Source organism: Hydrogenophaga sp. YM1 (assembly GCF_016903055.1).
Classification (GTDB): domain Bacteria; phylum Pseudomonadota; class Gammaproteobacteria; order Burkholderiales; family Burkholderiaceae_C; genus Hydrogenophaga; species Hydrogenophaga borbori.
The window spans coordinates 1,496,961-1,721,222 of the sequence record NZ_CP070223.1; the positions used below are offsets into that span (position 1 = coordinate 1,496,961).

Below are 224,262 nucleotides of genomic sequence, written 5' to 3' on the forward strand. Positions count from 1 at the left end.
GGGCGTGACGGCGATGGCCATCGAAGCCTTCTGAGCGACACCGACCGATCCCCTTCACGGAGACAACATGCCAGCACCCGAGCGTTACCTGCCCCCGGTCCTCAAGAACCTCAAGTTCCCGGTGATCGGCTCGCCGCTGTTCATCATCAGCAACCCCAAGCTCGTGCTGGCGCAGTGCAAGGCCGGCGTGGTGGGGTCGATGCCGGCGCTCAACGCGCGCCCGGCCTCGCAACTGGACGAGTGGCTGGCCGAGATCACCGAAGGCCTGGCCGCGCACAACAAGGCCCACCCCGACCAGCCGGCCGCGCCCTTCGCCATCAACCAGATCGTGCACAAGAGCAACGACCGGCTCGAGCACGACATGCAGCTGTGCGCCAAGTACCAGGTGCCCATCGTCATCACCAGCCTGGGCGCGCGCGAGGACGTGAACCAGGCCGTGCACGCCTGGGGCGGCATCGTCATGCACGACGTCATCAACAACGTGTTCGCGCACAAGGCGATCGAGAAAGGCGCCGACGGCCTGATCCCGGTGGCCGCGGGCGCGGGCGGCCACGCCAGCGTGAAGAGCCCCTTCGCCATGGTCCAGGAGATCCGCGAGTGGTTCGGCGGCCCGGTGGCGCTGTCGGGCGCGATCGCCTCGGGCGGCGCCATCCTGGCCGCGCAGGCCATGGGCGCGGACCTGGCCTACATCGGCTCGGCCTTCATCGCCACCCACGAGGCGCGCGCGGTCGAGGGCTACAAGCAGATGATCGTGGACAGCAACTCCGACGACATCGTCTACAGCAACTTCTACACCGGCATCCACGGCAACTACCTCAAGGGCTCCATCCGCAACGCCGGCATGGACCCGGACAATCTGCCGCAGAGCGACCCGAGCAAGATGAACTTCGCCACCGGCGAGGGCAGCAACGCCGCCAAGGCCTGGCGCGACATCTGGGGCTGCGGCCAGGGCATCGGGGCCATCCGCGAGGTGATGGGCGCGGGCGAGCTGGTGGCGCGCTTGCAGCGCGAGTACGCCGAGGCGAAGGCACGGCTCTGCGCGGCCTGAGCGGGCGCGCCCTCCCTGAACAGCCGGCCTCGCGCCGGCTTTTTTTTGGCTTCGCCGTTCGTCAGAAAAATAAACCGAGTGGTTGAATATCGATCGGGCCGCGATTAAATTCAATCACATGGTTGAACAACATTCCTCCGCCGATCTCGACGCCGTCTTCAAGGCCCTGGCCGACCCCACCCGCCGCGACATGCTGCGGCGCCTGGCGGGCGAGGCGCTGTCGGTGAGCGAGCTGGCCGCGCCGCTGGACATGTCGCTGGCGGCCGCCTCCAAGCACATCCAGGTGCTGGAGCGCGCCGGCCTCGTGCGGCGCACGGTGCAAGGGCGCACGCACACCTGCCGCCTCGAGGCCGGGCCACTGCACGCGGGCATGGAGTGGTTGCGCCACTACGAGCGGTTCTGGACCGAGCGGCTCGACACCCTCGAGCGCCTGGTGCGCGCCGCGCCTTCATCCCCCCAACGGAGAAAACCATGACGACGGATTCCCTCTACGGCGAACGGTTGTCCAACGACACCGTGCGCATCGAACGCCACCTGCCCGGCTCGGTCCAGGACATCTGGGCCTGGCTCACCGAGAACGACAAACGCGAGCAATGGATGGCGCGCGGCACGCTGGAGCTGCGCGTGGGCGGCGCGGTGCGCCTGGAGTTCCGCCACAAGGAGCTGACCTACGCCGACGACCCCGCGCCACCCCGGTACGCGGACATGGCCGACAGCGCACGGTTGACCGGTGTGGTGACGGCATGCGAGCCGCCGCGCCTGCTGGCCCACACCTGGGGCGACCAGGGCGAGGTGCGCTACGAGCTGAGCGAATCGGGCGGCGGCGTGCGCCTGGTGGTCACGCACCAGCGCCTGCGCGGCCTGGAGGACATGCTCAGTGTCTCGGCCGGCTGGCACGCCCACCTGGACCTGCTGGTGACGCGGGTGCGGGGCGAGGCCCGGCCGCGCTACTGGGAACTGCACACGCGGCTGGAGGCGGAGTACGCGCGGCGGCTGGCCGGCTGAGTGGCGCGTGCGGCAGGCGGGGACGGGTTCTTTGGGTTTGCTCAAGCCGGGCGTGTCGGGGGAACGAACCGCCCACCGCGGCAACGCAGGGCGGGTTCGATTCCCGCCACGCCCGTTCCCCTGCGCCCGCCATGCAACGCCTTCAACGATCGCTCTCGTCCGACCACCTCACGCGCACCACCGATCCGCAGCGCCGAGCGCCCTCCCGCGACGGTCCCTCCCACCCAGGCGCGCAACCGATCCGCATCGACGGGCCGAGCGCGGTCGATGCGCTGGTCCAGTCCCTGCAGCGGGCCGACGCCGAGGTGCCCGCTCTGCACCTGCACCTGTCGGTCCACATCGAGGCCTCGGCGCTGGCGCCGTTGCTGGCCACCCTCGACTCCCTGGCGGCGCAAGGCCGGCTGGTGGGTCTCACGGTGACGGTGGACCATGGCATTCAGCGGCCGATCCCCGAACCCCTGCGCTGGGCGCTCGCCGGTTCCAAGGCCTGCCTCGTGTTGAGTGGCGCTTCCGTGCGCCCCTTGATCGTGGGCGACCCGGCCTGGGTCCGGAACCCACCCGACCCGACGCTCGCCGACTTCTTGAACATGGCGCTGTGCGACGTGCGGGGCCGTGCCCTGGAAATACAGGCGGCCAGCGTGCTGTCGACGCTCGCCATGAAGACCCCCGGCGAAGACGCGTTGCTGCGCGCCGTGGCGGTGCTCAGCCCCGGCCACCAGTGGCGTCTCGCGGCCTTGCCCGATGCGGGGGCGTACACGCGCCTGACGAATGCCCAGGTGCCCCTGTGCCTGAACCTCTCGCTCACCCCCGCCACCATCGGGCCGCTGGCCGAGTGGCTGGCGACGCCCCATCCCCTGCTGCATTCGATCGAACTGCGGGTGAGCGGGCGCCTGGACGGGCAAGCCTGGATGCTGCTGTGGACCCGGGTGGTGGGGCAGCCCTCGCTGCGCCACGTCGAGGTGGAGATCCAGCCCCAGGCGGTGGTGGACGGCTGGGCGGCGCCCGAAGGGCTCCCCCTGCGGCCCATGGCCCGTGTGCAGACGGTCCGGCTGGGCGTGGACGGCGCGGACGAGGCCCCGCTGGCGGCCTGGCTCGTGGAATGGCTGCACCCCCTGAACCTCACCCTGGGCACCCACCGGGTGGACACCACCGTGGCGCTCCTCCAGGCCCTGATGAATCCGGAGCGGCATGACACCTTGCGCGAGCTGAGGATCGTCTGCGGCGGTGGCATGCCGGGGCCGCGCGATGTGGGGCTGGTGAAAACACTCATCACCTTCCTCCAGACCTTCGACCGGGTCCGCGCCGTGTACATGAGCCTGCCCCATCCTTTGCCGGGGGGCGCGACACTGCAGGCCCTGCGCGCGGTGGTCTGTCAGAACCTGCTGCTGGGGAGCACACACCTGGTTTCCGGCGGACCGTCGCCTTGGTCCGGTCTCAGGGACGTGTTCATCAAGCCCTTGTGGCGAGGCCTGGGCCGGGGCGACTACTTCCTGGCCCACTGCGTGGGCGGGCTCAGGGCCTTCTTCTTCTTCCACCTGCACAACGATCCCGATCTCGCCGACGGCTTCGTGCAGCAGGAGTGGCTGCCCATGAGCGATCAGGTGTCGCTGAGCGGGGTGTCCTTCGCCACGCGCCGCGCGGCCGTCGGGCACCGCAGCGAATCCCATGCGCAGGAGATCGTGCGGGTGATGCGCCTGGGGCTGCTCGACCCGTCCACCCTGCGCGAACTGCTCACGGGGCCGATGGAAGCGATCGACCCCGACCTGGTGCTGGCGGTGTTCCTGCAGCTGTGTGACGCGAGCGAAGACCCCGACCTCTGGCGCCTGTTGGACGAGGCCACCACCGTTGGCTGAGCGGCCAAGGCCCCGGTGGCGGGGCCGCGGCCGGTCTCACTCGCCGGGCGGCGTCGGCCGCGTGCCGCTGCGCAGCCAGTTGCCGATGGAATCGAAGAGCTTGCCGATCTCGCCGCCGAAGTTCGTCTTGTACTGGGTGCCGGCGGTGTCCGAGATCTGCGACACCCAGCCGCCGTCGCGCCACTCGGCGTACAGCCAGTCATCGCCTTCGCGCACCAGGCCCTCGGGCGGCGCGGGCACCGGCACCACCGGCTGGCCCTTGAGCGCCGCGCCCATGTAGTCGATCCAGATCGGCAGCGCCGCGCGCCCGCCCGATTCGCTGCGGCCCAGGCTGCGCGGTTGGTCGTAGCCCACCCACACGGTGGCGGCCAGCGTGGGCTGGTAGCCCGCGAACCAGGCGTCCACCGCGTCGTTGGTGGTGCCGGTCTTGCCATAGACGTCGGTGCGCTTGAGCACGGCCTGCGCGCGCGCGGCGGTGCCGCTGCGCGTCACCTCGTTGAGCAGGCTGCCCATCACGTAGGCGTTGCGCGCCGGGATGGCGCGGTCTTCTTCGGCCAGTGGCGCAGCGGGGGGCGCCTCGAACAGCAGCTTGCCCTGCGCGTCGGTGATCTTCTCGATCACCACCGGCGAGACGCGCCAGCCGCCATTGGCCAGCGTGGCGTAGGCCTGGGCCATCTGCAGCGGCGTGACGCTGCCGGTGCCCAGGGCCAGGGTCAGGTCGTCGGGCTGGCGCGCGGGGTCCAGGCCGAAGCGGGCGAGCCACTCGCGCGCGGCCGGCGTGCCGGTGTGCTGCAGCACGCGCACGCTGGCCAGGTTGCTGGAGCGCGCCAGCGCCTCGCGCACGGTGATCGGCCCCTGGTGCTGGCCGTTGCTGTTGGACGGGCTCCAGCCATTGGCGGCGGTGAAGGGCAGGTCGTCCACCACGGTGGCCGGCATCACGCGCGACTCCAGCGCGGCCGAGTACAGCAGCGGCTTGAGCGCCGAGCCCGGCTGGCGCCAGCCCTGCGTCACGTGGTTGAAGGGCTGGCGCGTGAAGTCGAAGCCGCCCACCAGCGCGCGGATGCGGCCGGTGCGCGGGTCCATGGAGACGAGCGCGGCCTCCGCCTCGGGCCATTGCGAAATGGCCCAGACATCGCCCTTCCTGTCCTTGGTCTTGCCGGTGCTCACCACGCGCACGATGGCGCCGCGTTCGATCTTGAGGGGTGCCTTGGCCTTGGCGTCGAGCCCGCGCTGCGCCCAGCGCAGGCCCTCGCCTTGCACGCTGACGCGTTCGCCGCTGGCGAGCTGCACCCGCAGGGCCTTGGGGCTGGCCTCGAGCACGATGCCCACGCGCAGGGTCTCGTCGTCGCGGTGGTCCTTCAGGGCCTCGGCGGCGGCGCGCTCCAGCTCGGCGCCATTGCCGGCGGGCAGGGTTTCCTTGTCTTCCGGCCCGCGCCAGGCGCCGCGCCGGTCGAAGGCCAGCACGCCGCGCTGCACGGCCGCGTGTGCCGCGCGCTGATCGGCCGCCAGCAGCGAGGTGGTCACCCGCAGGCCCTTGGAATAGGCCTCGGTGCCGAAGCGCTCCACCACCGCCTGCCGCGCCATCTCGGCCACGTGCGCCGCGTGCACGCTGCGCTGGCCGGGCGTGCGCAGGCGCAGCTTCTCGGCCTTGGCCTGGGCCAGCTGTTCGTCGGTGATGGCGTCGGTGGCGCGCATGCGCTCCAGCACCACGCGCTGGCGCTGCGTGGCGCGCTCCAGGTTGGCCACCGGGTTGGCGTAGTACGGGTTCTGCGGCAGGCCCGCGAGCATGGCGTTCTCGGCCAGCGTGAGCTTGTCCAGCGGTTTGCCGAAGTAGGTTTGTGCGGCGGCGGCGAAGCCGTAGGCGCGCTGGCCCAGGAAGATCTCGTTGAGGTAGATCTCCAGGATGCGGTCCTTGGAGAGCTCGTTCTCCAGCTTGAGCGCCAGCCAGATCTCCTTGGCCTTGCGCTCGGCCGAGAACTGGCGCGTGAGCAGCATGGTGCGCACCAGTTGCTGCGTGATGGTGGAGGCGCCCTGCTTGCGCCCGCCGGTGATGGCGGCCACCAGCGCGCGCGCCATGCCCTTGGGGTCCACGCCGGAATGCTCGCGAAAGCGCGCGTCCTCCACCGACAGCACGGCCTGCTGCAGCTGCAGGGGGATGCGCTCCAGCGGCACGTACTCGCGCCGCTCGGCGCCGAACTGCGCGATCTCTTCGCCATCGGCCGTCAGCACCTGCAGGGGCAGCTTGGGCTGGTAGTGGACGATGGGGTCGAGCGAGGGGAGTTCGAAGGCGGGGGCGCTGGCTGGCAGCGCGGCGGCGATCGCGGCAACGAGCGCCAGGGCGAGCGTCGCCCGGCGGGGGAGGGTCGAAAACATGGGCGGGAATTGTCCAATGCCCAGGTTAAGACGGGTTAAGGCGGCCAGCGGCACTGGTTGCGAGCTGTAACAAGGCCGCCGGGGCCGCGCCGGGCTCAGCTGCTGCCGCGCACCACCAGCTCGAACCCCAGGTCGGCGCTGTTGGTGGGCACCGCCTCTCCGCGCAGCAGCGACAGCAGCATGCGCGCGCCCGTCTCGCCGATGGCGCGGCGCGGCGTGCGCACGGTGGTCAGCGGCGGCAGCATCTGGTCGCTGCCCGACAGGTCGTTGAAGCCGGCGACGGCCAGCCGCTGCGGCACGCTCACGCCCAGGCGCAAGGCTGCGAGCAGGCCGCCCTGCGCCAGGTCGTCGTTGCAGAAGAAGACCGCGTCCACCTCGGGCCGGGTGCGCAGCAGGTCCTCCAGCAGCTCGCCGCCCAGGCGCATGGACGAGGGCTGGGGGCTCAGCAGTTCGAGCCGGGCGTCGTACAGGCCGGCCGCGCGCAGGCAGCGGCGGTAGCCCTCGGCGCGCTGCAGCACGCGCGGGTCCAGCTGCGCGGCCACGAAGGCGATGCGCCGGCGCCCCCGGTCCAGCAGGTGCTGGGTGATGGCGTGGCCCGCGTCCTGCTGCGAGAAGCCCACGCAGTGCACGCCGGGCGCCTCGGTCAGCTCCATCAGGTAGACGCAGGGCATGCCGCTGGCCGCCACCATCTGGCGCGCGGCCTCGGTGCGGTCGAAGCCGGTGAGCAGCACGCCGGCCGGGCGCTGCGCGAGGTAGCTGCGCAGCAGCTGCTCTTCTTCCATCGGGTCGTAGTGCGTCACGCCGATCAGCGGCTGGTAGCCGTGCGGCAGCAGCACGCGGTGCACGGCCTCGATCACGTCCACGAACAGGGCGTTGGACAGCAGCGGCACCAGCACCGGCACCTGGGTGCCGCGCGCCGAGGCCAGGGCGCGCGCGGCCGGGTCGGGCACGTAGCCCAGGCGATCGGCGGCGGTCTTCACGCGCTCCACCAGCTCGGCGGCCACGCCGCGCTCGCCGCGCAGCGCGCGCGAGGCGGTGATGGGGCTGACCTCGGCCTCGCGGGCCACGTCCTGCAAGGTGATGCGCCCGCTGGGGCGGCGGCGGCGTTCGGTCGGCGGCGGGGTGGGGGGCAAGGGTTTTCCCTGTCGATGGGTGGTGCGGATCGGCAATAGGATAGCGCTACCATAGCGGGCTTCGCATCCGGATTCGCCCTGATCATCACACAGTTCAGAGTGATCCCCGAGTGAACGCGACACCCGCAGACGGTCCTGTTCCCAGGGCCGTTTCTTTCGGATTCATTGGACAGCGCTACCAAATGGCTTTGAACCCTGTTCCCACCCGCCTCGTCGTCATGGGCGTGGCCGGTTGCGGCAAATCCAGCCTCGGCCAGCAAAGCGCTGCCGCGCTGGGCCTGCCGCTGCTGGAGGGCGACGATTTCCACCCGCCCGCCAACCTGGCCAAGATGCGCGGCGGCATCGCCCTCAGCGACGAGGACCGCGCCGCCTGGCTCGACACCCTGGCCGCCCAGCTCGCCGCGCGCGCCGACGGCGTGGTGCTCACCTGCTCGTCGCTCAAGCGCCGCTACCGCGAGCGCCTGCGCGCCGCGGCCCCGGGCCTGCGCTTCGTGTTCCTGCAACTGAGCCGCGAGCAGGCGCGCGATCGCGTGGCCACGCGCCCTGGCCACCTGTTCCCGGTGAGCCTGGTCGACAGCCAGTTCGAGGCGCTGGAAGATCCTTCGCTGGAGCCCGGCGTGCTGGCGCTGGATGCCATGCGCCCGCTGCCCGAACTCGTGAATGCCGTGGCGGACTGGGTGCGCGCCGTGCCCGCGCCGGACGAGGAGGTGCGCGCATGAAAGCCCTGAACGCGATCAAGCACCTGGCCGAGGGCCTGCTGGCCCTGTGTCTGCTGGGCATGGTGGTGGCGGTGTTCGGCAACGTGGTGCTGCGCTACGTGTGGGGCACGGGTTGGGTGGTGTCCGAGGAGCTGTCCCGCCTGCTGTTCGTCTGGCTGGTCTCCGTCGCGGCCACGCTGACCTTCGCCGAGGGCAAGCACCTGGGCTTCGATCTGGTGACCACGCGCCTGAGCGGCAAGCCCGCGGCGGCCCTGCGCTGGCTCACGCGCGCGCTCATCGGCCTGTCGCTGTACTACCTCATCGCCGGCGCCTGGGCCCAGGTGGTGGTGGGCATGAACAGCCGCAGCCCGGTGATGAACTACCCGCTGTCGCTGGCGGCGGGCGCCATCTTCGTGATGGGCGTGTGCATGGCCCTGCTGCTGGCGCTGCAGGCCGTGAACGAGCTGCGCGGCGGGCGCGAAGGAGGTGCCGCATGACCATCGCGCTCTTCCTGCTGGTGCTGTTCGCCGCCATGACGGTGGGCGTGCCCATCGCCTTCGCGCTCATGCTCACGGCGCTGGCGCTGATGGTGCAGCTCGACTTCTTCGACGCCCAGCTGCTGGCGCAGAACGTGCAGGCCGGCTTCGACAGCTTCCCCCTGCTGGCCGTGCCCTTCTTCATCCTGGCTGGCGAGCTCATGAACGCCGGCGGCCTGAGCCGGCGCATCATCGACCTGGCCCGCGCCTTCGTGGGGCACATCCCGGGCGGCCTGGGTTACGTGGCGATCGCGGCCTCCGTCATGCTGGCCTCGATGAGCGGCTCGGCCATCGCCGACACCGCCGCGCTGGCCACGCTGCTGCTGCCCATGATGCGCCAGCAGCGCTACCCCGAGGGCACCAGCGCCGGCCTCATCGCCTCGGGCGGCATCATCGCGCCCATCATCCCGCCGTCCATGCCCATGGTGATCTACGGCGTGACCACCAACACCTCGATCAGCAAGCTGTTCCTCGCGGGCATCGTGCCTGGCCTGCTGATGGCGGTGAGCCTGGTCCTGGTGTGGCGCCGCGTCTCGCGCAAGGAACAGCTGCCCGTGGCCGAGAAGACCAGCTGGGCGCAGCGCCGCGCGGTGCTGAGCTCCAGCATCTGGGCGCTGTTCATGCCGGTGATCATCATCGGCGGCCTTCGGCTGGGCCTGTTCACGCCCACCGAGGCGGCGGTGGTGGCGGCCGTGTACGCGCTCATCGTGGCCATGTTCGTGTACCGCGAGCTCAGCGTGGCGGGCCTGTACCGCGTGTTCGTGGACGCCGCCCGCACCACCGGCGTGGTGATGTTCCTGTGCGGCGCCGCCACGGCGGCCAGCTACATGATCACCCTGGCCGACCTGCCCAACGAACTGGCAGGCGTGATGGGCCCCCTGCTGCAGAACCCCTACCTCTTCATGGCGGTGGTGGCCGTGTTCCTGCTTGCCGTGGGCATGGTGATGGACCTCACGCCCACCATCCTGATCCTGGCGCCGGTGCTCGCGCCGCTCGCCGCCAAGGCCGGCATCGACCCGGTGTACTTCGGCTTCGTCTTCATCTTCATCGGCTGCCTGGGCCTGCTCACGCCGCCCGTGGGCACGGTGCTCAACGTGGTGGCCGGCGTGGGCGGCCTGCGCATGGAGCCGGTGATCCGCGGGGTGATGCCCTTCCTGCTGGTCTATGTCGCCATGCTGGCCTTGCTGATCGGCTTCCCCGCGATCGTGTTGCAGCCACTCAAGTGGATGTTCTGAACCCCTTCCCGTTTTCACCCGACGGCGCACGCCGCCAACAACCCAGGAGATGACCATGAAATTCAAGCAACTCGCCATCACGCTGTCGGTGGCCCTGGCCACCGTGGCCGGCGGCCTGGCCCACGCGCAGGACTTCAAGCCGCGCATCATCCGTTTCGGCTACGGCCTCAACGAAGACTCCAACCAGGGCCGCGCGGTCAAGCTGTTCGCGCAAGAGGTGGAGAAGGCCTCGGGCGGCAAGATGCGCGTGCGCGCCATCGGCGCCGCCGCGCTGGGCTCGGACGTGCAGATGCAGCAGGCCCTCATCGGCGGCGCACAGGAAATGATGGTGGGCTCCACCGCCACGCTGGTGGGCATCACCAAGGAAATGGCCATCTGGGACACGCCCTTCCTGTTCAACAACGCCCAGGAAGCCGACGCCGTGCTCGACGGCCCGGTGGGCCAGAAGGTGATGGACAAGCTGCAGGAGAAAGGCCTGGTGGGCCTGGCCTACTGGGAGAACGGCTTTCGCAACCTCACCAACAACAAGCACGCCGTGGCCAAGCTGGAAGACCTGGACGGCATCAAGCTGCGCGTGATGCAGAACAACGTCTTCATCGACAGCTTCAAGACCCTGGGCGCCAACGCCGTGCCGCTGCCGTTCTCCGAGCTGTTCACCGCGCTGGAAACCAAGACCGTGGACGGCCAGGAGAACCCGTACAACACCATCCTCTCCAGCAAGTTCTACGAGGTGCAGAAGTACCTTACCGTCACCAACCACGTCTACAGCCCCTGGATCGTGACCGTGAGCAAGAAGTGGTGGGACCAGCTGAGCGCGGCCGAGCGCAAAGTGCTGGCGGACGCCGCGAAAGTGAGCCGCGACTTCGAGCGCAAGGACACGCGCGCCGAGGCCGACAAGGCCCTGGCCGAGCTCAAGGGCAAGGGCATGCAGATCAACCAGCTCAGCCCGGCCGAGGCCAACCGCATGCGCGAGAAGCTCAGCGCGGTGAACGCCGGCATTGCCAGCAACGTGGGCGAAGACCTGTGGAAAGAAACCCAGGCCGCCGTGGCCAAGGCGCGCGGCGGCAAGTAAGCCGCCTGCCTCAGCAGAAGCCGGCCCTCGGGCCGGCTTTTTTCATGGGTGCGTTGCGGTCATTTCGCGGGCCGTACGCGCGACAGCAGTTCGGCGTCGAGCACACCCGCCCCTTGCGGATGGGTGGCCGGCCGCTCCACATGGCGTTTGATGGTGGCCAGACCGTCCTGGGGTGCGCTCCAGCGCGTCTCGACCTCGCCGAAGCTGTCGGTCCACTGCAACTGCCACGCCTTGAAGGTGCCGGCGGGCACGGTGACGTCGCCGTAGGACAGCACCTTCCACTGGATGGTGTTCTTCATCTTGCCGCCCGTGGCAAAGAGGGTCAGCTCGTGGCTGGACGTCCAGGTCTTGCCGACCTCCAATGGCCACCGATAGCCAATGGGCGGGTTGAACGCCATCAGCGGTGTGCCGTCGGGCCGCAGGGTGGCCAGCTGATCGAAGCTGACCGGGTCGTACAGGCCCACCCCCGCCTGCGGCGAGCCGAAGGCCACCACGGGTTGGCCCTGCCAGGTGGCTGGCGCATGGGTCCACACCACCGTGCCGTCAAAGTTGCCCAGGCTGCCCGAGCTCTTGCGGTGGTAGGTGGTGACGGTGCCCATGGGGTCGACCACCATCCTGTCCGCCACGGGCGGCGCGCTGGCGCAACCGCTGGCCAGAAGAATGGACGCCGTCGCGGTGACGGCCAGCAGCGAAACGGAAACGGTGCGTCGGTTGGGCATGGTGCCTCCTGGGGTGGATGGGTGGGGCCGGGATGTCTTTCCTGCCGTGTGCCACTCTAGGTGGGCGTGCACCCGCCAATCTGACGCGCGTCAACGAACCGCACCGCCGTGCGCGCGCAGGCGGGGATCGCCGAGGCGGGTTGATGGGCGTCAAGTCGCGGGCCCTGTAAGCTGGACCCCACAACGCCGTGCGGGGCGTGCCCGCTCACAGCATCAGGAGACGCTGAATGCCCGCCAAGAACACCATCTGCCTCTGGTACGAGCGCGACGCGCTCGACGCCGCGCGCTTCTATGCCGCGACCTTTCCCGACAGCGCGGTGGGCCGCGTGATGCACGCGCCCGGCGACTACCCGTCGGGCCAGGCGGGCAATGTCCTCACCGTCGAGTTCACCGTGCTGGGCATTCCCTGCCTGGGCCTCAACGGCGGCCCCGCCTTCCAGCAGAGCGAGGCCTTCTCATTCCAGGTGGCCACCGACGACCAGGCCGAGACCGACCGCCTGTGGAACGCCATCGTGAACAACGGCGGCCAGGAAAGCGAATGCGGCTGGTGCAAGGACAAGTGGGGCGTGTCCTGGCAGATCACGCCGCGGGTGCTGACCGAGGCCGTCAACGACCCCGACCGCGCGGCCGCCAAGCGCGCCTTCGACGCCATGATGACCATGCGCAAGATCGACGTGGCGGCGATCGAGAAGGCCTGGCGCGGCGAGGCCCGCCCGGCGCGCTGAAACCGGGCGAGCGGGGCCGGTTTCAGAAGCGGATGCTGACCGAGGCCGCGCTGCGCTCGGCCTCGCCGTGGTACACGGCCTCGATGTTGTTGCCGTCCGGGTCGAGCACAAAAGCCGCGTAGTAGCCCGGGTGGTAGGGGCGCTCGCCAGGGGCGCCGTTGTCGCGCCCGCCATGGGCCAGGGCGGCCTTGTGGAAGGCGTCCACCGCCGCGCGGCTGGCGGCCTGGAAGGCCAGGTGGTGGCGGCCGGTGAGATGGCCTTGCGCGGCGATGCTGTCGGCGGTGGAGACGAAGAGCTCATCGGCCCAGAAGTAGCTGTCGTCGCTGCCGCCGATGGGAATGCCCAGGGTGTCGAAGACGGCGGTGTAGAAGCGCTGCGAGGCCGCGAGGTCGCGCACCACGAGCTGGATGTGGTCGATGAGCCGGCCACGGTGCAGTTGCTGGGTTGCCATGCGGGAAGCCTCCTTGGTGGGTTCGGGCGAAGGGGCATTCTGGCGGCACCGGGCCCTGGCGTCATCCCCGCGGGGCGCACTCGAAGGTCATCCGTTGGCCGGCTCTGCGGATTCGCCCAACCGGCCCAGCCCCAGCGCCACCAAGCCTTCTGCCCTGCGCAGCAGGAACAGCGCATCCAGCCCCATGCCTTGTGCCATGGCCAGACCGTCGTCGGGACCCGCCACCAGCAAGGCCGTGGCCCAGGCGTCTGCGTGCATGCCCGTGCGCGCCAGCACGGTGACCGACGCCACCGCGTTGTTCACCGGCGCCCGGCGGTGCGGGTCCATGGTGTGGGCCAGGCGCGCATCGCCCACCCGCAGGAAGCGCCGATAGTCGCCCGAGGTGGCCACCGCCAGGTCCTCCAGCTCGATGACACCGTGCACCGCGCGCAGCCCCACCTCGGGGCGTTCGAGCGCCACGGCCCAGGGCGCGCCGCCGGCCTGGCGACCCAGGGCGCGCAGCTCGCCGTCCAGCGCGGCCAGTGCGTGCCGCACGCCGTGCCGTTGCAGCACCGCGACCATGCGGTCCACCGCGTAGCCTTTGGCAATGCCGCACAGGTCGAGCTGGAGGGGCGTGCTCTTTCGGGCACGGCCGGCGGACCGTTCCAGCTCAAGGCCTGCGTGCGCCATGGGCGGCCTGGGCTGGCGCGCGGCGCGGATGGCATCCGCGTCGGGTGCGTCGCGCACCGCGCCGAAGCCCCAGGCGTCGACCAGGTCCCCCACGCAGGGATCGAACGCACCCGCACTCAGGCCCTGGACATCGAGCGCGCAGTCCAGCACCTCCAGCATTTCAGCGGGCAGGTCCACCCAGGTGCCCACAGGCGCGCGGTTCAGGCGCATGAGGTCGCTGTCCGGCTTCCAGGGCGACATCTGTTCGTCTACCTGCGCCACGGCGGCCGCAAGGTCCAGGCGCAAGGCCGCCAGGTCCAGGGTGTTGTCGGTGTCGAGCGTGGCCGACCAGCGCGTGCCCATGGTCGGGCCGTGCAGGGTGGTGTGCCTGCCCGTCACAGCCGCTTCAGAAGACGTCTTCGGCATAGCGCTCGCTGGCTTTGAGTTGGGCCACGCTCAGCCGCAGTGGCGCCAGCACCGCGTCCAGCGCCTCGGCGACGCCCTGCGCCATGGCGCGGCCGCCGCAGACGCGCACGATGGCGCCCCGTGCGACCTGCTCGCGCAGCTGTTCGGCGTCGCGTCGCAGGGCATCCTGCACATAGCCCCCACCGTCGGGCACGCGGGAGAAGGCCGTGTGCAAGGTGGTCAGGCGCCCCTCCGCGAGCCAGCGCTGGATGTCGGGGCCGAAGTAGAAGTCCCGCGCCGGGTCGCGCCCGCCAAAGTACAGGTGCATGGGGCGGTGCCTGTGGTTGCGGCGGATGAACCCGGCCAGCGGTGCCACGCCGGTGCCCGCACCGATCAGCAGCACGGGCCGGCGCGTTCGCGGCAACGCAAAACCCGGGTTGGCCCGGATGAAGGCGCTGACACCGTCCCCCAGCTTCAGGCCCAGCAAATGCGTGGAGCACAGACCGCCGGCCATCTGACGCACGCAGATTTCCAGGAAGCCATCTTGCTGGCCCGAGGCCAGCGAGTAGTAGCGCGGCACGGCCGACCCCGGCGGCAGGATGCCCACGAGGTCGCCCGCTGCAAACCGCGCCAGGCCGTGCCCGCGCAGGCGCTGGCCCAGGCGCTGTGCCGGCCACGCAAAGCGCAGGATCGCCGTGGCCGGCCCGGCGCCACCGTTGTAGTCCCGGCGCTCGATCAGCGTGAGCGTCGTGGTGGGCGGAACGCGCGGCACATGCTCCAGCACCAGCGGTTTGCCCAGCGCCTGTGCCAAGGCAAGGCCCCAGCGCGCGAACTGCTGGCTCGATTGCTGGTGGATGCATTCGAGCGGCAGCAGCGAGGGCCAGCCCTGCGCGCGCAGCGTCTGGTCCAGCGCTTGCGCAAAGGCGCAGAAGGCCGGGAACTGCCGGTCGCCAAAGCCCAGCACCGTCACTGGCACGGCGCCGGCCTTGAGCTGGGCGATGCGCGCCAGGGCATGGCTGGCGTGGGCCGGGGCCTGGCCTTCGCCATAGGTGGCCGCCAGCACGAACACCTGCCGCGTGGCGGCGGTGGTTTGAAAGTTCTCCAGCGCGCTGGTGTGCACGCGCAGGCCCAGCTGGCTCAGCGCGTCCTGCAGCGTTTGTGCAAAGCCCCAGGTGCTGCCGCCTTCGCTGGCCACGTAGATCAACACGTCGGCCTGTGCCAGCGGGGTGTTGCCCGTGATCTTTGGCGCCTGGCGGCGGGCTTGCCACCAGATGACCACGCCCGACAGCCAGAACAGCAGCACGCTGGCGCCCACGGCTCCGAGCACCACGGCCCAGGGCCAGGCCGATTCGCCCGTGTGCAGCACCACGGCCAGGTCGTACACGCGCTGCGCCACGGTGGCTTGCTGCCAGGCCAGCAGGTGCCCCGAGTAGCGGTCGATCCAGCCTTGACCTTGGGCCGTGGCGACTGTCCAGGTGTCCTCTGGGTCGGTGGTGCCGGGAACATTCAGCTTGCGCAGGTCCCGCACGGCCATGGCTTGAAGCGGGGCCAGCTGGGCGGCGGGCAGCGCCGGTTGGCCGGTGGCCACCGACAGCATGTCGGGCTCTGTCCCGGCGTCCAGCGCGACCAAGCCCAGGGTGGACGCGCTCATGGTCAGCGCCGTGAGCGATGTGAGGCTCAGGACGACGAGCACCACCCGGCCGGTGACCACATGAATGCGTTGCGCCAGCGAGCCACGCACCCGCGCCCCCAGGCGCCGCCAGCCCCCCATGCGACGCAGCAGCAGCACCAGGGCAGAGGCGCACACCAGGCCCATGGCCAGCGCAATGCCCGCCGCGCCCCAGCGCCCGGCGTCGCCCAACAGCAGCGAGCGGTGCAGGTTCTTCACCCAGCGCGGCAGCGCCGCGGCTTGCCACGCGCCCAGCACCCGGCCGTCGGCCGGGTCCACGTAAGACGCCTGCGGCTGGTCGCCTGCAAAGCTGAACACCACGATGGCGCCCGAGGGCAGGTGCCGGATTTCTTCCGCGTCGGGCACCGTGCGCATCACGCGCTCCACCAGTGTCGCCACCGGAAGATCGCCCGGTGCGGCGGGTGCCTGCCACGCCTGCTGCACCGGATCGATCGCCAATACGGCGCCGGTAACGCCCAGCAGCACGGCCAGGCAGCCCAGCGTCAGACCCAGCCAGCGGTGGATGGCCTTCCAGGTCACGCGAGACCCTTCACTTGAACTCGAAGGTCGCGGACTGGATGTACTGCTTGCCGGGCTGTGGCTTGCCGGCGTTGGCGGTGGACAGCGGAATGCGGACCTCCGACGGGCTGTCGCGCATGTCTTCTGCCGCCGCGTCCATGCGGATCTCGTAGCCCGCGTCGATCAGCGCATCGGCCAGGTCGGCCGTCACCTTCAGGGTGCGCCCCGCGCCCACGCTGGCGCCGGTGACGCCGTCCAGCCGCTTGGCGTCACCAGCCGAAAGGCGGCTCCAGTCGGACAAGTGCTTGTGGTACTTGGCCTTGCCGCCGGCGACCCACAGCGTTTTCACATAGGCACCCTTGGCATCGGTGAGGTACGCGGCGATGTAGGCGCCGTCGCCGCCGTAGTTCTTGAGCTGGGCGGTCAGCGTGAGCGGGCGGCTGTGGGCCAGCGCGGGAACGGCCAACGCGCAAGCGGTGGCCAGAAGGCTTGAAAGTGGTTTGGACATGGCGGTGTTCCTGTGGGGATGGGGGTTATTCGGTGCGGCGATCGCGATCGCGATCCCGGTCGCGCTCACGGTCGCGGTCACGTTGGTGGTCGTCCTGCTTGAACTTCAAGACCTTCAGGGTTTCCGGATCGATCCGCGCCTTGAAGTTGCGGCCTTGGGCATCGGTCCCCCGCACTTCGTAGCAGCCGTCGTCGATCTTGAGCCGCTGTATCTGCCAGCCTTGAGCGACCGCCATCTGCCGCACGGCGTCGCGCGACTGCCAGCGATTCAGCGGTGCATCGCAGTCGTCGTCGGCCAGAGCGGGCAGCGCCGTGAGGCAGAGCGACAGCGCCAGCAAGCCGTGGCGCAAAGCGGGTTGGCGTTTCATGGGAGGTGCTTTCAAGGCGGGTCAGCGCGAGACATGCCTGCCGTCTGGACACGCATTCGCGCCTGCAGGCCGAACGGCGCGTTCATCTTCTGTTCATCGCCCAGAAGGCCATCACCGGTGGATGGACTCGACCCACTGGCTGAACGCCACCGGGAGCGGGGTGGCCTTGTTGGCTATTGCAATCAGTGTGGACCTGACCCGGGGTGCCGGGCTTGATTTGGATCATCTGGAGCCATTTTTCTGTCCTTCGCCGGCGATGGCTGGGTGAGGGCGGCTCTGCCGGGTTTGGGGGGACAGTTCCAGACGGGGGGCTGCGGGCCGAACTGCTGCAACGAACATGTGCCCTTTGATTCGCTGCGGACAGCCGTAGCCACGACAACTGGGTCAGGTCAGCCGTCCCGGACGCCGAGCGAACTTGGCCGCCGCATTCTTCTATTTCCAGAAACTGCAACTTTCTCACGCTAGCGGTTATGCATTCCACATGTTGAGGATGTCGCCGGCGTGTCGATCTCTTTAGATTGGAAACAGCACACTGCGTGTGCGTGGCGTCTCGGTCCGCTGCTTTAGCTAAACCAGTGGCACGAGAAGCATCCGATGTAGTTCAACCCTGAAGAGGAGATCTGACATGAGGAAAGGAATTGTTTTGCTCTTGGTGGCATTGGCGACGATCTCGTTTGCGCATGCGCATTCAGGCGGCACCGACAAGAACGGTTGTCACGCTGGCTCGAAGCCGTATCACTGCCACTGAAGATCGGTTGGCCGGCGTTGGAAGTTGCGCTGCCTCTCGCTATCAGGTGGCGCTGCTGTGGCGTCCTTGCTAACCCGAGTTTCGGCTTCAGACTGGACGTCGTCCTTCGAAGCTAATTTGATCAATGGCTGGGGCTAGGCAGAGGGGCCAAACGGCCGCCCTCGACCGTCTGACCTGACCCAACAGGGTTCCGACCTGAACCCGAATCGGAGACCTATGCATTAAGAGACCATGTAGAAGCGCCGTGAAGCATAGGGATACTTCATCGGGCACACTTCGGAAATCAGCGTCTGACGGGTTGTTTCCAAGGGGGCAAAAATGGCAAAAATTTCGGTCAACAAGCTGGCAGAGATGCTCGTGACGACGAGCCCTACGCGCCGTCGGCGCATCGTCTTTGACCAAAAGCACCCCTCGGCAAATATCGTTGCCCGGTATCGCCAGGCAGTCGAGCCTGTTGCCAGCTACTTGACGAACGGGCGCGACCTTGATGTGCTGAAGAATGCCTCCAGGGTACTCAGAGCGGATGGATCAGGGACCGCCTGGTCAATTGAGGACAAGACGAATACTGCCGACGCCTTGGAGCGTTTCGCTGAGTTTGCCGATCAGCTCCCAGGCGATGCGACCTATTCGCAGGGGCCGCACGATGCAGCGAAGCTGCTGATAGCAGGCGTTTCGGTCAGCGTTCGTCCGGACTTTTTGCTGACACTCGAGCGACGACGGCGGCTTTACGTGGGAGCACTGAAACTCCACTACATCAAGAACCCTGAGTCCGCGCTGAATAGAGCTGGGGCGGAGTACGTTGCAGTATTGCTTCATGAGTGGCTACGGCAATATGGGCCGGAAGGCCACACGCCACTCCACTCGCATTGCATGTCGATCGACGTCTTCAGACGTTCGGTTGTTCATGCCCCGAGGAGCCTCTCTAAGCGGTGGGATGACATCACCGCCGCGTGCGAAGAGATCGCTGTACGGTGGCCAATTCTCTAGGAGGTGAAATGTCCCTTTTTTTTCTAGAGTACGACCTACGCAAGAAGCGAGACTACCAGTCACTTTATGACGAGCTTGCACGCTTTGCTGCCGTCAGGTACCTGGAATCGGCTTGGGCATTCAAGCGCGTGAATACGACCGCAGCAGGACTACGCAATCACTTCGCGCAGTTCATCGATCCGGATGATGGGCTTATGGTGATCGAGGTGTCTGACTGGGCAGGGCGTTCCTTAGATGGCGACCCAAACAAACTGTAGTCCAGCCGCATACATGCACCGCAAGATTGCGTCTGTCAGCGCTTATTGCGAAGCCGTAGTCTGGGCTTCAAGGTCAGCTCAAGACTGGCTGCCCGTGAAGTTTGCGGATTGAAGGGCTGCGGTGACTGTTAGCTGTCGTTCGCCGCACACGCTTGTCCACGGCAGCTATGCCTTGAAACCAGCCGGAGGCGAACGATCGATCCTCGCGAGCTAGGAGTGGACCGTCGTCAACCGCCGGCCACCACAAGCGTTGTGATGCGCAACATTGCTTGCATTGTCGAGCCGCGAAAGCCTCAGGTCGGCTTACGTCGCACGAGTGGGGTGCCCTACCATTGCCTCAAAGGATAGGATTGCCCACGACAACCAATTGAGGGAGATTTATGAGACTGGAATCCGTTGCGATCAAGAACTTCCGTTGCTATCGCGAGGAAGTGATGGTTCGGATCGACGACCTCACAACGTTTGTTGGCAAGAACGACATCGGAAAATCATCCGTACTCGAGGCCTTGGAGATCTTCTTCAACAACGAAGTCGTGAAGATCGAAGCCGGCGACGCCAATGTCTACAGCGGCGATTCGAAGATTTCTATCACCTGCGAGTTTGCGGACCCACCAGATTCACTCACGCTGGATGCTGGAGCAGAAACCACGCTAGCCGGCGAACATCTGTTGACGGCAGCGGGTACGCTTAAGATTCAGAAGGTCTACGATTGCAAGAGCAAGGTGCCTAGTGTCGAAGTCTTCGTCGTAGCTCAGCATCCGACCGCCGAAGGGGTCACTGGTCTGCTCGATCTCAAAGAGAAGGAACTACAGGCGTTGGTGAAGGCTAAAGGCCTCGCCGTCCAGCTCAAAGGCAATCCCGGTATGCGCAAAGCGTTGTGGGACGCCGAGGCCGATCTCAAGTTGGCCGAAGTCACGCTGGCGTTGACGAAACCGAAGGAAGACAGCAAACGCATCTGGGAGCAGCTCGAATGCCACTTGCCGATGTTTGCGCTGTTCCAAAGCGATCGGAACAGTCGGGATTCTGATGGGGAGGTCCAGACACCGATGAAAGCGGCTGTCGCCGCAGCAATCGCTGAGGTTCAGGATGAAATCGATCTGATCCAAAAAATGGTTAAGGAGAAAGCCGAGGAAATCGCGCGCAACACGCACGAGGCTCTCATGGCCATCGATCCCAACCTTGCCAAGGAGCTGATCCCGCAATTCACACCCCCGACCACCGCGAAGTGGACCGGCCTGTTCTCCGTCAACATGGAGACTGATGACGGCATTCCTCTCAACAAGCGCGGCAGCGGCGTTAGACGACTGGTGCTTGTTAGCTTCTTCAAAGCGGCGGCAGAACGGCGGTTGGCGACCGGTGGTAGCACACGCAACATCATCTATGCAATCGAAGAGCCCGAGACCGCGCAGCATCCAAACAACCAGAAGATTCTGATCGAGTCCTTCAAAGCACTCGCTGGAGAGAATGGTTACCAAGTGCTGCTAACGACGCACAGCCCTGGATTTGCCGCCGAACTGCCTACTGACAGCATCCGGTTCGTCACACGAGACGCCACCGGCAACCCGACCATTGAGGCAGGTGTCGATGTGTTCGCTCAAGTGGCTCAGGCTTTGGGCGTGGTTGCCGACAGCAAGATCAAGGTCTTGCTATGCGTTGAAGGACCGACAGATGTGACTGCCCTAAAGTGCCTAAGCCGCGCATTGCATCTCGGCGATGCGACCATCCCCGACTTGGGTACTGACGGGCGGGTGGCGTTTATCGTGCTCGGCGGCTCGACGCTGCAGCATTGGGTCACCGAGCACTACCTCAAGGCGCTGGGCCGTCCCGAGGTTCATATCTACGACAGTGACGTAGCGACCTATGGTGCATCGGTTGCCACGGTTAATCGGCGCTCCGACGGCTCTTGGGCACTGCAGACGTCTAAGTACGAAATCGAGAACTATCTGCATGCCGATGCTATTCAGGAAGCGTTCGGCGTTACTTTTGTGGTGCCCGATCAGCGGGATGCTGCAGGCAAGGCGGTTCCTGCGCTGTTCTCTGCTGCACTGTTTGCGGCAAATCCAATCGGCAATCCGATCAGCGACAGCACTGCCAAAAAGCGGCTGGCGAACCAAGCCTTTCCGCGCATGACAGCAGCCCGCCTCCAGCAGCGCGATCCAGCCGGCGAGGTGGAGGGTTGGCTACGAAAAATCGAGGCCATGCTCTGACGTATCAGAGCACCTAAAATAAGGATATAGAAGTCAATTTGACACCAACCTCGTGGTGTTGCGGGTGCATTCAGCATACGCGGCGACCGGCAGATTTGAACCACAGATCGATACGACCTGCACCATATTAAGAGTCACCCATGTACACAGCTCACCCAGTTTTCGTACAGCCAGAAAATGAGGAGGTCCGCGTCTGGCGGTATATGGATTTCACAAAGTTTGTTTCATTGATAGACTCAAGACGGCTCTATTTCACTCGTGCAGACAAATTTGACGATCCGTTTGAGGGTTCGTGGCCAAAAATGAACATCATTGCACGCCAAAACATTCCGCCTGAAATTCCGGCAGAGGCGCACGAAAATTTTCGGCGTGCCATGAAGGGAATGAGTGAGTGGAATAAAAATTTGCCGCGATTTACCGCAATAAACTGCTGGCACATGAATGATCATGAATCTGCCGCGATGTGGAAACTTTATCTAAAAAGCGAAGAGGGGATAGCCATTCAATCCACATATCGAAAGCTTAGGGATGCCATTACTGCAGAGGACGATGTTTATCTTGGTGTGGTCAAATACATTGACTACGAAAGTGAATGGGTTGACGCGAAAAATCTTTTCTCACCGTTCGTTCACAAGCGCAAGAGTTTTGAACACGAACGAGAGGTTCGAGCGGTCATCTCGAAGTGGCCGACTGGAGAAACGGGTTTCGACTTTACGCAAGAAACGATTGAGCATGGAATAAATCTGAGAGTCGATCTTGAGCGACTTATCGATAATATTTACGTTGCCCCAAGCGCTCCAAACTGGCTTTCTGGCTTAGTAACTGCCGTAGTTCAGCGTTACGGGTATTCGTTTTCTGTGGTTCATTCTCGTCTGAATGAACAGCCTATGTTCTAGCCCGTCAACCAAATATTTCATCGGGACTACACAGGGGATGCTCCAGGTCGGTATGTTCTGCCAGCGATGGGATGTTGTCCTTGAAGACAACTAGTCGGACTAGGTTGGGATGAGCGCTTCAGGCCAGCAATCGCAGCGTCCGCAACCGCCGCAAATCAGCCCCTCAAAGCGAATCAGCACAAACCGGCTTGGCCTCCGCCAAGCTACTTACTCAGCAGCGCTTCGAGTGACAGTTCGTGCGAAGCCGCAAGCTTCGCTAGCGTCTGCAGCGAGGGGTTGCGCGCTTGACGCTCGATGTTCGCGACGAGGGCCCTGTTGACGCCTGATCGCTGGCTCAGTGTTTCCTGCGTGAGCATCAGCCGCTTCCTTGCCGCGACCATGTTCTGCGCCAGCACCTCTTCAATCAAGCCGTCGGTTTCGTCTCTGACAAAGGAGAGCTTGCCCATCCGCCCCTGGAGAGGCGCTGCTGTCGCCCCACGGTCTCATCTGCAGAATTTCGTGAGCCAGTTGGTTGCTCAAAACAAACCACCCCCCAACTCCCGCTGGCAACACTGGCTGCCTTTTGGGAGTTCGCACGTGTTCATCACCGCCCCCGGCCTCGTCCAGCACCTCCACCCTTCCCAGGTCGCCCCGCGCCAGACGCACTGGCCGGCCATCACGCTCGCGCTGGAGCGGCCCTGGTACCTGCTGGTTCACCGGGTCTCGTGCAAGGGCCAGACCTTGTCGCAGACCTCGCTGGTGGCCTGGGACACGACGCTGCTGGACCTGCTGGCCCGCATTCCCATGGCCGACCTCAGGGGCATTGCGCGTCTGGAGCGGCGCCGCGATGCAGGCCCCAGCTGGGCCCTGGAATGGATCAGCGCGCTGTGGGCGCCCGCGCCGGGCGAGTCGCCGGCCCTCGGCCCCTTGCTGTTCCAGCTGGGTACCGACCCGCAATTGCGCACCACCGATCGGCTGCCCGTGGCTGAGGCCGCGGGCCGGCGCCTGCTGTATGAGGCGCCTTGTCCGCCGGCCGCGCCCGGGGGCTGGCTCAGCCCTTCGCCACCGGGTGCTCGGCCATGATCTCCAGCGCCTGCACCAGCGCCGAATGGTCCAGCTCACCCAGCCCATGCGCGGCGCAGGCCTGCATCAGCTGCGCGGCGTTGGCCGTCTGCGGCAGGGCCACGCCGAGTTCGCGCGCGCCCTGCAGCGCCAGGCCCAGGTCCTTCTGGTGCAGCTTGATGCGAAAACCCGGGTTGAAGGTGCGCTTGATCATGCGTTCGCCATGCACTTCCAGGATGCGGCTGGAGGCGAAGCCGCCCATGAGGGCCTCGCGCACCTTGGCCGGGTCGGCGCCGGCCTTGCTGGCAAAGACCAGGGCCTCGCTCACGGCCGCGATGTTGAGCGCCACGATGATCTGGTTGGCCACCTTGGTGGTCTGGCCGTCGCCGTTGCCACCCACCAGGGTGATGTTCTTGCCCATGCATTCCAGCAGCGGCTTCATCCGCTGGAACACGGCCGCATCGCCGCCGCACATGATGGTGAGCGTGCCGGCCTTGGCGCCCACTTCGCCGCCCGAGACGGGCGCGTCGATGTAGTCGGCGCCGAGGGCGTTGATGCGCTGGGCGAAGTCCTTGGTGGCCATGGGCGAGATGGAGCTCATGTCGATCACCACCTTGCGCTCGCCAGCGTGGCCCTTCAGGCCTTCGGCCACGCCGTGTTCGCCGAACAGCACGGCCTCCACGTCGGGCGTGTCGGGCAGCATGGTGATGATGACCTCGGCCTCTTTCGCCACGGCGGCGGCGTTGGCCGCGCGCACGCCGCCGGCGCCGGTGATGGCCTCGGGCACCTGGCGGCGCGTGTGCACGGTTAGCTGGTGGCCTTTGTTGAGCAGTTGCAGGGCCATGGGCGTGCCCATGATGCCTAGGCCGATGAATCCGACTTTCATTCGAGTGTTCCGTTGAAGGGAGGGGGTCAGTAGCCGCTGGCGGGCTTGCTGGTCTTCATGCCGCCGCGCATGGTGGTGACCACCTGCTGCGCGCCCGCGGCCATGAGGCGCGCGTCGGAGCTGACGGTGACGAACTGGAAGCCCATGGCGATGCGCTTGAGCGCGGCCTCGGGCGTGCCGTTGTGGATGCCGGCCACCACGCCGTGCGCCTTGGCGCGCGCCAGGATGTGCTGCACGGCTTCGGCGGCCTTGGGGTCCAGGTCGTCGAAGGTGGGCTTGCAGCCCAGCGCGAGCGAGAGGTCCGAAGGCCCGATGTAGACCGCGTCCAGGCCCGGCGTGGCCAGGATGTCGTCCAGGTTGTCCAGCGCCTGCGCGGTCTCGATCATGGCGAAGGCGACGATGGTGTCGTTGGCGTGCTGGGGGTAGTCGGCGCCGCCGTAGAGCAGGGCGCGCACCGGGCCGAAGCTGCGCGTGCCGCGCGGCGCATAGTGCGTGTAGGCCACCAGCTTCTCGGCGTCGGCGCGCGTGTTCACCATGGGGCAGATGACGCCGTAGGCACCAGCGTCCAGGGCCTTCATCAGGATGCCGGGCTCCAGCCAGGGCACGCGCACCACGGGCACGGTGTTGGTGGTGCTCACGGCCTGCAGCATGGGGACCATGGCCTGGTAGTCCACCACGCCGTGCTGCAGGTCGATGGTGAGCGAGTCCCAGCCCTGGTGGGCCATGGTCTCGGCCGAGAAGCTGTTGGGGATGGCGAGCCAGCCGTTGACGGCGGCGCCGCCCTGGGCCCAGATCTCGCGCAGTCGGTTCGGTCGCATGCGGTTGCCTTGTGGGGGTGTGGAAAGAACGGCGCGATCCGGCGAAGGGATCGGCCTCAGCGGTCCATGCAGGGCCGCTTGGGGTGGAAGGTCCAGTTCGGGATCAGGTACTGCATGGCGGTGGCGTCGTCGCGCGCGCCCAGGCCGTGCTGGCGGTAGAGCTGGTGCGCCTTCTCCACCTCGGCCATGTCGAGTTCGATGCCCAGGCCGGGCTTCTGGGGCACCTGGACGTGGCCGCCCACGATCTTCAGCGGCTCTTGGGTGAGGCGCTGGCCGTCCTGCCAGATCCAGTGCGTGTCCATGGCCGTGACCTTGCCCGGCGCGGCCGCGCCCACGTGGGTGAACATGGCCAGCGAGACGTCGAAGTGGTTGTTGGAGTGCGAGCCCCAGGTCAGGCCCCAGTCGCGGCAGGTCTGGGCCACGCGCACGCTGCCGGCCATGGTCCAGAAATGCGGGTCGGCCAGCGGGATGTCCACGCTCTGCAGCGACAGCGCGTGGCTGAGCTGGCGCCAGTCGGTGGCGACCATGTTGGTGGCCGTGGGCAGGCCGGTGGCGCGGCGGAACTCGGCCATCACCTCGCGGCCCGAGAAGCCGTCCTCGGCGCCGCAGGGGTCTTCGGCGTAGGCCACCACGCCGCGCATGCGCTGGCCCAGGCGGATGGCGTCTTTCAGCAGCCAGCCGCCGTTGGGGTCGAGCGTCACGCGCGCGTCGGGAAAGCGCTCGTGCAGCGCGGTCACGGCGTCGACCTCTTCGTCGCCGCGCAGCACGCCGCCCTTGAGCTTGAAGTCGTTGAAGCCGTAGCGCTCGCGCGCGGCCTCGGCCAGGCGCACGATGGCCTCGGGCGTCATGGCCTTGTCGTGGCGCAGGCGGCACCAGGCGTCAGCGTGCTCGGGCTCGCTGGCCGGATCGGTGTAGGGCAGGGGCGTTTTGGTGCGGTCGCCCACGAAGAACAGGTAGCCCAGCATTTCCACCGAGGCGCGCTGCTGGCCTTCGCCGAGCAGTGCGGCCACGGGCACTTCCAGGTGCTGGCCCAGCAGGTCGAGCAGGGCCGATTCGATGGCGGTGACCGCGTGGATGGTGGTGCGCAGGTCGAAGGTCTGCAGGCCGCGCCCGCCGGCGTCGCGGTCGGCGAAGCGCGTGTGCAGTTCGCGCAGCACGCGCTGGTGGTCGCCGATGGAGCGGCCCAGCACCAGCTCGCGCGCGTCTTCCAGCGTCTGGCGGATCTTCTCGCCCCCGGGCACCTCGCCCACGCCCGTGCGGCCCGCGCTGTCGCGCAGGATCAGCAGGTTGCGCGTGAAGAAGGGCGCGTGCGCCCCGCTCAGGTTGAGCAGCATGCCGTCGCGGCCCGCGACAGGAATGGCGATGAGCTCGGTGATGCGCGGCGTGGCGCCGACGGGGACGGGGTTCAGCATGAAACGGTCAATCCGCTTTGATGTTGCGCGACTCGATCAGCTTCTTCCAGCGCGCGAACTCGGCCGCCTGGAACTTGGTGAATTCCTCGGGCGTGTTGGCCACGATCTCGAAGCCCACTTCAAGCAGCTTGGGCTTGATGGCGGGGTCGTTGAGCGCGTCCTTGATGGCGGCCTGCAGCTTGGTCTTCAGGTCGGCCGGAATGCCCTTGGGCGCGGCCACGGCCTGCCAGGAGTAGACGTTGGCGTCCTTGATGCCGAGCTCGTCGAGCGTGGGCACGTCGGGCAGCAGGGACGAGCGCTGGGCGCTGGTGATGGACAGCGCGCGCAGCTTGCCGGCGCGGATCTGCGGCATGGCGGTGTTGATGTTCATGAAGGACGAGTCGACCTGGTTGCCGAGCAGGTCCGTCATGACGGGGCCGCCGCCTTTGTAGGGCACGTGCACGCCGCTGGTGCCGGTCTGCTGCCAGTAGAGCTCGGCGGTGAGGTGGTCGCTGCTGCCGTTGCCGGACGAGGCGAAGGTCATCTTGCCGGGGTTGGCCTTCTGGTAGGCGATGACGTCGGCCATGCTCTTGTGCGGCGAGGCGGCGGGCACCACGAGCACGTTGGGCGCCTGCACGGCGACGGTGATGTAGTCGAAGTCCTTGGTGGCGTCGTAGGTGACCTTGGTGAGGTGCGGCGCGATGACGTAGGGGCCGAGGGAGGAGACGAACAGCGTGTGGCCGTCGGGCGCGGCGCGGGTGACGAGCGTGGCGCCGATGGTGCCGGTGGCGCCGGGCTTGTTGTCGATGACGAAGGTGCCGCCGAACTTTTCCTGCAGCTTGGGCTGCAGGGTGCGGGCGATCATGTCGGTGGAGCCGCCGGGCGGGAAGGGCACCACGATGGTGACGGTCTTGTCGGGCCAGGCCATGGCCGTGGTGAGGGTCATGGTGGCGCCGAGCGCGCACAACAGTTTTTTCATGGTGGCTTGTCTCCTGTTGGGTGGAAAGGGGTCTTCATTTGGTACCGGTACCAAATGAATCCGGTGGGCATGGTACCGGTACCAAAAGGGCCCGTCAACGCCTGTCCGTCGGGGATTTCCCGGCTCAGGTGGTTTCGCGCTCGACGATGGAGAAGCCGACGTCGAACACCGCGGGCGAGACCTCCCGCCCCTCGGCCCGGTCGATCAGGCAGCGCGCCGCCAGGCGCCCCATCTCGGCGCCGTTGATGCGCACCGTGCTCAGCGCCGGCGCCATGTCGGCCGCGAAGGACACGTCACCAAAGCCCACCAGCGCCAGGTCGTGCGGCACGGCGATGCCGCGCACGCGCGCCTCGGTGGCCACGCCCAGCGCCAGCAGGTCGGAGCTGCAGAAGATGGCGTCCACGTCCGGCGCCTGCTCCAGCAGACGGCCCAGGGCCTCGCGCCCACTGCGCAATGAGCGTGAGGCGCCCACGTTCACCACCGCCACCGGCCCGTGCCCGGCCCGCTGCACCGCTTCGGTGAAAGCACCGGCGCGGCGCTCGGCGCGTTCGTCCTCGGCGCGGATCAGCGCCAGCCGGCGGCGGCCCTTGTCGATGAGGAAGCGCGCCACCTCGCGCCCGATGTCGGCGTGCGAGAAGCCCACCAGCATGTCGATGGGCGTGGGCGTCAGGTCCCAGGTTTCCACCACCGGAATGCCCGAGGCGAGCAGCCGCGTGCGGCCCTGGCTCGGGCCCAGGATGCCGGTGAGGAAGATGCCGTCGGGCCGCCGGCCGACGATGGCCTCCAGCAAGGCCTCCTCGCGCGCGGCGGAGTAGTCGGACTGGCCGAGCATGAGCTGGTAGCCGGCGTTGAACAGGGTCTCGTTCAAGGCCTCGATGGTGGGCATGAACACCGACATCACCGTGCTCGGCACCACCGCCGCGATCAGGCGGCTGCGCGAGGACGCCAGCCCGCCGGCCATGCGGTTGGGCACGTAGCCGGTTTTCTGGATCACCTCCAGCACCTTCTGGCGCACGTCGGGCGAGACCTGCGCGGGCGTGTTCAGCACGCGCGAGACGGTGATGGGCGCGACGCCCGCGAGGCGGGCCACGTCGCGCACGGTGATGGCCCCGCTGCCGCGTCGGGCGCGCCGGGAGTTGTCGGATTCTTTCATGTGCGGCTTAGAATGGTACCGGTACCAAGCGCTCCGCGCCACGCGTCCGGTCAAGGGGCCGGGGGATGGCGGGTGCGCCGCATCATAGGAGACGCCCATGCCCGATACCCTGGCGAACCCCGCGGCCGTGGCGCCGCTGACGATCCGCATGCACGCCGAGGACAACGTGGCCATCGTCGCCAACGACGGCGGCCTGCCGCCCGGCACCGCGCTGCCCGGCGGGCCGGCGCTGCGCGAGCGGGTGCCGCAGGGCCACAAGGTGGCGCTGGTGGACCTGCCCCAGGGCGCGGCCGTGCGGCGGTATGGCGTGCCCATCGGCTACGCCTTGCAGGACATTCCCGCCGGCAGCTGGGTGCACGAGCGCCTGCTGCAGATGCCCGGCGCGCGCGGCCTGGACGACCTGCCCATGGCCACGCGTGGCGCCGCGCCGCTGCCCCCGCTGGAGGGCTTCACCTTCGAGGGCTACCGCAACCCCGACGGCTCGGTGGGCACGCGCAACCTGCTGGCCATCACCCAGACCGTGCAGTGCGTGGCCGGCGTCACCGCGTTCGCGGTGCAGCGCATCCAGGCCGAGCTGCTGCCCAAGTACCCGAACGTGGACGGCGTGGTGGCGCTGGAGCACGGCTACGGCTGCGGCGTGGCCATCGACGCGCCCGGCGCGGCGATCCCCATCCGCACCCTGCGCCACATCAGCCAGAACCCCAACTTCGGGGGCGAGCTGATGGTGGTGAGCCTGGGCTGCGAGAAGCTGCAGCCCGAGCGGCTGTTTCCCAGCGAGGGGATCCCCATTCAGGACCGCCGTGGAACCGGCTCTGACGGGCCGCTGGCGGTGCCCCCCCTCCCAGGGGGGGAGCCGCGCAGCGGCGCGGGGGGGGTGGTCTGTCTACAGGACGAGGCCCATGTGGGCTTCATGAGCATGGTCGAGTCCATCCTGCGCCAGGCCGAGGTGCACCTGAAGCGCCTGAACGCGCGCCGGCGCGAGACGGTGCCGGCCAGCGAGTTGGTGGTGGGCGTGCAGTGCGGCGGCAGCGACGCGTTTTCGGGCGTCACGGCCAACCCGGCGGTGGGCTTTTGCACCGACCTGCTGGTGCGCGCGGGCGCCAGCGTGATGTTCTCCGAGACCACCGAGGTGCGCGACGGCATCGCCCAGCTCACCGCGCGCGCCGCCACGCCCGAGGTGGCGCAGGCCCTGGTGCGCGAGATGGCCTGGTACGACGAGTACCTGAAGCGCGGCGGCGTGGACCGCAGCGCCAACACCACGCCGGGCAACAAGAAGGGCGGGCTGTCGAACATCGTCGAGAAGGCCATGGGCTCGATCGTGAAGTCGGGCAGCGCGCCGATCGCCAACGTGCTGTCGCCCGGCGAGAAGCTGCGCGCCAAGGGCCTGACCTACGCCGCCACGCCCGCGAGCGATTTCATCTGCGGCACGCTGCAGCTGGCCGCGGGCATGAACCTGCACGTGTTCACCACTGGCCGCGGCACGCCCTACGGGCTGGCGGCGGTGCCGGTGATCAAGGTGGCCACGCGCAGCGAGCTGGCGCGGCGCTGGCACGACCTGATGGACATCAACGCCGGCACCATCGCCGACGGCCAGGCCAGCATCGAGGACGTGGGCTGGGCGCTGTTCCGCTTCATGCTCGACGTGGCGAGCGGGCGCCAGAAGACCTGGGCCGAGCGCTGGAAGCTGCACAACCAGCTGGTGCTGTTCAACCCGGCGCCGGTGACCTGAGCGCGCGGCGGCTGGCGCGCCCGGCCGCGTCGCTCAGGGGGTGAGGGCGCGCACGCAGCGGACCAGGGAGAGGGCGCCCGAGGGGACGTCGTGTTGTGCTGCTGTAGGGCCCGGCCCGATGTACTGCGTCCATGTGACACCACCCGCACCGGTCGAGCTCCAGTACTCGTTGTTGCCGACCAGTCCGCCGCTCACGCCCTTGTCCACCAGATGGCTTTGGATGTTCGGCCGGGTGGGCGCGGCGGCGCTGCCGCAGCCGGAGCCCCGGTTGTCCCGGTCGTAGCCCAGTTCGCAGATGGCCGGCAGGTACCAGTCGGTGAAGCCGGCGTCGCTGGCGTCGTCGCAGGTCCAGGCCGCGTAGGGGCTGTTCGGGTCGGGCGGTGGACCGCCGGCGTTGACGAGGGTCGCCGTGTTGGCGGCGCCCTCCGTGGGGCTGGACGCCAGGGGGGCGTCGTTGGCCTGGACGGCGGTCGGCCAGGCGTTGTTCAGCGCCATCACCTTGCCGCCCACGCCGCCCGTGGGGGGCGTGGTGTCGTCCAGGTCGAACACGTAGCCGCCCTGGTACACGCTGCCGAAGCCCAGCACCCACACCGGCAGCGCCAGGGCCGGCGTGTTGCTGCCGCCGATGCGCAGCTCGGCGGGCGTGGGCGCGGTGTCCCCGGGCGCGGCCGAGGGCGTGGCGCCGGGGGTGAGCGTGAGGGTGCAGCTGGCGCCCGGCGACAGGGTGGCGGTGCAATCGGTGCCGAAGGCGCTGCCCGCCGGCAGCGCGCTGGCCGCGCCCACCACGAGGTTGAGCGCGGCCTGTCCACCGACGTTGGTGATGAGAACGTGCCGAGGCTGGCCCGATGCGGCCAGGGTCAGGGCGGGCGCGCTGGCCATCAGGGCGGGCGCGGGCGGTGGCAGCACGACCACGGCGGGCGGCGCGGTGCCGGACGGGTTGCCGCCGCAGGCCGACAGCCCGGCGGCGCAGAGCAGGGCGGGAAGCGTTCCATGCCGGAGAAGAGCCATGTCCGTGAACCCAGGGGAGTACCGAGGGCGCACAAGCTAGCACCGGTCCCGGTGCCGCACGCTGTTGTTTCTCTCACTGGATCGCCGCCCCTGGCCGGCGGGTCGGGTCTACCACCTTCGCAGCAGGCCCGATCGGGGGCCTGGCCTCACTGCCGCAGCGGCGGTTCGGCCGGCGGCATCGGCGCCGGCACGGTGGTTTCGATCGAGCGGATCAGCCCGCCGCCGCTGACCGAACCCGAGACCTGGCCTTCGCCGCGCACCATGCGCTCGCAGATGGCGCGCTCATCGGCCGCGGTGTGCACCTCGCAGCGCTGCAGGGCGTTGCGCTGCAGCTGTTCCGGCGACACCGGAGCGCGCGGCTGGCTGCGGGCCTGTTGGCGGGCCGCGCCCAGGTCGCGCAGGCAACTGGTGCGCGATTCGGGGTCGCTCATGGCGGCGCAGGCGGCGCGCTCCTGCTGGTAGCGGTTGTCGGTGGAGGTCTTGGCCGCGCCGGCGCCCTGGGCCCAGGCGGGCAGCGCGAGCGCCAGGGCGGCGGCGGCCAGACAGTGGCGGGTGAAGGCGGTGGGGGAATGAAAGGCTTGGGTCATGGGCGTTCTCCTGAAAGCGCGGGACCGGGGCCCGTCGCGTCCACCCATGCTAGGAAGGGCCCGCGCCGGGCCGTGTAGGACCGGTCCGACCCGCGCGCCGGACGAGGCCCGTCAACGATGGGTTGGAGGCTTCAGCCGCCCGCGCGTTCCATGGCCTTGGCCATGGTTTTGCCCAACTCCACGCCCCACTGGTCGAAGGCGTTGATGCGCCAGAGGGCGGCCTGGCAGAACACCTTGTGCTCGTACAGGGCGATCAGCGCGCCCAGGCGACTGGGGTCGAGCCGGTCGAGCCAGAGCAGGTGGCTGGGGATGTTGCCGGGGAACTGGCGGTGCGGCGCCAGGGCGTGCGCGGTCTCGGCGTCGGCGCCGTCCTTCAGCAGCTGCGCCTCGGTCTCTTCGAGCGTGCGGCCCAGGGCCATGGCCTTGGCCTGGGCGCGCAGGTTCAGGTTCACCACGGCGTGGTGCGCGCTGGCCAGTGGCAGTGGTGTGTCTTCGCTCAGGACGCCGATGAAATCGACCGGCAGCGCGTGCCGGCCCTGGTGCACCAGCTGGAAGTAGGCGTGCTGGCCGTCGATGCCCAGGCCGCCCCAGACGATGGGGCCGGTGTCCACCGTGGCCTCGCTGCCGTCCAGGTGCGTGCGCTTGCCATTGGATTCCATGTCCATCTGCTGCACGAAGGGCACGAAGCGCACCAGGCGCGAGGCGTAGCAGGCGATGAGCTGCGTGGGCATGCGCAGGAAGTTGCGGTTCCACACGCCGTGCAGGGCCAGGCGCACCGGCAGGTTCTCTTGCAAGGGGGCGTGCAGGAAATGCCCGTCCATGGCGCGCGCGCCGGCGAGCAGCTCGCGGAACGCCGCCGCGCCGATGCCGATGGCCAGCGGCAGGCCCAGCGCCGACCACAGCGAGTAGCGCCCGCCCACCCAGTCCCAGAACAGGAAGGTGCGCTCGGGGTCGTAGCCCAGCTCGGCGGACTTGGCCGGCGTGGCGGTGATGGCCACCAGGTGCCGGGCGATGGCGTCGGCCGGCACGCCCTGGTCGGCCAGCCAGTGGCGCGCGCTGGCGGCGTTGGTGAGGGTTTCCTGCGTGGTGAAGGTCTTGCTGGAGACGATGAACAGCGTGCGTTTCGCATCCAGCCCGCGCAGCACGCTCCACAGCGCCCAGGCGTCGGGGTTGGAGACGTAGTGCACGCGCACCGCGTCGCTGGCCAGGTGGGCGAGCGCGTCGGCCGCCATGCGCGGGCCCAGGTCGGAGCCGCCGATGCCGATGTTGACGACGTCGGTGAAGGCGTCGCCCGCGTGGCCGCGCACGGTGCCGGCGCGCAGCTCCTCGGCGAAGCGGCAGACGCGGTCGAGCTCGCGCTGCACCAGCGCGTGGATGGCGTTGCCCCAGGGACCACCGGCCTCGCCGCCGCGCAGGGCCACGTGCAGCACGGGGCGGTCTTCGGTGGTGTTGATGGCCTCGCCGCGGAACATGGCTTCGCGCTGCTCGGCGATCTGACTCTGCGCGGCCAGGTCGAGCAGGGCCCGTTCGATCTCGGTGCCGATGGCCTGGCGGCTGGCGTCGAGCGTGAGGCCGGCGGCGGACCAGGTGAGGCGGCGCGCGCGCTCGGGCTCGGCAAGCCGCTCGCGCAGCGGCACCGACGGTTCGTTGGCGAGCGCCTGGAGGTGTTGCCAGGCGGGCAGGGCGACGGGCAGTGGCATGGTGGTCATGGGTGTGGCGGGCGCGCGGCGCAGGCGCCTTTGGGCGCGCCGGTGGCGTTCATTGTCCCTGTGCGAGCGCGGTGGCTTCGCGCGCCAGCCGGGTGATGCGCGCCCAGTCGCCGTCGCGCAGGGCGTCGGCCGGCGTGAGCCAGGAGCCGCCGGCCATGGCGACGTTGGGCAGGGCGAGGAAGTCGCGCAGGTTCTCGGGGCCCACGCCGCCGGTGGGACAGAAGCGCACGTCGGGGATGGGCGCGCCCAGGGCCTTGAGCATGCCGATGCCGCCGGCCTGTTGCGCGGGGAAGAGCTTCATGAGCGTGAAGCCCTGGTCGCGCGCCCGCATCACCTCGCCGGGGGTCATCACGCCGGGAATGAAGGGCAGGCCGGTGGCGCGCATGGCGTCCACCAGCGCGTCGGTGCAGCCGGGCGAGAGCGCGAAGCGCGCGCCGGCGTCGATCACGCGCGGCACATCGCTGGGCCGTGTGACGGTGCCGGCGCCCAGGTGCATCTGGGGCACGGTCCGGGCCACGGCTTCGATGGCATCGAGCGCCACGTCCGAGCGCAGGGTGATCTCCATGACGTCGATGCCGCCGTCGAGCAGGGCTTGGGCGAGTGGCACGGCCTGCTTCGCGTCGCTGAGCACGATGACGGGCACGACGCGCGACTGGAAGGCGGGGTGGCTGAGGTGCTGGTCTTGCATGGTGTGCGGGCGTTGAGGGTTCAGGCGAACAGCGGCGAGGCACCCTGTTCGGCGCCACCGACGTGGGCGCGGAACAGGCCGAAGAGCTCGCGGCCGCTGCCGTGCGTGTTGTGGGACAGGTCGGGGTCGGGCAGGGCGCGCGCGGCCAGCGTGGCCTCGTCCACGTCCACCTTGAGCAGGCCGCGCTCGGCGTCCAGCGTGATGAGGTCGCCGTCGCGCACGCGCGCGATCGGCCCGCCCGCCACGGCCTCGGGCGTGACGTGGATGGCCGCGGGCACCTTGCCCGAGGCGCCGGACATGCGGCCGTCGGTGACCAGGGCGACCTTGAAGCCCTTGTCCTGCAGCACGGCCAGCGGCGGCGTGAGCTTGTGCAGCTCGGGCATGCCGTTGGCGCGCGGGCCCTGGTAGCGCACCACGGCCACGAAGTCCTTCTCCAGCTCGCCGGCCTTGAACTTGGCCAGCAGCTCCTGCTGGTCGTGCACCACCACGGCGGGCGCGCGCACCACGCGGTGCTCGGGTTTCACGGCCGACACCTTGATCACGCAACGTCCCAGGTTGCCGGTGAGCAGGCGCAGGCCGCCGTCGGCGCTGAACGGGTCGCTCGCGGGGCGCAGCACGTTCAGGTCGGCGCTGCGCTCGGGCACGGGGCGCCAGGCCAGGCGCTCGCCGTCCAGCCAGGGCTCCAGGCCGTAGGCGTCCAGGCCCCGGCCCATCACGGTGTGCACGTCGGCGTGCAGCAGGCCGGCGCCGCGCAGCTCGCGCATCAGCACGCCCAGGCCACCGGCCGCATGGAAGTGGTTCACGTCGGCGCTGCCATTGGGGTAGACGCGCGCCAGCAGCGGCACCACGGCCGACAGCTCGGCGAAGTCGTCCCAGTCGATCAGGATGCCGGCGGCGCGCGCCATGGCCACCAGGTGCAGGGTGTGGTTGGTGGAGCCGCCCGTGGCCAGCAGGCCGACGACGCCGTTGGCGATGGCCTTCTCGTCGACGATCTGCCACAGCGGCACGTAGGGCTGGCCGGTGCGCCCGCTGTTGGCCACGGCGCGCTCCACGGCGGCCTTGGTGAGGGCCTCGCGCAGCGGCGTGCCCGGGTTCACGAAAGAGCTGCCCGGCAGGTGCAGGCCCATGATCTCCATCAGCATCTGGTTGCTGTTGGCGGTGCCGTAGAACGTGCAGGTGCCGGGCGCGTGGTAGGCGCGCGCTTCCGATTCGAGCAGGGCCTCGCGGCCCACCAGGCCCTGCGCGTACTGCTGGCGCACCTTGGCCTTCTCGTCGTTGGACAGGCCGGAGGTCATGGGGCCGGCGGGCACGAACACCGTGGCCAGGTGGCCGAACTGCAGCGCGCCCATGAACAGGCCGGGCACGATCTTGTCGCACACGCCCAGCATGAGCGCGGCGTCGAACACGTTGTGCGAGAGCGCCACGGCGGTGGCCAGGGCGATGGTGTCGCGCGAGAACAGCGACAGCTCCATGCCGGCCTCGCCCTGGGTGATGCCGTCGCACATGGCGGGCACGCCGCCGGCCACCTGGGCGCTGGCGCCGATCTGCTGCGCGTGCCAGCGGATCAGGCTGGGGTAGGCCTCGAAGGGCTGGTGCGCCGAGAGCATGTCGTTGTAGGCGGTGACGATGCCGATGTGCGGCGCCCGCTCGGCGTGGATGCGCAGCTTGTCTTCATGGGGCAGCGCGGCCGTGGTGTGGGCCATGTTGGCGCAACCCAGGCCGGCGCGCTGCGTGCCGCGCGTGCGCTGCGCGGCCATGTGCTGCAGGTAGGCGCCGCGCGAGGGCGCGCTGCGCTCGGTGATGCGCCGCGTGACGCGGTCGAGGATGGGGTTCAAGTGATTCATGGCTGAATGGAAGAAGCTGTTCGCATGAGGTGGTCTACCCCAGGGGCACCACGGAACCGGCTGTGCCGGGCCGTGGGTGCCGCCCCCTTGAGGGGGTGAGGCGAAGCGGCGCGGGGGTGTTCATCGTTAGGCGAGCCACACCTGCACCGGGGTCTGGTGCTGGTGCAACACGAGCGAGATCGGCAGCGTGTCGTCTTCGGACAGCCGGGCCTGCTGGTACACGCGCAGCTTGGCGGGGCCGATGAGGGGCAAGACCAGTTCCCGCGTGGCCAGCAGCGCGGGCAGGGTCAGGGTCAGGCGCGCGTGCGGCGCGTTCAGCGGGCGCGTCCAGGCCACGGGGCCGCTGGCGTGCAGGGCCTGGCTGAGGCCGCCCGCGTGCGGGAAAAGCGAGGCGGTGTGCCCGTCCTCGCCCATGCCGAGGATGGCGAGGTCCCAGGGCCAGGGCTGGGTCGCCAGGCGCTGGCTGGCGGCGTCGGCGAGCGCCTGCAGCGCGGTGTCGTCCAGCGTGGCGGGCAGCTCGTCGAACCAGGGCACGAAGGTGGCCGCCGCGGCGCCCTGCTGCAAGAGGTGTTCGCGCACCAGGGCGGTGTTGCTGTCGGGGTGGTCGTGCGGCACGCAGCGCTCGTCCACCAGGGTGATGCTCACGCGCGACCAGTCCAGCGGCTGCGCGCGCAGGGCCTGGAACAGCGGCACCGGCGAGCGGCCGCCCGAGACCGCCAGCACCGCATGGCCGCGCCCGGCGATGGCCTGGTGCAGGCGCAGGCCGGTCCACGCGGCCAGGCGCTGCGCGAGTTCGGCGGGCGTGTTGCACGGGTGCTGGTTCATGGGCTCAGGTTTCTTCCGACCAGGTGGAGTCTTCGCGCGCCATGAGGGCGGAGGAGGCGGCCGGGCCCCAGCTGCCGGCGGCGTAGGCGCGCGGCTTCTCGCCCAGGGACTTCCAGCCCTCGATGATGGGCTCGACCCAGGTCCAGGCGGCCTCCAGTTCGTCGCGCCGCATGAAGTGCGTGAGCCGGCCCTTGATGACGTCGATGAGCAGGCGCTCGTAGGCCTCGGCGCGGCGGCCCGCCAGGGCCGACTGCAGGTCCAGGTCGAGCGCGACCGGGCGCAGCTTCATGCCGCTGCCGGGCTGCTTGGCCATCATCTGCAGCTGCACGTGTTCTTCGGGCTGCAGGCGGATCAGCAGGCGGTTCACCGGCTCGCGCGGCGCGTCGGGGAACAGCGAATAGGGCAGGGGCGCGAACTCGACCACGATCTCGCTGCGCCGCTCGGCCAGGCGCTTGCCGGTGCGCAGGAAGATGGGCACGTTGGCCCAGCGCCAGTTGTTGATGTGCGCGCGCAGCGCGACGAAGGTCTCGGTCTCGCTGGTGGCGGGGACGTTGTCCTCCTGCAGGTAGCCCACGGCGCGCTCGCCGCCCACGTTGCCGGGGCCGTACTGGCCGCGCACGGTGTCGCGCGCCACATCGGCCACCGTCATGGGCCGCAGCGAGCGCAGCACCTTGAGTTTTTCGTCGCGCACGGCGTCGGGGTCGAGCGAGACGGGTGGCTCCATGGCCACGATGCACAGCAGCTGCAGCAGGTGGTTCTGCACCATGTCGCGCAGCGCGCCGGTGCCGTCGTAGAAGCCCGCGCGGCTGCCCACGCCCACCGATTCGGCCACCGTGATCTGCACGCTCTTGATGCTGGGGCTGCGCCACAGGGGCTCGAAGATGGCGTTGCCGAAGCGCAGCACCATGAGGTTCTGCACCGTCTCCTTGCCCAGGTAGTGGTCGATGCGGAAGGTCTGCGATTCGCTGAAGTACCGGGCCACCTCGTCGTTGATGGCGCGCGCCGAGGCCAGGTCGTGGCCCAGGGGTTTTTCCAGCACCACGCGCGAGCGTGGGTCCACCAGACCGGCGCCGTGCAGGTTCGCGCAGATGGCGGTGAACAGCGTGGGCGCGGTGGCGAGGTAGTAGACGCGGTCCACGCCAGGCCGCAGGGCCTGGCCGAGCGCGGCGAAGTCCTCGGGGCGCGTGGCGTCGAGCGAGACGTAGACCAGGCGCTGCACGAAGCCGCGCCAGCCCGCGTCGTCCAGCGCGTCGGCGGTGATGAAGCCGCGCACCTTGTCGTCGATGAAGGCCGTGAAGGCCGCGCGGTCCCAGGCGTGGCGGCCCAGGGCGACGATGCGCGTGTCGTCCGGCAGGGTCTTGTGCAGGTGCGCCATGTAGAGCGCCGGCAGCAGCTTGCGCAGGGACAGGTCGCCCGCGCCGCCGAAGATGACGAGGTCCAGGGGCGCGTCGGGTGGGGTGCTGGTCTCCATCGTTGGGGCGGTTGGCTTCACGAGTTACGAAGTGGGTCGATCATAGTGAAATAAAGTTACCAACGGGTTACCTTTGGCTGGGTGTGCCCAGGTGCGACCGTGTCGCAGAGCCGGGGTTCCGTCAAGTCGCGGTGGTATCGGCGCGCAGGCCGTCGGCGCTGAGCCGCAGCACACGGTCGGCGCGGCGCGCGGCGGCCTCGGCGTGCGTCACCAGCACCAGCGAGGCGCCCTGTTCGCGGGTCTGGGCGCACAGCAGGTCCATCACGCGCGTGGCGGTGGCCGGGTCCAGGTTGCCGGTGGGTTCGTCGGCCAGCACGACGGCGGGCCGGTGCACCAGCGCGCGCGCAATGGCCACGCGCTGCAGTTGGCCGCCCGAGAGCTGCGCGGGCAGGCGCGCGCCCAGGCCCTCGAGGCCGACCGCGTCCATGAGGGACCGCACGCGCGCGGGGTCCGGGCGGTTCAGCAGCAGCAGGGGCAGGCCGATGTTCTGCGCCACGTCCAGGTGCGGCAGCACGTGGAAGGCCTGGAAGACGAAGCCCAGGTTGGCGCGCCGCCAGTGGGCGCGGCGCGCTTCGTCGAGGGCGCCGAGGTCGGTGCCGCCGTGACACACGCGGCCCTCGCTCCAGTCGTCGAGCGCGGCCAGGCAGTTGAGCAGCGTGGACTTGCCCACGCCGGATTCGCCCACGATGGCGATGAACTCGCCGGGTTCGACCCGCAGGTCTACGTGGCGGAACACCGGCGTGTCGCCGTAGAACTTGCCCAGGTTCTCGGCGATGAGGCTCATGGCGGGTTCCCCAGCCACTCCCGGACCTGCGCCAGCACCCGCTCCAGCGCGTCGGGCGCGTCGGCCGGCACCACCACGCGCCGGGGCATGGAGCGCAGCCAAGTGAGCTGGCGTTTGGCGAGCTGGCGCGTGGCGAAGACGCCGCGGTCGCGCAGCCCGGCCAGCGCGGCGGCGTCGGGCGTGGGCGAGGCGTCCAGTGTGGCCCAGGCCTGGCGGTAGCCCACGCAGCGCATGGCGGGCAGGTCGGCGTGCAGGTCGCCGCGCGCGCGCAGGGCGCGCAGCTCGTCGAGCAGCCCGGTCGCGAGCATGGCCTCGAAGCGCTCGGCGATGCGCGCGTGCAGCCAGGCGCGGTCTTGCGGTTCGAGCGAGATCAGGTGGGCTTCGTCGAGCGGGCCTTCGGGGTCGCGTCCACGGCCCGAATGAAAACCCGACAGCGGCCGGCCCGACACCTGGAACACCTCCAGCGCGCGCTGGATGCGCTGCGCGTCGTTGGGGAAGAGGCGCGCGGCACTGACCGGGTCCACGCGCTGCAGTTCGGCGTGCAGCGCGGGCCAGCCCTCGGCGCGCGCGCGCGCCTCAAGCGCGGCGCGCACGGCGGGGTCGGCGGCGGGCAGCTCGTCCAGCCCGTCGAGCAAGGCCTTGAAGTACAGCATGGTGCCGCCCACCAGCAGGGCGGTGCGGCCGCGCGCGCCGATCTCGGCGATCAGGCGCGTGGCGTCGCGCGCGAAGTCGGCCGCGCTGTAGGCCTGCGCGGGGTCTCGGATGTCGATCAGGTGGTGCGGCACGGCCGCCAACTCGGCCGCCGTGGGCTTGGCGGTGCCGACGTCCATGCCCCGGTACACCAATGCCGAGTCGACGCTGACGATCTCCACCGGCCAGCGGGCGGCGATGGCCAGGGCCGCCGCCGTCTTGCCGCTGGCGGTGGGGCCGGCCAGGGCGATGCAGCGCGGTCGCGAATCCACGCCACGATCCGGCGCCGGGCCGCCCCAGGCCGAATCAGCCCCCTCGGGGGGCAGCGACCCGCGCGGCGGCGGAGCGTGGGGGCTCATATCGTCGCGACACGCGTCGGCGGCGTGTGCGGCTCGCCGTGTCGCTGCACGAGGGTCCAGGCCGTGGTGGCGATGACCACGCACCAGAACCACACGCTGTTGGTGAGGGGGCGCACCGTGCCGGCGCCCAGCGCGGGATCGGACAGCGCCAGCCCCAGCCAGCCGCCGATGCCGAAGGCCACCACCATCATGAGGAAGCCCGCCAGCGCCGAGGCCGCGCCGGCCGCCTGCGGGAAGGGCGCCACCGCGCCGCTCTGTCCGCAGGGCTGGTGCACGCCGTGGCCCAGCATGAACAGGTAGAAGGGCAGCAGCACGCTCCAGAGGCCTTGCACGCCCAGCAGGGGCAGCACGCCGATGAGCGTGCCGCCCGTGAGCGTGACGATGGCCGCCAGTCCCACCGTGCGGCGCACGCCCAGGCGCACCAGCAGGCGGCGGCAGATGAAGGTGCCCACGATGTACACCAGCGACATGGTGAACATCACGATGCCGTACTGCGTCTTGCTCAGCCCCAGCACGCCGATCAGCACGAAGGACGAGGACGCGAGGTAGCTGAACAGGCCCGCGTAGGACGCGGTGGCCAGCAGCGTCCAGGCCCAGAAGGTGGGGTTGCGCGCGATGGTGGCCCAGTTGCGCAGCAGCGGCCCGGGGCGCAGCGCGTCGGGGTTGAGGCGCGGCACGGTTTCCTGGAAGCGCCACACCAGCAGGGCCAGCGTGCCCGCGCCGAACACCGACAGCGCCAGCAGGGCCACGCGCCAGCCGTAGTGGTCGGACAGCAGGCCGCCCAGGGGCGCGCTGCAGCAGGCGATCACGCCCAGGCCGGTGAGGCCTTTGCTCATCACGCGGGCGCCCTCGCTGGGCGCGTACAGGTCGCGCACGATGGCGCGCGCGCACATCACGGCCGAGCCCATGGCCACGCCCTGCAGCGTGCGCCAGGCGATGAGCTGGTCCATGGACTGGGAAAAGGCCCCACCGGTGGTGGCGGCCATGTACAGCAGCATGCCGCCGATCAGGATGGGGCGGCGGCCGAAGCGGTCGGACAGTGGCCCCCACACCAGCTGCGAGACCCCGAAGGCCAGCAGCAGCGCGGTGAGGGTGAACTGGGCCTGCGCCACGCTGGCCCCGAAGCCTTGGGTGAGCGTGGGCAGGGCGGGCAGGTAGAGGTCGGTGGTGACGGGCTGGATGCCCAGCAGCAGCGTGAGCACGAGCACGACCAGGCCCGGCGACATGGCGGAGGAGGGGGCGGACATCCAATCGAGGGTAGCAGATGCCCGCGCTGGCCCGCGTGCTACGGCGACCCGTGCCGCATGAGGTGGTCGAACCGAGCGGTACCACGGAACCGGCTCTGCCGGGCCGTGGGTACCGCCCCCTTGAGGGGGGCGCGCGCAGCGCGGCGGGGGTGTTTCACGTCAGCGCGCGACGAGGCGGATGTTGTCGTCCAGGCCGAAGAGCTCGGCCAGGGCCGCGCGGTACTGCGCCTGGCCCACCGAGTTGGTGTTGTGGTGCGAGCCGCCCTCCACCAGCACGAAGCGCTTGGGGCCCTTGGCGGCCTCGAACAGGCGCTGGCCGAGCTCGGGCTTGATGAGCTGGTCGGCGCTGCCGTGCACCACCAGCAGGGGCGAGCCGATGTCGGGCACGCGCTGCAGGGAGTCGAAGCGCTGCGTGATGAGCGGCGAGAGCGGCAGCCAGCCCCACTTGAAGGTGCTGACCACGTCGGGGATGGAGGTGAAGGTGCCTTCCACCAGCGTGCCCTTCTCGTCGTTCACCTGGGTGGCGAGCTGGATGGCGATGGCGCCGCCCAGCGAGTGGCCGAAGATGTAGCGCGGCCGGTCGGGGTAGCGCCGGGCCAGCCAGTCCCAGGCGGCGCGCGCGTCCTCGTAGGCGGTGTGTTCCGAGGGCAGGCGGTTGGTGCTCTGGCCGAAGCCGCGGTAGTCGATGCCCAGCACCGAGAAGCCCAGCTCTTCCATGCGGCGCATGCGGAAGGCCGAGCCGGTGACGTTCCAGCGCGCGCCGTGCAGGTACAGCAGCACCGGGGCCTGGGGGTTGGCGGCGAAGTTCTCGTGCGGCGCCCACAGGCCGTGCAGGCGCACGTCCTCCTTGTCCTGGGCCGAATGGAAGTCGATCCAGACGTCTTCCATGGACTCGGCGGCGTAGGCGCCGCCGCTCCAGGCGCGGTCGGAGGGCTGGAAGATCCAGACGCGCTGCTTCTCGTCCAGCGTGGCGCAGCCGGCCAACAGGGCCAGGGCGGTGGCGAGGCTCAATAGCAGGCGGGTCATGACCGGGGAACAGAGGCGCGGCGCGCCACAAAAGTTCATCTGGCTGGGGTAAATCCCAGGCAAGCAAGGTCGATGCCGGGTCGGGCGCGGCCTACCTTCCGCGCAGGAACAGGGCGTCGAGTTCGCGCAGGCCGAGCTGGCGCCAGGTGGGGCGGCCGTGGTTGCACTGGTCGCTGCGCTCAGTGACTTCCATCTGGCGCAGCAGCGCGTTCATCTCGTCCAGGGTCAGGCGGCGGTTGGCGCGCACCGCGCCGTGGCAGGCCATGGTGGCCAGCAGCTCGTGCTCGGCGCGCTGCAGCACGTGGCTGGCCTCGTGCTGGGCCAGTTCGGCCAGCACGCTGCGCGCGAGCTCCACCGGGTCGCCCTGGGCCAGGGTGGTGGGCACGGCGCGCACCGCCAGGGTGCGCGCGGACAGCGGGGCCACGTCCAGGCCCAGCGCGGCCAGCGCCTCGGCCCGGCTTTCGGCGGTGGCGGTTTCCTCGGGCGTGGCGGCGAAGGTGGCGGGGATCAGCAGCGGCTGGCTGGCCAGCGCGCGCTCGGCCAACTGGCGCTTGAGCCGCTCGTAGACGATGCGTTCGTGCGCGGCGTGCATGTCCACGATCACCAGGCCCTGGGTGTTCTCGGCCAGGATGTAGATGCCCTGCAGCTGGGCGATGGCGCGGCCCAGGGGCCAGTCGCCGTCGGGCAGGGGCGTGTGGGCGGCCGCCTCGGCGGCGCCGGGGCGCGGCGCTGGCGCGAAGCCGCCCTCGGCCAGGGCCGGTGGGCGGGTGGGGGCCGAGGCGAAGGGCCCAGCCGGCGCCGTGGCGGCGGCGCCCCACAGCGCCGACACGTCGCTCACGCGGTGGCCCGGCTCGGGCTCGCGCGGCGGGAAGCTGAAGCCGGCCTGGCGCCCGGGCGGCGCCCAGGCGGGCGCTGGGGCCGGGGACGCGGCCGCGGCGCCGGGCGCCGGCTCCACCGCCTGGCCGGCGCGCGGCACGGCCAGGGCCGACTCCACCGCCTGCTGCACCGCGTGGTGCACCTCGCGGCTGTCGCGGAACCGCACCTCGATCTTGGTCGGGTGCACGTTCACGTCCACGCGCTCGGGCGCGATCTCCACGAACAGCGCGTAGACCGGCTGGCGCTGGCCGTGCAGCACGTCGTCGAAGGCGGCGCGCACCGCGTGCGCGATGACCTTGTCGCGCACGAAGCGGCCGTTGACGTAGGCGAACTGCTGGTCGGCGCGCGTGCGTGCCGCGTCGGGGATGCCGGCGAAACCGCTGACGCGCAGGCCGCGCGCGTCGGAGCCGTCGGCGGGCCACATCAGGGGCACGGCGCGCTCGATGAAATCCTCACCCAGGACGTCGGCCAGGCGCCGCGCGATGCCGTCCAGGCCCGGCAGCGGCACGGCGCGCCACTGCGCCGCCAGCTTGCCCTCGTGCCAGATGGCGAAGCCCACGTCGGGCCGCGCCAGCGCGTGGCGGCGCACGGCCTCGATGCAGTGGGCGAGCTCGGTGTTGTCGGACTTGAGGAACTTGCGCCGCGCGGGCGTGGCGTAGAACAGCTCGCGCACCTCGATGGAGGTGCCGCGCGAGCGCGCGCCGGGCGCGAGTTCGCCGCTGCGGGCCTCCAGCTGCCAGGCGTGGCCCTCGCCCTCGGTGCGCGAGAGCAGGCCCATCTCGGCCACCGAGGCGATGGCGGCCAGCGCCTCGCCGCGAAAGCCCATGGTGCCCACCGATTCGAGCTCGGCCAGGCTGGCGATCTTGCTGGTGGCGTGGCGCTTCAGGGCCTGCGGCAGTTCGGCGCGCGGGATGCCGATGCCGTCGTCTTCCACCGCGATCAGCCGCACGCCGCCGCCGAGCAGGCGCACGGTGATCTGCGTGGCGCCGGCGTCCAGCGCGTTGTCCACCAGCTCGCGCACCACCGAGGCGGGCCGCTCCACCACCTCGCCCGCGGCGATCTGGCTGATCAGCTCATCGGGCAGTTCGCGGATGGGGCGGCGCGGGGGCAGGGAAGTCATCGCGGGATTGTAGGAAGCCGCGCCGATAATGCCCGCCCATGGAACTGATCACCTTCCTCATCGACTTCATCCTGCACGTCGACCAGCACCTGCAGGCCTTCGTGCAGACCTATGGCATGTGGGTGTACGCGCTGCTGTTCCTCATCATCTTCACCGAGACGGGCGTGGTGGTCATGCCTTTCCTGCCGGGCGACTCGCTGCTGTTCGTGGTGGGCACGCTGTGCGGCGCCGGGCTCATGAGCCTGCCGCTGGCCATGGCGCTGCTGGTCGTGGCGGCCATCCTGGGCGACCAGACCAACTACTCCATCGGCCGCTACTTCGGGCCCAAGGTCTTCCAGTGGGAGAAGTCGCGCCTGTTCAACAAGGACGCCTTCAACCAGGCGCACGCCTTTTACGAGCGCTACGGCGGCATCACCATCATCCTGGCGCGCTTCATGCCCTTCATCCGCACTTTCGCGCCCTTCGTGGCCGGCGTGGCCGAGATGACGCGCGCCAAGTTCACCGCCTACAACGTGATTGGCGCGCTGATCTGGGTGATCGGCCTGGTGGGCGCGGGCTACCTGTTCGGCAACCTGCCCTGGGTGCAGGCCAACCTGAGCAAGATCATCTGGGCGCTGATCCTCGTGCCGGGCCTGATCGCCATCTTTGGCGCCTGGCGCGCCCGGCGCCAGGCCGAGCGCGACATCGCCGGCACCTGAGGCGGACCGCCCTCAGGCCGCCACGGTGCGGTGCAGCACCGGCGTTTCGGGCACCGGGTAGCCGGCCGCGCCGAAGGTGCTCACGATGGCGCGGTGCGTGTCGAAGTAGACCTGCCAGTAGTGGTCGGTGTGCGTGTAGGGACGCACGCACAGCAGCGGGCCTTCGGGCGTGAACTGCAGGATCTCCACGTCGGGCGCGGGCGCGGCCTTCACATTGGGGATGGCGGCCACCGCCGTGCGCAGGCGCTGCATGGCGTCGTTCACGTCCACGCCGTTGGCCACCTTGGCCACGCAGTCAACGCGGCGGAAGGCCTCGGTACTGTAGTTCTGGATGTTGTCGCCGAAGGCCTTGTTGTTGCCCACGATGGTGGTCACGTTGTCCGGCGTGAGGATGGTGGTGGCGAACAGGCCCAGTTCCTTGACCGTGCCCGTGACGCCGCCGGCGCTGATGAAGTCGCCCACCTTGTAGGGCCGCAGCACCTGCAGGAAGATGCCCGCCGCGAAGTTGGCGAGCATGCCGCTCCAGGCCGCGCCGATGGCCAGGCCCGCGCCCGCCAGCAGGGCCGCGAAGGAGGTGGTGCGGATGCCGAAGATGTCCAGGATGGCCATGATCAGCACCACGGTCAGCAGCACGGACAGGATGGACTTGAGGTAGCGGATCAGCGTCATGTCGATGCGGCCGCCGCGCTCCATGGCCACGCCGATCAGGCGCACCGCGATGCCGATCAGCCAGCGCCCGATGATCCAGGCCGCGATCGCGCCCAGCACCTTCAGGCCGAAGTCGGCCCCCTGCGTGACGATGAAGTTCCAGATGACTTCCGTGTTCATAATGGCTCCTGCCTTCCCGGTGGTTGATGGTTCCCTCGCGGCCAGGCCGCGGCCCCGAAGGTAGCGCTGCGCACCGATGAAAAACACGAATCCCCTGCCCGAAGTCAACATCTCCGAAGACGGCGAGGTCCGTTTCCTGCACCTGGGCACCGAATGGGTCCAGGGCTCCATGCTGCTCGACGCGCCCTTCGACATCGAGCTGGAATACGTGCAGCGCATGATGGCCTGGCTGCTGTTCGTCGAGCCCGACTCGGTGGCGCACCGCCGCGCGCTGCAGCTCGGCCTGGGCTCGGCCGCGCTCACCAAGTTCAGCCACAAGCGGCTGCGCATGGACACCACCGCGATCGAGATCAACCCCCAGGTGGTGGCGGTGTGCCGCCGCTGGTTCAAGCTGCCGCCCGACGGCGCGCGCCTGCGCGTGCTGATGGGCGACGCCGGCGAGCTGATCCGCCGCGACGAGCACCGCGCGCGCTACGACGCGTTGCAGGTCGACCTGTACGACCACGAGGCCGCCGCCCCCGTGCTCGACTCGGCCGGCTTCTACGCCGACTGCCGCGACGCGCTCAGCGACGAGGGCTGCCTCACGGTCAACCTGTTCGGTCGCGACTCGAGCTACGCGCGCTCGCTGGCCAGCCTGGCCGAGGCCTTTGGCGAAGACGCGGTCTGGGCCTTCCGGCCCACGCGCGAAGGCAACACGGTGGTGCTGGCCCAACGCCACGCCTCGCGCCCTTCGCGGCTCGAACTGCTGGCGCGCGCCGAGGCCGTGCAGCAGCGCTGGGGCCTGCCCGCCGTCAAGTGGATGCGCCTGTTCAAACCCGTTCGCGAATAAGCATGAAGACCGCCTCCGCTCCCGCCGCCGCGACCACCGCCCCCAACGGCCCGCTCGACTGGCGGCTGGTGCTGCGCTGGCTGAAGGAGGACGGTGTCATCGGCGAAGACGAGGCGCGCCGCACCGAGGCGCGCATCTCGTCCGCCCACAGCGCGCAGCACCCCCTGCAGCGCCTGGCCGTGGTGGGCATGGCGCGCGCGGCCGACGGCCATGTGCTCGACGCCGAGGCCCTCACCCAATGGCTGGCGCAACGCTGCGGCCTCACCTACCTGCGCATCGACCCGCTGAAGGTGGAGGTGGGCAAGGTGGCCGACGTGATGAGCGCGGCCTACGCCGAGCGCCACAAGGTGCTGCCCGTGCAGGTGGGGCCGGCCGAGGTGGTGGTGGCCACGGCCGAGCCCTTCATCACCGACTGGGTGGGCGAGGTCGAGCGCCAGACGCGCAAGACCGTGCGCCTGGTGCTCTCCAGCCCGGCCGAGATCACGCGCTACACGGCCGAGTTTTTCGCGCTCGCCAAGTCGGTGCGCGCGGCCAGCAAGACCGGCGGCGCCGCGGGCTTCCAGAGCTTCGAGCAGCTGGTGGAGCTGGGCAAGGGCAACAAGCAGATCGACGCCAATGACCAGGGCGTGGTGCAGGTGGTGGACTGGCTCTGGCAGTACGCCTTCGACCAGCGCGCCAGCGACATCCACCTGGAGCCGCGCCGCGAACAGGGCGTGATCCGCTTCCGCATCGACGGCGTGCTGCACCCGGTGTACCAGCTGCCGCTGGGCGTGATGAACGCGATGACCGCGCGCATCAAGCTGCTGGGCCGCATGGACGTGGTGGAGCGCCGCCGGCCGCAGGACGGCCGCATCAAGACGCTCAAGCCCGGCATGGGCGGGGCCAAGGGCGACGAGGTGGAGATGCGCCTGTCCACCCTGCCCACGGCCTTCGGCGAGAAGCTGGTGATGCGCATCTTCGACCCCGAGTCGACGGTGAAGGACCTGGCGGCGCTGGGCTTCAGCGCGCACGACGCCACGCGCTGGGAAGGCCTCACGCGCCGGCCGCACGGCATCGTGCTGGTGACGGGGCCCACGGGATCGGGCAAAACCACCACGCTGTACGCCACGCTCAAGCGCCTGGCCACGGAAGAGGTGAACGTGAGCACGGTGGAGGACCCGATCGAGATGATCGAGCCGGCCTTCAACCAGACGCAGGTGCAGCCGCACCTGGACCTGGATTTCGCCCAGGGCCTGCGCGCGCTGATGCGGCAGGACCCGGACATCATCATGGTGGGCGAGATCCGCGACCTGGCCACCGCCGAGATGGCGGTGCAGGCGGCGCTCACCGGCCACCTGGTGTTCTCCACGCTGCACACCAACGACGCGCCCTCGGCGGTGATGCGCCTGATGGAACTGGGCATTGCGCCCTACCTCATCAACGCCACGGTGCTGGGCGTGCTGGCCCAGCGCCTGGTGCGCACCCTATGTCCCGCCTGCAAGACGCGGGTGGAGAAGGACGAGGCGGCCCAGGCGCGCGAGCAACTGGCCGAACTGGTGAAGCCCTGGCAGATCACGGGCGGCTACCGGCCCTACCAGCCGGTGGGCTGCGTGGACTGCCGCATGACCGGTTTTCGTGGGCGCATGGGCCTGTACGAGCTGCTCACGGTCAGCGAGGCCTTCAAGAACCAGGTCATCCGCGAGCCGCGGCTGGAGGCCCTGCGGGCGCAGGCGGTCACGGACGGCATGCGGCCCCTGCGCCTGGCCGGCGCGGCGCGCGTGGCCGAGGGGCTGACCACCCTGGACGAGGTGCTGGCCTGCACGCCGCCGGTGCAATAGCCCACGGTCCCCGGCGCCCATGGGCCGGGATCGATAATCGGCGGCTTCATGTCGCGCGCCGCCCCCCACCCCCACCTGGCCTCCGGCCTCACCCTCGCCATCCTCGGCTCCATCGCCTTCAGCGGCAAGGCCATCATCGTCAAGCTGGCGTACCGCTACGGCGTCGACGCGGTCACGCTCATCATGTACCGCATGCTGTTCGCGCTGCCGCTGTTCCTGGCGCTCACCTGGTGGTCCACCCACCGCCCCGGCCTGGCGAAGCGGCCCGAACCCCTGACGCGGCGCGACTGGCTCGGCGTGCTCGGCCTCGGCCTCACCGGCTACTACCTCGCCAGCTTCCTGGACTTCTGGGGCCTGGAGTACATCACCGCCAGCCTCGAGCGCCTGATCCTCTACCTCAACCCCACCCTGGTGCTGCTGCTCGGCTGGCTGCTGTACCGGCGCCGCATCGGCGCGCTGCAGGCCATCGCCATGGCCGTGAGCTACGCCGGCGTGCTGCTGGTCTTCGGGCACGAGCTGGGCGAGCAGGGCCCCAATGCCGCCCTGGGCGCCTTCCTGGTGTTCGCCAGCGCCATCAGCTACGCCATCTACCTCGTCTACAGCGGCGAACTCGTCAAGCGCCTGGGCTCCACGCGCCTGGTGGGCCTGGCCACCAGCGTGGCCTGCGTGCTGTGCATCGCGCAGTTTCTGCTGCTGCGCCCGCTGTCGGCCGCCACGGTGGCGCCCGAGGTCATCTGGCTGTCGCTGCTCAACGCCACCCTGTGCACCTTCGCGCCGGTGCTCATGGTGATGATGGCCATCGAGCGCATCGGCCCCGGCCTGGCCGCGCAGACCGGGATGCTCGGCCCCATGTCGACCATCCTCATGGGCGTGTTCATTCTGGGCGAACCTTTCAACGGCTGGATCGTCGTGGGCACGGTGCTCGTGCTCTCGGGCGTGTTCCTGGTGACGCGCTTCGGCACGCCCCGGGCGGCGGCCAAACCCATCGACACGGGAGATTGATCGACATGGATCTGGGCATCAAAGGCAAATGGGCGCTGGTCGGCGGCGCGAGCAAGGGCCTGGGGCTGGGCTGCGCGCAGGCGCTGGCCGCCGAGGGCGTGAACCTGGTGATGGTGGCGCGCGGCGCCGAGGCGCTGCAGGCCGCGGCCCAGGCCATCCGCGCCGCGCACCCGGGCGTGGCGGCCTTGCCCGTGGCGGCCGACATCACGACCCCCGAGGGCCGCGCGGCGGCCTTCGGCGTGGCCGGCGGCCCCGGCAAGGCCTTCGACATCGTGGTCACCAACGCCGGCGGCCCGCCGCCCGGCGACTTCCGCCAGTGGGACCGCGACACCTGGATCGCCGCGCTGGACGCCAACATGCTCGCGCCGATCGAACTCATCAAGGCCACGGTGGACGGCATGGCCGAACGGGGCTTCGGGCGCGTCGTCAACATCACCTCGGGCGCGGTGAAGGCGCCGCTGCAGGTGCTGGGCCTGTCCAACGGCGCGCGCAGCGGGCTCACGGGCTTCGTCGCCGGCCTGGCGCGCAGCGAGATCGCCGCGCGCGGCGTGACCATCAACAACCTGCTGCCCGGCGCCTTCGAGACCGACCGCCTGCGCACCACGCTCGGCGGCCTGGCGCACAAGCAGGGCAAGAGCTACGAGGCCATCGCCGATGGCCGCCGCCAGGCCGTGCCCGCCAAGCGCTTCGGCGAGCCGGCCGAATTCGGGGCGATCTGCGCCTTCCTGTGCAGCGCGCAGGCCGGCTACATCACGGGCCAGAACGTGCTGGCCGACGGCGGCGCCTACCCGGGCACGTTCTGAGTGCCGCCCGGCTCAGCGCTTCGCGCGCGGTGTCGACACCAGGATACCGCCCACGATCAGCGCGAAGCCCAGTACGTGGTGCCAGCGCGGTGGCTCGCCCAGCATCGCGGCCGACAGCACGGCCGCGAACAGCGGCGTGAGGTTGGTGAAGAAGCTGGCCATGGCGGGCCCCACGCGCGCCACGCCCGCGCCCCAGCAGCGGTAGGCCAGCACCGAGGGGAACAGGGCGAAGTAGGCCAGGGCGGCCACCAGCGGCCAGCCCCAACGGATGTGCAGATCGGCCGCCGGCAGGTAGACCCATTCGAGCGCCGCCAGGCCGCCCGACCAGACCAGGCCCAGGGCCACCTGGGCCATCAGGAAGGCGGCCCAGTCGCCTTTGATGTCGGGCGGGTCGCCGCCCTCGGGCGGGCGCACCAGCAGCCAGCTGTACCAGGACCAGACCAGCGCGGCCAGCAGGATCCAGCCGTCGCCCGGCACGAGCTGCACGGCCAGCAAGCGGGCCAGGCTGCCGCCCGACAGCACCACGGCCACGCCGCAGAGCGAGAGCGCGGCACCGGCGGCCGCGCGGCGCGACACCGGCACCCCATAGAGCACCCGCCCCACGAGCAGCATCCACACCGGCATGCTGGCGGCCACCAGGGTCACGTTCAGGGGCGTGGACGTGCGCAGCGCGAGGTACTGCAGCGCGTTGTAGCTGCCCACGCCCAGCGCGCCGAGCAGCGCGAAGCGCCGCCAGTTCGGCCACAGGCTGCTGCCCGGGCGCAGCACCCAGGAGGCCAGGGGCAGCAGCACCAACAGCGCCAGCGCCCAGCGCATGAAGTTGAGCGTGCTCGGCGGAACGGTCTGGTTCATCAGCCGCCCCACCACCGCGTTGCCGGCCCAGAACAGCGGCGGCAGAACGAGCAGGGCGACGGTGGACGGCGTCAACCGGCCGTTGGATGCAGCGGACATGGGGCGCGACTGTAGCAAGGGGACGAAGACCTGCCCTGGCGCGGGGCCGCCCGCGCGCCGGCGCGGAGGCCGAGGGGATTCGTGGCAGCATCGCCCCCGACCGAACCCCCAACGAGGAGACCCCCATGAGCACCAGCAGCCGCGCCGTCCGCATCCACGCCACCGGCGGCCCCGAGCAACTCGTGATCGACACCGTGGCGGTGGGCGAGCCCGGCCCGGGCGAGATCCGCATCCGCCACCACGCGATCGGCCTGAACTTCATCGACGTGTACCAGCGCACGGGCCTGTACCCCTTCCCCCTGCCGCTGTCGCTGGGCATGGAGGGCGCGGGCGTGGTGGAGGCCGTGGGCGAGGGTGTGACGCACCTGAAGGTGGGCGACCGCGCGGCCTACGCGGCCAACCCGCCCGGCAGCTACAGCGACGCGCGCGTGATGCCGGCGATGAACGTGTGCAAGCTGCCCGATGCCATTGACTTCGAGACCGGCGCGGCCATGATGCTCAAGGGCCTGACGGCGCAGTACCTGCTGCGCCGCTGCAAGCCGGTGGAGGGCCTGGAAGCGGGCGATTTCGTGCTGTTCCACGCCGCGGCCGGTGGCGTGGGCCTGATCGCCTGCCAGTGGGCCAAGGCCCTGGGCCTGCGCCTGATCGCCACCGCGGGCTCGGCCGAGAAGTGCCAGCTGGCGCTGGCGCACGGCGCCGAGCACGCGATCAACTACCGCACCGAGGACTTCGCCGCGCGGGTGAAGGCCATCACCGGCGGGCAGGGCGTGAAGGTGGTGTACGACTCGGTCGGCAAGGACACCTGGGACAAGTCGCTGGACTGCCTGCGGCCCTTCGGTCTGATGGTGAGCTTCGGCAACGCCTCGGGGCCGGTGCCGCCGTTCGCGCCCGGCATCCTGGCGGCCAAGGGCTCGATCTACGTGACGCGCCAGACCCTGTTCACGCACATCAACAACCGCGAGCGCACGCAGCAGATGGCCGACGAGCTGTTCGAGGTGGTGGCGAGCGGCCAGGTGAAGATCCGCATCGACCAGCGCTTCGCGCTGACCGATGTGAAGAAGGCCCACGAGAGCCTGGAAGCCCGCGCGACGACGGGCTGCACGGTGCTGCTGCCCTGAGGCGGCGCGGGCCCGCTCAGGCCGCCCGGGCCTCGCGCACGGGCGCGATGCGCTGCAGGGCGGCCTCCAGCCGCGCCACCGTGGCCGGCACGTCGTGCCACTTGTCCAGGCCGAACAGGCCGAGGCGGAAGGTTTTGAAGTCCGGGCCTTCGTCGCACTGCAGCGGGACGCCGGCGGCGGTCTGCAGGCCCAGGGCCAGGAAGGCCTTGCTCGATTGCACCTCGGCGTCGGTGGTGTGGCTCACCACCACGCCCGGGGCCTTGAAGCCCTCGGCCGCCACGCTGGGAAAGCCGTGGTGCTCCACCAGCTGGCGAACGGCCTGGCCGAGCGCGATCTGCTCGTCTCGCACGCGCGCGAAGCCGTAGGCCTCGGTCTCCAGCATGGTGGCGTGCAAACGCGCCAGCGCGTCCGTGGGCAGGGTGGCGTGGTAGGCGTGGCCGCCGCCCTCGTAGGCTTCCATGATCTGCAGCCACTTCTTCAGGTCCATGGCGAAGCTGGTGCTCTGCGTGGCGTCGATCGCGTGGCGCGCTCGCTCGCTGAGCATCACCATCGCGCAGCAGGGCGAGCTGCTCCAGCCCTTCTGCGGCGCGCTGACCAGCACGTCCACGCCGGTGGCCTTCATGTCCACCCACATCGCGCCCGAAGCGATGCAGTCGAGCACGAACAGGCCGCCCACGGCGTGCACCGCGTCGGCCACGGCCTTCAGGTAGCCATCGGGCAGGATCATGCCGGCCGCGGTTTCCACGTGCGGGGCGAACACCAGCGCGGGCTTTTCGCGCGCGATGGTGGCCACCACCTCGTCGATCGGGGCGGGTGCCCAGGGGGCCTGCGGGCCCTTGTGCTGCGGGCGAGCCTTCATCACGGTGTGGCTCGCGGGGATCGAGCCCATCTCGAAGATCTGGGTCCAGCGGTAGCTGAACCAGCCGTTGCGGATGACCAGCACGTGTTTTCCGTGCGCGAATTGGCGCGCCACCGATTCCATGCCGAAGGTGCCGCTGCCGGGCACCAGCACCGCGGCGTGCGCGCCATACACGCGCTTGAGCAGGGACGAGATGCCGGTCATCACGCCCTGGAAGCGCTTGGACATGTGGTTGAGCGCGCGGTCGGTGTAGACCACCGAGAACTCGTACAGGCCGTCGGGGTCGACGTCGGGCAGCAGGCCGGGCATGGGTGTCTCCTCGGATGACGAATGAGCGGGCATTCTGTCATCGCGCGGCCGAGGCCGCGAGCGCCGGCCTCAATGGGCCTGGGCGGCGCGTGACTTCCGCACGCGCAGGACCTCGTCGAGGATCAGGCAGGCCGCGCCGATGGAAATGAAGGTGTCGGCCAGGTTGAAGGACGGGAAGTGCCCGCCCGGGAACAGGCCGGCGAGGAAGGACCAGTGGAAGTCCAGCCAGTCCACCACGTAGCCGTGCACCAGGCGGTCGATCACGTTGCCGATGGCGCCGCCCAGGATGCAGGCCAGCGCGAAGGCGAACAACTTCTGTCCCGGGTGGCTGCGCAGCATCCAGACGATGAAGACCGAGGCGGCGACGCCGATGCCGGTGAAGAACCAGCGCTGCCAGCCGCTGGCGCCGGCGAGGAAGGAGAAGGCCGCGCCCTCGTTGTGCACCCGCACCACGTTGAAGAAGGACGTGACCACGACGCTGTCGCCCAGCGCGAACGTGGCCAGGATCAGCCACTTGGTGAGCTGGTCCAGCGCGAAGGCCACGGCGGCCAGGCCGAGCCAGGGCGCGATGGCGCGCAGGCTGGCGCGTGCCATCAGGCCACGGTGCGGGTTTCGCCCGCGCCGAACAGGTTGCTGGTGCAGCGGCCGCAGAGCGTGGGGTGGGCCGGGTCCTGGCCGACGTCCTCGCGGTAGTGCCAGCAGCGCTCGCACTTGGGTGCGGTGGCCGGGGTGACCTTCACGGCCAGTTCGTCGCCGTCGACCACGTCGGCGGCCGAGGTGATGGTGACGAAGCGCAGGTCGTCGCCCAGCGAGCGCAGCAGCGCGGCGTCGTCGGCCGGCGCGGTGATGCTGAGCAGGGCCTGCAGCGAGGACCCGACGGCGCCCTGGGTGCGCAGGTTCTCGATCTCCTTGTTGGCGAGGTTGCGGATCTCGCACAGGCGCGTCCATTTGGCCAGCAGGCCTTCCTCGGGCGGCGGCAGGTCGGCCCAGGTCTCGAAGAAGATGGAGCCCTTGTTGGCCGCGCCCGCGAGCACCGGCCAGGCCTCCTCGGCGGTGAAGCTCATGAAGGGCGCCATCCAGCGCAGCATGGCGTGCGCGACCAGGTGCAGCGCGGTCTGCGCGCTGCGGCGGGCGTGGCTGCCGGCGGCGCTGGTGTAGAGCCGGTCCTTGAGCACGTCGAGGTAGAAGGCGCCCAGGTCCTCGGAACAGAAGACCTGCAGCTTGGCCACCACGGGGTGGAACTCGTAGCGGTCGTAGTGCGCGGTCACCTCGGCCTGGAACTGCGCGGTGCGCGCCAGGGCCCAGCGGTCGATCTCCAGCAGGTCCTTCAGCGGCACGGCGTGCTTCGCGGCGTCGAAGTCGCTCAGGTTGGCGAGCAGGAAGCGCAGGGTGTTGCGGATGCGGCGGTAGGCGTCGACGACGCGCGCGAGGATCTTGTCGTCGCCCGCGATGTCGCCCGAGTAGTCGCTGGCGGCCACCCACAGGCGGATGATCTCGGCGCCCAGCTTCTTGTTCACGTCCTGCGGGTCGATGCCGTTGCCCAGCGACTTGCTCATCTTGCGGCCCTGGCTGTCCACCGTGAAGCCGTGCGTGAGCAGGCCGCGGTAGGGCGCGCGGTCGAACAGCGCGCAGCCCAGCAGCAGCGAGCTGTGGAACCAGCCGCGGTGCTGGTCGTGGCCTTCGAGGTAGAGGTCGGCCTCGGGGCCCTGCGAGTGGAAGGCGCCGTTGGGGTAGGCGTGCGCGTGGCTGCCGCGCAGCACGTGCGAGAAGGTGGAGCCGGAGTCGAACCAGACCTCGAGGATGTCGCTGCTCTTGTCGTACTGCGGCGCGTCCTCGGCCCCCAGGATTTCTTCTGTGGTGGCGCGGCTCCAGGCCTCGATGCCGCCTTTTTCGACGATGGCGGCGGCCTGGTCGAGGATCTCCATGGTGCGCGGGTGCAGTTCGCCCGTGGCCTTGTGCAGGAAGAAGGGGATGGGCACGCCCCAGCTGCGCTGGCGCGAGATGCACCAGTCGGGCCGGTTGGCGATCATGTCGCGCAGGCGCGCGCGGCCGTTCTCGGGGTAGAAGCCGGTGTGGTCGATGGCCTCGAGCGCGGTCTGGCGCAGGGTCTTGGGCGCCTTGTCCTTGGTGAACACGCCCTCGCCCTCGTCCATGCGGATGAACCACTGCGCGGCGGCGCGGTAGATCACCGGCGTCTTGTGGCGCCAGCAGTGCGGGTAGCTGTGGGTGATGCCCACGGTGCTCATGAGCCGGCCGGCGGCCTTGAGCGCCGCGATGATGTGCGGCACGGCCTTCCAGATGTGCTGGCCGCCGAACAGCGGGAAGTCGGCCGCGTAGACGCCGTTGCCTTGCACGGGGTTGAGCACGTCCTCGACCTTGAGGCCGTTGCTGATGCAGGAGTTGAAGTCGTCCAGGCCGTAGGCGGGCGAGGAGTGCACGATGCCCGTGCCGTCGCTGTCGCTCACGTAGTCGGCCAGGTACACGGGCGACAGGCGCCGGTAGCCCTTGTCCGCCTCGTACAGCGGGTGGCGGAAGTTCAGGCCGCCCAGTTGCTCCCCCTTGGTGACGGCCAGGACCGTGCCTTCCAGCCCGAAGCGCTCCAGGCACTTCTCGACCAGGGTTTCGGCCAGCACCAGGCAGCCCTTGGGCGTGTCGACCAAGGCATAGCTGAGCTCGGGGTGGGCGTTGAGCGCCTGGTTGGCCGGGATGGTCCAGGCGGTGGTGGTCCAGATGACGGCGAAGCCGCTTTTGCCGGGCGGCAGGGCGGCCAGGCCGAAGGCGGCGGCCAACTGGCCGGCGTCGTCGGTCTCGAAGGCCACGTCCAGCGTGTCGCTCTGCTTGTCGGCGTACTCGATCTCGAATTCGGCGAGCGAGCTGCCGCAGTCGAAGCACCAGTACACGGGCTTGAGGCCCCGGTAGACGAAGCCGCGCTCGATCACGCGCTTGAAGGCGCGGATTTCGCCGGCCTCGTTGGCCGGGGCCATGGTGAGGTAGGGGCGCTCCCAGTCGCCCAGGATGCCCAGGCGCTTGAAGTCGGCGCGCTGCTGGTCGATCTGCTCGGTGGCGTAGGCGCGGCTCTTGGCCTGCATCTCGTCGCGGCTGAGGTGGCGGCCGTGCTTCTTCTCGATCGCGTTCTCGATCGGCAGGCCGTGGCAGTCCCAGCCCGGGATGTACTGCGCGTCAAAGCCGGCCAGCTGGCGGCTCTTGACGATCATGTCCTTGAGCACCTTGTTGACGGCGTGGCCCATGTGGATCTGGCCGTTGGCGTAGGGCGGGCCGTCGTGCAGCACGAACAGCGGGGCGCCGCGGCGTGCGTCGCGCAGGCGCTGGTACAGGCCCTCGTCGTTCCACTGCTTGACCCAGCCCGGCTCGCGCTTGGGCAGGTCGCCGCGCATGGGGAAGGGCGTGTCCAGCAGGTTGACGGGGTAGGCGTTCTTCGTCTCGGACATGGTGTGTGGCGTGATCGCAGGGGCCAAGCTCGGCCCACGGGGCGTGGGCGGGAAAAGGGAGACGACGGGCGCGTGCCCCGAGCCTGTGGAAGGGCAACCACCGCCAGGGGGCGGTCGTCAAATTCGGTCGCGTGTGGTCTGCCGGTGGGTGCGACCGTGCATGGCCTCGAAGAACGCGCGGGCGTCGGCGACGTCCTTGGCGATGCCTTGCGTGAGGGCATCGAGGCTGTCGTACTTCAGCTCGTCGTGCAGTTTGTGCAGCAGTTCCACGCGCACGATTTTACCGTAGGCCTCCCCGCCGGGCAGGCGCTGGGACAAGGCCGCGGGCCAGTCCAGGCAATGGGTTTCCAGCAGCACACGCCCGCCGTTGACGTCGTTCGGGTCCAGCGAGGGCCGCACGCCCAGGTTGGCCACGCCGCGCAGGGGCTCGTCCCACAGGCCGTGCACCAGCACCGCGAAGATGCCGCTGGCGGCCGGCTTCCAGTGCGCGAAGCGCAGGTTGAGGGTGCGAAAGCCGTCGTGGCGGCCTGGGGCTGACTCGGCCAGCGCCCGGCCCAGCTGGCGCCCATGCACCACGTGTCCGCTGATGGCGTAGGGCCGGCCCAACAGGGCGGCGGCGTCGTCCAGGCGGCCTTCGGCCAGGGCCTCGCGCACGGCCGAGCTGGACACGCGCAGGCCGTGCACCTCGTAGCTCTGCATGCGCGCCACGTCGAAGCCCTGGCGCGCGCCGGCCGCGTCGAGCATGGCGTAGTCGCCCGCGCGCTGGGCCCCGAAGCGGAAGTCGTCGCCCACCAGCACGTAGCGCACGCCCAGGGCTCCGACCAGGGTGTCCTCGATGAAGGAGGCGGCGGTCTGCGAGGCCAGGCGCTCGTTGAAGGGCAGGATCACGCAGCGGTCCACCCCGCAGCGCTGCAGCTCCTCCAGCTTGTCGCGCAGGGTGGCGATGCGCGCGGGCGCCAGCTCGGGCTTGCGGTGGCGGGCGGCGAAGTAGTCGCGCGGGTGCGGCTCGAAGGTCATCACGCAGCTGGGCACGCCGCGGTGGCGGGCCTCGTTGCGCAGCAGCGCCAGCATGGCCTGGTGGCCACGGTGCACGCCGTCGAAGTTGCCGATGGTGAGGGCGCAGCCGCGCACGCCGTCGGGCGTGCCGTGGGGGCGGTTCCAGAGGCCGCGGAGGATTTGCATGGGGAAGGGCGGGGCGGGAAGGTTTGTCACATCGCGGGGGCTTGTCCCGCATGGACGCGGATTCGTCGTCGAAGGTTGTTATATTGGCACACGAAAACGCAGGCCCCGGGCTCCATGCGGGTTCCGGGTCTTTCTGGTGTCTTGACGCACGAAGGAGCCCGTTTTGAAGGTCTTGAAACTCTCGGCGCAGGGACTGCCCCAGTCCTGGATCAGCCTCGAAGAAGCCGTGTTGCACTACGCGGCCGAGGAGGTGCGCTGGGAGGCGGGTGCCGAGATCGCGGTGTTCCACGGCGGCCACAACGCCGTCACGGGCCTGCAGTCGGTGATCACGGTCAATTCGATCATCGGCACCCAGGGCGTGCCGCGCATCAACCCCTTCGAGCTGCGGCCCACGCTCACGAACCAGAAGCTGTTCTCGCGCGACCGCAACGTCTGCGCCTATTGCGGCCACCATTTCCACGAGGAAGACCTGACGCGCGAGCACATCGTGCCCTTCGGCCAGAACGGGCGCGACACCTGGATGAACGTGGTGACGGCCTGCAAGTCGTGCAACCACCGCAAGGGCAACCGCACGCCCGAGCAGGCGCACATGCCGCTGCTGTACACGCCCTACGTGCCCAGCCTGTGGGAGGACTTCATCCTGCGCAACCGCCGCATCCTGGCGGACCAGATGGAGTTCCTGATGGCGCACCTGCCGAAGTCGTCGCGCCTGCATGCCTGACCCAGAAACGCCGCGGAACCGGCGTTGCCGGGCCGCTGGCGTTGCCCCCTTGAGGGGGTGACGCGCCGCAGGCGCGGCGCGGGGTCAGGCGAACACGCCAGCGGTGTCCTGCATGCGCCCGGACACCTCGCCCAGGTGGTGCAGGGTGTCGCCGAACGTCATTTCCAGCTGGGTGAGCTTCTTGAAGTAGTGGCTGCCGATGTACTCGTCGGTCACGCCGATGCCGCCGTGCAGCTGCACCGATTGCTGGCCGATGAAGCGCATGGCGTTGCCCAGCTGCACCTTGGCGCGGGCCATGGCGGCGCGGCGCTCGGCCGCGGGGGCGTTGAGCTTCAGGCTGGCGTAGTAGCTCATGGAGCGTGCCAGCTCCAGCTGCATCTTCATGTCGGCCACGCGGTGGCGCAGGGCCTGGAAGCTGGCGATGGCCACGCCGAACTGCTTGCGCGTGTTCATGTAGTCCACCGTGAGCGCCAGCGTCTGCTCCATCACCCCCACGCCCTCGGCGCAGGTGGCGGCGATGCCGATGTCCACCGCGTGCTCCAGCGCGGCCTGACCATTGGCGGTGACCAGCACGGCCGGGGCCTTGTCCAGCGCCAGGTCGCCGGCGCGGCTGCCGTCCTGCGTGGGATAGCCGGTGGTCTTCACGCCGCTGGCGTCGGCCTCCACCAGGAACAGGGCGGGTTGGCCGTTGGCCACGGCGGGCACGAGGAAGACGTCGGCGCGGTCGGCCGCGGCCACCAGGTGCTTGTGGCCGGACACGGTCCAGGCGCCGCCCGACTGGCTGGCGGTGGCGGCCAGTCGGTCGAGCCGGTAGCGCGCGCCGCGCTCCTGCAGCGCCAGCACCACCAGGGCCTCGCCGCTGGCGATGCGGGACAGCCAGCCGGCCTTCACGTCGTCCGCGCCATAGGCGCCGATCACGCCGCTGGCGATGAGCGTCTGCGCCAGCGGCTCCAGCACGATGCCGCGGCCCAGTTCCTCCATCACCACCATGGCCTCGACGGGGCCCATGCCCAGGCCGCCGTTGCCTTCGTCCACGTAAAGGCCGGCCAGGCCCAGGTCGGCAAGTTCGCCGTAGGCGCCGCGGTCGAATCCGCCGGCTTGCACGATGGCCCGCCGGCGCTCGAAGCTGTAGGCCTTCTCCACCCACTTCTGCACGGCGTCGCGCAGCGCGACCTGGTCGTCGGAAAAATCGAAGTCCATTCTTGTCTCCTCAGCCCAGCACGGTCTGCGCCACGATGTTGCGTTGCACCTCGTTGGAGCCGCCGTAGATCGTGGTCTTGCGCATGTTGAAGTACGTGGAGGCGAGCGGCGCGTTGGCCAGCACGCCGCCGGGGAAGTCGCCCTGCCAGCCGGCTTCCATGGCCTCCTCGATGAAAGGCAGGCTGTAGGGGCCGGCGGCGAGCATCATGAGCTCGCTGTAGCGCTGCTGGATTTCGCTGCCGCGGATCTTGAGCAGGCCGGCGATGTCCAGCGAGTTCTTGCCCGACTTCTCGGCCGAGAGCACGCGCAGCACCAGCATCTCCAGTGCCACCACGTCCACCTCGAGCAGCGCGATCTGGTCGCGGAAGCGGGTGTCGTCCCACACGCCCTCGGTCTTGGCGATGCGCTTGAGGCGCTCCAGCTCGCGCTTGGCGCGGTTCACGTCGGCGATGTTGGTGCGCTCGTGGCTGAGCAGGTGCTTGGCGTAGGTCCAGCCCTTGTTCTCCTCGCCGATCAGGTTCTCGGCCGGCACCTCGACGTTGTCGAAGAAGACCTCGTTGACCTCGCATTCGCCGTCCAGCAGCTTGATGGGGCGCACCGAGACACCCTTGGACTTCATGTCCAGCAGCAGAAAGGAGATGCCGGTCTGCGGCTTGCCCTCGGTGCTGGTGCGCACGAGGTTGAACATCCAGTCGCCATACTGGCCCAGCGTGGTCCAGGTCTTCTGGCCGTTGACGATGTATTTGTCGCCCTTGCGCTCGGCGCGCGTCTTGAGTGAGGCCAGGTCCGAGCCCGAGCCCGGCTCGCTGTAGCCCTGGCTCCACCAGACCTCGCCGCTGGCGATGCCGGGCAGGAAGCGTTCTTGCTGTTCCTTGTTGCCGAAGGCCATGATGACCGGCGCCACCATCACCGGCCCGAAGGGCACGATGCGCGGCGCGCCGGCCAGGGCGCATTCCTCCTCGAACAGGTGCTTCTGCACCGCGCTCCAGCCCGGGCCGCCGAACTGTTGGGGCCAGCCGTAGCCCAGCCAGCCCTTCCTGCCCAGGATCTTCGCCCAGCGCTGCATGTCGTCGCGCGTCAGGCGCAGGGCGTTGTGCACCTTGTGGCTGATCTCGGCGGGCAGGTTGGCGCGCACCCAGGCGCGTATCTCGTCGCGAAACGCCTGCTCCTCAGGCGTGAAGGCCAGATCCATCGTGTGTCTCCTCGGCGGGGCCCCAACGGGCCCCGGGTTGCGTGTGAATCGAGTTTCGCACGACCGTTCGTTTTTTGCGTGTCGAGGCGGCGACAAGCCGCCGGCCGGCCTCATTACACTCCCGCCCCATGCCAGCGCGCCCAGCCCGTCCGATCGTCATCCTCATCTCGGGCAGCGGCTCGAACATGGCCGCCCTGGTGGAGGCGTCGGCGCGGGACCGCTGGGGCGAGCGCTTTGGCGCGGGCGTGGTGGCGGTGCTGAGCAACCGGCCCGACGCCGCCGGCCTGGCCTGGGCCCGCGAGCGCGGCCTGGCCACCGCGGTGGTCGACCACCAGCGGCACGCCGACCGCGAGGCCTTCGACGCCGCGCTCATGGCCACCATAGACGCCCACGCGCCCGCGCTGGTGCTGCTGGCGGGCTTCATGCGCATCCTCACGCCGGGCTTCGTGCGCCACTACGAGGGCCGGCTGCTCAACATCCACCCCAGCCTGTTGCCGGCCTTCCCCGGCCTGAAGACGCACCAGCGCGCCATCGAGATGGGCTGCCGCGTGGCCGGCGCCACGGTGCACCGCGTCACCGGCGAGCTTGACCATGGCGAGATCCTGGCGCAGGCCGTGGTGCCCGTGCTGCCCGGCGACACGGCCGAGGCGCTGGCGGCGCGGGTGCTCACGCAGGAGCACCTGATTTACCCGCGCGCCGTGGAGCGCTGCCTGGCGGGCGGCTGAGGGCCCGCCGGGGCGGTTCAGCGCCCGCTCAGCGCGAGCTTGGCCGCCATCAGCGCGAACGCGGCCGAGAAGCCGCGGCGCAGCGCGTCCTGCGTGCGCCGCGAGGCCAGCACGCGCTGGCGGAAGGCGTCGGCGAGCGCACCGTAGGCCACGAACACGGCCAGTGTCATGAGCATGAAGACCGCGCTCAACACGGCGAACTGCCGCATGGGCGCCGGGTTGGCCGGGTCCATGAACTGGGGCAGGAAGGCGAAGAAGAACAAGGTCAGCTTGGGGTTGAGCGCGTTGACCAGCACCGCCTTGACGACCAGGCGCAGCGGCGACTGCGGGGGCGTGCCCGGGGCCGCGGCGGCGAAGGCCGAGCGGTCCCGCCAGGTCATCCAGGCGAGGAACAGCAGGTAGAGCACGCCGGCCAGCTTCAGCAACTGGAAGGCCGGGGCGCCCGCGTGCATCACGGCGGCCAGGCCCAGGGCGGTGGCGGCCATGTGCGGCAGGATGCCCAGGGTGCAGCCCAGCGAGGCATAGGCGCTGGCGAGCCGCCCCTGAGACAGGCCCGTGGAGACGGTGAACAGCACGCCCGCGCCGGGCGTAACCACCACGACGGCGGAGGTGAGGAGGAATTCGAGGCTGGGCATGCGGCGCTCCGGGTGTCGACAGGGCGGCCCGATGAACCGGGCCGTGGGCGAATCCTGGCGCGCCGCGCGCGGGCCGTCTTGAACGTTATTGCAGCCAGGCGCGGCGCCAGGCGCCGGGGGTGAAGCCGAAGCAGCGCACGAAGTGGCGGTTCAGGTGGCTTTGGTCGGCGAAGCCGCAGGCCAGGGCGGCCTCGCTCAGGGGCGTGCCGGCGGCGATCAGCGCCCGCGCACGGCCCAGCCGCTGCTGCAGCAGCCAGGCCAAGGGCGGCAGACCGTGCGCGCGCGCGAACTGGCGCACGAGCTGGAAGCGCGACAGGCCGGCCAGGCCGGCCAACTCGTCCAGGCCGGGCGCTCGCTCCAGGCCGTCGAGCAGGCGCTCGCGCGCCCGGGCCAGGCCCAGGGTGTCGAGGCCGGATTCGCCCGGCTGGCGGTTGCCGTGGCGCTGGGCCAGCAGGCCGCAGGCGCTGGTCAGGGCCTCGTCCCAGAGCGCGTGATCCGCGGCAGGGGCGCTGCCGTCCCAGCAGAGGAACAGGCGGTGGATGGCGCCGTGCAGGAGGGGGTCGTCGAACACCGGCTGGGTGATCTCGTGGCCGGGCCGCAGGTCGGACAGCGCGGCCATGGCCTCGGGGCTGACGTGCACCATGCGCCAGCGGCGCGCCTGTTCGCCGATGGGCAGGCCGTCGTGCACCTCGCCGGGGTTGGTGGCGATCAGCTTGCCGGCGGTCGCGAGCACCGGGCCGCGGCCGCTGGCGGACCGGTGGGCGCCTTCGTCCATCACGCCGAAGCCGAAGCTGTCGTGCCAGTGCCGGCCGAAGCCGCGGGCGCTGTGCGTCAGCACGGCGTGCACGCCGGCCATGGGGCCGGGCCGAACCTGGACGTGATGGATGGGCGCCGTCACATGGACTTGTGGAAGACCAGCCCCGCGTGCTCGCGCATGGCGTGGAACCTGATTTTCGGCCAGTTGGCCTCGACCGCGCGCAACGTCGCCATGTGGTCCAGCAGCACGGTGGGCGCGTCCACCGCGTCCAGCGCGACGCGGTGGGCGTTGGCGTCGATGAAGCGCTTGAGCTCCTGCTCGCCGCCGTCCTCGGGCGCGCAGGTCACCCAGCGCGCCACGTTGTACGAGCTGCCGGTGATGCGCGCCTTGACGCCGTACTCGTGCTCCAGGCGGTGGGCCACCACCTCGAACTGCAGCTGGCCCACGGCGCCCAGCAGCAGCACGCTGCCGGCCACCGGGCGGAAGACCTGGATCGCGCCTTCCTCGCCGAGCTGGGTGAGGCCGGCGCGCAGCTGCTTGCTGCGCAGCGGATCGGCCACCTCCACGCTGCGGATGATCTCGGGCGCGAAGAAGGGCAGGCCGGTGAACTGCAGCGCCTCGCCCTCGGTCAGGGTGTCGCCCAGCTGCAGCACGCCGTGGTTGGGGATGCCGATGATGTCGCCCGCGAAGGCCTCGTCGAGCAGCTCGCGGCGCTGCGACAGGAAGCTCACCACCGTGTTGGGGCGCAGCTCCTTGCCGCTGCGCACCACCTTCAGGCGCATGCCGCGCTCGAAGTGGCCGCTGGCCACGCGCACGAAGGCGATGCGGTCGCGGTGCGCCGGGTCCATGTTGGCCTGGATCTTGAAGACCACGCCGCTGAACTTGCGCTCCTCGGGCTCGACGGTGCGCTGGATCGCCGGCCGCGGTCCGGGCGGCGGCGCCAGGTCCACCAGCGCGTCCAGCACCTCGCGCACGCCAAAGTTGTTGACGGCCGAGCCGAACAGCATGGGCGTCTGATGCCCGCCCAGGAAGGCCTGCTCGTCGAAGGCGGGCGAGGCGCCCGCCACCAGTTCCAGCTCGTCCTTGGCCTGGGCGAACTCGCTGCCGAAGCGCGTGGCGCTTTCGGGGTTGTCCAGGCCGGCCAGCACCTCTTCCTCGCCGCCGCGCTTGTCGTCGCCGGCGGCGAAGACGCGCATTTGCTCGGCGCGGCGGTCGTACACCCCACGGAAGGTCTTGCCCATGCCCACGGGCCAGGTGAAGGGCACCACCGTCATGCCCAGCTCGCGCTCGATCTCGTCCATCAGGTCCAGCGGCTGCTGCACCTCGCGATCCATCTTGTTGACGAAGGTGATGATGGGCGTGTTGCGGGCGCGGCAGACCTGCAGCAGCCGGCGCGTCTGCGGCTCCACGCCGTTGGCCGCGTCGATCACCATCAGCGCCGCGTCCACAGCGGTCAGCACCCGGTAGGTGTCCTCAGAGAAGTCCTGGTGGCCGGGGGTGTCCAGCAGGTTGATGACGCAGTCGCGGTATTCCATCTGCATCACGCTGGAGGCCACCGAGATGCCGCGCTGCTTTTCGATCTCCATCCAGTCGCTGGTGGCGTGGCGCGCGGCCTTGCGCGCCTTCACGCTGCCGGCGATGTTGATCGCGCCCGAGAAGAGCAGCAGCTTTTCGGTGAGCGTGGTCTTGCCCGCGTCGGGGTGGGAAATGATGGCGAAGGTGCGGCGCCGGCGCACCTGGTCCTGGATTTCAGACATAGCCCTCGATTATCCCAGTGGGACAATACCGCCCCCATGCACCCCAAAGCCCTGCTCGACGAATGCACCGCCCTGGTCGAGGCCGTGTTCCGTTTTGACCACCCCGCCGACGCCGTCGTCGCCCGCCATTTCCGCGAGAACAAGTCGCTGGGCCCGCGCGAGCGCGCCACCCTGTCCGATACCGTTTACGCCGCGCTGCGTGAGCGCCTCAAGTTCGAATGGCTGGCGCGCTCGGGCAGTGGCTCCAAGTGGCGCCGCCTGGCCATCCTGGGCTTCTCGGGCGACCGCGATTTCCTCAAGAGCGCGCTGAGCGAGCCGGAAAAGGTCTGGCTGGACGCCTGCGCCCAGGTGCGCGAGGACGAATGGCTGGCGCCGCACCGCCACAACCTGCCGCAGTGGCTGGCCGACGCCCTGCGCGCGCAGGTGGGCGAGGGCTTCGACGAGCTGGCCTCGAGCCTGCTGCAGCCGGCGCCGCTGGACCTGCGGGTCAACGCCCTGAAGGCCAAGCGCGAGGCGGCGCTCGCCGCGCTGCGCGCCGCGGGCCTGAAGGCCGAGCCCACGGTGCATTCGCCCTGGGGCATCCGCCTGCAGGGCAAGCCCTCGCTGGCCCGGCTGCCGGCCTTCGTGAACGGCGAACTCGAGGTGCAGGACGAAGGCTCGCAGTTGCTCGCGCTGCTGCTCGACGCCAGGCGCGGCGAGATGGTGGTGGACTTCTGCGCCGGCGCCGGTGGCAAGACCCTGGCCATCGGGGCGACCATGCGCAACACCGGCCGCCTCTACGCCTTCGACACCTCGGCCCATCGGCTCGACGCGCTCAAGCCGCGCCTGGCGCGCAGCGGCCTGTCCAACGTGCACCCCGTGGCCATCGCGCACGAGCGCGACGAGCGCATCAAGCGCCTGGCCGGCAAGATCGATCGGGTGCTGGTCGACGCGCCGTGCTCCGGCCTGGGCACGCTGCGCCGCAGCCCCGACCTCAAGTGGCGCCAGACCCCCGAGACCGTGGCCGCGCAGGCCGCCACGCAGCGCGCCATCCTGGACAGCGCGGCGCGCCTGCTCAAGCCCGGCGGGCGGCTGGTTTACGCCACCTGCAGCCTGCTGCGCGATGAAAACGAGGCCGTGGCCGAGGCCTTTTCGGCAGCGCACCCCGGCTTCGAGGTTGAACCGGTGGCGCCGTTGCTGGACGCCCTGCGCGTGCCCGACGCCCCGTCCTTGTGCGGCCCGGCCGACGAAGGGCGTTTCCTGCGCCTGTGGCCCCACCGGCACGGCACCGACGGCTTTTTCGCCGCCGTCTGGCGGAAAAAAGCTTGATCGGGGTCAATTGGCCCTGAAGTAACGGGCACTTCCGGCCTTTGCCGGGGACCAATGGCTTGGTCGGGAGACACCCCCCGCCTAAAATCCTGCCTGCGCCGCCCGCCTGCCCCGGGCGCGTGTGAAGGCTTGTCCTCCGTTTCCGGGCAGTCCTGATAGGACTTCGATGACCGCTTCCGACCCTGGTGCCTTTTCCGCGTTGCTCGACGGCGTGGTGAACTTCCTGATCAACGGCGTGACCGGCGCCAGCTGGTGGCAGGTCGTGCTGATCGCGCTGGTGCTGACGCACATCACCATCGCCAGCGTCACGATCTACCTGCACCGCCACTCGGCCCACCGCTCGCTCGATCTGCACCCGATCGCCGCGCACTTCTTCCGCTTCTGGCTCTGGATGACCACCGGCATGGTCACCAAGGAATGGACGGCCATCCACCGCAAGCACCACGCCAAGTGCGAGCAGGAAGGCGACCCCCACAGCCCGCACATCTTCGGCATCAAGAAGGTGTTCTGGGAAGGCGCCGAGCTCTACCGTGCCGAGGCCAAGAACGCCGACACCATGGCGCGCTACGGCCACAACACGCCGAACGACTGGATCGAGCGCAACCTCTACACGCGCTTCTCGGCGCTGGGCGTGAGCCTCATGCTGATCCTCGATGTGGTGCTGTTCGGCGCCCTGGGCCTGATGGTCTGGGCGATCCAGATGGCCTGGATTCCCATCACGGCCGCCGGCATCATCAACGGCATCGGCCACTGGTGGGGCTACCGCAACTTCGAGGCGGTGGACGGCAGCACCAACGTCTCGCCCTGGGGCATCATCATCGGCGGCGAGGAGCTGCACAACAACCACCACACCTACCCCACCTCGGCCAAGCTGTCGGTCAAGCCTTACGAGTTCGACATCGGCTGGATGTACATCAGCATCCTGCAGTCGCTGGGCCTGGCCACGGTCAAGAAGGTGCCGCCCAAGATGGCCTTCGGCGCCGTCAAGCCGGTGGCCGACGAGCAGACGTTGGAGGCCATCATCGCCAACCGCTATGAGGTGATGGCCGGCTACGCGCGCGAATTGCGGGAGGCCTGCAAGGTGGAAATCGCCACGCTCAAGGCCCGCCAGGCGGACGCTTCGGTGCTGACGGCCGCCAAGCGCTGGCTGCACCGCGACGACGACAAGGTGCCCGCCGCCGTCAAGCCGCAGCTGGCCCAGGTTCGCGCCGAGCACCCGGTGCTCGACAAGATGGTGACCATGCGCGAAGAGCTTCGCGCCCTGTGGTCCAGCACCAACGCCACGCGCGAGCAGCTCGCCGCCGACCTGCAGGCCTGGTGCCGCCGCGCGGAAGAGAGCGGCATCGCCGCGCTGCGCGACTTCTCCATCCGCCTGCGCTCGGCACACGCTTGAGCGGCATGCGCTCACGCCGCTCGGCGGCGTGAGCAGGCAACAAAAAACCCGCTGTTCTCACAGCGGGTTTTTTGTTGGGGAAACGGGCTCTTACTTGAGCTTCGCTTCCTTGTATTCCACGTGCTTGCGGGCCTTCGGGTCGAACTTGATAAAGCCCAGCTTGTCCGGCGTGGTCTTCTTGTTCTTGTCCGTGGTGTAGAAGTGGCCGGTGCCCGCGGAGGACACCAGTTTGATCTTTTCGCGACCGCCTTTGGTTGCCATGGTGATTCTCCTTAAGCCTGACCGTTGGCGCGCATGTCGGCCAGCACGACGTCGATGCCTTTCTTGTCGATCAGGCGCAGGGCAGCGCCGGAGACGCGGAGGCGCACCCAGCGGTTCTCGCTCTCGACCCAGAAACGGCGGTATTGCAGGTTCGGCAGGAACCGGCGCTTGGTTTTGTTGTTGGCGTGGGAAACGTTGTTCCCGACCTGGGGCTTCTTGCCCGTGACGTCGCAGACGCGTGCCATGAGGACACTCCGATCCATTCACACGGCTGTTCGCGGCGGGCCGCCGGGGGAATTCCCGGCGACTGGCGTCCAGCCTCACCTCGCCAGTTGTGGGTGGCGGTAACCCAAAATCGCGGTTGGCCCGGCAACGCCGGACTTTCAGCAAAGCCCGCAATTATAGCCATAGCCGGCCTGGGCGGCCAAATAGGACGGGCAGGGGGGCTCAGGCGCCCTGCTGCTCCAGGAAGCGCTGAGCGTCCAGCGCGGCCATGCAGCCCGTGCCGGCGCTGGTGATGGCCTGGCGGTACACATGGTCCTGCACGTCGCCCGCCGCGAAGATGCCGGGCACGCTGGTCATGGTGGCCATGCCGCTGAGCCCCGATTTCGTGACGATGTAGCCGTCCTTCATCTCCAGTTGGCCCTGGAAAATCTCGGTGTTCGGTCGGTGGCCGATGGCGATGAAGCAGCCCTGCAGCTTCAGTTCCTCGGTGGCGCCGGTCTGGGTGTCCTTCAGGCGGATGCCGGTGACGCCGGTCTGGTCGCCGAGCACCTCGTCCAGGGTCTTGAAGAGCTTGAGCTCGATCTTGCCTTCCTTGACCTTCTCCATCACCTTGTCCACCAGGATGGGCTCGGCGCGGAACTTGTCGCGGCGGTGCACCAGGTAGACCTTGCTGGCGATGTTGGACAGGTACAGCGCTTCCTCGACCGCGGTGTTGCCGCCGCCGATCACGCAGGTGGTCTGGCCGCGGTAGAAGAAGCCGTCGCAGGTGGCGCAGGCGCTCACGCCCTTGCCCATGAACGCTTCTTCGGATGGCAGGCCCAGGTACTGGGCCGACGCGCCGGTGGCGAGGATGAGCGCGTCGCAGGTGTAGGTGCCGCTGTCCCCGGTGAGGGTGAAGGGGCGCTTGGAGAAGTCGACCTTGTTGATGTGGTCGAAGACGATCTCGGTCTTGAAGCGTTCCGCGTGCTGCAGGAAACGCTGCATCAGATCAGGGCCCTGCACGCCGTCCACGTCGGCGGGCCAGTTGTCCACCTCGGTCGTGGTCATGAGCTGGCCGCCCTGGGCGATGCCGGTGATGAGCACCGGGTTGAGGTTGGCGCGGGCCGCGTACACGGCGGCGGTGTAGCCGGCGGGGCCGGAACCCAGGATCAGGACTTTGGCGTGTTTCATATGGGTGCGCGCTATCGAAAAACGGAGCAATTGGTTTAGAGTCGAGGGGGTATATGGAGATACCCGGCGCGATAGTCAAATAACGCGCGTCAATGGCGGCGATCGCCGAAAGCCATGACCGGCCGGGATTGTAGGGAAGCGGGCCCTCTTTTCCCCGCTGTCTGGGATTACACGCATGTCCATTCTGTCCAATCTCGACCTGATCCGTCGCGTGCCGCTGTTTTCAACCCTCACGCAGGCCCAGGCCGAATCGGTGGCGGACGCGGTGGTCAAGCGCCGCTACAAGCGCGGCGAAATGATCGTCGAGCAGGGCAAGAAATCGAACTGCCTGGCCATCGTGCTCACCGGCCGGGCCCGGGTCGTCACCACCGACAGCCGCGGCCGCGAGGTCATCCTGGCCACCATGAACCCGGGCGACTACGTGGGCGAAATGAGTCTGATCGACAACCAGCCGCACTCGGCCACGGTGCGCGCCGAGGTGCAGACCGATGTGCTGATCCTGGGCCGCAATGAGTTCGCGCGCTGCCTGCCCGAGAACTCTTCCATGGCCTATGCCGTGATGCGCGGCCTGGTGCAGCGTCTGCGGCAGGCCGACCGCAAGATTGAGTCCCTGGCTCTGCTGGACGTATACGGCCGCGTGGCCCGCGCGCTGCTGGAGCAGGCGCAGCCCGGACGCGACGGCCAGCTGATGATCCGCGAGCGAGTGTCCCGTCAGGACGTGGCCAAGATGATCGGCGCCTCGCGCGAGATGGTCAGCCGCGTCATGAAGGACCTGGAGGATCGGGGTTTCATCGAGGTCGCCGAGGACGGCAGCACCATCATCAAGGAGCGGCTCAACACCCTCGGTTGAGTCTGTCGTGAGGGGCTGAGGCAGGGGGGTGCGCTGGGGTAAGCTTGGGCTTGCTTCCGCGCCATGACCTATTCACTCAATACCCTCAACGCCGACCAGCAGGGCGCGTCCGCGCCCAGTGGCATCGCGCGTTTCGCCCAGGAAATCGGCCTCGTGCTCGGCGCCGCCGCACTGGCCTTCTGGTTGATTGCCCTGCTGAGCCACTCGCTGGCCGACCCGGCCTGGAGCACCACGGGCACGTCCCCCGAGGTGCGCAACTGGGCCGGCCGGCTGGGCGCCATCGTGGCCGACGCCAGCTATTTCCTGTTCGGGTTTTCGGTCTGGTGGTGCTTCGCCGCCGGCGTGCGGGCCTGGCTCTCGGGCCTGGCGCGCTGGTTGCGTGGTCCTTCGCCCGTGCCGGCCGAGCCGCGCTGGTGGCAGCGGCCACACATGCGCCGTGCGGCCTTCTGGGGCGGCCTGGTCGTCCTGCTGATGGTGAGTTGCGCGCTGGAGTGGAGCCGCCTGCATCGGCTGGAGGCCCTCCTGCCCGGCCATTCGGGCGGCGTGCTGGGGCAGTCCCTGGGGCCCGTGGCCGAGCGCTGGCTGGGCTTCACCGGGGCGGCGCTGGCGCTGCTGGCGGCCCTGCTGGCCTGCCTGCCGCTGGTGTTCCGCTTCTCCTGGGGCCATTGGGCCGAGGTGGTCGGCCACACGGTCGACGGCTGGTTCGAGGCCCGGCGCGAGAAGCGCGAGGCGGTGGAGGACGAGCGCATCGGCCGCGCCGCCGCGCGTGAGCGCGAGGAGGTGGTGAAGACCGAGCGCGTGGAGATCGAGGAGCACCACCCGGTGCCCGTGCTCATCGAGCCGACCATGGTCGAGGTGCCCAAGAGCGAGCGTGTGGCCAAGGAGCGCCAGAAGCCCCTGTTCACCGAGTTGCCCGACAGCAAGCTGCCGCAGGTGGACCTGCTGGACGCCGCGCCGGGCCAGCAGAGCACGGTGGACGCCCAGACGCTGGAGATGACCAGCCGCCTGATCGAGAAGAAACTCAAGGACTTCGGCGTGGAGGTGCGCGTGGTCGCGGCCGCGCCGGGCCCGGTGATCACGCGCTACGAGATCGAGCCCGCCACCGGCGTGAAGGGCTCGCAGATCGTCAATCTCAGCCGCGACCTCGCGCGCTCGCTCTCGCTGGTGTCGATCCGCGTGATCGAGACCATCCCGGGCAAGAACCTGATGGCGCTGGAACTGCCCAACGCCAAGCGCCAGACCATCCGCCTGTCCGAAATCCTGGGCTCGCAGGTCTACAACGACGCCAAGTCGCTGCTCACCATCGGCCTGGGCAAGGACATCGGCGGCCAGCCGGTGGTGGCCGACCTGGCCAAGATGCCGCACTGCCTGGTGGCCGGCACCACGGGTTCGGGCAAGTCGGTGGGCATCAACGCCATGATCCTGTCGCTGCTCTACAAGGCCGACCCCAAGGACGTGCGCCTGCTGCTGATCGACCCGAAGATGCTCGAGATGAGCGTCTACGAGGGCATTCCGCACCTGCTGGCGCCCGTGGTCACCGACATGAAGCACGCGGCCAACGGCCTGAACTGGTGCGTGGCCGAGATGGAGAAGCGCTACAAGCTCATGAGCAAGGTGGGCGTGCGCAACCTCGCGGGCTACAACACCAAGCTCGAAGAAGCCAAGGCGCGCGGCGAGGTGATCGGCAACCCGTTCTCGCTCACGCCCGAGCAGCCCGAACCGCTGGAGCCGCTGCCCTACATCGTGGTGGTGATCGACGAGCTGGCCGACCTGATGATGGTGGTGGGCAAGAAGATCGAAGAGCTCATCGCGCGTTTGGCGCAGAAGGCGCGCGCCGCCGGCATCCACCTGGTGCTGGCCACTCAGCGCCCTAGCGTGGACGTGATCACCGGCCTGATCAAGGCCAACATCCCGACCCGCATCGCCTTCCAGGTGAGCAGCAAGATCGACAGCCGCACCATCCTCGACCAGATGGGCGCCGAAAGCCTGCTGGGCATGGGCGACATGCTCTACCTGCCCTCGGGCATGGGCTTTCCCACGCGCGTGCACGGCGCCTTCGTCAGCGACGACGAGGTGCACCGCGTGGTGGGCTACCTCAAGCAGCAGGGCGAGGCCAACTACATCGACGGCGTGCTCGACGGCGGCGGCGCCGACGGCGAGGGCGGTGACATGTTCGGCGAGGGCGGCGACGGGGGCGGCGGCGAAAAGGACCCGCTGTACGACCAGGCCGTGGCCATCGTGCTGCAGGACCGCAAGGCCAGCATCTCGTACGTGCAGCGCAAGCTCAAGATCGGCTACAACCGCGCCGCGCGCCTGCTGGAAGACATGGAGAAAGCCGGCCTGGTGAGTGCGCTCACCAGCAGCGGGCAGCGCGACATCCTGGTCGGCGGGCGCGTGGAATGATGCAACTCGCAGCCCGTCCTGGGGTCACATGGCCATGAACATTCGCACCTTGTTGACGGCGGCTGCCGTGTCGCTGCTGAGCCTGGCCGGGCCCGCGCACGCCGATGGCCTGAGCGCCCTGGACAGCTTCCTGCGTGAGGTGGACAGCGCGCGCGCCGACTTCACCCAGGTGGTCACCTCGCCGAAAAAGTCGGGCGAGACCGCGCCGCGCCAGCGCTCCAGCACGGGGCGCTTCGAGTTCTTGCGCCCCGACCGTTTCCGCTTCGTGTACGCCAAGCCTTTCGAGCAGACCATCGTGGCCGACGGCCAGCGTCTCTGGCTGCACGACGTGGACCTGAACCAGGTGAGCGTGCGCGCCCAGAAGGACGCGCTGGGCAGCACGCCGGCCGCGCTGATCGCCTCGGGCGGCGACCTGTCGGCGCTGCGCGCGGCCTTCGACTTCAAGGCCTTGCCCGAGAAGGACGGCCTGCAGTGGGTCGAGGCCCTGCCCAAGGCCCGCGACGGCCAACTCCAGCGCGTGCGCATCGGCCTGCGAGGCAACCAGCTCGCGGTGCTCGAAATCGTGGATGGCCTGGGCCAGCGCTCGGAACTCACGTTCAAGGGCTGGCAGGCCAGCCCGGGCCTGAAACCGGGCGATTTCCGCTTCGAGCCACCGGCCGGTGCCGACGTGATCCGCAACTGACCGACGGCGTGGCGACCGCTCCCAACGCCCACGCGCCCCTGGCTGAGCGGCTGCGCCCGCGCACGCTGGGCGAGGTGATCGGCCAGCAGCACCTGCTGGGCGAGGGCATGGCCCTGCGCCTGGCCTTCGAATCGGGGCAGCCGCACAGCTGCATCCTCTGGGGCCCGCCCGGGGTGGGCAAGACCACCATCGCGCGCCTCATGGCGGATTCGTTCGACGCGCAGTTCATCACCATCAGCGCGGTGCTGGGCGGTGTGAAGGACATCCGCGAGGCGGTGGAGCAGGCCCAGGCCGCGCGCGACGGCCTGCATCCGCAGCGCACCATCGTCTTCGTCGACGAGGTGCACCGTTTCAACAAGAGCCAGCAGGACGCCTTTCTGCCGCACGTCGAGAGCGGCTTGTTCACCTTCATCGGCGCCACCACCGAGAACCCTTCGTTCGAGGTGAATTCCGCGCTGCTGTCGCGCGCGGCCGTGTATGTGCTGCAGCCTCTCACCGAGGACGACCTGCGAGCCATCGTGGCCAAGGCCCGCGCCATCGACGCCGTGCCGGCCATCGAGGACGCCGCGCTCGACCGCCTGATTGCCTACGCCGATGGCGACGCGCGCCGCCTGCTCAACACCCTGGAGACGCTGGCCGTCGCGGCCCGGCGCGAGCAACTGGACCGCGTGACCGACGCCTGGCTGCTGCGCGTGCTGGGCGAGCGCATGCGCCGCTACGACAAGGGCGGCGAACAGTTCTACGACACCATCAGTGCCCTGCACAAAAGCGTGCGCGGCTCCGACCCCGACGCCGCGCTCTACTGGTTCGTTCGCATGCTGGATGGCGGTGTCGACCCACGCTATGTGGCGCGCCGGCTGATCCGCATGGCGGCCGAGGACATCGGCCTGGCCGACCCGCGCGCGCTGCGCCTGGCCCTGGACGCCGCGGAGGTGTACGAGCGCCTGGGTTCGCCCGAGGGCGAACTGGCACTGGGCGAGTGCGTGGTCTACCTGGCGGTGGCGCCCAAGTCCAACGCCGTCTACAAGGCCTTCAATCAGGTGCGCGCCTTCGTCAAGCGCGACGGCACCCGGCCGGTGCCTTTGCACCTGCGCAACGCGCCCACCCAACTGATGAAGTCGCTGGACTACGGCAAGGACTACCGCTACGCGCACGACGAGGCCGGTGGTTTCGCCGCTGGCGAGAACTACTTCCCCGAGGGCATGGCGCCGCCGGTTTTCTACGAGCCGGTCGATCGCGGCCTGGAAATCCGCATCGGCGAGAAGCTGCGCGAGCTGCGCCGCCTCAACCATCAGGCGGATTGATGGGGCCTCAGACGAACTGATACCGTCACGGCTGACCCGGGTTTTCCCTGGAATTTCAGGGGTGTCAACCCAGTCTGTGCGTGGATACCCCTCGCTACAATCGCGCACCACCGACCCGCCCCCGGCCTTATCCAGGCCGCCTCTGGCGGGTTTTTTGCTAGGTTGAAACGGGGGGCGCGGCAACAGCACCCCCGCGGTCAAAAACCACGGAGAACCTTTCATGGAAGTCTTGCTACAGCAGATCCTCAACGGACTGGTGCTGGGCAGCATGTACGCGCTTGTGGCCCTGGGCTACACGATGGTGTACGGCATCATCGGCCTCATCAACTTCGCCCACGGCGACGTGCTCATGGTGGGGGCGCTCACCAGCTGGACCATCATCACCGCCATGCGCGAGGCCTCGCCCGACATGGCCGGCTGGATGATCCTCATCATCGCCACCGCCATCGCCATGGTGGTCTGCGCGGCCCTCAACTTCACCATCGAGAAACTGGCCTACCGGCCGCTGCGCAACTCACCGCGCCTGGCGCCGCTGATCACCGCCATCGGGGTTTCCATCCTGCTGCAGACGCTGGCGATGATCATCTGGAAACCCAACCCCAAGTCCTATCCCGCCACGCTGTCGCGCGAGCCGATCGACTTCTTCGGCGCCGTGCTCTCCATCACCCAGATCACCATCCTCGCCACCACGGTCATCGTGCTGGCGCTGCTGATGTGGCTGGTCAACCGCACCAACCTCGGCCGCGCCATGCGCGCCACCGCCGAGAACCCGCGCGTGGCGGCGCTCATGGGCATCAAGCCCGACGTGGTCATCTCCGCCACCTTCATCATCGGTGCCATGCTGGCGGCCATCGCCGGCATCATGTGGGCGTCCAACTACGGCACGGTGCAGCACGCCATGGGTTTCATGCCCGGCCTCAAGGCCTTCGTGGCCGCGGTCATGGGCGGCATCGGCAACCTCGCGGGTGCCGTGCTCGGCGGCGTGGCCCTGGGCCTGATCGAGTCGCTGGGCGCCGGCTACCTCGGCAAGCTCACCGGCGGTTTCCTGGGCAGCCAGTACACCGACATCTTCGCTTTCATCGTGCTGGCCTTCGTGCTGATCCTGCGACCCTCGGGCCTGCTGGGCGAGCGCGTGGCGGACCGCGCCTGACGTGACGGGAGAGACCTCATGCTGAACGCCAAACCCGTCAAGCTGATCGCCTTCCTGGTGATCGCGGCGCTGATGCTGATCCTGCCCCTCGCGCTGCAGGCCACCGGCAGCAACTCCTGGGTGCGCATCGTCGACGTGGCGCTGCTCTACGTGCTGCTGGCCCTGGGCCTGAACATCGTGGTGGGCTACGCCGGCCTGCTCGACCTCGGCTTCATCGCCTTCTTCGCGGTCGGGGCCTACCTCTACGGCCTGCTGGCCTCGCCGCACCTCACCGACACCTTCGCCTGGCTGGCCGCCACCTTCCCCAACGGCCTGCACATGAACTTCTGGATCGTGATGGTGGTCGCCGGCATCGTGGCCGGCGTCACCGGCCTGATCCTGGGCTTTCCGGTGCTCAAGCTGCGCGGCGACTACCTGGCCATCGTGACCCTGGGCTTCGGCGAGATCGTGCGCATCTTCATGCTCAACCTCGACCGGCCGATCAACATCACCAACGGCCCCAAAGGCCTGACGAACGTCGATGCGGTGAGCGTCTTCGGGCACCGCATGAGCCAGAGCCTGTCGATCGATATCGGGGGGTTCTCCTACACCTTCCAGTCGGTCACGCTGTACTACTACCTCATCCTGTTCTTCGTGGTGCTGGCCATCGTCATCGCCTACCGCCTGCAGGATTCGCGCATCGGCCGTGCGTGGATGGCCATCCGCGAGGACGAGATCGCCGCCAAGGCCATGGGCCTGAACACGCGCAACCTCAAGCTGGCGGCCTTCGGCATGAGCGCCACCTTCGGCGGCATTGCCGGCGTGCTGTTCGCCTCGTTCATGCGCGGCGTCTACCCCGAGTCCTTCATCCTCATGGAGTCGGTGATGATCGTCGCCATGGTGGTGCTGGGCGGCCTGGGCCACATCCCGGGCGTCATCCTCGGCGCCCTGGTGCTGGCGGGACTGCCCGAGCTGCTGCGCCACGTGGCGCACCCGCTCACGGCCATGACCGATGGCCGCCTGGGGCCCGAGATCCTGCGCCAGTTGCTCATCGCGCTCGCCATGATCGTCATCATGCTGCTGCGTCCCAAGGGCCTGTGGCCGTCACCGGAACACGGCAAGTCCCTGAGCAAGTGAGGAGCGCGGCATGACAGACACCATCCTGAAAGTCGCCAGCGTCTCCAAGCGCTTTGGCGGCCTGCAAGCCCTCAGCGACGTGGGCATTGAAATCCGTCGCGGCCAGGTCTATGGACTGATCGGCCCCAACGGCGCGGGCAAGACCACGTTCTTCAACGTGCTCACCGGCCTCTACACCCCCGACAGCGGCACGTTCGAGCTGGCCGGCAAGCCCTACACGCCCACGGCGGTGCACGAGGTGGCCCGCGCCGGTATCGCGCGCACCTTCCAGAACATCCGACTGTTCGCCGAAATGACGGCGCTGGAAAACGTGATGGTGGGCCGCCACGTGCGCACGCACTCGGGCCTGCTCGGTGCCATCCTGCGCACCGGCGGTTTCAAGCGCGAGGAGCGCGAGATCGCCGAGCGGGCGAAGGAACTGCTCGACTACGTGGGCATCGGCAAGTTCGCCGACTACAAGTCGCGCACCCTGAGCTACGGCGACCAGCGCCGCCTGGAGATCGCGCGCGCCCTGGCGACCGACCCGCAGCTCATCGCGCTCGACGAGCCCGCCGCCGGCATGAACGCCACCGAGAAGGTCCAGCTGCGCGAACTCATCGACCGCATCCGCCAGGACAACCGCACCATCCTGCTCATCGAGCACGACGTGAAGCTCGTGATGGGCCTGTGCGACCGCGTCACCGTGCTCGACTACGGCAAGCAGCTCTCCACCGGCACGCCGGCCGAGGTGCAGAAGGACCCGAAGGTGATCGAGGCCTACCTCGGCACGGGCGGGCATTGAGTCGGCAGGAGAACAGCATGGCAAACACACTACTCAAGGTCGCCGGCCTCAAGGTCTCGTACGGCGGCATCAAGGCGGTCAAGGGCATCGACCTCGAAGTGCGCGAGGGCGAGCTGATCACGCTGATCGGCTCCAACGGCGCGGGCAAGACCACCACCATGAAGGCCATCACCGGCTCGCTCGCCATGGAGGCGGGCGACGTCGAATACCTGGGCCAAAGCATCAAGGGCAAGGGCGCCTGGGACCTGGTGAAGCAGGGCTTGGCCATGGTGCCGGAAGGTCGCGGCGTGTTCACGCGCATGAGCATCACCGAGAACCTGCAGATGGGCGCCTACGTGCGCAAGGACAAGGCCGGCATCGCGCAGGACATCGAGCGCATGTTCGGCATTTTCCCGCGCCTGAAGGAACGCAAGGACCAGCTGGCCGGCACCATGAGCGGCGGCGAGCAGCAGATGCTGGCGATGGCGCGCGCGCTCATGAGCCAGCCCAAGGTGCTGTTGCTCGATGAGCCGTCCATGGGTCTGTCGCCGATCATGGTCGACAAGATCTTCGAGGTCGTGCGCGACGTGTCGGCGCAGGGCGTGACCATTCTGCTGGTGGAGCAGAACGCCAGCCGCGCCCTGCAGATCGCCGACCGCGGCTACGTGATGGACTCGGGCGAGATCATCATGAGCGGTGACGCGAAACAGATGCTGACCGATCCGAAGGTCCGCGCGGCGTACCTGGGCGAATAGGCCTCAGGCCCCGCGGCGCGGCGGGTTCCGTCGCAAAACTACAATCGCGGGTTGCGCGCCATTCAGGCGCCCAACCCGCTTTTCATTTCATGAGCCAAGCCAACACCCCCGACACCGCCGCCCCCGTGGCGCAAGACGAGAACCAGCTGATCGCCGAACGGCGCGAGAAGCTCAAGGCCCTGCGCGAGGGCCAGAAGCGGGGCGAGGGGGTGGCCTTCCCGAACGACCACAAGCCCACGGACAACGCCGCTGCGCTGTTCGCCGCCCATGGCGAGAGCAGCAAGGAAGCGCTGGAGGCCACGCCAGTGCGCGCCAGCGTGGCGGGCCGCATGATGCTCAAGCGCGTGATGGGCAAGGCCAGCTTCGCCACGCTGCAGGACGCCTCGCTGGGCCCCAGCGGCGGGCGCATCCAGATCTACCTGAACAACGACAGCGTGGGCGAGGCCCAGCACAACGCCTTCAAGCACTGGGACCTGGGCGACATCGTGGCCGCCGAGGGCACGCTGTTTCGCACCCGCACCGGCGAGTTGACCATTCACGCCGACAAGATCCGCCTGCTCACCAAGAGCCTGCGCCCGCTGCCCGACAAGTTCCACGGCGTGGCCGACCAGGAGATCAAGTACCGCCAGCGCTACGTGGACCTGATGACCGACGAGGGCGCGCGCCGCCGTTTCGTCACGCGCAGCCAGGCCGTCACGGCGCTGCGCCAGTTCATGGTGTCGCACGGCTTCCTGGAGGTCGAGACGCCGATGCTGCACCCCATCCCCGGCGGTGCCAACGCCAAGCCTTTCGTCACGCACCACAACGCGCTCGACCAGGAAATGTTCCTGCGCATCGCGCCCGAGCTGTACCTCAAGCGGCTGCTGGTGGGTGGCTTCGAGCGCGTGTTCGAGATCAACCGCAACTTCCGCAACGAAGGCATCTCGGTGCGCCACAACCCCGAGTTCACCATGATGGAGTTCTACGCGGCGTACTGGAACTACCGCGACCTCATGGACTTTTCGGAACAGCTCATCCGACACGTGGTGCGCACGGTGCGCGGCGAGGGCGAGGTGAGCTACCAGGGCCGCGCGGTCGACATCGACTCGCCCTTCGAGCGCCTGACCATCCGCGACGCCATCGTCAAGTACACCGACGCGGGCGCGAACGTGGACAACGCCGACTGGCTGCTCGGCCAGCTGCGCAAGCTCGGCCTCAACGAGGAAAAAGACCAGCTCTCCAAGCGCAGCCTGGCCTCGCTGCAGGTGCTGTTCTTCGAGGAGAAGGTGGAGAGCGAGCTCTGGAACCCCACCTTCATCATGGAGCACCCGACCGAGATCTCGCCGCTGGCGCGCGCCAACGACGAGCGACCCGAGGTGACCGAGCGTTTCGAGCTCTACATCACCGGTCGCGAATTCGGCAACGCCTTCTCCGAGCTGAACGACGCCGAGGACCAGGCCGCGCGTTTCCAGGCCCAGGTGGACGCCAAGGACGGCGGCGACGACGAGGCCATGCACTTCGACGCCGACTACATCCGCGCGCTCGAGTACGGGATGCCGCCCGCCGGCGGCTGCGGCATCGGCATCGACCGCTTGATGATGCTGCTGACCGACAGCCCCAGCATCCGCGACGTGATCCTGTTCCCCGCGCTGCGCCGCGAGAGCTGAACCCCGGCGCTCAGAAGTTCAGCCGCAGGATCGCCTTGCGCGGCTCTTCGCTGAGCGTGAGCATGCCCTGGCGCATCCACTCGAGGTGGGCGGCGGCATCCTGAGCGAGCTCGCCGTCGGCATCGGGCAGCAGCGCGGCCACCACCCGCAGGCGCAGCGTGGTGCCCGCGGGCAGGCGCGGTGACAGGCGCAGACCATTGGCCAGCAGGCTGGTGGCCGTGTGCAGCACCTGATCGGGCTTCACAGGGCCCTCCATCAGCAGCGCGAAGCTGTCGTCGTCCACCCGCGCGGCCGTGTCCACGTCGCGCGCCACCGCGCGCAACTGCGAGGCGGCGATCACCAGCGCGCGGTCGGCGACCTCGCGGCCGTGGCGGGCGGCGATCTCGGCGTGGTTGTGCAGGTGCACCAGCAGCAGGGCGCTGTGGTGGCCGTAGCGCTGGGCTCGCACCAGGCTGTCGTGCAGGCGCAGCAGGAAATGCGGCCGGTGTGTCAGGCCGGTCAGCGGCTCGGTGCGCTCCAGCGCATGGGCGCGGGCCTGGGTCTCGTGCTGAATCCGCGAACGCATCAGCAGGGCGTAGAACAGCAAGGGCGCCTCGATAGCCGCGGCGATCACGATGCCGTACTGCGACAGGAAGCTCGACGACAACAGGTTGAAATTGCGCAGCACCGGCAGGGTAGAGGCCAGCAGGACCGGCACCATGCTCACCGCGAACCAGCGGATCCAGGTCTCGCCGCTGCGCCACGCCATGCCCAGCATGGCCGCGATGGTGAGCATGGACAGGGTGCCCAGCGCGCTCAAGACCTGCAGGCTCAAGGCGCTGGGCCGCAACTGGTCCCACACGACGCCGATGAGCCAGGCCGCCGACAGCGCCAGGCTCAGCCGGTCCAGGGTGCGCCCGATGCGCCGCGGCTGGGCGACCTGGCGCACGAACATCAGGCCCACCAGGCCCATCAGGGGCAGGAGGATGAACTCCGCCCTCTGGTTCCAGCGCACCAGGTTGGGCCAGAGGAACTGTCCGCCCACGCCCAAGGACGCGGCCATGCTCAGGCCCAGCAGGCTGATGTAGATCGCGTAGGTTGCGAAGGCGGCGTCGCGGAACACCGCCATGTTCACCAGCGCCACCACCGTCAGCAGCATGGCCATGCCGAAATAGGCGCCCAGGACAAACTGCTGATGGATGCGCTGCTCGCGCAGGGTGTTGTGGTCGTGCAGCTGGAAAACGCCCGAGAAGGGCACGCGCGCGTGCTCCACCCGCACCCAGTAGCGCACCGTTTCGTCCGGGCGCACGTCCAGGCTGAACACGGGGTAGCGGTCGGGGTTGGCCCAGTCGCTCACCGCCAGCCGGTCGCCGGCGCGCTGCACGCGCCACTGGCCGTGGGCGTCGCGGTAGTACATCGATATGGCGTCGGTGCCCGAGCGCGCGAGTTCCAGCTCCCAGTGCGCCTGGGTGTCGCGCATCAGCACGTCGAAACGCAGCCACAGCGCGGTCTGGCCCGACAGCACCACGCGCTCGTCCGCGCCGCGCAGGCGCCAGCTCAGGCCGGGGGGGCCCGCCGCGATCTCATCGATGCCCAAGGCGCCGGTCGGGTCCAGCAGCTGCTGGCTGCGGCCGTCCAGGGAAATGGTGGCCCGGCGCGCGTCCAGCGCGATGGGCGCGGGATCGGAGGGGGCCGCGTCAGTGGCGAAGGCGGGGAGGCAGAGCAGGGCCAGGCAAAGGCCCAGGGCGGCGCGCAGGCGCCGCCCTACGGGAGCAAAGAAAGGCATGGGGCGCGATTGTGCCGTCGCGCCGGCCGGATCAGGCGTAGGCGGCGAGCGCCTTGCGCATCTTTTTCATGGCCGCCACCTCGATCTGACGGATGCGCTCGGCGCTCACGCCGTACTCGGCGGCCAGTTCGTGCAGGGTCATGCCACCCGAGCCGTCGTCGTTCACCTTGAGCCAGCGCTCGCTCACGATGCGGCGCGAGCGCTCGTCCAGCTCGCCCATGGCCTGCGCCACGCCTTCGGTGGCGAGCCGGTCGCGCTGGGCCGATTCCAGCACCGCCGTGGGCTCTTGCGTTTGGTCGGCCAGGTAGGCGATGGGGCCGAACGCCTCTTCGCCGTCGTCACCCGGGCCCGGGTCCAACACGACGTCGCCGCCGGCCAGGCGCGTTTCCATCTCGCGCACCTCGTCGGGCTTGACGTTCAGTTCACGCGCCACCAGGCCCACTTCGGCGTCGCTCAGCACCTCGCGGTGGGTGTCGCCGTCGGCGGCTTCGGCGCGCAGGCCCTGCTTGCGCGAGCGCAGGTTGAAGAACAGCTTGCGCTGGGCCTTGGTCGTGGCCAGCTTGACCATGCGCCAGTTCTTCAGGATGTACTCGTGGATCTCGGCCTTGATCCAGTGGATGGCGTAGCTCACCAGACGCACGCCCTGCTCAGGGTCGAAGCGCTTGACGGCCTTCATCAGGCCCACGTTGCCTTCCTGGATCAGGTCGCCGTGCGGCAGGCCATAGCCCAGGTACTGGCGGGAGATGGAGACGACCAACCGCAGGTGCGACAGGACCAGGCGCCCGGCGGCGTCCAGGTCGTTGTGGTCGCGCAGGCGGCGCGCCGCGTCCTGTTCCTCCTCCAGGCTGAGCAGGGGCAGGCGGTTCACGGCGGAAATGTAGGCGTCCAGATTGCCCAGCGGCGGCAGCGTGAGCGAGCGGTTCGACCAGGACCCGGCCACGGCCAGATCGCTGCTCGGCGCAGCGGCCACAGGAATCAGCGAATGGGACATGGATGACCTCCTCGGGGTATCGGACAAGAATATTAGCACTCGGTTGGAGGGAGTGCTAAATCGGAAGTTCCATGCCCCCGGTGAAACAGATGGCGATGATCTAGGTTCTTGTAAGTTTTTGATTTATAAGAACTTTTTCGATGATTTCCGGCCTGGAGCCTGCGCGGTGGTGCGGCAGAACCCCGGGGTGTAGGATGGACCGCCTCCCCAGCTTGCCGGAGACGACGAGGCCATGACACGCGAACCCGAACGAGACGAATCCTCCCACCTTCCCATCATCCTGGCGGCCGCCGTGGCGCTGGCCGCCGCCGGCTACTTCGGCTGGCGGTACTACCAGGACCGGCAGGTCCCCGCCCCGGTGGAGCCGCCGGTGGCCGTCGCCCCATCCGCCCCGCCCGCGCCCGCCGAACCGGCCCCCGCGGCGCCGCCCGCCATCCAGCACCCGGTGGAGCCCCCGGCGGCCGAACCCAGCGCCCCGCCCGCGCCCTTGCCCGCGCTGGCCGACGCCGACCCTTACGTGAGCGATCACCTCGCCGAGCTGCTCGGCCGCCCGAACGCGCTGCGTTTCCTGCAGCTCGACGGCTTCGTCAAGCGCGCCGTGGCCACGGTGGACAACCTGGGGCGTTCGCACGCGCCCGTGCTGATGTGGCCCGTGACCCCCACCCCCGGGCGCTTTGCCTCGACCAAGGCAGCCGATGGCGCCAGCGAAACCATCGCTCCGGACAACAGCGCGCGCTACACGCCCTTCGTGCAGTTCGCCGAGTCGGTGGACACGGGCCGGGCCGTGGCGCTGTACCGCCGCCTCTACCCGCTGTTCCAGCAGGCGTACGAGGAGCTGGGCTTTCCGGGCCGCTACTTCAACGACCGCCTGGTGCAGGTGCTGGACCAGCTCATCGCCACGCCCGTGCCCGCCGCGCCACCAGCCGTGGCGCTGGTGCAGGTGAAGGGCGAGGTGCCGTCCACCCGGCCCTGGGTGCGCTACGAGTACGCCGACCCGCAGCTGGAGGCCCTGTCGGCCGGGCAGAAGATCCTGCTGCGCATGGGCGCGGACAACCAGCGCCGCCTGCAGGCCAAGCTGGTGGACCTGCGCGGCCGCGTCGCGCGGCGCTGAGCGACGGGGGCCTGGGCGGCGGCGCCTGCGGTAGATTGGCGCGATGCCCGCCCTCCCCAGCCCGCCCTCCGCGCCGTCGACGACGGTCCTGCTCACCGGCTTCGACCCCTTCGATGGCGCGAGCGTGAACCCGAGCTGGCTGGCCGTGCAGGCCCTGCACGGCGAGCGCCTGCTGGACCACACGGTGGTGGCGGCGCAACTGCCCACCGTGTTCGGCGAATCGCTGCGGCGCCTCACGGCCCTGCTCGACGAACACCGGCCCGCGCTGGTCATCTGCGTGGGGCAGGCCGGCGGGCGTGGCGCCCTCTCGCTGGAGCGCGTGGCCATCAACCTGGACGACGCGCCCATCGCCGACAACGCGGGCGCGCAGCCCATCGACGCGCCGGTGCGGCCCGGCGCGCCCGCCGCCTACTTCACGGGCCTGCCGATCAAAACCATGCTGGCCGAGCTGCAGGCGGCCGGCATCGCCGCCGAGGTCTCGCAGACCGCCGGCACCTTCGTCTGCAACCACGTGTTCTACGGCCTCATGCACGCGCTGGCGACGCGCCGCGGCCTGCGCCACGCGCGCGGGGGCTTCGTGCACGTGCCCTGGCTGCCCGAGCAGGGGCGGCCCAGCATGGCCTTGGACGGCATCGTCCGCGGCCTGCGGCTGGCCGTGCGGTGCGCGCTGCGGGAGCGGCAGGACAGGGCGCTGGGCGCCGGCGCCACGCACTGAAGCGGACCGGCTGACGTGGACCGGCGGCTCAGGCCTGCCAGACGCCGAAGCCGGCCGAGCGCAGGTCGATGGCGACCTCGATCTCCTTGTCCACCGCGTCCCGGTAGCGCAGCGGGTTGAAGCCCTCGAACAGGTCCGGCAGCAGCCGCAGCCCGTACCTGAACACGTAGCCATTGGCCTGGATGCCGGCCTTGTGCTTGTCGAAGCGCACGTCGGGGTCCAGGCCGGTCATGCCGACGTAGACGCAGGGCCTGCCGTCCACGTAGCCCGGGTTGCAGGCGCGGAACTTGTGTTCGAGCAGCACGTCGCGGTGCAGCTCGATGACGTAGACGTGGTGGTGCGGGCGGGCCATGGCGTGCGGGCGGCGAGGCGCCAGTATCCGCCGCGGGCCTAGAATCGCGCCCCTTTTTCTTCGGGGCGCAGGCCATGGATCTGGAGATCGCGCAATCGACGCCCACCGCGGCCGCGGTGGCCCGGGTGGTGCAGGCGAACTACGCGCTGGGCGAGGTGGTGGCCGGGGAATTCCTGCGCCGCAGCTTCAATCAGGTGTACCGACTCACCCTGGCCGACGGGCGCCGGGTGGTGGCCCGGCTGTGCGCCGAGCGCCCGCGCGGCGAGCCCAACCTGCGTTTCGAGGCCGAGGCCTTGCGGCACCTCCAGGCCCGAGGCCGCGCGGTGGCCGCAAGCCTGCCCACCGCGCGGGGCGAGGTTGCCCTGCGGGTGCGCCTGCCCGAAGGCGAGCGCGCGCTCATGCTCTTCGAGCACCTGGAGGGCGAGGCGACCGCCGACCTGCCCGCCAACATCGAGGCCTTTGGCCGGGGCCTGGCGCAGCTGCACGCGGCGGCCGAAGGCTTCGATGCCAGCGCCAGTCGCTACACCCTGGACCTGGACTACCTGTTGATGCAACCGCTGCAGCGCCTGCTGCGGGCCCCCACCATGACCGCCGATCTGCGTCCCCGGTTCGAGGCCCTGGGGCAGCGCTTGCGGGACCGCATCCTGGCGCTCGGCCCTTTGAGCCGCGTGCTGTGCCACGGCGACGCGCACGGCGACAACAACTTCGTGACGGTGCGGGAGGACGGGGAACGCCAGGCGCTGTTCTTCGACTTCGACGAAATCGGCCCGGGCTACCTGGCCTACGAGCTCGCGGTGTATCCCTGGTCGCTGCATCCGCGTTCCGTCGATGGTGCCTGGAGCGACAAGGCGATGGCGCGCTGGCACGCGTTCATCGCGGCCTATCGCGCGGTGCGCGAGCTGGGCGAGGCCGACACCGCGGCCCTGGCGCCCTTCGTGGCGGTGCGCCAGTTCTGGCTGCTGGGCGAATACGCGGGCCGCGTGCCGGTGTGGGGCTCGCAGGCCATCCCCACGGACTACCTGCAGCGGCAGGTGAAGCTGCTGACGCAGTGGGAGGCGCTGGAGCTTGCGCTCACAGCCAGACCTGCCCCGGCCCCGGGCCCGTCTGGATGGTGAAGTCCGGCGTGCCGCCGAGCACGAAGGCGCCCAGCACGAAGCTCAGCACCGACATGAACAGGCTGGCCCACAGGGCGGTCCAGAAGCCGTCGATGCTGAAGCCTTCCACCAGCTTGGCCACCAGCATCAGCACCACGGCGTTGATCACCAGCAGAAACAGCCCGAAGGTGATCAGTGTGAGCGGCAGCGTCAGCAGCACCAGCAGCGGCCGCACGATGGCATTGGCCAGGCCCAGCAGCAGGGCGGCGACCACCAGCGCACCCGTGCCGCTGAAGCGCATGCCCTTGAACACATGGCTGGCCACCCAGAGCGCGAAGGCGGTGAGGGCCCAGTGGAGGAGGAAGGGGGTGAGGTTGGCGAGCATGGCGGAGCGGTCCAGTAAGCGGGGGCCATTCAAGTATGGGGCCAGTTTCTGACCCTCCCTAGAATTCGACCGAATTTCAGGGAGCTCGCATGAAAACAAGGGTCGACGAGACGGCAGTTGCTCCATCCGTGCCCGAAGGTGCGGAGCCGCCACCCGACCCGGTGGGACTGGCGCGGTTGCTGTTGCAGCAGCTGGCGGCCATTCCTTGGGTCGGGCTGGGTGCCATCGGCACCGGCTTCGGCGTGGCCTTGCTGGCCTTCTACTTTCGGTCGATCGATTTTGTGCCGCCCGACATTCCGTCGGTTCTTGGCGCCAGCGTGTTTGTGGCGATGCTGGCGTTCGCTTTCTATCTGTGGGTGTTGGTGTCGTTGGTCGGCCCGCTCTGGGCCTATCGCGCCGCGAAACTGCCGCCTCAGCAAGAGGCCAGCGAACAGGGCTTCTGTCTCGCCGCCAATGTGGGACTGCCCGCGTTGCAAGTGCTTGGCGTAGGGGGCTTTCTTCTGACCGTTCTGGGTGTTCCGGCTTGGCGGGAGTGCCGCCCGTATGCGGGTTGGACCCTGGCCATTTGCGGTGTTCTCGCTCTGCTTGGGGGCGCTGTATGGGCCTGGAGCGAATGGAGGACGCGGGGCCAGAGGCCCGCGTGGTGGTGGCGCTTGCCGGCCGTGCTGTGGGTCTGCCTTTGGGGTGTTCTTCCCATGGGCGCCTTGCTGGCGCTGCTGTGGCCCAGCCAAGGGGCGGGCTGGCCGCATCTGTGGACACTGGGAGGCCTGTGGTTGGGCGTCGTGATCGCGCCCCTCTTTCTTCGTCGCATTCCCGTGTGGGGCTGCGCCCTCATGATCACGACGATGTTCCCGGCACTTGCCATCTCCCTGCCACTTTTTTTGGGTTCGCCGTCGTTGTTCCCCACAAAAATTGCTGAGCTCGCCGGTGTCCGTTCCAAGGGAGCGCTCGAACTTCGCGTCCCCGCCAGCACCTGTCTTTTGATTGACAGCGCATTGGAGGTCGATCACAGAGCCCGGTACGTGAATTGCAACGAGCGGGGATGGAGTTCCGTTCATGCCCAGGTATTGGCCAACCTGGGCCCGCGCTGGCTGATTCAGCTGGCGCCGAAGAATGCGGGAACGTTGGCGGGCGAGAGCATGCTGCGGCTAACGGTGCCGGCCGAGGGAGTCCACATCGTGCAGCGGCCACCGGTGCCGAAGACCACCAGCGCAGACAGTTGTCCGCGCTGAGGTCCGCCGTGTCACTTGCCCCAGCTGTCCTTCAACCCCGTCACCCGGTTGAACACCGCCTGGCCGCCCACCCCATGGTCCACGCGGTCGGCCACGAAGTAGCCGTGCCGCTCGAACTGGAACTTGTCGTCCGGCCGGGCCGTCGCCAGTGAAGGCTCGACCCAGGCCTGGACCACCTTCAGGCTGTCCGGGTTCAGGGCCGAGAGGAAGTCCTTGCCGCCCGCGTCCGGGTGCGGGTCGCTGAACAGGCGGTCGTAGAGTCGTACCTCGGCCGCGATGCCGTCGGCCACTCCCACCCAGGTGATGGCGGCCTTGGCCTTCACGCTGTCGGCGCCCGGCGTGCCGCTCTTGGTGCCGGGGATCACCTTGGCGTGCACTTCGGTCACGCGGCCTTCAGCGTCCTTCGCGCAGCCGGTGCATTCGATGACGTAGCCGCCCTTGAGGCGCACCACGTTGCCCGGGAACAGGCGCTTGTAGCCCTTGGGCGGCACTTCCTCGAAGTCTTCGCGCTCGATCCACACCTCCTTGCCGATCTTGAAATGGCGGTCCGGCGGCGGGGTCTGGCCTTCGGCGATGGCGCTCTGGGGCAGGGCGGGCTGGTGGCAGTCCTCGGTGTGGCCGTCGCTGCCAAAGGCCTCGGCCCAGTTGGTCATGACCAGCTTCACCGGGTCGAGCACGGCCATGGCGCGGTGGGCCTTGTTCTCCAGGTCCTCGCGCAGGCAACCTTCGAGCACGCTGTAGTCGATCCAGCTGTCGCTCTTGGTCACGCCGATGCGCTCGGCGAAGAGCTGGATGGACTCGGGCGTGTAGCCGCGCCGGCGCAGGCCCACGATGGTGGGCATGCGCGGATCGTCCCAGCCGCTCACGCGCTTCTCGTTCACCAGCTGCGCCAGCTTGCGCTTGCTGGTGATGACGTAGGTGAGGTTCAGGCGCGCGAACTCGTATTGCCGCGGCGGCGGGCTGGCGAGCAGGCCGGCTTCGGTCAGTCGCTCCAGCAGCCAGTCGTAGAACGGGCGCTGGTCCTCGAATTCCAGCGTGCAGAAGCTGTGGGTGATCTGCTCCAACGCGTCCTCGATGGGGTGCGCGTAGGTGTACATGGGGTAGATGCACCACCGGTCGCCGGTGTTGTGGTGCGTGGCGCGGCGGATGCGGTAGATGGCCGGGTCGCGCAGGTTGATGTTGGGCGAGGCCATGTCGATCTTGGCCCGCAGCACGGCCGCGCCGTCGGGCAGCTGGCCGTCGCGCATCTCGCGCAGGCGCGCCAGGTTCTCGGCCGGCGTGCGGTTGCGGAAGGGGCTGTTGGTGCCGGCCGTGGTGAAGTCGCCGCGGTTGGCGCGCATGTCCTCGGCGCTCTGTTCGTCGACGTAGGCGTGGCCGCGCTCGACGAGGGCCTCGGCCGCGCGGTACATGAAGTCGAAGTAGTCGCTGGCCTGGTAGAGGTGGCTGCCGCCCCGGCCTTCCCACGAGAAGCCGAGCCATTTCACCGCGTCGATGATGCTGTCGACGTACTCGGTGTCTTCCTTCTCGGGGTTGGTGTCGTCGAAGCGCAGGTGGCAGACGCCGCCGTAGTCGCGCGCCAGCCCGAAGTTCAGGCAGATGCTCTTGGCGTGGCCGACGTGCAGGTAGCCGTTGGGTTCGGGCGGGAAGCGGGTGCGGATCTTGGCCGGGTCCAGCGGGCCGGCGGCCTGGTGGGCGGCGTCGCCGGGGCTGCCGGCCCAGTGGCGGCTGGCGTAGGTGCCTTTGGCCAGGTCGGCCTCGATGATCTGGCGCAGGAAGTTGCTGGCCTTGGCGTCGCCTTCGGTGGGCGCGGGGGATGCGGGGGAGGTCATGGGCGGATTCTAGGGACCACCGCCCCGCCACCGCGGCGGCGGGGCCGCAAATCCACGCCGGCGGCGCTCAGATGCGCTCGAACATGACGCCCGGCGGCGCGGGCGGGGCCGGGTTGGCACTGGCCGCGCGGGCGATGGCGTCGGCCCACCAGCGCCGCAGGGCCACAAAGTGCAGCAGGGCGGCATTGAAGGTTTCGGGCTCGCTGTCCTCGGGGCCGAGTTCGCCGATCAGCATCAGCTCGCCTTCGTCGCCATCGCGCGCGATGCGCAGGTCGCCGATCTCGCGCCACAGGGCGTTGTAGGACAGGGCCAGGTTCAGCGCGCTCAGCTCGCCCTCGGGCGTGGGCAGGCCCAGGTCGGCGGTGAGCACCAGGCGGGACCCGTCGGCGGACCATTCGGCCATGAAGCCGTCGCCGCCGTCGAAGTCGATGACCCAGGTGCTGTCATTCACCTCGGTGATGCCGGTGACCTGCGCGAGCCGCTGCCCGGCCTGGGTGATCAGGCGCAGGGCATCGCTGGCATCGTTCAGGGCGTGCATCGGTTTCGAAACCATCAAGGAATGCGTATGGGTGGGGGCGCGCGCCGCGCCGTTCCCGGCCTAGGCCAAGCGGGGCGGCCCCGGCTTAGGGCCGCCAGCCGAGGGGCGGCGCGGTGCGCTATCGTGCGCGCCAGGAGGAACCTGGCATGAGCGACGACAGCACCCCGGCGCCCGACCGCGGCCAAGGCCTGCAGATTCACTGGGGCCAACTGCAGGCCGCGGCGCGGGCCGGCGACATCTCGATGGAGCAGGCCGAGCGTCTGTGGGCGCGCTGGGCCGGCCAGGCCGTCGCGCCCGCGCGCTTCGGCTTCACGCACGTGCTCTATTACTTCGGCGGCATGCTCGCCATCGGTGCCATGACGCTGTTCATGACCCTGGGCTGGGAGCTGTTCGGCGCCTGGGGCGTGCTGTTGCTGTCGGTGGGCTACGCGGTGGGCGCGGTCGCGGTGGCCCGGCACCTGCAGCGTCGCCACTTGCACATCCCGGCGGGCATCCTGGCCACGATCGCGGTTTGCCTGGTGCCGCTGGCGGCCTGGTCGCTGCAGAGCGGCCTGGGCCTGTGGCCCGAGGGCGGGCCCGACAGCTACCGCGACTACCACCGCTTCATCGACTGGCGCTGGCTCACGTTGGAGCTGGCCACGCTGGCCGCCGCCGTGGTCATGCTGTGGTGGCTGCGCCTGCCTTTCATGGTGATGCCGGTGGCCGTGACCCTGTGGTACCTGAACATGGACCTGGCGCACATGCTCATGCAGAAGGACGGCTTCGACTGGGCCTTCACGCGCGACGTGTCGCTGGTGTTCGGCCTGGCCACCTGCGCCATCGCGGTGTGGGTGGACCTGCGCTCGCGCCTGGCCGTTGACCCGCGCGACCGGCAGGACTTCGCTTTCTGGCTCTACCTGTTCGGCGCGCTCATGTTCTGGTGCGGCCTGAGCCTGCGCGAGAGCGACAGCGAGCTGGCCAAGGCGGGCTACGCGGCCCTCAATGTGGCGCTGGTGTTCCTGGGCGCGGCCATCGGCCGGCGCGTGTTCACCGTGCTGGGCGCCATTGGCGTGGCCGGCTACCTGGGCTACCTGAGCTACAAGGTCTTCGCCGACAGCCTCTTGTTTCCCTTCGTGCTCACGCTGCTGGGCCTGGGCATTGTGGCCTTGGGTATCTGGTGGCAGCGGCGCGAGGCGCGCATCCACGCGCGCCTGGCGGGCTGGCTGCCAGCGGCCCTGCGGCCGCTGGCGCAGCGCTGAGGCCCCGCTCCCGGGGCCAAACGCTCAGGGCTGGCCGCCCGAGGCGTTGACGCGGTACACCGCCGTGGTGCCGCTGACCTCATTGCCCACCACCAGCAGAGGCGTGCCGTCGGGCGAGCGGTCGGCGGGGATGAACACCAGGCCTTCGGGGCCCAGGTCGCCCGCCGTCGCCAGCACGGTGCCGGGGTCGGCCGTCGTCCAGTCCTCGCGGCTGTTCAGGTAGTCCAGGCGCTGGGGGGCGGCGGGGTTGGTGATGTCGTAGACCAGCACGCCGCCCATGCGCTCCAGGCCGATGAAGGCCAGGGTGCGGCCCCGGACCTGGCCGATGGCGATGCCTTCGGGCTCCGGTCCCTTGGCGTCGCTGCGGCTGTCGAAGGCGCCGCCTTCGTCGTGGCCGGCGTTGAAATGGTCTTTGCACGGGATGTTGCGCGCGCTGCCGAGCCGGCAGGCGTCGCTGGCGAAGAACGTCTCGAACTCGGCGCCCGAGTCCCACACCAGCTGGCCGTTGGCGTTCCAGATGCTGAAGGAGCGGGCGCCGTAGCTGTAGAGCTGGTCGTACATGAGGCGGTTGCCGGCCGGGTTGGCGGTGCCCGTGGCGTCGAACATCATGGGCGAGCCGTCGGGGTTGGTGCGGTAACCCAGGGTCCAGGTGATGTTCAGGCGACCGAGCACGTCGTCGGCGCGGCAGCCCATGGGGTCGCCCGCGACGGCGCCGCAGTAGCCGAAGGTGGCCGGGTTGAGCAGGCCGCCCGCGGCCATGGCGCTGAGCTGCGGCGGCAGGTCATCACCCGCGCGGCCGGCCCAGCCGCTCTTGTTGATCAGGTGCTTGACGCGGAACTCCTCGACGAAGCCCTGGCTGGCGTCGCCGGCCCAGTAGGCGTTGTTGTCTTCGCCCCAGGCGCGCGCGTCGCCCTCGTTGGCGGTGACGAGGTAGGTCTGGCCGCCGGCGGTGTAGGCGCTCATGGCGTCGGGCAGGTACAGGCCGCGCACGCCGGGCAGGCTGCGGATGTTGATGCGGCCGTCGTTGTCGGAGGCGTCCAGCCCGTTGCCGGGCGCGCCGTGGTCCTTGAAGCCCAGCGGCAGCACGGCCGTGACCGTGGCGCTGGCGACGTCGATCTTGGCCAGGGCGTTGTTCTCCTGCAGCGTCACCCAGGCGGTGGCGCCGTCGGCCGACACGGCGATGTACTCCGGCTCGAGATCCTGCGCCGCGTTGGCGTTCGGGCCATACAGGCGCACGCCCTGCGCGCGCAGCGTGGCCTCCTGGCCGACGAAGGCGCCAAAGCCGGCCGTGCGCACCACGGGCGCGGCCGGCTGGCTGACGTCGACCACGCTGACGCTGCCCTCGGGGTCGATCTGGTAGTCGTCGCTGGGCTCGCCTTCGTTGGCCAGCAGCACGGTCTTGCCATCGGGCGTGAAGCTGATCATGTCGGGCTGCGCGCCCACGGTGGCCGAGCCGAGCAGGACAAGGTCGCTGGCGCGGTACAGGGCCACCCGGCCCGGGTCGGTCTTGGTGGCGGCCTGCACGGCCACGGCCACCAGGCCGTCGTGCACGGCCACGCTGTTGATTTCGGCGCCCGGCAGCGCGAGCGAGGTGGCGGCGTCGATCTCGCCGACCTTCACCGGCTGGGCGGGCACGCGCAGGTCCAGCACGTCCACCTTGCCGGCCTGGGCGTTCACCACGAACAGGCGCCGGCTGGCCGCGTCGTAGGCGGGAATCTCCGCCGCCGACACGCCGAACTGGCCGGTGGCGTAGCCGCCGATCTTCTCGAGCTGGACGCTCAGGGGCTGCGACGCCGGGCCGCTGGGCTGTCCATCGCCACCGCCTCCGCAGGCCGCGAGCGCGGCGGTGGCGATCAGGGCGGCGGCGAAACGGCCTGGGGCGGGCCGGCGATTGGCGCGTGTCATCGAATCTCCTCGTGCAAGTCAGAACAAAGCACGAGGTTGTAGGCAGCGGACATGACGTCCGCGTGTCGTGTCGGTGGCGCTGGCGTGACGCCTACTGCCCGAAGCGCGGACCGTCCGTCAGAAACGCCCGTTCTTCGGCGGTGCTGTCGCGGCCCAGGGCCTCGTTGCGGTGCGGAAACCGCCCGAAGCGCGCCACGATGTCGCGGTGCAGCCGCGCGTAGCGCAGGTTGTCGTCCAGTTCTGCGTGGCAGAAGGCCGGCGCCTGTTCGCGCAGGCGCTCGAAGCGGCGCACGGCCTCGTCCTGCAGCTCCAGCGACTCGGCGTGCAGCAGCGGCATGTAGAGAAACACCCGGGCCACCACGGGCAGGCCTTCGTCTTCTCCCGTGGCGATGGCCTCCATCGTGAGGGCCTGGGCGCGCGGGTCGCCGGCGAAGGCGCGCGCCTGGCGCCGGAACAGGTTGCGCGTCAGCTGGTCCAGGAGCAGCACCAGGGCCAGGCGGCCCAGCGGCGTGGCGGCCCAGTCGGCCAGGCCGCCGGCCAGGGCCTGCTCCACCAGGGCGCCGTAGTGGCGCCGCAGTGCCTCGTCCTGCTCGGGGTCGAACCCGAACCAGAGCTGGTCGCGCGACTCGCTGGGCCAGCCGCGGGCCAGGCCGTCGCCGCACCAGTGGTCGAGCAGGGCCTGCGCCTCGGGGGGAATGTAAAGATCGTTCGCCATTTACGCCTTGCTACAGCTTTGACCGCACGTAGGGTGCGCCCGGTCCCGGGATTGTCTGTAATTCCAAGGCGGCAAACCGCCGTCGCTCCGGAGTCTCCCCATGAATACCGTGTCTCTCAGCCCCCGCCACCGCGCCACGCGCGGCCTGGTCCTGCTCACGCTGGCCGCTGGCGCCTGGGCCCTGTCGGGCACCGCCACGCAGGCCCAGGCCCGCGACAACGTTTACTGGTCCATCGGCGTCAACTCACCCGGCGTGAGTGTGGGGGTGTCCAACGCGCCCCCCGTGGTCTATGGCTACCCGTCCTACGGCTATCCGGTGTACGACCCCCGGCCGGTGGTGGTCTACCCGCGCCCCGTGATCGTTCACCCGCGACCGGTGGTGGTGCAGTCCTACCCGGTGTACGCCTATCCCCCGCAGTGGCGCCACGACCGCCCGCCCAAGCACTGGCGCAAGCACGGCTACCAACGCGGCTACCAGCACGGCTACCGCGACGGCCGCCGCGGCGGTTGGGACGACTGAGGCGCGTCCCGCCCCGCCACCGCTTCACATCGCGCGGAAGCGGTCGGCGTAGAGGCGGCTGACCACGAAGGCCTCGTCCAGGCCGCGCAGCGTCAGCCGCCACTTGCCCGCCTCGTCGCGGGTCACGCGATCGATGGCGTCCACCCGCACCACGGTGCCGCGGTGGATTTGCCAGAACACCTCGGGGTCGAGCTGCGGCAGCAGTTCCTTCAGCGGCGTGCGGATCAGGAACTCCCGCCCGCCCGTGAGCACCCGCACGTACTTGTCGGCCGCTTCGAAGGCCAGCACCTCGTCGATGGCGACCCGCTGCACCGCCGCGCCCACGCTGGCCATGAGGTGGCGCAGGCGCGGCGCGGACGAGGGCGCACCGCCGAGCAGCGCGCGCAGCCCGGTCCAGTCGGGCGCGGCGCTGGCGCCGCGCGCGCGCAGTGCGGCCTGCACGCGCGCCACGGTGCGCTGCAGCCGCTCGGCCTGCACGGGCTTGAGCAGGTAGTCCAGGGCCTGGGCCTCGAACGCCTGCACCGCGAACTCGTCGTGCGCGGTCACGAACACCAGCGCGGGCAGCGGCTGCTCGGCGGGCCAGTCGTCGGCCAGGGTGGCGGCGGCGTCCAGGCCGCTCAGGGCAGGCATGCGGATGTCCAGGAACAGCACGTCGGGGCGCAGCGCCAGGGCCTGCTGCACGGCGCTTTGGCCGTCGCCCACGCTGGCGAGCACCCGCAGCCCCGGCCAGGCGCGCGCCAATTCGGCTTGCAGGGCTTGCGCGAGCAGGGGCTCGTCTTCGGCGATGAGGGCGGTGGCGTTCATGGGGTGTCGGGCAGGGGAAGGAGCAGCCGCGCCTGCGTGCCCTGGCCGGGTGCGCTGTGCCACTCCAGGCGCGCGGCCGCGCCGTGCAGGGCCTGCAGGCGCTCGCGCACCTGCGTGAGGCCGAAGCCCTCGCGCGCCGGGGCCTCGCTGCCCACGCCGTCGTCGCTCACGCTCAGGCACAGGGTGCTGCCCTCGCGTTGCGCGGCCACGCGCAGCTCGCCGCCGCGCGCGCTGGGCTCCAGGCCGTGGCGGATGGCGTTCTCCACCAGCGGCTGCAGCAGCAGCGCCGGCACGGGCAGCGGCGCCAGGGTCTCGGGCAGCTCCAGGCGCACGCGCAGGCGCGGGCCCATGCGCATGCTCATGAGGCTGAGGTAGTCGTCCAGCCGGGCGAACTCGTCGCTCAGGGTGTGCTGGCCGCCGCGCGCGTCGCTGCGCGAGGCCGCGAGCGTGGCGCGCAGGAAGTGGTTGAGCCGGTCCAGCATGTCGATGGCGCGCGGCGGGTCGGTGGCGATGAGGGCGCGCAGGTTGGCCAGGGTGTTGAACAGCATGTGCGGCTCCAGCTGCGACTCCAGCAGGCGCAGCCGCGCCTCGCTGGCCTGGCGCTGGGCCTCCTCCTGCGCCAGTCGGGCCATGGCCAGCATCTCGCGGCTGCTGAAGTAGTAGGCGCCGAAGGCGCCGAGGGCCAGCGACATGAGCAGGAAGCCGACGGTGGCGCCTGGCAGGTTGTTCGCGCTGGCCAGCAAGGGCCGGCCGAGCAAGAGGTTGCCCAGCGTCAGGCCCAGCGCGTAGCCCGCGAACACGGCCACCACCACCAGCACCGCCATCGGCCGAACGCCGGGCCAGCCTTGGGGCGAGAGCAGGTAGCGCCCGCCGTCGATGCCGGCCCAGATGCACAGGCCGATGAGCTGCGAGTACAGCAGGGTGGGGGCGAAGTGGTCGCCCTTGATGGCGCTGATCGCCAGTGCCAGCACGGTGTTGAACACCGCGGCGATCAATACGCGGCGCGCCACGGTGCGGGGGGTGAAAGCGGCCATGGGCGCAGTATGCCGGGCCCCCGGTCAGGGGCGCTGGCCGCGGTCGCGTTGCAGGCGCTCGCGTTCCCGGTCCATCCAGTGCTCGTACAGGCCGCCGCCGCCCAGGCGCACCCACACGGCCAGGCCGTGGATCAGCAGGCCCAGGCCCCAGCCCAGGGCGGGGTAGACGGCCCAATCGCGCCCGCTGCGCAGCGAGAGGTAGACCAGGCCGGCGTTGACGGCGAGAAACACCAGGGCGTGCAGGGTCCAGCCCATGCGGGCGGCCACGCGCCGACGCGCGGTGCGTTCGAGGTCCTTGTCAATCGAGAGGGTGTTCATGGCGGGTTCTCCGGTGGGTGGGGGGATGGGTGAAGGTCACAGCAGCCCCAGCCACTGGCCCCAGACCAGTTGGCCCAGGTAGCGGCTGGGCAGCAGCGTGAGGGCGCCGGTGACGATGCAGGCGCTGAGGTACAGCGCGATCATGGTCAGCCGGTGCGAGCGGATGCGTCCGTGCCGCAGGTGCCAGAAGGCCAGGGCCAGCGTGCCCAGGGTGATGGGCACCAGCAGGTGGATGGGCGTGTAGCCGGCGAGGTTGGGCAGGCGGAAATCGCGGATGAACACGGCGGTGATCGCGACCATGAGCATCAGCGTGACCCAGGCGTAGCCGGCCGCGCGGTGCAGCACCGCGCGCGGGTGGCCGGCGCGGCGCGCCCACAGCGCCACCGGCCCGATGGCCAGGGCCGCGAGCGCGGCGCTGAGGTGGATGGCGATGACGGGGGTGAGCTGCATGGCGGTCTCCGGTGGGCGGGGGAGACCGCACTGTCGGCCGCCGGCCCCGCGTGCGCCACGGGGCTGAGACGAAACGGCGCGGGTGCGCCGTGAAACGCCGCCGCAGCGGCGCGAAATGCCCGCGCGAGGGAGCCCGCGCGAGGCGGTCAGCGCAAGAGGCTCGCGCGCGAGGCCGGGTCGAGAAGGGCGGGGCGAGAAGGGGCGAGGGGCGGGGCGAGTGGGAGGCGCCGGCCGCCCGGCCCTCAGTCCGCGGCGCTGCCGCGCGGCTGCAGGCGAAACACCTGCACCGCCTGGTGCATGACCTCGGCCTGCGACTGCAGCGAACTCGCGGCCGCGGCGAGCTGCTCCACCATGGCGGCGTTCTGCTGCGTCACCGAGTCGAGCTGGCCCACGGCCTGGTTGATCTGCGCGATGCCGCTGGATTGCTCGCGCGTGGCGTGCGTGATGTCGCCGATGAGCGCGTTGACCTGCTCCACCGCGCCCACCACCTGGGTCATGGTCTGGCCGGTGCCGTGCACCAGTTCGCTGCCGCGGCGCACCTGGTCGGCCGAGTCCTCGATCAGGGCCTTGATTTCCTTGGCCGCGTCCAGCGTGCGCTGCGCGAGGTGGCGCACCTCGCCGGCCACCACGGCGAAGCCGCGGCCCTGTTCGCCAGCGCGCGCGGCCTCCACCGCCGCGTTGAGCGCCAGGATGTTGGTCTGGAACGAGATGCCGTCGATGACCTGGATGATCTCGCCGATGCGCGCCGAGCCGCGGCTGATCTCGCCCATGGTGGTGACCACCTGCGACATGGCGCTGTTGCCTTCGCGCGCCACCGCGGCCGCGCGCTGCGCGAGCTGGGCCGCCTCCTGCGCGGTGCTGGCGCTCTGGGCCACGGTGCTGTTCATCTGTTCCATGGATGCGGCCGTCTGCTGCAGGTTGCCGGCTTGCGCCTCGGTGCGAGAGGACAGGTCGTGGTTGCCGCTGGAGATCTGGTGGCTGGCGACCTGCACGCCCTCGATTTCGTGGCGCACGTCGGCCACCACCGCCTGTAGGTTCACGTTGAGCTGGTTCAGCGCCACGGCCAGGTCGCCGAACTCGGCCGGGCCACGCAGGGCCAGGCGCGAGGTGAGGTCGCCCGCGGCCATGGTGTTGGCGAAGCGAACGGCCTGCGCCAGCGGCTGCACGGTCTGGCGCCGCAGCGCCCAGGCGGCGAACAGGGCGACCGCCAGCAGGGGCAGGGCCATGGCCAGGTGGGCCGCCAGGCCCAGGCGGGCGCCGATCTCGCCGACCAGCACGCCGGCCGCGGCCAGCGCCACGCAGACACCGCCGATGGCGCGGCCCAGGCTGGGCCGCAGCGCGCGCCTCAGCAGGCCGGACAGGCCTTTCTGCACCACCTGGCCGCGCCGCAGGCTCAATCGGTCCTGGCCCTGGTCGCGCTCGGCGCGCAGGCGGGCGTACAGGGCCTCGGCCGCCTGCACCTGCTCGCGCGTGGGCTTGGTGCGCACGGACATGTAGCCCACGGTGCGGCCGTCCTGCACCACGGGGGTGGCGTTGGCCATCACCCAGTAGTGGTCGCCGTTCTTGCGCCGGTTTTTCACCGGCGCCGACCAGGGCTGGCCCGAGCGCAGCGTCTCCCACATGTCGCGAAAGGCCTCGGGGGGCATGTCGGGGTGCCGCACGATGTTGTGCGGCTGGCCCATCAGCTCCTCGCGGCTGAAACCGCTGACCGCGACAAACGCCGGGTTGCAGTAGGTGATGTGGCTCTGCAGATCGGTGGTGGAGACCAGGGTGACGCCATCGGGGATGACGTATTCCTGTTGGGAGACGGGCAGGTTGGCGCGCATGAGATGGTGGTTGGGGAGGGGCGGCGCTGTGATCGGCCGCTTCACCCATGCGCTATCGGCATTACCTCGCCGATATGTAGTACCGCCTCAGGGCCCGGTGCGTTTTCCGGCGCCGGGTTTGACCCAGATCAAATCCTCTTGGCGTCGGGCGGCCAGGGGGTGGACGCCCCTGCGGGCGTTCAGGTGCGCTTGAAATAGGACTGGTAGATCCGCGCCGTGCCATCGCGCTGCACCAGCAGCACGTCGTAGGGGTCCTGGCGGCCGCCGTAGTCGGGGCCGTCCATGCCCGGGCTGCCCACCGGCATGCCGGGCACGGCCAGGCCCAGGGCCTGGGGCTTTTCGGCCAGCAGGCGGCGGATTTCGCGTGCGTTCACATGGCCTTCGACGACATAGCCGCCGATGAGGGCGGTGTGGCAGGAGCCGTAGCGTTCGGGCAGGCCCAGGCGGCGGCGCACGGCGGTGTTGCCGCTGTCGTAGACCTGCACGGTGAAGCCGTCGGCCTGCAGGTAGCTCACCCAGTCCTTGCAGCAGCCGCAGTTGGGGTCTTTCCAGACCTGCAGCGGGGGCAGGGGGGACTTGGCCTGGGCCAGGGCCCCGATGGGCAGGGCCAGGGCGGCGCTGGCCAACAGCAGTTGTCGACGGTTCGTGGCGGGCATGGTGTTGGTTCTTTCGGCTGTCCGGGGTGGCGCTGCGCGTGTGCGCAGCGCGCGGGAATGAGCCGCGGGGCGGGCGGGAAGTTCCCTGGCGCGGCTCAGGCGTTCGCCAGCTGCGCCTGGGCCTTGTCGATCCAGTACTGCAGGCTGTCGTGCAGTTCGTGCGAGCTGAACGAGCAGCTTTCGCCGTCGAACAGCGCGCTGGATTCGAGACGGTCCAGCAGATTGCCTAGCACCTCGGCGAAACGCGGTGGCAGGGCGGCGAGCAGGTCGTGCTGCGCGCGCAGGCGCTCGCTGGCCTGGGCGGGCGAGAGCGAGCCCTCGCGCAGGCCGGCAAGGGCATCGGCCACGGGTTGGAGCAGGGTAGGGGGGCGCATGGCGCTCAATTCTGCCGCGCCACCAAGGGCGCCACCGGCGGCGGCAGGGTCATGCCGCGCCGCTCCATCACGGCCCGCAGGCGGTCGGGGTGATCGGTGATGAGGCCGTCGACGCCCCAGTCGATCAGGCGCTCCATGTCGGGCACCTCGTTCACGGTCCAGGGGATCACGCGCAGGCCTTCCTGGCGCGCGCGCTCGACCAGCGTGCGGTTGAGGTCGTGGAAATGGGGCGACCACAAGCGCGCGCCGGCGGCGGCGAGCAGCGCCGGCGCGTCCTTGAAGTCGGCCTCGCGCAGGCCGGCGCTCCAGGTGCCGCTGTGCAGGGTGTTGAAGCGGGGCCGCTGCGCGCTCAGGAAGGCCAGTGGCAGTTCGGGCGCCAGGCGCTGGGCGATCTTGAGCAGGCCCCAGTCGAAGCTCTGCAGGCTGGTGCGCGAGGCCATGCCCTCGGACCGGACCACCTCGAGCACGGCGCGCACGAAGGCCTCGGGCTCGGGCGACTCCTGCGCGCGCTCGGGGTGGCGCTTGAGCTCGATGTTGAAGCGCGCGTGGTCGGCGCGCAGGCGCTTGACCCGTTCGAACACGGCGGCCAGCGTGGGGATGCGCTCGCCGTCCACTCCCTGCTGCTGCGCGAAATCGCGCGCGTAGCGGCTCGCGGGGTTGATGCGGCCAACGTCGAGCTCGCCGATCTGCGCCAGCGTGAGCTGGTGGAACGGTTGGCCGCGCGACTGCAGCCAGCGCCCCGAGGCGTCGCGGGTGATGTCGGGGTTGGCCGCGGTGTCGTGCGAGACGATGGGCACGCCCTCGGCGCTCAGCACCACGTCCAGCTCCAGCGTGCTCACGCCGATGGCGAGCGCGCGCTCGAAGCCGCTGAGCGTGTTTTCGGGCGCGAGGGCGCGCGCCCCGCGGTGGCCCTGCAGGTCGAAGGCCAGGGCGGCGCCCGCGCACCACATCGACAGGCCCAGGGCGGTGGTGCAGCTCCAGCGCAGCCAGGTCAGGCGCCGGGCGGCGGGTGGGGTGGGCAGCTGCATGGCGGTCTCCTTGCCGGGCCCGCTCGGTGCGGGCCTCTGATCGGGCGCATTCTCCCAGCGCGCGATGACCGCCTCAAGTCAATGCCCGAGGATCTTGGACAGGAAGTCCTTGCTGCGCTCGTTCTGCGGGTTGTTGAAGAACGCCTCGGGGGTGTTCTGTTCGACGATCTGGCCCTGGTCCATGAAGATCACGCGGTCGGCCACGGCCTTGGCGAAGCCCATCTCGTGCGTCACGCACAGCATGGTGATGCCCATGTTGGCGAGCTCGATCATCACGTCCAGCACTTCCTTGATCATCTCCGGGTCGAGCGCGGAGGTGGGCTCGTCGAACAGCATGATCTTGGGCGTGAGGCACAGCGCGCGCGCGATGGCCACGCGCTGCTGCTGGCCGCCCGACAGCTGCAGCGGGTACTTGCCGGCCTGCTCGGCGATGCGCACGCGCTTCAACTGCTGCATGGCGCGTTCCTCGGCCTCCTTCTTGGGCAGCTTGCCCACCCACATGGGCGAGAGCGTGAGGTTCTCCAGCACCGTGAGGTGGGGGAACAGGTTGAACTGCTGGAAGACCATGCCCACGTTCTTGCGCACCTGGTCGATGGCCTTGATGTCGTCCCGCAGTTCGACGCCGTCGACCTCGATGACGCCCTGCTGGTGTTCCTCCAGGCGATTGATGCAGCGGATCAGCGTGGACTTGCCCGAGCCCGACGGGCCGCAGATCACGATGCGCTCGCCCTTGGCGACGGACAGGTCGATGTCGCGCAGCACGTGGAAGTCGTTGCCGTACCACTTGTTGACCTTGTCGAAGCGGATGATGGCGGGGGATTGTTCTGGCATGTTGTGCTTTCAGCGCGCCTTGCTGGCGGCAAGCTGCTTTTCGACCCACAGGCTGTAGCGCGACATGGCGAAGCAGCCGGAGAAATAGATGAGCGTGATGAAGAAATAGGCCTCGAGCTTGAACGGGCGCCACTGCACGTCGGAGTTCAGGGCCAGGGCGAGCGCGCCGGTGAGTTCGTAGAGCGAGACGATGGTCACCAGCGAGGTGTCCTTGAACAGCGAGATGAAGGTGTTCATGATGCTGGGGACCACCATGGACAGGGCCTGCGGCAGCACGATGAGCCGCTGCGCCTGCCAGTAGCCCAGGCCCAGCGAGTCGGCCGCCTCGAACTGGCCCTTGGGCACGGCCTGCAGGCCCCCGCGCACGGTTTCGGCCATGTAGGCCGCGATGAACAGCGTCAGGCCCGCGACCACGCGCACCAGCACGTCCACCGTGACGCCCTGGGGCACGAACAGCGGGAACATGAACGAGGCCATGAACAGCACCGAGATCAGCGGCACGCCGCGCACCAGTTCGACATAGAGCACGCTGATGGTGCGGATGGCGGGCAGCCTGGCGCGCCGGCCCAGGGCCACCAGCACCGCGAGCGGGAACGCCAGGAACAGCGACAGCACGGCCAGCATGAGCGTGAGCGGCAGGCCGCCCCAGAGCTCGGTGCGCACCTTGGACAGGCCCGGCACGCCGCCGCCCATGAGCACGAAGAAGCCGGCCAGGGAGGCGACCCAGATCAGCGCCAGCCAGCGCGTCCAGAAGACGCGCATGCAACTGACCACGACCGTGGCCACCATCAGCAGCGTGGCCACGAGCGGGCGCCACTGCTCGTCGTAGGGGTAGCGGCCGAACAGGATGACGCGGTACTTCTCGGCGATGACGCCCCAGCAGGCGCCGACGCCGCGCGCGGCCTGGCAGGCGTTGGGATCGGGCTGGAACACGGCGCCGGCGATCACCCATTGCCAGAGCCTGGGCAGCGCCCACACCAGCACCGCGCCGATGATCAGCGTGAACAGACTGGATTTCCAGTCGGCGAAGAGGTTGCGGCGCGCCCACACCAGGGGGCCGGACTGGCGCACCGGCGAGGGCCGGGGCGCGATGGGTTGGAACTGCGTGCCCATGGCGATCAACGCTCCTTGATCGCCATGCGGCGGTTGTACCAGTTCATCAGCAGCGAGGTGGTGAGCGAGGTGCTGAGGTAGACCAGCATGATGATGGCGATGCACTCCACCGCGCGGCCGCTCTGGTTGATGGTGGTGTTGGCGATGGAGACCACGTCGGGGTAGCCCACCACCACCGCGAGCGAGGAGTTCTTGGTGAGGTTGAGGTACTGGTTGGTCAGCGGCGGAATGATCACGCGCATGGCCTGGGGCAGCACCACGAGCTTCATCTTCTGCCGCGGGTTCAGGCCCAGCGCGGAGGCGGCCTCGTCCTGGCCGCGGCTCACCGACTGGATGCCGCCGCGCACCACCTCGGCCACGAAAGCCGCGGTGTAGGTGGTCAGGCCGATGAGCAGCGCGAGGAACTCGGGCGTGAGGGCCAGGCCGCCGTCGACCATGAAGGGCAGCTGCTCGGGCACGCTCCACTCGCGCGGCATGCCGGCCACCACCCAGCCCAGCACGGCGCACACCAGCAGCAGGGCCAGCGGCACCCAGAGGCGGTCGCCGTCCTGGCCGGTGGCCTCGAAGCGCCGCTGCACGCGCCGGCGCCACAGCACGCCGGCCACCGCGCCCACGGCCAGGCCGGCGATCACCGCGCCCACGCCGGCCGTGGGCCAGGGGACCGACAGGCCGCCCTTGCTGAGGAAGACGAGGCCGGCCAGCGACATGGCCTCGTTCGAGGCGGGCAACAGCTCGATGAAGACCAGGTACCACATCAGCAACTGCAGCAGCAGCGGTACATTGCGGAAGAGCTCGACATAGCCGTAGCACAGGCCGCGCACCAGGGCATTGCGCGAGAACCGCCCCACGCCCAGGGCCACGCCGAGCAGGGTGGTGAAGACGATGCCCGCCAGGGCCACCTTGACGGTGTTGAGCACGCCGACCCAGATGGCCTTGCCATAGCTCTGGCTCGGGTCGTACCGGATGAGGGTTTCGCCGATGTCGAAACCGGCGCTGGCGCCCAGGAAGTCAAAGCCGCTCTGGATGCCGCGCGCCTGCATGTTGGCCTGGGTGTTGTGCGCCAGGTACCACAGGCCCAGGCCCAGCAGGGCCAGGGCGAGCAACTGGTACAGCACGCCGCGCGTGGCCCGGCTGTTGAGCGACCAGCGCCGGGACGGGGGTGGGGGGGATGCGGGGGTGGTCAACGGTGACCTCGCGACGAAGAAATGACAGGAACGAAGAACGCCCGCAGCGACGGGCATCGCTGCGGGCCGCACCAAGGCCGGGCCGCGGTGGCGGCCCGGCGTGGTTCAGCGGATCGGGGGGGCGTACAGCACCCCGCCTTTGGTCCAGAGGTTGTTGATGCCGCGCGGCAGGCCGATGGCGGTCTTGGGGCCAACGTGGTGCTCGAACTGCTCGCCGTAGTTGCCCACGGCCTTGATGGCGCGGTAGGCCCATTCCTTGTCCAGGCCCAGCAGCTTGCCGGTGTCCTCGTTGCCCATGCCGAGCAGGCGCATCACGGAGGGGTTGGTGCTGGATTTTTTGAGCTCGTCGGCGTTGGTCTGGGTGATGCCGTACTCCTCGGCCTCGATGAGCGCGAAGCCCACCCACTTGACGATGGCGGCGAAGTCGTCGTCGCCACGGCGCACGGCCGGGCCCAGGGGCTCCTTGGAAATCAGCTCGGGCAGGATCACGTGGTCATCGGGCTTGGCCATGTCCTTGGCGCGCGAGGAGGCCAGGCCAGAGGAGTCGGTGGTGTAGGCCTGGCAGCGGCCGGACGAGTAGGCGGCGAGAGCGGCCTCGAGCTTTTCGAACACCACGGGCTTGATGCCCAGGTTGTTGGCGCGCGAGTAGTCGGTGAGGTTGAGTTCGGTGGTGGTGCCCGACTGCACGCAGACCGTGGCGCCCTTGAGCTGCTTGGCGCTCTTGACGTTGAGCTTCTTGGGCACCATGAAGCCCTGGCCGTCGTAGAAGTTGACGCCGACGAAGGTGAGGCCCAGGGAGGCGTCGCGCGTGAGCGTCCAGGTGGTGTTGCGGGCCAGCAGGTCGATCTCGCCGGACTGCAGGGCGGTGAAGCGCTGCTGCGCCGTCAGCGGCACGTAGCGCACCTTGTCGGGGTTGCCCAGGATGGCGGCGGCGACCGAGCGGCACACGTCCACGTCCATGCCGCTCCACTTGCCCTGGCTGTCGGCCGCCGAGAAGCCGGGCAGGCCGGTGTTGACGCCGCAGTTGAGTTCGCCGCGCTTCTTGACCGCGTCGAGGTCCTTGCCCGCGTGCGCCGGCAGGGCGAGCAGCGCGGCCGTGGTGCCCAGGGTCAGGGCGGTCAGCTTCAGGGCCTTGAGATTCATCGGGTACTCCGTAGTCAGTGTCAGTTGTCGAACACGAACGGACAGGCACCTGTTCGGTGCCCAGCCGCAAGCGGGCCAATGTAGACCCCGCTTTTTCCACCGGGGATCGGGGTTTACGTGGGAGTGCCATGCCGATGCTTTATTGAACAATCCGCACGACTGCGCCCCCGGAGGGCAACGCAGAATTCGTGCCACGACAGACGACCACCGGAGACCCGCGGAGATGAGCCCTCAGGATCCACCGGCGCGGGCGCACCACCGCGTCTGGCCCCGCCGTTTGCCCTACGCCATTCGGACACCCCGAACCTCCCTGTGGGACAACCTCGTGGTGAGCGCGCGGCGCTACCCGGACAAGCCCGCCCTGGTCTTCTTCGATCTCAGCACCTCCTACGCCGAGCTGCTGGCCCAGGCCGAACGCCTGGCCGCGCACCTGCGCGCGCAAGGCGTGCGCGACGGCGACCGCGTGCTGCTGTTCATGCAGAACTGCCCGCAGTGGGTCGTGGCCTGTTACGCGGTGCTGCGCGCCAATGCCGTGGTGGTGCCGGTCAACCCCATGAACAAGGCCGACGAGCTCGGGCACTACATCACCGATCCCGACGCGCGCGTGGCGCTCTGCGCGGCCGATCTCGCCGGCGAACTGCTCAAGGCCGACGCCGCGCTGCCCGAGGCGCAGCGGCTGCGCCACCTGGTGGTGACGCACTACGCCGACGCCATCGGCCCGGCGGCGGACGTGCCGCCCGCCTGGCAGGCCTGGCTGGGCGCGCGCCACGAACGCCCCGCGCTGGCGGGCGGCAGCGTGGCCACCTGGGCCGAGGCGCTGTCCAGCACCGCGCCGCTGCCCGAGCACAACCGCGGCCCCGACGACCTGGCCGTGCTGCCCTACACCAGCGGCACCACCGGCCTGCCCAAGGGCTGCATGCACCCGCACCGCACGCTCATGCACAACGCGGTCGCCGGCGCCCTGTGGGGCAACAGCACGGCGGAGGCCGTGTCGCTGCTGGTGGTGCCGCTGTTCCACATCACCGGCATGGTGTCGGGCATGCACACGGCGATCTACGGCGGCGCCACCATCGTGCTCATGCCGCGCTGGGACCGCGAGCTGGCGGGGCGGCTGATCTCGCGCTGGCGCGTCACGCACTGGACCAACATCCCGACCATGGTGATCGACCTGCTCGCCAGCCCCAGCTTCGAGCGCTACGACCTGTCCAGCCTGGTCTACATCGGCGGCGGCGGCGCGGCCATGCCGCAGGCCGTGGCGCAGCGGCTGCTGGAGCTGTTCGGCCTGCGCTACGCGGAAGGCTACGGGCTCACCGAAACCGCCGCGCCCTCGCACAGCAACCCGCCGGACGACCCCAAGCAGCAGTGCCTGGGCATTCCCTTCATGAGCTGCGACGCCCGCGTGGTCGACCCCGACACCTTGCGCGAACTGCCGGTGGGCGAGGCCGGCGAGATCGTGATCCATGGCCCCATGGTGTTCGACGGCTACTGGAAGCGCCCCGAGGCCACGGCCGCGGCGTTCATCGACATCGAGGGCAAGCGCTTCTTCCGCTCGGGCGACCTGGGCCGCATCGACGAGGACGGCTACTTCTTCCTCACCGACCGCCTCAAACGCATGATCAACGCCAGTGGCTTCAAGGTCTGGCCGGCCGAGGTCGAAGCGCTGATGTTCAAACACCCCGCCATCGCCGAGGCCTGCGTCATCGCCACGCGCGACGCCTACCGCGGCGAAAGCGTGAAGGCCGTGGTGGTGCTGCGCGCCGACGCCCAGGGCAAGACCAGCGAGGCCGACATCCTGGCCTGGTGCCGGGAGCACATGGCCGCCTACAAGTGCCCGCGCGAAGTGGCGTTCGCCGACGCCCTGCCCAAGAGCGGCAGCGGCAAGGTGATGTGGCGCTGGCTGCAGGAGCGCGAGCTCGAGCGCACCGAACCCGCCCGGGCACAATGAGCGGCATGCCGTCCCTCACCGACGCCTTTCGCCGCGTGTGGCAGCCGCGCAAGGGCCTGTTCTGGCTCATGCTGGGTTTTCAGGCGCTGTCCAGCGCCCTGGTGCTGTTCATCCAGATCCACGAGCCGCCGGCCGGCCTGCGCCTCATGCTCGGGCTGCTGGCGCTGACGAACACGCTCCTCTCATGGTGGCTGCTCGCGCGCCTGTGGCGCGGCGAGGGCTGACAAGGACGGTTACAAAATGGCCGTTTTGTGCTGGAATGGCGGGCGCCGCCCGCCGTTGTGCCCACAACCACAGACAGAAATCGCACCCGCCCAGGCATGAAGCAGTTCCTCTCGACGCTCTTCGACACCGTTGCCCAGCGGCTGCAGGGCGAGAACCGCCACGACGACGACCCTTACCGCCTGGCGCGCGTGCGCAAGGCCATGCTGGCGTTGGTCGGCGAAGACGGCGGATGGGAGGCCGAGCAGTTGCGCCACCGCCTGCTGGTGGCCGAATCGGCCCGCGCCCTGTGGTTCATGCGCCCCGACCTCCTGCAGTGGCTGTGCCGCGGCCTGGAAGAGCGGGCCGCCATGGACCGCGTCATGAAGCTGCAGCCCCTGTTCGAAGGCCTGGTGGAGCCGGCCCTGCTGGGCGCGGCGGCCGGCCGGCGCGAGCGCCGCCGGCCCCACCACGGTGCCTGACTAGGGCGCCCGCGCGGTCGCTTCACCCGGCGCCACCGTGGCGCGGTAGGCGTGCCAGCTGGCGTGCCCGATCACCGGGCCGCTCACCAGCAGGCCCAGGAACCAGGGCAGCATCGACAGCGCCACGGTGGCACTGATCAGCAGGCCCCAGAACAGCATCACGCCCGGGTTTTGCAGGCAGGCGCGGATGCTGGTGAGGCCGGCCGAGATGGCGTCGGTGCCGCGGTCCAGGATCATGGGGATGCTCACCACGCTGGTGACGAAAATCAGCCCGGCGAACAGGGCCCCCACCAGCGTCCAGGTGATGAGGAACTCGAGGTGCTGCCCGCGCAGCATCTGGCCGAGGAGGTGCTGCGTGTCCGGCAAGGTGGTGAAGCTGACCGCGAACACCACCAGCGAGGCGCGGCCCCAGAGCATCTCCAGCACCAGCAGCACGCCGGCGAACAGGGCCATGGTGCCCTTGGTGGGCAGCCAGGCGCGCAGCGAGCGGCCCAGCGAGGGCGGCTCGCCGCGCTGCAGCGCGCGACTCGCGTCGTACAGGCCCAGGCACAGGAAGGGCCCCATCAGCAGGAAGCCCGCCGACAGCGCCAGCACGTAGGCCGGCGCGGCGCGGAACACGGCCAGCAGCGCGTGCCCCATGGCGAAGAAGCAGGCGCCGTAGAACAGGCCGATGCCGGGGCAGCGCAGGAAGTCGGCCCAGCCGGCGCGCAGCCAGCGCAGCGGGTCGGCGGGGCGCAGGTCGGCGATGGGCAGCTCGAACACCGAGGGCTCGCGCGGCGCGTCGCTGGGCGGGGGCGCCTCGGGCGGGGTGGGGTCGGCGGTGGCGGTCATGGCGGCATTGGGCCATCGGCGCCGGTATTCCCCGATGCGGGCTTACCCTTGGCGACCCGGCGTATGCTCGCGGCTCCCTTTGCCGCAGCCAACCGCAGCCGATGAGCGCCGCCGAGTTCTCCCCTCCCTACCTCTCCCCCAACGCCATCGACACCGCCCTGCGCGAGCGCGGCGTGGGCCTGCTCAGCGGCGAGGACAGCGCCGCCTGGATCGGCGTGCCGCTGGCCGATCTGCGCGCGCTGGAGCCGCATTGGGACCGGCTGGCCCCCGACGCCTACCTGAAGGACGGCGGCCGCTACCGCCAGCGCCGCCACAGCTGCTTCGTGGTGGACGGCGAGCGCGTGGCGCTGGAGCCGCACCGCGCGCACTGGCAACCGGTGGAATACAACGCCCTGCACGGCGGCATGCAGCGCTGGTTCGAGCCCATGGAGGCCGCGATGGCGAACGCGCCCGCCTGGTCGCTGCTGCTGCGGCGCCTGGCGGCGGCGGCCAGCGCCTTGCGTGGCGAGCAGCCCTGGTATGTGGAGGCGCACCCCTTCCGCATCGACACCACCGACGGCATCGGTCGGCCCACGCCCGAGGGGGCGCACCGCGACGGCGTGGACCTGGTGGCGGTGTTCCTGGTGCGACGCCACGCCATCAAGGGCGGCGAAAGCCGGGTGTTCGAGGCCAACGGCCCCAGCGGCCAGCGCTTCACCCTGCGCGACCCCTGGTCGCTGCTGCTGCTGGACGATCAGCGCGTGATCCACGAAAGCACGCCCATCCAGCCCGACCCGGCGGACGGCCACGGCTGGCGCGATACGCTGGTGGTGACGCTGCGGGCGGGCGGTTTTCAGGGCGACTGAGCGCGGCGCGTCCCGTCATGGTCGGTGGCCCCATCGGGCGCTTGACGGCCTGGGCGCGCCGGCTCAAGGCCGACGCCATGACCCTGTGGTTCGCGCGCCGCCACCCCGGCACGCCGTCCGCCGCACTCAGGTCGCGGTCCGGCCGGCCGGGGTCAGGGCGGCGAGTCGGTGATGCTGCGGTCCGCGCAGGCCTGTTGATAGGCCCGGTTGATTTCCTGGGCCTTGGCTTCGGCAATGGCGATGAACTCAGGGCCCAGCCCTGCGACCTTGTCGGGGTGGTACTTGCGGATCTTGCGCTTGTAGGCGGCCTTGATGTCGCCGGCCGGGGCCGTCGGACTGACCTCTAGCACCTGGTACCAGGGCGCCGCGGGCGTGTCGCGGGGGGGGCGTGGGCGCCACCGTCGTCACCCCCGCGCTCGCCGCCGCGGGCAAAGCCCTGGTCCCCGGCGCCGTCGGCCGCTTGCGCGTCGCCGCGAAACCAGGAGGTTTGATCGGCCCCGTCCCGGGTGGGGGGCGCGGGTGCCGCCTGCTGCGGGCCCGCGCCCTTGCCCGTGCCATCCGACAGCTTGTCCATGAAGTGGCGCACCACCAGGAAGCCGGTGCCGGCCGCCAGGGCGAGAAAGAACCACTCCTGAGTGCTCAGGTCGTCAAACATGCCTCGGCCCTTGAGATCCATTGTTGGGTGCTGCTGAGCGCTGGCGCGGCGGCACAGGTGTCGTCCACTTCATGGCCCTGCGTCATGCCCAGCCATTGCAGCCTTTCGCGCAGGCGAATGGCCAGCAGTTCGCGCTCGCCTTCGTCGTCCGTGCGCTTGAGCGTCCGCAGGCCCAGGCCCAAAGCGGAAATGGCGATGCGCTTCTTGTGCACCGCGCGCTTGCCCATGTTCATCAGATAGGCCGGCACGAAGATGGCCTCGACGCAGAGCACGAAGGTGTCGTACCCGCTTAGGCCGAGCCGGTGGCGCAGGGCGACCAGCGCGGCCGTGTTCAGCGTCCACATCAGCAGATGCACCACCACGAAACCGAGCAACACCAGGGTGAACGGCAGGTGGAACGACACCGCGGCCAGGCAGGCGGTGATGAGCATGTAGAAGTAGCCCAGCGCGCTCAGGCCATTGAGCGTGGCCAGGGCCGAGCGCACCAGCGAACGGCCCTGGCGCCACTGCCGCGGCTCGACGTCGCCGAAGCAGCGGGTGGTGATCAGCGCCCGGTCGAACAGGTTCAGAGGATTGAGCAGCACGACCTCGCGGCGCGCTGCGGTCAGCCGCGCGCTGGCGTCGTACCGGAAGGCCCCCCGGCGCCCGAAGCGCAGCAGCTCGCAGCCCGCCGGCACGAAGACCAGGTTGTCGGCCAGCAGAAAGCCGGCCACGACGAGCCAGAACAGGGCGATTTCGTGGGGCACGGGCGGCGGGCTCAGGACTTCTTGCCGCGGCCCAGGAAGCGCTTGATGCCAGCCCACAGCGCGGCCAGCCCGCCCAGCACGGCAATGCCGAGCGCTTTGAGCCCGCCCTTGCTGGTGGCCACGGCGGCCGCGCCGCCCAGGACCAGCGCGCCCAGGCCGTAGGCCGCCACCTTGTCGCCCTGCTTCCAGTCGCTGTACTTCTCGCCGGAGACGTAGTTGAAGCCGCCCAGGGCCGTCTTGAAATCGGCGAGGTCGCGCTCCACGGTGTCGGGCGAGGTCACCAGCACCACGTTGGTGTAGCCGCTGCGGCCCAGCACCTTGGTGCTGACGTTGGCGTGCATCTGCTGGGTGCTCTCGTCGCGCAGCAGCGTGCCCCATTCGAGACGCTTGTTCTGGGCGTCGTAGCGCGGCGCGATCGCCCAGCCGGTGAGCGTGAGCACCGGGTAGCCCTGCTTGCGGCGCTCCTCGGACTCGCGGCCGTTGTTGTCCTTGAGTTGCTTCAACAGCGCGTCGGCGTCGATCGTCTCGTCGTCCTTGACGTAGCCCTCGGGGGCGAAGTTCAGGATGGCGAACCAGTCGGTCTGCGTGCTGGCCACCGTGTACGCCCCGCGCTGGGGCGGGTTGCCGTTGAGCTGGAGGAAGGTGTCGGTGTCGGCCGGGTTGAGGAAGGTGTACTTCTCGTTCGCGGCGAAGGTGGCCTTGCCGGCGATGTCGCCGACCTGCCCCGGCGTGTACCAGGACAGCGAGGCCAGCTTTCGCTGCATCTCCGCCTGGGCGGCGTCCTTGTCCTGCGCTTGCGCCAGTGTGAGCGCGCCGGCCGCCAGTGCCAGGGCGCTGCCCAGCGCCAAGCGGACCAGGGCCGAGTGGTATCGGTTTGTCATGGGTATCCCCTCCCTCGAGGAATGTGCTGTTATGGGCGGAGGGTTATCCGCCGAAGGCGTCGACGCCGTCAAGGCGCGAACGATCGGCGCGCGCTCAAACCCCCCCGGTGGGGTGCGTCGGGTCGACCCACAGCACCGTCTGCGGCTTTTCCACCGGCTCGATGTCGAGGTTGACCGCCACCGCCTGGCCGTCGCTGCGGCACAGCACGCACTCCAGCACCTCGGTGGGGCTGGCGTTGATTTCCTGGTGCGGCACGTAGGGCGGCACGTAGATGAAGTCGCCCGGCCCGGCCTCGGCCGTGAACTCCAGGTGCTCGCCCCAGCGCATGCGCGCCCGGCCCTTGACGACGTAGATCACGCTTTCCAGGTGCCCGTGGTGGTGGGCGCCGGTCTTGGCGTCGGGGTGGATGGTGACGGTGCCGGCCCACAGCTTCTGCGCGCCCACGCGCGCGAAGTTGATCGCGGCCTTGCGGTCCATGCCCGGGGTGGAGGGCACATTGCCGTCGAGCTGGTTGCCCGGGATCACGCGCACGCCGTCGTGCTTCCAGCGGGCGCCCTCGGGCGGGTGGCCGTGGTCGTGCGGGTGGTCGTGGTCATGGGTATGGTCGTGCGGGTGATCGTGGGCCATGGCGCGCTCCTCGGGGGACAAGACACCAGTGTGCCAGCGCGTGCGGCCCGTTGACCCGACAATTGCGGGTTTTCCCGCACCCGGAGAGCCGCCTTGCCTTTGCCCACCCCCGCTCCGCGCACGCCCATGCACACCCGCCGCGTCACCTACCAGGGCTTTCGCCGCGACGATGGCCTATGGGACATCGAAGGCGAGCTGCACGACAGCAAGCCCTTCGACTTCGAGATCCGCGGCGAGGGCCACTGGGCGGCCGACGAGCCCATCCACCACATGCGCATCCGCGTGACTTATGGCGAAGACATGGTGATCCGCGACATCGCCGTCGCCATGGACGCCTTCCCGCACGGCCCTTGCCCGAGCATCCTGCCCAACATGCGGCGCATGGTGGGCGAGGTGCTGGGCAAGGGCTGGCGCCAGACCATCCAGCGCCACCTGGGCCACACCGACGGCTGCACCCACCTGCGCGAGCTGCTCTACAACCTGGCGACGGCGGCCATGCAGACCCGCGCCGGCTCGTTCGCGCCGCCCGGCGACGGCCGCCCGCCCGCTCACCTGGGCCAGTGCGTGTCCTGGGACTTCGACGGACCGGTGGTGGAGAAGGTCTACCCCATGTTCTTCCGCTGGCGAGCGCAGCCGGTGCCCGCCAAGGGCAGCTGAGACGGATGGACCGGCTCGACGACCTGATGGCGTTTCTGCGCGTGGCCGATGCCGGCGGGTTTTCGGCGGCCGAGCGCAGCACGGGCGTTCCGAAGTCGCGCCTGAGCCGGCGCATCGCCGCGCTGGAGAAGGAGCTGGGCGTGCGCCTGGTGCAGCGCTCGTCGCACGCTTTCCACCTCACCGACGTGGGCGAGCGCGTCCACCGGCACGCCCGCGCGATAGCCGACGAGGCGAACGCCGTGCGGGCCACGGTGAGCGAGGCGCAGGCCGAGCCGAGCGGCCTGATCCGCGTGAGTTCCTCGCTGCTGCAAGGCGAGCTTTTCCTGGCGGGCTGGCTGGCCGAGTTCATGAACCGGTACCCGAAGGTCACGGTGTCGCTGGACCTGTCGAACCACTACGTGGACATGCTGGCCGAGCGCATCGACCTGGCGATCCGGGTGTCGGCGGCGCCGCTGGCGGCGGCGGATCTCGTGGCCCGGCCGATCGGCACCGGGCGCATGGTGCTGGTGGGCCACCGGGCCCTGGTCGAGCGCCACGGCGCGCCGCACTCGATCGCCGAGCTCGGCGGCTATCCGTTGATCGCGCAGGTTCAGGGCGAGACCGTTCGCCCCTGGGTCTTTCGTGGACCCGACGGGCACGAACTGAACTACCAGCCGCAGGCCCGCTTCGTCAGCAACAACCTGCTGGCCTTGCGCGAAGCCCTGTTGGGCGGCGCCGGTGTGGCCCAGATCCCGCGCGAGGCCTGCATCGACGCACTGCGCACCGGCGCCTTGGTTGAACTGCTGCCCGGGCTGGAGCCACCGGCGTCCACGGTGTATGCGATATACCCCAGCCGGCGCGGGCTGGCTTTCGCGGTGCGCACCCTGATCGACTTTCTGCAAGAGCGATTCCGCGGCGGCGCCTGAAGGCGTTCCATTTCTGGAACCCCGTGTCGCGTTGGGGCGGACTACCCGCGCCGCGGGGCGCTGACTATCGTTGGCTTTCTCTCTCAATCGTGGAAAGGAAGCGAACATGAAGTTGTCTGGAAAAGTCGCCATCGTCACGGGTGGCTCGCGCGGCATCGGCGCGGCCATCGCGCGCCGGCTGGCGACCGACGGCGCACGGCTGGCCTTGATCTACCGCGACAACGGCGCGGCGGCCGCCGCCACGGTGCAGGCCATTCGGGCCAGCGGTGGCGAAGCAGAGGCTTTTCGGGCCGACGTGGCGGATGAGGTGGCGGTCGGGTCGGCCCTGCGCGAGGTGGCGGCCCGTTTCGGGCGCGTCGACGTGTTGGTCAACAACGCCGGCGTCTTCCACAGCGAACCGGTGGGCCGGATCAGCCGCCAGTCCTTCCAGAACCAGTTGCTCACCAACGCCTGGAGCGTGCTGGCCAGCACGCAGGCGGCGCTGGACCACTTTCCCGCTTCGGGCGGTGCCATCGTCAATGTCTCCAGCAGCCTGGCGGTGCGTCCGGAGCCGCAGACCGTCAGCTACTCGGCCAGCAAAGCGACGGTCGACAGCCTGACGCTCGGTTGTGCGATCGAGCTGGGCGCGCGCGGCATCCGCGTCAACGCCGTGGCACCGGCGGTCACGCGCACCGACATGACGGCCGGATTGCCCGCCGACTACCTGGAGGGCGAAACGCGGCTGACCCCGCTCGGTCGACTGGCGGAGCCGCAGGACATCGCCGATGCGGTGGCGTTCCTGTGCTCGGACGACGCGCGCTGGATCACGGGGCGCAGCATCCTGGTGGATGGGGGCCGGGTCTGAGCGGGGCGCCGCCGCCCCGACGGCGCGCCGAAGGGCGCCGGGGTGCTTGACGGCGCGCCGCAACGCGCATGCAATCGCGACTCCCCACACGAGGAGGCGGAGATGGCGAACAAGCGGCGATGGGTGCGCGCGCTCGGGCTGGGCCTGGGCGCGCTGGTTCTGCTGGTGGCGGCGGCGCTGGCCACCGGGCTGTTTCTGGCCGAGCGCCGCATGGCGCGCCAGGTCGACGTGCCGGTGCAGCCGGTGGCCTACCGCACCGACGCGGCCTCGGTCGAACGCGGGCGCTACCTCTTCAGCTCGCGCGGCTGCGTCGACTGCCACGGGGCCAACGGCGCGGGCCGCACCTTCGTGGAAGACGGCGGCCTCACCATCGCCGGCCCGAACATCACCACCGGTCCCGGCGGCGTGGTGGGCGCCTACCAGCCGGTGGACTGGGTACGCAGCATCCGCCATGGCGTGAACCCGGCGGGCCGCGCCCTGATGGTGATGCCCAGCGAGGACTACAACCGCTTCACCGACGACGACCTGGCCGCGCTGGTGGCCTACATCCGTTCCTTGCCGCCCGCGAACGGGCAGGGCGCGGTGGTCCGCCTGCCGCTGCCGGTGAAGGCGATGTACGGTTTTGGCCTGATTCCCGACGCCGCCTCGCGCATCGACCACTCACGGCCGCCGCAGCCGCCCGTGCCCGAGGGCGTGACGCTGGCGCACGGCCAGTACGTGGCCAACATGTGCCTGGGCTGCCACGGCGAGGGCCTGCGCGGCGGCAAGATCCCGGGCGGACCGCCCGACTGGCCGCCGGCCGCCGATCTGCGGCCCGGCCCGGGCGGCGCGATGGCGCGCTACCCCGACCCCGAGTCCCTGATCGCGATGTTTCGCAGCGGCAAGCGGCCGGACGGCAGCGCGGTGCAGGTGATGCCCTTCGGCTCGCTGGGCCAGATGAGCGAGACCGATCTGCGGGCCCTGCACCTGTACCTGAAGGCCTTGCCGGGACGGGGCTGAGGCGCCGCGCCGGTTGCAGGCGGCCGTTTCAGGCGGTGGCGCTGGCGGCGGCGGGGCGCCAGGCCAGGCGCCACAGGCCCCAGGCCCGGCCGACGAAGGCGCCGGTGAACGCGCCGTACAGCGCCGCGACGCCCAGCGCGTACGGCGCGCCGTCCACCAGCCGCGGCGCCATGGCGAGCTCCACGCCCACCCCGTACTTCACCAGGAAGATGCCGACGATCAGCAGCAGCGGCACGGTGCTGCCCGGCAGGCGGTAGGTGCGTTGCACCGGATCGAACCGCGCCGCCGCGCGCCGGCGCGCGAACAGGGCGAAGGCCAGGGCCGCGGCGGCGAGCCAGGCCGCGACCGCGCCGGCCCGGTGCGGCGAGGCGCTCAAGGCCGACCAGGTGCCCAGGACCGAGAAGGCGGTCATGGCCGCGGGCATGAGCGACACCCGGGCCACGCTGGCGGTGCGCTCGCGCAGCTGGCTGGCGCCCAGCGCCAGAAGGCCCGCGAGCAGGCCCCACACCCAGGCGGGCGTGCCGCGCAGGATGGGGCCGATGGCTTCGGGGTGGTTGGCGAGCAGTTGCAGCAGCATGGGCATCTCCGGCGAGGGACAAGGGGTGGGGTCAGCGGTGCCGCACTGTGCGTCGCGCGCCCGGCCGGGGCCACGCCCTTGCGACGAAACGGCGCCGGGGCGCCGCGAATTGCCGTCCCGGCGGAGTGAACGGGATGGGGTCGTTTGCCGCGCTGGCGCGCGGCGCGGTGCGACCAGGCCCGCGCCTCAGCCGGTCACCGCCGCGTACACCAGGCCCCGCATCACCGTCCGGTAATGGATGCGCTGGTTCGGTGCCTGCGCCATGAAGATCGCGAACAGCCCCAGCGCCGGGTCGACGAAGAAGTGCGTGCCGCCGATGCCGCTCCAGTGGTAGGTGCCCACCGAACCGGGCACGCTGGCTTCGCCCAAGGCGGTGCGCACCGCGAAGCCCAGGCCGAAGCCGTGGCCGGGCGGCAGCAGCGGGTTGTCGGCGTGGGCCACGCTGGCGCCCAGGTGGTCGGCCGTCATGAAGGCCAGGGTGTGCGGCGACAGCAGGCGATGGCCGTCCAGCGCGCCGCCGTTGAGCAGGCATTGCAGGAAGCGCGCGTAGTCGTGCGCGGTGGACATCAGGCCGCCGCCGCCCATCTCCAGCCGGGGCCGCTCGCGCGGGTCGTGCATGGGCATCTGCACGCCGCCGTCGGGGTCGTGCCCGAAGGCCTCGGCGATGCGGTGGTGGTGTTCGGCGGGCACGTGAAAGCCCGTGTCGCGCATGCCCAGCGGTTGCAGGATGGTCTCGCGCAGGTGCTCGCCCAGCGCCTGCCCGGTGATCACCTCGATCACCCGGCCCAGCACGTCGGTGGCGCGGCTGTAGGCCCAGGCGCTGCCGGGCTGGTGCGCCAGCGGCAGCGCGGCCAGGCGCTCGCAGAGCTCGGCGTTGGTCTGGTCGCGGCTGCCCAGGCCGGCCTGGGCGTACAGCGCGTTCACGTGGCCGTTGCCGGTGAATTCGTAGGTGAGGCCGGCGGTGTGGCGCAGCAGGTCCTGCACGGTGGCTGGCTGCGCGGCGGGCACCAGCGCCACGCCGTGCGGGCCGGGCACGGCCACCTGCTGTCGCAAGAAGCCGGGGATGTAGCGGCCCACCGGATCGCTCAGCAACAGCCGGCCCTGCTCGACGAGCCGCATGGCCGCCACCGAGACGATGGGCTTGGTCATGGAGTAGATGCGGAAGATCGCATCCGTGCCCATGGGCGTGTCGCGCGCCGGGTCCAGGTGGCCGACGGCCGCGTCCAGCACCACGCGGCCGTGCCGCGCCAGCAGCACCGCGGCGCCGGGCAGGCGGCCGCGGTCCACGTCGCGCTGCAGCGCCTGCACGATGCCCTGCGTGCGTTCGGGGCACAGCCCCAGGTCCGCCGGTGCGGCGGTCGGCAGTCCGTGCATGCGCGGCCTCAGGCGCGTTCGAAGACGGCGGCGATGCCCTGGCCGCCGCCGATGCACATGGTGACCAGCGCGAAGCGGCCCTGTCGGCGCTGCAACTCGTGCAGGGCCTTCACCGTGATGAGCGCGCCGGTGGCGCCGATGGGGTGGCCCAGCGAAATGCCCGAGCCGTTGGGGTTGACCTTGGCCGGGTCCAGGCCCAGGTCGCGGATCACCGCGCAGGCCTGGGCCGCGAAGGCCTCGTTGGCCTCGATCACGTCCAGGTCCTGGACGCTCAGGCCGGTCTTCTTCAGCACGGCCTGCGTGGCCGGCACCGGGCCGATGCCCATGTACTTGGGGTCCACGCCGGCGTGCGCATAGCCCACCAGGCGGGCCAGGGGTTTGAGGCCGCGCGCCTTCACCTGCTCGCCGCTCATCAGCACCACGGCGGCGGCGGCGTCGTTGATGCCGGACGCGTTGCCCGCGGTGACCGTGCCGTTGTCCTTCAGGAACACCGGCTTGAGCTTGGCCATGTCCTCCACCGTGGCGTTGGGGCGGAAGTGCTCGTCGGTGTCGAAGGCGACCTCGCCCTTGCGGCCCTTGAGCATCACGGGAACGATCTGGTCCTTGAAGTGGCCCGATTCCACGGCGCGCTGCGCGCGGCGGTGGCTTTCGGCGGCCAGCTGGTCCTGCTCCTCGCGGCCGATGCCCCATCGGGCGGCGATGTTCTCGGCCGTCACGCCCATGTGGATCTTGTGGAAGGGGTCGTGCAGGGCGCCGACCATCATGTCGACCAGCGTGGCGTCGCCCATGCGCGCGCCGAAGCGCGTGTTCAGGCTGGCATAGGGCGCGCGGCTCATGTTCTCGGCGCCGGCACCGATGGCGATGTCGGTGTCGCCGAGCAGGATGCCCTGCGCGGCCGAGACGATGGCCTGCAGGCCCGAGCCGCACAGGCGGTTGACGTTGAAGGCCGGCGTGCCCTGGGCGCAACCGCCGTCCAGCGCGGCCACGCGCGAGAGGTACATGTCGCGCGGCTCGGTGTTCACCACGTGGCCGAACACCACGTGGCCCACGTCCTCGCCGCCGACCTGGGCGCGCGCGAGCGATTCGCGCACCACCAGCGCGCCGAGTGCGGTGGGTGGCGTGTCTTTCAGGCTGCCGCCGAAGGTACCGATGGCGGTGCGCACCGCGCTGACGACGTAGACGTCTCGACTCATGTGAACTCCAGGGATCGAAAGGGGGAGGGGAAGCCGGCCATGGTAGCGCGCAGGGGCAACAGGGCCGGCGACGCTCAGGCGTCGCGCACGTCGGCCACCGGGTTCTGGCCGAAATCGGCGCGGCCCAGCCAGGCCAGCACGCGGCGGGCCGCGTCCTCGGGCGTGCTGAGCATGCCCTTCTCGCGCAGGTCGACGAAGCGCTGGCGGTCGGGGAAGGCGCTGGCCTCGCCGGCGCGCAGTTGGACCTGCATGTCGGTGTCGATCACGCCCGGCGCCAGCGACACCAGCTTGGCGCCGTTGGGCTGCGGCGCTTCTTCCAGCGCGCAGCAGCGCGTGAAGTGGTCCAGCCCGGCCTTGGCCGCGCAGTAGGGCGCTTGCGAGGCCATGGCGTTGCGGCCCAGGCCGGAGGAGATGTTGAGCACCTTGCGCGGCCCGCCCCAGCCCGCCCGCGCCCAGGCGCGCGTGGCGGCGAGGAAGGCGGCCGTGAGTTGCATGGGGGCCTCCAGGCCCACGCGCAGGGCGGTGCTGAGTCCTTCGGGCGGGCAGTCGCCCAGCGGCGCGATGGCCGGTATCACGCCCGCGTTGTTGATGAGCGTGGCGCTGGCGAGGGCCTTGGGGTCGAGGCCGGCGAGCCAGTTCGCCAGGCGCTCGCGCGCGCCGTGGGTATCGGCGAGGTCTTGCGACCACTGGGTCAGCGGCGCGCCGAGGCGCTCGGCCTCGGCCTGCAGTTCGTCGCTGATCTGGCGCGACAGGCACAGCAGCACGCGGTCGCGCGACAGCAGTTGGCGCGCCATGGCCTGGCCCATGCCGCGCGAGGCGCCGGTGAGGATGGTGAGATGCGATGTCGTCATGTGGCTGTCTCGTTCGGTTCGGGGTTCAGAAGGGGCAGGGGCTGTGCAGTTCGAGCGTGTCGCCGCTGAGCGGGTGCGGCAGGGCGAGCCAGCCCGCGTGCAGCAGCAAGCGCTCGGCCAGGGCGCGTTGTGTCCCGTCCGCGTAGAGCGGGTCGCCTGCGATGGGGTGGCCGATGGCCTGCAGGTGCACGCGCAGCTGGTGGGTGCGGCCGGTCACGGGCTCCAGTTCTAAGCGCGTGACCAAGCCCGTGCGCGGGGCTGGGTCATCGCCGGCCAGCCGCCAGCGCGTCAGGCTGGGCTTGCCCATGCCGTGGTGCACGATGCTGCGCGGCCGGTTGAGCCAGTCGATCATGAGCGGCAGGTCGATGGTCTGCCAGCCATTGCCGGGGTCGGGGTTGTCGAGCCGCCCGGCCACCACGGCGGTGTAGCGCTTGTGCACGCGGCGCTTCTCGAAGGCCAGGGACAGGGCGCGCTGCATGGCCAGGCCGCGCGCCATCACCACCAGGCCGGAGGTGGCCATGTCCAGGCGGTGCACGATCAGGGCGTCGGCCCAGCGCGCCTGGGCGCGCGCGCTCAGGCAGTCCTGCTTGTCCGGGCCGCGGCCCGGCACGGCCAGCAGGCCCGAGGGCTTGTCCAGCACCACCAAGGCCTCGTCCTCGTGCACCACGCGCAAATCGTCGACAACGTCCATGGAGCGCGATTGTCCCCGCCGCCCGGGGGCGGCGGCGCGGCACGGGACAATACGCCCCATGCTGCTGCTCGCTCCCATGGAAGGCCTGCTCGACGCCACCCTGCGCGACGTGCTCACGCGCCTGGGTGGCGTGGACCGCTGCACCAGCGAGTTCATCCGCATCACCAACACCCTGCTGCCCGAGCGCGCGTTCATCCGCGTGGTGCCCGAGTTGCTGAACGGCGGGCGCACCGTGGCCGGCGTGCCCGTGCGCCCGCAGCTGCTGGGCTCCGACCCCGCGCTCATGGCCGAGAACGCCGCGCGCCTGGCCACGCTGCAGCCGCCGGGCATCGACCTGAATTTCGGCTGTCCGGCCAAGACGGTGAACAACAGCCGGGGCGGCGCCGTCCTGCTCGACGAGCCCGAGCTGGTGGGCCGCATCGTGGCGGCGGTGCGGCGCGCGGTGCCGGCGCACATCCCCGTGTCGGCCAAGATGCGCCTGGGGTACATGGACGACGCGCGCGCCGAGGACAACGCGCTGGCCATCACCGACGCGGGCGCGAGCGAGCTCGTGATCCACGCGCGCACCAAGGCCCAGGGCTACAAGCCGCCCGCGCACTGGGAGCGCATCGCGCAGGTGGCGCAGGCGCTGCCCGCGCAGCGGCCGGTGCTGATCGCCAACGGCGAGATCTGGTGCGTGGAGGACGCGCGGCGCTGCGCGGCCGTGACGGGCTGCGAGCACCTCATGATCGGCCGCGGCCAGATCACCGACCCGGGGCTGGCCTCGGCCATCCGCGGCGAGGGCGGCGTGCCCTGGTCGCGCGTGGTGCCGCTGCTGCCGCAGTTCTGGGCCCGCGTGAGCGCGCGCGTGGAGCGGCGCCACCGCGCGGGGCGGCTCAAGCAGTGGCTCAACTACCTGCGCCACCGCCACCCCGAGGCGCAGGCCGCCTTCGACGAGTTGCGCCTACACCATGACCCGCAGGCCATCGAGGCCTGGATCGCACGGGCCCAGGCCGCCTGGGGATGCCGGGAAGCGGCCTCGGCAGAATCCGCGCAGCCGTGTTAACTTCCGGCCCCCGCTTCGCAAGAGTCTCTGCTTTATGTCCGCACTGCAACAACGGCTGGCCGCCCTGGGGCCCGAGCGACTTCGGGGCATGCGCCGCGGCATCGAGAAGGAGAGCCTGCGCTCCTTGCCCGATGGCAAGCTGGCGCTCACCCCCCACCCGGCGGCGCTGGGCAGCGCGCTGACGCACCCCCACATCACCACCGACTACAGCGAGTCGCAGCTGGAGCTCATCACGGGCGTGCACGCCAGCGTGGACAGCTGCCTGGCCGAGCTCACCGAAATCCACCAGTTCGTGCTGCGCGCGCTGCAGGCGCAGGGCGATGAGCGGCTGTGGGTGTCGAGCATGCCCTGTGGCCTGCCGCCCGACGAGACCATTCCCATCGGCCGCTACGGTTCGTCCAACGTGGGCCGCGCCAAGAGCGTCTACCGCATGGGCCTGGCCCACCGCTACGGCCGGCGCATGCAGACGATCTCGGGCATCCACTACAACTGGTCGCTGCCTGGCGTGGACAACGAGGGCTACTTCTCGCTCATCCGCAACTTCCGCCGCCACGCCTTCCTGCTGCTCACGCTGTTCGGCGCTTCGCCGGCGGTGTGTTCGAGTTTCGTCGAGGGCCGCCCCCACGAGCTGCAGAAGCTCGGCGCCAGCGGCACGCTGTACATGCCGCACGGCACCTCGCTGCGCATGGGCCGCCTGGGCTACCAGAGCGAGGCGCAGGGCACGCTGGCCGTGAGCTACAACGGCCTGGAGGGCTATGCGGCCTCGCTGCACGACGCGCTCACGCGGCCCTGGCCCGCGTACGAAACCGTGGGCATCCGCAACCCGGGGGGCGACTACAACCAGCTCGCCACCACGCTGCTGCAGATCGAGAACGAGTTCTACGGCACCATCCGCCCCAAGCGCGTGATCTTCCCGGGCGAGCGCCCGCTGCACGCGCTGCGCGAGCGGGGCGTGGAGTACATCGAGGTCCGGCTGATGGACCTCAACCCCTTCGAGCCCATCGGCATCGATGCGATGACGCTGCGCTTCCTCGACGTGTTCCTGCTGCACTGCCTGCTGAGCGACAGCCCCCCGGACACACCCAGCGAGATCCGCGAGCTGGCGCAGAACCAGCACCTGACGGCCGCGCGCGGTCGCGAGCCGGGCCTGGAGTTGCTGCGCCGCGGCGCGCCCGTGAAGCTCGGCGACTGGGGCCTGGAGATCGTCGAGCAGCTGCAGCCCATCGCCGACGCGCTGGACGAACTGGATGGCACCGACGCGCACGCGCTGGCCGTGGCGCACGCGCGCAGCACGCTGCGCCAACCCGACCTGCTGCCCTCGGCGCGCGTGCTGCACGCCATGTCGGCGCACCACGACGACTCCTTCGTCGCCTTCGTGCGCGGGCAATCGGCGCTGACGCACCGGCAGCTGCTGGGCCTGCCCTGGGGCGAGCCGCAGCAGTCGCGCTTCGAGGCGCTGGCCCAACGGTCGTGGGACGACCAGCGCGCCATCGAGGCGGCCGACACCCTGCCTTTCGAGGTGTACCGGCAGGAATACGTGTCCGCGGAGCGGCTGGGGCGCCCGCGCACGGTGGCGGGCCAGGGCCAGGCGCTGGCGGCCTGAGGGCCCGCTCAGACCATCGTTCAGGCCTCGCCGCCGAACTTCTTGACCAGGTTGGCGATGTACTTGTCGACCAGCTTCTCGAACTCCGCCTCGACCACCGGCGCCACCACCATCTTCATCAGGCTGGGCAGCGGCACGTCCACCGTGCCCTCGATGGCCAACTCGATCGCGGTGGACTTCTTCTGGTCGCTGATCTTCCAGTGACCGCCCACCTGGGCGTTGCCCACGCCCTTGACGGGCACCCACTTCACGGTGCCCGTGCCCTTGGCGTCGTTCCACTGGCTGGTGTACTTGCTGGCGTACACGGTCTGGATGTTGACCTGGGCCGTGCCGACCTTCTCCATCTCCCATTGGTAGCTGCCGCCGCCGAGATCGGTGAGCTTCTCGACCTTGGGGAAGTGCGCGACCGAGGCGGGCACGTCCGACAGCAGCTTGAACACATCGGCCGCCTTGGCCTTGACGGCGAATTCGTAGCCGAGGTCGATCTTGACGGTGATGGCCATGGGCGCCTTTCGCGGGGTGGGAGGAGGGACGGGGCATTCTAGGCAGGCCACCCGGGGGCGGCCTACGGGCTTACACCAAGGCACAATGCGCGACCTTCCAGCCCCTTGGCGGCGCGTCCGTTCGCCGCCCGTCTTCCCATGAGCGTCCAGTGGTTCCCCGGTCATATGCACCTCACGCGCCAGGCCATCGCCGAGCGCGTGAAGTCCATCGACGTGGTGATCGAGATGCTGGACGCGCGCCTGCCGGGCTCCAGCGCCAACCCCCTGTTGGGGGAGCTCACCAAGAAGCGGCCCTCGCTCAAGGTGCTCAACAAGCAGGACCTGGCCGACCCCGAGCGCACCGCGCTCTGGCTGGCGCACTACAACGCCCAGCCCGGCACCCGCGCCATCCCGCTCGACGCGGGCGTGGTGGCGCCCGCGCGCGCGCTGATCGCGGCCTGCCGAGAACTCGCGCCGAACCGCGGCGGCATGGTCAAGCCGCTGCGGGTGCTGATCTGCGGCATTCCCAACGTGGGCAAGAGCACGCTCATCAATACCCTGGTCGGCAAACGCTCGGCCAAGACCGGTGACGAGGCCGGGGTGACCCGCACCGAGCAGCGCCTGGTGCTGGCCGACGACTTCTACCTCTACGACACGCCGGGCATGCTGTGGCCGCGCATCATCGTCCCGCAGAGTGGCTTTCACCTGGCGGCCAGCGGGGCGGTGGGCCGCAACGCCTACGACGACCAGGAGGTGGCGCTGGAGTTGCTGGACAACCTCAAGCTCGCCTATCCCGCGCTGCTGCTCGCGCGCTACGGCTTCGGCCTCACGGCCGAGGCGCTGGCCCAGGCGCCGGCGGAAGAACTGCTCGAAGCCATCGGCCGCCAGCGCGGCGCGCTGGTGAGCGGTGGGCGCGTGGACGCGCAGAAGGCCGCCGAGCTGGTGATCGGCGACTTCCGCGCCACGCTGATGGGGCGCATCACGCTGGAGACGCCCGAGCAGTACCTGCAATGGCTGCGCGCGGGACAGGCGGCGGACGCGCAACGCCGCCAGGAGCGGCTGCAGGAGCGGCGGCCGCCGCGCGGGCCGCGGCGGCGCTGAGGTGTCGCGGCCGCCGGGGCTTCATTGGCTGCAGGACAAGATCCACTGTCCGTTGGCGAAGATCACGCGGTCGTTCCCCCACACGGAAAACTGGATCTTCTCGCTGGTCGCGGCTTCGAAGTCCCGGGTGGCGCCTTGCTCCACCCAGGCATCGCTCCACACCGCCATCTCTGGCGTATAGGCCCGGTGGCCTATCCACCGCAGGTAGTAGGGCTTGAACTGGTTGGGCCCGGCATTGCCTATGTTGCCCGGCTCGGAACCCATGGGGTAGAACAAGGGGCCATCGCTGTTCGTGATCAGGGTGCCGCCCACGGTGTTGTTGGTGCCCTGGTTGGCGATGGGCCAGGTCCATTCCTGTCCGCAGGTGGACGAAAAGAAGAGCCGCGGCGTGAAGTAGAAGAACAACCGGGGCTTGGCCTTGTTCACGGTGAGCGTCCCGGTGTACGTGGTGCCGCCGACCACCGCCTGGATGGGCGTCGTGCCCGCGTGCAGGATGTGGATCTTTGAGCCGATGAGGGTGGCCACGTCCTGGCCCGCCTGCGGGAACTGGTACGACACCGGCGCGTTGCCCGGGATGCCCTGCGGTCGCGGGACGTCGAAGTCGGGGTCGCCAAAGGTGGCCACGATGTTGTCGAACACCCTGGCCTGGGCCGGCGTCACCGTCAAGGTGGCATCGATGGAGGCTTCTCGGAAGTTGTTGCTGGCCGCCTGGGTGGCGCGCAGGGTGGCCGTACCGGCCGCCAGGGGCACGACCTGGCCGTTCTGGATCTTGGCCACCACGGGTTGGCCCGGGGTTTGGACGATCTCGTAGCGCCAGTCGGTCGAGGGGTTGAGCGACGCCGCTGGCAGCAGCGGATAGGGATTCGAATCCATGCCCAGGGTGACCGCCGGGAAGGCCTGCAGCCGGGGGTCGGCGCCGATCACCGTCAGCGTGGTGCTCAGGTAGTCGCCGGTTTTGCCACAACTGATGGTGGTTTGGCCAACGCCCGTGGTTTCCCAATGGTCCTTGTCGTACGCCGCGCTGCCAAAAGGAACGCCCACGCCGCGCAGCACGTTCGGGTTGCTGGACATGAAATAGGGGCAGTAGCGGGGATCGTTGGCGGGGATGGGGTTCCCGGCGTCGTCGTAGGTCGGGGGCATGACCGGCTTGTCGCCGTACACCATCTGCCACGCCGGTCCCAGGTTGAGCGGGTGCGGGTTGACGTACTGGATCGCGATGTCGCGGTAGACGTCCGGGTTGTCGAGCTCCCATTCGAGGCCGTCGCCGAAGGGGCCGGCCACGTAGGTCAGCGCGAACCGGTAGCCTCCCGTGAGGGGGTGGTCGACCACCTTGAAGACGAATACGCCCTCTTGGCCGGGCGCCGCTGGCGGGGTGTACGACACCCGTTGGACGTTGCTGTCGGCGCGCCAGCCGGTCGAACTGCTGTACGAATAGACGCCGCCGCTCACCCCGCCGGGGAAATAGTTGACGCGGTAGCGCACCTCGAAGGTGTCGTTGGCGTGCAAGACCTGAGTGGGCCAGGAGGTGATCACGACGCCCGGCCGGCCATCGCTGATGGTGACGGACGCCGTGATGCTGGCGGCAGCATACGGTCCGCTGGCCGCTTGTGACACCTGCACCTGGACGGTGCCCGGTCCCTTGACCAGCAGATGCCCGCTCGGGCTGAGCTCGGCGATGTTGGGACTGTCCTGGCTCGGGAGGCTGTAGCTGATGGCGCCCGGGCTGTTCGAGCTCGCTTGCAGGGTGGTTTCAAAGGCGGTGGACGGGAGCGTCACGTTGGCCAGGCTCAGGCCGGATGGCGCCGCGATCACCGTCCAGGTGGCCGTGGCGATCACGGTGCCCGCGGCATTGGCGGCTTTGAGCTGGGTTTGGCCTAGGCCCTTGAGGGACACCTGGGGCTGGCCGCTGGTGCCCATGACGGTCGCCACAGCCGGGGCGCCGCTCGAGTAGGTCACCGGCTGGCCGCCCAGCTGGGGCGGCAGGTCGATGGGGACCGGGGTGTAGGCAATCTCCCTGTCGTTCAGGCCCGTGATCGCCGTCACCTCGAGCTCGGCCTCCGTGGTGCCGCCGTCGTAGGCGCCGAGCGGCCTCTGGGTGGCCACGATCGTGGTCTTGCCGACCGCTTTCACCGTGACCAGGCCTTGCTCGGTGATGCTGGCTACCGCGGTGGTCTTGTCCTTGAGGCTGTAGACGATGGTCGCCCCCTGGACGTTGGAGGTGGGCGGTGCGATCTGGAAGGACGGTACGCCGTATGCCACGCTGGCCAGTTGCCAAGGGTTGAAGCGGATGGGCTGGCCTTTCACCCTGATGGTGTAGCTGGCGCTGGCGGCTGGATAGGGCGGCGAGGCGGCCTGCGTGGCGACGATGGTGGTCTCGCCCGACAGCACGCCGCTGACCTGGCCCGTCTGGGCATTGACTGCGGCCACGGCGGTGTCGCCGCTGCGGTAGGTGACCGCGCCCGGGCTCAGGCGCACCGTGGCGGTCTGCGTGACCTGCGCACCCACCGGCACGTCCAACCGGGCCTGCGCGAACGACAGCTGCTGGACGTTGGTGATCGTGAGGTGGTTGATGCTCACGCCCGCGGCCCACGCGAAGGGGGAGGCGAGCAGGAGCAGCAGCCACCGCCAGGGCCGCTGGAGAAGGCCCTGGACGAGCGGCCGCGCGAACCAGGGAACGAAGCGAGGGACGAGGCGCATGTCAGAACCCCACGGCGTTGAAGCTGACCAGGGTGAGCGAGGCGTCGGCCATCACCACGACCACGGACACCGGCGTGGCCGAACCGGCGCCCGGATTGGGGAAGCGGTGGATGCCGATATGGAGTGCCCCGTCCTGCACCCAGACGAGCGGGCGGCCGTCGCTGCCCAGGTTGTTGGTGGGCAGGCCGTTGAAGCTCAGCTGCGCCACGTTCGCGGCGGGGGTGGGCAGCTTGATGATCAGGTCGTCGGGCGTGGCGGTCACGGTGGAGCCGCCCAGGCCGGCCTTGTCGAGGCTGGCCAGCACGAGGGGAACGGCCGTCAGGTCGACCTTGGCGAGCGCGCGCGAGGGCAGCTCGCGCGGGCGCTGAAAGACCTCGTCGAGGCGGCGCACATCGCGCGTCTGGCGCAGGCCCGTGCCGGCCGCGCAGCGCGCCGTGGGGTTGCTGCCCAGTGGAACGTCCACGCCGACCACCAGGCTGGTGCGGGCCTTCATGCCCGGGGCACCGCCGTCGCGTGCCAGCGCCACGTTCCACATGCCGTGGCGCACGCCGAACGAGAGGCGATCGCCCGCCACGCCGGTGTTGGCGTTGCCCTCCAACTGCCAGCAGCCTGGCAGGGAATGGGTATAGCCCAGGCCCGCGGTGGTGCGGCTGTCCTTTTCGCCCGAGCCGTCCTGGAAGTGGTAGCGCAGGGCTTCGCGGCCCAGCGAGAGCTTGAGCTCGGCGTTGGCCCAGGGGCGCAGGCCCATGCCCACGTTGAAGCCCTGCAGGCGGCCGGGCGCGATCTCGCGCGGGTCGACGAGGAAGCGGATGAGCGTGGGCGATTCCTCCACCATCACCGCGTCGGGCACGTCGGGCTTGCGCGCGCGGGCCATGTAGACGCTGCCGTTGAGCTGCGTGAGCCAGGCACCTTCATCGAAGCGTTTAATCACGCGCGCCAGCGCCGAGGCCTGGTCGACCGACACGTCGGCGGGGCCGGAATAGAACGGGTAGGTGTCGGTGTCGCGCAGCCAGCCCAGCGACAGGCCGACGTGCAGGTCCTTGCTGGGCGAGTACAGGCCGTTGAGCACGGCCTCCTGGTGCTCGATGCTGGCCATGAAGTTGCCGCCCACGGCCCACTGGTCGTTGAGCAGGCGGGCGTAGTCGACGCCGCCGCGCAGGCCGCGGCCGCCCCCCCAGTCGCGTCCGATGCTGGCGCTGAGCCGGGTGTCGCGTGATTCGCTGCTGTACTGGGCGCCCGAGTCGTTGAGGCTCAGGCCGCCGGCCTGCACCGCCGGGTGGGCTTGGCTGGCCTGCCCCGGTCGCCGGTCGGGCATGACCGGGCTGCCGTCCGCCGGGGGCCGGGGCGCCTTGGGCGAAGCGCCGAACGGGGAGGCGGCCGGGACGGGGGCCGCTGGGCCGGGATCGGCCTGGGCACAGCAGGGCGCGATGGCCAGCGGAGCCGCCAGGGCCGCCATGGCCCACGGTGGAAGCAAGGGACGAGGCATGGAGCGATCGATGAACAGTTGGTGGGGCACCGCCCGAAAGCGGTAGCGGGCGTCCACCAAGTTTCAGCCGATCGGCCTACTTTCTAGATACTCCCTTGGCACTAATTGATTAAGAATCCGTTGCGTCTGGCGGCCATGCCCGCACGTTCGCCGCCTGACCGGTTTTTTTACTGCCCGCCCAGGCCAATGAAGCTGGCCAGCTGCCCCGTGGGCATGGCGCCAGCCACGGTGCGGGCGCCATTGCCTTTCGGGTCGCGCGCCACGATGAAGGGCACCGATTCCGCACCCAGGCGCGTCAGCAGGGCCGTGTTGTGCTTGATGGCGGCTTCCAGTTCGGCCGGCACGCTGGCGGAAGCGGAAATGCCGCCCTGGCCGGTGCTCAGGCTTTTCTCGTGGGTCGCCATGGCCTCGGCCGGGTTGGCCGCGCCGAGAATGGCCGCCCCTTGGGGCAGGCTCTTGGCGTTGAGCAGGGCCACAGGCAGCCAGACGAAGCGCGCCTGGCGCAGCAGGGGCTGCGACGACTCCCACAGCGCGGCGCAGTGCGGGCACTGCGGGTCGAACAGCACATAAACGGTCTGGGCGGCCATCATGGCGCCCACGGTGAATCCCTTGCCTTCGGCGGCGAGCACCTGCAAGGCCTGGCTGTGGTCGATGGGTGGGGCCGGCGGCGCGGCATCGGGCTCGCGCGAACAGGCGGACAAAAAGCCCATGGCCGCAAAAGCGGCCATGGAGGAGAGGAGGGCGTGGCGGCGTTTCATGCCGCGATGGTAGTGCCGGATCAGTTGCTGAGGATGGCGTGGGCGATCAGGCCGGTGGCGGCGGCGATCAGCAGGAATTCGCCATTGACCTGCACCCAGTGGTGGCCGCGCGGCGGCTGGTACAGGCGCGGGTTGTGCTGCACCACGATGTAGCGGCCGCCGCGGTACTCGCGGGGCAGGTACTGGCCGCGCTGCCAGCGCGGGGCGGGGCCGTAGTAGTAGTGGTTGCGGTTCACGATGCGCACGTCGCGCGGACCGTGCTCGAAACGCGGGCCTCGGTCGAAACGCGGGCCTCGGTCGAAACGGGGGCCGCGGTCGTGGACATGCCGATCGACGTGGCGCTCGGCGCGCGGGCCGTCATGGCGAGAGAAGTGGCGGTGGTCGTCGCGGGCCAGGGCGGCGGTGCTCATGGCGAGCGTGGCGGTGGCGACGGCGATGGAGATCAGCGAACGGGCTTTCATCTCGGTCTCCTTTCGGGAGGTGTTGTTGAGCCTTCATCGTGCCCAGGCCGTGTATCGCGCCGGTAAACCGGTTGCGGCGCCACCGCAAAGATTGTGTGGGTTCAAGGCAGCACGTCGTGCCCCGACGGCGGTCCCGCGTGCTGCGCGTGCAGCTTGGCCGCGATGTACTCGCCGTGCGTGACGTGCAGCAGCCCCGCGACCTTGCGGATGACCGCGTTCTCGTGCACGTCCAGGTGGGCGTCGGCGTAGGCCACGGCCCACATGGCCTCCACCATGGCCACCTTCTGCGCGTGCGTGAAGCGCTCGTTGAGCAGGCGGGTGAAGCGCTGGTAGTCGTAGGCGGTGCGGGCGGTCTCGTGGGCCAGCTCGATCAGGCGCTGCAACTCGTCGTCACTGAGCTGGAACTGGCGGCGCAGGGCGCGCAGCACGGCGGCGTACTCGCCCTCGTGCACCTCGGGCGCGGCGCGCATCACCTCGACCAGCAGCACGGCGGTGGACAGCTGCAGGGTGTGCTCGTCGAGTGGCGTGTCCGCCGGGGCGGCGAGCTCGCCGGTGAGCCGCTCGATCAGGTCTTTGACGGTCTTGAACATGACATCTCCATGGCCAGGGATGGAGCGGGGTGACCGGCGGAGGTTCCGCGGTCCGGCGCGTCGCGCAGGCGACAGACCACGGTACGCGCGGCTCAGGGAAAACGCCAGACCCCCCTGGTGCGCGCGCCACGGCAGGCCTATAACCGCCGCTCGGAACAGCACCCGGCCCCCGAGCCGCCCCGCGGCTCACCCAGGAGACACGCCATGCACCTGCTTCGCGCGCGTTCGACCCGTTGGATTCCTTTGCTGGCCCTGTGGCCGGTGCTGGCCCTGGCCGACGGCGTGGCCGTGCGCTACGACGCCACTGCGGCCCCCTTCCCCAGCAACCGCTGGACGGTGCCCGACTTCGGCAACGCCACACTGCGCCGGGTGAACCTGCCCAAGCCCGACTGCGCCGCGCGGCCCAGCGACTGCGCCGACATCGACGTCATCAACACGCTGGACGGCTTTTCCACCCAGCCGCGTTTCACGGTGCCGTTCACGGGCGACATCGACCCGGCGTCGGTGGGCAGCGACAGCATCTACCTGGTCAACCTGGGCGACGTGCTCACCCTGCGCGGCTTCGGCCAGAAGGTGGGCATCAACCGCGTGGTGTGGGACCCGCCGAGCAAGACCCTGGCCTTCGAATCCGACGAGCTGCTGCAGGAGCGCTCGCGCTACCTGCTGGTGATCACGAACGGCGTGCGCGACGCCAGCGGCAAGAAGATCAAGTCGGCCAGCTTCCTGGACGGGCGCGACCCGCAGCAGCGCGAGTTGCGCGACGCGCTGCCGATGGCGCGCGGCGGCGGTCGCAACGTGGTGGCGGCCTCGCTGTTCACCACGCAGTCGGCCACCGGCGACCTGCTCAAGATCCAGCGGCGCATCAAGGCCAGCACGCCCGCGCCCATGAACTTCATGGTGGGCAACGGCGGCAGCGTGCGCGCGCTGTTCCCGGTGGCGGGGCTGCAGGGCATCCAGTTCAACCGCCAGACCGGCACGGCACCGGCGTTCACGCCCAGCTTCCTGCCCACGCCGGCCCTGCAGGTGGTGCCGGGCGCGGTGGGCCAGGTGGCCTACGGCCGTTTCGACTCGCCCTCGTACCAGAACGCCGCCAAGGTGATCCCCGCGACCGATACGCTGACCGGCGCGCCGCGCCTGCTGGGCAGCGAGACGCTGACGGCCCAGTTCTTCCTGCCCGCCGGACCCAAGCCGGCCATGGGCTGGCCGGTGGCGATCTTCGGCCACGGCTTCACCGACAGCATGTACGGCGCGCCCTGGACGGTGGCCTCGGTGCTGGCCTCGCAGGGCATCGCCACGGTGTCGATCAACGTGGTGGGCCACGGCGGCGGCGCCCTGGGCACGCTCAATGCGCTGCCCACCGTGGGCGCGCCGGTGCAGATCCCCGCCGGCGGGCGCGGCATCGACCAGGACGGCAACGGCAGCATCGACAGCACCGAGGGCGTGAACGCCGCCGCGCCGCAGACCATCGTCAGCAGCCGCGACGGCCTGCGCCAGACGGTGATCGACCTGATGCAGCTGGTGCGCCAGATCGAGGTCGGCGTCGACGCCGACGGCGACGGCGCGCCCGATCTCGACCCCGGCCGCATCTACTACGCCGGCCAGTCCTTCGGCGGCATCTACGGCACCATCCTGCTGGGCGTGGAGCGCAACATCAAGGCTGGCGTGCCCAACGTGCCGGGCGGCTCCATCACCGAGATCGCGCGCCTGAGCCCCGCCTTTCGCATCCTCACCGGCCTGAGCCTGGCCACGCGCCAGCCGGTGCTGCTGAACCTGCCGCCCACGCCCGAGCGGCCGGTGCCGCTGAACTTCGACGAGAACATCCCGCTGCGCGACCAGCCGCCGCTGGTCAACACCGTGCCGGGCGCCATGGCCATCGCCGAGCTGCTGGACCGCAACCAATGGGTGCAGCAGTCGGGCAACCCGGTGTCCTACGCCGAGCTGATCCGCCGCGACCCGCCGGCGGGCCACGCAGCCAAGCCCGTGATCGTGCAGTTCGCCAAGGGCGACGTGACCGTGCCCAACCCCACCAGCAGCGCCATCGTGCGCGCGGGCGGGCTCAAAGACCGCGTCACCTACTACCGCAACGACCTGGCCTTCGCCGCCAATCCGGGCATCCCCAAGAACCCGCACACCTTCCTCACCAACATCGGCATCGCGGCGGCCGCGCCGCTGGCGGTGGCGGCGCAGACCCAGATCGCGGTCTTCTTCGCCAGCCACGGCGCGACGGTGATCGACCCCGACGCCGGCGGGCCGCTGTTCGAGGTGCCTATCCAGGGCGATCTGCCGGAGGGGCTGAACTTCATCCCCTGAACCGGCCGTGCGCGGGGCGGCGGTACAGTCGCTGCCCCATGCCCCACGCCGTCTCCCGCCTGCGCGCCGCGCGCCTGGCCGCCAGCTCCAAGTCCTTCGTCGCGCGCGGCTCCGCGCCCGGGCGCTGCGCGCGCTGCCGGCTTTTTTCCCCTTACTGCATCTGCGACCTGCGCCCGCGCGTGGACACGCGCGCCGGCGTCTGCCTGCTGATGGGCGACATCGAGGCGCTCAAGCCCAGCAACACCGGCTGGCTGATCGCCGACCTGGTGGCCGACACCTGGGCCTTTGCCTGGTCGCGCACGGTCATCGACCCCGCGCTCATCGCCCTGCTGAACGACCCGCAGTGGCAGCCCTGCGTGGTGTTCCCCGGCGAATTCGTGGACCCGGCGCGCGTGATCACCGCGCCGCCGCCGGCCGCTGCCGCCACCGCCGGCGCACCCGCGCGGCGCCCGCTGTTCGTGCTGCTCGACGGCACCTGGTCCGAGGCGCGCAAGATGTTCAACAAGAGCCGCTACCTCGACCCCTTCCCGGTGCTGAGCCTGCACCCCGACCACCCCTCGAACTACCGCCTGCGCCGCGCCGCGCGCGCCGACCACTTCTGCACCGCCGAGGTGGCGGCCCTGTGCCTGGCCCTGGCGGGCGAGGCGCGCGCGGCCGAGGCCCTGGCCGCCTGGCTGGACGTGTTCAGCGAGCACTACCTCAAAGGCAAGCAGAACCGGCCGGTGGACCGGAACGGGCCGGCGCACCAGCGGCTCAGGGCGCTGACCCCGGGCGCGGCCGGCTAGCCGCAGCGCACCAGCGCGTGGCCGCCGGGCGCGGCCACGCCGGTGAGCCGTTCCAGCACCTCGGCGGGCGGGTCCGGGTCCTTCGATCCGGCTTCGGCACCCGCGCGCAGGCGGACCACGTCGCCCACCCGCAGCCGCAGCGCCTCGGGGGCGGTGGCCACCCAGACCGGGGCGTACCAGTCGCCGCCGTCCAACACCTTGAGCTGGCAGCCCAGGCGCAGCACGCGGCCAGCGGCCAGGTCGCTGTCGCGCAGGGCGTCCAGGCGGCGCAGGCCGGCCTGGGCGAAGTCGAAGGCCCAGGCCGGTGCCGGCCCGCGCAGCTTCACGCGCCACTGGCCGGGCGGCGCGCCCGGCGCCTGGCAGGGCGCACCGGGCCGGGGGCTCAGGGCGGAGGCCGCGGCCTCGCCCAGCGCGCTGGCGCTGCCCGCATAGACGCCGTGCCAGCGCGGCGCCGCCCCGCCGTCCACGGCCGGCCAGGCCGCGCGCAGCCCGCGCACGTCCACCACGCTGCCGCTGGCCAGGCGCAGGCCGGCCGGGGCGAGCACCGTCACCGTGAGCCAGCGCATGCCCGAGGCCTGCGCGGCGTCCGGCAGCCCGCACTCGCCTTCGAACAGCCGGCCTTCCTCGAGTTCGCGCCGGGTCACGCCGGCGCGCAGGGCCGCGTACAGCTCGGGGTGGCCGTCGCGCACGCCGTGGCGGTCCTTCACCACGTCCAGCACCTGGGCGCGCGTCAGGCCGCCGGCGCGGGGCGCGGTCTCGCAGCCGGCGAGGGCGGCGCAGGCCACCCACAGGGCGGCGGTGGCCGCCAGCCGGTCGGCGGCGCGCGCGGCCGGCGGGGCGAGGGGGTGGGCGGGCGGTGTCATGTCCGGTGGCGCATCCAGCGGTGGCGTTCCAGGAAGGGGCGGTAGCGCTGCGCCACGGTCAGCGGCGCCTCCATCATGGGCAAGTGTCCCAAACGGTCCAGCACCTGGATGTCCGCATCGGGACGTTGCCAGCGCAGCGTGCGCGCGCCCGATACGTGGAACACGCGGTCGCGCCGTCCCCACAGCACCAGCAGCGGCGCCGGCACCCGCGCGAGGCGCTGCTCCAGCAGGTAGCGGTCGGCCAGGTGTTCGCGCCAGAGGCGGTGGTTGGAGGGGGCGCGGCGGATCGCGTCCTCGCGCGCGGCGCGCAGGATGGGCCAGGGCAGCCAGGGCCGCTGCCCGAACAGGCGCGCCAGCAGCGCGTCGAACTCCGCCGCGTCGTGCGCGATCAGCGGGGTCTGTCCGGCGTCGATCAGCCGGTCGGTCTCGCTGGGGCGCGGCGAGCGCAGTCCGTGCGGCGCGCCGATGAACGCCAGCGAGGCGACGCGGCCCGGGTATTCCCCGGCCAGCAGGGCCCCCAGCGCGCCGCCCATGGAGCTGCCGGCCACGTGCGCGCGCTGCACGCCGATGGCGTCCATGAAAGCGCGCAGCCGCTCCACCTGCTCGGCGTAGCCGTAGCGCTGGTCCTCGTGCCGCTCGCTGGCGCCGAAGCCGGGCAGGTCGGGCACGACCACGCGGTGGTGCGGGGTCAGCCGGCGCGCCAGGTCCACCCAATGGTCCTTCTCGGCGAAGATGCCGTGCAACAGCAGCACGGGCTCGCCGCGCCCGCCCTCCAGATAATGCAGGCCGTGCCCCGCCACCCGGACCTCGCGCGCCGCAAGGCCCGCGAGCCGGCGGTTCAGATTCACCAGAGGAGACTTGAGCACATGCGACAGCCCGCTCTTCGCGGTGTGGACGACGCCGGCCTGCGCGGCCAGGTTCAGCGCCCAGTGGTGGGCGGTGCGGATCGACAACTCGTTCTCCTGTGGTGTGGGTGGATGAAGCCGCCACGGTACGGGCGGCTGGCGCGCCTGTCTTGGAGGTTTGGGCTGTGTTGATCGGCAACGCGCTCACCCTGTGCGCCGACAAGGCGCTCTACCTGGGCGAGATCCCCGCCACCGGCTGGCACCGCCACGCCGCGCCGGTGCTGCTGCTGGGCTTGTCGGGGCGTTTTCGCCTGCTGTTGCCGAAAGGGCGCGAGGAGAGCTGCCACAGCGCCTTGATCGACGCCGGCGTGGAGCACGTGTTCGATCCGCAAGGCGAGCGCGTGGCGCTGATGTACCTGGAGCCCGACGCGCCCGAGGTGCGCCGCCTGCGGCGGGTGTTCGCGGCCCAGGGTCCCGTCATCGGCGAGCCGGTGCCGCGCGCGCGCATCCGCTGGCACACCGAGCAGCGCCTGCACAGCTTCGACCTGCCCACGCTGCTGGGGCCGGGTGGCCTGCCGCCCCTGGCCAGCGTGGACCCGCGCGTGCTGAGCAGCCTGCGGCGCCTGCGCGAAGCGGGCGAGGGCGTGCCCGACCGCGAGGCGCTGGCGCGCGCGGCGCACCTGTCGGCCTCGCGCTTCAACCACCTGTTCAGCGAGGCGCTGGGCGTGAGCTTTCGCAGCTACCGCATCTGGACGCAGGTGCGCCGCGCCATGGCCGCCTACCGGCCCGACGGCAGCCTGACCGAGGCCGCGCTGGACGGCGCCTTCGCCGATTCGGCCCACTTCAGCCGCATGTTCCGCCACACCTTCGGCATGACGCCCTCCAGCGTGTTGCGGCCGCTGCGCGCGGTGAACGTGCTGGACTGAAGGGGCGCGGCCTCAGGGCACGAAGCGGTAGCCGATGCCCGTTTCCGTGAGCAGGTGCCGGGGCATGGCCGGGTGCTGCTCGATCTTCTTGCGCAGGTTGGCCATGTGCACGCGCACGTAGTGCGTGTCCTCGCGGTGGCCGGGGCCCCAGACGGCCTGCAGCAGCTGGGCGTGCGTGACCACGCGCTCGGGCTGGCTGGCCAGGTGGGTGAGCAGCTTGTATTCGATGGGCGTCAGGCGCAGCGGCTCGCCCGCGCGCTGCACCTGGTGGCGCGCCAGGTCGATTTCCACGTCGCCGAAACGCAGTACCGATTCGCCGGCCGGCGTCTGCGCCCGGTGGCGGCGCAGCTGCGCGCGCACGCGCGCCATCAGCTCGCCCGAGCCGAAGGGCTTGACGAGGTAGTCGTCGGCGCCCGCGTCCAGCGCTTCGATCTTGCTGGCCTCGGCGCTGCGCGCCGAGAGCACGATCACCGGCACCGCCGACCACTGCCGCAAGTCGCGGATCAGGTCCACGCCGTCGCCGTCGGGCAGGCCCAGGTCCAGCACCACCAGGTCGGGGCGGCGCGTGCCGGCCTCGATCAGTCCGCGCTGCAGGGTGGCGGCCTCGTGCACCTCATGGCCCTCGGCCTGCAGCGTGAGCCGCACGAAGCGGCGGATGTCGTTCTCGTCCTCGACGATCAGGATCTGCGGGGCGTGGGTGCTCATGGTGAAACCTTGGCGCGGCGCGCTGCGGTGCGAACCCCTTCGGGCGGTCGGGCGGTGCTCATGGCGGCGGATTGTCGGCCGGCGGCGGCGTGCCGCGCGGCAGCGTGATCTCGATGCGCGCGCCCTCCACGCGGCCCTCGCGGGTGCGGTTGTGGCCCTCGATGCGCCCGCCGTGCGCCTCCACGATGGCGCGACCGATGGCCAGGCCCAGGCCGACGCCGGGCGTGGCGCTTTCGCGCGCGCCGCGCTCGAACTTCTCGAACACGCGCGCCTCCTGCCCGCGCGGCAGGCCGGGACCGTGGTCGTCCACGCGCAGGCGCACCGCCTCGGCGTCGGCCTCGGCCCACAGGCGGATGGCGGAGCCGGGCGGCGTGTACTTGGCGGCGTTCTCCAGCAGGTTCACCAGCACCCGCTCCATCAGCACGGCGTCGAACTGCAGCAGCGGCAGGTCGGCCGGCAGATCGACCTGGATCGCGCGGCCGTGCAGCGCGTCGCCGCAGGCGGCCAGGGCGCTGCCCACCACCTCTTCCAGCGGTTGCCAGGCGCGCTGCAGCGGCACGGCGCCGGCCTGCAGGCGCGCCATGTCCAGCAGGTTGTTCACCAGCGCCGCCATGCGCCGCGCCGACTGGGCAATGGCCTCGGCCAACTCGGCCTGCGCGGGCGACAGCGCCGGCGGCGTCAGGCGCAGCGCCTCGCCCAGGCCCACCAGCGAGGCCAGCGGCGTGCGCAGGTCGTGCGAAATGGCGGCGAGCAGCGAGTTGCGCAGCCGCTCCGATTCGATCTGCACCGTGCTGTGCTGCGCCACCTCGATGTAGTGGATGCGCTCCAGCGAGATGGCCAGCAGCGAGGCGCAGGCCCCCAGCGCCCGGCGCTGTTCGGTGTCCAGCGCGCGCGCGCCGCCGGGGTCGAGCACCAGCGCGCCGCGCACGCGCATGGGTGCCTTCAGCGGCACCACCAGCGTGGCGCTGGCGGGCAGGGTGTCGGTGCCGCGGCCGGCGGGCTCGCCGCGCTCGAAGGCCCACTGCGCCACCGCCATGTCCACCGGCGCCTGCCCGCCGGGCAGGGGCTGCAGCCGGTCGTTCAGGTCGGCCGCGAGCAAGGTGCTGGGCATGCCGAATTCGGCCCGCACGAAGCGCGCGCCGATGTCGGCCACCTGCTCGGGCAGCAGCGCGGCGGACAGGTCGCGCGACATGTCGTGCAGCGCGCGCACGCGCCGCTCGCGCCGCGTGGCGGCGTCGGCCTGCTGGCGCAGCACGGCGGTGAGCTGGCCGATGGCCAGGGCCACCACCAGCATCACGCCGAAGGTGACGAGGTACTGCACGTCGCTCACCGCGAGCGTGAAGCGCGGCGGCACGAAGTAGAAGTCGAACAGCGCCACGCCCAGGAAGGCCGCCAGCACCGCCGGGCCGCGGCCGTAGCGCAGCGCGATGGCCACCACGATGAGCAGGAAGATCATCACGATGTTGCTGAGCTCCAGCACCGGGATCAGCGGCGTGGCCAGCACGGCGGTGAGCGCGCAGGCCAGGCCGGCGGCGAGGTAGCCGGGCCAGCGCGGGCCACGCGGCGGTTCGGCCGCAGGGGCGGCGCCCTCGCGTTCGCGCGCGCCGGACGGCTCGGCCACCTGCAGCAGCTCCAGGTCGCCGGCCACCGCCGCGATGCGCTCGGCCAGCGGGCGCGACCAGGGCCGGCGCCGGCGCGCGCGGCCCAGCACCAGCCGGCTGAGGTTGTGTTCGCGCGCGTGGCGCACCAGCGCGGCGGCCGGGTCGCGGTCGCTGAAGCTGCTCACGCTGGCGCCCAGCGACTCGGCCAGGTCCAGCGCCTTTTGCGTGGCGGCGCTGGGCTCGCGCGAGAGCGCCTGCACGTGCACCGCGTGCCAGGGCAGGTCCAGCTGCGCGGCCATGCGCGCGGCGCAGCGCACCACCTTGTCGGCCGCCGGTCCCGGGCCCACGCAGGCCAGCAGCGACTCGCGGTTGGGCCACACCGGGCGCACCGCGCCGGCCTGGCGAAAGGCGCGCACCTCGTCGTCCACGCGGTCGGCGGTGCGGCGCAGGGCCAGCTCGCGCAGGGCCAGCAGGTTGCCCTTGCGGAAGAAGTGGGCGGCGGCGCGCTCGGCGCGCTGGTCGTCGCCACCGCCTTCCCGGGTGGGCAGGTACACCTTGCCGCTGTGCAGGCGCTCCAGCAGCTCATCGGGCGGCAGGTCGACGACGACGACCTCGTCGGCCTCGTCGAACAGGCGGTCGGGCACGGTCTCCCACACGCGCACGCCGGTGATGCCGCTGACCACGTCGTTCAGGCTGTCGAGGTGCTGCACGTTCATCGTGGTCCACACGTCGATGCCGGTGGCCAGCAGTTCCTCGGCGTCCTGCCAGCGCTTGGGGTGGCGCGAGCCGGGCGCGTTGCTGTGCGCGAACTCGTCGAGCAACACCAGGCCGTCGGGGTGCCGGGCGCCGAAGGCCAGCGCGGCGTCGAGGTCGAACTCGCGCAGCGTGTGGCCCTTGTGCGCCACCTCGCGCAGCGGCAGGCGCGGCAGGCCCTGGGTGAGGGCCTGGGTCTCGGGCCGGCCGTGGGTTTCCACCACGCCGATGGTCACCGGCGTGCCCTCGGCCTGGGCAGCGCGGGCGGCCGACAGCATGGCGTAGGTCTTGCCCACGCCGGCCGAGGCGCCGAAGAAGATCTTCAGGCGCCCCCGCCGCGCCCGGTCTTCGCCGGCCCGCACCTGCGCGAGCAGGATGTCGGGGTCGGGTCGCTGCGGGGCGTCGTTCATGGAAAAACCTTCGCGCGGCGCGCTGCGGTGCGACCGGCTTCGGGCGGCCGTGCGTCGTTCATCGGGACCGCATCATCGCACCGGCGCCGCGGCGGCATCGAGCGCCAGGTTGAGCTCAAGCACGTTCACGCGCGGCTCGCCCAGGCCGGGGATCAGCGGGCGCTGCGCCTGGCGTTCCACCAGCGCCGCCACGGCGCCCGGCGCCAGGCCGCGCGCGCGGGCCACGCGGGGCGCCTGGTACAGCGCGGCCGCCAGGCTGATGTGCGGGTCCAGCCCGCTGCCCGAGGCCGTGACCAGGTCCACCGGCACGGGCGCGTTGTTGTCCGGGTCGGCCGCGCGCAGCGCCGCGATGCGCTCGCGCACGGCGTCCTTCAGCGGCTCGCTCGTGGGCCCCAGGTTGGAGCCGCCCGAGGCCGCGGCGTTGTACGGCACGGGCGCGGTGGCCGAGGGCCGGCCCCAGAAATAGCGCGGCTCGGTGAAGGCCTGGCCGATGAGGGCCGAGCCCACGGGGCGGCCGCCGCGCTCGATCAGGCTGCCGTTGGCCTGGCGCGGGAGCAGGGCCTGGGCCGCGCCCGTGACCAGCAGCGGGTAGAGCAGGCCGGTGACCGCGCTGAGCAGCAGGAACAGCAGCACGGCGGCGCGCAGGGTGCTGCCCAGGCCTTCGCCGGCCGGGGCCTTGTCGGTGGAGGGGGATTCGGTGTTCATGGGAACTCCTGTGGGATCAGGCCAGGCCCAGGCCGGCGATCAGCAGGTCGATGGCCTTGATGCCGATGAAGGGAACCACCACGCCGCCCAGGCCGTAGACCGCCAGGTTGCGCCGCAGCAGCGAGGCCGCGCCCACGGCGCGGTAGGGCACGCCCTTGAGCGCAACCGGGATCAGCGCCACGATGACCAGGGCGTTGAACACCACCGCCGAAACGATGGCCGAGGTCGGGCTGGCCAGCTGCATCACGTTGAGCGCCTGCAGCTGCGGGTAGGTGGTGACGAAGGCGGCCGGCACGATGGCGAAGTACTTGGCCACGTCGTTGGCGATGCTGAAGGTGGTCAGCGCGCCGCGCGTCATCAGCAGGCGCTTGCCGGTCTCCACGATCTCGATCAGCTTGGTGGGGTTGCTGTCGAGGTCCACCATGTTGCCGGCCTCCTTGGCGGCCTGGGTGCCGGTGTTCATGGCCACGGCCACGTCGGCCTGGGCCAGCGCGGGCGCGTCGTTGGTGCCGTCGCCGGTCATGGCCACCAGGCGGCCGCGCGCCTGGTGCTCGCGGATGAGCGCGAGCTTGGCCTCGGGCGTGGCCTCGGCGAGGAAGTCGTCCACGCCGGCCTCGGCCGCGATGGCCGCCGCCGTGAGGCGGTTGTCGCCGGTGACCATCACGGTCTGGATGCCCATGCGGCGCAGCTCGGCGAAGCGCTCCTTGAGGCCACCCTTGACGATGTCCTTGAGCTCCACCACGCCAAGCGCGCGCGCGCCCTCGGCCACCACCAGGGGCGTGCTGCCGCGCCGCGCCACGTCGTCCACCAGGGCCTGCACCGGGGCGGACCAGGCGCCGCCGAGCGATTCCACGTGCCGGCGGATGGCATCGGCCGCGCCCTTGCGGATCTGGCGGCCGTCGGCCAGGTCCACGCCGCTCATGCGCGTCTGCGCGCTGAACGGCACGAAGTGCGCGCCCATCGATTGCAGCTCGCGTTCGCGCAGCTGGTGCCGGTGCTTGGCCAGCACCACGATGCTGCGGCCCTCGGGCGTTTCGTCGGCCAGCGAGGCGAGCTGCGCGGCGTCGGCCAGGTCGCGCTCGTTCGTGCCCGTGGCCGGCAGGAAGGCCGCGGCCTGGCGGTTGCCCAGGGTAATGGTGCCGGTCTTGTCGAGCAGCAGCACGTCCACGTCGCCCGCCGCCTCCACCGCGCGGCCCGAGGTGGCGATCACATTGGCCTGCATCAGCCGGCTCATGCCCGCCACGCCGATGGCCGAGAGCAGGCCCGCGATGGTGGTCGGGATCAGGCAGACCAGCAGGGCCACCAGCACCACCAGGCCGACCGGCTGGCCGGCGCCGCCCGAGGCCTGCGCGCTGAAGGTGGAGAAGGGCAGCAGCGTCACCACCACGCCCAGGAAGACCAGGGTCAGCGCCACCAGCAGGATCGTCAGCGCGATCTCGTTCGGCGTCTTCTGGCGCCGCGCGTTTTCCACCATGGCGATCATGCGGTCGACGAAGGTCTCGCCGGGGTTGACGCTCACGCGCACCACCACCGCGTCGGACAGCACGCGCGTGCCGCCAGTGACGGCCGAGAAGTCGCCGCCCGACTCGCGGATCACCGGCGCCGATTCGCCGGTGATGGCGCTCTCGTCCACCGAGGCCACGCCGTCGATCACCTCGCCGTCGGCGGGCACGGTGTCGCCGGCCTCGATCAGCACCACGTCGCCCTTGCGCAGCGAGTCGGCCTCGATCGGCAGCCAGCGCATGGCACTTCTCGGCGTGCCGGCCTTGAAGGCGCCGTCGAGTTTCTTCGCCCAGGTCTTGCGCTTGAGCCCGCGCAGGCTCGCGGCCTGCGCCTGACTGCGGCCTTCGGCCAGCGCTTCGGCGAAGTTGGCGAACAGCACGGTGAACCACAGCCACAGCGCCACGGCCAGCGTGAAGCCCTCGGGCCGCGCGAGCCACAGGGCGGTGGTGAAGGCGCTGCCCACGTAGACCACGAACATCACGGGGTTGCGGATCTGCGCGCGCGGGTCGAGCTTGCGCAGCGCACCGATCAGGGCCGGCCGCAACAGGGCCGGGTCGAACAGGGTCAAGGTTTTGCGTGTCATGGCGGGCTCCTCACTTCGCCCACAGGGTCAGGTGTTCCACCACCGGCCCCAGGGCCAGTGCGGGCACGTAGTTGAGCAAGCCCACCAGCAGCACCGTGCCCACCAGCAGGCCGACGAACAGCGGCCCGTGCGTGGGCAGGCTGCCGGTGGTGGCCTCGGCGCGCGGCTTGGCGGCGAAGGACCCTGCCAGGGCCAGCACCGGCAGGATCACGCCGAAGCGGCCCAGCGCCATGGCGATGGCCAGCAGCACGTTGTAGAAGGGGGTGTTGGCCGACAGGCCCGCGAAGGCGCTGCCGTTGTTGTTGGCGGCCGAGCTCAGCGCGTACAGCACCTCGGTGAAGCCGTGCGGGCCCGCGTCCTGGATGCCGGCGCGCCCGGCCTCGCTCATCAGCGCCACCGCGGTGCCCAGCAGCACCAGCAGCGGCGTGACCAGGATGGCCACCGACACCATCTGCATCTCGAAGGGCTCGATCTTCTTGCCCAGGTAGGCCGGGGTGCGCCCGATCATCAGGCCGGCCACGAAGACCGCCAGCAGCGCGAACACCAGCATGCCGTACAGGCCCGAGCCCACGCCACCGAACACCACCTCGCCCAGCTGCATCAGCGCCGTGGGCACCAGGCCGCCCAGCGGGGTGAAGCTGTCGTGCATGGCGTTCACCGCGCCGCAGCTGGCGGCGGTGGTGACCACGGCGAACAGCGACGAAGCGGCGATGCCGAAGCGCACCTCCTTGCCCTCCATGTTGCCGCCCGACTGCAGCGCGCTGGCGGCCTGGTCGGCGCCCAGCGCGGCCAGGGCCGGGTTGCCCTGCTGCTCGAAATGGGTGGCGGCGACCACGGCGAGCACGAAGATCAGCGCCATGGCCGCGAGCACGGCCCACGCCTGGCGCCGGTCGCCCACCACGCGGCCAAAGGTGAAGCACAGGCCGGCGGGGATGGCGAAGATCGCCAGCATCTGCAGGGCGTTGCTCCATTCGTTCGGGTTCTCGAACGGGTGGGCCGAGTTGGCGTTGAAGAAGCCGCCACCGTTGGTGCCCAGCATCTTGATGGCGAGCTGCGAGGCCGTGGGCCCCATGGCCAGGGTCTGCTCACCCACGCCCGGCTGCAGCGGCGTGAGCGTGAGGAAGGGCGAAAGGTTCTGGATCACGCCCGTGGCCACGAAGGCCAGCGCCCATACGGTGGCGATGGGCAGCAGCACCCACAGCGTGGCGCGCGACAGGTCCACCCACACGTTGCCGACCGCGCGCGCCGAGTGCCGGGCGAAGCCGCGCATCAGCGCTATCACCACCACGATGCCGGTGGCGGCGGACAGGAAGTTCTGCACCGTCAGCGCGAGCATCTGCGTCAGGTAGCTCATGGTGGTCTCGCCGCCATAGCCCTGCCAGTTGGTGTTGGTGACGAAGCTGACGGCGGTGTTGAAGGCGGAATCCACCGCCACCGCGCCAAAGCCCTGCGGGTTCAGCGGCAGCGCGCCCTGCAGCCGCTGCAGCGCGAACACCGCGAGCAGCCCCAGCGCGTTGAACAGCAGAAGACCGCGCGCGTAGGGCCACCAGCCGGTCTCGGCCTCGGGCCGCACGCCGAGCAGGCGCCACAGCGGCGCCTCGATGCGGTGGCCGGCGGCAAAGCGGCCTTCCATGACGGTGTGCATCCAGCGCCCCAGCGGCCAGGCCAGGGCGAGCAAGGCCGTGAGGAAGAGCGCGAGCAGGCTCCAGGCGGCGGCGTTCATAGGAGTACCTCCGCGCGGCGCGCTGCGGTGCGAGTGCCTTTGGGCGGCCAGGCGGCACTCATGAGAAATCCTCCGGCCGCGCGAGCACGGCGACGAGGTAGGCCAATAGCCCGGCCGCCAACAGGGCGGCGAGCGTCACGAAGTCCATGGGAACCCCCGAAGTGAAGACCTCGGTGAGCGTAGGCAGGGGCCCGTCAAGACGGGCGAAAGACTTCGGGGGTGGGTGTCAAGAACGTGTCAAGACCGGGCCGTGGGTCTCAGATCCAGCGCCGCGTGCGCGCGCGGTAGCGCTGGTAGTCCTCGCCGAACTTGAGCGCCAGCGCGCGCTCTTCCGGCGCGATCTGGAAGCGCGTGACGTAGGCGGCGAAGAACAGCGGGCCGAGCCACATCGGCGCGGCGTCGAGGCGAATGGCGTAAGCCACCAGCAGCATTAGCAGGCTCAGGTACAGCGGGTTGCGCGAGACGCGGTAGACGCCGCCCGTGACCAGGCTCGTGGCCTTCTCGGGCTGCAGCGGGTTGATGGTGGTGCGGGCCCACCAGAGCCCCACCACCGCCGCCAGCGCCAGGGCGGCGCTGAGCTGCGACAGGCCCACGCCGAGCTGCATGCGCAGCGCGCTCGGGTCGATGGCGACGCCGGCCGCGCGCGCCGACCACTTCATGGCCGCGCCCACCAGGGCGGCGACCACGGGCGCGGGGAGCTTGGTCTCCAGGCACTGCACGGGCGGCATTCTGCCGCGCCTGGGCCCTGGGGTGGGCCGTTCGGTGAGGCGATGGCCTAGTCCCGGAACAAGGGGGCTAGGTGGTTCACTCAGTTTCGAAGCCGTCTTCCCATGGGGCTTGGGGGCGGGTCGACATTCATCCGGCAATAGGTGCGAAGGCCATGACGATCATTTCTCGCTTGTGGGGCTCCCCCACCATGAGCCCGCAAAAATTGGGTCTGTTTCTGCGGAGCGTCAATATTCAGCAGAGCAATGCGCAGAAGGCGCCCGACAAGCACGGGGAGTTCCATTTCGTGACAGCGGGGGGCGGGGTGTACGTCTCCAGCGATTCGACGGCGTCGGGCATCAGCACCCGGCAGTTTCACAAAGCCTGCACCAGACTGACGAAAGCGCTGAACAAACACCGCGATCGCTTGGAGCGCCAAGGCCTGGATGTGGAGGCGGCGTTGCAGGGCTTGCAACAGCTCAAGCACACCGGCAAGCGCTTTGGTCCGAACGACCTGGCGGCATTTCGGGGGTGGCGGGACGAGAGCGCCCATGTCGCCATGCACCAAACCGCTATCGACATCCGGGCCATGGCCGCGCACTGGACAGGGTGGCTCGTCGCCCTTCGACGCGATATACCGACCGGGCGGGGGGTGCCGACGGCCAATGAAGCGTCTGGCGCGGCGGCAGTGCAGGCGGAAGAGGCGGCCTTGCTCGCGGCGCGCAGGCAGGCACAGGACTTCGCCGCGCACGGCCTGCCAGACGAAAGGCAGCCGACGGAGGACGACGAGGACCGAACCGGGTTGGTGAACTGGCTGAACACGGTCCTTCCATCGCAGCCGTCCTTGAAGGGGTGCCGGGCGCAGACCCTGTTTCAGCAACTGCTGGTCGACAAGGTCCAGTCCCTCGCCGATTGCCAAGCGAAGCTGGACCAACTGCTGGCGCAGAGCGACGCCCGCGACGCCGACCCCATGTATCAGACCGAAGTGCGCTTGCAGGCCACCTTGTTGGTCAAAGGCATTGAGGCGTATTTGGATGGCTTGATTCAGGCGGCGCACATTCTGAGCGGCCAGTTCCGGGTCAATGAACTGCCGGAGAAGTTCCACTTCCTTTTGGTGGACAGCGGCAAGGCCCTGGCCGATCTGTTCATGGCGCATCTCAATGCCTCCAGCGCAATGATGCGGGGCTATCGGCAGGCGAATGAGGCGCTGTCGGTCACCCGGGACCTCTCGGCCCAAGGGAACGGATCGGCCGGGCCTGTGCCCGCCGGCAAGCCCTTGAACGCCCGAGGAGTCTGGTCTTTCGCGCGGCCCAAGGGGGATAAGGTGCCGGTGTCGGGCAAGGAGCCGCTGTCTCGCGCGCGCCCCGTGGAGATGGGGGGGCATCGGCGTGAGGGGGCTGGTCTGGCGGACGCCACTCTGCAGGCCGAACAGGCGGCCGTTCGAGCGTGCGTGAGCTGCTTCGGCCGCGATGACGAGGTGCCCAACGACGAGAAGCGCCCCCTGATGCGTAAGCTCCAACTCGAGCTGCGTGGCCACCCTAAGACCGCGTACCTGGATCTGCGCTCGCTGCCCCTGAGGCTGGAGAAGATGCCGCTGTATTTCGGCTCTCGGTACCGCGAGCTGGAGCAGCGGGTTCTCGGGTGCCGCCAACGGCAGATCGACCCGGCGTCGGACCCGCAGGTGCAGCGCCTGGTCCGGCAATGGCAGCAGGGGGCGCTGGACCACATCGAGCAGATCGAAACCGTGGCGGCTTGCCTGAAAAAGCTGGCCAGCCAGAAGGGGGTGCCCCAGGCTTCCGCGAGCGCCATGACCGACACGGCGCTGTGCCTGGCGCAGTTGGTCGCGAGCTACCGCGATCCCATGGGGCCCGTGATGGGCTTGAGCCGGGCCGCGCATGCTTGGCTGACGCCAGCCCAAGGGCCGCTCGGCCAGGTGCCTGCGGAGATCGACGATTTTCTGCACCTGCTGGAACAGCAGGAACCGCAGGCCCCCGAAGACCGCGGGGCGTTCGATCGAGCGCTCATGGGCGTCGACAGCCTTCAGGGCTCTTTGCGCGACCTGATGGCGCCGCAGCATGCCACGCCAGCGGTGGAGGAGCCGCCCACGCCGGCCGTGCGCCAGCTGGCGCGCGCCGCGCGTCCTGCGCCGGAACCGTCGGCCCACGCCATTGACGAGCAGGTGGCGGCGTTGAACGCCGATCTGGTGCGGGAGCAGGAAGCGGATGACCACTGGGCGCTGTTGACCACGCGGCTCGAGCAGCAAGACAACGGGGAGCAGCGCGTGCAAGCGCTCGAGCAGGAGGTCAACTGGTACGACCTGCAACTGGCGCTCGAACGCGAAGACCAGCCAGGCCAGCCCGCGCCCGGCCCGGGTGTGCACGGGGAGCTGGCCCGACGTGCGGGACCCGCGGATGCCGGGCTCGACGCAACTCCCTTGCCCGACGCCCAACTCGAGCGGGAGATCGAAGAGACGCAGGGCCGGCTCAAGCGCCTGTTCAATGACTTCGACGGATTTGCCGGTGCGGCCGGATCGCCGCAGCGTGTCCTGTGGCAAGGTCTGGAGACCGGACTGGCGGAGCTCGGCATCGACATCGATTTCATGGACCTGGCCTTGGCGAAGGTGCCATCCGCCATCGAGCAGAACGCCGATGAGATTTGGTCGGCCACTCAGAGCCAAGCGCACGAAACAACGATCGTTCGCTTGAGCGAAGAGGGGCTGGCGCGCATCGAGGCGTACCTGGGCAAGCTGCGCACGGCCGCCGAACGCATGGCGGCCTTTGCCGAGGGCCTGTCGAGCGCCGGGGCGCACGAGGCCTTCAAGGCACTGCTGGGCAACACCGCCACCGCGCTCTTGGAACTGGAGGCCCTGCACCGCAGCCCGCTCAGTCCACTGAGTCTGACGCGGCATGGCATGCACGCGCTGGGCGCACAGGCGCAAGAACGGCTGAAGGCCTGCCGAACCGCTGGCGACGCGGCGAAGGGCATCGATCTGGAGCTGGATGAGGAGACGATCGAGGCGGCCATGCAGGCGCGGCGCCAATACGCGCGGACGCAGCGCCCGGGTGGGAAGCTGCTCGACAAAGTCAAAGACCTCCTGGGCGTGGGCGCCGGCTCGCCGCCGCCGTCGGACCGCCGCGCCATGGTGCCGCTGGCCCCTGGCGGACGGTCTGGCACCGTGGCGTTGTTCGATGGGAGTCGCCGGACCGAGGTGGCTGGCGCTGACGCCTGGAACGCTGTCCGGGCCGTCGAACTGCCGAAGGGAGGCCCGCTCAAGGTCTTGAAATGGGCTTTGAAAGCGAAGAAGGACCCCCAACCCCTGGGGTCCACCCTTCGCCCGCCGCCGCCTGGCATGCAGGCCGCCCACCCGCGCGCGCTGCCGTCAACGGCCAGTGGTGCGTGGTCGCCCGACTGAAGCTCGGTGCCTGCGCGGTCGGAGCGATGGTCTAGTCCCGGAACGAAGGCGCCTGAGCGGCCTACCTAAGCGCAACTCCGCTTCTTTCCGTTCCATGAACGCCCTGAACACCGTCGACGATGCCGCCCGGCTGCTGGCGCAGGCGGGCGAGCGCCTGAAAGAGCACCTGCGCTTCGCCGCCATCGAGCCGCACCGCTGGTACGTGCTGTTCAAAGACGGCGGGGCCTACGAGCTGGAATGGTCGGACGACTGGGGCTGGCTGGTCCTGACCGCCGAACTGGGCCACCCGCCGCCCGAGGGCGAACGCATCGCCTTGAACCTGGCGCTGTCCTACAACGCCTTGTGGCGCCAACTGGGCAAGCTGCGCATGGCGCGCGACGGCGAGGACGGCGAGCTGCTGCTGATTGGCGAATGGGGCCCCGAGGACGCGGACGTCGAGGGGTTTTGCGCGGCGCTGATTCATTTCGAGGGCTTGCGGCGCTGGTGGGGCGAGGCCATCGAACAGGCTGGCCGCGGGGCGGCGCTATCGCCCGAGCTGCCAAGTCAGTTGATCGAACGCATTTGATCGATCTCTGTTTTGAATTGAAAGTGGTGAGCAATGGGGACCAAATTTCTTGACATGCTGAGGTCGGGCAGCAGCAAGTTCCTGTCGACGCAGGATTTCGTCCGATTGGACAAGAATGCCCACACGCTGAAGGACAGCGCCAAGCCCGAGGCGCAGCCATACAAAAGCGCCGTCCAACTGCGTGTTCTGAAGGGTGCCGTGTACATCGTGCCCGCCAAGCCGGGGAAAAAGGCGGCGCGTGATCATCAGAAGGCGTTGAACTACATCGCCGATCATTTGGGCAGCCTCGCCAACCAACTCGTCTATGGCGGCTATGACAAGAACAGCCATACGAGCAACGCAACGAAGGCATTGACGAACATCGCCGCCCTGCGTGACCAGAACACGGGCAGGGCCACTCTTGATCAGCTGTGCGCTGCCTGGAGGCCCGTGTCGAATGCACAGCAATGCGCGGCCGCCACCAAGCGATCGGGCGATGTTCAACAGCGCGCCCAGCAATTGCAGTGGCAGCCTCGCCAGTACGGTGGTGGAGACGAAGTGGGGGTCGATGGTTTTGTGGTCAATGGGCGCGGTTCCGAGGAGTTTGAGCGAGCGGCCGAATGGGGTGCCGTCTTGACGAGCGAGTGCGAGCGGATAGCCGAATCGCCGAAGGCGAAAAAAGCACTGGAAAAGCACTTCGAAGGCGGCCCGATGTCGGCGTTCAAACCGGCAGGCCGTGGCAACACCGTGCTTTTGGGGGGGGCAGCGGAGGCACTTCAGCAAGCGCTGCTGGTCGAGCCATACAAGCGCATCAATTTGCTGTTGGCTCAAGTGCGCGATGCACACAAGATCGAGGTGCTGTGGAGCGACACCAAGCGCGACGAGAAGATCATTCGGTACTGCGAGACGCTGATGCCCCTGATCCGGGAGACGATTGAGCGCCAAGCCCAAATGGGGCACTGGCTGATCAAGAACGGGGCGCCCCAACTGCCTGGGCGGCTGGGGCAGTCGGTGGCCGCGTTGGGCGTCAGCCTGGTGAACCTGTCGTTGCACAGTCTGGATCCCGACAGCGACTTCATGAAGGCCGGTCAGTGGGCCGCAGAGACCCTTCATGCGGCCCAGATGCGCTTGGCCGCCCGCAAGGTGGGGGGGAGGGCCGAAGCGCTCAATACCTGCGGCAACACATTGCTGCTGTCGCTGGACAGCCCTTCCGGCACCGCACCGACCGAACCGCCTTTGAGCGATGCGTCGTCGGCGCGCGGGCCCGAGGCGGAGAAGGCCCAGGAGGAACGCTACCGGCAGGCTTTGGCCGAGCTTTTCGATGGGGTTCAGCGCCTCGACGATTGGCGGCGATGGGGGCAACTGCCCTCCCAGCGCGACCGCCCCGATGCGGGGTTGGATGCCCGCCTGAGGGAGAGTTGGGCGGCGTTCGCCAGCGACCAAAGCTTTGCCGAGGAAGACCCGTTCGACGTTCTGCAAGCGGAGCTTCCACAGGCCTTGCAGGACGCGTGGGATGAGTTGAAACACCTGTCCTTGCCCACGGTGGCGGGTGGGCCGGACCACGAGGCCATCCTGGCGTGCAGTGAGCGCATCGTTCAGCTGACGGCTGTCTACCAGAAAGGCCTGGCCGTGATGAGCCATGGGCTGATGGCTGGGGTGTTGGGGGACAACTGGTCGCCTGCGCTGCAACGCGACGCCCTCGAATGGGGCAACCACATGCTCACCATTGGAGAGATGCTGTCCGATCCCACCGGCTTCGCGATGGCGATGGTCGGCGAGGCGCACCGGCAAGGCCAAAAGGCCCGTGCGGCTTTGGACCTGCGGGCGCGACAGCGCGGGTACCTGGGGGCGGCCAGGCGCAGCGCCGCCCCCCGATACGACGCCACCATCGCGCGCGCCCAACGCAGGGACACGGTGGGGGCAACCCCCCTGCAGATCGACGCCCAGCCCATTGACATACCGCCCGAGCCCACTGGAGAAAAGGCGCGGCGAAGGCTCAGCGAACCCACCCGTCCCGCGCGGCGTTTGTCAGAAGCCAGCACCCGCGAGCTCGACGACATGCTGGCCCAGTTGGAGAATCCGGCGCCCCGCCGCAGAGGGCGCGCCCTTTCGCAGGATGCGTCCCGACCCTCAGATGATGGTCCAGGCGTGGACGGAAAGCGTCGCCTCAAGCGCCAACCCCGGGCTCAGATCCGACGGCTCGATGGCGCCATCGAGGATGTGAATCAGATGGCGGTGACGTCGCCTCCACGGCAAACCCGTCGGGTCGACAGTCCAGAAAGCGAGTTGGCGCAGCTCAAGGACCTGTCTCCCGAGGATTTCGCGCAATGGATGCAGACCTTGGAGCTGCCCCTCCCATCGGGACCGTTGCAGGCCGACACCGACCCGCCGAGCGCCTTCAAGATCGACACTCCGCGCCCCGCTGACGGCCGTTCGATGCGGGTGAGGCGCCCGCGTGTGGCCGCTGAGGCGCCGGATGGGCAAGGAGCGGAGCCTTCGGAGAAAGGGGCTGAGTCTTCGGGGTTGCCAATGGGCGCCTTGCATCGGCGCCGCGCCCACCGCCGCGAAACACCCGACACCGCCACGCTCAACAAGGAGTTGTTCGCACAGTACGGTGGCGCTACCTTGCTGCCGGGCCCCTCGTCCCCCGGGATGAGTCCCCGCCAGGGACTGGACACTGGCGAAGCGACTCCGCGGGGCTCGGCCGACGGTCCGGCGGTGCCGCCGGCAACGGCGACGCCCGAGGGCAAGCCGCCATGGCCCGTTCCTCCCGGGCGGAAGATCTATACAGAGGTGAAGGACGGCGAAGTCATCCAGTCCTTCGATCTCTTCACGCTGGAAGATGGCAGTGTCCCGTACACACCTCTTGAAAAGCTGAAGAACTTCTTCAAGCGGTGACAAGCGGGCGTTCAGCGCCCCTTCGCCCCCAGCTTGCGGTAAATCGTCGCCCGGCTGATGCCCAGCGCCCGCGCGGCGTCCTGCACGTTGCCGCGCGCGTCGTCCACCGCCTTGCGGATGGCGGCGGTTTCCAGGTCTTTCAGGGGCACGGCCTGGGCCACGGCGGCGCTGCGCGCGGCGGGGCGGTCGAGCTGGGCCAGCACCTGCAGCCGCAGGCCCGACCACAGCGGCAGCTCCAGCGCGCCGCCGTGCGCGGCCGCGGTGTCGAACAGCGATTCGACCGGCGCCGCGAAATGCAGGCTGGCGTGCCCGGCCGGCGCGCCGGGCGCCACGCCCAGCATGTCGGCCGCGGGCCGGTTCAGGCCGGTGATGTGGCCGTCCGCGTCCAGGCCGATCAGGCCGTCGCTGTCGTCGCCCAGCACGCGGCCCGGCCAGTTCAGGCGCAGCAGCAGGTGGTGCGGCCGCGCCAGCGTCAGCGCGTTCTCGATGCTGCGCGCCGACTGCGAGACCAGGTGCTTGAGCGCGGGCTGCTCGGCCACGTTCACGCCGGTCAGGTCCAGCATGCCCACGCACTGGCCGTCCGGGTCCCAGATGGGCGCGCCCGCGCAGCTGTAGACGCTGGTGGCGTCGAAGAAGTGCTCGCCCCGGTGCAGCCACACGGGCTGCAGGTCGGTCAGCGCCATGCCGATGGCGGTGGTGCCCACGGCACGCTCCGACAGGTCCACGCCCACGCGCGCGATGCGGCCCACGCTGGGCTCGTGCCGGTCCACGGGGCCGTTGACGTCGATCACCACGCCCTGCGCGTCGGTGAGGATGGCGAAGTAGCGCGTGTGCGCCATGGCGCGCGCCAGCGAGCGGATGACGGGCGCGGCGGCCCGCAGCAGCGGCTGGCTGGCGTCCAGCGCGTGGCGCACCTGCGCGCTGCTCACGGGGTCGAAGGCGACCTCGCGCCGCGGCTCCAGGCCCAGCTGCAGGCAGCGCCGCCAGGAGCGCGCCACCCAGGGCGCCAGGCGCGGCCCGGCGTCGGGGTCGCGCGCGTCCAGCACGGCGCGGCGGGCCTGGGCGATCAGGGCCAGGCGGTCGGCGGGGGAGGCGGCGGGGCCGGTGGGCATGGGGTGCATTGAATCAGCCCGCCGCGCGTCGATCAACCGTTGTCCATGCCGCAGCGCGGCAAAGCCTCGGCGGCGGGCAGCGCCACGGTCCAGCCGGTGGCCTGCGCCAGGCGGGGCAGGTCCTCCGGCGTGTCCAGGTCGCGGACGTGCGCCTCGTCCGGTGTGTTCCACAACGCGACAGCCTCGGGCTGGCGCTGGCGCCAGGCGCGCAGGCCGCCGCTCTGGTTGCGCAGCAGGGCGCAGGCCAGGCCGTCGAGCACCGCCGGGTGGCCGGGCTGGCCGTTCACCGTCGGCACCAGGGCGTGGCGGCCGCGCTCGCGCTGGTCGAAGGCGTCCAGGGCCGCCTGGATCTGCGGCGCGCCCAGCAGCGGCTGGTCGCCCAGCAGCACCAGCAGCCGGCTGGGCATGGACGTGAGGCTGCGCAGGCCCACGCGCAGCGAATCGGCGGGCTCGTCGCCGGGCTCGGGGTTGCGCAGCAGCACGGGCCGTCGCTCGGGCGCCAGGGCGCTCACGTGCGCGGCGATGGCCTCGGCGTGGTGGCCCACGACCAGGCGCACGTCGTGCACGTCGGCCTCGGCCAGCGCGTCCAGCAGGCGCTGCAGCAGGGTCTGGCCGTTGACGCGGACCAGGCACTTGGGCACACCGCCCAGCCGGCGGCCCGCGCCGGCCGCCAGCACCAGCGCGGTGGTGTCGCTCCAGGGCTTCATCGGGAAACCTCCGCGCCGCACACCGCGGTGCGAGCGCCTTCGGGCGGCCGTGCGCCGCTCACGGGTCTTCGCGCATGAAGCAGACCATGGACGGGGCGTTCGGCGCCACGTCCAGCTGGTCCTTGGCCGGGCCCACGGCCAGGTCGCGCGGCAGCGGCACGCCGTTCTTCACGGCCAGCACCTCGGCCATCACGCTCACCGCGATCTCGGCCGGCGTCTTGCTGCCGATGTAGATGCCGATGGGCCCGCGCAGCCGGGCCAGGCTGTCCTCGGTCTGCTCGAAGTGCTCGATCAGGCGCTGGTGCCGCGCCATCTGGTTGCGCCGCGAGCCGATCGCACCGATGTAGAAGGCCTCGGTCTCCAGCGCCTCCAGCAGCGCCAGGTCGTCCAGCTTGGGGTCGTGCGTGAGGGCGACGATGGCGGTGCGCCGGTCGGCGCGGAAGGCGCGCACCACGTCGTCGGGCATGTCGGTGGTGAGCGTCACGCCGGCCACCTGCCAGCCGCCGCGGTACTCCTCGCGCGGGTCGCAGACGGTGACGGAGAAGCCGCTGAACAGGGCCATGGTGGCCAGGTACTCGGTGAGCTGGCCGGCGCCGATCATGAGCAGGCGGTACTCGGGGCCGAAGGCGTTGTGCAGCCAGCCGCCTTGCTCGCGCAAGGCCTCGGGCTGCTCGATGTCGGTGAGCGTCACGCGGCCGCTGGCGATCTCGGTGCTGCGCTGGACCATGCGGCCCGCGCTCAGGCGCTGCACCAGATCGCCCAGCGTGGCCGTGTCGGGGTTGAACTCCAGCAGCAGCTCCAGGGTGCCGCCGCAGGGCAGGCCGAAGCGGTGGGCTTCGTCGGCGCTCACGCCGTACTTGGTTTTCTGGGGCGGGCCGTCGGCCAGGGCGTCGCGGAAGCGGTGGATCAGGTCGTCCTCGATGCAGCCGCCCGAGACCGAGCCGACCACGGCGCCGCCCTCGCACAGGGCCATGATGGAGCCCACCGGGCGCGGCGAACTGCCCCAGGTGCGGGTGACGGTGGCCAGCAGCGTGGCCTTGCCCGCACGCCGCCAGTCCAGCAGCGTGCGCAGCACGAAGAGATCGAGGTTTTCCATGGCGGTCGGTTCACCTCCAGGCGGCGGTGAAGAAAACGATGAGGCCGATGACAAAGGTGATGGCGAAGGCCAGCGCCGGCCAGGCCCAGCCGGGCCAGGGGCCGGATGGCCCGGCGACCACCGCCGGCACCGGCGCGGCGGCGGCGCGGGCGGCCGCCGCCTCGGGGTGGCGGCGCAGCAATTCTTCCTCGAAGCGGCGGAAGAAGTCGTCGGCCATGGATTTGGCCGCACCGTCGATAAGGCGTTGGCCCAGCTGGGCGATCTTGCCGCCCACGGTGGACTTGACGGTGTAGGTGAGCTCGCTGCCGCCCGGCGCGGGTTCCAGCGTCACCGTGGACTCGCCCTTGCCGAAGCCGGCCACGCCGCCCTGGGCCTCGAAGCCGAGCTTGTAGCTGCGCGGCGGCACGATCTCGCTGAGCTGCACGCGGCCGGTGAACTTGGCCGACACCGGGCCGATCTTGATGCCCGCGCCCACGGCGTAGGCGTCGTCGCCCAGGGGCTCGAACTTGTCGCAGCCGGGCACGCAGGCCTTGAGCACGGCCGGGTCGTTGAGGGCGTCCCAGGCCTGCACCTGGTTGACGGGGAGGAGGCGGCTGCCTTGCATGTCCATGGTGGGGTCCTTCTAAACGGGATTCAATGCGTCGAATACCCATCACGCAAGCGAGGGGCACCGCGGAACCGGCTTCGCCGGGCCGCAGGTGCCGCCCCCTTGAGGGGGACGCGCGAAGCGCGGCGGGGGTGTTTCATGATTTCAACAGTTCGGCCAGGGCGCTTGCCAGCTGCTGCAGGTGTTCCAGGTTGTGCACGGCCAGCATGCCGTGCGCGTGGCGGTGCAGCACGCTGGCGCCCTGCGCCAGCGGCTGGTAGCCAGCGTAGCGCAGCAGCGGGTTGAGCCAGAGAACCTGGCGGCAGTGGCGGCGCAGCCAGTGCAGTTCGGCGTCGAGCTGCTCGGGCGCGCCGGTGTCCAGCCCGTCGCTGATGAGCAGCACCACGGTGCGCCGCCCCACCAGGCAACGCGCGTGCCGCTCGCGCAGCTCGGCCAGCGAGGCGCCCAGCCGGGTGCCACCCGCGAAATCGGCGATGGCCGCGTTGGCGAGCGCCAACATCGCGTCGGCGTCGGCCTGCTTCCAGGCGGCGCGCAGGTCGGTCAGGCGGGTGCCGAAGGCGAAGGCCGAGCGCGGCACGCCGCGCGTGGCCTGGTGCAGGAAGGCCAGCAGCAGGCGCGCGTAGCGCTCCATGGAGCCCGACACGTCCACCAGCACCAGCAGCGGCAGCGGTTGGCGGCGCCGCTCGCGGCGCGGCGGGGCGAGCAGCTCGCCCTCGTGCCGGCGCGCCTGCTGCAGGGCGCGGCCCCAGTGGATGCGGTGGCCGCGCGGGCCGGGCCGCTGGCGCCGGCCCGGCAGCTCGGGCAGGGGCAGGGCGATGTCGCGCGCCAGGGTTTCGACCAGGCGGAACTCGCTGGCCGACAGGCCCGCGAAATCCGCGTGGCGCAGGCGCCGCAGGTCGCTGGCGGTCATGGCGGCGTCCAGGCGCAGCTCGCTCTCGCCGGGCGCGCGCCGCTGGGCGCTGGCGCCGGCCACGGTCAGCGCCTCCTGCGCGCGCGCCTTGCGCGCGGGCGGCTGGGCGGTGGGCGCCTTGGGCAGCATCTGCGACAGCAGCTGCTTCTCCAGCTCGGGGTTGCGGAAGAAGGCGGCGAAGAGTTCGCCGAAGACCTCGATGTCCTGCGGCCGGCTCACCAGCACCGCGGACAGCGCGGCCCGCAGGTCGTCGCGCCGCTCCAGGCCCACCAGCTGCGTGGCGCTGATGGCGCCGGCGATGCGCGCGCTGTCCACCGGCACGCCGGCGCGGCGCAGGGCGCGGCCGAAGGCGGTGATCTGGTCCGGCAGCTTGCCGCTGCGTGCATCCCCGAGTTGCATACGGCGCTTCCGCTCAGGCCACGTCCGGTTCCAGCAGCTGGTCGATCATGGGCAGCAGGGCGGCCACGTCCTCGCGCTGCTTGAACAGGATGCCCGCCGTGTCCTGGATCACCTCCGGGTCCAGCACCAGCGTGTCCAGCGCCACCAGGGCCTTGGCCCATTCCACGCTCTCGGCGATGCCGGGCGCGCGCTGGAAGGCGTTGGCGAACGGTTGCGCGCGCAGGCGCTCCACGAAGCGCGCGATCTGCTCGGTGAGCGCGGCGCTGGCCTGCGGCACCTGGCTGCGCACGATGGCGAGTTCGCGCTCGCGGTCCGGGTGGTCCAGCCACTGGTACAGGCAGCGGCGCTTCACCGCGTCGTTGAGGTCGCGCGTGCGGTTGCTGGTGAGCAGGGTGAGCGGCGGCGCCATGGCGGCGATGGTGCCCAGCTCGGGGATGCTCACCTGGTATTCGCCCAGGTACTCCAGCAGAAAGGCCTCGAAGGGCTCGTCGGCGCGATCCACCTCGTCGATCAGCAGCACCGCGCCGGGCGGCGGCGTCTGCAGGGCCTGCAGCAGCGGGCGGCGGATGAGGTAGCGCTCCTGGTAGACCTCGCGCTCGATCTGCTCGGGCGTGGCGCTGTTCTGCGCCGCGCGCATGTGCAGCAGCTGCGCGGTGTGGTTCCACTCGTACAGCGCCTCGCGCTGCTCCATGCCGTCGTAGCACTGCAGGCGCAGCAGCGGGCGCTGCAGCACGCGCGCCAGGGCCTTGGCCAGCTCGGTCTTGCCGACGCCGGGCTCGCCCTCCAGCAGCAGCGGGCGCTGCAGGCGCATGGCCAGGAACACGGCCGTGGCCAGCGCGCGCGGGGCGTGGTAGCCCACGCCGCGCAGCGCGGCCAGCCAGCCGTCGATGTCGCGCGGTTCGGTGGAGGCGGCGGCGAGTTCGGGCATCAGCCGTTGGCCGCGGCCACCGCGCGCTGGGTCTGCACGCGGATCAGCTGCGCGCGGTACTCGGCGCTGGCGTGCAGGTCGGCGTTGAGCTGGCTGGCGTCGATCGCCACGCCCTGCACGGCCTCGGGCGTGAAGCCCTTGCCGAGCGCCGCCTCCAGCCCCGCGTGGCGGAACACGCCGTTGCCGGCGCCGGTGATGGCCACGCGCGCGCCGCCGTCGGTGAGCGCCACGAACACGCCCACCAGCGCGAAGCGCGAGGCCGGCTGGCGGAACTTGGCGTAGGCCGCCTTCTTGGGGATGGGGAAGCGGATCGCCGTGATCAGCTCGCCGCTGTCCAGCGCGGTGCTGTACAGGCCCTGGAAAAAGTCGTCGGCCTTGATCTCGCGCCTGTCGGTGACGATGGTGGCGCCCAGCGCCAGCACCGCGCTGGGGTAGCAGGCGGCCGGGTCGTTGTTGGCCACCGAGCCGCCGATGGTGCCCATGGCGCGCACCTGCCGGTCGCCGATGCCGCCGGCCAGCGCGGCCAGGCCGGGAATGGACGATTTCACGTCGGCGCTGGTGGCCACCTCCTCGTGGCGCGTCATGGCGCCGATGACGAGGCTGTTGCCCTCGCGGCGGATGCCGCGCAGCTCGGCCACGCCAGCGAGGTCCACCAGCGCGCCGGGCTGCGCCAGGCGCTGCTTGAGCGAGGCGATCAGCGTCTGGCCGCCCGCCAGCGCCTGCGCGCCGCCGCCGGTGAGGCGCTTGGCATCGGCCAGGGTCTTGGGTTGTTCAAGGGTGAAGGCGTACATGGTCTTGTCTCCTTGAATGAATCACTGCTTGGCCGATTGAATCGCCTGCCACACGCGCGAGGGCGTGGCGGGCATGTCGATGTCCTTCACGCCCAGCGGCGCCAGGGCGTCGAGCACGGCGTTGATGACCGCCGGCGGCGAGCCGATGGCCCCGGCCTCGCCGCAGCCCTTGGTGCCCAGCGGGTTGGTGGTGCAGGGCGTGCAGACGTGGCCCAGGGTGAAGCTGGGCACGTCGTCGGCGCGCGGCATGGCGTAGTCCATGAAGGAACCGGTGACCAGCTGGCCCGTCTCGCGGTCGTACACGCAGTGCTCCAGCAGCGCCTGGCCGATGCCCTGCACCAGGCCGCCGTGCACCTGGCCTTCCACGATCATGGGGTTGATGATGGTGCCGAAGTCGTCCACCGCGGTGAAGCGGTCCACGCGCGTCTCGCCGGTCTGCGGGTTCACCTCCACCTCGCAGATGTAGGTGCCGCCGGGGAAGGTGAAGTTGGTCGGGTCGTAGAAGGCGGTCTCGTTCAGGCCCGGCTCCAGCTTGTCCAGCGGGTAGTTGTGCGGCACGTAGGCCGTGAGCGCCACCTGGCCGAAGGGAATCTTCTTGTCGGTGCCCTTCACGCTGAACTCGCCGTTGGCGAATTCGATGTCGGCGTCGCTCGCTTCCATCAGGTGCGCGGCGATCTTCTTGGCCTTGGCCTCGATCTTGTCCAGCGCGCGCATGATGGCCGCGCCGCCCACCGAGATGGAGCGCGAGCCGTAGGTGCCCATGCCGAAGGGCACGCGGCCGGTGTCGCCGTGCACGATGTCCACCTGCGACGGGTCCAGCCCCAGGCGCGAGGCCACCACCTGCGCGAAGGTGGTCTCATGCCCCTGGCCGTGGCTGTGCGAACCGGTGAACACCGTGACGCTGCCCGTGGGGTGCACGCGCACCTCGCCGCACTCGAACAGGCCGGCGCGCGCGCCCAGGGCGCCCGCCAGGTTGGACGGCGCCAGGCCGCAGGCCTCGATGTAGCTGCTGTAGCCGATGCCGCGCAGCAGGCCCTTGGCCTTGCTGGCCTCGCGGCGCTTGGCGAAGCCGGCCACGTCGGCCAGTTCGGTGGCCTTGTTCATGCACGCGTGGAAATCGCCCGTGTCGTACTGCAGCGCCACCGGCGTCTGGTACGGGAACTGGGTGATGAAGTTGCGCCGGCGGATCTCGTCCTGGCTCAGGTTCATCTCCCAGGCGGCGCGGCTGACGATGCGCTCCAGCAGGTAGGTGGCCTCGGGCCGGCCGGCGCCGCGGTAGGCGTCCACCGGCGAGGTGTTGGTGAACCAGGCGTCCACCTCCACATACACCTGCGGCGTGGTGTACTGCCCCGCCAGCAGCGTGGCGTACAGGATGGTGGGCACCGCCGTGGAGAAGGTGGACAGGTAGGCGCCCAGGTTGGCGTCGGTGTGCACGCGAAAGCCCAGGAACTTTCCGTCCTTGTCCATCGCCATCTCGGCGTGCGTCACATGGTCGCGGCCGTGCGCGTCGCACAGGAAGGCCTCGCCGCGCTCGCAGGTCCACTTGATGGCCGTGTTGAGCTTCTTCGACGCCCAGGTCACGGCCACGTCTTCGGCGTAGAGGAAGATCTTGGCGCCGAAGCCGCCGCCCACGTCGGGCGCGATCACGCGCACCTTGTGCTCGGGCAGGCCCAGCACGAAGGCCGTCATCAGCAGCCGCTCCACGTGCGGGTTCTGGTTGGCCACGTAGAGCGTGTATTCGTCGCTGGCGCGGTTGTACGAACCGATGGCCGCGCGCGGCTCGATGGGGTTGGGCGCGAGGCGGTTGTTGACCAGGTCGATCTTGGTCACGTGCGCGGCCTTGGCGAAGGTCGCGTCCACGGCCGCCTTGTCGCCGATGGCCCACTTGTAGCAGTGGTTGTCGGGCGCCACGTCGTGCAGCGCCGTGCCCTTGGGCGCGTCGCGCACGTCCACCACGGCGGGCAGGGGTTCGTAGTCCACCTCCACCAGCTCGGCGGCGTTCTTGGCGTTCTCCACCGTGTCGGCCACCACGATGGCCACGTGGTCGCCCACGTAGCGCACCTTGCCCTGGGCCAGGAAGGGGTGCGGCGGCTCCTTCATGGGCTGGCCGTCGGTGCTGGTGATGAGCCAGCCGCAGGGCAGGCCGGCCACCTTGTCGTTGGCCACGTCCTGCCCGTCGAAGATGCCCACCACGCCCGGCGCGGCCAGCGCGGCGGTCTTGTTGATGGAGCGGATGGCGGCGTGCGCGTGCGGCGAGCGCACGAACACCGCGTGCTTCATGCCCTGCAGCTGAATGTCGTCGGTGTACTGGCCGGCGCCGGTGAGGAAGCGGTAGTCCTCCTTGCGGCGCAGCGGCTCACCGATGTGAGGGAGTTTGGCGAAATCGATGGCACCCATTGCAATGTCTCCTATCGGTATTCATCGGGAGACACCGCGGAACCGGCTTGGCCGGGCCGCTGGTGTCGCCCCCTTGAGGGGGTCGCGCGAAGCGCGGCGGGGGTGTTACTTCATTCCTGCAGCGCCTTGCTGCACGGCCTTGACGATGTTGTGGTACCCCGTGCAGCGGCACAGATTGCCTTCGAGCTGCTCGCGGATCTGCGCCTCGTTGGCGCCCGGGTGGCGCTGGCACAGGTCAACCGCGCTCATCACCATGCCCGGCGTGCAGAAGCCGCACTGCAGGCCGTGGCACTCCTTGAAGGCGGCCTGCATGGGGTGCATGGTGCCGTCGGCGGCGGCCATGCCCTCGATGGTGGTGACCTCGCGCCCCGCCACCTGGGCCAGCAGCACGTTGCACGACTTGATGGCCTTGCCGTCCAGGTGCACGGTGCAGGCCCCGCACTGGGCCGTGTCGCAGCCGACGTGCGTGCCGGTGAGGCGCAGGTGTTCACGAAGGGCGTGCACCAACAGCGTGTTGGGTGCCGCGTCCACGGTCACGGCACGGCCGTTGACCTTGAGTTCTACGGGCATGGTTGTCTCCTGGGTTCGTGGGGAAGCCGGGGACAGTGGAGCACTCGGGGTCGGGAGGGGAGGGGTGGGTTAACCCTTGGAGTCCGGGGGCGTCAGGATTTGTTCTCAATTTGAGACGGGGAGCGCGGCGCGGCCACCCCCGGTAAAATGCCGGGTTATTCGAAAGAACCGCCATGGCCGCGCCCATGGAAGGCTTTCATTCTTGAAACCACAGGTGGTGAAGATGAACAAGCCTTTCATTTCTCTGTGCCCAGAGATCTCCCGGGCCAACGCGCTGACCCTCATGGACTGGCTGGAAGACGAGGAAGTCACGCGCTACCTCAGCGACTCGCGCCACGTCTCCCGCTTCATCGAGCAGGTCATTGGCCGGGTTCAACTGCCCATCCTCACCCACCTGTTCAACCAGGGCGGCCGCTTCTTCATGGCCTACGACCAGCGCGACGTGCCGGTGGGCTTTGTGCGCCTCGTCAAGACGGGGCAGGACGTCGAGATGGTCCTGGTCATCGGCAACCGCGACAACTGGGGCCGCAAGCTCGGCGCCAGCGCCATCCGCGAAGGCATGAAACTCGCCTTCTTCGACATGCGGGCCGAGAAGCTCATCGCCAAGATCCACCCGGACAACACCCGGTCGATGAAGGCCTTTGTGAACAGCGGCTTTGCGCTGCACAGCGAAACGCCGACCGCGAAATCGCTGGTGCTGAACGCGGGGCGCTACCTGCAGCTGCTGCGCGAGCGCCCGGCGGCGCACATCGCCCCCATCCACATCACCGAAGCCGACAGGGCGCGGCTGCGCCGCCTGCTCGACCTCGACCTGGAACGCGGCGCGGACATTTTTGAGCTGGAACACGAGATCGAGCGCGCCATCGTCGTCGACCCCCGGCAGGTGCCGGACGACGTGGTCACCATGAACTCCAAGGCCTTGCTCCAGGTGGACGACGAGGCGCGGGAAGTGGCGCTGGTCTACCCCGAGGACGCGGACGACAGCGCCGGCAAGCTCTCGGTGTGCTCCGGCATCGGCACCGCCATCCTGGGCTACAAGGCGGGCGACACCTTCAACTGGCGCATGCCGAACCGCACCTGCCGCATCCGCATCGAGAAGGTGCTGTACCAGCCGGAAGCGGCGGGGGATTTCCACCTGTAGGGGTGCCTGCGGCGCTTCTATGGCCGCCGCCTGTCAAGTGGGGCTGCATTTTCTGTCTCAGAAAGGGCCAGCCCCCTCGACACCGTGGGAACACTCTCTGCCTTCGGAGTGTTCACCCATGTTCATCCTTGCCAAGGGCTCGGCCCCCTTTCTCCATCCCTCTCGCAACGCGCGCAGCCAGAACCACTGGCCTGTTGTCACCCGTGCCTTGGAGGCGCCGTGGTACCTGCTTGTGTACGACGTGAGTTGCCGCAGGGGGCACAGGGTGTCGCAGACCTCATTGGTGGGCTCTGACGATGCCTTGGTCGAGTTGGTCTCCGCGATCAACAGGGCCGACCTCCGATGCATTGGCCGCCTCGATCGGCAGCACGGGCTTGGGCCGAGCTGGAACCTCAGATGGATCGAAGCCTTGTGGATGCCTGCGTTGGGCGAGGCCCGGGAGGTGGGGCCGCTGCTGTTGCGGTTTGAGGCGGAGCCGCTGGTGCGGGATGCGCTGTTGCGGCCGGTGGGGGAGGTGGCGGGGCGGCAGTTGGTGTATGAGGTGGGTGGTTTTGGCGAAAGGTCGCGTTAGTGCGCATGTTTGCCAAATGCCTCGAGCGGTTGAGGAGGCTGCGACGGGTCGTCGAAGTAGTGGACGTCCGCTAGAGACTGAGCTCGGAAGCTTACCTTTCACGACCCTGTCGGCAGCTATCGACACAAAGCCGGCTTCGGCATCATTTCATCGGTCAGCTGCAAAGCAGACCTTCTCAACGTTCGGGTTGAACGGACCGCACATTGCCGGTGCAGGTCTGCTCGAGCGACAGGACAGGTATATATCAGACATGGGGGCGGCATGCGCAAGAGCCGCTACGCCTTGCGGGCAAGCTTTGCATCTCGGATGCCCATTAGGTGTGTGCGAAACGCTGGGTGAACCTCCCATGTCGCAGCTTGCATGCCGTTCCAGTTCGAGTAGCTCACGAAGCTCGCATCATCTCGATAGAGCTGATGCCGAAAGCCTCGCGGCTTTGTCGTATCCGGGAAGCGAGGATTTATGAAGCCGGCTTCGTGCAGCAACGCAAGAATCGTGATGGCGTCTTCGTCGACCTCAGGCTTCATCACAACGCCGCGAATAGTGGTGTTCCCAATACCGGGAACAGTCCGGAGGTGCGAGCGAAGCACCTCGAATCCGAGCTCGAACGGTACATCGAAGAACGTATTGATGATCTCGCGGATGTTCCTGCAGTCGAGCGAAAACTCATTGGCGATATCGTCCACTCGTTCCTTGGAGTAGACATGCATCGCAGACCCAGCGTCAGCGCTGCCAATTTGCGATCCGCCACGGGTGGACGCGCAATCGATCATGTTCTTAATGAGTTGAATCGCGTCGCGTGGCCGATTCCGTGAGGACTTTGTGACGAATGAGTCCCAACTGCGACGATCGTCGCTATTGGGGAGTGTCATATACGGCTGATCAAAAAAAAGTGTGTAGGGATCGACTCCGCGGCGATCCATGTCCTCTGCGGCGCGTTGCAGGCGCTTGCGCACGATCCCCTCGATCAAAGCGTCGTCGACTTTGAGAGGAATTACGTAGCCTCGCACATGGTCAGTTTGATCACGTTGACCCTGGCTTTCGGTCGTTAGACGACTCCATACGCCAGTTCGCAGCGTGATGATCGGCCGGATGGCCGGACACTCACCAACCAATTTGCGCATGGCCAGGATGAGACCCCAGAGACGGTTGAGATGTGCTGGTTGATCGGGGGCTGCAAGCTGGTCTGTGTCGTCGATGAAGATGAAGAAGATGCTGCCCGAGGACAGCAGTTGCTTGTTAATCGCGCCCGCCAACGTGGTCAGAGAGTTTTTTCCCGACAACTCTTTGGCGAGCTGGACCCCATTTACCTTGGTAACCGGTAGCGATACAGCGCTAATCAGGGAGAGCGACTTCTGCACGAAGTCGTCTTCGGTGAGGCCGGCTTGCTTGGCCTCGATATGAAGCCTGGCAGCGTCACCTCTGAGGAAGCCTTGCAGTCGTCTGCCGATCTGAGCTGAGATAGTCCTGAGAAGCAGATCGTAGTAATAGCGCTTGAGCGATGCGATGTCGGACGAGGTTGGCAAGTCCTTGTTGACGATGTCTTCGGGTCGTACAAGCAGGGATGGGAGCTTTTTTTGCGTGGCGACTTTGTGGATCCACTCTACTAGTGCACTCTTGCCGAGTCCCTTGTCGCCGACCAGTAGCCTCAGCCCTCCAGGTTCGATGGCACAGAGTTGTGCAAACTGAGCAGGAGGGATGAAGATTTCCCCAAGGAAAGCACGATCGCCTTCCGCCGTGCCTGTGCGAACGTACTTGAGGAGGTGATCAAGCTGCGCCATGGCGCGCAGTGTAAGTGCGAAGGGTGTTTGGAATGCTACCGCCGTCGGAACATCTCCCTTTGGCTTCAGCAGATGCGCGACGCGCTCCACCCTTCGCAAATCTCCCTTGCTCTCCCCAATCTCCCGCAAACCAGGGATTTCCCTTAATTCCTCCCCGCGCCTGCCTTTCACCGCGCCATTGCCCCCAACATGCGCGCTGAATCCAACCAACACACCGGACCCACCGGGGAGGAAACACACCCATGCCCAGAAGGCGCAAATCCAGCTTTTTTGATGATCTGGTCGATCTCGTGGCGTTGATGCCCTGGTGGGTGGGCGTGGCGCTCGCCCCGGTGGGCTATCTGCTGCTCAACTCAGTGGCCATGGCGCCATCGGCACCGCTCACCCCGGGCGGCATCGGCCCTTCGCTGATTTGGGGCACCTGGCTCAAAGCGCTGGCCATGGCGGGCCAGTTCATCCTGCCCCTGGTCTGTCTGCTGGGCGCGCTGCTGTCCTTCCTGCAGCGGCGCAAGCGCCAAGCCCTGCATCAGCAGGTGCGGGAAAGCAGCGCCGCCGACGCGCTGGAGCGCATGTCCTGGCGGGACTTCGAGGTCCTCGTGGGCGAGGGCTTTCGCCAGCGCGGCTACTCGGTGCAGGAGTCGGGCGGCGGCGGGGCCGACGGGGGCGTCGATCTGGTGCTGCGCAAAGACGGCGAAACCTTTCTCGTGCAGTGCAAGCAATGGAAGGCCTTGAAGGTCGGGGTGTCGGTGGTGCGCGAGCTGTTTGGCGTGATGGCCGCGCGCGGCGCGGCGGGTGGTTTCGTCGTCAGCTCGGGGCGGTTCACCGATGAGGCCGAGGCTTTCGCGCAGGGCCGCAACATCCGGCTGCTCACGGGCCCCGCCTTGCTGCAGCTCATTCGCAGCGGCCGGCCCGCCGCAGGGGCTTCCACGGCGCCCGTACGCGCGGCCTCGGCGCCCCGCGCCGCGCAAGCCTCGACATCACCAGCGGCTGCGGGGGCGGCGTCGGCCGCCGCAGTGCCCACCTGCCCGGTGTGCAGCCAATCCATGGTGCGCCGGGTGGCCAAGCGCGGCGCCAGCGCCGGCAGTGCGTTCTGGGGCTGCTCGGCTTACCCGGCCTGCAAGGGCACGCGGCCCTTGTGAGGGCCGGCGCCCGCTGAACGACGGCGGCTTAGGCAGCCACCCCGAACAGCGCCCCCACGCCCGCGGTCAGGCCCATGGCCAGGGCGCCCCAGAAGCTCACGCGCGCGGTCGACACCAGCAGCGGTGAGCCGCCGGCCTGCGCCGCGATCAGGCCCAGCGCCGCCAGGAAGAAGAGCGAGGTGCCCGCCACCCCCCACATGAGCGCCGACGCCGGCAGCAGCAGCACCACCAGCAAGGGCAGGGCCGCACCCGCCGCAAAGGTGGCGGCCGAGGCGAGCGCGGCCTGCACGGGTTTGGCGGCCAGCGTGTCCGATATGCCCAGCTCGTCGCGGGCGTGCGCTTCCAGCGCGTTCTTTTGCATGAGCTGCGTCGCCACCTGCGAGGCCAGCGGGTGGTCGAGCCCGCGCTTCACGTAGATCGCGGTGAGCTCCGCGTGCTCCTGCTGGGGGTTGTCGGCCAGCTCGGCTTTCTCGCGGGCCAGGTCGGCGTTTTCGGTGTCGGCCTGCGAACTCACCGACACGTATTCCCCCGCCGCCATCGACATGGCCCCGGCCACCAGGCTGGCCACGCCCGCCACCAGAATGGCCTGGGTGCCGGCCCCGGTGGCCGCCACGCCCAGCACGAGGCTGGCGGTGGAGACGATGCCGTCGTTGGCGCCCAGCACGGCGGCGCGCAGCCAGCCGGTCCGGTGGGTTCGGTGTCGTTCGCTGTGTCTCATGGGCGTTGCGGCTGGGCCGGGTGATGGAGCGGAGGGGTGGGTTCGATGTCCCGCGCCGCTTGGCGTGGGCGGGGCGGGCGCAGTGTGACACGGCAGGTGCCTTGGGTGGTGCGCCGCGGCGGCCGGTATTGACCTGCCTCAAGCCTGGCCCGCCGCGCGCGCGTTAAGGTGTGGCAATCCCCCACCACCGCACCCGCCCCAGACCATGAGCGATTCCGTCAGCGTCACCATCACCCGCCAGCAGAACTACCAGTTCCTCGTTGATTTTGGCGACGCCTTGCCCACGCTCAATGCGGACCTGCCCGCGCCGCTGGGCCAGGGCGAAGGCCCTTCGCCCGAGCACCTGCTGCTCGCGGCCGTGGCCAACTGCCTGAGCGCCAGCCTGTTGTTCTCGCTGCAGAAGTACAAGCAGGACCCGGGCACCCTGCGCGCCACGGCCACCGCCACCATCGGCCGCAACGAAGACAAGCGCCTGCGGGTCACGGGCGTGGACGTGGCGCTGAGCCTGGGCAAGCCCGCCACCGAGCTGGAGCACCTGGACCGCGTGCTCTCGCAGTTCGAGGCCTTCTGCACCGTCACGCAGAGCGTGCGCGCCGGCATGGACGTGCGCCTGACGGTGAGCGACGCCAACGGCCAGCGCTTGGGCGGCTGAGCCGCACCTGGCTCTTGGGCTGGCGTTCAGCGCGCGGCCCAGGGCGGGTCATGAACATTGAATCACTGTCCCCCATCAGTGGCGTGACACCTGTCCGTCGGGTTCCGAGAATTCGCGACCTTTTGACTTGAACGGGTGGGAAGGTGGCATCGCATGGGCTGCGCACCCATCGCCGAGCCCTGCGTTGCGCCATGGAAAGGAGCTTCCCGATGTGGGAGATGACAGTGGACTACGTCTTCTCGAATGACGCCAACGAAGCGCTCACCCGGCGCTTGTTGGAGATTCGGACCAATCCCTACAAGAGCTACGCCGGTTTTCAGTCCGACGTTCTGCGGGTGATGGCCGAAACCGGACCTATCCCCGAGGACTTCCGCCGCTTCTGTTGCGCCAAAAGACGCGTCAATTCATTTGACGACCCGTACGTGCTTCTCAAGAACTGCCCGGTCGACCCCGAGCTGCCGATGCTCGACCTTGACAACCCGGTCGTCGACAAGCGAAACCGCAAGACCACCTACGTTGCCGAAGCCTTCTTGGTGCTCTATGCCGAATTGATGGGGCAGCAACCGATCGGCTACATCAACGTGAACGACGGCGATGTCTTTCAGGACATCCACCCGATGCGCTCGCTGATGGCCACGCAGTCCCAGAAGGCGGCCAAGTCCATCTTCTTCCACAAAGACCTGGCGAACCACTTTGTCCGCCCCGACTGGGTGAACATTCTCGGGCTGCGGGCCTCTGCGCAGAACGAGATCCATACCTCGTTCGTGCGCAACCGCGACCTGCTGGCGTACCTCGACGAGCGCGTGCTGAAGGGCCTGCGCGAGGAAAAGTTTCACACGCCCTACGACGACCTGACCCTGTCGTCGCCGAACAAGAGGCTGGGCCCGGCGCCCGTCCACCCCATCTTGGGCGGGGCGACCGACCACGACATTCGCTTCTTTGAGAACAGAACGGTCGGCCTCGACAGGGCCTCCCAGGAACTGGTGGACGAAGTCGTGCGTGCCCTGCATGCGCTGAAGAAGCGCCTGCTGATCCTCAAGGGCGACTTCGTCGGATCGGCGAACAACGAGTGCATTCACAACAAGGAAGTCGTGCGCATCGGCGACGAAGGCGCGGTCATGAACCGCTGGCTGATGAAGACAGTGAACGTCCGGTCGCTGGACATGCACAAGGTGCACATGCTGCCGGCCCAAGTCCGCATCGTGAACGGTTGATGGCGCACGGCGCGGCAAGCGTCCGGCCCAAAGCGACCGGGCGAACCTATTGAGAAACGGGGCATTCGATGACACCTCCGGATTGCTTTCGGCTTGACCGCTGTGTCCAGCCTGCCCAGTGGATGCGAACCTGCGTGGAATGCGACGGCCGGACCCTGTCCTATGGCGAGCTGATCGCCCTGGTGGATGCGCGCGCGCGTGAGCTGGCGTCCCTGGTGCGCGACGGCGACGTCGTCGCCATTCGCCGCGAGAAATCCGAGCGGTATGTGGTCGATCTCCTGGCGGTCCTGGCGCTGGGCGCCGTGGCCATGCCCATCGACCCCCGCCTTCCCGACGCCCGCGTCCAGACGATGATGGACACCGTGCCGCCACAAACCGTCATCACGGACGACGGCCTGCACGCGACGGGGTGGCCTAGTGCGATTCCTGGCCATCCGAACCACGGGGAAAGGCCCGGCTATGTCATGTTCACCTCGGGCAGCACCGGCCAGCCCAAGGCGATCCTCGGTTCGGTGTCGGCACTGGTGCATTTCGTCCGTTGGCAAGGTGCGGAGTTCGGCCTGTCGGCCGGCGACCGCGTCTCGTTCCTCACGCCAGTGGGGTTCGACGTGTCGCTGCGCGACATCTTCCTGCCGCTGCTGCACGGCGGGGTGCTGGTCATTCCCTCGGACCGGCACCTCGCGACGCCGCGCGCCACGGCGCACTGGCTGGCCGGCGAGAGGGTCACGGTCGTCCACGCGGTGCCATCGGTCGCCAAACTCTGGGCCCGCGCGATGAGCGATGCCGTTCCCCAGCTGCGGCTGGTCTTCCTGGCGGGCGAGAAGCTCTATCCCGCCACCGTGGCCGAGCTGCGCGCGGCGTTTGCGGGAACCACCGAGTACGTGAACCTCTACGGCCCCTCGGAAACCACGCTGGCCAAGTTCTTCTTTCGGGTGGGACGGGTCGATGCCGCTGACCCCGCACCGATCCCGGTCGGCCGCCCCCTGCCGGGGACGTCGTTCGGGTTCGGCGGCGCCGGCCCGGGGCGCGAAGTGGTGATCACCACGCGCCACGCCACGCTGGGCTACATCAATGCCCCAGCGGCCGAGAACGCGCGGTTCGCGCGCAACGGCGACGGGACCGTGTCCTACCGCACCGGCGACCTGGGCGAGGTGTCGGCCGCGGGCGATCTGGTGATCGTCGGACGGGCCGACGACGAGGTGAAGATCAATGGGGTCCGGGTTCACCCCAACGAGGTCACCCAGGCGCTGCAGGGCTATCCGGGTGCGCAGGACATCTGCGTCTTCGCCACCACGCCGCACGGCGGGTCCGAGCCACGGCTGGCGGCGGTCTGGATCGCCGGGCCGGCAGGCGAAGCCCTGCCCGACAACGCCCCGCGTGACCATGCCCTCAACCATCTGCCGCAGGCCATCGTTCCGACGATCTGGCGCAAGGTGGCGGCGTTTCCCAAGAACGCCAATGGCAAGATCGATCGGGCGCGCCTGGCCGATCTGCTGGTGCCCGCCGACGAAGGGCGCGAGGCCACCGCCACCGACACCGAAGCCTGGTTATGCCGCGCGGTCGGCGCGATCCTGGCATGCGACGTTCCCCGCGCCACGGCCGACCTGTTCGGCCTGGGCGCCACCTCGATCCACGTGGCCTTTCTGATCGGCAAGATCGAAGACGAGCTGGGCAAGTCGCTGGCCTTTGCGGACGTCTTCGCCCTGGCCAGCCTGGCCGAGATCGCCGCGCTGATCGACCGTTCGCTCGCGCATGCGCACGTCGAGATCCCGCGCCTTCTCCGGGCTGAGACCTATGCCTTGTCGCCGCAGCAGCGCCGCTGGTGGAACATCTACATGCCAGAGGGCAACCGCTCCTGGGCGACGATGGTGCGGGTGCTGAAGTTCGACCATGCGGTCGATGCCAGACGACTCGAACGCGGGCTGCTTGATCTGTCGCGCCACCAGGATTCGATGCGGCTGAGCTTCGTGCAGCACAGCGGTGGCGTCCTGCTGAAAGAAACGCCTGTGATGGACGCCACCTCGCTCGACATCGAGGTGCACGATTTCTCGGGCCAGTCCGCCGAGGCCGCCGCCCGGATGCTGAACGCCCTGCGACTGGACGTGGCCAATGCCGAGATCCCCACGGACACCTGGCCGCTGTTTCGCGCCAGTGTCGCGAACCTGCCGGGCGGTCGGTCGGCGGTGGTGTTCGCCATGCACCACATGATCGGCGACGGCTTCTCGATGAACCTCGTCGAGACGCAGCTGCGCGGCTTCCTCGAAGAGGGCAGGGCCATTTCCGCCCCGTCGCGGTTCAACTACCTCGCCTATGCCGACTGGGCCGCCCGGGAGGAACCCCTGCGCTTCGGGCCGGGGTCCGACGCGCAGGCCTATTGGGCGCGGGTGTTCGCGACGCCCTACCGCAAGCACGTCTTCGCCGAGAAGTGGACCGGGCCGGGCCACGACCGAGGTCAGGGCTATTGCGTCAAGGTGCCCGATGCCACCCGCGCTGCGGTCAAGGCCTACGCGCGCGCGCACAGGGTGACCGAGTTCAGCCTTTACCTGAGCGCCAAGTTCCAGGCCCTCCACCGGCTGCTGGACCAGCCAGACCTCGTCATCGGCACGCCCGCCGCCGGGCGCGAGATCCAGGGCACCGAGGAACTCGTGGGCAACTTCATTTCGCTCGTCTGCGTGCGCAGCCACCGCGACGCTGGCCAGAGCGCGCTGGACCACGTGCGCCGGACCATGCAGGACGTCGCCTGCGCGATGACGCACCAACACTACCAGTACGACCGGCTGGTGGCCGACCTGGGATTGCCGTTCGAGCAATCGCGGTTTCCGCTGACCACGATCTTCATCAGTTACCTCAACTTCTGCGGCGCAGGCCACAGCCCGCTCGACCCGAGCGAGTGGGGGTTCTCGGACCTCGGCTTCGCCGTCAAGTTCGACAAGATGTCCTACGTCCGCGAGCACGACGGCGCCACCAGCCTGCTGATCCAGTACCGCAACAACCTGTTCGATCGCGCCGACATCGAGACCTTCGCCTTGGCCTGGATCGGCGCGCTGGATGCTGTCGTCCGCACCGAAAGCCCCGACCAAAGCGCGGCGGTCCTCGAGGCCGCGGTGTGATGGCCGTTCCTTTCCTGGGCGAAGGCTTCGCCCTGGGCGCCTCGGTGTGCTGGGCCATCGGTCCCTTGGTGGCCTACAAGGGCGTCGAGGCGCTCGGCACGTTCCGGTTTTCGATGTACCGGTTCTTCACGGCGGCCCTGGCGCTGTTTCTCATTGCGTTCGCGCTCGGGGATGTCCATCTCGGCGACACGCGAGCGATGGCCTATCTGGCGGCTTCGGGCGTGATCGGCGTGGCCCTGGGCGAGGCGGCCCTGTTCCAGGCGGTGTTCCTGCTGGGGCCGCGCCGGTCTTCGGTCATTTTCGCGCTGCACGCGCCGCTGACCGCCGTTCTGGGCAGCGTCCTGTTCCGCGAAGCGGTGAAGCCCCTGACCGTTCTCGGCGTGACACTGGCTTTCGCGGGGGTGTATGCGGCTGTCATCTTCCGCGCGCCGACCGAGAAGGCCGGCGGTACGTATCACAAGCCCGCGACGGCCCGTCTGGGGTTCATGCTGGTCGCCGTGGCGCTCGCCTGTCAGGTCGCCGGTGCGTTGCTGGCCAAGGAAGTGGTCGACGGGGTGGCGCCGTTCTTCGCCTCGTTCGTCCGGACCTTCGCTGCCACCGTCGCCTTCCTTCCCGTGTTCCTGGTCTTGCGGGGGGCGCCGCGCGCCAAGGGCAGCGCCCACCTGCCCATTGTCCTGGTGAGCGCGCTGGTCAGCACGATCGGCGGCATGACCCTTTTGCTGGCCGCGTTGGCCAGCGCAGGGATCGTCCGTGCCGTGATCTTGTCGTCGATGTCGCCAGTGATTTACATCTTCCTGATGTCGGTGTTTCGCGGGGAACGCTTCCCGGTGCTGGCCTGGATCGGCAGCATCATGGCCGTGGTCGGCGCCGCCATTGCGATTCTGGCTTGAGGGGAAAGCCCCCTCATTCCAGGACGACGTCCTCGCTGACGGCGGTGGTCATGGGCTGGCTCTCAGCGCGCCTGCATCAGCGCGTACATGCCGGTGGCCCCAGCGAGCAGGCCCAGAATGGCAGCGCGGCACATCCCCCATTCGTCCATTGCCTGTCGCCTGGGTCGTCGGAAACCGGTTCATGCTCGCCGGGCCGGCCCCACCCCAGGCCCGGACGGAGAACCCCATGAACGAGAAAGACCTGCTGCTCGGCCCCGTGCTGTCCTTCCGGGGCAGCGACGGGGGCACCTGGAAGGTGACCGCGCTCATCGGCCTGAAGGAGGCCGCGCCCATCCCCACCCTGGAGGTGGACGGCAAGCCGTGCCCCCAGCCCCGCGAGCTGCTGCTCACCTCGGGCGAGCGCTACCTGCGCTACGACCTGTCGTGCAAGCGGCTCAAGAACGAGCGTTTGGTGGGCTACGGCGTCGTCGGCGGGCCGCGCTGGGCGATGACCGTGCCGGCCAGGGACGAGGCGCCGCGAATGGCCTACGTGTCCTGCAACGGCTTCTCGGACCCGGCGGTGATGCGCAAGCTGGTGCGCACCTCCAACGCCGTGTGGGAAGACCTTCTGTTCAGCCACGACAAGTCCCTGCGCGTGCCGCTGCCCTCGGGTGAGCCCAAGCTGCTGGACAAGGAGCAGCTCTGGCACGAGCGCCGCATCCACGACAAGCAGCTGCAGCGCTTCCACCTCATGCTCATGGGCGGTGACCAGATCTACTTCGACGCCATCTGGGAAGAGATCGAGGCGCTGCGCCAGTGGGTGGCCCTGCCGCGCGCGGACCAGCTGAGTTTTCCGGTGACGGCCGCGCTGGACAAGAAGATCGCCGATTACTACTTCGGCCTGTACCGCCAGCGCTGGCTGCCCAAGGACCGCGGTTCCTGGTCCGCCCAGACGCCCGCGCTGGACGCGGCCACGGCCCTGTCGCGCATCCCCACCCTCATGATGTGGGACGACCACGACATCTTCGACGGCTGGGGTTCCTACAGCGGTGAGATGCAGCACAGCCCGCTGTTCCAGGCCCTGTTCCGCCACGCGCGCCGCGCCTTCTGGGTGTTCCAGATGCAGCACGCGCTGGACGAGTTGCCCGAGCTGCAGGACGCGACGCCACCGGGCTTCTCGACACAAGACCCGCTGTTCCAACCCATCGCGTGGAGCAAGGTCCTGGCCAAGGACCCGCTGGCGCTGCCCTTGCTGGACCGGCAGCCGGGTTTCACCTCGGTGTACTCGCTCGGCCCGCTGGCCGTCGTCGCGGCCGACCTGCGCACCGAGCGCTCGCGCAACCAGGTGATGGGCACCGACACCTGGCGCGAGATCAAGGCCTGGCTGGGCGCGCTGCCCGGCAGCGACAGCCCGGCGAAATCCAAGCCCTGCCGGCACCTGCTGTTCATGTCCTCGGTGCCCGTGGTGCACCCCAAGCTTTCATTGGCCGAGCTGCTGCTCGACAAATTCGGCGCCGACCACGTGACCGACAGCAACGCCGACGACCTGAAGGACCACTGGTCGCACGACGACCACGAGGGCGAGCGCAAGCGCCTGCTGGAGGTGTTCTCGGCCCTGGCCAAGGACAAGAAGATCCGCGTGTCGCTGGTCTCGGGCGACGTGCACGTGGCCGCCTGGGGCACGGCCTACCGCAAGGACCTGCCGGCCTCCGAGACCTGGTCGCAGATGCACCAGTTCACCTCGTCGGCGGTGGTGCACCCCTCGCTCATGGGCGTGATGGAGCGGCTGTTCCTGTCCTGGCTGAATGCCAGCGCCAAGCACCCGCAGGCCATCGACGTGATGTACGTGGCCGAGATGATGCTGTTCCCCGGCCACGACAAGCACGTGATGGCAGCGCGCAACTGGCTCGCGCTGGAACTGGACGAGGGCGCGCCCGAGGGCTGCAAGCTGTGGGCGACCTGGCGCTGCGAAACGGAGACCAGCTTCTCGAACCACCTGCTGGCGGTGGCGCCGGTGCAGTGAGGCGGGCGGGCCACCTCAGTTGTTCTTCTTCTCGGCGGGGGCGTGGTCCATCAGCGCCTTGAGCGTGCGCCTGGACACCTGGGCCTGGTAGTCCGCCCACCCGCTGGCGTCCAGCGCCTGCTTGACCGCCGCCGTGACCGAGTCGCCCAGCTCGTCGCAGAACTTGAAGGCGCGCTCCATGCCGGCGGGGCTCATGTTGGGGGCGCGGAAGGCCTGCTGGATCACCGGAATGTCGGCCGGCACGATGCCCATGCCCGTCAGGCCGGCGGTGTCCAGCGCATGCCGGCGCGCGGAGAGGTCGCGCATCCAGCCGAAGACCGTGCCGGCCCGCGCGCTGTCGGTGGATTGGAAGTACGCCTGGCTGAGGCTCTTGGTGGTGCGGTTGAAGAGCATGTCGCAGGCGCCGCCGATCTGCTGCAGGCTCTTCAACCCCTTGAGCTCGGCCGGCAGGTCCGGCGGCTGGAAGTCGAGCTTGCCCTGGTTGCCTGGGGTTTGGGCCCCGGCGGTGAACGACAGCGCGAGCAGGGCGGCGGCGAGGATCGGGGCGGCGCGATGGGGCTTCATGCGAGGGCTGGGGGACGGTTGGTGTAGCCCCCGACGGTACACTGCCCCGGCCCTTGAAACGGGTGACGTTTTTCATGAACCTGTACGAAGTCATCCGCTGGGGCAACGATGCCGACGACCCCTTCACCGGCGGCCCCAACGGGCCGGACACGGGCTTGCTGGTGCGCGCCGGTTCGGTGGAGCAGGCGGCGGCCCTCGCGGACGAAGCCCTGCGCCGTGCCCGGCCCACGCGGGTCAGCGCCTGGGCCGGCGCGGTCTACCTGCTGGGCCAGGAACACAGCACCGAAGCCGACCCCCGCATCCTGCGCGGACCCTATGTGCAGCACGCGTACCGCCATGGCTGGCGGCAGTGGTGCCGGGACGAAGAGGGCGGGGCCTGGGTGGAGCGGGAGTGAGGGCGGCTACCTGCTGCGCGCCAACGGGTTGGCGTGTCAGGGGCGGGCATCACTGGCGTGGTCCTGGCATGGGCGAGACATCAAGGCTTTGGGGAGGCTCGTCTGCAGGGCGCGCATCGCTTGAGCCCTTGTTGCTTCGACTGGCCCACGCTGCAGCCAGAGTGGTTGAGACAGAGAGCCATCGGTAGATGGCCGGCAAGCGTTTGCTTCTCTCGGCTACGATTTCTGCAACTGGCCAGCAGCGGACGGTCCTCAACCAAGGGGGGGGCGCCAACTCAGACGCTTAGGCGTTCAGAAGAAACATCTCGCTTTCAACTGCTCCAACTACGGCAGCCGCTGTGAGTTCTGGCGACAGGCCTCGTACGTCCAGTGCATGCTTGCTCAACACCCCCAGGGAGGACAACTGGCGATGCAGGGACGCAATAGCTTTCGCGTCGGTAAGCGTGTCGCCACCACGAGATTGGCAGCGCGCAATTGCGCTTTCGACATCGATCTGAAGCACGATGTAGTGAAGGCGCACCGAAAGTCCAATGAAGGCGTCCAGAAACCACGGCCCGACGATGCCATCCACAATCACAAAGTAGCCGCCCTTCGCATAGCCCTCTGCCGCTTGGGCCAGCACCTTTACGACCGTTTGGTTTTGTTTGTGCGCCGCTTCCAGAAATGGAGGGATCGCGCCGTGCCTGATGAAGTGCCAGAAGTCATCGCAATGAAGATGTACCTTGGGCGAGCCTGACGCCTCTGCTAACGCTTTGGCTGTGGTCGTTTTTCCTGCGCCAGGAGTACCGGTGAGGATGAGGATTTCATTCGACTGATTCATTGAAGACTGAAATCTGTAAGGCGTCGTAGTCAGGGGAGGACGACTGCTTGGGGCCCTGAAGTGACGGTGAGCATCCCATCCAAAACCTGTCATTGGCACAGCTTGCGCGGCCATCCAATAGGCTGGCAGTTTGAATCGCCCCGGGATTCGCGGAGGCTGTTTGGTTTAAGTCAGGCCACCACCTCGGTGTTCTGACTGGCGAGTTGCCGGTAGTAGTTTGCCTCGGCTTCTGCTGGCGGGATATACCCGATGGGTTCGAGCAGGCGATGGTGGTTGAACCACGACACCCATTCGAGCGTTACGAACTCCACGGCCTCCTTGGTTTTCCAGGGTACTCGGCGATGAATGAGTTCGGCCTTGTAGAGCCCGTTGATGGTCTCGGCCAAGGCGTTGTCATAGCTGTCGCCCTTGCTTCCCACAGACGGTTCGATGCCCGCTTCTGCCAGTCGTTCTGTGTAGCGAATGCTGACGTACTGCGAGCCCCTGTCGGAGTGACAGACCAGGCTTCCATCGCGTTCAGGCTGCCGGGCGTAGAGAGCTTGCTCCAGCGCATCAAGTACGAAGTCCGTTCGCATCGAACTGCTCACCCGCCAGCCGACGATGCGCCTGGCAAACACATCGATGACGAAGGCCACGTACAGCCAGCCCTGCCAGGTCGAGACGTACGTGAAGTCGCTGACCCACAACTGGTTGGGCCGCTCGGCACGGAACTGCCGATTCACCCGGTCCAACGGGCATGGCGCCTTCGCATCGCCGACCGTGGTGCGCACGACCTTGCCGCGCATCACGCCACGCAGCCCGAGCCTGCGCATCAATCGCTCGACCGTGCAGCGGGCCACGACAACACCTTCGCGTGCCAGTTGCCGCCACACTTTGTCGGCGCCGTAGACCTGCATGTTGGCCTGCCAGATACGTTCAATCTGTGGCATCAGCATCTCGTCGCGATGAGCCCGGGCACAGCGCTTGTAGGGCTCGCGCAGCAGCGCCGCATGCCTTCGATATGCCGACGGGGCGACCTGCAAGACCTTGCAGAGCGGCTCGACCCCGAAGGCATCGCGATGTTTGTCGATGAAGTCCTTCAGGACTTGAGCCGTCGGTCGAGCTCCGCCTGGGCGAAAAACGCGCTGGCCAGCTTCAGTATCTCGTTGGCCCGGCGCAGCTCCTTGACTTCGCGCTCCAGCTCCTTGACCCGCTGGGCCTCACTTGTCGTGACCCCTTCACGCACGCCAGCATCAACCTCGGCGCGCTTGACCCATTCGTTCAACGTCTGCGGCACGCAGCCAATCTTGGGCGCGATGGACTCGATGGCCGCCCACAGCGACAGGTACTCCCCTCGGTGCTCCTGCACCATCCTCACCGCACGCTCACGCACCTCGGGTGAGAACTTGTTCGACTTGCTCATGGCTCAATCCTCTCAGAGTGTTGAGCCTCCTCAAAAAAACCGGGGCGATTCACCCAAGCTTAGCCCGGACCTCCAAATGGACCCTTTCCAGGAGGGGCAAGCTCCTGTCGCGACCTCACGAACAACACCCATCCGATCACTCCGGCCAACCAGCCTAGATAACCTAGCCAGTCAGGCCATCCTTCGATAACGAAGAGCCCGCCCCCGGCCACTGCAGCAAAGAATGCAAACAGGTATGCCGCTTGGCGAGAACGAACCGAGGCCTTGCGTTGTGCATCGGTAGGGGGCGGTGTCCAAGTATTCATCAGCGCTCCTATTTACCCGCAGCCTGCGTGTCACCATGCCGTGCGTGTTGCTTGAATAGTTCAGTTCCGAGAGAAGTGCTGGCTTGTGTCGCAAACCAGGCTAATGGCGAGATGGTCAAAAGGCGGTCAATGACGAGCGGCCCCGAGATCGTCGTCGTGGTATCCATGATGAGCTCTCTTGGCCCAGGCGGATTTAGCGCGTAAGAAACCCCTTTCGCTGCGAATGACACACCAGTAGCTGCACCTGCACATAGGTGCGCTGCCCCCAGATTTCGTAGCACCGCGATCTAGAGTCCGGAGGATTGCATCGTAGTGGATGCGGTGGTTTGCGATGTGCCGCCAGCGCGCTGGCGGCACATCGCGGCGAACACGGCCGGCGGCACGTACCCCAAGGTGCTGTGCGGCCGGTGGTGGTTGTAGTCCTCGCGCCAGTTGTCGATGACGCTGCGCATGTGGCTCAGGCTGGCAAACCAGTGCTGCGACAGACACTCGTCGCGGAAGCGGCTGTTGAAGCTCACGATGTAGGCGTTTTGTACCGGCTTGCCTGGCTGGATGAAGCGCAGCTCCACCCCGTTTCTGGCCGCCCAGGCCTGCATCGTGCGTCCCGCGAACTCCGGACCGTTGTCGGTCCGGATCACCATGGGCAGGCCTCGCTGAGCTGCGACTTGGTCGAGCATGCGCGCGACGTACAGCGCCGGGATGGAGGTGTCCACGGCGATCTGCACGACCTCCTTGCTGCAGTCATCAACCACCGTCAGCGTTTTCACCCGCCGGCCGTTGGCTAGCTCGTCAAACACGAAGTCCATGCTCCACAACTCGTTGGGTTGCGTGGGGCGTACCAAGGACTGCCTCTCGGGCACGGGCAGCTTCTTGCGCCGGCGCTTACGCACCATCAGGCTTTCCTCGCGGTAGATACGGTAGGTGCGCTTGACGTTGATCGACCAGCCGTCGAATCGCAGACGGTTGTGCAGCATGCGGTAGCCGTGGCGGCGGTGCTGGCCGGCGAGCTGCGTCAGGCGCTCGCGCAGCTCGCCATTGCCGTCGTCGCGGGGTTGGTAGCGCAGGGTGCTGGCGCTCATGCCCACCAGCCGCAGCGCCTGGCGTTCGCTCAGGCCCAGCTCCTGCAACTGCCGAACGACCTCCCGACGGGCCGCCACGGCCTTCACTTTCCCTTGAGCACCTCGCGCATCGCGTCGATCTCAAGCATCGAGTTGGCCAGCAGCTTCTTGAGCTTGGTGTTCTCGGCTTCCAGCGACTTCAGCCGCTGCGCGTCCGAGACGTTCATGCCGCCGAACTTGGCCTTCCAGGCGTAGTAACTCGGTTCGCTGAAACCGTGCTTCCTGCACAGCTCCTTGACCGGCAGCCCGGCATCGGCTTCGCGCAGGAAGCCAATGATCTGTTCCTCGGTGTATCGCTTCTTCATCGGTCCGATCTCCTTCTCGGGTTGATCGGACTCTAGACCTACGCGCTACGGAGATCGGGAGGCAGCGCAGCAGCAATTGGAGCTGCTCCACTAATGCACGCTGGCGCTGCTGCCCGACTACGCCAAGAACCAATAGCATTGCATCGACCAGCATAAGTGCGATCAACACCGCTCTGCGCGAGGCAAAATTACGCAAATTCGGCAATGCAATCACAGCAACAGGGACTTGGTGATAGCCGGCCTTTGGATCGACGGGCGTGTTTCGAAACGGTCCAAGCAGCATGCAACCTTATGCGGCGAATTAAACTTAAGTCTCGCATCAAATGTCCGATGACTCGGGCTACTTCATTTCCTAGAGCGACGGGAGCGATTAACGGTTGGGGTGGTGCTAGTAAATGGGCACGGCTGACTGGTGCTTGGCCTTGACTCTGTGTGGAAATGAAAGAGGCAAAGCCGTGGCTATGAAAGCACTGGCCCAAGCGAAATCTTGTGAGAATGTCGGCGAGGCAATTTCGACTATAGCGTGAATAGGAGAATCAACAGCGCCAGCGAAACCCCATCGCAGTAGTGAATGCTTTCCCGAAGATCGTCAGCAGGCACCGAACACAACCCCAAAGCTGAGCGTCTTGCAAGTAACCTCATGCCAAAGTAAAGCGCGATGAAGAAGCATAGTGCAATGGCAATAACTCGACCCGTCTTTTCCAAACTAGAGAAAAACACTAGATTAACCAGAACTACCGCGGAAAACAATGAGCAAAAGTACTTGAAAACTCGGATCAACCTATTTTGGAGGTGCATGAGGATTCCTTTGATCTCCATATGGAGGAAACCAAGATCTTGCAGCGGTGGCCTTCTCAACCAACCAACCTGAGTATGCCCTGACCTGCTCGGCTTATTCGGACCATTCATTCCTGTAAGACGGCCCGGTTGGGAATGGGTGGATTGTGCAGTTGATGTTTCTTGAACTCGTGAGGGGTCATGTAGGCCAGGCTGCTGTGGGGGCGCACGGTGTTGTAGTGCCTGCGCCAGGCCTCGATGACGACGGCGGCCTCTCGGCGTGATCGGAACCACTCCAGCGAGAGGCATTCGTCGCGCAGCTTGCCGTTGAAGCTCTCGTCGGCGCCGTTCTGCCAGGGCTTGCCGAGATCGTTCAGGGCGGTGCCAATACCTGCCTGCGAGATCCATTCCAGGATGGCCTGACTGACGAACTCGGGGCCATTGTCCGAACGCATGAACAGCGGCGCGCCATGCACGCTGACCAGGCGCGAGAGCACCTCCACCACGTGCCGAGAACGGATGGATCCGGCCACGTCGATCGCCAGGCACTCGCGCGTGTACTCGTCGATGACGGTCAGGCACTTGATCTGCTGCCCCTCGGCGGTGGTGTCGAAGACGAAGTCGTAGGCCCACACCGCGTTGGCCTTGAAGGGCGTGTAGGCCCGCGGTCGCGAGCTGGCCACGCGACGGCGCGGCCTCTTCCTGGGCACCAGCAAGCCAGCCTGGCGCCACAGGCGATGCGCGCGCGACCAACTCAACTCGAAGCCCTGGCGGCCCAGGAAGATGCGGATGCGCCGGTAGCCGTAGCGTGGGTACTGCGCCGAGAGCGCGCGCATGGCCGCGATGACAGGGGCATCCTTGGCCGGCAGGCGCAGTTCATACCTCAAGCCCGATCGCGCCAGCCCGATGAGCCCGCAGGCCCGCCGCTCTGACAGGCCACGCTCGCAAGCGAGCGCGACCTGTTCGCGTCGGGCCTGCGGGCTCACCATTTTTTGCGTTGATCTCCTTGAGAACCTCGATGTCCAGATCGCGCTCGGCCAGCAGCTTCTTCAACCGCGCGTTCGCGACCTCCAGTGTCTTGAGGCGTTTGACGTCAGCAACGTCCATCTGTCCAAAGTGCTTGCGCCAGGCGTAGATGCTGGGCTCGCTGACCTTGTGCTTCTTGGCGGCCTCGGCCACGCTGGTGCGCTCTGCTTCTCGCAGGATCGCGACCATCTGTTCTTCGCTGAATCGGCTCTTCCTCATGGGCTCCTCGCAGGTTGGGAGCCATCTTCCTAGAAACTATTGGACCGAAGAAACCGGGCAGGTCACCTCCCTGTCGTGTCAGTTGTTCGAGCAATTGGCCATTTGTGGCCATCGCATTGGCGTCCATTGAAAGATGAAGCTTGAGCTCGCCAACACCGGGCAATGGCTTCCCGCTCGCGCGTGCCAGCCTCTTCGCTGGCCGAGGGGCCGCGCATCGAAGCCCGCCGCAAAGCCCCCCGGGCCCTCGGCCCGTCCACCCGCCGCACCCAACGGCGGGTGCCGCACCATCCTGAAGAAGACGAACCCCTCAGACCCCGCCGAAATCCCGCCTGAGCGTGGGCAAGCCCACCCCAGCCGCATCGAAGCCGCCGTCCACCGCCAGCACCTGGCCGGTGACGTAGCTGGCCTCCGGCGAGCAGAGGAAGCCGATGCCGTTGGCGATCTCCTCTTCCGAGCCGTAGCGCGCGAGCGGCACCGCCGCGTGGTAGTCGGCGCGGATCTCCGCCGTGTGCACCTGCTTGGCCATGGCCGTTTCCACCGGGCCGGGCGCGATGGCGTTGCAGCGGATGCCCAGGCCCGCGAGCTCCACCGCCTGCTGCTTGGTCAGGTGGATGAGCGCGGCCTTGCTGGTGCCGTAGGCCACGCGCAGCGTGCTCGCGCGCAGACCCGAGATGGAGGCGATGTTGACGATGGCGCCGCCCTGGCGGCGCATCACCGGCACCACGGCCTGGCTGCAGAGGTAGGCGCCGTCGAGGTTGGTGGCCATCACGTAGCGCCACTCCTCGAAGCTGGTCTGCACCAGCGGCTTGAAGACGGCCACGCCGGCGTTGTTCACCAGCGCGTCGATGCGTTGCCAGGTGGTGTCCACGGTCGCTACCACCTCGGCCACCTGCGCCGGGTGGGACACGTCGGCGGGCAGGGCGAGCGAGCGGCCCGGCGCTTCCCATTCGAGTTGTTCGCGCGCCGCGTTCAGCGCCGGCGCGTCCTTGTCGACGATGACCACGCGCCACTGGCGGGCCAGGAACCAGCGCGCGCTGGCCAGGCCGATGCCGCGCGCCGCGCCCGTGACGATGGCGACCTTGTGTTCCTGTACGTCCTGCGGCATGGCGTGGGCGTTCCTTCGTTCGGGATCAGTTGCGGCTCTGGTCGACCAGCTTGTTCTTGGCGATCCAGGGCATCATGGCGCGCAGCTGGGCGCCCACCACCTCGATGCTGTGCTCGGCCGTGTTGCGCCGGCGCGCCGTCATGCTGGGGTAGCCCGTGCGGCCCTCCAGGATGAACATCTTGGCGTAGTCGCCGTTCTGGATGCGCTTGAGCGCGTTGCGCATGGCCGCGCGCGACTGCTCGTTGATCACCTCCGGACCCGTCACGTACTCGCCGTACTCCGCGTTGTTGGAGATCGAGTAGTTCATGTTGGCGATGCCGCCCTCATAGATCAGGTCCACGATCAGCTTCAACTCGTGCAGGCACTCGAAGTAGGCCATCTCGGGCGCGTAGCCGGCTTCCACCAGCGTCTCGTAGCCCATCTTGATCAGCTCGACCGCGCCGCCGCACAGCACCGCCTGCTCGCCGAACAGGTCCGTCTCGGTCTCTTCCTTGAAGTTGGTCTCGATGATGCCGGCCTTGCCGCCACCGTTGGCCATGGCGTAGCTCAGCGCCAGATCGCGCGCCTTGCCGCTCTTGTCCTGGTGCACCGCCACCAGGTGCGGCACGCCGCCGCCCTGCGCGTAGGTGCTGCGCACCGTGTGGCCCGGCGCCTTGGGCGCCACCATCCACACGTCCAGGTCGGCGCGCGGCACCACCTGGTTGTAGTGCACGTTGAAGCCGTGCGCGAAGGCCAGCGAGCCGCCCTGCTTGATGTTCGGCTCCACGTTGTTGCGGTAGACCTCGGCGATCTGCTCGTCGGGCAGCAGGATCATCACCACGTCGGCCGATTTCACCGCCTCGTTGACTTCCAGCACCTTCAGCCCGGCCTTGCCCACCTTGTCCCAGCTCGCGCCGCCCTTGCGCAGGCCCACCACCACCTTCACCCCGCTGTCGTTGAGGTTCTGCGCGTGCGCGTGGCCCTGGCTGCCGTAGCCGATGATCGCGACCGTCTTGCCCTTGATGAGGGACAGATCGCAGTCCTTGTCGTAGAAAACTTTCATGGTCTTGTCGGTGGTGGGTGAAAACAGAAGGGGGATCAGGCGGCCGTCGCCTGCGCGGCGTCGGCCATGAGCTGTTGCGCCGCCTCGACGACGGCGGACGGGGAGACGCGGGCCACGGTCTCCAGGCGCGTGGCGTAGCCCACGGGAATGCGCGGCGCGCCCAGGCGGCCGACGCGGCAGCCCGTGGCCTGCGCGGCGGTGGCGGCCACCTCGGCGCCGAAGCCGCCGGCCTGCACCGCGTCGTGCACCACCAGCAGGCGGCGCGTGCGCGCGCAGTCGGCCAGCACGGTGTCGCGGTCCCAGGGCCAGAGCGTGCCCAGGTCGATGACGCTGGTGCGCACGCCCAACGCGGCCAGCTCGTCGGCGGCCTGGCTGGCGGTGCGCACGGCGGCGGACCAGCTCACGAGGGTGAGGTCATCGCCGCGCCGCAGAACGTTCGCGCGGCCGGGCGTGGCGACGAGGGATTCGTCCACGTCGCCCTCCAGGCCCCAGAGTTCCTTGTTCTCCATGTAGATCACCGGGTCCTCGCCGCGCAGGGCCTGGGTGAGCATGCTGTAGTTGTCCTGCGGGGTGGCGGGGCACATCACCACCACGCCGGGCAGGTGGGCGAACCAGGCCTCCAGGCTTTGCGAGTGCTGCGCCGCCGAGTTGGACCAGAAGCCGATGGGCAGCCGCATCACCAGCGGCACGCGGCCCTGGCCACCGAACATGTAGCGGTTCTTGGCGGCCTGGTTGACGATCTCGTCCATGGCGCAGAGCGCGAAGTCGACCACGCGCATTTCCACCACGGGGCGCATGCCCACGAGCGCCATGCCCACGCCGGCGCCGACGATGGTGGCCTCGGAGATGGGCGTGTCGATCACGCGCTCGGGCCCGAAGGCGGCCTGCAGGCCCTTGTACTGCTGGAAGATGCCGCCGCGGCCCACGTCCTCGCCCAGCACCACGACGCGCGGGTCGGCGCGCATGGCGTTGGCCAGGGCGCGCACGGCGGCGTCGGCGTAGGTGGTTCGGATCAGTGCCATGGGCCGGCTCCGGTGGTCTGGATGTCGGTGAACGCGCTGGCCGGGTCGGGCGCGGGCGAGGCGTCGGCGAAGGCCACGGCGTCGTCGATCTCGGCGCGCACCTCGGCGTCGATGGCGTCGAGCTGCGCGAGCGTGGCGCCGCGCGCCAGGGCGCGTTCGCGCGCGCGGCGCAGCGGGTCGGCGTCGATGGCGCCCTGCAGGTCCTGCGGGTCGCGGTAGCCCTGCGTGTCCACCGAAACGTGGCCGCGCACGCGCCAGGTGAGGGCGTGCAGCAGCTGCGGGCCTTCGCCCGCGTGGATCCTGGCGACCAGGCGGCCGGCCGCCGCGTGCACGGCCTCCACGTCGTTGCCGTCGGCGGTTTCGCCGGGCACGCCCAGCGCCGCCGCGCGCGCGGCCACGCCGGGGCCGGCGCTCAGGCCGGCGGTGGCGGTGGTGGCGGAGTAGCGGTTGTCCTCGCAGACGAAGAGCACGGGCAGCCGGTAGACGGCGGCCCAGTTGAGCGCTTCGAGGAAGGGGCCGCGGTTGGTGGCGCCGTCGCCGAAGAAGCAGGCCACGAGGTGGGGCTTGCCTTGCAGCTTGAGCGCCTGCGCCGCGCCGCAGGCGATGGGCAGGCCGGCCGTGACCACGCCGTTGGCGCCCAGCATGCCGACCGAGAAATCGGCGATGTGCATGGAGCCGCCCTTGCCGCCGTTGCTGCCGCCGGCGCGGCCGAACAGCTCGGCCATCATGCGGCGCATGTCACCGCCCTTGGCCAGGGTGTGGCCGTGGCCGCGGTGGGTGCTGGTGAGCAGGTCCTCGCGCGTGAGGTGGGCGCAGACGCCGGCGGCCACGGCCTCCTGTCCGATGGACAGGTGCAGCGGACCGCGCACCTTGGCGCGCTCGTCCACCTTGGCGCCGAGCACGCCCACGCCGCCCTGGCTGGCCACCTCGGCCGCGAGTTCGAAGGCGCGTATGCGCGCCATGGTCCGGTAGAGATCGATCATGGAGACGGTTGGATGGGTCACAGGGCCAGCGTGGTGATGCCCGGCACGGCCGCGATGATCAGCACGCCCACCAGCAGCGCGATGAGGTAGGGCCAGATGGCGCCGATCACCTCGTCGGGCGGTGCGTCGCCGATGCGGCAGGCGATGTAGAAGCCCACGCCGATGGGGGGCATCATCAGGCCGATGTTCATGGCGCAGACGATGACCATGGCGTAGTGCACGTCGTTGATGCCCAGCTTGTGCGCGATGGGGAACATGATGGGCGCGAGCAGCAGCACGGCGGGCAGGCCTTCGAGCAGGCAGCCCAGGGCCACGAAGACCAGGATGGTGACGGCCATGAAGCCGACCCAGCCGCCGGGCAGCGTGGTCATGAAGCCGGAGAGGTGCTGCACCACGCCGCTTTGCGTGATGGACCAGGCCATGGCCGAGGCCGAGCCCAGCACCAGCAGCACCACGCCCGAGAGCGCGGCGGTTTCCACCAGCATGTCGTAGAACTTGCGCAGGCCGATGCCGCCATACATCACCTGGCCCACGAACAGCGCGTAGACCACGGCGACGGTGGAGACCTCGGTGGCGGTGGCCACGCCTTCGCCCACCGCGGCGCGGATGAGGAAGGGCAGCACCAGGGCGGGCGCGGCGATCAGCAGGAAGCGGCCCACCATCTGCATCGGCGCGCGCTGGGTGTGGCTCATGTCCTCGTGGCGCGCCTTCCAGCGAGCCAGCACCAGCAGCACGGCCAGCAGCACCATGGCGATGACGAAGCCGGCCTGGAACAGGCCCGCGATGGACACGCCGGCCACCGCGCCCAGCACGATGAGCACGATGCTGGGCGGCACGGTGTCGGCCATGGCGGCGCCGGTGGCCAGCAGGGCCACCATCTCGCGTGGCTTGTGGCCGCGGCGCTTCATTTCGGGGAAGAGGGCGGGGGCCACGGTGGCCATGTCGGACACCTTGGAGCCCGAGATGCCCGAGACGATGAACAGCGAGCCCAGCAGCACGTAGGACATGCCGGCCTTGACGTGCCCGAGCAGCGAGCCCAGGAAGTCGACGATGGCCTTGCCCATGCCGGTGGCGTCGAGGATGCAGCCCAGCAGCACGAAGATGGGCACCGAGACCAGCACCAGGCTGGACATGCCCTCGTCCATGCGGCCGATGACCACGGTGAGCGGCACGTGCGTGGTGAAGGCCAGGTAGCACACCGCGCCGATGCCGAAGCAGAAGGCGATGGGCACGCCGGCCACCAGGCAGGCGGCGGCGAAGCCGATGAGCACGAAGCCGATGTTGGCCGTGCCCAGCTTCATGAGCTGCGGCGAGAAGTGCCAGCACAGGCCCGCGACGGCCGCCACCAGCAGCACCGCCAGCACCAGGTCGAGCTTGCGCGCCGAGCGGCCCGCGTACTGCACGATGAGGGCCAGCATGGCGATGAAGCCGAAGGCGATGGAGCTGACGCGGAAGGTGTTGGGCAGGTCCAGCGCCGGCGTGTGGATGAACCACTCGTCCTTGGCGTAGTCGATGGCCGGGCCGACGAGCGCCAGCAGCACGGCGGCGATGGCCACCAGCGCGAAGGCGTGCACGAACTCGCGCAGGCGCGGCGGCAGCAGGTCGACGAACAGGCCCAGGCGCAGGTGCTCGTTGCGGTGAACCGCGATGGCCGCGCCCAGCATGGTGAGCCAGATGAAGGAGATCGAGACGACCTCGTCGGACCACACCAGGGATTTGTTGAACAGGTAGCGCGAGATCACGCCCACGAGCAGCAGCACCGTGATGTTGAGCATCAGGAGGGCCGAGACGGCCTCCAGCGGCTTGAGCCAGAACGGGCTGCGGCGCGTGTCGTGAAGGACGGCGCCCTTGAAGGCGCCGTCGGCGTCGGCGGAGGTGCCGGCGATGAGTTCGCTCATGTCAGCCCAGCTTGCCGGTGTACTTCTCCATCACCGCCCAGGCCTCGTCGCCGAACTTGGCTTTCCACTCGGCGTAGAAGCCGGCGCTGCGCAGCTTCTCGCGGAAGGGCGCGGTGGCGGGCGAGTTGAAGACGATGCCCTTGGCCGTGAGGTCTTTCTGCAGCGTGGCCTCGTTGGCGGCCACGTCCACGCGCTCCTTCACGGCGGCGGCGTTGATGTGCTTGGCGACGATGTCGCGCACGTCGGGTGGCAGGCGGTCCCAGGCGCGGCGGTTGATCAGCGTCCAGAAGCCGTCCCACATGTGGTTGGTGAGCGAGCAGTACTTCTGCACCTCGTAGAGCTTGAAGTTGGAGATGACCGCGAACGGGTTCTCCTGGCCGTCGGCGACCTTGGTCTGCAGGGCCGTGTACATCTCGGAGGCGTTGATCGAGATCGGCGAGGAGCCGAAGGCCTTGAACATCGAGGTCCACATCGGCGACACCGGCACGCGGATCTTGAAGCCCTCGAGGTCGGCCGGCGTGTTGATGGGCTTGGTGGACGAGGTGGTCTGGCGGAAGCCGTTGTCCCAGATGCGGTCGAGCGCGTGCAGGTTGGCCTTGGCGATCTGCGCGCGGATGTAGGCGCCGACGTCGCCGTCCATGGCCTTCCACACGGCGTCGTAGTTGGGGAAGGCGAAGCCCAGGCCGTTGAGCGCGGCCGGCGTGACCAGGGTGGACAGGATGAGGCCGGAGAGGTTGAACATCTCCACGCCGCCCGAGCGCAGCTGGCTCAGCGTGTCGGTGTCGGAGCCGAGCTGGTTGCTGGGGAACAGCTGGATGTCCATGCGGCCGTTGGTTTCCTTCTTGATGGCCTCCACCGCTTCCTTGGCGCGCACGTTCATGGGGTGCTGCGGCGGCTGGTTGTTGGCGTACTTGAAGGTGAACTCGGCGTTCTGGCCGTACGCCAGCTTCAGCGGCGCGGCGATGCTGGCCGCGGTAATGCCCGTGGCCTTGATCAGGGTGCGGCGGGAAAGGCTCATCGTGTGTCTCCTCTGTGTGGTGGGACTGGCGGGGAAAGCGGTGCGGCTCAGGCGGCGGGCGCGGTGGCGGCGGGGATGTCGAACAGCTGGCGCATGTACAGGCCGCTGGCGAGGTAGCCACCGTCCACGCCCAGCGTCTGGCCGGTCACGAAGCTGGCCTGCTCGGAAGCGAAGAACAGCGCGGCGGCCGAGACCTCGGCCGGTGAGCAGAAGCGGTGCATGGGGCAGACGTCGAGGTAGGTGTTGGCCTTGGAGCTGCCGTGCAGGGTGCGGATCATGGGCGTGTCCACGAAGCCGGGCGCGATGGCGTTGACGGTGATGCCGTGCTCGCCGAGTTCGATGGCGAACTGCGCCGTCATGGCGATGAGCGCGGCCTTGGAGCTGCCATAGGCCAGGCGGCCGGTGCCCGCGCGCACGCCGCTGATGGACGAGACGTTGACGATGCGGCCCCAGCGCTGGCGCTTCATGCCGGGCAGCACCGCCTGCGTGAGCAGCATGGGGGCGGTGAGGTTGATGGCCAGCGTGGTGTTCCACTGCGCCAGCGAAACCTGGTCGTGCGGCTGCGTGGAGACCACGCCAGCGTTGTTGATGAGGATGTCCACCCGCGGGACGCGCCGGTCCAGCGCGGCCATGGCGCGCTGAATGGCCTCGGCGTCGGCCAGGTCCAGCACCAGGGCCTCGGCCTGGCCGCCGGCCTGGCGGATGCCCTGCGCGGCCTGCTCGGCCGCCGGGCCGTTGCGGTCCACGATGCAGACCGTGGCGCCTTGTTGCGCGAGGTCTTGCGCGATCTGCAGACCGATGCCGCTGGCGGCGCCCGTGACCAGGGCGATGCGCCCGCCGTGCTGATTGGGGTTGTCCATCTCGCCCTTGTGAGGTTGAATGTCCAGAATGTGAATCGAATGGACCGATGTTGGCAGCACAACCCGGGGCTGCGTCAGAGGAAAACCCTGAATCCGTCCGCAAAAGCAGTCCACTATGTGATCCGCGGTTTGCGGGTTTTCACCAAGATGAACACACCCGAACCACCGGCTGGCGAAACCGCCGGCGCGCAGACCCTGAGGCGGGGGCTGGGCATCCTGAAGCTGCTGGCGCGCCATCAGCCCGAGGGGCTGCGCATCGGCGAGATCGGGCGCCGCCTGGGCCTGAGCAAGGCCACGGCGGTGCGGCTCACGCACACGCTGGCCGACGAGCGCTTCGTGGTGCACGACCCGGCCACGCGCTGCTACCGCCTGGGGCCGGAGTCCTTCGTGGTGGGGCTGGCGGCCGAGCCCAGTTACTCGCTGCAGCGCCTGGCCACGGCCTCGCTGCGCGCGCTGGCGCTGGAGACCGGCGACTGGGTGTTCTTCTCGGTGGTGCAGGGTCTGGAGGCGATCTGCCTGTCGCGCGAGACGGGGCACGGCCCCATCCCCAGCGACGCGCTGCGCCTGGGCGACCGGCACCCGCTGGGCGTGGGCGCGGGCGGCCTGGCCATCCTGGCCGCGCTGCCCGACGACGAGGTGGAGCACGCGCTGTCGGTCAACGGCCCCTACATCGACGAGCACTTTCCCAAGTCGCCGGTGGCGGTGATCCGCCACCTGGTGGCCGAGACGCGCGAACGCGGCTACGCGGTGATCCCGGGCATCGTGGTGCCGGGCTACTGGGCGCTGGGGGTGTCGCTGCAGCAGCGCGACGGCCGGCCGGTGGGCGCCATCGTGCTGGTGGCGAGCGAATCGCGCCTGCACCCGACGCGCCGCGCCGCGCTCGGCGAGCGCATGCTCAACATCGGCCGCGACCTGATGAGCCGGGCCGCGCAGGGCGAGGGTGAGGCGCCGTCTGCGGCCTACCGCTGAGGTTCTGCCGGCTCCAGGATGCTCCTGGGCGGGTTGCGCTTCATCTCGTCGGCCAGGGTCACCTGCTCGGGGCTCATGCACTCGTCGGCCACCCGCAGGCCGAGCTTCTGGCTCATGAGCATGGACTTGTTGCCCAGCTGCAGCCAGAGCGCGCCGCGTTTCGGGTCTTCCAGGCGGATGGCGCCGGTGCGGCTTTCCACGGGGTGCATGAAGTAGCGCGCCTTGCGGGGCTTGTCGACCTGCAGGATGAAGAAGCCTTGCCGCTTGGCGGGCGTGACCTGCACGGTGTTGCCCAGTTCGCAGGGGATGTTGCCGACGTAGACCCGCTGGGCCACCGCGAGGTCGGCGTCGCTCAGGGAGACGTCGGTGTCTTCGTCGATCGGCGTCGCTTCTTCCACGGCCTTGGCCGCGGAGCGGGCCAGGGGCGCGCGTTTCTGGGTCGGTGTCTGGGCGGCGGAAGCGAGCTTGGCCGCGGGTTGGGGCGCGGGGGCCTGTGCCAGCGCGGCGGGCGCCAAGGCCACGGCGCTCAGGGAGACCAGGAGGGGGAGGGGCTTCATGGGTCGCGTCAGGTGGTGGGGGGCAGCGCGCAGTCTGCGCGCAGCGCCGGCGAAAGGGTGTTCGCAGATGTTTCCGCGGGGGCTGCGCCCCTGTCAGCGCCCCTGGACACGAGCGCCATCCGGGTTTATATAATTCGTATATGTTTCGTATATACGCTGATCCATGGGCATCGTGAAAATCTCGGACCGGATGCACGAGAACCTGCGCGTGGCGAGCAACGCCCTCGGCCGCTCCATCAACGCGCAAGCCGAACACTGGATGCGCGTGGGCATGTTGGCCGAGCTGCACCCGGACCTGGACCACCAGGCGATTGCGCAGTTGTTGGTCCGGGCCGAACTCGAGGGGGGGCTGGACATCGCGGTGGCGGTCACGCCCGAGGGCAAGGGCCGCCATTCCCGCGCGCCATCGAACGGAAAACGCGGATGACCCAGGGCGTCACCATCCAGTCCGCCGAGGGCATCGAGAAGGCGCGGCGCGCCGGCCAACTGGCGGCCGAGGTGCTGAGCGCCGTTGCGCCCCACGTGGTGCCGGGCGTGAGCACCGAGGCGCTCGACCGCATCTGCCACGAGCACATCGTGAACGTGCAAGGCGCCATCCCCGCGAACCTGGGCTACCACGGTTACCCCAAGACCATCCTCACCTCCGTCAACCAGGTCGTCTGCCACGGCATTCCCTCGCCCGACAAGATCCTGAGGAAGGGCGACATCGTCAACATCGACGTCGCCGTCAACCAGGACGGCTGGTTCGGTGACACCAGCCGCATGTATTTCGTCGGCGAGCCCGGCATCCTGGCCCGCCGTCTGGTGGACGCGACCTACGAGGCCATGGTGGCCGGCATCCGCCAGGTCCGGCCCGGTGCAACGCTGGGCGATATCGGTCATGCCATCCAGTCGGTCGCGCACCGCGAGCGCTTCAGCGTCGTGCGCGAGTACTGCGGGCATGGCATCGGGCGGGTCTACCACGACAAGCCGGATGTGCTGCACCACGGCCAGCGCGGGGAAGGGCTGCGGCTGGAAGCGGGCATGGTGTTCACCATCGAACCGATGCTCAACGCCGGCCGGCGCGAGACGCGCACCCTGGCCGATGGCTGGACCGTCGTGACCAAGGACCGCTCGCTGTCGGCGCAGTGGGAGCACATGGTGGCGGTGACGCCCGAGGGATATGAGGTGCTGACGCGTTGGCCGGACGGCACGGGGGCGTACGCGCCGGTGTGAGCGCCCGTTGGGCCGGTTGGGCCGGTTGGGGCGAGGCCGCTAAGCTGCGCGCCCATGGACTCCCTCATCGCCGCCGCCGCCCGCGCGCTCGCCGCCGGCGATCCGCTGGGCGCGCTGCAGCGCGTGGCGCTGCGCGAGGACCCGCCCGCGCTGGCCCTGCGCGGCACCGCGATGGCGCAGCTGGGCGAGTACCCGCGCGCCCGCGAGCTGCTGCGGCGCGCGGGCAAGGGGTTCGGACCGCACGAGGCCCTGGCCCGCGCGCGCTGCGTGGTGGCCGAGGCCGAGGTGGCGCTGGCCCAGCGCGAGCTGGGGGGCTCGCCGCGCGCGCTGTTGGCCGCCACGAAGGCCCTGGCCGCGCGCGGTGACAGGGCCAATGCCTTGCGGGCGCAGCTGATCGCCGCGCGCTGGCCGCTGCTGATGGGGCGGCTGGACGAGGCCGCCGCGCAGCTGGCGCCGCTGAATGGCCAGGCCCTGCCGCCGCCACTGGCCGCCCTGGCCCACCTCACCGCGGCGGAGCTCGCGCTGCGCTCGCTGCGCACCGGCCCGGCGCGCCAGGCGCTGGCGCGCGCAGCGCAGGCGGCCGAGCGCGCGGGCGTGCCCGCGCTGCGGGCCGAGGTGGACGAGGCCCGCGCGGCCCTGGACCGCCCGGCCGCGCGCCGCGTGGGTGGTGGTGGTGAGCAGGTGCTTCGCCTGCAGGACGTGGAGGCGCTGCTCGCGTCGCGCGCCCTGGTGGTGGACGCCTGCCGGCGCGGCCTCAGCGCGGGCGCGGCATGGCAGTCGCTCGCCAGCCGCCCGGTGCTGTTCGCGCTGGCGTTCGCGCTGGCGCAGGCCTGGCCCGGCGACGTGGACCGGCAAGCGCTCATCGCGCGCGCCTTTCGAACGAAGCACCCCGACGAGACGCACCGCGCGCGGCTGCGCGTGGAGATCGGTCGCCTGCGCGCCATGGCGGCGGGCGTGGCCGACATCACGGCCACGCCGCGCGGTTTTCGGCTCGTGCCCCGGGACGAGCGGCCCGTGATCGTGCTGGCGCCGCCGATCGAGGGCGAGCAGGCCGCGCTGCAGGCGCTGCTGTCCGATGGCGCGGCCTGGTCCACGTCGGCCCTGGCCCTGGCGCTGGGCGCCAGCCAGCGCACGGTGCAGCGCGCCCTGGCGGAGCTCCAGGACCAGGGCCGTGCGCGCGCCATCGGACAGGCCCGCGCGCGCCGCTGGCTGGCGCCGCCGCTGGCGGGATTCACGACGATCTTGTTACTCCCCGCTTCGCTGCCGCTTGACTAGAGTGCACCTCAAGGCGCCGCGTGTGGCGCCCTCAAGGAGCAACCGATGAAGAGCAAGCCATCGATCCAGCCCGCCGAGGTCGTGCGCGAGTACGGCCCCTTCGACGGCGCCACCCAGGTCCACGGCGTGAGCTACGACGGCCGCCACGTGTGGGCCGCCACCGGCCCGCGCATCGTGGCCTTCGACCCCGCCAGCGGCGAGACCGTGCGCCGCATCGAGCAGCCGTGCGACGCAGGCACCGCTTTCGACGGCACGCACCTCTACCAGATCGCCGAGTCGCGCATCGACAAGATCGACCCGGCCACGGGGAAGGTGCTGTCGTCGATTCCCGCGCCGGGCCAGGGGTACGACTCGGGCCTGACCTGGGCCGAGGGCAGCCTGTGGGTGGGCCAGTACCGCGACCGCAAGATTCATCAGATCGACCCCGAGACCGGCGCGATCCGCCGCACCATCGAATCGAACCGCTTCGTCACCGGCGTCACCTGGGTCGACGGCCAGCTGTGGCACGGCACCTGGGAGGCCGACGACAGCGAGCTGCGCCGCCTCGACCCCGCCAGCGGCGAGGTGCTGCAGCGCCTGCGCATGCCGGCGGGCGAGGGCGTGAGCGGGCTGGAGTCCGACGGCGCCGAGCTGTTCTATTGCGGTGGCGGCGCCAGCGGCAAGGTGCGCGCCGTGCGCCGGCCCAAGTCCCTTCAATCCTGAGACAGGAGCGTCACATGAACCCGACCACCACCACCGACCGAGAGCAATGGCTGGCGCAGCGCCTCGCGCTGCTCGCCCGCGAGAAGGAACTGAGCCGCCTGGGCGACGAACTCGCCGAGGCGCGCCGCGCGCTGCCCTGGGTGCGCATGGACAAGCGCTACGTGTTCGACACGCCCGAGGGCCCGCGCGGACTCGCCGACCTGTTCGACGGACGCAGCCAGCTGCTGGTGCAGCACTTCATGCTCGGCCCGGACTGGGAGCAGGGCTGCAAGAGCTGCTCGTTCATGGCCGACCACACCGACGGCATGCTGGCGCACCTGGCCGCGCGCGACGTGGGTTTCGTGGCGATCTCGCGCGCGCCGCTGGCGAAGATCGAGCGCTTCCGCCGCCGCATGGGCTGGAACTTCCGCTGGGTGTCCTCGCACGGCAGCGATTTCAACCGCGACTTCGGCGTGAGCTTCACGCCCGCCGAGGTGGCCGCGCAATCCATGCACTACAACTTCGCGCAACGGCCCTTCGCCAACGACGAGATGCCCGGCGTGAGCGTGTTCGCGAAGAACGGCGCCGGCGAGGTCTTCCACACCTACTCCACCTACGGGCGCGGGGTGGAGGTGATGATGGGCACCTATCGGCTGTTGGACCTCACGCCGCGCGGGCGCCACGAAGACGGCCTGGACAACACCATGGGCTGGGTGCGGCACCACGACCGCTACGAGAGCGCACCGGCGGCCAAGGCGGGTGGATCATGCTGCGGCTCGCGCGCCTGATGGTGCTGCTGGCGCTCGGGCACCTGCCCTGCGCGGGTCCAATGGTGGCGGCCGCCGTCTGGGTGCCGCTGCTGGAGCCGCTGTGTTCAGCTGCGGTCTTGTAGCGCGTCCACGCCCGACTCGCGCGCGCAATGCGCGCAGCAGAAGATGCGCTCGCCATCCTGCACGCCGTGGCCAATGACCTTGCAGCCGCAGTGCGCGCACGCGGGCGCGCAGGAGTGGATGCCGCATTCGAAGCTGTCGACGGTGACGGTCCGGTCTTGGGTGACGATCTGGAAGGAGCGGTCGTAGTCGTTGCCGCAAACGTCGCATCGGGCCATGTGATACCTCCTTGAAATGGGGGAAAGCCGCGCGGCGGCAAGCCGCGTGCCCAGCCTATCCGGAACGGATTGCGCCGACCCGGCCGAAATTGCGCGGAAGCTGGGCCGCGCGCTCCGGTGATGCCCACCAGCACCGCTGGCCTGACATACCTTCGCTCCCCGTTCGACCCGCCCGGGTCTTGTGGCAACGACGAGGAGACTTCCCATGAACCTGAACCGCCGCGCCTTCACCGGCTCCCTGGCCTCCGGCCTGCTGGCCGCTCCGCTCGCGGGCCTGTCTTCCCTGGCGCGTGCCCAGGGCAATGAGATCGTCATCGGCAGCATCCAGGACATGTCCGGTCCGCTGCAGCCCTTCGGGCGCGGCAAGAGCAACGTGCTCAAGTTCGGCGTGGCCCAGATCAACGCGGCCGGCGGCTTGCTGGGCCGACCGCTGCGCATCGTCGAGTACGACACGCAGTCGAACAACCAGCTTTACGCGCAGTTCGGCCAGCAGCTGGCGCTGCGCGACAAGGCCGTGGTGGCCTTCGGCGGTGTGACCAGCGCCGCGCGCGAGGTGGTGCGCCCCGTGCTGCGCCGCGCCAACGTGCCCTACTTCTACAACATGCCCTACGAGGGCGGCGTGTGCGACCGCAATACCGTGCTCACCGGCGTGACGCCCAGCCACGCGCTGCGCACCATCGTGCCGCACCTGATCAAGAACCACGGCAAGAAGCTCTACGTGCTGGGCGCGGATTACAACTTCGGCCAGCTCTCGGCCAAGTGGATCCGCCGGCTCGCGGCCGAGCACGGCGGCGAGGTGGTGGGTGTGGAGCTGTTCCCCATGGACGCGGCGAACTTCAACACCACCATCGCCAAGATCCAGGCCGCGGCGCCCAACGCCATCATCAACAGCTTCGTCGGTCCGGCGCACGGCAGCTTCTACGGCCAGTGGGCGGCCTCGGGCATGAAGGGCAAGGTCGCGTTGGCCTCGCAGACCTTCGGCGACGTGGGCGAGCACCTGCTCATGCCCAAAGAGATCACCAACGGCGTGATCGTCTGCACCAACTACTTCGAGGAGCTGGACATGCCCTCGAACAAGGCCTTCATCAAGGCCTACCGCGATGCGGGCCACAAGGATTACGTGAGCAACACCACGATGAACGAGTACGTGGCGCTGCGGCTGTGGGCTGCCGCCGTGGCCAAGGCCGGCAGCCTGGACCGCAACGCGGTGCTCAAGGCGCTGGAGTCGAACCTGTCGATTGACGCGCCGCATGGCCAGGTGGCGCTGGACCCCGCCACCCACCACTGCACCTACGACATGTACCTGGCCGAGGTGCGCGACGGCGGCTACCGCGTGCTGGACAAGAGCCGCGCGGTCACGGCCATCGACATGGTGGGCCAGTGCGACCTGGTGAAGAACCCGAACACCAACCAGCAGTTCGAGCCGCGCATCTGATGGACTACGCGGTCCTGTCCTTCCACCTCGTCTACGCCATTGCCCTACTGGTGCTCACCAGCCTGGGCCTGGCCATCGTCTTCGGGATGATGCGGGTGGTGAACTTCGCGCACGGCGAGTTCCTCATGATCGGCGGCTACACGTTGGTGCTCAGCGTGCAGGCTGGCCTCAACATCTGGCTGGCCATGTTCGTGGTCGCGCCGGCGGTGGTGGGGCTGGTGGGCTACGCGCTGGAGCGGCTGATCATCCGACACCTCTACGGGCGCATGCTCGACACCATCCTCGCCACCTGGGGCGTGAGCCTGGCGCTCATCGGCCTGGCAACCTGGGCCTTCGGTTTCCAGCAGCGCGGCGTGGTCGCGCCGTTGGGCAGCTTCACGCTCGGCGGCTACCGCGACTCCTGGTACAGCGTGCTGATCATCGCGGTCGCCACCGCGCTGGTGCTGGGCACCTGGTGGGTGCTGCGCCACACGCGCACCGGCCTGCTGGCGCGCGGCACCATGCAGAACGCGCCGATGGCCGAAGCCCTGGGCATGAACACCTCGCGCGTCTACGCCTGGACCTTCGCGGCCGGCGCGGCCATCAGCGGCCTGGCGGGCGCGGTGATGGCGCCGCTGACCGGCGCGGTGCCCACCATCGGCACTGCCTACGTCACGCGCGCCTTCATCACCGTCATCACCGGCGGGGCCAACGCGATCACGGGCACGGTGGTGGCGAGTTCGCTGTTCGGCACGTTGAGCGAGCTGGTCACGCGCTGGGCCACGCCGGTGGCCGGGCACGTGGCGCTGCTGGCGCTGGCCGTGGTGCTGCTGCGCCTCATGCCCTCGGGCATCACCGGCCGTTTCTTCCGGAGGTCGCTGTGAGCGCGCGCATCGCAGGCTTCAAGCCGCTGGCGTGGGCGCTGGCGGTGGCGGCGCTGTTCGGCGTCGCCTGGCTGGTGGACCTGGCCACGCTGGTCACGCTCAACGTCTACGTGATCTTGTCCATCCTGGCGCTGAGCATGGCGCTGGTGTGGGGCGTGGCGGGCATCTTCAGCTTCGGCCAGTCGGTGTTCTTCGGCTTGGGCGCCTACGCCTACGCGGTGCTGGCGCTCAACGGCCAGGGCAGCGCGGTCGCCCTGGGCGCCGCCTTGCTGCTGCCGGTGGCAGGCGCGGCGCTGATGGGCTACTTCCTGTTCTACGGCCGCATCAGCGACGTCTACCTGGGCGTGATCACGCTGACCGCTTCGTTGATACTGTTCCACCTGGTCAATACCGTGTCGGGCTCGGATTTCCGCCTCGGCGCGGTGGCGCTGGGCGGCTACAACGGCATCCCAGGCGTGCCGCCGATCGCGCTGTTCGGACAGGAGCTGGACTTCGCGCAGCTCTATCTGCTGAGCGCGGCGCTGCTGGTCCTGGTCTATGCGGGCCTCAAGGGCCTGGTGCGGTCGCGTTTCGGGCAGGTCGTCGCAGCGATCCGCGAGCACGAGCTGCGTGCCGAGCTGCTGGGTTACGACGCGCGCGCCCACAAGCTCGGCGTGTTCGTGATCGGCGCGGCCATCGCCGGCCTGGCAGGCGCGCTGCACGCAGCCTGGGGCGGCTTCGTCGGACCCGATGTGTTCGGCATCAGCTTCGCGGCGCAGATCATCATCTGGGCCCAGGTGGGCGGCGTGGGCCTGCTGCTCGGCCCGGTGCTGGGCTGTGTGCTGATCCAGTGGCTGACCACCTGGCTGGGCCAGACGCGCCTGGCCGACACCAACCTGGTGCTGGGCACGATCTTCGTGCTGTGCGTGCTGCTGCTGCCCAAGGGCCTGTTGCCCTGGCTGCGCGAGCGCGTACCGGGCCGCCACGGGGGCACCGCATGAGCGCCCCGGCATCCCCGCAGGACCTGGCCATCCACACTGAAGACCTGAGCGTGCGCTTCGGCGGCGTGGTGGCGGTGGACCGGGTGAACCTGTCCGTGGCGCGCGGCGAGCTGCGTTGCCTGATCGGCCCCAACGGCGCGGGCAAAAGCACGCTGTTCAAGACGCTCACGGGTCAGCAGGCGCCGAGCGCGGGCCGCGTGCGCATCCTGGGCCGCGAGGTCAATGGCTTCGAGCGCCACGAGATCGCCCGGCTGGGCGTGGGCGTGAAGACCCAGGTGTCCAGCGTGTTCGACGGCCTCACGGTGGACGCCAGCCTGCGCGTGGCCGCCGGCCGCCACCGCGCGCGCCGCCCGGTGGGTTCGGTGGTCGACGAGGTGCTCGATCAGCTGCGCCTGGGCGCGGTGCGCCGGCGCCAGCTGGGCGCGCTCTCGCACGGTCAGCGCCAGTGGGTGGAGCTGGGTATGGTGCTCGCGACCGACCCGCGGCTGGTGCTGCTGGACGAGCCGGTGGCCGGCATGAGCGAGGAGGAGACCGCGCGCACGGCCGAGCTGATCCTGTCCATGCGCGGCGCGGGCCGCGCCATCGTGGTGGTGGAGCACGACATGCGCTTCGTGCGCCGCATCGCCGAGCGTGTGACAGTGCTGCACCGCGGCGCCGTGCTGCGCGACGGGGCCGTGGACGCGGTGCTGGCCGACCCCGTGGTGCGCGACGTCTACCTGGGCCGAGAGGAGCATGTGCGTGCTTGAACTGCAAGGCATCCGTGGCGGCTACGGCCGCATCAACGTGCTCGACGGCGTCTCGCTGTCGGTGGGCGAGGGCGAGTTCCTCGGCGTGCTGGGGCACAACGGCATGGGCAAGACCACGCTCATGCGCGCCATCGTGGGCGAGATCGCGCTGACGGCGGGCACGCTGCGCTGGCGGGGCCAGTCGATCGCGGGCCTGCCCACGCACCGGCGCGTGGCGCTGGGCATCGGCTACGTGCCGCAGGGCCGGCGCATCTTCCCGCTGCTGTCGGTGCGCGAGAACCTGCTGTTCGCGGCCTCGGTGCACGGGCGGCGCGAGGCGGCGCGCGTGGTGGACGAGGTGCTGGCCGACTTCCCCGCGCTGGCGCGCCTGCTGGAGCGCCCCGGCGGCCTGCTGAGCGGCGGCGAGCAGCAGATCCTGGCGCTGGCGCGTTGCCTGTGCACGCGGCCCACGCTGGTGCTGCTGGACGAACCCACCGAGGGCATACAGCCCTCCATCATCGAGGACATGGTGGTGCTGCTGCGCGCGCTGCGCGAGCGCCACCGCCTGTCCATCGTGCTGGTCGAGCAGAACCTCGACTTTCTGCGCGCCCTGTCCGACCGCATCGTGGTGCTGGAGAAGGGCCGCACCGTGCGCGAGGCCCGCGCCAGCGACGCCGCCGCGATGGCGGCGCTGGTCGAGTCGGCCGAGTTCGCGGGCTGAGGCGGCGCGACCAGCGCCCGCCGATCTCCAACAAGACTTTCAAGGGAACACCATGGCATTCCATCTGCCGAACAAGGACCGCCTGCGTTACCTGGGCGAGGAACTGGGCATCGACGTCGACGCCGACTACGCGCAGACCGTGCTGGACATGCTGGCCCCGCTGGTGCCCGAGTTCCGCACCGTCGACCGCCTGCCCGACCAGACCCTGCCCGTGCGCTACCCGCGCGCCGGCGGCACGCGGCCCGAGGCGAAGGACAACCCCTGGGGCGCCTGGTCGGTGCGCTGCGACATCCGTGGCGCGGCCGAGGGTCCGCTGGCGGGCAAGACGGTGGCGATCAAGGACAACGTGCAGATCGCCGGCGTGCCCATGATGAACGGCGCCTCGCTGCTGGAAGGCTATGCACCCGAGGGCGACGCCACGCTGGTCACGCGCATCCTGGACGCGGGCGGCCACATCGTGGGCAAGTCGGCCTGCGAGTACTTCTCCTTCTCGGGCGGAAGCGCCACGAGCGCGGGTGGCCCGGTGAACAGCCCGCGCAATCCGGGCCACACGCCGGGTGGCTCCACCACCGGCAGCGCCGCGCTGCTGGCGGCGGGCGAGGTGGACTTGGCCATCGGCGCCGACCAGGCCGGCTCCATCCGCATCCCGGCCTCGTTCTCGGGCATCGTGGGCCTCAAGCCCACCTATGGCCTCGTGCCCTACACCGGCGTCATGGGCCTGGACCACAGCATCGACCACGTGGGGCCTATGGCGCGCGACGTGGCCGGCGTGGCCTTGCTGCTGGAGGCGATCGCGGGCGAGGACGGCATCGACGGCCGCCAGCGCGGCGTGCGGGTGGAGCGCTACACCCAGGGCCTGGACCGTGGCGTGAAGGGGCTGCGCATCGGCGTGGTGAAGGAGTCCTTCGGCTGGCCCGAGTCGCACCCGGGCACCGACAGCGCCGTGCGCGCGGCCGTCGAGGCGCTGCGCGCGGCGGGCGCGGTGGTCGACGAGGTCTCGGTGCCCTGGCACCGCCATGGCTTCGCGATCTGGAGCGCCATCGCCAACGAAGGCACTTACCACACGCTCTACGGCGGGCAGGGTGCGGGCCACCTCACCACGGGCGCGTACCCACTGTCGCTGATGACCGCGCTGGGCGGCCTGCGCGCGCGTGCCAACGAGATGCCGCACACGCTGAAGATCGGCATGCTGCTCGGCGCTTACCTGCACCAGCAGTACCAGGGCCGTTTCTACGCCAAGGCGCAGAACCTGCGCCGGCGCCTGCGCGCGGCCTACGACGAGGCGCTGGCCGGCCGCGAGCTGTTGCTCATGCCCACCACGCCCTTCCCCACGCTGCCCATTCCATCCGACGATGCGCCGGTGGCCGAGGTGATCCAGCACAGCTGGACCATGCTGGCCAACACCAGCCCCTTCGATCTCACTGGCCACCCCGCGGTCAGCGTGCCCTGCGGCGAGGCGGACGGCAAACCGGTGGGCCTGATGCTGATCGGTCGCCACTTCGACGACGCGCTGGTGCTGCGCGCCGCGGCCGACCACGAGCGCCGCCACGCGGGCTGAGGCTACGCGGACGGCGCCTTCAGTGCTGGCGCCGTCCGCCCACGCCGCCCAGCGCGGTGCGGTAGGCGCGCGGCGACAGGCCCGTGGCCTTGCCGAAGGCGCGCGCCAGGTGATCGGCGCCGGAAAAGCCGCTGTCGCGCGCCACCGTGTCCATGGGCAGGGTGGTGCGCTCCAGCAGGCGGCGCGCGTGCGCCACGCGCAGGTCACCCACGTACTGCAGCGGCGAGCGGCCGGTGGAGGCCTTGAAGCAGCGCAGGAAGTGAAACTTGGAGAAGCCCGTGATGGCAGCGAGCTCGTCCAGGCTCAGGTCCTGCGTGAGGTGTTCCTTGATGTGGTCGATGAGCCGCTTGAGCACGGCCGGCGGCAGCTTGCGCACCGCCGGGCCGGTGCGCCCGCGCGCGCCCCACTGCTGGCCAAGCTCGTTGGCGATCACGGCGCAGTAGCTGTCCACCATCAGCCGCGGGCTGGCGCTGGAGGCGTGCTGCATGAACTGCGTCACCAACTGGTAGATGGTGGGGTTGGCGAAGCCACGCTGCGACAGCTGCCACAGCCCATCGCCGGGGTTGCGGTGGCCCAGTTCGTCGAGCAGGCCATTCAGGTCGCCGGCCGACAGCGCCAGCAGTGTGACGTCGGCATAGCCGTCCTTGCACCAGCGGTAGGCGTTGCCGGCGGGAAAGACGTGCAGCGGGTGCGGGTGGCTGCTGAAGTGGTCGCGAAAGCCCCAGCCGAAGTCGAACAGCGCGCGCTTGAGCCGGTACTCGTTGGCGGCCAGCAGCACCACCTCGTCCAGCGGCGGGATCTCCACCGTGTGCGCCTCGAAGGTGCAGTGGATCAAGGTGCCGCGGCAGCGGCCCGCGAGGGGCGTGACCTGGTCGAGGCGGTAGCTGGGCGAGCGCGACAGCACGCTCGCCAGGGGGGTGGCCGGGGCGCCCACGGGCTCAGCCGCGGGCCTTGTTCGCCGCCACGAAGGCGGCGAAGGCCTTCATGTAGTTGCGCAGGAATTCCTCGGTGCTGGCATCGGTGACGCGGCCGTCCTCGGCCACCAGGTCCTTCTTGAACTGGATGTAGGCCTCGGGCTGCATCATCTGCGGCGCGTTGCAAAAGTTGAGCACGGCGCGCAGGTGCGCCTGGGCCAGCGCGGTGCCGATGGCGCCCACCGAGGCGCCGATGACGCCCGAGGGCTTGCCCGTGAACGAGTTCTTGCCCCAGGGGCGCGACCCCCAGTCGATCGCGTTCTTCAGGCCGCCCGGGATGGAGCGGTTGTATTCGGGCGTGACGAAGAGCAGGGCGTCGGCGTCGGCGATGGCCTGCTTGAACGCCGTGGCCACGGCCGGGTAGCTGGCGTCGTGGTCGTGGCTGTACAGCGGCAGGTCCTTGATCGGGATCTCGTGCATGGCCAGTTCCGCCGGCGCGAGCTTGACCAAGGCCTTGGCGAGCTGGCGGTTGATGGAGGCGCTGGCGAGGCTGCCGATGATGTAGCCGACCTTGTGCTGGGCCATGGAGGATCTCCTGCGGGGTGGATGGGCGCGTGGCCCGGGTGGTCGGGGCATTGTTGGTCAGCGCCCAATCCCGACCAAACGATGGGGGCTCGGCGCGGGCCTTCCGGTCCGGGGATTGCCTACACTGGCCGCTCCGTTCGCGACCCGACGAGGCCTTCCATGCTCCAGCTGCGACCCCCTTGCGAGCGCTGCCGCGCCGACCGGCCACCCGAGGCGCGCCACGAGCGCGTGCTCCAGCCGCGGCGCTGCGCGGCATCCCGTTGACGAAGGGGGCCCGCGTGTTCTCCCACATCCACCTCGGCGTGAGCGACTTCGATCGGGCGCTGGCCTTCTACCGGCAACTGATGCCCGTGCTCGGCATCCGCGAGCGCTTCTGCGAGCCCGAGCGGCCCTGGGCCGGCTGGCAGTCGGCGCCCGGCCCGCGCCCGCTGTTCCTCATCGGTCGCCCGCACGACGCGCAGGCCCACGCGGTGGGCAATGGCCAGATGGTGGCCTTCCTGGCCGAGCGCCGCGCCACCGTGGACCGCGCCCACGCCGTGGCGCTGGCCAGCGGCGGCGCCTGCGAGGGCCCGCCCGGGCCGCGCCCCGAGTACCACGCCCACTACTACGGCGCCTACTTCCGCGACACGGAGGGCAACAAGCTCTGCGTGGCTTGCCACTCGCCGGTTTGAACCTTGCCCCCCGGGAGCCCCCCATGCCCGACTTCCGTCCCCTTTGGCCGCCTCGCTGCGGTTGGCACCCGTATGCCGAGGGCACCGACCCCCAGGGCCATGCCATGGCAGCGATCAACCTGCGCTGCGTGGAGGGCATCGACCTCGCGGCGATTCCGGTGCAGCACTTCGACGGCCGGTCGGCCTGAGCGGGGCGCGCCCGCCGCTCAGGCCAGGGTCTTGAGCCCCAGCCAGGTGAGCAGCAGCGAGCCGAACAGGTGCAGCGAGGCCACGCCCAGGGCCAGCGCCAGCCGGCCCTGCTGCAGCAGCGTGACCACCTCGACGGAGAAGGTGGAGAAGGTGGTGAGCGCCCCCAGCAAACCGGTGACGATGGCCAGGCGCCAGACCGGGTCGAAGTGCGGGTTGGCGTGGAACACGGCCACGGCCAGGCCGATGGCGTAGGCGCCGATCCAGTTGGCCGCCAGCGTGCCCCAGGGCAGCAGGCTGTGCGGCTGGCTCAGCCACAGCCCGAGGCGCCAGCGCAGCAGCGCGCCCACGCAGGCCCCGAGGCAGATGGCGAGCACCGAGGCCATGTTCAGAACGGCGCGTCGTCGCTGGCGCTGGCCGGGGTGGCGTCGGAGGCGGGCGCCGCGCCGGCCGGCGCGGGCTCATGCCCCGGCACCTGGCCCGGTTGCAGCTCGCCGCCCAGCGCCGCGATGAGCGCGTCGAGCACGCCGCGCAGCTCGCCCGTGCCGATGGCGACGTTGCTGTCGAAGCTCTGCTCTTCCTTGCCCTGGTTCTCTTCGAACACGCCTTCGAGGAACTGGATCTTCTTGAGCGCCATGCTTTCGGTGAGCGTGAAGCCGACGCGGCCTTCCCAGTTGAGCGCCAGGCGCGTGGGCAGCTTGCCTTCGCTGATGTGGCGGCGCACCTCGTCGTTGAAGAGGTGGTGGCGGGTGAACTTCACCACCGACTTTTCCTCATCGCTGGAGCGCAGCTCGCAGTCGCGCTCCACGGCCAGGCCCTCGGGCCATTCCTCGGCGTCGCTGGCGCTGAGCCACTGCGTCATGGCGCTCTGCGGCGTCTGCTGCGTATTGAAGAGCGTGAGCACCAGGCCGTCGAAGGCGCGCACCAGGGCGGTGACCAGGTCGTCGAGCTTGCCCTGGCTGCTGGCGTCGGTGGCGAGCCAGCCGCGCTCGGGGTCGATCCACACCCAGGACGTCTGCTGGCGCGAGAAGGCCTGGGGCAGCAGCGAGAGCAGGGCGTCTTCGCGCAGGGCCTTGGTTTCCTTCTTGCCGGGTTTGCGGCCGGTGGTGGCCTCGATGTGGTCGGCCGCCTCCTGGGCCTTGCGGCGCACCACGGCACCGGGCACCGATTTGGTTTCGATCTGCAGCTTGAGGATGCGCTGGCCGGCGATGGCTTCCACCAGCGGGCCGTGGGCCTCGCCGCGCGGCTCCACCCAGCCGACCGATTTGTCCTGCGTGGCGGGGCAGGGCACGAAGCGCTGGCCGTCCAGGGCCTTCTCCATCGCCTCGGGCGTGGGCGCCCAACCGGGGCCGATGCGGTAGAGCGTGAGGTTCTTGAACACGAAAGGGATCTCCGGAAAAACGAACCCCGCGCACCTGGGCGGTGGCGGGGTGTGCATCTTAGCGGCGGTGGACTAGGGCGGCGTCAGCGGCGCGCGGGTGGTGGCCTCGGCCAGCAGGCGTTCGATCGATGGGCCGTGCAGGCGGACCAGGTGCCGCGCGAGGCGCTCGACCGAGGCGTACTCGAAGAACAGCGCCATGGACACGTCGGCGCCCAGCCGGGCCGCCAGCGCGTGGCAGGTGTGCACGGCGATCAGCGAGTCGGCGCCGAGCCGCGCGAACGGCACCGAGCGGTCGGCGCACAGGATGCCGTGCGACGCGAGCTCGGTCTCGATCCAGTGGGCCACGGTGTCTTCGGCCAGCGGGCGGGCGGGTGGCGGGGCGGCCGGGGGGCTGGCGATGGCGGTGACGGTGGTGGTGACGGTGGTGGTGCCGGGCGCGGTCCGCCGGGTGGCTTCCTCCGCGATGGTGGCCCGCGCGGGGGCGCTGCGCTGGCCGTCGGGGCCCGCGGCGCTGGCGCCGGGCGGTCCGCCGGCCCGCTCGCGCGCCGCGGGCGCGGGCTGCCCCCGCGTGTCGGGTGAGCTGCCCGGCAACCAGTACGCGCGGCGGGTGAAGGGGTAGGTGGGCAGGGGCACGATGCGCGCGCCGCTGCCGCGAAAGTGCTCGCTCCAGTCGACGGGTTCGCCGCGCAGCCAGCGCTGGCCCAGCGCCACCAGCGCCGCCAGCCCCTCGTCGCCGGGCCATGCCCGCGGTCCGTGCCGCAACTGTTCGATGGCGTCCCGCACGCCGCAGACCACCAGGCATTCGCGCAGCCTGAAGGCTTCGCGGCCCGCGCAGCGGGTGTACGACAGGTCGAGCATCGACAGGTCGGGTTGCTCCAGCAGTTGGTCGAGCAGGCGGGAGCGCACCGCCAGCAGTTCCTCGCGGTTGCGCGCCGACAGGCACAGCAGGTGGTGCGATCGCGTGGTGCGCGCGCGGGCGGCGGGCAGCGGCGCGTCGGACACGATCGCGTGCGCGTTGGTGCCGCCGAAACCAAAGGAGCTGATGCCCGCGTGCCGCGGGGCCACGCCCCGGGGCCAGGGCGCGGCGGACAGCACCGGCCAGAACGGCGTGTGCTCCAGGCGCAGGTTCGGGTGCGGCTTGCGCAGGTTCAAGGTGGGCGGCAGCAGCCCGTGCCGCAGGGACAGCAGCAGCTTGATCAGCCCCGCCACGCCGGCCGCGGCCATGGGATGGCCGATGTTGGCCTTGACCGAGCCGATGCCGCAATACGGCGGGCCGGCCGGCTCGCCGAAGACGTTGGTGAGCGCGTGCACCTCGATCGCGTCGCCGACCGGCGTGCCGGTGCCATGGGCCTCGACGTAACCGATCTGCGAGGGGTGAAGGCCGGCCTGGGCCAGGGCCTGCCGCAGCATCGCTTCCTGCCCTTCCAGCGTGGGCGCCATGAGGCCGATGGAGTGGCCGTCGTTGGTGACGGCGGTGGCCGAGATCACCGCGTCGATGCGGTCGCCGTCGGCCAGCGCCTGGTCGAGCCGCTTGAGCACCACCAGGCCCAGGCCCTCGCTGGCCACCATGCCGCTGGCGGCCTCGTCGAACACGCGGCAGACGCCTTCGTCCGACAGGGTGCCGGTCTGGCCGAGCAGTTGCATCATGCTCAGCGTGGACAGCAGGCTCACACCGCCGGCCAGCGCGATCTCGCTCTGGCTCGACCGCAGGTCGGTGCAGGCGCAGTGCAGCGCCACCAGCGAGGACGCGCAGGCCGTGTCGATGTGCAGCGCAGGGCCTTTGAGGTCGAGCCGCTGCGACAGGCGCGCGGCGATGATGCTCAACAGGTTGCCCGGCAGCAGCTGCGGGTGCTGCGCGGCAGGGAAGTCGCCCCGGCGGCGCAGTTCGATGAGCGACTCCAGGTAGGCGTTGTGTGTCGCGCCGACGTAGACACCGACCTGGCGCTGCGCCGGCATGCGCGTGCCGGTGTAGCCGGCGTCGTCGAGTGCTTCATAGCCCACCTCGAGCATCAGGCGCTGCTGCGGGTCCATGAGCCGAGCCTCTTCGTCGTCCAGGCCGAAGAAGTCGGCCGCGAACAGTTCGATGCCATCGATGCGCCCCATGTGCAGGCGCTGGCCTTCGGGCATCCAGGGGGGCGCCGGCACTTCGCGGATCGACGACACGCCGTCGCGCAGCTGGCCCCAGAACTGCGCCGGCGAGGCCGCGCCGGGGAAGCGGCAGGCCATGCCGATGACGGCGATGGCCGGCGATGGGTCGGCGGGCGCTTGCGCTGGCGCGCAGGCGCCCGCAGAGGCGGAGACGGAGACGGCGGTATCTGCAGAGGCGGCACATGTGGCCTCTGGCGCCAGGTGGCGCTCCAGGCAGGCCACGGTGTCGCGCACCGTTCGGCCATCGATCAGCAGCCCCGTGCCGAGGCGGCGGCCCAGGCTTCTTTCGAGCAGTGCCAATGCCTGGATCGCCTGCACCGAGCCGCCGCCCAGGGCGGTGAACGGGGTGTCCAGGCCGATGTCGCCGGGACGCTGGCGCAGGGCCTCGGACCAGGCCTGCACCACCTGGCGCACCAGGCCGTCGTTGGCCGGCGCCGGGGCCGGCGCCTGGGGCGCGTGGGCGTGGAAGGCCTGGAGCAGCTCGGCGAAGGCGCCCAACTGCCATTGCCGCGCGAGCGGGTGGCGCTGCGGCTTGCCGCTGGAGGTGTGCGGGATGCGGCGCACCGGCAAGGCGCCGACCACCGGGTGCGCCAGGTAGGCCTCGGCGGCGGCGCGCAGGCGGTGCAGCAGGCGCCAGCCCTCGTCGTGCGCGCGCGCCACCACGAACAGCACCACGGCCTCGCTGCCATCGGCCTGCGGCACGCCGCAGGCGGCGATGCGCCCGGTCTTGAGCCCGAACAGCTGGCCCAGGTGCTGCTCCACGTCAACCGCCATCACCTGGCGGCCGTGGATGGCGATCACGTCCTTGAGTCGGCCAGTGATGGTGAGGCGGCCGCCGCGCAGGAAGCCGAGGTCGCCGGTGCGCAGCCAGCCCTGGGCGTCGAAGCATTCGCGCGTGGCGCCCTCGGCGCGGGTCTCGTAGCCGCTGGTGACGCTGGCGCCTCGGACCTGGACCTCGCCCAGGCGCTGTTCGCCGAGGTCGCCGCCGTCTTCGCCGACAACGCGCACCTGCGTGGAGGCAAGGGGCAGGCCGACATCGGCGTACTCGATCGCCTCGACGCCCTCGGCGGCGTCCCGCACCAGGCCGTCGCGCAACAGCGCCTGGCGGTCGAGCCGGTGCGTCAGCGCGCGCGTGCCCCGCGGGGAGAGCGACACGACCACCGTGGCCTCGGCCAGGCCGTAGGCCGGCGCCATGGCGTCGGGGCGCAGGCCGGCCGCGGCCATGCGGGACACGAACGCGCGCATCGTCGGCACCCAGATCGGCTCGGCGCCGTTGAACCACAGGCGCACGCAGGACAGGTCCACGCCCTCGGGCGGGCCGCCGTCGAGCTTGTCGAGCACGTGGCGCAGGCCGAAGTTGGGGCCACCCACCACGGCCGAGCGGTGCTGGTGGATTTTGGTGAGCCACAGCAGCGGATCGGCCACGAAGTCGGCGGCATCGAGCTTGACCTGGCCCGCCCCGAGGTAGGCGGGCAGCAGGTGGAACATCACCAGGCCCATGTCGTGGTAGTACGGCATCCAGTTCAGGAAACCGTGCGCCGGCAGCAGCCCCTGGGCCTGCGCCATGTCGCGCAGGTTGGCGAGCATGTTGGCGTGCGTGAGCCGCACGCCCTTGGGCATGCCGGTGGAGCCTGACGACAGTTGCAGGTAGGCCAGATCGCCGGGCTGGGCCCGGTGCTCGCGCGCCCGCGTGGCGTCGGCCTCGCCGGGGTCGCAGAGCCAGCGCATGCCGCGGGGGAGGGCCGCCGCGCCCGCGGCGTGGTCGGCCCGCTGGTCTTCGTCGATCAGCAGCGTGGCGCTGGGCCCGAGCAGCGAGCACACGGCGCGCAGCCGGCGGGAGGCCTCGCTCTCGCGCCGCCAGCTGGCGACCTTGGGCAGCAGCACGGGCACCAGGCCCCCGAGCACGCAAGCCCAGAAGACCTCGAGCTGGCGGGCGCTGGCGCCGACCTGCGACAACACGACCTGGCCCGGCGACAGGCCCTGCGCCTGCAGCGCGGCCAGCAGGCCCCGGGCGCGGGCCAGCAGGCCGGGGTAGCTCAAGGGGGTCTCGCTGCCGTCGCGGTGCACGGTGACGAGGGCGTGGGGGGAGGGAAGGCTGGCGGCGTTGAGCAAGACGTCGGCCAGCGTCGCGGGTGGCGGGCTGTGCATGGTGGACTCCCTGGTTTGAGCGGGGCACCATGCTGGGCGAACTGGCCGCAGCCGGCGCCGATGCGGCGCAAGCGTGATGCTTTGGTTGGCACTGTTGCGTCGATGGCGCGCGCCCGCCGCCGCGGCGACAAAGAAAAACCCGCTCACCGAACGGTGGCGGGTTGCCGATGGGAGAAGCCCGGGCCTACATCTGGGACGGCAGCCAGTTCACCAGTCCGGGGAACCAGTAGAGCAGCAGCACGGCGAACACCATGATGAGGAAGTAGGGCAGGCAGGCCGTCGCGATCCAGGTGATCTCGCGCCGCGTCATGCCTTGCAGCACGAAGAGGTTGAAGCCCACGGGCGGGGTGATCTGGGCCATCTCCACCACGATGACGATGAAGATGCCGAACCAGATCAGGTCGATGCCGGCGGCCTGCACCGTCGGCAGGATCACGCCCATGGTGAGCACGATCATGGAGATGCCGTCGAGGAAGCAGCCGAGCACGATGTAGAACACGGCCAGCGCGATCAGCAGCATGCCGGGCGTGAGGCCCAGGCCGCCGACCCATTCGGCCAGGTGCCGCGGCAGGCCGATGTAGCCCATGGACAGCGTGAGGAAGGCCGCGCCCGCCAGGATCAAGGCGATCATGCAGTACAGCCGCGTGGCGCCCAGCAGCGAGTCGCGAAAGCTCACCCAGTTGAGCGAGCCCTGCGAGGCCGAGAGGATGAGCGAGCCCACCACGCCGATGGCCGCCGCCTCGGTGGCGGTGGCGATGCCGCTGTAGATGGCGCCGATGACGCTGCCGATGAGCAGCACCACAGGGATCAGGTGGCGCGCCTCATGCAGCTTCTCGGCGAAGCTCAGCCGCGTGTCGGCGCTGGGCACCTTGTCGGGGTTGAGCAGGGCCCAGACCACGATGGCGCCGCTGAACAGGGCCGCCAGCACGATGCCGGGGATGACGCCGGCGACGAAGAGCTTGGCGATGGAGACCTCGGCCGCCACGCCGTACACGATCATGATGATCGAGGGCGGGATCAGCAGGCCCAGCGTGCTGGCGCCGCCAAGCGAGCCCACGATTTTTTCGGGCGGGTAGCCGCGCCGCGTGAGTTCGGGGATGGTCATCTTGCCGATGGTGGCGCAGGTGGCCGCCGACGAGCCCGACACCGCCGCGAAGATGGTGCTGCCCAGGATGTTGGTGTGCAGCAGGCGCCCGGGCAGGGCGTTCACCCAGGGCGCCAGGCCTTTGAACATGCTCTCCGACAGCTTGGTGCGGAACAGGATCTCGCCCATCCACACGAACAGCGGCAGCGCGGTCAGTGTCCAGCTGCTGGCCGAGCCCCAGATGGTGAGCGCCATGGCGTCGCCCGCGGGGCGCGAGGAGAACAGCTCCATGCCGATCCAGGCCACGCCGGCGAGCGTGAGGCCGATCCACACGCCGCTGCCCAGCAGCAGGAACAGCGAGAGGATGAGCAGGCTGGTGACGACGAACTCATTCATGGCGCGTGTCCCCCTCGGCGCGCGAGCGCTGGCCGCGCCATTCGAGCACCCAGTCGTCCAGCAGCGCGATGAACAGCACCGTGCATCCCAGGCCCATGAGCACCTGGGGAATCCACAGCGGCGTGGCGTCGGCGGCGGTGGAGATGTCGTGGAAGGTGTTGGACTGCCACACCAGACGCCACGAGTACCAGGCCAGCGCGCCGCTCATGAGCACCGCCACCGACAGCGCCCAGAGCTCCAGGCCGCGCCGCGCGCCGCCGCGCAGCTTGCCGATGATCAGCGTGACGCGGATGTGCTCGTGGCTCTTGAGCGTGTGCGCCAGCGCCAGGAAGCCGGCGCCGGCCATGGCGTAGCCCGCGTAGGCGTCGGTGCCCGGCACGTAGAAGCCGGCGACTCGGCTCACGATGGACAGCAGCACCATCACCAGCACACCGATCATGAAGAGGGCGGCCAGCCAGCCGGCGCCCAGGTAGAGAGAGTCAAGCAGTTTGCGCATGAGGAACGGTGGTGGCGCCGCGAAGCCAGACCCAGGGCACCGAGGATCCGGCCGCGCCGGTCCTCAGGTGCCGCCCCCTCGAGGGGGTCGCGCGAAGCGCGGCGGGGGTGTTACTTCCTGTACGCGTCGATCAGTTGCTGGCCTTCCGGGCCGGCCTTCGACAGCCATTCCTGCAGCATGGTGGCGCCCACCTTCTGCAGGTCGGCCTTGAGCGCGGCCGAGGGCGGCTCCACCGCCATGCCATTGGCCTTGAGGGTGGCGAGCGTGTCGGTGTTGACCTTCTCGGAGGCCGCCCAGCCGCGCGCCTCGGCGTCGGCCGCTGCCTTCATGAGACCGTCGCGCGTGGCCTTGTCGAGCGCGTCGAAGGCCTTCTTGTTGGCAATGACGGCGTTCTTCGGCAACCAGGCCTGCACGTCGTAGTAGTACTTGAGGTGCTCGTAGAGTTTGCTGTCCACGCCGGTGGCGCCCGAGGTCATGTTGTTCTCGACCACGCCGGTGGCCAGGGCCTGCGACAGCTCGGCGGCCTGCACGGTGACGGGCTGCGCGCCCACCAGTTCGGCGATGCGCGAGGTGGCCGGACTGTAGGCGCGCCACTTGCTGCCCTTGAGGTCGGCCGCGCTGGCCACGGGCTTCTTGCTGTACAGGCCCTGCGGCGGCCAGGCCACGGCATACAGCAGCACCATGCCCTGCTCGGCGAGCTTCTTCTCCAGGATGGGCTTCTGCGCGGCGTAGAGCTTCTTCGAATCGGCGTAGCTGGTGGCCAGGAAGGGGATGCCGTCCACGCCGAAGACCTGCCACTCGTTCTGGAAGGCCGTGAGCAAAATCTCGCCCGCCTGCGCCTGACCGCCCTGCACGGCGCGCTTGATCTCCGGTGCCTTGAACAGCGAGGCGCCGGGGTGCACGGTGATCTTGAGCTTGCCGCCGGTGGCCTTGTCGACGTCGCTGGCGAAGCTGGCAAGATTGACCGAGTGGAAGTTGGTCGCCGGGTAGGCGGCGGGCAGGTCCCAGGCGGTCTGTGCCTGAGCGCTGGCGCTCAGTGCGAAGGCCGCGCCGGCCAGGGCAAGCTTGAAGTTCATGGTCGCTCCAGAAAGTTGAACGGATGACGAAGACGGGCAGCATAGTTGCAAAAGCCGGGCCAGGCCCGTCCGTATTTCCCCGGAGAAAACCATGAATCTGCGCTTCGTCGAGGCCTTCTATTGGGTGGCCACACTCAAGAGCGTGACGCGCGCGGCCGAGAAGCTTTTCCTGACGCAATCGGCCATGTCCAGCCGAATCGCCGCGCTGGAGGAGGAGCTGGGCGTGCTGCTGCTGGATCGGCGAGACAAGCAGTTCCGGCTGACCATGGCCGGCACGCGCTTCCTGGTCTACGCGCAGCGCTTGCTGGAGCTGCAACGCGAGGCCAAGGCCGAGATGGGCTCGGGCGATGCGTTGGCGGTGTCGCTGCGCATCGGCGCCATCGAGTCCGTGCTGCATGCCTGGCTGATCCCGTGGATGGAGCAGCTGCGCACCGAGAACCCGGCGCTGGAGCTGGAGTTGTCGGTCGAGACCACGCCGGTGCTGATCGAGCAGATGCGCCGCGGCACGCAGGACCTGGTGTTCACGGCGCTGCCGGCCACCACCGATGGCGTGCGCTCGCGCGCGCTGCCGTCGATGGAGATGGTGTTCGTGGGCAGCGCCAGCCTGCACCGGCGGCGCCGCTACACGCTGCAGGAGCTGGCCGAGCTGGAGCTGCTCACCTTCCAGCGCGGCTCGTTGCCGCACGTGGCCCTGCTGGAACTCTTTCGCGCGGCGCGCGTGGAGCCGCGGCGCGTGCACACCATCTCATCCGTGTCGGCCATGCTGCAGATGGCGCAGGGTGGCTTCGGTGTGGCCACGCTGCCGCGCGAGGCGGTGCGGCACTTGTTCGTGGTGGCCGACCTGCGCGAGCTGCCCTGCGACGCGCGCCTGCAGCCGCTGCCTATCCATGCGAGCTACCGCAGCGACCCGTCCGCGCAAGCGGTGGAGACGGTGATGCGCTCGGCGCAGGCCTTCGTCGATGCCTGGAGCGGGTCGAACGACGGCACCGCATTGGGGCGGCCGCGCACAAAGACGCCGCAGAAAACGCCCCAGTCGAAGGCATCGAAAAAATCGATGAGATAAGCAAGAAAATTTTCGTTTGTGGAGGCCTCTGCCTCTGACCACAATCCGGCCCCAATGTGACGGGCTCGTCACGAACACAAAGGACCGGAGGCAAACGCAGTGGGATTCCTGGACGACCTGGCGACGCGGCGAATCGATGCCGATGCGCAAGCCTTGGCCCGCCGCGTGCGCGGCGCCATTCGCCGCGGCGAATGGACGAACCACACCAGCGGCCTGGCCGACGAACTCGTGCAGGGCAACGTGGTGATCCTGCCGCAGGCGCTGGCGGACGATTTCCTGCTCTTCTGCCAACGCAACCCCAAGCCCTGTCCGCTGCTGGCGGTGGGGCGGCCGGGCGATCCTTCCCTGCCCGGTTTGGGCGAGGGCATCGACATCCGCAGCGACATGCCGCGCTACCGCGTCTGGCGCGACGGCGAACTGGTCGACGAGCCAACAGACATCGCCGACGTCTGGCGGGACGATCTCGTGACTTTCGTGATCGGGTGTTCGTTCTCGTTCGAGCAGGCGCTGATGAACGCTGGCATGCGGCTGCGCCATGTGGACGAAGGCCGCAACGTGGCCATGTACCGAAGCCGTCTGGCCACCGCGCCGGCCGGGCCGTTCGCGGGCCCCATGGTGGTGAGCATGCGCCCGTTCAAGTTGGCCGACGCGGCGCGCGCGGTGGAGATCACCTCGCGCTTTCCCGACGTGCACGGCGCGCCGGTGCATGTGGGCGACCCCGCGGCCATCGGTATCCAGGACCTTTCGCGGCCCGACTACGGCGAGGCCGTGGCGGTGCTGCCCGACGAGGTGCCCGTGTTCTGGGCCTGCGGGGTCACGCCCCAGGCGGCGATCGCCCAGGCCCGCCTCCCGTTCTGCATCACGCACGCCCCGGGCGCGATGCTGATCACCGACCTTCTCAACCAGCAACTCGCGAGCGAACAAGGAGAACGACCATGATCAAGACAACCATCGGCCTGTGTGCCCTGGCCCTGGCCGGCGCGGCGCATGCGCAAACCCGGTGGGATCTGCCCAGCGGCTACGGCGCCAACACCTTCCAGGTGCAGAACCTGCAGCAGTTCGCCAACGACGTGGACAAGGCCACGGGGGGCAAGCTCAAGATCACCCTGCACGCGGGCGGATCGCTTTACAAGGCCAACGAGATCAAACGCGCGGTGCAGACCGCGCAGACGCCGATCGGCGAGTTCATCCTCTCCGGCGCGGCCAACGAGAACCCGTTGTTCGGGGTGGACTCGGTGCCCTTCCTGGCCACGGGCTACGAGCAATCGCGCCGCCTGTACCAGGCGGCCAAAGGCGCTCAGGAGAAGCTGCTGGCCCAGCAGGGCCTGAAGGTGCTGTTCTCGGTGCCTTGGCCCGGCCAGTCGCTGTACTCGATCAAGCCCGTGAACTACGCGTCCGACCTGGAGGGCACCAAGATGCGCGCCTACAACCCGGCCACCACGCGCATCGCCCAACTGCTCAAGGCGCAGCCCGTGACGATCCAGCTCGCCGAGCTGCCGCAGGCCCTGGCCACGGGCGCGGTGCAGAACTTCCTCACCTCCAGCGCCAGCGGCGTGGAGAGCAAGCTTCACGAGCAGGTGAAGCACTTCTACCCGGTGTCGGCCTGGCTGCCGCGCAATGTGACGGTGGTGAACCTCAAGGACTTCAACGCGCTGGACAAGGCCACGCAGAACGCGCTGACCACGGCGGCGGCGCAGGCGGAGGCACGCGGCTGGGCCCTGAGCGAGAAGCTCGACAGCGAATACATCGGTCAGTTGAAGGCCGCCGGCATGTCGATCAGCCAACCGAGCGATGACATGAAGAAGGCGCTGGCGTCGATCGGCGAGACCATGACCGCCGAGTGGATCAAGGCCGCGGGTCCCGAGGGGCAGGCCATCGTCGACACGTACCGCAAACAGCCCTGAACCGATTCGCGCACGGCGGGGCCCGGCCCGCGCAGGCCGCCTCGTCCCGCCGACGGCGCTTTCTTCCTTCCTTTCTTTGAACCGATGCCGGAGGGCACGATGGATGCGTTCGTCCGTACTGTTCATCGCTGGCTGCTTGCGCTCTCGTGTGTGGGCATGCTCGCGGCTTTCGTCTCCGTCTCGCTGGGCATCCTGGCGCGCCTCTTGCGCTGGGACATCGCCGGGCTGGACGCCTACGCGGGCTACGCGATCGCCGCTTCGCTGTTCCTGGCCCTGCCGGCCACGCTGCTGCGCGGCGAGCACATCCGCGTGACGCTGGTGTTGGAGCGTCTGCCCGCCCGGGGGCGCGCCGCCCTGGAGTGGTGGTGCCTGCTCGCGGGCACGGCGCTGTCGCTCTACCTGAGCTGGTACGCGGCGCGCCTGGTGTGGGTCTCTCGCGTGACGCACGACGTCTCGCCTGGCGCCGACGTGACGCCGCTGTGGATCCCGCAGATCGCCATGGCCGTGGGCTGCGTGGGCCTGGCACTGGCGTTCCTGCAGGTGCTGCTGCACCGCTGGCGGGGCGCCGATCTGCTGGCGTCGGGCGCGGCCGCCCGCACCGAATGAATCCACCAAAGGAGCCACTGTCATGGAAGCCGTGATCGCATTGACCCTCATCGTGCTGTTGTTCGCCGTGCTCGGGTCGGGCCTGTGGATCGGCCTGTCGCTGTTGGGCGTGGCCCTGGTGGGCATGGAGCTGTTCACCCAACGCCCGGTGGGCGACAGCATGGCGCTCACCGTGTGGGGTTCCACCTCGAGTTGGACGCTGACCGCCTTGCCGCTGTTTCTGTGGATGGGCGAGATTCTGTTTCGCAGCAAGCTGTCCAACGACATGTTCAAGGGCCTGGCGCCCTGGCTCAACTGGCTGCCCGGCCGTCTGCTGCACACCAATGTGGTGGGGTGCGCGATCTTCGCGGCCATTTCAGGCTCGTCGGCCGCTACCTGCGCCACCATCGGCAAGATCACACTGCCCGAACTGAAGAAGCGAGGCTACCCGGACGCTCAAGCCATTGGCACCCTGGCGGGCGCGGGAACGCTGGGCTTGTTGATCCCGCCCTCGATCATCATGATCGTCTACGGTGTGGCGGCGAACGTGTCGATCGCCAAGCTGTTCCTGGCGGGCGTGGTGCCGGGTGTGGTGCTGGCCCTGCTGTTCAGCGGCTACATCGTGGTCTGGTCTTTGCTCAACCGGGAGCGCCTGCCCGGCAAGGAACCGGCAACCTCCCTGCGGCACAAGCTTCACGCCTCCCGCCATCTGATTCCGGTGGTCACGCTGATCGCGCTGGTGCTGGGCGGCATCTACAGCGGCATCGCCACCGCCACCGAAGCGGCAGCGCTGGGCGTGGCGGGCTCTCTGGTGCTCTCGCGCCTGGAGGGCTCGCTGAACTGGGAGAGCTTTCGCGAAGGCCTGGTGGCGGCCTGCCGTACGTACTGCATGATCGGTTTGATTCTGGCGGGCGCGGCCTTTCTCACGCTGGCCATGGGCTTCATCGGCCTGCCGCGCCAGGTGGCCGAGTTCATTGGCGGCCTGCAGCTGTCTCCCTTCGCGCTGATGCTGCTGCTGGTGCTGTTCTTCATCGTGCTGGGCTGCTTCCTGGATGGCATCTCGATGGTGGTCTTGACCATCGCGGTGCTGCTGCCCACGGTGCAGGCGGCGGGCTTCGACCTCATCTGGTTCGGCATCTTCATCGTGCTGGTGGTGGAGATGGCGCAGATCACGCCACCGGTGGGCTTCAACCTCTTCGTTCTGCAGGGGCTGACGCAGCGCGAGGTGACCTGGATCGCGCGCACGGCGCTGCCGCTGTTCACGCTGATGATGGCCGCCGTTCTGCTGACCTACGTGCTGCCCGAGCTGGCGCTCTGGCTGCCCTCGCGCATGCAGGGCTGAGACCCGGCCTGGCACGCGACTCGCTACGATCCGCGGGATGGCTTCCCGCGTGGACGCGGCTTTCCTCCCTGTTTCCCTTTCACGGCGCACGCGCCCCACCGACATGACCTCAACGCAAGACCCCCGCTGGCAGTTCTGGATCGACCGCGGCGGCACCTTCACCGACATCGTGGCCAAGCGGCCCGACGGCACGCTCACCACGCACAAGCTGCTGTCCGAAAACCCCGAGCAATACCGCGACGCGGCGGTGGCGGGCATCCGCCACCTGCTGAACCTCAAGCCCGGCGAGCCGGTGACGCCCCGCCAGGTGGCCTGCGTGAAGATGGGCACCACCGTGGCCACCAACGCGCTGCTGGAGCGCAAGGGCGAGCCCACGCTGCTGGTCACCACGCGCGGCTTCCGCGACGCGCTGCGCATTGCCTACCAGAACCGCCCGCGCCTGTTCGACCGCCACATCGTCCTGCCTGAGCTGCTCTACAGCCGCGTGATCGAGGCACAGGAGCGCGTCGGGGCGCACGGCGAGCTGATCGAGGCGCTGGACGAGGCGCACCTGCGCGAGCGCCTGTGGGCCGCCTTTGATGCCGGCCTGCGCAGCGTGGCCATTGTCTTCATGCACGGCTACCGCTACACCGCCCACGAGGCCGCGGCCGCGCGGCTGGCCAGGGAGATCGGCTTCACGCAGGTCAGCACCTCGCACGAAACCAGCCCGATGATGAAGTTCGTGAGCCGGGGCGACACCACGGTGGTGGACGCCTACCTCTCGCCCATCCTGCGCCGCTACGTGGACCAGGTGGCGAGCGAGATGCCCGGCGTGCCGCTGTTCTTCATGCAGAGCAGCGGCGGCCTGACCGATGCGCACCGCTTCCAGGGCAAAGACGCCATCCTCTCGGGCCCGGCGGGCGGCATCGTGGGCATGGCCCGCACAGCCACCCTGGCTGGACACGACAAGGTGATCGGCTTCGACATGGGCGGTACCTCCACCGACGTGTCGCACTACGCGGGCGCCTTCGAGCGCGAGTTCGAGACCCAGGTGGCTGGCGTGCGCATGCGCGCGCCCATGATGAGCATCCACACCGTGGCGGCCGGCGGTGGCTCCATCCTCAGCTTCGACGGCTCGCGCTTTCGCGTCGGCCCCGAGAGCGCGGGCGCCAACCCCGGCCCCGCGAGCTACCGCCGCGGCGGTCCGCTGGCCGTGACGGACGCCAACGTGATGCTCGGCAAGATCCAGCCCGCCCACTTTCCGAAGGTCTTCGGTCCGCAGGCCAACGAGGCCCTGAGCGCCGAGGCCGTGCGAGAGAAGTTCGACGCGCTCGCGCGCGACACGGGCCGCACGGCCGAAGACGTGGCCGAGGGTTTCATCCGCATCGCCGTGCAGCAGATGGCCAACGCGATCAAGAAGATCTCGGTGGCGCGCGGCTACGACGTGACGCGCTACACCCTGCAGTGCTTCGGCGGCGCGGGCGGCCAGCACGCCTGCCTGGTGGCCGACGCGCTCGGCATGGGCCGCGTGTTCGTGCACCCGTTGGCGGGCGTGCTGAGCGCTTATGGCATGGGCCTGGCCGATCAGAACGTGATCAAGGAGCAGGCGGTGGAGCGCGTGCTGGAGGCCGGCGCGCTCGACGCCATCGCCGGGCAGCTCGAGGCGCTGGCCCAGGCGGCGGGCGAGGAGCTGCGCGCCCAGCAGGTGAGCCAGGGCGAGGTGCAAATGCACCGCCGCGTGCACGTGCGCTACGAGGGCAGCGACGCCGCGCTCATCGTGCCCTTCGGCGAGCTGGCCGCCATCGAGTCGGCCTTCGAGGCGGCCTACCGCCAGCGCTTCGCCTTCCTCATGCCGGGCAAGCGCCTGATCGCCGAGGCGGTGTCGGTGGAGGCCGTGGTGGCGGGCGACGCGCCCGCCGAGCCGCGCCACGCCCTGCACGAGCCGCGCGAGGTGCCGCGCCGCGACACGGTCAGGCTGTACGCCGAGGGCCAGTGGCAGGACGCCGCCCTGGTGGTGCGCGAGGACCTGCGCCCGGGCGACGTCATCCCCGGCCCGGCCATCATCGCCGAGAAGAACGCCACCACCGTGGTGGAGCCGGGCTGGGAGGCCCAGCTCACCGCGCTGGACCACCTCGTGCTGGAGCGGCGCGTGCCGCGCGCGGCGCGCCACGCCGTGGGCACCACGGTAGACCCGGTGCTGCTGGAGGTGTTCAACAACCTGTTCATGAACATCGCCGAGCAGATGGGTCTGCAGCTGCAGAACACCGCCTACTCGGTGAACATCAAGGAGCGGCTGGACTTCTCCTGCGCGCTGTTCGACGCCGAGGGCAACCTGATCGCCAACGCGCCGCACATGCCGGTGCACCTGGGCTCGATGGGTGAGAGCATCAAGACCGTGATCCGAAAGAACGCGGGCCGCATGCAACCGGGTGACGTGTATGTGCTCAACGACCCGTACCACGGCGGCACCCACCTGCCCGACGTGACGGTGATCACGCCGGTCTACATCGGCGGCGCCGACCAGCCGACCTTCTATGTGGGCTCGCGCGGCCACCACGCCGACATCGGCGGCACCACGCCGGGCTCCATGCCGCCGTTCTCCACGCGCATCGAGGAAGAAGGCGTGCAGATCGACAACGTGAAGCTGGTGGAGGGCGGGCGCCTGCGCGAGGCCGAGATGGTCGCGCTGCTGCAGAGCGGCGAGTACCCCAGCCGCAACCCGCAGCAGAACATGGCGGACCTGAAGGCGCAGATCGCCGCCAACGAGAAGGGCGTGCAGGAGCTGCGCAAGATGGTCGAGCAGTTCGGCCTGGACGTGGTGCAGGCCTACATGCGCCACGTGCAGGACAACGCCGAGGAATCGGTGCGCCGCGTGATCACGCGCCTGAAGAACGGCCAGTTCACCCTGCCGCTGGACAACGGCGCGCAGATCCAGGTGGCGGTGCGCGTGAACGCCGCCGAGCGCAGCGCGCGCATCGACTTCACCGGCACCAGCCCGCAGCAGACCAACAACTTCAACGCGCCCACGGCGGTGTGCATGGCGGCGGTGCTGTACGTGTTCCGCACGCTGGTGGACGACGACATTCCGCTCAACGCGGGCTGCCTCAAGCCCCTTGAAGTCATCATCCCGCCGGGTTGCATGCTCAACCCGAACCCCCCGGCCTCGGTGGTGGCCGGCAACGTGGAGACCTCCACCTGCATCACCAACGCGCTGTACGGCGCGCTGGGGGCGATGGCGGCGAGCCAGTGCACGATGAACAACTTCACCTTCGGCAATGCGCGCCACCAGTACTACGAGACGATCTCGGGCGGCAGCGGCGCGGGCGGCGTGACGGACGAAGCGGGCCGGCTGGTCGACGGGTTCAACGGCACGTCGGTGGTGCAGACGCACATGACCAACTCGCGCATGACGGACCCCGAGGTGCTGGAGTTCCGCTTCCCGGTGCGGCTGGAGAGCTACCAGATCCGCCAGGGCTCGGGTGGTGCGGGGCGCTGGCATGGCGGCGACGGGGGCGTGCGCCGCGTGCGCTTCCTGGAGCCCATGACGGCGAGCATCCTGTCCAACGGGCGCGTTCACCCCTCGTTCGGCATGGCCGGTGGCCAGCCGGGGGCGCTGGGCATCAACCGCGTGGTGCGCGCCGACGGGCGCACGGAAGAACTCAAGCACATCGGCCAGGCCGAGATGGCCGCGGGCGACATCTTCGAGATCCACACGCCGGGTGGCGGCGGGTACGGGCAGGCCTAGAGCTCTTCCACGCGGCGCGCCGGGTAGCTGTCCCAGGCCTGGCAGCCCGGGCACTGCCAGAAGTGCTGGCGCGCTTCGAAGCCGCAGGCCGCGCAGCGGTAGCGCCGCAGCGGGCCGCTGGCATGCTCCAGCGCACGCTGCACGCTGGACTGGGCCTGCGGGTTGGACAGGGTCTCGCCCGCCAGCCACTGGCTGGCGATCACGAGCGAGGGCTCAGCTTCCAGGTGGCGCAGGTACATGCCGCGCGCGCCCTCGGGCTGCGGCGCCAGGCGGGCCAGGGCCTCGGTCACATCGATGGAGGGCGCGCGCGCCTGGGCGTTGCCCAGGGCGCGCAGCACGGGGTCGGTGCGGCCGGTCTGCTGGGCCAGCTCGGCCATGGCGCGCGCGGCCAGCGGCAGGGCGGCGGGCGCCTGCTCGGCCAGGGCCAGCAGGTCGTCCAGGGCGCCGGCCGCGTCGCCCTGCTGGCTGCGCAGGGCCGAGCGCGCCATCCAGCCGCGCGCCAGCGTGGGCGCGCGCCGCACGGCCTCATCGAGCAGGGCACGCACGCGCTCGGCCTGGCCCTCGCGGTGCGCGAGCTCGGCCAGTTCGCACAGGTAGTGCGCCACGCGCGTGGTGAAGGCGCCGTGCTCCGCCGAGTCGAGCTTTTCGGCAATGGCGCGGGCCTGCGCCCAGTCGCGCGAGCGTTCGTAGATGCCCAGCAGCGCCAGGCGCGCCTCGTTCTCGAAGGCCGTGCCTTCCAGTTTGCTCAGCGCCGACTCGGCGCGGTCGAGCAGGCCGGCCTTGAGGAAATCGAGCGCCAGTGCGTGCTGGGCGCGGTCGCGCTCCTTGCGGTTGAGGTCGGCCCGCGAGAGCAGGTGTTCGTGCACGCGCACGGCGCGGTCGTAGTCGCCGCGGCGGCGGAACAGGTTGCCCAGGGCGAAGTGCAGCTCGGTGGTGTCGGGGTCGCCCTGCACGGCCTCGATGAAGGCGTCGATGGCCTGGTCCTGCTGTTCGTTGAGCAGGTGGTTCAGGCCGCGGAAATAGGCCTTGGGCGCCTGCCGGCCTTCGATGCGCCACTGGCGCAGGTCCAGGCGCGAGGCCACCCAGCCCAGTGCGAAAGCCACCGGCAGGCCCCAGAGCAGCCAGGTCAGGTCAAAGTCCATGCCGGCGATCGACGGGGTCTTGTGGCATCAGCGTGGTTTCGCTGCCGAACAGGGTGGTGTTGCCGCGCTGGCGGTGCCGGCGGGCGCGCAGCCACAGCGGCAGCATCACGATGACACCGAGGAACACGCCGATGAGCAGCACCAGCAGCAGCACCAGCACCAGCGGTGCCTCCCAGCTGTGGCCGAAGAACAGCTTGAGCGTGACGCTGTCCTGGTTGTTCAGCGCGAAGGCGAAGAGGACAAAAAAAATGGCCGCGTTGAGCAGCCACATGAGGTACTTCAAAACATCCCCTCAAGTGGTGGGGGACGATTGTAGCGAGGGGGTATCAGCCGGTGCGTCGCTGGTCCTCGTGCTGCTGCATGAGGGCGGTGCGCTCGTCGACCTGCTCGCGCAAGGCCTTGCCGGGCTTGAAGTGGGGCACGCGCTTCTCGGGAATCATCACGCTCTCGCCCGAACGCGGGTTGCGTCCGATGCGAGGCGAGCGGCGATTGACCGAGAAACTGCCGAAGCCCCGGATCTCGATGCGGTGGCCCTTCACCAGGGCATCGCCCATGGCGTCGAGGATCGCCTTGACGGCGAACTCGGCATCGCGGTGGGTGAGCTGGCCGAACCGGGCGGCCAGGGCTTCGACAAGATCGCTGCGGGTCATTGGACGCGGATCAGCGGCCGTTGCTGCTGTTGTCCAGCTTGGCGCGCAGCAGGGCGCCCAGGCTGGTGGTGCCGGCATTGCCCGCGCTCTGGCTCAGGTTGGCCATGGCTTCCTGCGCGTCGGCGTTGTCCTTGGCTTTGATCGACAGCTGGATGTTGCGCGTCTTGCGGTCGACGTTGACGACCACGGCCGAGACCTCGTCGCCTTCCTTGAGCACGTTGCGGGCATCTTCCACGCGGTCGCGGCTGATTTCCGAGGCACGCAGGTAGCCGAGCACGTCTTCGCCGAGGTCGATTTCGGCGCCCTTGGCGTCCACGGTCTTGACCTTGCCGGTCACGACGGAGCCCTTGTCGTTCACCGACACGAAGGTGGTGAACGGGTCGCCGTCGAGCTGCTTGATGCCCAGGCTGATGCGCTCGCGCTCGACGTCGATGGCGAGCACCACGGCCTCGACTTCCTGGCCCTTCTTGTAGTTGCGCACGGCTTGTTCGCCGGCTTCGTTCCAGGACAGGTCGGACAGGTGCACCAGGCCGTCGATGCCGGCGGCCAGGCCGACGAACACGCCGAAGTCGGTGATCGACTTGATCGGGCCCTTGACGCGGTCGCCGCGCTTGGTCTGCTCGGCGAATTCGTGCCAGGGGTTGGCGCGGCACTGCTTCATGCCCAGGGAGATGCGGCGCTTGTCTTCGTCGATGTCGAGGACCATGACCTCGACCTCGTCACCCAGCGACACCAGCTTGGACGGGGCCACGTTCTTGTTGGTCCAGTCCATTTCGGAGACGTGCACCAGGCCTTCGATGCCCGGCTCGAGTTCCACAAACGCGCCGTAGTCGGCGATGTTCGTGACCTTGCCGAACATGCGGGTGCCCTGCGGGTAGCGGCGGCTCACGCCCAGCCAGGGATCGTCGCCCATCTGCTTGAGGCCCAGCGAGACGCGCTGCTTCTCGGTGTCGAACTTGAGGATCTTGGCCGTGATTTCCTGGCCGGCCTGCAC

At 69.7% G+C, this 224,262-nt stretch carries 209 protein-coding genes, 1 tRNA gene, 1 pseudogene and 1 other annotated feature (2 of these 212 running past the window's edge); of the genes and pseudogenes, 88 read left to right on the forward strand and 123 right to left on the reverse strand.

The genetic code is table 11. From position 1 onward, the window contains the following. From JNX00_RS07180 to JNX00_RS07205, 6 genes are all read left to right on the forward strand, one after another. Positions 1-34 carry the 3' portion of an acyl-CoA dehydrogenase gene (locus JNX00_RS07180; RefSeq protein ID WP_070400665.1) on the forward strand. Its footprint begins 1,754 nt before the window's first position, so 34 of the gene's 1,788 nt are visible here — the last part of the coding sequence; the start codon falls outside the window, past its left edge; its stop codon occupies positions 32-34. Positions 35-67: 33 nt separating this feature from the next. After that, positions 68-1,048, forward strand: a complete 981-nt coding sequence (locus JNX00_RS07185) for a nitronate monooxygenase family protein (protein WP_204744524.1) — start codon at positions 68-70, stop codon at positions 1,046-1,048. A gap of 118 nt (positions 1,049-1,166) precedes the next feature. Beyond that, the gene (locus JNX00_RS07190) at positions 1,167-1,523 is read left to right on the forward strand and encodes a metalloregulator ArsR/SmtB family transcription factor (RefSeq protein ID WP_204744525.1); all 357 of its coding nucleotides are present in this window, start codon (positions 1,167-1,169) and stop codon (positions 1,521-1,523) included. Then, positions 1,520-2,053, forward strand: a complete 534-nt coding sequence (locus JNX00_RS07195) for an SRPBCC family protein (protein ID WP_204744526.1) — start codon at positions 1,520-1,522, stop codon at positions 2,051-2,053. The genes JNX00_RS07190 and JNX00_RS07195 overlap by 4 nt, the downstream gene beginning before the upstream one ends. Before the next feature lie 48 nt (positions 2,054-2,101). Beyond that, positions 2,102-2,168: transfer RNA gene (locus JNX00_RS07200), tRNA-OTHER, on the forward strand. A gap of 16 nt (positions 2,169-2,184) precedes the next feature. Next, positions 2,185-3,906 (forward strand): hypothetical protein, encoded by a 1,722-nt coding sequence (locus tag JNX00_RS07205; protein WP_204744527.1) that lies wholly within the window; start codon positions 2,185-2,187, stop codon positions 3,904-3,906. A 36-nt stretch (positions 3,907-3,942) separates the two neighbouring features. Here JNX00_RS07205 and JNX00_RS07210 read toward each other — a convergent pair whose 3' ends face one another. Next, positions 3,943-6,279: a PBP1A family penicillin-binding protein gene (locus tag JNX00_RS07210; protein WP_204744528.1), complete on the reverse strand. Its 2,337-nt coding sequence runs from the start codon at positions 6,277-6,279 to the stop codon at positions 3,943-3,945. A gap of 95 nt (positions 6,280-6,374) precedes the next feature. Next, complete coding sequence (locus tag JNX00_RS07215; RefSeq protein ID WP_070400659.1) at positions 6,375-7,412, reverse strand: LacI family DNA-binding transcriptional regulator; 1,038 nt, start codon at positions 7,410-7,412, stop codon at positions 6,375-6,377. Between the two features lie 182 nt (positions 7,413-7,594). On the opposite strand from JNX00_RS07215, the gene JNX00_RS07220 reads away from it, so the two are divergent. The 4 genes from JNX00_RS07220 to JNX00_RS07235 are packed head-to-tail and all read left to right on the forward strand — an operon-like array spanning position 7,595 to position 10,953. After that, positions 7,595-8,131 carry a gluconokinase gene (locus JNX00_RS07220; RefSeq protein WP_070400658.1) on the forward strand — a complete coding sequence of 179 codons (537 nt, stop codon included), beginning with the start codon at positions 7,595-7,597 and terminating at the stop codon, positions 8,129-8,131. Further along, the gene (locus JNX00_RS07225) at positions 8,128-8,607 is read left to right on the forward strand and encodes a TRAP transporter small permease (RefSeq protein ID WP_070400657.1); all 480 of its coding nucleotides are present in this window, start codon (positions 8,128-8,130) and stop codon (positions 8,605-8,607) included. The genes JNX00_RS07220 and JNX00_RS07225 overlap by 4 nt, the downstream gene beginning before the upstream one ends. Next, positions 8,604-9,881, forward strand: coding sequence for a TRAP transporter large permease subunit (locus JNX00_RS07230; protein ID WP_070400656.1), 1,278 nt, complete (start codon positions 8,604-8,606; stop codon positions 9,879-9,881). The genes JNX00_RS07225 and JNX00_RS07230 overlap by 4 nt, the downstream gene beginning before the upstream one ends. Before the next feature lie 55 nt (positions 9,882-9,936). After that, positions 9,937-10,953, forward strand: coding sequence for a TRAP transporter substrate-binding protein (locus JNX00_RS07235; RefSeq protein ID WP_070400655.1), 1,017 nt, complete (start codon positions 9,937-9,939; stop codon positions 10,951-10,953). 59 nt (positions 10,954-11,012) lie between these two features. Here JNX00_RS07235 and JNX00_RS07240 read toward each other — a convergent pair whose 3' ends face one another. Beyond that, positions 11,013-11,672, reverse strand: a complete 660-nt coding sequence (locus JNX00_RS07240) for a hypothetical protein (RefSeq protein WP_204744529.1) — start codon at positions 11,670-11,672, stop codon at positions 11,013-11,015. A gap of 227 nt (positions 11,673-11,899) precedes the next feature. On the opposite strand from JNX00_RS07240, the gene JNX00_RS07245 reads away from it, so the two are divergent. Then, positions 11,900-12,397, forward strand: a complete 498-nt coding sequence (locus JNX00_RS07245) for a VOC family protein (protein ID WP_070400653.1) — start codon at positions 11,900-11,902, stop codon at positions 12,395-12,397. A gap of 22 nt (positions 12,398-12,419) precedes the next feature. Here the strand turns inward: JNX00_RS07245 and JNX00_RS07250 are convergent, their stop codons facing one another. From JNX00_RS07250 to JNX00_RS07270, 5 genes are all read right to left on the reverse strand, one after another. Next, complete coding sequence (locus JNX00_RS07250) at positions 12,420-12,848, reverse strand: VOC family protein (RefSeq protein ID WP_204744530.1); 429 nt, start codon at positions 12,846-12,848, stop codon at positions 12,420-12,422. Positions 12,849-12,935: 87 nt separating this feature from the next. Further along, a complete protein-coding gene (locus JNX00_RS07255; RefSeq protein WP_204744531.1) occupies positions 12,936-13,922 on the reverse strand; it encodes an FAD:protein FMN transferase in 987 nt (328 codons plus the stop codon). After that, complete coding sequence (locus JNX00_RS07260; RefSeq protein ID WP_204744532.1) at positions 13,903-16,110, reverse strand: PepSY domain-containing protein; 2,208 nt, start codon at positions 16,108-16,110, stop codon at positions 13,903-13,905. Before JNX00_RS07260 ends, JNX00_RS07255 begins: the two co-directional genes overlap by 20 nt. A gap of 10 nt (positions 16,111-16,120) precedes the next feature. After that, on the reverse strand, positions 16,121-16,597 hold the full coding sequence (locus tag JNX00_RS07265) for a DUF2271 domain-containing protein (protein ID WP_204744533.1): 477 nt from the start codon (positions 16,595-16,597) through the stop codon (positions 16,121-16,123). A 25-nt stretch (positions 16,598-16,622) separates the two neighbouring features. Next, complete coding sequence (locus JNX00_RS07270) at positions 16,623-16,964, reverse strand: PepSY domain-containing protein (RefSeq protein ID WP_204744534.1); 342 nt, start codon at positions 16,962-16,964, stop codon at positions 16,623-16,625. 1,066 nt (positions 16,965-18,030) lie between these two features. On the opposite strand from JNX00_RS07270, the gene JNX00_RS07280 reads away from it, so the two are divergent. The 4 genes from JNX00_RS07280 (at position 18,031) to JNX00_RS07295 (ending at position 22,059) form a co-directional block, all read left to right on the forward strand. After that, the gene (locus tag JNX00_RS07280) at positions 18,031-18,699 is read left to right on the forward strand and encodes a hypothetical protein (protein WP_204744536.1); all 669 of its coding nucleotides are present in this window, start codon (positions 18,031-18,033) and stop codon (positions 18,697-18,699) included. An 8-nt stretch (positions 18,700-18,707) separates the two neighbouring features. Beyond that, positions 18,708-18,956, forward strand: a complete 249-nt coding sequence (locus JNX00_RS07285) for a hypothetical protein (RefSeq protein ID WP_204744537.1) — start codon at positions 18,708-18,710, stop codon at positions 18,954-18,956. Positions 18,957-19,336: 380 nt separating this feature from the next. Next, positions 19,337-21,163, forward strand: a complete 1,827-nt coding sequence (locus JNX00_RS07290) for an ATP-binding protein (protein ID WP_204744538.1) — start codon at positions 19,337-19,339, stop codon at positions 21,161-21,163. A 140-nt stretch (positions 21,164-21,303) separates the two neighbouring features. Then, positions 21,304-22,059, forward strand: coding sequence for a hypothetical protein (locus JNX00_RS07295; protein WP_204744539.1), 756 nt, complete (start codon positions 21,304-21,306; stop codon positions 22,057-22,059). A gap of 203 nt (positions 22,060-22,262) precedes the next feature. On the opposite strand, the gene JNX00_RS07300 is transcribed toward JNX00_RS07295, so the two are convergent. Continuing rightward, a complete protein-coding gene (locus JNX00_RS07300; RefSeq protein WP_204744540.1) occupies positions 22,263-22,505 on the reverse strand; it encodes a helix-turn-helix transcriptional regulator in 243 nt (80 codons plus the stop codon). 130 nt (positions 22,506-22,635) lie between these two features. On the opposite strand from JNX00_RS07300, the gene JNX00_RS07305 reads away from it, so the two are divergent. Next, entirely contained in the window at positions 22,636-23,121 is a 486-nt protein-coding gene (locus JNX00_RS07305; protein WP_239478273.1) for a hypothetical protein, read from the forward strand. Here JNX00_RS07305 and JNX00_RS07310 read toward each other — a convergent pair. The 5 genes from JNX00_RS07310 to JNX00_RS07330 form a co-directional block, all read right to left on the reverse strand. After that, a complete protein-coding gene (locus JNX00_RS07310) occupies positions 23,090-23,986 on the reverse strand; it encodes a 2-hydroxy-3-oxopropionate reductase (protein ID WP_204744541.1) in 897 nt (298 codons plus the stop codon). The genes JNX00_RS07305 and JNX00_RS07310 overlap by 32 nt on opposite strands. Positions 23,987-24,012: 26 nt before the next feature. Continuing rightward, the gene (locus JNX00_RS07315) at positions 24,013-24,804 is read right to left on the reverse strand and encodes an aldolase/citrate lyase family protein (RefSeq protein ID WP_204744542.1); all 792 of its coding nucleotides are present in this window, start codon (positions 24,802-24,804) and stop codon (positions 24,013-24,015) included. Positions 24,805-24,860: 56 nt separating this feature from the next. Further along, positions 24,861-26,216 (reverse strand): glucarate dehydratase, encoded by a 1,356-nt coding sequence (gudD, locus tag JNX00_RS07320; RefSeq protein ID WP_204744543.1) that lies wholly within the window; start codon positions 26,214-26,216, stop codon positions 24,861-24,863. 7 nt (positions 26,217-26,223) lie between these two features. Beyond that, positions 26,224-27,174, reverse strand: a complete 951-nt coding sequence (locus tag JNX00_RS07325; protein ID WP_204744544.1) for a tripartite tricarboxylate transporter substrate binding protein — start codon at positions 27,172-27,174, stop codon at positions 26,224-26,226. A 124-nt stretch (positions 27,175-27,298) separates the two neighbouring features. Then, on the reverse strand, positions 27,299-28,327 hold the full coding sequence (locus tag JNX00_RS07330; protein ID WP_204744545.1) for a LacI family DNA-binding transcriptional regulator: 1,029 nt from the start codon (positions 28,325-28,327) through the stop codon (positions 27,299-27,301). A 97-nt stretch (positions 28,328-28,424) separates the two neighbouring features. On the opposite strand from JNX00_RS07330, the gene garD reads away from it, so the two are divergent. After that, positions 28,425-30,056, forward strand: coding sequence for a galactarate dehydratase (garD, locus tag JNX00_RS07335; RefSeq protein ID WP_204744546.1), 1,632 nt, complete (start codon positions 28,425-28,427; stop codon positions 30,054-30,056). Between the two features lie 33 nt (positions 30,057-30,089). Here the strand turns inward: garD and JNX00_RS07340 are convergent, their stop codons facing one another. The 12 genes from JNX00_RS07340 to mutL all read right to left on the reverse strand — a co-directional run bounded on the left by JNX00_RS07340 (position 30,090) and on the right by mutL (position 44,290). Next, on the reverse strand, positions 30,090-31,064 hold the full coding sequence (locus JNX00_RS07340; protein WP_204744547.1) for a hypothetical protein: 975 nt from the start codon (positions 31,062-31,064) through the stop codon (positions 30,090-30,092). A gap of 146 nt (positions 31,065-31,210) precedes the next feature. Beyond that, positions 31,211-31,651, reverse strand: a complete 441-nt coding sequence (locus tag JNX00_RS22475; RefSeq protein WP_204744548.1) for a hypothetical protein — start codon at positions 31,649-31,651, stop codon at positions 31,211-31,213. 131 nt (positions 31,652-31,782) lie between these two features. Beyond that, entirely contained in the window at positions 31,783-33,351 is a 1,569-nt protein-coding gene (pgi, locus tag JNX00_RS07350; protein ID WP_204744549.1) for a glucose-6-phosphate isomerase, read from the reverse strand. Between the two features lie 58 nt (positions 33,352-33,409). Then, a complete protein-coding gene (gene eda / locus JNX00_RS07355) occupies positions 33,410-34,048 on the reverse strand; it encodes a bifunctional 4-hydroxy-2-oxoglutarate aldolase/2-dehydro-3-deoxy-phosphogluconate aldolase (protein ID WP_204744550.1) in 639 nt (212 codons plus the stop codon). 20 nt (positions 34,049-34,068) lie between these two features. Then, a complete protein-coding gene (gene edd, locus JNX00_RS07360; RefSeq protein WP_204744551.1) occupies positions 34,069-35,892 on the reverse strand; it encodes a phosphogluconate dehydratase in 1,824 nt (607 codons plus the stop codon). 126 nt (positions 35,893-36,018) lie between these two features. Continuing rightward, entirely contained in the window at positions 36,019-36,717 is a 699-nt protein-coding gene (pgl, locus tag JNX00_RS07365; RefSeq protein WP_070400638.1) for a 6-phosphogluconolactonase, read from the reverse strand. 4 nt (positions 36,718-36,721) lie between these two features. Continuing rightward, complete coding sequence (gene zwf / locus JNX00_RS07370; RefSeq protein WP_204744552.1) at positions 36,722-38,188, reverse strand: glucose-6-phosphate dehydrogenase; 1,467 nt, start codon at positions 38,186-38,188, stop codon at positions 36,722-36,724. A 121-nt stretch (positions 38,189-38,309) separates the two neighbouring features. Continuing rightward, positions 38,310-38,972 carry an ABC transporter ATP-binding protein gene (locus JNX00_RS07375; RefSeq protein ID WP_204744553.1) on the reverse strand — a complete coding sequence of 221 codons (663 nt, stop codon included), beginning with the start codon at positions 38,970-38,972 and terminating at the stop codon, positions 38,310-38,312. Next, positions 38,969-39,934, reverse strand: a complete 966-nt coding sequence (miaA, locus tag JNX00_RS07380; RefSeq protein WP_239478274.1) for a tRNA (adenosine(37)-N6)-dimethylallyltransferase MiaA — start codon at positions 39,932-39,934, stop codon at positions 38,969-38,971. The genes JNX00_RS07375 and miaA overlap by 4 nt, the downstream gene beginning before the upstream one ends. Before the next feature lie 83 nt (positions 39,935-40,017). Further along, positions 40,018-41,268 (reverse strand): multidrug effflux MFS transporter, encoded by a 1,251-nt coding sequence (locus tag JNX00_RS07385; protein ID WP_204744555.1) that lies wholly within the window; start codon positions 41,266-41,268, stop codon positions 40,018-40,020. 159 nt (positions 41,269-41,427) lie between these two features. Further along, entirely contained in the window at positions 41,428-42,294 is an 867-nt protein-coding gene (locus JNX00_RS07390; protein ID WP_070400633.1) for an alpha/beta fold hydrolase, read from the reverse strand. A gap of 91 nt (positions 42,295-42,385) precedes the next feature. After that, entirely contained in the window at positions 42,386-44,290 is a 1,905-nt protein-coding gene (gene mutL, locus JNX00_RS07395) for a DNA mismatch repair endonuclease MutL (protein ID WP_204744556.1), read from the reverse strand. 38 nt (positions 44,291-44,328) lie between these two features. On the opposite strand from mutL, the gene JNX00_RS07400 reads away from it, so the two are divergent. Beyond that, the gene (locus JNX00_RS07400) at positions 44,329-44,988 is read left to right on the forward strand and encodes a DedA family protein (RefSeq protein WP_204744557.1); all 660 of its coding nucleotides are present in this window, start codon (positions 44,329-44,331) and stop codon (positions 44,986-44,988) included. A 12-nt stretch (positions 44,989-45,000) separates the two neighbouring features. Here the strand turns inward: JNX00_RS07400 and JNX00_RS07405 are convergent, their stop codons facing one another. Beyond that, positions 45,001-45,816, reverse strand: coding sequence for a mechanosensitive ion channel family protein (locus tag JNX00_RS07405; protein ID WP_070400630.1), 816 nt, complete (start codon positions 45,814-45,816; stop codon positions 45,001-45,003). 76 nt (positions 45,817-45,892) lie between these two features. On the opposite strand from JNX00_RS07405, the gene JNX00_RS07410 reads away from it, so the two are divergent. From JNX00_RS07410 to JNX00_RS07425, 4 genes are read left to right on the forward strand one after another with little or no spacing between them, the layout of a single operon-like run. Then, positions 45,893-46,645: a spermidine synthase gene (locus tag JNX00_RS07410; RefSeq protein WP_070400629.1), complete on the forward strand. Its 753-nt coding sequence runs from the start codon at positions 45,893-45,895 to the stop codon at positions 46,643-46,645. A 2-nt stretch (positions 46,646-46,647) separates the two neighbouring features. Further along, positions 46,648-48,462, forward strand: a complete 1,815-nt coding sequence (locus JNX00_RS07415; protein ID WP_204744558.1) for a GspE/PulE family protein — start codon at positions 46,648-46,650, stop codon at positions 48,460-48,462. Between the two features lie 48 nt (positions 48,463-48,510). After that, complete coding sequence (locus tag JNX00_RS07420) at positions 48,511-49,464, forward strand: DMT family transporter (protein WP_070400627.1); 954 nt, start codon at positions 48,511-48,513, stop codon at positions 49,462-49,464. Positions 49,465-49,469: 5 nt separating this feature from the next. Then, positions 49,470-50,267, forward strand: a complete 798-nt coding sequence (locus JNX00_RS07425) for an SDR family oxidoreductase (protein ID WP_204744559.1) — start codon at positions 49,470-49,472, stop codon at positions 50,265-50,267. 12 nt (positions 50,268-50,279) lie between these two features. Here the strand turns inward: JNX00_RS07425 and JNX00_RS07430 are convergent, their stop codons facing one another. After that, positions 50,280-51,218: a DMT family transporter gene (locus tag JNX00_RS07430; protein ID WP_204744560.1), complete on the reverse strand. Its 939-nt coding sequence runs from the start codon at positions 51,216-51,218 to the stop codon at positions 50,280-50,282. 125 nt (positions 51,219-51,343) lie between these two features. Here JNX00_RS07430 and JNX00_RS07435 point away from each other — a divergent pair, with 125 nt between their 5' ends. Next, complete coding sequence (locus JNX00_RS07435) at positions 51,344-52,336, forward strand: quinone oxidoreductase (RefSeq protein ID WP_070400625.1); 993 nt, start codon at positions 51,344-51,346, stop codon at positions 52,334-52,336. Between the two features lie 16 nt (positions 52,337-52,352). On the opposite strand, the gene JNX00_RS07440 is transcribed toward JNX00_RS07435, so the two are convergent. The 4 genes from JNX00_RS07440 to JNX00_RS07455 form a co-directional block, all read right to left on the reverse strand. Continuing rightward, entirely contained in the window at positions 52,353-53,504 is a 1,152-nt protein-coding gene (locus JNX00_RS07440) for an aminotransferase class V-fold PLP-dependent enzyme (protein ID WP_204744561.1), read from the reverse strand. A gap of 69 nt (positions 53,505-53,573) precedes the next feature. Continuing rightward, positions 53,574-54,098 (reverse strand): signal peptidase II, encoded by a 525-nt coding sequence (lspA, locus tag JNX00_RS07445; protein ID WP_070400622.1) that lies wholly within the window; start codon positions 54,096-54,098, stop codon positions 53,574-53,576. Continuing rightward, positions 54,098-56,953 carry an isoleucine--tRNA ligase gene (gene ileS / locus JNX00_RS07450; protein WP_204744562.1) on the reverse strand — a complete coding sequence of 952 codons (2,856 nt, stop codon included), beginning with the start codon at positions 56,951-56,953 and terminating at the stop codon, positions 54,098-54,100. Before ileS ends, lspA begins: the two co-directional genes overlap by 1 nt. Positions 56,954-57,070: 117 nt before the next feature. Then, complete coding sequence (locus tag JNX00_RS07455; RefSeq protein ID WP_070400620.1) at positions 57,071-58,135, reverse strand: bifunctional riboflavin kinase/FAD synthetase; 1,065 nt, start codon at positions 58,133-58,135, stop codon at positions 57,071-57,073. Positions 58,136-58,298: 163 nt separating this feature from the next. On the opposite strand from JNX00_RS07455, the gene JNX00_RS07460 reads away from it, so the two are divergent. Next, the gene (locus tag JNX00_RS07460) at positions 58,299-58,856 is read left to right on the forward strand and encodes an HNH endonuclease (protein WP_070400619.1); all 558 of its coding nucleotides are present in this window, start codon (positions 58,299-58,301) and stop codon (positions 58,854-58,856) included. Between the two features lie 84 nt (positions 58,857-58,940). Here the strand turns inward: JNX00_RS07460 and JNX00_RS07465 are convergent, their stop codons facing one another. Together JNX00_RS07465 and JNX00_RS07470 are read right to left on the reverse strand one after the other, a co-directional pair. Continuing rightward, complete coding sequence (locus JNX00_RS07465; RefSeq protein ID WP_204744563.1) at positions 58,941-60,056, reverse strand: acyl-CoA dehydrogenase family protein; 1,116 nt, start codon at positions 60,054-60,056, stop codon at positions 58,941-58,943. Between the two features lie 10 nt (positions 60,057-60,066). Continuing rightward, positions 60,067-61,248 (reverse strand): acyl-CoA dehydrogenase family protein, encoded by a 1,182-nt coding sequence (locus JNX00_RS07470; RefSeq protein WP_204744564.1) that lies wholly within the window; start codon positions 61,246-61,248, stop codon positions 60,067-60,069. Positions 61,249-61,376: 128 nt separating this feature from the next. On the opposite strand from JNX00_RS07470, the gene purN reads away from it, so the two are divergent. Beyond that, a complete protein-coding gene (gene purN / locus JNX00_RS07475) occupies positions 61,377-61,973 on the forward strand; it encodes a phosphoribosylglycinamide formyltransferase (protein ID WP_070400616.1) in 597 nt (198 codons plus the stop codon). Between the two features lie 17 nt (positions 61,974-61,990). Here purN and JNX00_RS07480 read toward each other — a convergent pair whose 3' ends face one another. The 3 genes from JNX00_RS07480 to JNX00_RS07490 form a co-directional block, all read right to left on the reverse strand. Then, on the reverse strand, positions 61,991-62,608 hold the full coding sequence (locus tag JNX00_RS07480; RefSeq protein WP_204744565.1) for a LysE family translocator: 618 nt from the start codon (positions 62,606-62,608) through the stop codon (positions 61,991-61,993). An 85-nt stretch (positions 62,609-62,693) separates the two neighbouring features. Further along, positions 62,694-63,464: an AraC family transcriptional regulator gene (locus tag JNX00_RS07485; protein WP_070400614.1), complete on the reverse strand. Its 771-nt coding sequence runs from the start codon at positions 63,462-63,464 to the stop codon at positions 62,694-62,696. 38 nt (positions 63,465-63,502) lie between these two features. After that, positions 63,503-65,122, reverse strand: a complete 1,620-nt coding sequence (locus JNX00_RS07490; protein WP_070400613.1) for a peptide chain release factor 3 — start codon at positions 65,120-65,122, stop codon at positions 63,503-63,505. 36 nt (positions 65,123-65,158) lie between these two features. Here JNX00_RS07490 and JNX00_RS07495 point away from each other — a divergent pair, with 36 nt between their 5' ends. Continuing rightward, entirely contained in the window at positions 65,159-66,430 is a 1,272-nt protein-coding gene (locus JNX00_RS07495; protein WP_204744566.1) for an RsmB/NOP family class I SAM-dependent RNA methyltransferase, read from the forward strand. 166 nt (positions 66,431-66,596) lie between these two features. After that, on the forward strand, positions 66,597-67,823 hold the full coding sequence (locus JNX00_RS07500) for a fatty acid desaturase (protein WP_070400611.1): 1,227 nt from the start codon (positions 66,597-66,599) through the stop codon (positions 67,821-67,823). A 90-nt stretch (positions 67,824-67,913) separates the two neighbouring features. Here JNX00_RS07500 and rpmG read toward each other — a convergent pair whose 3' ends face one another. From rpmG to trxB, 3 genes are all read right to left on the reverse strand, one after another. Beyond that, positions 67,914-68,084 carry a 50S ribosomal protein L33 gene (rpmG, locus tag JNX00_RS07505; RefSeq protein WP_070400610.1) on the reverse strand — a complete coding sequence of 57 codons (171 nt, stop codon included), beginning with the start codon at positions 68,082-68,084 and terminating at the stop codon, positions 67,914-67,916. Positions 68,085-68,095: 11 nt separating this feature from the next. Continuing rightward, entirely contained in the window at positions 68,096-68,329 is a 234-nt protein-coding gene (rpmB, locus tag JNX00_RS07510; protein ID WP_070400609.1) for a 50S ribosomal protein L28, read from the reverse strand. 202 nt (positions 68,330-68,531) lie between these two features. After that, positions 68,532-69,479 (reverse strand): thioredoxin-disulfide reductase, encoded by a 948-nt coding sequence (gene trxB, locus JNX00_RS07515; RefSeq protein ID WP_070400608.1) that lies wholly within the window; start codon positions 69,477-69,479, stop codon positions 68,532-68,534. A 175-nt stretch (positions 69,480-69,654) separates the two neighbouring features. On the opposite strand from trxB, the gene JNX00_RS07520 reads away from it, so the two are divergent. The 9 genes from JNX00_RS07520 to lysS all read left to right on the forward strand — a co-directional run bounded on the left by JNX00_RS07520 (position 69,655) and on the right by lysS (position 80,145). Then, on the forward strand, positions 69,655-70,329 hold the full coding sequence (locus JNX00_RS07520; RefSeq protein WP_009516830.1) for a Crp/Fnr family transcriptional regulator: 675 nt from the start codon (positions 69,655-69,657) through the stop codon (positions 70,327-70,329). A gap of 63 nt (positions 70,330-70,392) precedes the next feature. Beyond that, a complete protein-coding gene (locus JNX00_RS07525) occupies positions 70,393-72,732 on the forward strand; it encodes a DNA translocase FtsK (protein WP_070400607.1) in 2,340 nt (779 codons plus the stop codon). 34 nt (positions 72,733-72,766) lie between these two features. Then, a complete protein-coding gene (lolA, locus tag JNX00_RS07530; protein WP_204744567.1) occupies positions 72,767-73,414 on the forward strand; it encodes an outer membrane lipoprotein chaperone LolA in 648 nt (215 codons plus the stop codon). A gap of 8 nt (positions 73,415-73,422) precedes the next feature. Further along, the gene (locus JNX00_RS07535) at positions 73,423-74,718 is read left to right on the forward strand and encodes a replication-associated recombination protein A (RefSeq protein ID WP_204744568.1); all 1,296 of its coding nucleotides are present in this window, start codon (positions 73,423-73,425) and stop codon (positions 74,716-74,718) included. Positions 74,719-74,938: 220 nt separating this feature from the next. Continuing rightward, entirely contained in the window at positions 74,939-75,868 is a 930-nt protein-coding gene (locus JNX00_RS07540; protein ID WP_070400605.1) for a branched-chain amino acid ABC transporter permease, read from the forward strand. Between the two features lie 18 nt (positions 75,869-75,886). Then, entirely contained in the window at positions 75,887-76,984 is a 1,098-nt protein-coding gene (locus tag JNX00_RS07545) for an ABC transporter ATP-binding protein (RefSeq protein ID WP_070400604.1), read from the forward strand. A 10-nt stretch (positions 76,985-76,994) separates the two neighbouring features. Next, the gene (locus JNX00_RS07550) at positions 76,995-77,765 is read left to right on the forward strand and encodes an ABC transporter ATP-binding protein (protein WP_070400603.1); all 771 of its coding nucleotides are present in this window, start codon (positions 76,995-76,997) and stop codon (positions 77,763-77,765) included. 17 nt (positions 77,766-77,782) lie between these two features. Then, a complete protein-coding gene (locus JNX00_RS07555; protein WP_116960593.1) occupies positions 77,783-78,499 on the forward strand; it encodes an ABC transporter ATP-binding protein in 717 nt (238 codons plus the stop codon). Positions 78,500-78,588: 89 nt separating this feature from the next. Then, complete coding sequence (lysS, locus tag JNX00_RS07560) at positions 78,589-80,145, forward strand: lysine--tRNA ligase (protein ID WP_204744569.1); 1,557 nt, start codon at positions 78,589-78,591, stop codon at positions 80,143-80,145. Positions 80,146-80,155: 10 nt separating this feature from the next. On the opposite strand, the gene JNX00_RS07565 is transcribed toward lysS, so the two are convergent. Together JNX00_RS07565 and rpoH are read right to left on the reverse strand one after the other, a co-directional pair. Beyond that, positions 80,156-81,910: a 7TM diverse intracellular signaling domain-containing protein gene (locus JNX00_RS07565; protein ID WP_204744570.1), complete on the reverse strand. Its 1,755-nt coding sequence runs from the start codon at positions 81,908-81,910 to the stop codon at positions 80,156-80,158. 31 nt (positions 81,911-81,941) lie between these two features. Beyond that, the gene (rpoH, locus tag JNX00_RS07570; protein WP_070400599.1) at positions 81,942-82,901 is read right to left on the reverse strand and encodes an RNA polymerase sigma factor RpoH; all 960 of its coding nucleotides are present in this window, start codon (positions 82,899-82,901) and stop codon (positions 81,942-81,944) included. A gap of 232 nt (positions 82,902-83,133) precedes the next feature. Between rpoH and JNX00_RS07575 the strand changes: the two genes are divergently transcribed. Then, positions 83,134-84,012 (forward strand): DUF3014 domain-containing protein, encoded by an 879-nt coding sequence (locus JNX00_RS07575; protein ID WP_204744571.1) that lies wholly within the window; start codon positions 83,134-83,136, stop codon positions 84,010-84,012. Positions 84,013-84,055: 43 nt separating this feature from the next. Then, entirely contained in the window at positions 84,056-84,727 is a 672-nt protein-coding gene (gene pcp, locus JNX00_RS07580) for a pyroglutamyl-peptidase I (protein WP_204744572.1), read from the forward strand. 28 nt (positions 84,728-84,755) lie between these two features. Here the strand turns inward: pcp and JNX00_RS07585 are convergent, their stop codons facing one another. Continuing rightward, complete coding sequence (locus JNX00_RS07585; RefSeq protein ID WP_204744573.1) at positions 84,756-85,079, reverse strand: hypothetical protein; 324 nt, start codon at positions 85,077-85,079, stop codon at positions 84,756-84,758. 74 nt (positions 85,080-85,153) lie between these two features. Here JNX00_RS07585 and JNX00_RS07590 point away from each other — a divergent pair, with 74 nt between their 5' ends. Next, a complete protein-coding gene (locus tag JNX00_RS07590) occupies positions 85,154-86,194 on the forward strand; it encodes a phosphotransferase (RefSeq protein ID WP_070400595.1) in 1,041 nt (346 codons plus the stop codon). Here JNX00_RS07590 and JNX00_RS07595 read toward each other — a convergent pair. Beyond that, on the reverse strand, positions 86,151-86,558 hold the full coding sequence (locus tag JNX00_RS07595) for a phage holin family protein (RefSeq protein ID WP_070400674.1): 408 nt from the start codon (positions 86,556-86,558) through the stop codon (positions 86,151-86,153). The genes JNX00_RS07590 and JNX00_RS07595 overlap by 44 nt on opposite strands. Positions 86,559-86,647: 89 nt before the next feature. Here JNX00_RS07595 and JNX00_RS07600 point away from each other — a divergent pair, with 89 nt between their 5' ends. Next, complete coding sequence (locus JNX00_RS07600) at positions 86,648-87,790, forward strand: hypothetical protein (protein ID WP_204744574.1); 1,143 nt, start codon at positions 86,648-86,650, stop codon at positions 87,788-87,790. An 11-nt stretch (positions 87,791-87,801) separates the two neighbouring features. Here JNX00_RS07600 and JNX00_RS07605 read toward each other — a convergent pair whose 3' ends face one another. Beyond that, positions 87,802-89,619 carry a glutamine--tRNA ligase/YqeY domain fusion protein gene (locus tag JNX00_RS07605; protein WP_204744575.1) on the reverse strand — a complete coding sequence of 606 codons (1,818 nt, stop codon included), beginning with the start codon at positions 89,617-89,619 and terminating at the stop codon, positions 87,802-87,804. A 67-nt stretch (positions 89,620-89,686) separates the two neighbouring features. Further along, positions 89,687-90,172, reverse strand: a complete 486-nt coding sequence (locus JNX00_RS07610; RefSeq protein WP_204744576.1) for a type III secretion system chaperone — start codon at positions 90,170-90,172, stop codon at positions 89,687-89,689. Between the two features lie 131 nt (positions 90,173-90,303). Here JNX00_RS07610 and JNX00_RS07615 point away from each other — a divergent pair, with 131 nt between their 5' ends. Beyond that, positions 90,304-91,395, forward strand: a complete 1,092-nt coding sequence (locus JNX00_RS07615; RefSeq protein WP_204744577.1) for a DUF2157 domain-containing protein — start codon at positions 90,304-90,306, stop codon at positions 91,393-91,395. Between the two features lie 24 nt (positions 91,396-91,419). On the opposite strand, the gene JNX00_RS07620 is transcribed toward JNX00_RS07615, so the two are convergent. Both JNX00_RS07620 and JNX00_RS07625 read right to left on the reverse strand, forming a co-directional pair. Next, positions 91,420-93,300, reverse strand: a complete 1,881-nt coding sequence (locus tag JNX00_RS07620) for a choice-of-anchor I family protein (protein WP_204744578.1) — start codon at positions 93,298-93,300, stop codon at positions 91,420-91,422. Between the two features lie 91 nt (positions 93,301-93,391). Next, positions 93,392-94,015 carry a DUF924 family protein gene (locus JNX00_RS07625; protein ID WP_204744579.1) on the reverse strand — a complete coding sequence of 208 codons (624 nt, stop codon included), beginning with the start codon at positions 94,013-94,015 and terminating at the stop codon, positions 93,392-93,394. A 100-nt stretch (positions 94,016-94,115) separates the two neighbouring features. On the opposite strand from JNX00_RS07625, the gene JNX00_RS07630 reads away from it, so the two are divergent. Then, complete coding sequence (locus JNX00_RS07630) at positions 94,116-94,535, forward strand: hypothetical protein (protein WP_139147106.1); 420 nt, start codon at positions 94,116-94,118, stop codon at positions 94,533-94,535. Between the two features lie 24 nt (positions 94,536-94,559). Here the strand turns inward: JNX00_RS07630 and JNX00_RS07635 are convergent, their stop codons facing one another. The 12 genes from JNX00_RS07635 to JNX00_RS07690 form a co-directional block, all read right to left on the reverse strand. After that, positions 94,560-95,339, reverse strand: coding sequence for a LytTR family DNA-binding domain-containing protein (locus tag JNX00_RS07635; RefSeq protein WP_070400589.1), 780 nt, complete (start codon positions 95,337-95,339; stop codon positions 94,560-94,562). Further along, positions 95,336-96,373, reverse strand: coding sequence for a histidine kinase (locus JNX00_RS07640; protein WP_204744580.1), 1,038 nt, complete (start codon positions 96,371-96,373; stop codon positions 95,336-95,338). Before JNX00_RS07640 ends, JNX00_RS07635 begins: the two co-directional genes overlap by 4 nt. Positions 96,374-96,397: 24 nt before the next feature. Then, a complete protein-coding gene (locus tag JNX00_RS07645; protein WP_070400587.1) occupies positions 96,398-96,691 on the reverse strand; it encodes a 2TM domain-containing protein in 294 nt (97 codons plus the stop codon). A gap of 36 nt (positions 96,692-96,727) precedes the next feature. Beyond that, positions 96,728-97,141 (reverse strand): DUF2306 domain-containing protein, encoded by a 414-nt coding sequence (locus JNX00_RS07650; protein ID WP_070400586.1) that lies wholly within the window; start codon positions 97,139-97,141, stop codon positions 96,728-96,730. A gap of 242 nt (positions 97,142-97,383) precedes the next feature. Beyond that, positions 97,384-98,967: a PAS domain-containing methyl-accepting chemotaxis protein gene (locus tag JNX00_RS07655; protein ID WP_070400585.1), complete on the reverse strand. Its 1,584-nt coding sequence runs from the start codon at positions 98,965-98,967 to the stop codon at positions 97,384-97,386. A gap of 179 nt (positions 98,968-99,146) precedes the next feature. Then, positions 99,147-99,623 carry a DUF411 domain-containing protein gene (locus JNX00_RS07660; RefSeq protein ID WP_204744581.1) on the reverse strand — a complete coding sequence of 159 codons (477 nt, stop codon included), beginning with the start codon at positions 99,621-99,623 and terminating at the stop codon, positions 99,147-99,149. A gap of 95 nt (positions 99,624-99,718) precedes the next feature. Further along, a complete protein-coding gene (locus JNX00_RS07665; protein WP_070400583.1) occupies positions 99,719-99,997 on the reverse strand; it encodes a hypothetical protein in 279 nt (92 codons plus the stop codon). Positions 99,998-100,002: 5 nt separating this feature from the next. Next, positions 100,003-101,025: a glycerophosphodiester phosphodiesterase gene (locus tag JNX00_RS07670; protein WP_204744582.1), complete on the reverse strand. Its 1,023-nt coding sequence runs from the start codon at positions 101,023-101,025 to the stop codon at positions 100,003-100,005. Between the two features lie 78 nt (positions 101,026-101,103). Further along, the gene (locus JNX00_RS07675) at positions 101,104-101,856 is read right to left on the reverse strand and encodes an amino acid ABC transporter ATP-binding protein (RefSeq protein ID WP_070400582.1); all 753 of its coding nucleotides are present in this window, start codon (positions 101,854-101,856) and stop codon (positions 101,104-101,106) included. 9 nt (positions 101,857-101,865) lie between these two features. After that, positions 101,866-102,969, reverse strand: a complete 1,104-nt coding sequence (locus JNX00_RS07680) for an amino acid ABC transporter permease (protein ID WP_204744583.1) — start codon at positions 102,967-102,969, stop codon at positions 101,866-101,868. 5 nt (positions 102,970-102,974) lie between these two features. Further along, positions 102,975-104,153, reverse strand: a complete 1,179-nt coding sequence (locus tag JNX00_RS07685; RefSeq protein WP_239478275.1) for an ABC transporter permease subunit — start codon at positions 104,151-104,153, stop codon at positions 102,975-102,977. Positions 104,154-104,258: 105 nt separating this feature from the next. Next, on the reverse strand, positions 104,259-105,296 hold the full coding sequence (locus JNX00_RS07690; protein ID WP_204744584.1) for an amino acid ABC transporter substrate-binding protein: 1,038 nt from the start codon (positions 105,294-105,296) through the stop codon (positions 104,259-104,261). A gap of 223 nt (positions 105,297-105,519) precedes the next feature. Between JNX00_RS07690 and JNX00_RS07695 the strand changes: the two genes are divergently transcribed. From JNX00_RS07695 to JNX00_RS07705, 3 genes are all read left to right on the forward strand, one after another. Further along, positions 105,520-107,241: a long-chain fatty acid--CoA ligase gene (locus tag JNX00_RS07695; protein ID WP_204744585.1), complete on the forward strand. Its 1,722-nt coding sequence runs from the start codon at positions 105,520-105,522 to the stop codon at positions 107,239-107,241. 5 nt (positions 107,242-107,246) lie between these two features. Further along, positions 107,247-107,465 (forward strand): hypothetical protein, encoded by a 219-nt coding sequence (locus tag JNX00_RS07700; RefSeq protein WP_139147105.1) that lies wholly within the window; start codon positions 107,247-107,249, stop codon positions 107,463-107,465. A 96-nt stretch (positions 107,466-107,561) separates the two neighbouring features. Next, the gene (locus JNX00_RS07705; protein WP_070400576.1) at positions 107,562-107,924 is read left to right on the forward strand and encodes a hypothetical protein; all 363 of its coding nucleotides are present in this window, start codon (positions 107,562-107,564) and stop codon (positions 107,922-107,924) included. Here JNX00_RS07705 and JNX00_RS07710 read toward each other — a convergent pair whose 3' ends face one another. Continuing rightward, entirely contained in the window at positions 107,925-108,755 is an 831-nt protein-coding gene (locus JNX00_RS07710) for a DUF2189 domain-containing protein (RefSeq protein ID WP_204744586.1), read from the reverse strand. Positions 108,756-108,856: 101 nt separating this feature from the next. Between JNX00_RS07710 and JNX00_RS07715 the strand changes: the two genes are divergently transcribed. Next, positions 108,857-109,600, forward strand: a complete 744-nt coding sequence (locus JNX00_RS07715; RefSeq protein ID WP_204744587.1) for a 2OG-Fe dioxygenase family protein — start codon at positions 108,857-108,859, stop codon at positions 109,598-109,600. A gap of 152 nt (positions 109,601-109,752) precedes the next feature. Here JNX00_RS07715 and JNX00_RS07720 read toward each other — a convergent pair whose 3' ends face one another. The 5 genes from JNX00_RS07720 to JNX00_RS07740 form a co-directional block, all read right to left on the reverse strand. After that, positions 109,753-109,950, reverse strand: coding sequence for a DnaJ domain-containing protein (locus JNX00_RS07720; protein ID WP_204744588.1), 198 nt, complete (start codon positions 109,948-109,950; stop codon positions 109,753-109,755). Beyond that, positions 109,944-110,255, reverse strand: coding sequence for a hypothetical protein (locus tag JNX00_RS07725; protein ID WP_204744589.1), 312 nt, complete (start codon positions 110,253-110,255; stop codon positions 109,944-109,946). The genes JNX00_RS07720 and JNX00_RS07725 overlap by 7 nt, the downstream gene beginning before the upstream one ends. Then, positions 110,240-111,001 carry a hypothetical protein gene (locus tag JNX00_RS07730; RefSeq protein ID WP_204744590.1) on the reverse strand — a complete coding sequence of 254 codons (762 nt, stop codon included), beginning with the start codon at positions 110,999-111,001 and terminating at the stop codon, positions 110,240-110,242. The genes JNX00_RS07725 and JNX00_RS07730 overlap by 16 nt, the downstream gene beginning before the upstream one ends. 11 nt (positions 111,002-111,012) lie before the next feature. Next, positions 111,013-111,882: a DUF2167 domain-containing protein gene (locus JNX00_RS07735; protein ID WP_204744591.1), complete on the reverse strand. Its 870-nt coding sequence runs from the start codon at positions 111,880-111,882 to the stop codon at positions 111,013-111,015. Positions 111,883-111,976: 94 nt separating this feature from the next. Next, positions 111,977-112,510, reverse strand: coding sequence for a cupin domain-containing protein (locus JNX00_RS07740; RefSeq protein ID WP_204744593.1), 534 nt, complete (start codon positions 112,508-112,510; stop codon positions 111,977-111,979). A 93-nt stretch (positions 112,511-112,603) separates the two neighbouring features. Here JNX00_RS07740 and JNX00_RS07745 point away from each other — a divergent pair, with 93 nt between their 5' ends. The 4 genes from JNX00_RS07745 (at position 112,604) to JNX00_RS07760 (ending at position 115,915) form a co-directional block, all read left to right on the forward strand. Then, positions 112,604-113,167 carry a DUF2889 domain-containing protein gene (locus tag JNX00_RS07745; protein ID WP_070400569.1) on the forward strand — a complete coding sequence of 188 codons (564 nt, stop codon included), beginning with the start codon at positions 112,604-112,606 and terminating at the stop codon, positions 113,165-113,167. A 5-nt stretch (positions 113,168-113,172) separates the two neighbouring features. Continuing rightward, positions 113,173-114,072 carry a LysR substrate-binding domain-containing protein gene (locus JNX00_RS07750; RefSeq protein WP_070400568.1) on the forward strand — a complete coding sequence of 300 codons (900 nt, stop codon included), beginning with the start codon at positions 113,173-113,175 and terminating at the stop codon, positions 114,070-114,072. Positions 114,073-114,178: 106 nt separating this feature from the next. Then, on the forward strand, positions 114,179-114,916 hold the full coding sequence (locus JNX00_RS07755; RefSeq protein WP_204744594.1) for a glucose 1-dehydrogenase: 738 nt from the start codon (positions 114,179-114,181) through the stop codon (positions 114,914-114,916). Positions 114,917-115,018: 102 nt separating this feature from the next. Then, positions 115,019-115,915: a cytochrome c gene (locus JNX00_RS07760; RefSeq protein WP_204744595.1), complete on the forward strand. Its 897-nt coding sequence runs from the start codon at positions 115,019-115,021 to the stop codon at positions 115,913-115,915. Positions 115,916-115,943: 28 nt separating this feature from the next. On the opposite strand, the gene JNX00_RS07765 is transcribed toward JNX00_RS07760, so the two are convergent. From JNX00_RS07765 to JNX00_RS07785, 5 genes are all read right to left on the reverse strand, one after another. Then, complete coding sequence (locus tag JNX00_RS07765; RefSeq protein WP_204744596.1) at positions 115,944-116,492, reverse strand: DUF6622 family protein; 549 nt, start codon at positions 116,490-116,492, stop codon at positions 115,944-115,946. 186 nt (positions 116,493-116,678) lie between these two features. Beyond that, complete coding sequence (locus JNX00_RS07770; RefSeq protein WP_204744597.1) at positions 116,679-117,866, reverse strand: serine hydrolase domain-containing protein; 1,188 nt, start codon at positions 117,864-117,866, stop codon at positions 116,679-116,681. An 8-nt stretch (positions 117,867-117,874) separates the two neighbouring features. Beyond that, the gene (gene bktB / locus JNX00_RS07775) at positions 117,875-119,059 is read right to left on the reverse strand and encodes a beta-ketothiolase BktB (RefSeq protein ID WP_070400563.1); all 1,185 of its coding nucleotides are present in this window, start codon (positions 119,057-119,059) and stop codon (positions 117,875-117,877) included. A gap of 74 nt (positions 119,060-119,133) precedes the next feature. Then, positions 119,134-119,910 carry an SDR family NAD(P)-dependent oxidoreductase gene (locus tag JNX00_RS07780; protein WP_070400562.1) on the reverse strand — a complete coding sequence of 259 codons (777 nt, stop codon included), beginning with the start codon at positions 119,908-119,910 and terminating at the stop codon, positions 119,134-119,136. Positions 119,911-119,935: 25 nt separating this feature from the next. Continuing rightward, positions 119,936-120,601 (reverse strand): RluA family pseudouridine synthase, encoded by a 666-nt coding sequence (locus JNX00_RS07785; protein ID WP_070400561.1) that lies wholly within the window; start codon positions 120,599-120,601, stop codon positions 119,936-119,938. 58 nt (positions 120,602-120,659) lie between these two features. Here JNX00_RS07785 and JNX00_RS07790 point away from each other — a divergent pair, with 58 nt between their 5' ends. After that, the gene (locus tag JNX00_RS07790) at positions 120,660-121,646 is read left to right on the forward strand and encodes a tRNA-dihydrouridine synthase (RefSeq protein WP_204744598.1); all 987 of its coding nucleotides are present in this window, start codon (positions 120,660-120,662) and stop codon (positions 121,644-121,646) included. 34 nt (positions 121,647-121,680) lie between these two features. After that, positions 121,681-123,249, forward strand: coding sequence for a glutamate--cysteine ligase (gene gshA / locus JNX00_RS07795; protein ID WP_070400559.1), 1,569 nt, complete (start codon positions 121,681-121,683; stop codon positions 123,247-123,249). A gap of 20 nt (positions 123,250-123,269) precedes the next feature. Here the strand turns inward: gshA and JNX00_RS07800 are convergent, their stop codons facing one another. Continuing rightward, a complete protein-coding gene (locus tag JNX00_RS07800) occupies positions 123,270-123,752 on the reverse strand; it encodes a hypothetical protein (RefSeq protein WP_070400558.1) in 483 nt (160 codons plus the stop codon). A gap of 138 nt (positions 123,753-123,890) precedes the next feature. On the opposite strand from JNX00_RS07800, the gene ylqF reads away from it, so the two are divergent. Further along, positions 123,891-124,832, forward strand: coding sequence for a ribosome biogenesis GTPase YlqF (gene ylqF, locus JNX00_RS07805; protein ID WP_204744599.1), 942 nt, complete (start codon positions 123,891-123,893; stop codon positions 124,830-124,832). A gap of 21 nt (positions 124,833-124,853) precedes the next feature. Here ylqF and JNX00_RS07810 read toward each other — a convergent pair whose 3' ends face one another. The 5 genes from JNX00_RS07810 to JNX00_RS07830 all read right to left on the reverse strand — a co-directional run bounded on the left by JNX00_RS07810 (position 124,854) and on the right by JNX00_RS07830 (position 130,824). After that, positions 124,854-127,529 carry an Ig-like domain-containing protein gene (locus JNX00_RS07810; RefSeq protein WP_204744600.1) on the reverse strand — a complete coding sequence of 892 codons (2,676 nt, stop codon included), beginning with the start codon at positions 127,527-127,529 and terminating at the stop codon, positions 124,854-124,856. Between the two features lies 1 nt (position 127,530). Beyond that, on the reverse strand, positions 127,531-128,844 hold the full coding sequence (locus tag JNX00_RS07815) for a hypothetical protein (RefSeq protein ID WP_204744602.1): 1,314 nt from the start codon (positions 128,842-128,844) through the stop codon (positions 127,531-127,533). A gap of 338 nt (positions 128,845-129,182) precedes the next feature. Continuing rightward, on the reverse strand, positions 129,183-129,773 hold the full coding sequence (locus tag JNX00_RS07820; protein WP_070400554.1) for a thioredoxin fold domain-containing protein: 591 nt from the start codon (positions 129,771-129,773) through the stop codon (positions 129,183-129,185). Positions 129,774-129,793: 20 nt separating this feature from the next. Beyond that, a complete protein-coding gene (locus tag JNX00_RS07825) occupies positions 129,794-130,234 on the reverse strand; it encodes an RcnB family protein (protein WP_204744603.1) in 441 nt (146 codons plus the stop codon). A 101-nt stretch (positions 130,235-130,335) separates the two neighbouring features. Continuing rightward, on the reverse strand, positions 130,336-130,824 hold the full coding sequence (locus tag JNX00_RS07830) for a TerB family tellurite resistance protein (RefSeq protein ID WP_204744604.1): 489 nt from the start codon (positions 130,822-130,824) through the stop codon (positions 130,336-130,338). 204 nt (positions 130,825-131,028) lie between these two features. Between JNX00_RS07830 and JNX00_RS07835 the strand changes: the two genes are divergently transcribed. Continuing rightward, a complete protein-coding gene (locus JNX00_RS07835) occupies positions 131,029-133,134 on the forward strand; it encodes an Ig-like domain-containing protein (protein ID WP_204744605.1) in 2,106 nt (701 codons plus the stop codon). Positions 133,135-133,172: 38 nt separating this feature from the next. Then, the gene (locus JNX00_RS07840) at positions 133,173-133,919 is read left to right on the forward strand and encodes a DTW domain-containing protein (protein ID WP_204744606.1); all 747 of its coding nucleotides are present in this window, start codon (positions 133,173-133,175) and stop codon (positions 133,917-133,919) included. Here the strand turns inward: JNX00_RS07840 and JNX00_RS07845 are convergent. Next, positions 133,916-134,782 (reverse strand): hypothetical protein, encoded by an 867-nt coding sequence (locus JNX00_RS07845; RefSeq protein ID WP_204744607.1) that lies wholly within the window; start codon positions 134,780-134,782, stop codon positions 133,916-133,918. The genes JNX00_RS07840 and JNX00_RS07845 overlap by 4 nt on opposite strands. Further along, positions 134,779-135,735 (reverse strand): alpha/beta fold hydrolase, encoded by a 957-nt coding sequence (locus JNX00_RS07850; RefSeq protein ID WP_070400548.1) that lies wholly within the window; start codon positions 135,733-135,735, stop codon positions 134,779-134,781. Before JNX00_RS07850 ends, JNX00_RS07845 begins: the two co-directional genes overlap by 4 nt. A 77-nt stretch (positions 135,736-135,812) precedes the next feature. Here JNX00_RS07850 and JNX00_RS07855 point away from each other — a divergent pair, with 77 nt between their 5' ends. Further along, the gene (locus JNX00_RS07855) at positions 135,813-136,553 is read left to right on the forward strand and encodes an AraC family transcriptional regulator (RefSeq protein ID WP_204744608.1); all 741 of its coding nucleotides are present in this window, start codon (positions 135,813-135,815) and stop codon (positions 136,551-136,553) included. Between the two features lie 12 nt (positions 136,554-136,565). Here the strand turns inward: JNX00_RS07855 and kdpE are convergent, their stop codons facing one another. From kdpE to JNX00_RS07890, 7 genes are all read right to left on the reverse strand, one after another. Next, positions 136,566-137,258 (reverse strand): two-component system response regulator KdpE, encoded by a 693-nt coding sequence (gene kdpE, locus JNX00_RS07860; protein WP_204744609.1) that lies wholly within the window; start codon positions 137,256-137,258, stop codon positions 136,566-136,568. 58 nt (positions 137,259-137,316) lie between these two features. Continuing rightward, entirely contained in the window at positions 137,317-140,022 is a 2,706-nt protein-coding gene (locus JNX00_RS07865; protein ID WP_204744610.1) for a DUF4118 domain-containing protein, read from the reverse strand. A gap of 72 nt (positions 140,023-140,094) precedes the next feature. Next, positions 140,095-140,727 (reverse strand): potassium-transporting ATPase subunit KdpC, encoded by a 633-nt coding sequence (gene kdpC, locus JNX00_RS07870; protein ID WP_204744611.1) that lies wholly within the window; start codon positions 140,725-140,727, stop codon positions 140,095-140,097. A 16-nt stretch (positions 140,728-140,743) separates the two neighbouring features. Next, positions 140,744-142,813, reverse strand: coding sequence for a potassium-transporting ATPase subunit KdpB (gene kdpB, locus JNX00_RS07875; protein ID WP_204744612.1), 2,070 nt, complete (start codon positions 142,811-142,813; stop codon positions 140,744-140,746). A gap of 10 nt (positions 142,814-142,823) precedes the next feature. Further along, positions 142,824-144,536, reverse strand: coding sequence for a potassium-transporting ATPase subunit KdpA (gene kdpA / locus JNX00_RS07880; RefSeq protein ID WP_204744613.1), 1,713 nt, complete (start codon positions 144,534-144,536; stop codon positions 142,824-142,826). A 58-nt stretch (positions 144,537-144,594) separates the two neighbouring features. Next, positions 144,595-144,684, reverse strand: a complete 90-nt coding sequence (gene kdpF, locus JNX00_RS07885; RefSeq protein ID WP_070400541.1) for a K(+)-transporting ATPase subunit F — start codon at positions 144,682-144,684, stop codon at positions 144,595-144,597. A 109-nt stretch (positions 144,685-144,793) separates the two neighbouring features. Beyond that, positions 144,794-145,264, reverse strand: coding sequence for an isoprenylcysteine carboxylmethyltransferase family protein (locus tag JNX00_RS07890; protein WP_239478276.1), 471 nt, complete (start codon positions 145,262-145,264; stop codon positions 144,794-144,796). 152 nt (positions 145,265-145,416) lie between these two features. Here JNX00_RS07890 and JNX00_RS07895 point away from each other — a divergent pair, with 152 nt between their 5' ends. The 3 genes from JNX00_RS07895 to JNX00_RS07905 all read left to right on the forward strand — a co-directional run bounded on the left by JNX00_RS07895 (position 145,417) and on the right by JNX00_RS07905 (position 152,095). Further along, positions 145,417-148,653 carry a hypothetical protein gene (locus JNX00_RS07895; protein ID WP_204744614.1) on the forward strand — a complete coding sequence of 1,079 codons (3,237 nt, stop codon included), beginning with the start codon at positions 145,417-145,419 and terminating at the stop codon, positions 148,651-148,653. A gap of 94 nt (positions 148,654-148,747) precedes the next feature. Beyond that, complete coding sequence (locus tag JNX00_RS07900) at positions 148,748-149,218, forward strand: type III secretion system chaperone (protein ID WP_204744615.1); 471 nt, start codon at positions 148,748-148,750, stop codon at positions 149,216-149,218. Positions 149,219-149,251: 33 nt separating this feature from the next. Beyond that, a complete protein-coding gene (locus tag JNX00_RS07905) occupies positions 149,252-152,095 on the forward strand; it encodes a hypothetical protein (protein WP_204744616.1) in 2,844 nt (947 codons plus the stop codon). An 11-nt stretch (positions 152,096-152,106) separates the two neighbouring features. Here the strand turns inward: JNX00_RS07905 and JNX00_RS07910 are convergent, their stop codons facing one another. The 9 genes from JNX00_RS07910 to JNX00_RS07950 all read right to left on the reverse strand — a co-directional run bounded on the left by JNX00_RS07910 (position 152,107) and on the right by JNX00_RS07950 (position 161,612). Continuing rightward, the gene (locus JNX00_RS07910) at positions 152,107-153,216 is read right to left on the reverse strand and encodes a helix-turn-helix domain-containing protein (protein WP_083293298.1); all 1,110 of its coding nucleotides are present in this window, start codon (positions 153,214-153,216) and stop codon (positions 152,107-152,109) included. 23 nt (positions 153,217-153,239) lie between these two features. Then, complete coding sequence (locus JNX00_RS07915; RefSeq protein ID WP_070400538.1) at positions 153,240-153,914, reverse strand: nucleotidyltransferase family protein; 675 nt, start codon at positions 153,912-153,914, stop codon at positions 153,240-153,242. 58 nt (positions 153,915-153,972) lie between these two features. After that, a complete protein-coding gene (locus tag JNX00_RS07920) occupies positions 153,973-155,010 on the reverse strand; it encodes an XdhC family protein (RefSeq protein WP_204744617.1) in 1,038 nt (345 codons plus the stop codon). 10 nt (positions 155,011-155,020) lie between these two features. Further along, entirely contained in the window at positions 155,021-155,620 is a 600-nt protein-coding gene (locus JNX00_RS07925; protein ID WP_070400536.1) for a carbon monoxide dehydrogenase subunit G, read from the reverse strand. A gap of 133 nt (positions 155,621-155,753) precedes the next feature. Next, positions 155,754-156,926 carry a VWA domain-containing protein gene (locus tag JNX00_RS07930; RefSeq protein WP_204744618.1) on the reverse strand — a complete coding sequence of 391 codons (1,173 nt, stop codon included), beginning with the start codon at positions 156,924-156,926 and terminating at the stop codon, positions 155,754-155,756. A gap of 13 nt (positions 156,927-156,939) precedes the next feature. Further along, a complete protein-coding gene (locus JNX00_RS07935) occupies positions 156,940-157,854 on the reverse strand; it encodes a MoxR family ATPase (protein ID WP_070400534.1) in 915 nt (304 codons plus the stop codon). Next, complete coding sequence (locus tag JNX00_RS07940) at positions 157,854-158,645, reverse strand: xanthine dehydrogenase family protein subunit M (RefSeq protein WP_204744619.1); 792 nt, start codon at positions 158,643-158,645, stop codon at positions 157,854-157,856. The genes JNX00_RS07935 and JNX00_RS07940 overlap by 1 nt, the downstream gene beginning before the upstream one ends. Positions 158,646-158,666: 21 nt before the next feature. Continuing rightward, positions 158,667-161,042, reverse strand: a complete 2,376-nt coding sequence (locus tag JNX00_RS07945) for a xanthine dehydrogenase family protein molybdopterin-binding subunit (protein WP_204744620.1) — start codon at positions 161,040-161,042, stop codon at positions 158,667-158,669. A 105-nt stretch (positions 161,043-161,147) separates the two neighbouring features. Next, positions 161,148-161,612 (reverse strand): (2Fe-2S)-binding protein, encoded by a 465-nt coding sequence (locus JNX00_RS07950; RefSeq protein ID WP_070400531.1) that lies wholly within the window; start codon positions 161,610-161,612, stop codon positions 161,148-161,150. Between the two features lie 223 nt (positions 161,613-161,835). Here JNX00_RS07950 and JNX00_RS07955 point away from each other — a divergent pair, with 223 nt between their 5' ends. Next, complete coding sequence (locus JNX00_RS07955; protein ID WP_204744621.1) at positions 161,836-162,753, forward strand: bifunctional GNAT family N-acetyltransferase/nucleoside diphosphate kinase regulator; 918 nt, start codon at positions 161,836-161,838, stop codon at positions 162,751-162,753. A 118-nt stretch (positions 162,754-162,871) separates the two neighbouring features. After that, on the forward strand, positions 162,872-163,324 hold the full coding sequence (locus JNX00_RS07960; RefSeq protein WP_204744622.1) for a hypothetical protein: 453 nt from the start codon (positions 162,872-162,874) through the stop codon (positions 163,322-163,324). A gap of 275 nt (positions 163,325-163,599) precedes the next feature. Here the strand turns inward: JNX00_RS07960 and JNX00_RS07965 are convergent, their stop codons facing one another. After that, on the reverse strand, positions 163,600-165,102 hold the full coding sequence (locus JNX00_RS07965) for a hypothetical protein (RefSeq protein WP_204744623.1): 1,503 nt from the start codon (positions 165,100-165,102) through the stop codon (positions 163,600-163,602). A 242-nt stretch (positions 165,103-165,344) separates the two neighbouring features. On the opposite strand from JNX00_RS07965, the gene JNX00_RS07970 reads away from it, so the two are divergent. Next, the gene (locus tag JNX00_RS07970) at positions 165,345-166,241 is read left to right on the forward strand and encodes a restriction endonuclease (protein ID WP_204744624.1); all 897 of its coding nucleotides are present in this window, start codon (positions 165,345-165,347) and stop codon (positions 166,239-166,241) included. Positions 166,242-166,269: 28 nt separating this feature from the next. On the opposite strand, the gene JNX00_RS07975 is transcribed toward JNX00_RS07970, so the two are convergent. Next, entirely contained in the window at positions 166,270-166,959 is a 690-nt protein-coding gene (locus JNX00_RS07975) for a VIT family protein (protein ID WP_204744625.1), read from the reverse strand. Between the two features lie 205 nt (positions 166,960-167,164). Here JNX00_RS07975 and JNX00_RS07980 point away from each other — a divergent pair, with 205 nt between their 5' ends. From JNX00_RS07980 to JNX00_RS08000, 5 genes are all read left to right on the forward strand, one after another. Next, a complete protein-coding gene (locus JNX00_RS07980; RefSeq protein ID WP_204744626.1) occupies positions 167,165-167,611 on the forward strand; it encodes an OsmC family protein in 447 nt (148 codons plus the stop codon). Between the two features lie 224 nt (positions 167,612-167,835). Further along, complete coding sequence (locus JNX00_RS07985; protein ID WP_204744627.1) at positions 167,836-168,825, forward strand: hypothetical protein; 990 nt, start codon at positions 167,836-167,838, stop codon at positions 168,823-168,825. Between the two features lie 134 nt (positions 168,826-168,959). Beyond that, positions 168,960-171,935: an amino acid adenylation domain-containing protein gene (locus JNX00_RS07990; RefSeq protein ID WP_204744628.1), complete on the forward strand. Its 2,976-nt coding sequence runs from the start codon at positions 168,960-168,962 to the stop codon at positions 171,933-171,935. Further along, positions 171,935-172,825 carry a DMT family transporter gene (locus tag JNX00_RS07995; RefSeq protein WP_204744629.1) on the forward strand — a complete coding sequence of 297 codons (891 nt, stop codon included), beginning with the start codon at positions 171,935-171,937 and terminating at the stop codon, positions 172,823-172,825. Before JNX00_RS07990 ends, JNX00_RS07995 begins: the two co-directional genes overlap by 1 nt. A 226-nt stretch (positions 172,826-173,051) precedes the next feature. After that, positions 173,052-174,827, forward strand: coding sequence for an alkaline phosphatase family protein (locus tag JNX00_RS08000; protein ID WP_204744630.1), 1,776 nt, complete (start codon positions 173,052-173,054; stop codon positions 174,825-174,827). Positions 174,828-174,842: 15 nt separating this feature from the next. Here JNX00_RS08000 and JNX00_RS08005 read toward each other — a convergent pair whose 3' ends face one another. After that, positions 174,843-175,391, reverse strand: a complete 549-nt coding sequence (locus tag JNX00_RS08005) for a hypothetical protein (protein WP_204744631.1) — start codon at positions 175,389-175,391, stop codon at positions 174,843-174,845. Between the two features lie 74 nt (positions 175,392-175,465). On the opposite strand from JNX00_RS08005, the gene JNX00_RS08010 reads away from it, so the two are divergent. Continuing rightward, positions 175,466-175,786: a hypothetical protein gene (locus JNX00_RS08010; protein WP_204744632.1), complete on the forward strand. Its 321-nt coding sequence runs from the start codon at positions 175,466-175,468 to the stop codon at positions 175,784-175,786. Positions 175,787-176,069: 283 nt separating this feature from the next. On the opposite strand, the gene JNX00_RS08015 is transcribed toward JNX00_RS08010, so the two are convergent. From JNX00_RS08015 to JNX00_RS08065, 11 genes are all read right to left on the reverse strand, one after another. Next, entirely contained in the window at positions 176,070-176,606 is a 537-nt protein-coding gene (locus JNX00_RS08015) for an AAA family ATPase (protein WP_204744633.1), read from the reverse strand. A 170-nt stretch (positions 176,607-176,776) separates the two neighbouring features. Continuing rightward, a protein-coding gene (locus JNX00_RS08020) for an IS3 family transposase (protein WP_204744634.1) occupies positions 176,777-178,008 on the reverse strand; the annotation gives its coding sequence in 2 pieces (ribosomal slippage) (positions 176,777-177,720 and positions 177,720-178,008; 1,233 coding nt in all). After that, positions 177,614-177,730, reverse strand: a sequence feature (AL1L pseudoknot). (Overlaps the previous gene by 117 nt.) A gap of 592 nt (positions 178,009-178,600) precedes the next feature. Beyond that, a protein-coding gene (locus tag JNX00_RS08025; RefSeq protein WP_204744635.1) for an IS3 family transposase occupies positions 178,601-179,736 on the reverse strand; the annotation gives its coding sequence in 2 pieces (ribosomal slippage) (positions 178,601-179,484 and positions 179,484-179,736; 1,137 coding nt in all). A 905-nt stretch (positions 179,737-180,641) separates the two neighbouring features. Next, positions 180,642-181,758, reverse strand: a protein-coding gene (locus JNX00_RS08030; protein ID WP_204744636.1) for an IS3 family transposase whose coding sequence is annotated in 2 segments (ribosomal slippage) — positions 180,642-181,506 and positions 181,505-181,758 — 1,119 coding nt in all. Because the reading frame shifts where the segments join, the coding sequence is not laid out codon by codon here. Positions 181,759-182,065: 307 nt separating this feature from the next. Continuing rightward, a complete protein-coding gene (locus JNX00_RS08035) occupies positions 182,066-182,863 on the reverse strand; it encodes an SDR family oxidoreductase (protein ID WP_204744637.1) in 798 nt (265 codons plus the stop codon). A gap of 25 nt (positions 182,864-182,888) precedes the next feature. Next, on the reverse strand, positions 182,889-183,905 hold the full coding sequence (ilvC, locus tag JNX00_RS08040) for a ketol-acid reductoisomerase (RefSeq protein ID WP_116961076.1): 1,017 nt from the start codon (positions 183,903-183,905) through the stop codon (positions 182,889-182,891). 35 nt (positions 183,906-183,940) lie between these two features. Continuing rightward, positions 183,941-184,927, reverse strand: a complete 987-nt coding sequence (locus tag JNX00_RS08045) for a transketolase C-terminal domain-containing protein (protein WP_204744638.1) — start codon at positions 184,925-184,927, stop codon at positions 183,941-183,943. Further along, complete coding sequence (locus tag JNX00_RS08050) at positions 184,918-185,910, reverse strand: thiamine pyrophosphate-dependent dehydrogenase E1 component subunit alpha (protein ID WP_204745019.1); 993 nt, start codon at positions 185,908-185,910, stop codon at positions 184,918-184,920. Before JNX00_RS08050 ends, JNX00_RS08045 begins: the two co-directional genes overlap by 10 nt. A 17-nt stretch (positions 185,911-185,927) precedes the next feature. Continuing rightward, a complete protein-coding gene (locus JNX00_RS08055; RefSeq protein ID WP_204744639.1) occupies positions 185,928-187,808 on the reverse strand; it encodes a TRAP transporter large permease subunit in 1,881 nt (626 codons plus the stop codon). Position 187,809: 1 nt separating this feature from the next. Further along, the gene (locus JNX00_RS08060) at positions 187,810-188,826 is read right to left on the reverse strand and encodes a TRAP transporter substrate-binding protein (protein WP_070398222.1); all 1,017 of its coding nucleotides are present in this window, start codon (positions 188,824-188,826) and stop codon (positions 187,810-187,812) included. 47 nt (positions 188,827-188,873) lie between these two features. Next, positions 188,874-189,686 carry an SDR family NAD(P)-dependent oxidoreductase gene (locus tag JNX00_RS08065; protein ID WP_070398221.1) on the reverse strand — a complete coding sequence of 271 codons (813 nt, stop codon included), beginning with the start codon at positions 189,684-189,686 and terminating at the stop codon, positions 188,874-188,876. 147 nt (positions 189,687-189,833) lie between these two features. On the opposite strand from JNX00_RS08065, the gene JNX00_RS08070 reads away from it, so the two are divergent. After that, on the forward strand, positions 189,834-190,655 hold the full coding sequence (locus tag JNX00_RS08070) for an IclR family transcriptional regulator (protein WP_070398269.1): 822 nt from the start codon (positions 189,834-189,836) through the stop codon (positions 190,653-190,655). On the opposite strand, the gene JNX00_RS08075 is transcribed toward JNX00_RS08070, so the two are convergent. Next, a complete protein-coding gene (locus tag JNX00_RS08075; RefSeq protein ID WP_204744640.1) occupies positions 190,646-191,212 on the reverse strand; it encodes a hypothetical protein in 567 nt (188 codons plus the stop codon). The genes JNX00_RS08070 and JNX00_RS08075 overlap by 10 nt on opposite strands. A 163-nt stretch (positions 191,213-191,375) precedes the next feature. On the opposite strand from JNX00_RS08075, the gene JNX00_RS08080 reads away from it, so the two are divergent. Genes JNX00_RS08080 through JNX00_RS08100 form a run of 5 tightly spaced genes read left to right on the forward strand, consistent with a single transcriptional unit; the run spans position 191,376 to position 195,171 of the window. After that, on the forward strand, positions 191,376-191,639 hold the full coding sequence (locus JNX00_RS08080) for a ParD-like family protein (RefSeq protein WP_070398219.1): 264 nt from the start codon (positions 191,376-191,378) through the stop codon (positions 191,637-191,639). Continuing rightward, positions 191,636-192,427: a type I methionyl aminopeptidase gene (gene map, locus JNX00_RS08085; protein WP_204744641.1), complete on the forward strand. Its 792-nt coding sequence runs from the start codon at positions 191,636-191,638 to the stop codon at positions 192,425-192,427. The genes JNX00_RS08080 and map overlap by 4 nt, the downstream gene beginning before the upstream one ends. A gap of 54 nt (positions 192,428-192,481) precedes the next feature. Beyond that, positions 192,482-193,702 (forward strand): helix-turn-helix domain-containing protein, encoded by a 1,221-nt coding sequence (locus JNX00_RS08090; protein WP_204744642.1) that lies wholly within the window; start codon positions 192,482-192,484, stop codon positions 193,700-193,702. Positions 193,703-193,747: 45 nt separating this feature from the next. Then, positions 193,748-194,404, forward strand: a complete 657-nt coding sequence (locus JNX00_RS08095) for a PQQ-binding-like beta-propeller repeat protein (protein ID WP_070398216.1) — start codon at positions 193,748-193,750, stop codon at positions 194,402-194,404. Positions 194,405-194,418: 14 nt separating this feature from the next. Continuing rightward, the gene (locus JNX00_RS08100; protein WP_204744643.1) at positions 194,419-195,171 is read left to right on the forward strand and encodes a DUF899 domain-containing protein; all 753 of its coding nucleotides are present in this window, start codon (positions 194,419-194,421) and stop codon (positions 195,169-195,171) included. An 86-nt stretch (positions 195,172-195,257) separates the two neighbouring features. Here the strand turns inward: JNX00_RS08100 and JNX00_RS08105 are convergent, their stop codons facing one another. Continuing rightward, positions 195,258-195,491 (reverse strand): hypothetical protein, encoded by a 234-nt coding sequence (locus JNX00_RS08105; RefSeq protein WP_204744644.1) that lies wholly within the window; start codon positions 195,489-195,491, stop codon positions 195,258-195,260. Positions 195,492-195,696: 205 nt separating this feature from the next. Between JNX00_RS08105 and JNX00_RS08110 the strand changes: the two genes are divergently transcribed. Genes JNX00_RS08110 through JNX00_RS08135 form a run of 6 tightly spaced genes read left to right on the forward strand, consistent with a single transcriptional unit; the run spans position 195,697 to position 201,773 of the window. Beyond that, positions 195,697-196,926 (forward strand): ABC transporter substrate-binding protein, encoded by a 1,230-nt coding sequence (locus JNX00_RS08110; RefSeq protein ID WP_070398213.1) that lies wholly within the window; start codon positions 195,697-195,699, stop codon positions 196,924-196,926. After that, complete coding sequence (locus JNX00_RS08115; RefSeq protein WP_070398212.1) at positions 196,926-197,789, forward strand: branched-chain amino acid ABC transporter permease; 864 nt, start codon at positions 196,926-196,928, stop codon at positions 197,787-197,789. Before JNX00_RS08110 ends, JNX00_RS08115 begins: the two co-directional genes overlap by 1 nt. After that, positions 197,786-198,769 (forward strand): branched-chain amino acid ABC transporter permease, encoded by a 984-nt coding sequence (locus JNX00_RS08120; RefSeq protein WP_239478277.1) that lies wholly within the window; start codon positions 197,786-197,788, stop codon positions 198,767-198,769. Before JNX00_RS08115 ends, JNX00_RS08120 begins: the two co-directional genes overlap by 4 nt. Further along, positions 198,766-199,515, forward strand: a complete 750-nt coding sequence (locus JNX00_RS08125) for an ATP-binding cassette domain-containing protein (protein WP_070398210.1) — start codon at positions 198,766-198,768, stop codon at positions 199,513-199,515. Before JNX00_RS08120 ends, JNX00_RS08125 begins: the two co-directional genes overlap by 4 nt. Beyond that, positions 199,508-200,215, forward strand: a complete 708-nt coding sequence (locus tag JNX00_RS08130; protein ID WP_175442802.1) for an ATP-binding cassette domain-containing protein — start codon at positions 199,508-199,510, stop codon at positions 200,213-200,215. Before JNX00_RS08125 ends, JNX00_RS08130 begins: the two co-directional genes overlap by 8 nt. A 52-nt stretch (positions 200,216-200,267) precedes the next feature. After that, the gene (locus JNX00_RS08135) at positions 200,268-201,773 is read left to right on the forward strand and encodes an amidase (RefSeq protein ID WP_204744645.1); all 1,506 of its coding nucleotides are present in this window, start codon (positions 200,268-200,270) and stop codon (positions 201,771-201,773) included. Positions 201,774-201,792: 19 nt separating this feature from the next. Here the strand turns inward: JNX00_RS08135 and JNX00_RS08140 are convergent, their stop codons facing one another. Together JNX00_RS08140 and JNX00_RS08145 are read right to left on the reverse strand one after the other, a co-directional pair. Next, positions 201,793-202,707, reverse strand: coding sequence for an AraC family transcriptional regulator (locus JNX00_RS08140; protein WP_204744646.1), 915 nt, complete (start codon positions 202,705-202,707; stop codon positions 201,793-201,795). Positions 202,708-202,711: 4 nt separating this feature from the next. Then, complete coding sequence (locus JNX00_RS08145) at positions 202,712-203,272, reverse strand: NADPH-dependent FMN reductase (protein ID WP_204744647.1); 561 nt, start codon at positions 203,270-203,272, stop codon at positions 202,712-202,714. Between the two features lie 278 nt (positions 203,273-203,550). Here JNX00_RS08145 and JNX00_RS08150 point away from each other — a divergent pair, with 278 nt between their 5' ends. Further along, positions 203,551-203,943 carry a VOC family protein gene (locus tag JNX00_RS08150; RefSeq protein ID WP_204744648.1) on the forward strand — a complete coding sequence of 131 codons (393 nt, stop codon included), beginning with the start codon at positions 203,551-203,553 and terminating at the stop codon, positions 203,941-203,943. Between the two features lie 44 nt (positions 203,944-203,987). Next, positions 203,988-204,131, forward strand: a pseudogene (locus JNX00_RS08155) (GFA family protein); the annotation flags it as partial. An 18-nt stretch (positions 204,132-204,149) separates the two neighbouring features. On the opposite strand, the gene crcB reads toward JNX00_RS08155, so the two are convergent. From crcB to JNX00_RS08185, 6 genes are all read right to left on the reverse strand, one after another. Beyond that, entirely contained in the window at positions 204,150-204,515 is a 366-nt protein-coding gene (gene crcB, locus JNX00_RS08160; RefSeq protein WP_204744649.1) for a fluoride efflux transporter CrcB, read from the reverse strand. A 2-nt stretch (positions 204,516-204,517) separates the two neighbouring features. Then, positions 204,518-205,510 carry a recombination-associated protein RdgC gene (locus JNX00_RS08165; protein WP_070398203.1) on the reverse strand — a complete coding sequence of 331 codons (993 nt, stop codon included), beginning with the start codon at positions 205,508-205,510 and terminating at the stop codon, positions 204,518-204,520. A gap of 72 nt (positions 205,511-205,582) precedes the next feature. Continuing rightward, a complete protein-coding gene (locus JNX00_RS08170) occupies positions 205,583-209,806 on the reverse strand; it encodes a beta-ketoacyl synthase N-terminal-like domain-containing protein (protein ID WP_204744650.1) in 4,224 nt (1,407 codons plus the stop codon). 184 nt (positions 209,807-209,990) lie between these two features. Next, on the reverse strand, positions 209,991-211,286 hold the full coding sequence (locus JNX00_RS08175; protein ID WP_070398201.1) for a TRAP transporter large permease subunit: 1,296 nt from the start codon (positions 211,284-211,286) through the stop codon (positions 209,991-209,993). After that, positions 211,279-211,782, reverse strand: a complete 504-nt coding sequence (locus JNX00_RS08180; RefSeq protein ID WP_070398200.1) for a TRAP transporter small permease — start codon at positions 211,780-211,782, stop codon at positions 211,279-211,281. The genes JNX00_RS08175 and JNX00_RS08180 overlap by 8 nt, the downstream gene beginning before the upstream one ends. 110 nt (positions 211,783-211,892) lie before the next feature. Then, positions 211,893-212,858: a TRAP transporter substrate-binding protein gene (locus tag JNX00_RS08185; RefSeq protein WP_070398199.1), complete on the reverse strand. Its 966-nt coding sequence runs from the start codon at positions 212,856-212,858 to the stop codon at positions 211,893-211,895. A gap of 91 nt (positions 212,859-212,949) precedes the next feature. On the opposite strand from JNX00_RS08185, the gene JNX00_RS08190 reads away from it, so the two are divergent. From JNX00_RS08190 to JNX00_RS08215, 6 genes are all read left to right on the forward strand, one after another. Then, positions 212,950-213,921 (forward strand): LysR family transcriptional regulator, encoded by a 972-nt coding sequence (locus JNX00_RS08190; protein ID WP_204744651.1) that lies wholly within the window; start codon positions 212,950-212,952, stop codon positions 213,919-213,921. A 153-nt stretch (positions 213,922-214,074) separates the two neighbouring features. Next, complete coding sequence (locus JNX00_RS08195; protein WP_239478325.1) at positions 214,075-214,860, forward strand: putative hydro-lyase; 786 nt, start codon at positions 214,075-214,077, stop codon at positions 214,858-214,860. Further along, positions 214,857-215,825 (forward strand): TRAP transporter substrate-binding protein, encoded by a 969-nt coding sequence (locus JNX00_RS08200; protein ID WP_204744653.1) that lies wholly within the window; start codon positions 214,857-214,859, stop codon positions 215,823-215,825. Before JNX00_RS08195 ends, JNX00_RS08200 begins: the two co-directional genes overlap by 4 nt. A gap of 156 nt (positions 215,826-215,981) precedes the next feature. Beyond that, a complete protein-coding gene (locus JNX00_RS08205; protein ID WP_204744654.1) occupies positions 215,982-216,431 on the forward strand; it encodes a TRAP transporter small permease in 450 nt (149 codons plus the stop codon). 22 nt (positions 216,432-216,453) lie between these two features. Continuing rightward, complete coding sequence (locus tag JNX00_RS08210) at positions 216,454-217,752, forward strand: TRAP transporter large permease subunit (RefSeq protein WP_070398195.1); 1,299 nt, start codon at positions 216,454-216,456, stop codon at positions 217,750-217,752. A gap of 103 nt (positions 217,753-217,855) precedes the next feature. Further along, positions 217,856-221,476 (forward strand): hydantoinase B/oxoprolinase family protein, encoded by a 3,621-nt coding sequence (locus JNX00_RS08215; RefSeq protein ID WP_204744655.1) that lies wholly within the window; start codon positions 217,856-217,858, stop codon positions 221,474-221,476. Here JNX00_RS08215 and lapB read toward each other — a convergent pair. The 4 genes in view from lapB to rpsA are tightly spaced (at most 43 nt apart) and all read right to left on the reverse strand, a layout consistent with a single transcriptional unit that may run on beyond the window. Further along, positions 221,473-222,618, reverse strand: coding sequence for a lipopolysaccharide assembly protein LapB (gene lapB / locus JNX00_RS08220; protein WP_070398193.1), 1,146 nt, complete (start codon positions 222,616-222,618; stop codon positions 221,473-221,475). The two genes, JNX00_RS08215 and lapB, sit on opposite strands and share 4 nt — an antisense overlap. Further along, entirely contained in the window at positions 222,608-222,901 is a 294-nt protein-coding gene (locus JNX00_RS08225) for a lipopolysaccharide assembly protein LapA domain-containing protein (RefSeq protein WP_070398192.1), read from the reverse strand. The genes lapB and JNX00_RS08225 overlap by 11 nt, the downstream gene beginning before the upstream one ends. A gap of 43 nt (positions 222,902-222,944) precedes the next feature. After that, positions 222,945-223,268: an integration host factor subunit beta gene (locus JNX00_RS08230; protein ID WP_070398191.1), complete on the reverse strand. Its 324-nt coding sequence runs from the start codon at positions 223,266-223,268 to the stop codon at positions 222,945-222,947. Between the two features lie 10 nt (positions 223,269-223,278). Then, positions 223,279-224,262, reverse strand: the 3' portion of a protein-coding gene (gene rpsA / locus JNX00_RS08235) for a 30S ribosomal protein S1 (RefSeq protein ID WP_070398190.1). Its footprint extends 702 nt past the window's final position; only the last 984 of its 1,686 coding nucleotides appear in the window; its start codon lies beyond the right edge, outside the window — the gene reads right to left on this strand; it ends in the stop codon at positions 223,279-223,281.

Bases quoted from the DNA above. Each gene is read 5' to 3' on its own strand.
- JNX00_RS07185 (WP_204744524.1), top strand. From the start codon at position 68: ATGCCAGCACCCGAGCGTTACCTGCCCCCGGTCCTCAAGAACCTCAAG.
- JNX00_RS07190 (WP_204744525.1), top strand. From the start codon at position 1,167: ATGGTTGAACAACATTCCTCCGCCGATCTCGACGCCGTCTTCAAGGCC.
- JNX00_RS07195 (WP_204744526.1), top strand. From the start codon at position 1,520: ATGACGACGGATTCCCTCTACGGCGAACGGTTGTCCAACGACACCGTG.
- JNX00_RS07205 (WP_204744527.1), top strand. From the start codon at position 2,185: ATGCAACGCCTTCAACGATCGCTCTCGTCCGACCACCTCACGCGCACC.
- JNX00_RS07210 (WP_204744528.1), bottom strand. From the start codon at position 6,279: ATGTTTTCGACCCTCCCCCGCCGGGCGACGCTCGCCCTGGCGCTCGTT.
- JNX00_RS07220 (WP_070400658.1), top strand. From the start codon at position 7,595: ATGGCTTTGAACCCTGTTCCCACCCGCCTCGTCGTCATGGGCGTGGCC.
- JNX00_RS07225 (WP_070400657.1), top strand. From the start codon at position 8,128: ATGAAAGCCCTGAACGCGATCAAGCACCTGGCCGAGGGCCTGCTGGCC.
- JNX00_RS07230 (WP_070400656.1), top strand. From the start codon at position 8,604: ATGACCATCGCGCTCTTCCTGCTGGTGCTGTTCGCCGCCATGACGGTG.
- JNX00_RS07235 (WP_070400655.1), top strand. From the start codon at position 9,937: ATGAAATTCAAGCAACTCGCCATCACGCTGTCGGTGGCCCTGGCCACC.
- JNX00_RS07240 (WP_204744529.1), bottom strand. From the start codon at position 11,672: ATGCCCAACCGACGCACCGTTTCCGTTTCGCTGCTGGCCGTCACCGCG.
- JNX00_RS07245 (WP_070400653.1), top strand. From the start codon at position 11,900: ATGCCCGCCAAGAACACCATCTGCCTCTGGTACGAGCGCGACGCGCTC.
- JNX00_RS07250 (WP_204744530.1), bottom strand. From the start codon at position 12,848: ATGGCAACCCAGCAACTGCACCGTGGCCGGCTCATCGACCACATCCAG.
- JNX00_RS07255 (WP_204744531.1), bottom strand. From the start codon at position 13,922: ATGCCGAAGACGTCTTCTGAAGCGGCTGTGACGGGCAGGCACACCACC.
- JNX00_RS07265 (WP_204744533.1), bottom strand. From the start codon at position 16,597: ATGTCCAAACCACTTTCAAGCCTTCTGGCCACCGCTTGCGCGTTGGCC.
- JNX00_RS07270 (WP_204744534.1), bottom strand. From the start codon at position 16,964: ATGAAACGCCAACCCGCTTTGCGCCACGGCTTGCTGGCGCTGTCGCTC.
- JNX00_RS07280 (WP_204744536.1), top strand. From the start codon at position 18,031: ATGGCAAAAATTTCGGTCAACAAGCTGGCAGAGATGCTCGTGACGACG.
- JNX00_RS07285 (WP_204744537.1), top strand. From the start codon at position 18,708: ATGTCCCTTTTTTTTCTAGAGTACGACCTACGCAAGAAGCGAGACTAC.
- JNX00_RS07290 (WP_204744538.1), top strand. From the start codon at position 19,337: ATGAGACTGGAATCCGTTGCGATCAAGAACTTCCGTTGCTATCGCGAG.
- JNX00_RS07295 (WP_204744539.1), top strand. From the start codon at position 21,304: ATGTACACAGCTCACCCAGTTTTCGTACAGCCAGAAAATGAGGAGGTC.
- JNX00_RS07300 (WP_204744540.1), bottom strand. From the start codon at position 22,505: ATGGGCAAGCTCTCCTTTGTCAGAGACGAAACCGACGGCTTGATTGAA.
- JNX00_RS07310 (WP_204744541.1), bottom strand. From the start codon at position 23,986: ATGAAAGTCGGATTCATCGGCCTAGGCATCATGGGCACGCCCATGGCC.
- JNX00_RS07315 (WP_204744542.1), bottom strand. From the start codon at position 24,804: ATGCGACCGAACCGACTGCGCGAGATCTGGGCCCAGGGCGGCGCCGCC.
- gudD (WP_204744543.1), bottom strand. From the start codon at position 26,216: ATGCTGAACCCCGTCCCCGTCGGCGCCACGCCGCGCATCACCGAGCTC.
- JNX00_RS07325 (WP_204744544.1), bottom strand. From the start codon at position 27,174: ATGAAAAAACTGTTGTGCGCGCTCGGCGCCACCATGACCCTCACCACG.
- JNX00_RS07330 (WP_204744545.1), bottom strand. From the start codon at position 28,327: ATGAAAGAATCCGACAACTCCCGGCGCGCCCGACGCGGCAGCGGGGCC.
- garD (WP_204744546.1), top strand. From the start codon at position 28,425: ATGCCCGATACCCTGGCGAACCCCGCGGCCGTGGCGCCGCTGACGATC.
- JNX00_RS07340 (WP_204744547.1), bottom strand. From the start codon at position 31,064: ATGGCTCTTCTCCGGCATGGAACGCTTCCCGCCCTGCTCTGCGCCGCC.
- JNX00_RS22475 (WP_204744548.1), bottom strand. From the start codon at position 31,651: ATGACCCAAGCCTTTCATTCCCCCACCGCCTTCACCCGCCACTGTCTG.
- pgi (WP_204744549.1), bottom strand. From the start codon at position 33,351: ATGCCACTGCCCGTCGCCCTGCCCGCCTGGCAACACCTCCAGGCGCTC.
- eda (WP_204744550.1), bottom strand. From the start codon at position 34,048: ATGCAAGACCAGCACCTCAGCCACCCCGCCTTCCAGTCGCGCGTCGTG.
- edd (WP_204744551.1), bottom strand. From the start codon at position 35,892: ATGAATCACTTGAACCCCATCCTCGACCGCGTCACGCGGCGCATCACC.
- pgl (WP_070400638.1), bottom strand. From the start codon at position 36,717: ATGAACCAGCACCCGTGCAACACGCCCGCCGAACTCGCGCAGCGCCTG.
- zwf (WP_204744552.1), bottom strand. From the start codon at position 38,188: ATGGAGACCAGCACCCCACCCGACGCGCCCCTGGACCTCGTCATCTTC.
- JNX00_RS07375 (WP_204744553.1), bottom strand. From the start codon at position 38,972: ATGAGCCTCATCGCCGAGAACCTGGGCAAGTTCTACGGCGACACGCCG.
- JNX00_RS07385 (WP_204744555.1), bottom strand. From the start codon at position 41,268: ATGTCCGCCCCCTCCTCCGCCATGTCGCCGGGCCTGGTCGTGCTCGTG.
- JNX00_RS07390 (WP_070400633.1), bottom strand. From the start codon at position 42,294: ATGACCCGCCTGCTATTGAGCCTCGCCACCGCCCTGGCCCTGTTGGCC.
- mutL (WP_204744556.1), bottom strand. From the start codon at position 44,290: ATGACTTCCCTGCCCCCGCGCCGCCCCATCCGCGAACTGCCCGATGAG.
- JNX00_RS07400 (WP_204744557.1), top strand. From the start codon at position 44,329: ATGGAACTGATCACCTTCCTCATCGACTTCATCCTGCACGTCGACCAG.
- JNX00_RS07405 (WP_070400630.1), bottom strand. From the start codon at position 45,816: ATGAACACGGAAGTCATCTGGAACTTCATCGTCACGCAGGGGGCCGAC.
- JNX00_RS07410 (WP_070400629.1), top strand. From the start codon at position 45,893: ATGAAAAACACGAATCCCCTGCCCGAAGTCAACATCTCCGAAGACGGC.
- JNX00_RS07415 (WP_204744558.1), top strand. From the start codon at position 46,648: ATGAAGACCGCCTCCGCTCCCGCCGCCGCGACCACCGCCCCCAACGGC.
- JNX00_RS07420 (WP_070400627.1), top strand. From the start codon at position 48,511: ATGTCGCGCGCCGCCCCCCACCCCCACCTGGCCTCCGGCCTCACCCTC.
- JNX00_RS07425 (WP_204744559.1), top strand. From the start codon at position 49,470: ATGGATCTGGGCATCAAAGGCAAATGGGCGCTGGTCGGCGGCGCGAGC.
- JNX00_RS07430 (WP_204744560.1), bottom strand. From the start codon at position 51,218: ATGTCCGCTGCATCCAACGGCCGGTTGACGCCGTCCACCGTCGCCCTG.
- JNX00_RS07435 (WP_070400625.1), top strand. From the start codon at position 51,344: ATGAGCACCAGCAGCCGCGCCGTCCGCATCCACGCCACCGGCGGCCCC.
- JNX00_RS07440 (WP_204744561.1), bottom strand. From the start codon at position 53,504: ATGCCCGGCCTGCTGCCCGACGTCGACCCCGACGGCCTGTACGAGTTC.
- lspA (WP_070400622.1), bottom strand. From the start codon at position 54,098: ATGGCACGCGCCAGCCTGCGCGCCATCGCGCCCTGGCTCGGCCTGGCC.
- ileS (WP_204744562.1), bottom strand. From the start codon at position 56,953: ATGTCCGAGACGAAGAACGCCTACCCCGTCAACCTGCTGGACACGCCC.
- JNX00_RS07455 (WP_070400620.1), bottom strand. From the start codon at position 58,135: ATGCAAATCCTCCGCGGCCTCTGGAACCGCCCCCACGGCACGCCCGAC.
- JNX00_RS07465 (WP_204744563.1), bottom strand. From the start codon at position 60,056: ATGGACTTCGATTTTTCCGACGACCAGGTCGCGCTGCGCGACGCCGTG.
- JNX00_RS07470 (WP_204744564.1), bottom strand. From the start codon at position 61,248: ATGGATCTGGCCTTCACGCCTGAGGAGCAGGCGTTTCGCGACGAGATA.
- purN (WP_070400616.1), top strand. From the start codon at position 61,377: ATGCCAGCGCGCCCAGCCCGTCCGATCGTCATCCTCATCTCGGGCAGC.
- JNX00_RS07480 (WP_204744565.1), bottom strand. From the start codon at position 62,608: ATGCCCAGCCTCGAATTCCTCCTCACCTCCGCCGTCGTGGTGGTTACG.
- JNX00_RS07485 (WP_070400614.1), bottom strand. From the start codon at position 63,464: ATGGCCGGCGTGCACGCCGTGCTGACGCACAGCGCCCGCGGCTTCGGC.
- JNX00_RS07490 (WP_070400613.1), bottom strand. From the start codon at position 65,122: ATGTCTGAAATCCAGGACCAGGTGCGCCGGCGCCGCACCTTCGCCATC.
- JNX00_RS07495 (WP_204744566.1), top strand. From the start codon at position 65,159: ATGCACCCCAAAGCCCTGCTCGACGAATGCACCGCCCTGGTCGAGGCC.
- JNX00_RS07500 (WP_070400611.1), top strand. From the start codon at position 66,597: ATGACCGCTTCCGACCCTGGTGCCTTTTCCGCGTTGCTCGACGGCGTG.
- rpmG (WP_070400610.1), bottom strand. From the start codon at position 68,084: ATGGCAACCAAAGGCGGTCGCGAAAAGATCAAACTGGTGTCCTCCGCG.
- rpmB (WP_070400609.1), bottom strand. From the start codon at position 68,329: ATGGCACGCGTCTGCGACGTCACGGGCAAGAAGCCCCAGGTCGGGAAC.
- trxB (WP_070400608.1), bottom strand. From the start codon at position 69,479: ATGAAACACGCCAAAGTCCTGATCCTGGGTTCCGGCCCCGCCGGCTAC.
- JNX00_RS07520 (WP_009516830.1), top strand. From the start codon at position 69,655: ATGTCCATTCTGTCCAATCTCGACCTGATCCGTCGCGTGCCGCTGTTT.
- JNX00_RS07525 (WP_070400607.1), top strand. From the start codon at position 70,393: ATGACCTATTCACTCAATACCCTCAACGCCGACCAGCAGGGCGCGTCC.
- lolA (WP_204744567.1), top strand. From the start codon at position 72,767: ATGAACATTCGCACCTTGTTGACGGCGGCTGCCGTGTCGCTGCTGAGC.
- JNX00_RS07540 (WP_070400605.1), top strand. From the start codon at position 74,939: ATGGAAGTCTTGCTACAGCAGATCCTCAACGGACTGGTGCTGGGCAGC.
- JNX00_RS07545 (WP_070400604.1), top strand. From the start codon at position 75,887: ATGCTGAACGCCAAACCCGTCAAGCTGATCGCCTTCCTGGTGATCGCG.
- JNX00_RS07550 (WP_070400603.1), top strand. From the start codon at position 76,995: ATGACAGACACCATCCTGAAAGTCGCCAGCGTCTCCAAGCGCTTTGGC.
- JNX00_RS07555 (WP_116960593.1), top strand. From the start codon at position 77,783: ATGGCAAACACACTACTCAAGGTCGCCGGCCTCAAGGTCTCGTACGGC.
- lysS (WP_204744569.1), top strand. From the start codon at position 78,589: ATGAGCCAAGCCAACACCCCCGACACCGCCGCCCCCGTGGCGCAAGAC.
- JNX00_RS07565 (WP_204744570.1), bottom strand. From the start codon at position 81,910: ATGCCTTTCTTTGCTCCCGTAGGGCGGCGCCTGCGCGCCGCCCTGGGC.
- rpoH (WP_070400599.1), bottom strand. From the start codon at position 82,901: ATGTCCCATTCGCTGATTCCTGTGGCCGCTGCGCCGAGCAGCGATCTG.
- JNX00_RS07575 (WP_204744571.1), top strand. From the start codon at position 83,134: ATGACACGCGAACCCGAACGAGACGAATCCTCCCACCTTCCCATCATC.
- pcp (WP_204744572.1), top strand. From the start codon at position 84,056: ATGCCCGCCCTCCCCAGCCCGCCCTCCGCGCCGTCGACGACGGTCCTG.
- JNX00_RS07585 (WP_204744573.1), bottom strand. From the start codon at position 85,079: ATGGCCCGCCCGCACCACCACGTCTACGTCATCGAGCTGCACCGCGAC.
- JNX00_RS07590 (WP_070400595.1), top strand. From the start codon at position 85,154: ATGGATCTGGAGATCGCGCAATCGACGCCCACCGCGGCCGCGGTGGCC.
- JNX00_RS07595 (WP_070400674.1), bottom strand. From the start codon at position 86,558: ATGCTCGCCAACCTCACCCCCTTCCTCCTCCACTGGGCCCTCACCGCC.
- JNX00_RS07600 (WP_204744574.1), top strand. From the start codon at position 86,648: ATGAAAACAAGGGTCGACGAGACGGCAGTTGCTCCATCCGTGCCCGAA.
- JNX00_RS07605 (WP_204744575.1), bottom strand. From the start codon at position 89,619: ATGACCTCCCCCGCATCCCCCGCGCCCACCGAAGGCGACGCCAAGGCC.
- JNX00_RS07610 (WP_204744576.1), bottom strand. From the start codon at position 90,172: ATGGTTTCGAAACCGATGCACGCCCTGAACGATGCCAGCGATGCCCTG.
- JNX00_RS07615 (WP_204744577.1), top strand. From the start codon at position 90,304: ATGAGCGACGACAGCACCCCGGCGCCCGACCGCGGCCAAGGCCTGCAG.
- JNX00_RS07620 (WP_204744578.1), bottom strand. From the start codon at position 93,300: ATGACACGCGCCAATCGCCGGCCCGCCCCAGGCCGTTTCGCCGCCGCC.
- JNX00_RS07625 (WP_204744579.1), bottom strand. From the start codon at position 94,015: ATGGCGAACGATCTTTACATTCCCCCCGAGGCGCAGGCCCTGCTCGAC.
- JNX00_RS07630 (WP_139147106.1), top strand. From the start codon at position 94,116: ATGAATACCGTGTCTCTCAGCCCCCGCCACCGCGCCACGCGCGGCCTG.
- JNX00_RS07635 (WP_070400589.1), bottom strand. From the start codon at position 95,339: ATGAACGCCACCGCCCTCATCGCCGAAGACGAGCCCCTGCTCGCGCAA.
- JNX00_RS07640 (WP_204744580.1), bottom strand. From the start codon at position 96,373: ATGGCCGCTTTCACCCCCCGCACCGTGGCGCGCCGCGTATTGATCGCC.
- JNX00_RS07645 (WP_070400587.1), bottom strand. From the start codon at position 96,691: ATGAACACCCTCTCGATTGACAAGGACCTCGAACGCACCGCGCGTCGG.
- JNX00_RS07650 (WP_070400586.1), bottom strand. From the start codon at position 97,141: ATGCAGCTCACCCCCGTCATCGCCATCCACCTCAGCGCCGCGCTCGCG.
- JNX00_RS07655 (WP_070400585.1), bottom strand. From the start codon at position 98,967: ATGCGCGCCAACCTGCCCGTCTCCCAACAGGAATACGTCATCCCCGAT.
- JNX00_RS07660 (WP_204744581.1), bottom strand. From the start codon at position 99,623: ATGCCCGCCACGAACCGTCGACAACTGCTGTTGGCCAGCGCCGCCCTG.
- JNX00_RS07665 (WP_070400583.1), bottom strand. From the start codon at position 99,997: ATGCGCCCCCCTACCCTGCTCCAACCCGTGGCCGATGCCCTTGCCGGC.
- JNX00_RS07670 (WP_204744582.1), bottom strand. From the start codon at position 101,025: ATGCAGCTGCCCACCCCACCCGCCGCCCGGCGCCTGACCTGGCTGCGC.
- JNX00_RS07675 (WP_070400582.1), bottom strand. From the start codon at position 101,856: ATGCCAGAACAATCCCCCGCCATCATCCGCTTCGACAAGGTCAACAAG.
- JNX00_RS07680 (WP_204744583.1), bottom strand. From the start codon at position 102,969: ATGGGCACGCAGTTCCAACCCATCGCGCCCCGGCCCTCGCCGGTGCGC.
- JNX00_RS07690 (WP_204744584.1), bottom strand. From the start codon at position 105,296: ATGAATCTCAAGGCCCTGAAGCTGACCGCCCTGACCCTGGGCACCACG.
- JNX00_RS07695 (WP_204744585.1), top strand. From the start codon at position 105,520: ATGAGCCCTCAGGATCCACCGGCGCGGGCGCACCACCGCGTCTGGCCC.
- JNX00_RS07700 (WP_139147105.1), top strand. From the start codon at position 107,247: ATGCCGTCCCTCACCGACGCCTTTCGCCGCGTGTGGCAGCCGCGCAAG.
- JNX00_RS07705 (WP_070400576.1), top strand. From the start codon at position 107,562: ATGAAGCAGTTCCTCTCGACGCTCTTCGACACCGTTGCCCAGCGGCTG.
- JNX00_RS07710 (WP_204744586.1), bottom strand. From the start codon at position 108,755: ATGACCGCCACCGCCGACCCCACCCCGCCCGAGGCGCCCCCGCCCAGC.
- JNX00_RS07715 (WP_204744587.1), top strand. From the start codon at position 108,857: ATGAGCGCCGCCGAGTTCTCCCCTCCCTACCTCTCCCCCAACGCCATC.
- JNX00_RS07725 (WP_204744589.1), bottom strand. From the start codon at position 110,255: ATGTTTGACGACCTGAGCACTCAGGAGTGGTTCTTTCTCGCCCTGGCG.
- JNX00_RS07735 (WP_204744591.1), bottom strand. From the start codon at position 111,882: ATGACAAACCGATACCACTCGGCCCTGGTCCGCTTGGCGCTGGGCAGC.
- JNX00_RS07740 (WP_204744593.1), bottom strand. From the start codon at position 112,510: ATGGCCCACGATCACCCGCACGACCATACCCATGACCACGACCACCCG.
- JNX00_RS07750 (WP_070400568.1), top strand. From the start codon at position 113,173: ATGGACCGGCTCGACGACCTGATGGCGTTTCTGCGCGTGGCCGATGCC.
- JNX00_RS07755 (WP_204744594.1), top strand. From the start codon at position 114,179: ATGAAGTTGTCTGGAAAAGTCGCCATCGTCACGGGTGGCTCGCGCGGC.
- JNX00_RS07760 (WP_204744595.1), top strand. From the start codon at position 115,019: ATGGCGAACAAGCGGCGATGGGTGCGCGCGCTCGGGCTGGGCCTGGGC.
- JNX00_RS07765 (WP_204744596.1), bottom strand. From the start codon at position 116,492: ATGCTGCTGCAACTGCTCGCCAACCACCCCGAAGCCATCGGCCCCATC.
- JNX00_RS07770 (WP_204744597.1), bottom strand. From the start codon at position 117,866: ATGCACGGACTGCCGACCGCCGCACCGGCGGACCTGGGGCTGTGCCCC.
- bktB (WP_070400563.1), bottom strand. From the start codon at position 119,059: ATGAGTCGAGACGTCTACGTCGTCAGCGCGGTGCGCACCGCCATCGGT.
- JNX00_RS07780 (WP_070400562.1), bottom strand. From the start codon at position 119,910: ATGACGACATCGCATCTCACCATCCTCACCGGCGCCTCGCGCGGCATG.
- JNX00_RS07785 (WP_070400561.1), bottom strand. From the start codon at position 120,601: ATGGACGTTGTCGACGATTTGCGCGTGGTGCACGAGGACGAGGCCTTG.
- JNX00_RS07790 (WP_204744598.1), top strand. From the start codon at position 120,660: ATGCTGCTGCTCGCTCCCATGGAAGGCCTGCTCGACGCCACCCTGCGC.
- gshA (WP_070400559.1), top strand. From the start codon at position 121,681: ATGTCCGCACTGCAACAACGGCTGGCCGCCCTGGGGCCCGAGCGACTT.
- JNX00_RS07800 (WP_070400558.1), bottom strand. From the start codon at position 123,752: ATGGCCATCACCGTCAAGATCGACCTCGGCTACGAATTCGCCGTCAAG.
- ylqF (WP_204744599.1), top strand. From the start codon at position 123,891: ATGAGCGTCCAGTGGTTCCCCGGTCATATGCACCTCACGCGCCAGGCC.
- JNX00_RS07810 (WP_204744600.1), bottom strand. From the start codon at position 127,529: ATGCGCCTCGTCCCTCGCTTCGTTCCCTGGTTCGCGCGGCCGCTCGTC.
- JNX00_RS07815 (WP_204744602.1), bottom strand. From the start codon at position 128,844: ATGCCCGACCGGCGACCGGGGCAGGCCAGCCAAGCCCACCCGGCGGTG.
- JNX00_RS07820 (WP_070400554.1), bottom strand. From the start codon at position 129,773: ATGAAACGCCGCCACGCCCTCCTCTCCTCCATGGCCGCTTTTGCGGCC.
- JNX00_RS07825 (WP_204744603.1), bottom strand. From the start codon at position 130,234: ATGAAAGCCCGTTCGCTGATCTCCATCGCCGTCGCCACCGCCACGCTC.
- JNX00_RS07830 (WP_204744604.1), bottom strand. From the start codon at position 130,824: ATGTTCAAGACCGTCAAAGACCTGATCGAGCGGCTCACCGGCGAGCTC.
- JNX00_RS07835 (WP_204744605.1), top strand. From the start codon at position 131,029: ATGCACCTGCTTCGCGCGCGTTCGACCCGTTGGATTCCTTTGCTGGCC.
- JNX00_RS07840 (WP_204744606.1), top strand. From the start codon at position 133,173: ATGCCCCACGCCGTCTCCCGCCTGCGCGCCGCGCGCCTGGCCGCCAGC.
- JNX00_RS07845 (WP_204744607.1), bottom strand. From the start codon at position 134,782: ATGACACCGCCCGCCCACCCCCTCGCCCCGCCGGCCGCGCGCGCCGCC.
- kdpE (WP_204744609.1), bottom strand. From the start codon at position 137,258: ATGAGCACCCACGCCCCGCAGATCCTGATCGTCGAGGACGAGAACGAC.
- JNX00_RS07865 (WP_204744610.1), bottom strand. From the start codon at position 140,022: ATGAACGACGCCCCGCAGCGACCCGACCCCGACATCCTGCTCGCGCAG.
- kdpC (WP_204744611.1), bottom strand. From the start codon at position 140,727: ATGAACACCGAATCCCCCTCCACCGACAAGGCCCCGGCCGGCGAAGGC.
- kdpB (WP_204744612.1), bottom strand. From the start codon at position 142,813: ATGACACGCAAAACCTTGACCCTGTTCGACCCGGCCCTGTTGCGGCCG.
- kdpA (WP_204744613.1), bottom strand. From the start codon at position 144,536: ATGAACGCCGCCGCCTGGAGCCTGCTCGCGCTCTTCCTCACGGCCTTG.
- kdpF (WP_070400541.1), bottom strand. From the start codon at position 144,684: ATGGACTTCGTGACGCTCGCCGCCCTGTTGGCGGCCGGGCTATTGGCC.
- JNX00_RS07890 (WP_239478276.1), bottom strand. From the start codon at position 145,264: ATGCCGCCCGTGCAGTGCCTGGAGACCAAGCTCCCCGCGCCCGTGGTC.
- JNX00_RS07895 (WP_204744614.1), top strand. From the start codon at position 145,417: ATGACGATCATTTCTCGCTTGTGGGGCTCCCCCACCATGAGCCCGCAA.
- JNX00_RS07900 (WP_204744615.1), top strand. From the start codon at position 148,748: ATGAACGCCCTGAACACCGTCGACGATGCCGCCCGGCTGCTGGCGCAG.
- JNX00_RS07905 (WP_204744616.1), top strand. From the start codon at position 149,252: ATGGGGACCAAATTTCTTGACATGCTGAGGTCGGGCAGCAGCAAGTTC.
- JNX00_RS07910 (WP_083293298.1), bottom strand. From the start codon at position 153,216: ATGCACCCCATGCCCACCGGCCCCGCCGCCTCCCCCGCCGACCGCCTG.
- JNX00_RS07915 (WP_070400538.1), bottom strand. From the start codon at position 153,914: ATGAAGCCCTGGAGCGACACCACCGCGCTGGTGCTGGCGGCCGGCGCG.
- JNX00_RS07920 (WP_204744617.1), bottom strand. From the start codon at position 155,010: ATGGAAAACCTCGATCTCTTCGTGCTGCGCACGCTGCTGGACTGGCGG.
- JNX00_RS07925 (WP_070400536.1), bottom strand. From the start codon at position 155,620: ATGGACATGCAAGGCAGCCGCCTCCTCCCCGTCAACCAGGTGCAGGCC.
- JNX00_RS07930 (WP_204744618.1), bottom strand. From the start codon at position 156,926: ATGCAACTCGGGGATGCACGCAGCGGCAAGCTGCCGGACCAGATCACC.
- JNX00_RS07935 (WP_070400534.1), bottom strand. From the start codon at position 157,854: ATGCCCGAACTCGCCGCCGCCTCCACCGAACCGCGCGACATCGACGGC.
- JNX00_RS07940 (WP_204744619.1), bottom strand. From the start codon at position 158,645: ATGTACGCCTTCACCCTTGAACAACCCAAGACCCTGGCCGATGCCAAG.
- JNX00_RS07945 (WP_204744620.1), bottom strand. From the start codon at position 161,042: ATGGGTGCCATCGATTTCGCCAAACTCCCTCACATCGGTGAGCCGCTG.
- JNX00_RS07950 (WP_070400531.1), bottom strand. From the start codon at position 161,612: ATGCCCGTAGAACTCAAGGTCAACGGCCGTGCCGTGACCGTGGACGCG.
- JNX00_RS07955 (WP_204744621.1), top strand. From the start codon at position 161,836: ATGAACAAGCCTTTCATTTCTCTGTGCCCAGAGATCTCCCGGGCCAAC.
- JNX00_RS07960 (WP_204744622.1), top strand. From the start codon at position 162,872: ATGTTCATCCTTGCCAAGGGCTCGGCCCCCTTTCTCCATCCCTCTCGC.
- JNX00_RS07965 (WP_204744623.1), bottom strand. From the start codon at position 165,102: ATGGCGCAGCTTGATCACCTCCTCAAGTACGTTCGCACAGGCACGGCG.
- JNX00_RS07970 (WP_204744624.1), top strand. From the start codon at position 165,345: ATGCCCAGAAGGCGCAAATCCAGCTTTTTTGATGATCTGGTCGATCTC.
- JNX00_RS07975 (WP_204744625.1), bottom strand. From the start codon at position 166,959: ATGAGACACAGCGAACGACACCGAACCCACCGGACCGGCTGGCTGCGC.
- JNX00_RS07980 (WP_204744626.1), top strand. From the start codon at position 167,165: ATGAGCGATTCCGTCAGCGTCACCATCACCCGCCAGCAGAACTACCAG.
- JNX00_RS07995 (WP_204744629.1), top strand. From the start codon at position 171,935: ATGGCCGTTCCTTTCCTGGGCGAAGGCTTCGCCCTGGGCGCCTCGGTG.
- JNX00_RS08000 (WP_204744630.1), top strand. From the start codon at position 173,052: ATGAACGAGAAAGACCTGCTGCTCGGCCCCGTGCTGTCCTTCCGGGGC.
- JNX00_RS08005 (WP_204744631.1), bottom strand. From the start codon at position 175,391: ATGAAGCCCCATCGCGCCGCCCCGATCCTCGCCGCCGCCCTGCTCGCG.
- JNX00_RS08010 (WP_204744632.1), top strand. From the start codon at position 175,466: ATGAACCTGTACGAAGTCATCCGCTGGGGCAACGATGCCGACGACCCC.
- JNX00_RS08015 (WP_204744633.1), bottom strand. From the start codon at position 176,606: ATGAATCAGTCGAATGAAATCCTCATCCTCACCGGTACTCCTGGCGCA.
- JNX00_RS08035 (WP_204744637.1), bottom strand. From the start codon at position 182,863: ATGCCGCAGGACGTACAGGAACACAAGGTCGCCATCGTCACGGGCGCG.
- ilvC (WP_116961076.1), bottom strand. From the start codon at position 183,905: ATGAAAGTTTTCTACGACAAGGACTGCGATCTGTCCCTCATCAAGGGC.
- JNX00_RS08045 (WP_204744638.1), bottom strand. From the start codon at position 184,927: ATGGCACTGATCCGAACCACCTACGCCGACGCCGCCGTGCGCGCCCTG.
- JNX00_RS08050 (WP_204745019.1), bottom strand. From the start codon at position 185,910: ATGATCGATCTCTACCGGACCATGGCGCGCATACGCGCCTTCGAACTC.
- JNX00_RS08055 (WP_204744639.1), bottom strand. From the start codon at position 187,808: ATGAGCGAACTCATCGCCGGCACCTCCGCCGACGCCGACGGCGCCTTC.
- JNX00_RS08060 (WP_070398222.1), bottom strand. From the start codon at position 188,826: ATGAGCCTTTCCCGCCGCACCCTGATCAAGGCCACGGGCATTACCGCG.
- JNX00_RS08065 (WP_070398221.1), bottom strand. From the start codon at position 189,686: ATGGACAACCCCAATCAGCACGGCGGGCGCATCGCCCTGGTCACGGGC.
- JNX00_RS08070 (WP_070398269.1), top strand. From the start codon at position 189,834: ATGAACACACCCGAACCACCGGCTGGCGAAACCGCCGGCGCGCAGACC.
- JNX00_RS08075 (WP_204744640.1), bottom strand. From the start codon at position 191,212: ATGAAGCCCCTCCCCCTCCTGGTCTCCCTGAGCGCCGTGGCCTTGGCG.
- JNX00_RS08080 (WP_070398219.1), top strand. From the start codon at position 191,376: ATGGGCATCGTGAAAATCTCGGACCGGATGCACGAGAACCTGCGCGTG.
- map (WP_204744641.1), top strand. From the start codon at position 191,636: ATGACCCAGGGCGTCACCATCCAGTCCGCCGAGGGCATCGAGAAGGCG.
- JNX00_RS08090 (WP_204744642.1), top strand. From the start codon at position 192,482: ATGGACTCCCTCATCGCCGCCGCCGCCCGCGCGCTCGCCGCCGGCGAT.
- JNX00_RS08095 (WP_070398216.1), top strand. From the start codon at position 193,748: ATGAAGAGCAAGCCATCGATCCAGCCCGCCGAGGTCGTGCGCGAGTAC.
- JNX00_RS08100 (WP_204744643.1), top strand. From the start codon at position 194,419: ATGAACCCGACCACCACCACCGACCGAGAGCAATGGCTGGCGCAGCGC.
- JNX00_RS08105 (WP_204744644.1), bottom strand. From the start codon at position 195,491: ATGGCCCGATGCGACGTTTGCGGCAACGACTACGACCGCTCCTTCCAG.
- JNX00_RS08110 (WP_070398213.1), top strand. From the start codon at position 195,697: ATGAACCTGAACCGCCGCGCCTTCACCGGCTCCCTGGCCTCCGGCCTG.
- JNX00_RS08115 (WP_070398212.1), top strand. From the start codon at position 196,926: ATGGACTACGCGGTCCTGTCCTTCCACCTCGTCTACGCCATTGCCCTA.
- JNX00_RS08125 (WP_070398210.1), top strand. From the start codon at position 198,766: ATGAGCGCCCCGGCATCCCCGCAGGACCTGGCCATCCACACTGAAGAC.
- JNX00_RS08135 (WP_204744645.1), top strand. From the start codon at position 200,268: ATGGCATTCCATCTGCCGAACAAGGACCGCCTGCGTTACCTGGGCGAG.
- JNX00_RS08145 (WP_204744647.1), bottom strand. From the start codon at position 203,272: ATGGCCCAGCACAAGGTCGGCTACATCATCGGCAGCCTCGCCAGCGCC.
- crcB (WP_204744649.1), bottom strand. From the start codon at position 204,515: ATGGCCTCGGTGCTCGCCATCTGCCTCGGGGCCTGCGTGGGCGCGCTG.
- JNX00_RS08170 (WP_204744650.1), bottom strand. From the start codon at position 209,806: ATGCACAGCCCGCCACCCGCGACGCTGGCCGACGTCTTGCTCAACGCC.
- JNX00_RS08175 (WP_070398201.1), bottom strand. From the start codon at position 211,286: ATGAATGAGTTCGTCGTCACCAGCCTGCTCATCCTCTCGCTGTTCCTG.
- JNX00_RS08180 (WP_070398200.1), bottom strand. From the start codon at position 211,782: ATGCGCAAACTGCTTGACTCTCTCTACCTGGGCGCCGGCTGGCTGGCC.
- JNX00_RS08185 (WP_070398199.1), bottom strand. From the start codon at position 212,858: ATGAACTTCAAGCTTGCCCTGGCCGGCGCGGCCTTCGCACTGAGCGCC.
- JNX00_RS08190 (WP_204744651.1), top strand. From the start codon at position 212,950: ATGAATCTGCGCTTCGTCGAGGCCTTCTATTGGGTGGCCACACTCAAG.
- JNX00_RS08200 (WP_204744653.1), top strand. From the start codon at position 214,857: ATGATCAAGACAACCATCGGCCTGTGTGCCCTGGCCCTGGCCGGCGCG.
- JNX00_RS08205 (WP_204744654.1), top strand. From the start codon at position 215,982: ATGCTCGCGGCTTTCGTCTCCGTCTCGCTGGGCATCCTGGCGCGCCTC.
- JNX00_RS08210 (WP_070398195.1), top strand. From the start codon at position 216,454: ATGGAAGCCGTGATCGCATTGACCCTCATCGTGCTGTTGTTCGCCGTG.
- JNX00_RS08215 (WP_204744655.1), top strand. From the start codon at position 217,856: ATGACCTCAACGCAAGACCCCCGCTGGCAGTTCTGGATCGACCGCGGC.
- lapB (WP_070398193.1), bottom strand. From the start codon at position 222,618: ATGGACTTTGACCTGACCTGGCTGCTCTGGGGCCTGCCGGTGGCTTTC.
- JNX00_RS08230 (WP_070398191.1), bottom strand. From the start codon at position 223,268: ATGACCCGCAGCGATCTTGTCGAAGCCCTGGCCGCCCGGTTCGGCCAG.